The following is a 169,467-nucleotide window of genomic DNA, read 5'->3' as shown; positions in this document are numbered from 1 at the left end:
CGCAGCCCTTCCTGGATACGCTCCCGGCTCTTTCCCGGGTGCGTCTGCCACACGTGGCCCGTATGTGCGTCCTGAAGAGCGACACTGTAGCTGTGGCCACGTTTATGAGCGAACTCATCCATGCACAGCGCTGTCGGTGCTTCGTAATCAGCTGGATGCGCCAAGGTCTCTTCCGCATAAGTGTAGAACCAGGAAGCCACGGTCGACGGAGGCACAGCCAGGTCCCGGGATACCGCCTCGAAGGACTGGCCGATGCATCTCCTGGCAATCATCTGTTTGAAATGGACCGTCACGTTCCCACGCACCGGAATCTCCGGCCATTTGACCGTCCAGGTGATGCCGCAGTCCTCACAACGCTGGCGATGTACCGGAACACGGATGTAGATGGTTTCCTGGGTGGAAACCCAGGCATGACGCAGGATACGATGTTTGTTTCTAGCATGGTTGGTACTTTCCTGGAAGCATAACGGGCAGAGATGACTCTGGGGCTTCGGTTCGACGCCGAGAATCCAGCCATCTTCCACACGTTCTCCCTCATCATTCAATGTAAAGGTTGGTAGGTGCAGGACATCTGTAGTAAACTGTTTATACAAGCAGATCTTCCTCTCTATCGATGTTTTGGGTTGGTACTTTAAACATTAGAGGAAGATTCTGCTTTTTTCAATGTCAAGCACACTTGATTAGGGAGAGCCAAACCCTTTAATATAAGGGAGTTTATGGGAATTTATAGAGATTCTAGGGTAACTAGACGATGTATTATACAACTAACAAATACATTATATGTTTTTTCAGACAATGTTTTGATTGAAACTTTAGCTCAAATAAAGAAAAGAATTTACAATAGAGATTTTTATAATAGGGACCTAGAGGTTAGAGCAACTAAAATACTACATAAAATTGAAATTGATTTTGAGAAAGCAGTTGAATCAAGACTCTTAAAGGTTGAGGGAATTGCAACAAAACATTCATTAGAAAAAATCATCTACACTGATATAGTCTCTCCAAACGAAATTGATTTACTTGTGTTAAAAGCTAACAAGTTGTTTGTAGTTGAATGTAAAAACTTTCTTTTTAAAAGTGATTATAAAATAATTCGAAGCGAAGTGAATAGATTCAAAGGTGAATTCTCTAAAAAATTAAATAATAAAATCCAATTTGTTGAAAGAAACTTAGCTGTCATTTTGTCGAATGAATTCGGTATTAAAGAACCTAACTGTGAAAATTATGAAGTGGAAGGCTTATTTGTAACAAATAATTTTTCTATATCTAGTAGCTATGAGGGGGTACCATATCGTTCTCTTAATTACACAAATGTTCAGGGTTTCTTCCAACAGATATAGAGTATCTATGAGAAAGTGAATAAATTAGTTCCTCAAAATTATATAAACAACATACGTTACCACAAGAAGCAAACCTTCTCTTTTCCCGACGGTATGATTCATCCTTGAGAAGACGAATAACAACAAACTCAACACAATCATGCTCAGTACATCAGTGAAAATTTTATCGTTCATAGATAATGTCGTGATTCCAGCTGAAGCAACAAGTACTAACAATATATTGAAGATGTTACTACCCACAATGTTTCCGAGTGAGATGCCGCTTTCTTTTTTCAATGCAGCGGAGATGGAGGTCACGAGTTTAGGAGAGAAAGCGCTTGGTTCACGAGCGGTTTCTTTCCGGCTTTTCAAACCGATTTCAATCACGTAGTACATAAAACATAGAAAAAAACAATTAGAAGATGATCCTGTCACTCCGTGTGAGTAGATTTTCATTCAACCCCTGCAATGCCATGCCACTGACCAGTACGAGCAGGGCCACGCTTGCCAGCAGGGTGAAGGGGATTTCTTTTTTGATGGTTTCGCTCTTTACCACCAAAGGATAGAGGAAGGCTGATCCCCCTATCACTAACGTAACGTTGAAAATATTACTTACTACCACTTTACTAAGGGATACTGCCACATTGTTCTGAAAAATTGAGAATTCCATCGAGAAAGATAGTCAGCTTCTTTTATTAATGGCCGGACTCAACAAGTAATAATACATATGACATAAGTAAAACTCAAATTCTGAATAGATCCTTCGCTTGGTTCACCTATCTATAAATACGTAAATGGGTATGATATAATTTTTGTTACTATGGTGAATGGATTTCTACTATATATTACTGAATAATTCAGAAAGAGGCTGGCCCATCTTATGACACTCTTGATTTTATATTTGTTTTTAGCTTTAGGTGTTTCTTTTTTATGTTCTGTATTGGAAGCTGTTTTTCTTTCCGTAACTCCTTCCTACATGAACGTGAAAGCGGAGGAAGGGTATAAACGAGCTCATCTGTTGAGAGCGCTCAAGAAAAATGTGGACCGCCCCCTTTCCGCAATTTTGACTCTTAATACCATTGCCCATACGGTAGGTGCTGCCGGTGTCGGTGCGCAAGCGACCAAAGTATTCGGCGAAGCTTACTTCGGTGTGATTTCAGCTGTTCTTACTATACTTATCCTTGTGTTCTCTGAGATTATCCCGAAGACTCTGGGCGCAAAGTACTGGAAGCAATTAGCTCTTGCGGCTGCTCAAATCATACAGTATATGATAATAATTTCTTATCCATTAGTACTGGCTTCCGAGGTTATCACGAAGATGATTACGAGAAATTCCGGAGACGAAGCGACTACCACGAGCAGGGAAGAGTTATCCGTGTTGGTTGATGTGGGTACAGAAGAGGGTGTGTTCGAGGAGAAAGAGAATAAGATCATACAGGGCACGATCAATCTGAAGACTGCCAAAGTCAGTGAGGCGATGACTCACCGCACAGATATAGTAGCTCTGGATGTCGATAGCACCCTTGAAGAAGTGATGGATGTAGTCACCGAAGAAAAATATACCAGGCTCCCTGTCTACAAAGATACTATCGATAACATCGTCGGAATCCTGCATGCCAAGGATCTCTTCCAGTATGTAAATAAATCGGACGATACAGAGGCTTTCAATCTGAGGGATTTCTGTAAACCTCCTTATATCACTCCTTCTTTCAAAACAATGGCAGAAGTATTCAAGGACTTCCAGCGAAATAACATTCATATTGGAATAGTCATCGATGAGTCAGGTGGAACGGATGGAATGATTACTCTCGAAGACCTCCTGGAAGAGCTGGTAGGGGAAATCTTTGATGAGTACGATGAGGTGATTAACGACATCACAAAAATCGACAACAACACTTTCTACGTGAATGGAAGCATCAGTCTGGACGAAGTCGTGGACTATTTTGATATCGATCTTCCAGTAGAGGAATATGAAACGTTGAGCGGGTTCATCATCGGTCAAATCGGACGTATACCAAGCGAAGGGGATCATGACGCTGTGGAATACGCCGGATTGACGTTCAAGATTGAAGAAATCGATGGTAGAATGATTTCCGGAGTGAGAGTTAAGAGGAACCATGAGAAGACGTTGTCACCTTCAGATCCGAGAAACAATCCGGAATAATGAACTCAACTTACAAAATATACGGTAAGAAAAGATAAAAAAGCAGGGGCTCCCTGCTTTTTTTGTTCGATCACAATAATCACAAAGAGGTATGATAAAATTGAATTGAAAAACGCATTCTTCCACTAACATGGTTTAAAGTTAATACTGGCAGGAGATGAATTTCTAATGAATGTTAGCTTTGAAAAATTGACTGAACCTTCTCAGGCTACCGTGGATTTAATTAACCGGTGGGAAAGCGATCCTGCTATAATCCCGTTGATCCGTCCTAACAAAAATCAAGAAGAGTTGGATTCTCGCATTACAGTCACACAGACGGGCTTGAAAAAACAGTTGGAATACAAACAGATTTATTTAATATTCTTAGACAATCAACTGGTCGGGATCATGGATTATATGGTTAACCCCGACCATTTATTCCATCAAATAGATAATACAGCATGGTTGGGGATTTTGATCGGTGAACGTGAGGCAAGAGGAAAAGGAATTGGGTATCAGGCGATAAATTATATAGAAGAGGAAGTCAGAAGAAAAGGATTGAAACGGATAGAGATAGGTGTATTTGAATTCAACGAGCAGGCACTGAAACTCTATCGGAGTATGGGATACAAGGAAATTGCCCGTATTGATAATTTCACATTCTGGAAGCAGAGAATGTGGGCAGATATACGGTTAGAAAAATATTTGTGACTAGAGGGGAATGGAACAAGAGCAGAATACAAAGTGAAACTATCAAATTTTCGATTGGATTACCCAAGAAAATGAAATGTGGAAGAGTGAGCACAAATTTCAACGTTGGAGTGATCGATATGGCACATCGCACCGTCCTGAAAATAGAAGGTGTAAGCAAAGTCGAAGGGGATAAAGTATGGTTTCGTTCTTTCAACTTTTACCTTCATCAAAACGAAGTAACAGCGATCCAATGCGAGCATGTGGTGGGGAAGGTATTATTTCACATCTTGACCGGGCAAGAATCGGGCACAGGGAGAATTGTTTTTTTTGATGAAGATGAGTTTTTTCCTGCGGCTTGGAATCGATATAGTTATCGTGTTGGAGTGGTATTCCATGAGGAAGGTATATATGAGCGTCTCACACCTTATGAGTATTTGAAGTTTCACCAGCGCCTTTACGATAAGAAAGCGGATATTGATGAGCTATTACATAAAGTGAATTTATTTGGGAAGAAATCTTATAGAATCAAAAACCTCAGTTTCTCGGAACGAAAGCGTTTATCCTTCGCTAAAGCTTTCGTACACAAGCCGGATCTGGTCATTTTGGAAGAGCCTGATCAGAACATTGATTTGGAGAGTAAGGTAATCCTGCGTAGAATGATTAATGAACTTAAAGATGAGGGTGGAGCGACTTTAATTTTAACGAGCAATATGGAAAGCGCTGTCATTATGACCAATGAAGTGTATCGCTTGAATGAAAATGGGTTAAAGAAAATGGATGTGCAGGAGCAGGAAGAGATGGAGACTGAGAATGATCGTGAGGAGTCTGAAATCAGTTCCCAGGTTCAGGTGGAGAGAATTCCTGCAAAGGTCAAAGAAAAAATAATTCTTTTCGACCCTACAGAGATAGATTACGTGGAAAGCGTCGATGGTACGGTTCAACTGCATGTGAAAGGGGAAGCGTTTCCGTGTACTATTACTTTACAACAGTTATCGGAGCGACTGGAGCCGTTTGGATTCTTCCGTTGCCATCGTTCCTATATTGTCAACTTACAAAAGGTTCGAGAAGTGATGACATGGACAAAAAATAGTTATAGCTTGATCCTCGATGATCTCCACAAAAGTAATATTCCATTATCAAAAGGGAAACTACAGGATTTGAAGAGTGTATTGCGTATGTAAGTGGATATTTCCCGGGAAATATTAGGGAAAAGTCGTTTTAAGGAGATTTTAAGCTTCTCCGCTGATTCTTTTTGTTGCTCCATTCAAAGTAGCATAGTTCCACTCAGCCTAGTAATCACTCCTTTCATGCTTGATTTAATGCTGTGAGGATAAATTCCTTTTACACTTAAATTAATCACTTGCGAAAGGAGAAATGGAAATGAGCAATATTATTGATGTCTCGAACGTTGATAAAGAATTTAGTGGGGAGCGGGCATTGGATGATTTGTCATTCTCCATCCAGTCTGGCGAAACTTTTGGCTTCTTAGGACCGAGCGGGTCTGGTAAGACAACGACACTTATGCTACTGACGGCTCAGGAAGGGTATCAGGCTGGAGATATCCAAGTGTTTGGGGCTTCTGTTGAAAAGTTGAAAGATCCAAAGCAGATGAAGCGGGTTGGGGTATTAACGGATAACACCGGATTATATGAACGGTTGACTGTAGAAGCGAATTTAAGATTGTATTGTAAGTTGTATGATGTAAATTATCAGCGTATTGCAGAGGTGCTGAATGAAGTGGGGCTGTCCGGGGAAGAATCTAAGTTGGTCAGCAAGCTCTCCAAAGGAATGAAGCAGCGGGTGAAGTTGGCACGGACGATTTTGCATAAGCCGGAACTGTTGTTTCTGGACGAGCCTACGTCAGCCTTAGATCCTGTAAGCACCGAGAGGATTCACAGTATTTTACGAAGGCTAAACGAAGAAGGTACGACGATTTTCTTAACTACCCATGATATGTATGAAGCGGAAAGAATTTGTGATCGTGTCGCTTTTTTAAATAAAGGGCACATTCAGCTGCAGGGACCCCCGAGGGATCTGCGAGTGAGTCACTCCAATTCTTCGATTACGATTTTGTTGAAAGATGGAAGAGAACATCTTGTCGGGAACGATAGTGAAGGAGCGGAGCACATTAAGAAAGCTATCGCCAATCAAGAACTCGCCTCAGTCCATTCCAACGAGCCGACTTTAGGTGATATATTCGCTCTTGTAACAGGGAAGGAGTTGGTCTGATGATATCCGCTAAACGAATCCAAGCTGTGGTTATAAAAGATTACCGGGATCTTCTGAAGAATGCGTATATGCTTTCCACTGCTGTAATCCCGCTGTTCTTAGCTTTTGCTATAAACCAGAGGGAAGAGGTTCAAAGTCCGGCTATGTTTATGCCGATTACCATTTCAATGGTCATTGTAGGCGCATTTATCCAGGCGTCTGTCATTGCCGAAGAAAAAGAAAAGAACACTTTAAGAGGGCTGCTCATGTCCCCACTCAATACGGCGGAGATTTTCATAGGGAAAAGTCTACTTTCCGCTATCTTAACTATCATAATGATTGTCGCGGTTATCCTGATCGGAAACATTAATATGCCTGATCAGACATTGCTCTTTACGGCAGCGATTCTTATCAGTCTTACTATTTTCATTAGTATCGGGACTATACTTGGTCTAGTTTCTCGTACAGTCATGGAAACGTCGGTCATCGGCATTCCAGTATTGTTTGTTTTTGGTATGAGCGATATTTTTCAAACGATGATTGAATCCGAGTGGGTTATTGATGTGACGGGCTATTTGCCGGATCAACAATTCGTACAGTTACTTTTGCAGTTACAGAACGGTCAGGCGGTCGGTGAGCATTTCTTGGTATTATCCACCTGGGCGATAGCTCTTGTGATACTCACTATCTTTATATTCAAGAAAAGGCGCTTTAATTAAAAGATAGGGAAGGAAATGCTAACTGTATCATGGATTTCAAGGCAGTTAGCCCAAGTTTCAGAAGCTTGAAAAAGAGCAAGGGGCCCCTTGCTCTTTTATATATCAGTTCCTCAAAATAATATAAACAAGATAAACGACATACATAACCATAAGGAAGAGACCTTCTTTTTTCCCGACCGTATAATCCGTTCTTGAAAACACGAACAACAGCAAACTCAACACAATCATGATCAGCACATCAGTGAAAATTTTGTCGGCCACAGGTAAAGGTGTGATCACGGCGGAAGCACCGAGCACAAACCAGATATTGAATATATTACTCCCTACAATGTTTCCAAGCGCGATGCCGCTTTCTTTTTTCAATGCGGCGGAGATAGACGTCACCAGCTCGGGCAGAGAAGTCCCGATTGCGATGATAGTCAAGCCGACCAGCGTTTCACTCATACCGAGGGCATAGGCGATCTCTGTGCCGTTATTCACGACCAGATCTCCTCCGAAAATGATGGCTGCCAGACCGGCTAACGTCAAAGCGATGTTCTTGCCGCGTTTGATACTTTTGGTTGATGGTTCATGTTCCGTATCTCTACGGCTCTTCAATCCGATTTCGATAACGTAGTACATAAAAATGGATAAGAACAATAAAAAGATGAGACCGTCGCTGCGGGTGAGCAGGTTGTCACTGAACCCTTGCAACAGCATGTCGCTGATCAGTACGAGCAGGACGACGCTTGCGAGCATGGTGAACGGGATTTCTTTTTTGATTGTGGCACTCTCTACTACCAATGGGTAAAGAAAAGCTGCACTACCTACTACCAGCGTGATATTGAAGATATTACTCCCGACAACGTTCCCGAGGGAAACTTCTGCACTTCCCTCTAAAGCGGCGATGATGCTGACAGTCGCTTCGGGTGAGCTCGTACCGAATGCTACTATCGTCAGTCCTATCAGAATAGGGGGGACACGGAGAATCCTGGCGATATTGGATGCTCCATCGACGAATAGATCAGCTCCTTTTATTAATAAACCGAACCCTACAATCAGTAAAATGTATGCCATAGTCGCTCCTCAAGCTCCTTTATATTTTTCAGCTCGTTTAATCATACCCTTATTTGTTGCAGGAGAAAAGTCTTAGGTACAATAATGTTGTATTTTCATTTTAAGAGTGAGTATCAAAAAACAGGAGGTGGAAATGTGCCTGAGTTTTTATTTATCAAACTAAGAGAGGGGATATATGGGATATTCTGAAGACAAGATACGATCTTCGGGTGGGTAGGCCTATTCCTGATACTTGTTTTTTCATTTAATGACATGCCTGATTATTACGGCGGCATAGTGCTGATAACTATTTTGTTCCGTGGCCAGAGATTCCGATGCCAGGAATCATTACAATGATACTCGGTGTTCTATCAAAAATAAAAATAATAAATCATTGTTCATAACTAAAAAATATTGGAAGGTGTACCAATGAATTTTACTTTAATCTTTTCTTTTTTTCCTCTGTTACTATGCATTCATCTTTTGTTGCAAGAGCATAGAAAATATAAAAATGCAGAACAGATTAATTATCTTACTATAATATTATCGTTTTCAGTTATTCTTACTTCATCCGCGGCTATTTTATTAATACTATTGGGAGTGGAACAATGACTTTGTACTTTCATCTTAGAGAATTTGGGTATGATGAAAAAGTGACAATTAATACTGGGGCTTTGGTGGGGGAGGAGAAAATCCCGAATTGAAAAAGCAGGGGGTTGCGCTTCAGAAGTTCCGGGAGTGCATCGTTCCAAGAGTTATAAAACACGCAAAAAGCTCTGGAATAATGGTGAACCATTATCTTTTCAAAGTGGCGAGCGCTACCAGATACATCTTGAAAACTATTCTGAAGTGAAAAGAGAAAATACTGAATCACTTCAAGTACAAGTGACGAACGCTAGACTTGAAGGTATTAATAACCTGATCAAAACACGGAAAAGGCACAGTTATAGTTGCCCAAATATGTATCACTTTAACCTCTGGATTCGTATATAGCGTGGCTCTCCGGCTTAGAAATAAACAAGAATTATACGTTAGAAGAAGAAATCAACACATTTCACTGTGGAGAACCCTTCATCTTCCTGTTGAGTCCTTCTCTCTGGTAGAAAAAAGGGTTTCAACAGGTTTTGTCGAATAGTAGTTATTAATGCACCTCCATGAAAATCCCCCGATTATAACTTCCCTACGAGAGGAATGAAGAAATGGAAACGAGAAAAGCGACCGAAATTATTTCTCTTTTGAGTGATGGTGTTAATCCTTATACAGGAGAGGTATTTCCTGAGGACAGTCCTTATCAGCATCCGGATACGGTAAGAGCTCTTTTGTTAGCGATGAAAGGGTTAGAAAGAATAGAAAAGTACGAAAAACGTCAAGGTGCTTTACCTGCAAATGCAGGGAAAGCCTGGAACGAAGAAGAAGAAGGCTTGCTGGCTGAAGCTTATGATAAAGGCCAATCCATTATTGAACTGACCGAAGCACATGGAAGGACGAAAGCATCGATTAAAGCCAGGCTGGTGAAGCTCGGGAAAATCGAGGCGTAGATATTTCAGGCATTAAAATAACCCTCCTTCTGATTCAGCAGGAGGGTTTTGTAGATTCTGAAGGTAAATAACGTAGAATAGTACGGTTGCCGGGTTGAATAGCCTTGTTTATTCCCTGCACTATTAATATCCTCACGAAAGAAAAATCGAAAGTACAAAGGCTGAAGCCGAAGAATATTCTTCAGCTTCAGTCTCGGGGCTACTTCATTTCTAAACGCGAGAGTTCCAGGCTTTTTGTTCTTCATCTTTCATCTGGTCTTCGATCTCCTGTGGATAGGCTGTACGGAAGGCATGATGATCCGCTTCGATCACTTCGACCATTTTCGCAATCATATCGTCAGGGTCGTACTGGTTGTCGAGCAATTCTTTCAGGTCGCTCATCGACTCTTCCGGAGTGAAGTTTTCTTTTGGATCATACCATTTCAATCTTTCTTCAAACATCCTGTCGTTGAAGCCTGTTTCGAATGGTCCTGGATTGATCGTCGCTACCTGCACGTTGAATTCCTCAAGCTCCGCTTTCATAGCTTTCGCGAAAGCTTCGATGGCGTGTTTCGTGGAGGCATAGGCTGCGAGGTACGGCATACCTACTACGCCGACGATGGAGCTGAGAAAGATGATTTTGCCCTGCTTTTTATTCACGAATTTATTGGCAGCGATCTGGGCGGTTTCAAGCGTGCTGAATACGTTCGTTTCGAAAATGTCACGTACCCGGTCGACCGGTATTTCGGCGATAGGTCCGCCTTCACCGATAGCCGCATTCGCGACGAAAATGTCATAGTCGTAGTCATCGATCAACTGCTGATCCCGTTTATTGGTGATATCGAGTTTGATCACTTCAAGACTCACACCTGCCGCTTCCGCTTCTTCGCGGAGACTGGTGATCTGCGCCATGATTTCGACGGCGGCGATTACGTGATGACCTTTTTTGGCCAGACCGATAGCTGTTCCTTTTCCGAGGCCGGTGCCGGCTCCGGTAATGAAAATCGTTTTACTCATAGTATGCTATTCCTCCTTAAGGAATGATTATTACATGTGATCGGTTGTCAGCTTCCGAGACATGAAATCTTTTAATCAGGGAAAATAGTAGACAACTACATTTTTCTTTCCCATGTTCTGGGGAATTTAAACGGGGAGCCCGGTTTGTTGTAATTCAATTCATTTTCAGAAAGGGGAAATAAGAAATGAGCATGCCTCCTTTAACGGAAAAGGAAATCAGATATATCCTTCATGCAGCCGATCCACTCATCGCTCAAGGTGGGAAAACGCTCCTGACTAAGATGCTGAAGGGGTCGAAAGAGAAGAAAATATTTGAATTCGGGCTGGATCAGTACAAAGGATATGGCTTTTACAAAGGGATGAAATGGGAAGAAGTGCAAAAGAAAATCAATTGGATGATCCGCCATGATTTTCTGGAAACAGAAAAGTTCGGGAGGCTGCCTCTCCTTGTCTTTACGGATAGAGGGTGGCTTGTCCAGTCTGATCAGTATGCCGATGAGCTGATCGAGGAGTGGGAAGTGTGGCTTTTGGAAGGGAAGATAAACCCCGATATGACGTATTTGAAAGACAGGAATCGGAGGATGATTCTTCTGATGCTTGAGAAAATAAAAGAAAGGGGCAAGAGGGACTACATCCCTTATTTGCAGTTGTGGGAAGAAATCGACTACAAGAAAGTACGTGCGGAGATCCAAAAAACGATACGGGTTCTTGAAGGAGAGGAATCCTTCAACGATACGATTCTCAGAGAAAGAAAGGAGCAGGTTTCCAAGGCTCTCGCAGGTGCTCCCTGGTATGATGTGATGTCTAACGAAAAATAACCCTCCCGCTGTAGCAGCAGGAGGGTTTAGTGTTAGCTATTATTTTTGTAGGTCGAAACGGTCGGCGTTCATAACCTTCACCCATGCATCGACGAAGTCGCGCACGAATTTCTCCTGGTTATCTGCCTGAGCATAAAGCTCTCCGTAGGAACGAAGTACAGAGTTGGAACCGAACACAAGGTCGACGCGTGTCGCGATATGTTTCAGTTCACCGCTCTGACGGTCGCGTCCTTCATATTCGTTGAAGTTGACCGGTTCCCACGTAGTATTCATATCGAGAAGGTTGACGAAGAAATCGTTCGTCAGTGTCCCAACGCGGTCTGTGAATACGCCGTGGTTCGTGTTCTGGTAGTTCGCGCCAAGTGTACGCATACCACCGACAAGTACAGTCATTTCAGGCGCAGTAAGGCCGAGAAGCTGAGACTTGTCTACGAGAAGTTCTTCCGGGCTCAGGGTATAAGCTTTCTTCTCATAGTTGCGGAAGCCGTCCGCCATCGGTTCGAGAACTTCGAAGCTCTCTGCGTCTGTCTGTTCCTGAGTAGCATCGCCGCGTCCTGGTGCGAATGGTACTTTCACATCGACACCCGCGTCTTTCGCTGCTTTTTCAACAGCTGCGCTACCACCGAGGACGATCATGTCCGCAAGGCTGATGTCTTTTGTGAATTTAGCGCGCAAGTCTTCGTAGACCGCCAGCACTTTCTGAAGGTTCTCCGGCTCGTTTACTTCCCAGTCTTTCTGAGGAGCAAGGCGGATGCGGGCACCGTTCGCGCCACCACGCATGTCAGAACCACGGTATGTGCTTGCTGCAGCCCATGCAGTTTTCACGAGTTCACTCGTTGTAAGGTCTGTATTAAGGATTTTCGTTTTCAGGTCATTGATTTCCGACTCGGTCCATTCATAGTTCCCTTCTGGAACCGGGTCCTGCCAAATCAGATCTTCATCCGGTACTTCAGGTCCGAGGTATCTTGCTTTAGGACCCATGTCACGGTGAAGAAGCTTGAACCAGGCACGGGAGAAAGCGTCATGGAATTCCTGAAGGTTCTCATGATAGTAACGGGAGATTCTTGCATAAGTCGGATCTTCCCGTAGCGCCATATCAGCTGTCGTCATCATCGTTTCCACTTTGATGTTCGAATCTTCAGCATCAGGAGCCAGATCCTCTTCTTTCGGATTCACGGGTCTCCACTGATAAGCGCCGGCGCGGCTTTCCGTAAGCTCCCATTCATAGCCGAGAAGAAGGTCGTAGTACCCGTTGTCCCACTGGGTAGGGGTCGCTGTCCATGCGCCGTCTACACCACTGGAAATCGTGTCACGGCCTTTCCCGCTTCCGTGGGTGCTCTGCCATCCGAGTCCCTGATCTTCGATGTCCGCAGCTTCCGGAGCTTCTCCTACGTGTGCTTCCGGGTCACCGGCGCCGTGTCCTTTACCGAAGGTGTGGCCACCTGCGATAAGTGCGACGGTTTCTTCGTCGTTCATTCCCATACGTCCGAATGTTTCACGGATATCATGAGCGCTCGCAAGCGGGTCGGGTTTTCCGTTCGGTCCTTCAGGGTTTACGTAGATAAGACCCATCTGAACAGCCGCAAGCGGATTCTCTAGTTCACGGTCTCCGGAATAACGGTTGTCTTCGAGCCATTCTCTCTCGCTGCCCCAATAGACGTCTTCTTCCGGATGCCAGATGTCTTCACGACCACCGGCGAAACCGAATGTCTTCACGCCCATGGATTCAAGCGCTACGTTTCCTGTAAGAACGAGAAGGTCCGCCCAGGAAATTTTGTTGCCGTACTTCTGTTTGATCGGCCACAGCAGGCGACGAGCTTTGTCGAGGTTGACGTTATCCGGCCAGCTGTTCAGTGGAGCGAAACGCTGGTTCCCGGAAGCGCCGCCGCCGCGACCATCGCCTGTACGGTATGTACCGGCTGCGTGCCAGGACATACGGATGAAGAGGGGACCATAATGACCGTAATCGGCAGGCCAGAATTCCTGGCTGTCTGTCATCAGGGTATGAAGGTCCTGTTTCAGAGCGTTGTAATCGAGTTTCCGGAACTCTTCCCGGTAATCGAAATCTTCGCCCATCGGATTCGGTTTCTTGTCATGTTGATGAAGAATTTCAAGGTTGAGCTGGTTGGGCCACCAGTCTTTGTTTTTCGTACCTGTTTTTCCTGTTGTAATCGCAGTTTCTTCAGAAGATTTATCTCCTGTTACCGGACATTGTCCGGCGCCTGCTTTGCTTTCGTGCACTTCGTTCTTATCCATGCATCTTCCCCCTTAGTTATGGTGAATAATTATAATGAATCTCAGATTATAATTATAATAAATTATTCACGGAATTGAAAGCGATAAGCGTTAATTTGAATAATTGGTAATATGGAGTTTTGAATGCGTGGTGAACACTGGAAAAGTCCAGCGTGTTTCAATTATAACAAATATGACTTATATAAGATAATTTTGAACAGGAGCCTTTGTGGATATTCTCAATGAGGAAGAAGCGCAGGTTTAAGTGTATATCTCCGCTTCCCGTACGTGATATGATGGAGGATAGTGAGTATAACAGAAAGATGAACGTTTCAAATGTAGAGAGTAAAGGAGAAGCCGTATGTCTGATACATTTTTCGACAGAATGAAAGAGCAAACAGGTATAGAGTTGAATGAATCCCAGCAACAGGCTGTCCTTCATACAGAGGGTCCTCTGCTTCTGCTCGCTTCTCCCGGGTCCGGGAAGACGACGACGCTGAATATGAAGATCGCTTATCTGCTGTTCGAGAAGCGGGTGAGCCCGGATAGAATCATGGCCGTCACGTTCAGTAAAGCTTCAGCCCGTGATATGTCCAGGCGCTTCGATGATTACTTTTCCGGATGGTCCGACGAGCGGGTATCGTTCTCGACGATTCACAGTTTCGCTTACAAAGTGGTCCGGGAGTTCATGTCCCGTGAAAAGATTCCTTATCAACTGATCGAAGGAGGAGGGAATAAAGGAAGACTGGCGAATGGCCTTCCTCTCCACAAGACCTTCATTCTGAAAAAGGTGTACGAAGACGTGAACGGTGCGCAACCGACAGAGGAAGAGATGGACGATCTGATGAGCTTCATCAGCCTGGTGAAAAACCGGATGCTCGAAGGGAAAGAATTGGAGAAGGTATCCTGTCAGGCGAAGAACGCGCCTGAAGTGTTCAAGGCCTATGAATCTTTCAAACAGACAGAAGCCGAGGTCACGCTTCTCGATTTCGATGATATGCTGACGTTCGGGCATGAAATCCTCCGCGAGAACGAAGAAATGCTGAAGAAGTACCAGGAGCGGTTCGATTACGTGCTGACAGATGAAAGTCAGGACAACTCTGTCGTCCAGCACGAAATCGTCGAGATGCTGGCCGCTCCGGACAATAACATCTGTCTCGTCGCGGATGATGACCAGTCGATTTTCGGGTGGCGCGGAGCTGAGGTGGACAAACTTCTTCAGTTTGAAAAGACCTATCCCGATGCAACGGTGCTGACGATGACGGAAAATTACCGTTCCTCCCAGGAAATCGTTCACGTCGCCAATCGGTTCATCAAACGTAATGTGGACCGCTATGAGAAAGAGATGACGACCCCGAACGAATCACAGGAGGCCGTTGATATCCACACGTTCCAGAATGATGAGAAACAGCTCGATTACGTCGTCGGGCAGATCAGAGAGAAGCGTGGCGAAGAAGAGGTCGCCGTTTTGTATCGGAATCATTCTTCGGTCATTCCACTCGTCGATCAGCTCGACCGGGCCGGTATCGATTTTTATATGAAAGATTCGGAGGCGAAGTTCTTCAAACACTGGATCGTCGAAGACATCCTGAATTTTCTCCGGTTTTCCTACAACGATAGCAGAATCGATATCTTAGAAAAGATCCATACGAAATTCAACGCCTACATCTCGAAGAAGCAGATGACTCTGTTGAAGAACAGGCAGACGGACGGATCGCTGTTCGATCAGCTGCTGAACCTGGATATCCAGGAATATCAGAAGAAGGCGATCCCGAAAGCGAAGCAGACGTTCCGTGATATCAATGGCATGGCTCCCGACCAGGCGATTATTACCATACGGGAAAAGCTCGGGTATGACCGGGTTTTGCGGAAAATGGTCGATAACTTCGGATTCCGTGCGGATCAGCTGTTCGGTACGCTTGATGTGCTCATCCGTATCGCCGGGAGCTGTGACTCTCTGAAAGACTTTGCGTTCCGTTTGAGGGAGCTGGAGGAACTTGTGAAGAGCGCCCACTCCAGAGAAAGTTCGCTGACGCTGACGACATTCCACAGCGCGAAGGGGCTGGAGTTCGATTCGGTGTATATGATCGATCTCGTGGACGGCATCATTCCGTCGAACGATGACATCGAAGATTATCGCGACGGGGAGCGGGAAACGATGGAAGAAGCGGCCCGTCTGTTCTACGTCGGGATGACCCGGGCCCGCTCCCGCCTCGAGTTGCTTACTTATCATTATCTCGGGAATGAACGGGTGAAAGAATCAACGTTTGTGCACAATGTGCGCGCCATTACGGGGACGAAAAAAACGAATCATAAAGAGAAAGAGAACAAAGTGGATACTTCTTCTTTTGAAGGGATGGACCCCGGTACTCCCATCATCCACAAGACTTTTGGTCGCGGAACACTTATGGAGTACAGCGGTGATTTGATCGTGATTCATTTTGAGGACGTCGGGTACAAAGAGCTTCTTCTGGAAACGTGTGTCGAGAGGGGACTTCTTTCCAAAGAAAAACAGGAAGCGTGATGTTGTCATCTCGCTTCCTGTACATATGCTTCTTCGCTTTTTGTTCTCTTTTGGAACACCGGTAGGCGGTGGCCGAGCTTGAATACGAGAATGCCGACGACCAGGATGGATAGGCCGAGAGCTTTCGTCCAGGTAAAAGGCACCGGTTCGAAGTGGAACAGTCCGAACGTGTCGACGACCGAGGCGACCGCGAGTTGCGAGACCATGGTGATCGATACGGTATAGGCCGGTCCTAAAATCGCCATGCCGCGCATCAGACAGTAGACGAGCGTCACTCCGAAAACGCCGCTGAATAGAAAGATGGGGTTGATACCTCCCAAGGCGAAAAGCGGAGTATCATCGACGATGAAGAATACGATGAGAGAAGCGACGAGTCCGAGGCCGAGAACGACCGTCGTCGTTCCCCACGAGCCTATTTTACCGCTCATGCGTGTGTTGAAAATGTTTTGGGTACTGATCAGTACTCCGGCGAGAATGGAAAATAATACTCCGATCATGGGTAAGCCTCCTTATTCGTAAATATTTCCTTCCGCTTTCGTGCGGAGCAAATCGATATTTTTGATTTTGATGATGCCTCGATGCTTCTCGAGTATGCCTTCGTTCTGAAAATCCCGCAGGACGCGGTTCAGATGACGGTAACTGGTGCCGATGACTTCAGCGGTTTCCTTGAGCGTTTCGGTACGCATCTCTTCGTGGAACATCGACCCTTTCCCGTCATCAGTCAGGCTGAGAAGGTAGCTGGCGAGCCGCACATCGACGTCATGAAGCATATTGAGCGTCGATGCGTGCGCTTCTGTATAGAATTTATGTGTGATGACATCGAGAAGGAAGTGTAAGAAGGCCGTATTTTCCTGTTCTTCCTGTTTCAGCTGTCGGAAAGGGATGACGAGAAAATAACCGTCCGTCACCGCTTCCACGGTATGGAAGACTTCTGTACCCTTTACATACTCCACGTCTCCGATCACCGCGAGCGGGTCTTTGAAGCGGAGGATGAGCCCTTTTCCTTCCGGGGAGGTCGTATGGATTTTGATTTTCCCTTCGACGAGAAAATACAGGTGCTCCAGGGTGTCTTCTTTTTCCCAAAGAACTTCTCCCTGGGTCATGTCGTATAACTCCATGGACGCTACGGACGATGGGGAGAATGTTTTGTCAAAACCGAACTTCGATAGGTATTCTTTGAAACGGGGAGCATCTGAGACTTTTTTCATTTTGGATTCCACCTTACAAGTTTGACTCTGTTAACTTTTCATCGTCTTTTCAGGTGGAAGCTTGCCGCGGGCATGGCCTCAACTTCCCGAACCTCCCATAGGTCGTTTCGGGTGATTTTCGGTTCATGCTATTCCCGCAGGCGTCTCCACCTTCCGTTCCGATGAAAAACTTGGCTATAGCTTAAATAGGACAACTCCTGTAATCATCAGGGCCACTCCGGCAAGCTGATAGCCTTTGACCTGGAGCTTCTTCTCTTCGAACCAGCCTTTCAGCTCCACGATGAATGCTGCAAGCAGCTGGGCGACGAGTAAAATGGCGATCGCGGAAGCGGGCCCGAGCTCATTGAAAGCGACCAGTTCCGAAAAGATGACGATGACTCCGAACGTACCGCCGGTAATGTACAACGGGCGGATGGAAGTGATGTTTCTTATGTCTCCGTCCCGCGTGAGTGTATAGACGATGAGCGCGATCGCGAAGCCGACGAGGTGGACGATCACCGTCGTGTGCCAGCCGCTGATCACCTGGCTCATGCTGGAATTGAAAATGCCCTGCATCGTGATGCTGAGGCCTGCGATGATCGCAAATAGTATTCCTTTCATATAACCGTTCCTCCTTCTTATCTTATACCATTTAATAACAGAATCCTATAATAGAAAAGGACATATGTCCTAAAAGTGAAAAGAGCCTGAAATTTCTTCTTGTCAAATAGAGGAGGGACGATTATAATGATTAGTGTCGAAATTTTAATTACGGGGCATTAGCTCAGTTGGGAGAGCGCATGGCTGGCAGCCATGAGGTCGCCGGTTCGAGCCCGGCATGCTCCACTCGTAAACCCCTTGCGCCGCAAGGGGTTTTGTTATGTGTAGACTTAATGTGACGAGAGAAAATCAGTGAGTTGTTGGCGAATTTTTTCGCCGGGTTAAATTTGTCGAACTGCTCTGCTGTTTGTTTCTCTCGTTTTTTTGATATATGACCATAGATATCAGAAGTGATTCTCGTGCTCGAATGTCTTGCTCTTAGTTGGATAGTTGGAAGGAGTGTAAATATTATATGGTAAATATTCTTTTTATTGTAAACCTCATCGCTAACTTTTTTCTTTTTAGTGCTTTAGTAAAACCTCTATTTAACATGTTGTTTTCAGTTTCTAATTTACTTCCACAAATTTTTTGGATTATACTTGTAGTAGGGTTATCTTTGGCCACTTCTATTTACACTTTTAGATATCTACGGAAAATTGAATCCTAAAAGTACATAAGCTTATCGGAATAACTGAGAGCACTGACTATTAGTTGTGAACATGCAACTGTAGTTTGTGTTCTTTGTTTATTTCTTATTGCTGAAATTAAATCACAGTCATCGTGAGTGTGCTGTATATATAAAGAAAGTGTGCACAACTACAAAAGATTCAAGAGTCTCAATGTAACAACATTACATTCATAAGAAGAGACGTCAGAGGTGGAATATATATAAGAGGAGTGGCTGTTATGAACAAAAAGCAGATTGAGAATTCGTTGCGTGATTAATAACTGGGTGACTAATAAGATTAAGAGACAGAGAGCTGCTTGATGATGCTGGTCCAGGCATGGTATAACCAGAACAAATGTTCGTATATATATAAGCGGGAGGGATAAGCATGAATGGAGTCTTGGAGCGCGCACTCACAGGCAAACAGAAGGTCGAAATGGTATACATGGATAGTGGAGGGGGAATGACGCAAAGGACTTTAAGGGTAGTCTCAGTTCAAGAAGAAACCCTCCTGGCATATTGTTACTGGAGAAAACAAGTAAGATTGTTTAAACGTGATAATATCCTGGCGGCTTATCCGTGCAAGGATAGAAAAGCAAATAAGCAAAGCAGGTAGAGCAATTACTGTAATTGCTCTTTTTTTGTTCACAACTTGTTGGCGAATTGTTGGCAGACTTGGATAACAACCATAATATTCAAACCGACTCCACCAAAAGAGGCATGCAAAAAAACTTGTCATATCAGCATTTATCTAATTTAATCCGACGCGTTTCTAAGTGGGTCTCGTGTGTGGAAGCCATGAGGTCGCCGGTTCGAGCCCGGCATGGGAAGGGAATCTGTGGTTCAAGCCCCGGATGGCGAAGGTCGTTGAAGCGCCAACCATTTGAGAGTTCACAGTGGTGATTGTCATGATCGTCGTGATGATTATTTCCTGCAGTAAGTGGACAGCCTTTCTTTTCCTGAGAATTATAGGATTCTTGCTCCTGTCGCCTACACGGATTTCATTTCTTCAACAGTTTTTTCACAATAAGTGTGTGCAAGTATCTGAAGAAGGGAAAAGCGGAAAGGTCTTAGTATATATCAGTTAGGGGACAGGTAATGAATAAAAAAAGCACAATAGAGGCAAGTTCAATTTTGGGCAATCCACAAAACATTATTTCAATGTTATGTGTGCTGGCCACTGTGACGCTTTCCTTCATTTCTTATCAGGTATCAGGTTGGCAGTATGTCATTCTGCTCTGGATCGGTTTTTTTCTAGGGTTTTCCCTTTTCCACGCCCGCTTCGGCTTCTCGGCCGTCTATCGGCAGATTATTGAAAAAGGCAACACAGAAATGCTACGGGCTCACATGTTGATGCTTATTCTCGTATCGACCTTTTCATCTGCTATTTTTATTATCAGCCCGGCTTTGTTTGGAACAGGTCCGATACCGGCGCTTTCCGCTGTGAGCGTAGGGTTGATAGCAGGAGCGTTCATTTTCGGCTTTGGCATGGAAATAGGCAGCGGCCTTGCTCCTTCTTCCTTTTACGAAGCAGAAGGGGGGAGGACCGCTTTGGTCTGTACGGTGACCGGCTTTTTGACGGGGGCAGTGGCAGGAGCCGCCCATTTTGGCTTTTGGAACACGTTCCTCCCTTCATTCGGGCCGGTATCGCTGGCCGTGGATACGGGAATCGGTTATACACGGGCGTGGGTGATGCAGATTTTTTTTCTCGCATTAATTGCTTTCGGCTCGTATGTGCATAAAAAGCGAACGCGACCTCCAGCGCTCCCGCCGCTGCCTTCAGCTGCAAGCTGGGGCCGGATCATTTTCGGCTCCTGGCCCCTGTGGGTAGGTGCTGTTATTCTGGCCGTATTAAACGCACTCATCTTTCTCGTGCAGGGAGAGCCCTGGAAGCTGACAGCCGCTTTTGCTTTATGGGGGTCGAAGATAGCCATGAATCTTGGAATGGATGTGAGCGACTGGACATACTGGGTTGAACAGGGTCAACTTTCGGCTCTACGTGACCCCGTCATGATGGACTCCATGAGCATCATCAATTTCGGTGTAATTCTTGGGACTGTGGTAACCTTGGCGATGAACCGCCAAATCCGCTTTTCGAGGATTCCTTTGCGGGTCGCTTTAATCGCTCTGGTGGGTGGTGGCCTGATGGGATACGGAGCGAGTATTTCCTTCGGTGCCAACATCGGGGCATATTTCAGCGGTATCGCCTCGTTCAGTCTGCATGCGTGGATATGGCTAGTCATGGCTATTCTTGGAGTGTACACAGCCTACTATATCAGCCACCGACTGCCGCTGTATCATTACGAGGAAGGTAAACGCATTGAGGAATAAAAAGGGGCTGTTTCATAAGGAACTGATCTCCATCCCGTAGGCAATAAACGTAAATGAGATAAGTGAAAAACCTTGGCATGACAGTGTTTAACTACCTGAACCTTCCTTTGATACAAGGGAAGGTTTTTTTGTAACTGTTGAAGAATATATCGAATCACAAATCTAACAAGGAGCTGAAGAAAACCGAGTAGTTCCTTGAGAAGAAGAATATAAGCAGGTATCAAGGTTTGGTGGGAGGGGAAAAGAGGAATATATTTGAAATAGTCATCTTATATTGGAGACGGTCGTTGTGGATTCCATGAACGTGGAGGGGTGGGAATGAAAAAGGCGGTAAGAATACTGTTGATTCTGATCATTCTCTCAGGCATAGCCACCTGTTTTAATTCTTATACCGGAGTCATCGGTAAAGGCATGCTGCAAGTGATTCTGCCGCTCGGGTTCGTAGTGTGGGTGAACCGCCGGGAATATTGGTTCCATTACCTGCTCAGGAAAATGAATCGTTTTAATCGTTACGCTTTCGTCGTTCTTTTTCTCTTTTTCGGAGCTGGTGTTCTTTTCGATGCTTTGTGGATCCGGGGAGCCCCCGTATTCGTCCTGGTTCCTTTTGCGTTCGTCCTTTTCGGTGTAGCTGTTTGTCTGTTCCGGGTCCTGTTTGAAAAAGGGTTTCGTCGTTTTCACGGGCTTACTTTCGCAAAGTCCGCTGTCTATCTTATCATTCATATGGTACTTTGGGGGCTGTATGTGATGTTTTTGAATGAGTATCAGTTGTCTTCTGAAATAACGATGTATGCGAGAGCAATGCAAGTGCTTGGAGGTCTCATGCTGGTGATCGTTTTCTTCCGTTGGGGGAGGAAAGACCATAAAGTGGACCCGCCTACAGCCGAGGGTATGGTTAGGAAATTATACTGAAAAAGCACCTGAAGGATCTCAGGTGCTTTTCGTCTTGACAATGGTATGGGAGAACCGGTCCTGGGGCAGGCTTCTACCTTCGTCCTGGGTAAAGTTCTCTTTATCTTTCATATAGGAAATGGAGCTGGCGAAATCCCTGTAAGCCATACGGCGGATGATCTGACTGGATGTGAGGGGAGAGCCGTCTTCACTTTCTAGTTTCAGCCCCATCAGTTTGTATCCGACGGTTTGAGAACAGCATTTCAATTGAGCATATTCCAGCCCCCACGTGATCAGTGTAGGATTGAGGAGGTTATGCACAGCTTCGTTTTTTACCTTTACCTTTTTTCTGATAGCCGCTTCCACTCCGGCAACGACGAGGTTGGATAGGGCCATATCAATAAGCACAGCATACGTTCGTTTTTTCGTAATGGGTTCCATCAATGTTTCCTCCCTTAGAATTGATCGTATCTTCATAGGTACGCAATTACCGGTGTATTGGTTTCATTTTATGAAAAAAATCGATTCAAAGCATAATGGGGGAAACTTACGGGTAACTATGAGGAAGGAAGGAGTGAAGGACGATGCAACCAATGAATAGAGGGATCATTACAGCTCTCAGTTCCATAGGGCTCGCACAGGCTGCGAAAATATGGACGTATTATAGACAGACCGGAGAGTGGGATATCAAACAAATCGCCACGACGGGAGGAATGCCGAGTTCCCATTCGGCAGGAGTAGCTTCTCTTGCTTCTTACATAGCGGCAAACAAAGGGTCCCGTCATACAGAAACGGCTCTGGCGGTAGTTTTCGGAGTCATCGTCATGTATGATGCTCAAGGAATCCGTCGACATACCGGCGAAATTGCGAAGCTTGTGAACGAGCTCGAAGATAGTTTCTCCAAAATCTCCGCGGATTTTCCGAGTCTTGAGTTTGTAGAAAGAGAAAAAGAGCTGAAGGAACTTCTCGGCCATCAGCCTCTCGAAGTACTCGGAGGCGCGATACTGGGAGGAATTCTCGGTGTGTGTTCCACAAAAATAGAACAATGAAGCGAACCCGGCTATGTGAGTGACATGGCCGGGTTTCTTTTTGTAATTTCATCCCCAGATCATCCGTGACAGGTAGATGACGAGTGTGACCGTGACCGCTGAAAATATAGTGGATAAAAGTACGATCTGAGCCGCGAACTCAGGATAATTGTCGTATTCCTGAGCAATCACCGCACTATTTACAGCTGTCGGCATGGCAGATGCGATGAATAGGGCCTGGGCTATCACTCCTTCGAGTCCGAAAAGGAAGATCATTCCAAGGGCGATGGCCGGACCGAGGATCAGGCGAAGGAACAAACTTATGTAGACAGAGGAGAAATTGACGGACCATTTAATTTTCGCGACCTGAGCCCCGAGCATGACTAAGGCGATTGCAATCATTGCATCAGCTATGTAAGTGGAGGGGACCCAAAGAAAGGTCGGGACCGATATATTACCTATGTTCAACAGTATGCCTGTAAGAAGAGCGTAGAGGACAGGCATTTTAAAATAGCCGGCCATCGCTCGCCATTTTCCTATATGTATCGACTGCAGAGCGAAGATGCCGTAGGAAAAAGTCAGGATGTTCTGCATCGTCAGAACGACCACCTGAATCGACATGGCAAAAGGGTCCCCTTTGAAAACAAGGTCATTCACCGGGACACCATAATTTCCGGAGTTGAAGAAGATGACACTGTTGGACACGGTCGTCCCTTTGGCCCCGTCCATTCCCTGCAGGCTGGTGAATACTTTCGTTATCGTGAACAGTACGAGGACGTAAAGGCCTATGAATCCGATGACTGTAAGAAACTTCCCTGGGGAAAACTCCGTTTCGTACAGTTTCACGAATATGAAACCCGGCACCAGGAAGTAGATGTTCAGCTTGGCCAAAGTATTCAGGTCGAGCTCGAATTTCTTCTCTAGTGTAAACCCGATACCGAGGATAATGAAGACAGGGACTAGAATATCTATGAGTATCGTTAACAGTTCGGCCATAAGCTATCCTCCTCACAAATACTTCCGCAGAAGCTCCATTTCTTCTTTCACTTTGGACCAGGCTCTTGTCGACGGGTCCGTGAACATGAAATGCTCCACATCCGTAAGTCTCACATACTTCACAGGGTCCCCCATGTTTTCTGCCCAATCATGATAGTCGTCGCTCATTCCTACAGGAACGTTCACATCAAGAGAACCGTGGAATAGGACCTGGGAAGTGGAGAGAGGGAGCATTTCTTTCGGAGATCCTTCACGGTAGCGTTGCGGCTTCTCGATCGGTGACCCTCCCATCAGTTCAGCGGTCGGGTTGTCCGCCGGTTTAGCCAGTTCCTGATCTCTGAAGGCATGGATGTCATGCATCGTGGCAAGATCGCTGATGCCTGCAAGACTCACTACTGCTGCGGGTAGAAGGGGGTTCTTTTTATAGAGCTCGCTCGTCGAAGGGAGGTTTTTCCTTCCTGCCAGCCATAAAGCGAAATGGCCTCCTGCTGAATGCCCGATGGGAACGACGCGGGCGATATCCAGGTCGAATTCTTCTTCTATCTTTAACAGGTGGTCCATGGCAGCAGCTGCGTCGTAAAATGTACCTGACCAGCCCCCGTTGTCCTCGCCGAGGCGTCTGTACTCGATGTTCCACGTAGCCCATCCGTCGGCGGTCAGATCCATAGCTATTTCTCTGGTAAGGTCGAGATCGAACTCAGATTTCCAGAAGCCGCCATGAATAACGACAGCGACCGGGTGAGGACCTTTCGTTTCAGGTAGTAACAGTTCGCCGAATTGATTTTCGTTTTTTCCGTAATAGATTCTTTGCATGTTTTTCACCTCTTCTGAAATCTTATACCTTTTTAGGCGATTAGCAAACCATACTTTTTCACGGATTCAATTTTTCATATCAAGGGTGTGCCGGCAGATGCATACAATTGACTTTTGGATACTACCGTTTATAATATACCCATGAGGGTATTTTGTTCACGTTTTTACCGGGAGACGAAAGGAGAAAGCGGCAACTTTATTCAAGGGAGAAAGATTTAGAAAAGCAATAGTATTACTGGCGTAGGAATCACTGGCATTCTTAACTAAGCACAGAGGAAGGTGAAGATAATGTTCAACAAAAACATGTTCCAAAATCATTGGCTTATGAATTATCAGAAAGGAGATTTAAAGAACGATTTTTCAGCGGGACTCATTGTAGCGATCATGCTTATCCCGCAGGGTATGGCTTATTCGATGCTCGCCGGCCTGCCTCCTGTCATCGGTCTCTATGCTTCCACGCTTCCCCTCATCGTTTACGCATTGCTCGGTTCTTCCAGACAGTTGGCTGTAGGGCCTGTAGCTATGGTGTCCCTTCTTGTACTATCCGGGGTATCCACACTTGCGGAGCCGGGATCCGGGGAATACGTTTCTCTCGTCCTGTTGCTTTCGCTGATGGTGGGTGTGATCCAGCTCTCGATGGGACTTCTCCGATTAGGGTTCGTCGTGAACTTTCTTTCCCATGCGGTCATCAGCGGTTTCACGTCGGCGGCCGCTCTGATTATCGGCTTGAGTCAGCTGAAGAATCTTATCGGCGTCGACCTCGCCGGTCAAAAGAACATATTCATCATCATTACGGATGCCGTTACGAGAATATCAGAGATCAACTGGACAACTTTTCTGATAGGGATAGGCAGTATTCTGCTGCTCGTCTTTTTCAAAAGGAAAGCTCCCCGTTTTCCGGCTCCACTTGTCGTCGTGGTTGCCAGTACGCTTCTCGTCTATTTCTTCAATCTGGAGGAGCGGGGAGTAAGCATTATAAAGGAAGTACCGGACGGTTTGCCGGCCCTGAGCATCCCTGCGTTCAATGTGGATTCTTTTATGGCTCTGTTGCCTATCGCTCTGACTATCTCATTTGTAGGTTTTATGGAATCCATCGCAGTCGCAAAAGCGATCGCTTCGAAAGAAAAATACAAAGTGGAGTCGAACAGGGAACTTACCGGACTCGGGGCGGCTAATATCGTCGGTTCATTCTTTTCCGCTTCGCCGGTGACCGGAGGATTCTCGCGTACAGCTGTGAACTATCAGGCAGGGGCGAAGTCCGGACTTGCGTCTATAATCACGGCTTTGCTCATCATGATTACTCTTCTATTTTTCACAGACTGGTTCTACTACTTACCGAATGCTGTGCTTGCAGCGATTATCATGGTAGCGGTCTTCGGGCTTATTGATGTGAAGGAAGCGAAGCACCTGTTCCGCATCAAAAAAGCGGATGGATGGATCCTCGTGCTCACCTTTGCAGCAACGCTTGTCACAGGCATTGAATCAGGGATTCTTATCGGTGCGGGAGCGGCACTTCTATTATTCATTTGGAACAGTGCCTACCCTCATACAGCGGTGCTCGGCTACTTGCAGGAAGAGGGGGTATACCGGAACATCGAGCGGTACCCTGATGCGCTTGAGCATACGGATACGCTTATTTTCCGGATGGATGCGTCGCTCTACTTTGCCAACTTCGCTTTCTTGGAAGAGAAGATCAGAAATATTCTGGCTGAGCGTCCCGAAGTGGGGAAAGTCGTGCTCGATTTCTCCGGGGTGAACCGCATGGACGGTGTCGCCGTGGATGAACTGGAGAAGCTGATCGACGAATATGATGAAGCCGGGGTATACATTCATCTGGCACAAGTGAAGGGACCTGTCCGAGATCTGCTGAAAAATGCAGGGTGGGAAGAGAAGTACGGGACACGAATCAAACATCTACACGTCCAGGAAGCTGCCAGTTATTGACCGAAAAGCCCGCCTTTTATGAAAAGGTAGGGCTTTTTGGTTTAAGGAAAGTTAATTAGGTGAAAAATTATGGAGAAGGAGTGATGAATATGTGGTGGAGACACCCTTACTTTAAATACATAACGGCTTTTATTTTGCTGTTGATTACTATTTTCTTTATGCAATTACTGAATATATTCGGTCCGTTTCTGACCGCGTTCCAGACCCTGTTTTATCCGATACTGATCGCCGGGTTTCTTTTTTATCTGACGAGGCCGATTGTGGAATGGCTTTCCCGGAAGTTCTCCATCCCCATCATCGGATCTATCATTATCCTTTTCGCTTTTGTCGGAGGAGTATTGGCGACTGCCGGAAGGGTTCTCGCTTCGACGATCCAACAGCAGGTGGAAGATATTTCACACCTCCCGAGTAAACTCGGGGAGATGGCGGAAGAAGCGAGACAGGGTCTTGAAGGGAAAGACATGGGGATGCTTTCGACGAACTCCCTGAAACAGCAGGTCACTCAATATGCGAGTAACCTGGGGCAGGATATCGGGAATCACTTCGCTCAGACATTTACGACTGTAGCCGGGGCCGCCACAGTGATTTTCATCGTACCTTTCCTGCTTTTCTTCTTTTTGAAGGATGGGAGGAAGCTCGTCCCTTTCCTGACCAGTCCGTTCTCCGGAACAAAAAGGGAAGAAGCGACGGCGTTGTTCCGGAAACTCGATGAGACCTTGTCCGCTTATATCATTGGACAAATGACGGTAGCTCTCGTAGACGGAATTCTTATGTATATCGGTTATCTGATCATCGGTCTTGATTTCGCTTTGATTCTCGGACTGTTCGTGGCTGTGACGGCAATCATTCCATTTTTCGGGCCGCTTATCGGTGTCGTACCTGCGGTGGTCGTAGCACTGATGCAGGATCCGGTGATGGCGATTTACGTGATTGCTATTCTCATCATCGTCCAGCAGTTAGAGGGGAATATCGTAGCTCCCGTCGTACTTGGACAAAGGTTGCATATCCACCCGCTGACGATTATTCTATTGCTCGTTGTCGCAGCGCCGCTCGGAGGCTTTATCGCCATGGTGATCGCTATACCACTTTATTCCATCATCAAAGTCCTGCTTTATAACTTTTACAGATACTTTCAGATGTATAGAGAATCGAAACAGAGCTCAACCTGACGAAGGAGATGGGAAACGTGACGCATTATTTGAAAGAACCGCTGTTACTTGAAAAAAGAGGAGTCACTATCAGCAACCGGATCATGAAATCGGCGATGAGTGAAGGTATGGCTTCCCGGGATCATGCGCCGACCGACGAACTCATCCGTCTTTACGAACGTTGGTCAGAGGGAGGGGCGGGACTTATCGTGACGGGAAATGTCATGGTTACAAAAGACGCCCTCGGGGAGCCCGGGAATGTTGTATTAGAAGACGCCAGGCATCTCGATCAATTCCGGCGCTGGGCTAGTGCTGGTAAAAGGTGCGGGAACGAGTTCTGGATGCAGATCAATCACCCCGGGAAACAGGTCGTGCGGGGGCTGGTCAAAGAAGGTCATGCACCGTCCGCGATTCCTTTTCCTCCCAAATTCCAGAGATTCTTCGCCCCTTCCCGTGCTCTTACAACAGCCGGGATCCATGATCTCATCCATCGTTTCAAAATGACCGCTTCCCTTGCGAAAGAGGCAGGGTTTACGGGAGTCCAGCTTCATGCGGCTCATGGCTATCTTATCAGTCAGTTCCTTTCTCCGCGTCATAACCGGAGGACGGACGAGTGGGGAGGATCGATCGAAAATCGCTCCCGTTTCTTGAAAGAGATATGCCGGGCCGTTCGTGCGGAAGTCGGAGAAAGTTTCCCGATCGGGGTGAAAATCAATAGTGCTGACTTCATGAAGGCCGGCTTCACGGAAGAAGAATCGAAGTATGTCATCAAATCTTTGGAAGAACTTGGAGTCGATCACGTTGAAATATCCGGAGGTACGTATGAAAAAGCGGTGATGACCGGCAAGAAAGGACCCGCCTCGGAGCGGGAAGCGTATTTTCTCGAATATGCCGAAGGGCTGAAAAAACGTACGACTATCCCTATTGCCGTCACCGGAGGCTTTCGCACCAGCGAAGGTATGAGGGAAGCATTGGCTTCAGGAGCGACCGATATGATCGGTCTGGCCAGGCCCCTCGCCGTCGATCCTTATATTCCTCACAAACTCCTGGAGGGAGAGTTGAAGGATATCACCACCCGTTCCGTCAGAACAGGGATTCCGGCTGTCGACAAGGGCGGAATGATGGAAATTATGTGGTACAGCCAGCAGTTGGACAGGCTGGGGAGAGGGAAGCAGACAAAACCTCGCTTTTCTCCGAAATTGTCTCTCCTTCTCAGTCTGTGGAAGCAGGGCATGGGTGTTTTTCAAAAACGTAGAGTATAATTGAAAGAGGAGGAGTGGTTGTAATGGAACATACGATTGCGCCGCTTGGAGATCGGTCCTTTTTCGTAACTTTAGGGGAGGAAATCAGCCCGGAGACGCATCATTTGGTCCGTACGCTTACGGAACATCTCAAAAGGAAAGACCTCCACTGGATAGAGGAAGTGGTTCCTTCTTATACAGGTGTGGCCGTTTATTATGACGCCCGCGCCCTTCACGCCGAGTTTTCTTCCGCTTCCCCTTATGAAACCGCCGCAGCCCTGTTCTCTGAATTCGTCTCAGGGATGGGCAGGGAAGTGAAGGAGAAAGAGAAAGTCGTGGAAATCCCGGTCTGTTATGGTGGAGATTTTGGACCGGACCTTTCCGGGGTCGCGAAGAAGAATGGGCTGAAAGAAAAAGAAGTCATGGAAATACATTCCTCTCGGGAGTACCTTGTATATATGCTCGGATTTGCGCCGGGCTTCCCTTTTCTTGGAGGAATGGATGAAACGATCGCAACCCCGAGGAAAGCATCTCCGCGGTTAAGTGTTCCGGAAGGGTCCGTCGGGATTGCCGGATCGCAGACCGGCGTTTATCCGGTCGAGACACCTGGAGGCTGGATGTTGATCGGGAGGACGCCTCTATCTCTGTTCAGACCTGAGGAGGACCCGCCTGCTTATCTTCAACCCGGGGACAGAGTCAAATTTTATCCCGTGTCTTTCGAAGAATACAAACGGCTGGAGGAAGAATGATGATAGAAGTGACTAAACCGGGGCTGTTGACGACAATTCAGGATCTCGGACGTCGGGGCTATCAGAAATATGGCGTAAGTCCCGGGGGAGCTGCGGATATGCTTGCACATCGCCTGGCGAACATCGCTATCGGAAACGTAGCGGATGCCGCTACGCTTGAAATGACGCTTCAAGGAGATGAACTTTCTCTTCAGGAAGCGGCACTCATCTCTATCACAGGTGCCGATATGAACCCGGAAATAGATGGAAAACCGCTTCCGATGTGGCGACCTGTGTATGTGGAAAAAGGGAAGAAGTTGCTTTTTCGTAACGCGGGGCAGGGGCTTCGTACGTACGTGGCGATAGAGGGCGGCATACAGGGAGATCTATTCCTCGGCAGTACGTCCACCTACTTGAGTATGGAAGCTGGCGGGTACAGCGGCAGAGCTTTGAAAGAAGGCGATATGCTGCAGAAGAACGGTCGCTATTCGCTGAACGAGGAAATAAGTGACCGGCTGAAACATCAAACGAATGACCAGGGGTTTGCTTACACCCCCTGGCGACTACCTGACCCTTCTTTTTTTCAGGAAGAGATCGTTCCGGAGATCCGTGTATTCCCCGGTCCTCACTATCAGCTATTCGATGCAGAAAGCAGACAGGCATTCGAACGGGGTGCCTATCAGACAGGAAGTAAATCAGACCGGATGGGAATACGTTTCGATGGAGAAAAGCTTACCCTCCGTAATCAGGAAGAAATCATTTCGGAACCTGTCACGTTCGGAACGATCCAGGTTCCGGCGAATGGTCAGCCGATTCTGTTGCTTGCCGATCGGCAGACGACGGGAGGGTATCCGAAACTTGCACAAGTGGCTAGCGTGGATTTTTCAAAGGTCGCCCAACTACGCCCGGGAGAGGAAACGAAGTTCCGCATGATCACCCATCGGGAAGCTGAACAGCTGTTTCTATGTTTCGAAGATCGAATCCAGCAGTGTGCTCTGGCGGTGAGAAGAAAAGTGAGGGAGGAGATGAAAGATGGGAAATATTGATTTGAACTGTGACCTGGGAGAAGGCTTTGAAGCACATGAAAAAAAGAGAGACGAAGACGTGCTTCAGTACGTCACATCAGCCAATATCGCCTGTGGTTTTCATGCGGGGGATGCGGGTACGATGCAGACGACGGTACGTTTGGCCAAGGAAAGAAATGTTGCCATCGGGGCTCATCCGGGATTGCCGGATTTCGAAGGATTCGGAAGACGGGAAATGCACATCACCCCGGAGAGAGCCTATGCCCTGACCATCTATCAGACCGGGGCTTTACAGGCGTTCGCCGAAGCGGCAGGCACCCGGATCCGTCACGTCAAACCGCATGGGGCTCTGTACACGATGGCCGCTAAGGACCCGGAACTGGCCCGGGCGATAGCGGAAGCTGTGTGGGATGTGAAAGGTGATATGCTCTTATATGGACTCGCCGGGAGTGAGTTGATAAAAGCGGGCGAGAAAGTCGGTCTGAATGTTGTAAGCGAAGTGTTCGCCGACAGAGTGTATCAGGCAGATGGAACCCTGAAGTCACGACAGGAACACGGAGCTGTAATTACAGACAGGGCTCAGGCCATGGAGCAGGTGCGTGATATGGTCCTTCATAAAAAAGTGAAAACGATAGCTGGAACTTACATCGATATCGAAGCGGATTCCATATGTGTCCACGGAGATAACGAGGAAGCCGTGCATTTCGCCCGTTCGATCAGGGAATTTCTGATGCGGGAGAATATCGCGTTGAAATCTCCCTGAGTGAAAGCTCAGTAAAACAGAGGAATGAATAGAAGTTGCATAAACACATGCGTGAGCATATGAGCGACTATGGCGTAAATGAGGCCATACCTCCAAAATAAATACCCGAAAAACACCCCGCCTGTCCCATTCAAGAGAAAACTGCGCACGATAGACATGGTGGTAAGGCCATCAAATAACGTGGCGGTGGCCGGTAGATGACCTGCGGCGAACAGAAGTGCCGCAATGAGAATCGCACTCCAGTATAGGCCGCGAGGTTTCTTTTTGAACAGAAAAGAACCTGCAAACACAAGGGCTGACATGAAAAAGAGACGGAGAAGCGCTTCTTCTACAATACCTCCGTAAAGGACGCCCGCCGTTAAAGCAAGAATAGAGAACTCAGGGGGATGATCCTGCAAGTAAGGGATATGATTCTGGAAATAAAAGCGATCGGAGGCTACGATCAGAAAAGCGACGAACATCCCTATAACAACACTTCTGAGTGCTCCTCTCCTGTTCGGGTGGAAGGATTCTTCACTTACGAGAGATCGGAAAAATGGCAGGGAAAGATCTGTGCGTCTGGCGAACTTGCAGCCGGCGAAAGATAGCAGGAAAACCATGACGAATAATTGTCCGGAAGATACGAGAGAAAGTACAGGGACGGAGACAGGGAGGGACTCTCTGATTTCAGGCATGGTCTGTAATTGATAGGGAACAATCACGAATCCTGCGATAAAGCTGAGTACGGCTAATATCAAAGAAATTTTCAAATCTGTTCTTGGCATGCAACCGCTTCCTTTCTTTGATAAAATTATATCATTAATCAAGGGGGCGGAATGTGATGGAATTTGTGAACATTTTTACGGAAACGTATGAATATATAGGTGTGATGGAGAGGGAAGAAGCTCATACAAGAGGAGAATGGCACGAAGTCTTTCATTGCTGGTGTCTTAGCTGTGACGAGGGGGAGTGGCACGTTTACCTGCAACTGAGAAGTCCGGATAAAAAGGATTACCCGGGGCTCTATGATATTACGGCTGCCGGTCATCTGGAGGCGGATGAATCGGTCGAAGACGGTGTAAGGGAAGTGAAAGAAGAAATAGGTATCGATGTAGCCTATGAAGAGCTGGAGAAAGTGGCGCTGCTTGATACGTGGATCGGAAAAGACCGGGAGTTCGCGCATGAACATATGTATGTTTGTCGTCATTCTTTTTCACAATTCACGCTGCAGGAGGAAGAAGTGGAGGATGTCGACCGGGTGAGCTGGGAAGATTTCAAAAGGTTGTGGTTGGGTACTGCGGTGCGGATAAATTCAGCCAAAGGCCATACACTCCAACGTGAAAGTTTCGTCCCTCATGAAAATGAATACTATCCGAAGCTTATCGAGGCGATCGACCGGGCGCTGATAGGTAGAACATAAATACATAAAAAAGCATGCAGTCCGTATTCATAAGGGCTGCATGCTTTTCTTTAACGCGGAATAGTCAAAGTCTGTCCCGGAAAAATGAGGTACGGAGAAGAAATGGAATTGGCTGAAGCCAATGCAGAAACACTCACCTTGTTATTTACGGCGATCCGGTACAGCGTATCTCCGGATTTCACCGTGTATTTTGAGGTCGTCGGTGATCCTGTACCTGGAATCTTCAGTACCTGCCCCGTACGGATGAGGGACGGGTTAGCGATATTATTACTTGATGCTAAGAGTGATACCGTTACATTATACCTTCGTGCGATGCTGTACATCGTGTCTCCGCTTTTCACAGTATAGGTACCCTCGGAAGGCGAAGGTGTTGGGCTCGGAGTACCTGAACCTGGAAGCACGAGCACTTGTCCGATTTGTAGTGCGTTTACGTTTGAAATATTATTCTCAGTTACAAGAGCGTTAACCGTAGTGCCGTATCTGATAGCAAGGGAGTAAAGGGTGTCTCCGGCTTGGACGCGGTGAGTGGATCCCTGTTGTGTTTTACCGAGAATCTGAGAGACGGTCGCAAAGCTGTAGCCCTGACGTTTCAATTCAGGAATGGCACGTGAAATAGCATCTGTAGTACCTGAAGCTCCGACTCCCGTGTGCATGAGAACGATGGACCCCGGTACCATATTAGACATAATGCGGTTGTAGACTTGTGAAGAGGAGAGACCTTGCCAGTCCAGTGTGTCGATGTTCCAGTGGAGGGTGTGAGTATACCCTGCATCTCCGACTACCTGAAGAACCTGACTGTTCACGGCTCCGAACGGGGCCCGGAACAGTGGTGCAAGGGATTGCCCGGTAATGGTCCGGATCGTGCTTTCCGTGCGGGATAGTTCACTTCTCATTTGAGAAGGGGAAATAGTGGTGAAATCAGGATGGGAATAAGAGTGGTTCGCAATCTCATGGCCGGCACGTACGATATTACGGATGGATTCCGGATGAGCATTCGCTCCTGACCCGGTCAGGAAGAAGGTGGCGGTGACGTTTTCACGGTCGAGTACATTCAGAATTTTGGAGATATTGGTGCCGTCCGAACCATCATCAAAGGTCAAGGAGACCACTTTGGATGATGTGTTTCCTTTAGTCGTGAAGGTGGAGCTGGCAGCAGCAGCCGTAGAAATGGAACCGAAGATCAGCACTAGCATCACGAGGAAGGCAGTCCATTTTCGGCTCATTAACACAATCACCTCACTTTATGGATTTGTACTTTCATTATACCTCGATTCGTTTCGGAATTCCTGTTTTATGAACCGGTAATTACTTACTGAGCATCAAGGATTATACAAATAGGAAGCGTTTTCTGATACAATTACAAAAAATATAGTTCATTAGTGTAGGAGGGGAAAAATGGCGACACAAGCATGGAACTGGTTGTGGGAAAAACATGACCAGGCTAAAGAACTGCTCAGCTTTTTCGTGAAACCGAACAACAGCGGGACATCGACCGGGAAGGGGACGGATTCGGAGAGAAGTCCGAAGCCGGATGATGACAATGAGGGCCCGAGTTATAAAACGGCTCAATTGGTGGGTCTGCTGCTTGGACCGATCCTCTTCATCCTTACTCTTCTCTTTTTTCAGCCTGAGGGGATGTCCGATGAAGCACAGGCTGTACTCGCAAGTACGATTTGGGTGGCAACCTGGTGGATGACAGAAGCCGCACCGATTCCACTCACCTCTTTGCTTCCGATAATTCTCTTTCCTCTGACAGGAGGACTGGAGATGGATGCGACAGCTTCCTCTTACGGAGATGATACGATTTTCCTTTTCATGGGAGGGTTCATGATCGCACTGGCGATGGAGAAGTGGAACTTACATAAACGGATTGCGCTCACCATCATTCTTTTGATTGGCACGAACACTGAACGGATTATCTTGGGTTTCATGGTAGCGACAGGGTTTCTTTCCATGTGGATTTCGAACACAGCTACCGCGATGATGATGGTACCGATCGGGCTTGCCATCATCTATCAGGTATCGGAACAGCTGAAAGACGATGAGTCGATCGATACTTCACCTGAAAACTTCAGGTTCGGAAAAGCTCTCATGTTGGGAATCGCTTATTCCGCGTCGATCGGTGGTATCAGTACGCTGATCGGAACGCCTCCGAACACAGCATTCGCTGCTGTGGTGGGGGATCTGTACGGAGTGGAAATATCCTTTGCGCGCTGGATGCTGTTCGGCGTGCCGGTCGCATGGTCCTTCCTGTTTCTTGCCTGGTTTTATCTGATCAAAATAGCGTTCCCGCTTCAACTCGACACATTACCGGGTGGGCGTGATGTCATCAAGAAGGAAAAAGACGACATCGGCCGCGCCGGGTTCGAGGAAAAAGTTATTCTGGTGGTGTTCACCCTTGCCGCTTTATCCTGGATGACCCGTTCTTTTCTGCTGCAGGAGTACGTGAGTGAAAATATCAACGATGCGGTCATCGCTCTTACCGCTTCTGTAATCCTGTTCATCATTCCGGCGAAAAATGAAAAAGGGGGACGTATCCTGGACTGGGATACGGCTGTGAAATTGCCGTGGGGCATCCTGCTTCTATTCGGAGGTGGACTCGCCATCGCCGGCGGGTTCAGTGAGTCCGGACTGTCGGAATGGCTCGGGAACCAGCTAGCGATTTTAGAAGGTGTCCATCTGTTCATCGTACTGCTTGCAGTGTCCGCTATGGTGATCTTCCTTACTGAAATCACTTCGAATACGGCTACTGCTAATATGATGTATCCGATTATGGCATCGCTTGCGGTGGCTCTAGGTGTCCATCCTTATGCTGTGATGATTGCAGCCGCAGTGGCTTCTTCTTCAGCATTCATGCTACCGGTAGCGACACCTCCGAACGCGGTCGTGTTCGGTTCCGGTTACTTACGGATACCGGATATGGCGAAAGCGGGGGCCGCTCTGAACTTTGTCGGTATCATTATCGTGACACTTGCGGTTTATTTCTGGCTACCGATCGCTTGGGGCATCGATTTGACTGAAGTACCTGAAATGTTCAGGCAGACGGAGTAGACATCCAAGATATCGGGTTTATCAGCAGTTCAATCAAGCTTTACTACCTTGGTTGAACTGCTTTGTTATTGAGATAACTTCCCTCCAAGTGGAAGCTTACCACGGCCATGGCTCGGAATTGAGGAATCTCCATTTGGTCGATTCTGGGTGTTTTCAACTATTGCTTTACCAATAGCCCTCTCCCCCTTTAGTCCCTCTCATCAACACTAGACTTTAATAGACAGCTTATATTATGGAGTTGGAAGATGAATCGGTGTTTGGAAATTTAATGTGACAATAAATTTTTAGAGGAAATGAGAATATTGATTGTAAAGGTTGTGCTTTAAGGAAAAATGAGGAGTGTCTGATAATTGAAAGGAGTCTCCCATGAGTAAAAGAGTTACTAATCTTGCACTGAAAATTTCATTGAGTGTAGTTATTGCTTTGGTAGTTATGTTTTTGGTTATTAAAGCAATGGCAATAGTGAAATTAAATAATGTGAAACAAGAAGTTTTAGAAAAAAACCATGAAATCAACTCTGTTGAGGAAGTTAATTCATTGGGACAATGGGGCGAACAACACTCAGGTTATGTACTTGAAGTGAAGAAAGATAGTTCGACCCTGTTTAGAGTGTGGGCTAATGAAGAAGGAGAAATCAAAGACGAAGAGATTATCAGCAGTAATTAAAACTTGTTAGGTCTTCACAGTGAAAAATTTTCCTTGTTATTCCAGACATAAGAGTATTTCGGTAAGGGAGGGAACTCAAATGAGAAAGACAGATGAAATGGAACAAAGGCAGGTTAATAAGGCTGGAGTCATAGCATTTCAATTTTATTCCGTTGCTTTATTGATTTATTCCATTTATCTTTTTATGGAAAATGGTGGGGGTGGTATTCCATTTATTATTCTTATGGGAGGGAATATCATATTTTTCGGAAGCCTTCATATATTCAAACAAAAAATGAAATAATGTAATTGTTATGCTAACGTATACTCGATTTTAATTAAGACGATACTTCTAATTAGCAACATTAATCAGCAGAGAAGGGAGAAAGTGAAAATTTGAATAGGTCGTTCCCTTTTCTCCCTCAGTCTGACGGGGTAGATTTCGATTGTTTCACTAGTCCTATATATGCCAAAGGTAAAAGAGACAAGACGACGATCAGGCCCGTCCATCCCCACGCATCATAAAGAGGACCGAGCATCGAACTTCCGGTCACCACACCGATATAGTAGGAAACGAGATAAAGACTGGAAGCACTACCTTTATGGTGAGAAACAAGTTCTCCAATGGATGAAGCTGTGAGGGAGTGGGCCGTGAAAAAGCCTAGGCAGAGCAGTCCGAGTCCCAGGGCCAGCACCCATATAGAATGTGAGAGCATCGTGAAAATCCCTGCAGACAGAACGAAAATACCTGAGATGCGGACGCTTGATAAGGAAAAATGACCCGCAAGCCACCCGGCTAAAGGAGACCCTATGACTCCGACCCCGTAGGCGAAATAGAAGAGAGAGATACTTGCGAGAGACAGGGAGAACGGATCTCCCTGAAGGTAAAAAGGCAAGTAGGTCCACACCCCTGTGAAACTTGTCTGGAAGACGATGCCGAGCCCGAAAATGAGGAGTAACACAGGGTTCTTCAAATGATAGGAGAAAGCTTGAAGGTCATGACGGAACGAAAGCTCGCTCGGTTCAAAGAAGCGCGAAGCCGGAAGCAGCCATATCATCAGCAGGAACATGAGCGTACCGATTCCTCCGAGCAGGTAGAAATATGTATGCCAGGAAAAGAAGTCGGTGATCGCGCCGGCGAGAACCCGGCCGGCCATCCCTCCGAGAGCGTTGCTCGATATGTATAAAGCAGTTGCGACATGGACACTCTTGCTGTCTATTTCCTCATGAAGATAAGCGAGTGCTGCGGCCGGCAGTCCGGAGAGAGCCACGCCCTGGACGAAGCGCAGGCAGAGAAGCACGAAAAAAGAATCGGTCCACGGAATGAGGAGAAAAGGAATAGTGGCCCCGGCGACAGCCGCTTTCATGAAAACGGTTCTTCCATGACGGTCCGAGAAGAAGCCGATTACGACAAGTCCGGCAATTAGTCCAGCTATTGTCAAAGAAAGAGACAGGCTCGCGGCTGAGATCCCTATACCGAATTCTTCGACATAGACTGGAAAGAGAGGCTGGACGGCGTACATGGTCGCGAATATGAAAAAAGAGGCCAAGGCCAGACTCAGAGTGACCCGCCAAAAATTTTTATCTTTTGGTGTGTAAGGATGATGATGAGCCATGCCTGCTCCTCCTTTTTCTAAGATTCTTCTACATAACGATTTCTGCCTGCTTCCATACCGAAAAATATAACGCCGAGGGTAACGAGCAGAAGAGTGCCGATAGGGAAATTCCAGCTCCCCCTTATATCATAAAGGAGGCCGATCAGCATCGGTCCGAGCGCCGCCAAGGCGTAGCCGAAAGCCTGGGCCATCCCGGATAGAGCGGCGGCCTGTCGCGCCGACTTCGTCCTCATACCTAGAAAAGCCAGTGCCAGAGCGAAGCTGCCGCTCAGCGTAATTCCGATGCATATGATGCTGAAAAGCAATACGGCGAAAGTTTGCCCGATCCAGAGACTCGAGTATCCGACAAGGGCGATGCAGCCAAGCAGAAGGACAACCTTTCGCTGGTCTTTGAACTTTTCCGCGATGACCGGCACGAGGAAACTTGCCGGGAGTCCGATGAACAGAGCGGCCGAAGTCATCCATCCGGCGGTAGCGATACTTACCCCGCTTGCGTTCAGCATTTCCGGGAGCCAGGCGACGGTGACGTAAAATAGAAATGACTGGAGTCCCATGAATGCGGCGATTTTCCAGGCGAGCGGAGAGGTCCATACATTGGACTGTTCAAATTCTACATATTCCGTTTTTCGGGGGGGATTGCGTTCTTTTCGGATCAGATAAACCCACAATACCATGGCGAGGAGGGCGGGGATGGCCCAGATGGCCAGAGCGTTCGTCCACCCCCAGCCGATACCTGTCGCGATAGGGATGCTGACTCCTGAAGCGATGGAGGCGAATACTCCCATCGATGTTACATAAACCCCGGTCATGAACGCCACTTTTTGAGGGAATTTTTCTTTGACGATGCCCGGGAGAAGTACGTTACATACGGCTATCCCGACACCTGCGAGCAGTGTCCCTGCAAAAAGGATTCCCGTATTAGGTATCAGTCGCACGGCCACCCCGATGAAAATAAGGAATGTGCCACTGAGCAGCACGCGTTCACTGGAAAAACGGGCACTTATTTTAGGTGTAATCGGAGAAGTGAAGGCGAACGCTATAAGAGGCAGTGTAGTCAGCAGCCCCGCACCCCAGTTGGCTAGGTTCAAGTCCTCTCTCACCAGACTGATGACGGGACCGACAGAGGTGATCGCCGGTCTGAGATTGAATGAAACGAGTATAATTCCGAGAATAAGTAATGTTGTATAAAGATTTCTATTTGCCATGCTTGTCCTTCTTTCCATAGATTTACTTTTACCACTATAGCATGAGGGCCGCCCCGTTGCCTATCGGGACAGCCCTCTGTTTTATTGTTCAGTATTTTGTTTTTTCAGGGAGGGGATATGCCACCCATAAAGAATAGCCAGCAGAACAAGAATGATAATAAACCCGATGTGGAAAGACCAGAGATCGATGACCCATCCGAAGAGAGGGAACGCGAGCATCGTCACGAAACTCTCAACAACGCTGATCATCGAGAAAAAGGTAGCCCGGACGGAACTTTCCAATCTGTTTTGCAAAGCGTTCGAAAAAAATCGGTTCGTATAACGTGAGCAACTGACAAAGGATGAGGAAGGAAAGGACAACACCCCAGACAGGACTCCAAATGAACAGGATGAAAAATAGCAGGAAGAGCAGATAGCCGTAAGTCGTGACGGAGAAAAAGGACCATTTCTCTTCCAGCTTATAAGCGATCTTCGCCATCCATGCACCGATCAGTCCTTCCCCGGTGAAAATGACTCCGATCCAAAATGTGCTGAGACCAAGACGCACAAAATACTCCTGCCCGTAAAACACAAGGATAACGAGAACAGATTCAAGGCTGATGAAGAAAAGGATAGGAATATGGATGCCCGGGTGCTCCTTCCATACCCGTGCCCCGGTCTTTATCTGTGACGTCCACTGTTTTCTTACAGATTGTTTTTCAAGTTTCTCTCTCGGTGGTTCGTGTAAAAAATAAATAGGAACAAGCGCCAGCACGTGAGAAAGAATCACACCTGCATAGACATAGGAAAAATCGATTTCCGCCAGCCAGCCTCCTAAGAGCTTGGCCAGGCTGAGAGAAATGAGCGCCAGTGCGATCATGTTCCCGAAGATGCTTGTGTATTTCTTTTCCTGACCATATTCTTTGAGCGTGTCATAGGCAAGTGCTTCTTCCGCTCCCGATTGAAATGTGACGGAGACGCCGAGAGTTACGAGCGCCAGCCCGAACAGAGAGAAAGAATCACCGATAAGCATGAACGTACCATACCCGATACTCATCAGATTCCCGATCAGCAGGCTCACTTTCCTCCCGTAAAGATCCGCAATGATTCCAGTAGGGACCTCCAGAAGTACGACAGACAGATGCATCAGTGCTTCGACGATACCGATCTCTGTCATGCTGAGTCCCTGTTCGTTCAGATAGATGACCCATAGCGCCCGGTCGAAAAACAGTTGGGCGAGAAAGATATATAAAAAGATGAATCTTACGTTCCGTTTCACTTTGTATTCCTCCTGAAGACCAGTCCCATATCCAGAGCAGCGAGCCCTGTGTTTTGAACAAAAAGATCCCCGCAGGTAAAAAACCTCACCTACGGGGATCGTATGGGACGCGGTAAGAAATTTTTACGTTCGGTATTCATATACAGCTGAAGGTGTTTTTCTGAAAAAAGATATACGTGTCCCTAATGCAGAAAAAATGCCAAAAACTGTAGTCATGAATGCGTTGAAATGAGCGATCGGGCTCATGTTTCCGAACGTAGACAATTTCTTTCCCTCCTTTTGAAGAATACTTTTTTCATTATAGCTAAGACGGATTCATCGGGCAAGTCCCCTTATATTATGAATGTTTAGAAAAATCAGTAACATCGATTGAAGTGGTATAGGAAAAGTAGTATAATTACGTTTGCATTGTAAACGCATACATAAATCGAGTTATAAAAGGAGGAAGAGCAATGAGTGGTATTTGGCTTGCGGTCTTCGGTATTATCGTGCTTGCTCTCGGGTACCGGTACTATTCCAAATTTCTTGCAGAAAAAATTTATAAGTTGGACCCGAAGTACTCCACGCCGGCGCACAAATATAAAGATGGCGTCGATTTCGTACCGACGAACAAGTGGGTGCTATGGGGGCACCATTTCACTTCCGTCGCAGGAGCAGCGCCGATCCTCGGTCCTGCTATCGCGGTTTATTGGGGGTGGCTCCCTGCAGTATTATGGGTGCTTCTCGGTACAGTCTTTGCCGCAGGTGTCCATGACTTCGGTACGCTCGTTCTGTCGGTGCGTCATAAAGGTCAATCGGTGGGCACATTAGCGAATACGTTGATCGGTCAGCGCGCCAAGATATTGTTTTTATTCATCATCCTTTTACTGGTGCTGATGGTCAACGCCGTGTTCGCATGGGTCATCGCCAATCTGTTCATTTCCAATCCATCGGCAGTGCTGTCTGTGTTCATTCAGATTCCTCTTGCTGTCTGGATCGGTTACAACGTGTATAAAAAACAGGGAAGCATGCTTCTTCCGTCTATTGCCGCGCTTGCCGTGATGTACTTTACTGCTATTCTCGCCAGTTATTTCCCTGTCCTGCAGATTGATCTGGTCAGTTACTTCGGAGGAGAAGGCACGACGACGGCTTTAGGAATGACAGCTACATCGATGGCGTTTTTCGTATGGATCATCATCCTGATGGCTTACGTCTACATCGCTTCTACATTGCCGGTATGGAAACTCCTTCAGCCGAGGGATTTCATCAACTCGCACCAGCTGATTGTCGGGCTGGCAATTCTTTACCTGGGACTGTTATTCTCCAACCCTGAAGTTACGGCTCCTGTCAGTAATAGTACGACGGATACGTCCTGGTTCCCGCTTCTGTTCATTACGATTGCCTGTGGAGCGATTTCAGGGTTCCACGGTCTCGTATCCTCAGGTACGTCTTCAAAGCAGTTGGATAAAGAAACGGACGCCCGTTTCGTCGGGTATCTTGGTGCTGTCGGAGAAGGTGCGCTCGCGCTCATTTCCATCATCGCCGTAGTGACTTTCTTCCCGACCGCCGGAGAGTTCTCCAACACGTACAGCGGTTTCGCCGAAGCGAGCGGGGCAGGCCTAGGTGTGTTCGTCCAAGGGGCTGCGCAACTGGCTACCGGACTCGGTATCCCGGCTCAGGCCGCTGCTACGATTGTGGCAGTCATTGTCGTGAGTTTCGCAGCTACGACACTCGATTCATCGGTTCGTCTGATGAGATACATCATCTCTGAACTCGGGACGGAATATAACGTTCCTTCTCTGACGAAAACTCATGTCGCTACTTCTGTAGCGGTCGTTTCGAGTGCCGCTCTGACTCTAATTCCGGAAGGACCGAACGGCTTCGGTTCCGGCGGATACCTTCTATGGCCTCTATTCGGTACATCCAACCAGCTTCTGGCCGGTATCAGTCTGCTTCTCATTTCCGTTTGGCTGAAACGGCTCGGCAGAAATTACTGGCCGGCCATGGTCCCTATGATCTTCCTGATGTTCATGACGCTTTGGGCGATGGTATCTCAGGTATTCACAGACTGGGCGCCGTGGGCGGAAGGTTCCGACTGGTTACTGTTCACATTCGGGGCTATCGTTATGATTTTCGCCATCTGGATTATGATTACAGCTGTGTCTGTACTCATGAATGACAATAAAGACAATGCTGAAAAAAGTGCATAACTGATATTGCTTGGAGAAAAGTCGCACGGGTCACTCGTGTGACTTTCTCTCATTTAGAAAGGGAGGAGGGATGATATGCCTGATCGTAAGTCGATGATCAAACGCCTCGTGGATTATTATGAAGAAGTGTTAAGTTTGCCACACCGTACGGAGATAGCCCGGGAACTTAGGGATGAGGATGATCTGTTTCTGCTACTTTTATATTCAGATATGCTCGGAATTCCGAACCCGGCGTTCTATTATACACTGGAACTCTACCCTTACATGATCGACAAGTTCCATGACTGGCATTTACGCATGGGAATGGATAAATCACCACTTGAGGGAATACGCTGCTGTTAAAGGAGAATGATGTATGGAAGAGAAAATTGTGTTCATCGGAGGAAAAGGGGGAGTCGGAAAGTCGACCACCAGCGCGGCTCTTGCGTTGGTGAGAGCGGATGCCGGCAAGAAGACGCTGATCGTCTCCACCGATCCCGCCCATAACCTGGGCGATATTTTCCACAAAAAATTGGGGCACGAAAAAAAACAGCTCACGGAGAATCTCTGGGGGATGGAGGTCGACTCGCGTGAAGAGTCGGCCCGATACATCGAAGGGGTGAAGAAGAACCTGGAAGGGCTTGTGAAATCGAAAATGGTCGAAGAAGTACACCGTCAAATTGATATGGCCAGCGCGTCCCCGGGGGCGGAGGAAGCGGCTCTGTTCGACCGGCTGACGGCGATTATCCTGGAGGAGAAAGACGAATTCGACCACATCATTTTTGATACTGCTCCTACAGGTCATACCCTTCGCCTGCTCACGTTGCCTGAGCTGATGACCGTCTGGATCGACGGCATGTTAGAAAAACGCAGGAAGACGAATGAAAATTATACGCAGCTGTTGAACGATGGAGAGCCGGTGGAAGACCCGATCTATGACGTACTCCAGAGACGGAGAGAAAAATTCGAAGCAGTCCGGGAAATCGTTCTGGATGAAAAGCAGACGAACTTCGTATTCGTCATGATTCCGGAGAGACTCTCCATCCTGGAAACGCAACAGGCTATTGAGCAATTGCACCAGCACCATTTCCATATCCGGGACATCTTTGTGAACAAAGTACTCCCGGAGCACGCTGACGGAACGTTCCTTGAAAAGCGCCGGGAAGTGGAGAAGGAGCATCTGAAACAGCTCAGGGAAACATTCCGCAAGCAACGTCTGGTTGAGATTCCTCTGTTTGAAGAGGACGTAGCTACGCTGGATCAGCTAAAGACGTTCAGTGAACATCTCCGTCTTTCGATGACGAATAAGTAAAATCAGAAATAAGGAAACTCTTCCATCATCTCGGTCCATGTAGCAGGGCGGAAGTCCTCTCTTCCGGTGACTGGTGTCGCTTTTTGGAGCGAGCGGATGACTGATTCTTCCGTAGCCTCTCCGATGGCGCGGAACGCATCGTCCAGACATGATTCCTGAAGAGAGGGGTCTCCCTCAGCTGTTGAGAATCCGATGACGATATCTCCACTTCCGTTACTTATGACTGAACCTGTGCGGGCGAGACCTGTTACTGCCCGTTTCAGAACACGCTGTAACTGCCGATGGGAGACTGGGAGATCAGTTGCAGTAATGATCATGACGGATCCTTTGTCTTCATGGAGTGCCGGCCTGATTTGTTCACTCCAGTATGCACCGATCGGGTTGCCACCGACTCTGAGGTCTTTCATAAGCCCGAAATTGGTGAGGACGAGGACTCCGAGGCTATATGTATGGTCATTCACCTTCACGAGACGGGACGAGGAACCGATGCCGCCCTTCAGAGAGTAGCACATCATCCCGCGGCCGGCCCCGACAGACCCTTCTTCGAAAGTTTTCCCGGCTGAGAGGATGGCGCTCCGTGCATGTTCCGTGCGGACGCTCCTTTTCCTGATGTCGTTTATAAACATGTCATTGCATTCCCCGATGACAGGGTTGACAGTTCCGGTGTCTCTTCCGATTTCTTCGTTCTGTTCAAGCGCATGATCTACAAGGGCATTGAAACAGGTGCCAACGGCCAGGGTGTTGGAAAGCAGAATCGGTGTCTCCAACACACCCAGCTCATCCAGTTGCACCAGTCCGCTCGTTTTGCCGAATCCGTTTATGACGTGAGAAGCAGCGGTCACTTTTTGTCGGAACATATTCCCGCCATGAGGCAGGATGGCTGTCACTCCTGTCTGGGTCGAACCCTGACTTATGGTTTCGTGACCTACGAGAACTCCTTCTACATCCGTGATACTATTGGTTGCTCCTTTTTCCATCGAGGTGGAAAAGAACTGCTGATTATTTGTTTCGGTCATTGTTCATTCCTCCTTTTGACCAGCTTATCCTGAGTAGTATCCCGGGGCAAGTCCCCCGGGGTTTTCCGGGGTTCCGTATATGCATGATTCAACGGAAGGTGTGAACGTGGTATGAACCGGGTACACTCCTCTTATGGTGTTTATCCTACAAAATAATCGCTCGATTTTCATATCCTGTTGTGGTTAAACTATAAAACCTCCCATGAATGTTTGTGTTTCGCACACGTTGAGGAAGCCGCTTACAATAGTTATAATTTTCTTAACAGTTCAAACAGATCTGCTACTAACTCATCATGAGTTCAGGGAGGTAAGGGAAGAAAGGGTGTGTTGAATTTGCAAGCCATCACGAAGAATTTTTTCTTGTTTTTATCAAATAATAAGACACTCGACCGTCTAGCAAAGCGTTACGGAAGCCGGTTCGGTGTCGATAAGCTGGTCGGTGGAGAAACCTTTTCGCAGGCGGTTCCGGTTATCAAACAGCTGAATGATGAGGGGTTAGTAGTGACAGTGGATCATTTGGGCGAGTTTGTCGATTCGGAATCTGAAGCCAGAGAACGGGCGGATGAAGCAGTAGAAACGATCCAGACCATTGCGGATCATAACCTTCGCTGTGAGATGTCCGTGAAACTGACCTCTCTCGGACTTGATATCAACCGTGATCTAGTCATTGAAAATATGGAGAGGATTCTGGAGAAAGCTCTCGAGTTAGGAATCACTCTGCAACTGGACATGGAGGACTCGAGTCGCTGTCAGGATACTATCGATATATTCAAGGAACTGAAAGCGAAGTACCCGAATGTCGGACTCGTTATCCAGTCTTACTTGTATCGATCTGATAAGGATCTGGATGAACTCGATAAATATAATCCCTATCTGCGACTAGTGAAGGGTGCTTATAAAGAACCCGGTGTCGTAGCATTTCAGGATAAAGATATGGTTGATAAGAATTTGAAGCAGCTGGTCAAGAAACACATGCTTAATGGAAACTATACCGCTCTCGGCAGCCACGATCATGAGATCATCGATTTTACGAAAGAGTTGGCAAAAGAGCATGGTATTTCCAAAGACCGATTTGAATTTCAAATGCTTTATGGCATGAGAAATAAATTACAGCATGATTTAGCGAAAGAAGGGTATACTGTCCGCGTCTACATGCCGTACGGAATGGAATGGTACGGCTATTACATGAGACGCCTTGCAGAACGCCCTGCCAATATAGCTTTTGCGATTAAAGGAATTTTCTCAAGATAAATTTTATTTGAAAGGGGAATGTATCATGGTCACACCATACAAGCACGAACCGTTTACGGATTTTTCAATCAAGGAAAACAAAGAGGAGTTTGAAGAGGCGCTGAAGTATGTCAAAGGCGAACTCGGCAAACAGCACGATCTTCTCATCGACGGAGAGCGTATCCGTACCGATGCAAAAATCGAATCCACAAACCCTGCGAACACGAAAGAAGTAGTAGGAACCATCTCCAAAGCGAATAAAGAGCTTGCTGAAAAAGCGGTGGAATCCGCATCGGAAGCTTTTAAAGACTGGAGAACATGGGACCCGGAAGCACGTGCTGAGATTCTTTTCCGCGCGGCTGCGATCATTCGTCGTCGTAAGCATGAATTTTCTGCTTATCTCGCTTATGAAGTAGGGAAGCCTTGGAAAGAAGCGGATGCGGACACAGCAGAAGCGATCGATTTCCTTGAATATTATGGTCGTCAGGCTGTAGAGCTGAAAAACGGTAAGCACGTAGAAAGCCGTGAAGGTGAGCATAACCAGTATGTGTATCAGCCGATTGGTGTAACTGCTGTTATCCCACCATGGAACCTGGCTCTCGCTATCATGGCGGGTACGACAGTAGCTCCGATTGTGGCAGGTAACACAGTAGTTATGAAGCCGGCTTCGAACAGCCCGGTCATCGCTGCTAAATTCGTGGAAGTTCTTGAAGAAGCAGGTATGCCGAAAGGTGTTATCAACTTCATTCCTGGTAGCGGAGGAGAAGTAGGGGATACAATCGTCGATCATCCAAAAGTCGGTCTTATCTCCTTCACCGGTTCCCGTGAAGTAGGAACACGTATCATTGAACGTGCTTCTAAAATCCAGGAAGGTCAAAATCACCTGAAACAGGTCATCGCTGAAATGGGTGGTAAAGACACAGTTGTCGTCGATAAAGAAGCGGACCTTGAAACAGCTGCTGAAGCGATTGTCGTTTCCGCATATGGCTTCTCCGGTCAGAAATGTTCTTCCGGTTCCCGTGCTGTCGTTCATGAGGACGTCTATGACGAAGTCCTTGAAATGGTGAAAGAGCGCACTGAGAAACTCACAGTCGGTAATGCGACAGAAGATAATGTTTATATGGGACCTGTCGTTGACCAGGGTGCCTTCGATAAAGTGATGAGTTATATCGAAATCGGTAAGGAAGAAGGTCGTCTCGTCACTGGTGGTAAAGGTGATGACTCCAAAGGGTACTTCATCGAGCCGACGATTTTCGCCGATCTCGCTCCTGACTCCCGTATGCAGCAGGAAGAGATCTTCGGTCCAGTCGTCTGCTTCACGAAAGTACGTGACTTCGATGAAGCCATCGATGTAGCGAACAATACAGAATACGGTCTGACAGGAGCGGTCATTTCCAATAACCGCGCTCACCTCGAGAAAGCGAAGTACGACTTCCATGTCGGAAACCTTTACTTCAACCGTAACTGCACAGGTGCCATCGTCGGATATCAGCCGTTTGGCGGCTTCAAGATGTCCGGTACGGACTCCAAAGCAGGTGGCCCGGATTACGTCATGCTTCATATGCAAGCTAAAACAATTTCAGAAATGTTCTAAGCATAGTATGGCTCAGACACTTCCCTTATCCAGGGGAGTGTCTTTTTTTGGTTCTATTAAAGCTGGTGATTTTCCGATCATGACCGCGGCAAGCTTCCACCCGAAGGGAAGTAAATCAACAATAAATGATAACAGAGACGTTTATGCAAAGATAATTGAACCATGATACATGAACATTTTCGGGCTCTGTTAGTATTCGAGTTTGATAGGGTGGATATAGATAAAGGCGGCGACTCCGACGGGGACTCGGGTAGCTGAAGACCCCGCAGGGAAACGAGGAGGCTGAAGCATTGCCCGCGGAAAGCGTCCGCCTGAGTATTTATTGTTAGGGTAGCCTTTTTTTTAGGTACAGAATCTTGTCTGTATTGATTTTGCGCGACATTCGGTCCCCGGTTCAGGAATCGAATGTCGCATTTTTTAATGGTGCAACACGGTCATTCATGCAGGTTCGTTCTGAATGTCGCATTCATAGCAGTTATAATCTGTTCAGGCCTCTTCCTATCTACCGAACGTCCAATAATTTTTGGCTGTTGTCCATGAGTATAGCGAGAGCGGATTTAACGAGTAGAAGGTCGCTTATTTAAGTTGACCAGGGTGGTCGAATGGAGGTATAATTAAATCGACCATACTGGTCTAAAAAATACGGGAGCGGTGGATATGAAAAAATTCGAAACCCTGGAAGAAGAGAAAAAACGCCGGATCCTTGAAGCGTCGCTATTCGAATTTGCTGAAGAAGGATATGAGAAAGCCTCCACGAACAATATCGTCAAAGAGGCCGGTATCGGGAAAGGGATGCTCTTCTATTATTTCAAAAACAAAAAGCAGTTGTATCACTATCTGGTGGAATATAGTCTCCGAACGATTCAGGAGCAGTACTTTTCACGGATCGATACAGATGAACCGGATTTTATAGAACGGATGAAAAAAGTGACTCGCCTTAAGTGGGAGGTTTACCTGGAGAACCTTGCTGTCTTCCAGTTCTCAAGCACGTTGTTCCTTTCTGATATGTCCGGTCTTCCGGAGCGGTTGCTATCGCAGTACAAAAAGCTTCAGGAAGATGGATTTGCCCTTCTTTATAAAGATATCGATCTTACTTTATTCCGGAAGGATGTATCGAGGGATAAGTTGTTTCACATTATTCAGTATTTTCTGGGTGGGTATGAAGAAAGGCTGAAAAATGAATTGAAAGGTCAGTCTGTGCAGGCTATTGATTTTGAGAAATACGTTAAGGAATTTTTCGAATATCTGGATGTTCTGAAAGTGACATTTTATGAGGAGGAGAGGACATGACTATACTTCAGACCGAAAATCTGTCGAAACACTTCGGAAAGGTGAAAGCTTTGAAAAGTGTCAGCATGGATGTGAGAGAAGGGGAAGTGTTCGGATTCATCGGACCGAACGGGTCAGGTAAATCTACGACTATCCGTATTCTGCTTGGCATGCTCTCCCCGACCGGAGGTGAAGCGACCGTATTCGGCATGGATGCGAAGAATCAGGCGGTCGATATTCATAAACGTATCGCATATGTACCGGGGGAAGTGAACTTATGGCCGAATCTCACCGGAGGGGAAGTCATCGATCTTCTGATGAGTTTTCATGGAGTGAAGAATGAAGGAAGAAAGAAAGAGTTGATCCGGGACTTCCAATTCGATCCCTCGAAAAAATGCCGGGCTTATTCGAAAGGAAACAGGCAGAAGGTGGCACTTATAGCTGCATTGGCTATCGAGCCTGATCTATATATTTTCGACGAGCCGACCTCGGGGCTGGACCCGCTTATGGAAAGAACCTTTCAGAAATATGTGAAGGATGCCAGAGCCGAAGGGAAAAGTGTGTTGCTTTCGAGTCATATCCTTTCCGAAGTGGAACAGCTTTGTGACAGGGTTGGAATCATCCGGGACGGAGAGATCATCGAAACGGGAAGTCTGACCGACCTGCGTCATCTTACCCGGACAAATTTATATGTGGAAACGTCCCATACTCTGGAAAATCTGGAGCAATGGGAGGGTGTGCATGCCGTCGAGCAGGAGGAGGCAGGATGGTCTTTTCAAGTGGATACGGAGAAAATGGATACGGTCATGGCTGAGTTGAGTACGTTCGGTATAAGAAAGATAGAAAGCGCCCCACCGACATTGGAAGATCTGTTTATGCGGCATTACGAAGGCTCGGGCGGAGGTGAAGAGTGATGTTCCATAACAGTGGCAAGCTGCTTTTCTTCTTAGGGAAAGCGGATCGTCTGAGGATAACTGTCTGGCTGTTTTCTCTGACGGTGATTACGATTGCCGTACCACTGGCTTTCGGAAACCTTTACCCGACGCAGGCTGAACGTGATGTAATGGCTCAGACGTTGAGCAATCCGGCGCTAACGGCTATGGTCGGCCCTGTGAATTTCGAGACCTATACGATAGGAACGATGACAGCACATGAGATGGTTTTGCTTACGGCTCTCGTTGTCGGGCTGATGAATATTCTTTTCGTCAACAGGCATACGAGAGTGGAGGAAGAAGAAGGGTTACTTGAACTCGTCCGTTCCTTACCGACTGGCAAAGGCGCGAACATGATGGCTGTATTTTTGCACATTCTTTTCATCAATCTGTTGCTTGTGCTTCTCATTTCTGTCGGCCTTGGTGTGCTCGGTATAGAAAGTATGGGATGGAACGGGTCGATGTTGTACGGGATGGTTCTCGGAGGGAGCGGGATATTCTTTGCCGGAATAACAGCCATTTCTGCGCAGCTTGCCGATAATGCCAGGACATCATTCGGGATCGCTTTCGCTGTTTTGATGATTGCGTATCTTGTCCGTGCCGTCGGCGATGTGAGTGCTGAAACTTTATCCTGGTTCTCTCCACTACATCTGTCATCCCAGGCGGAAGTTTATGGGGCGAACCATTGGTGGACGATTTTGCCGCTTTTCGGTGTAGGCATACTTTTGTTTGCAGTCGCCGGTTATATGGCGAGTCTCCGTGACCTGGATGCCGGGTTGCTTCGCTCACGGGCAGGAAAAACGACGGCTTCTTCCTTCCTCGGTACACCGACAGGACTGGCGCTTCGCCTGCAACGTACAGGTATCATCAGCTGGGGGATAGCGATGCTGCTTCTAGGGGCTTCCTATGGCTCTATTCTCGGCGATCTGGAAACATTTTTCGAAGGGAACGAAATTCTCCAGCAAATGCTGGCGGGAGAATCTTCGGCTTCGTTCACGGAACAGTTTCTGTCCTTGCTGATAGTTGTCATCGCATTGATTGCGACGATACCTGCGCTGATGTCGATGTTGAAATTGTATAAAGAAGAGAAAAGTCACCGGGTGGATCTTCTCTATGCTCATCCTTTATCACGCTTTCAATTCTTCGCAAGCCATTTATCAATTGCTGCAGTGCAGGGGCTGGTTATGTTTCTGCTGGCATTTGCAGGATTATGGATGGCGGGTGTTGCAGTGATGACCGAACCTTTCTCCTTCTTAACGATAGTCGGGGCGGGCATGGCTTATTACCCGGCGCTTCTCGTGATGGTTGGAGTGACCGTTCTTTTGATAGGGTTTTTCCCTGAAAAGTCCGGCTGGGTGTGGGCGTATTTGTTATATGCGTTCATCGTACTCTATTTCGGAGGATTATTCGAATTTCCGGAATGGATGGAATATCTTTCTCCGTTCGGGTATGTCCCCGAATTGCCGAATGAGGACATGACCTGGCTCCCGCTTATCCTCCTCAGCATGGTAGCTCTTGTAATGGTGACTATCGGATTCCGTGGGTATAAAAGGAGGGACCTGCAAGGGTAATGGTGAATTTCTTGTTTATTGTCCGGAAGAATAGGTATAATGGTACCGAGCGAAACCTTGTTCGGGAAAGGGTAGAATCAAATGGAATGGAAAGAACTTCTGGTGCAGGTGGAGGATATTCACAAGGCGACCGAAATCATCAGTACGAAGCTGAAAAAGCCTGTCATTATCGAGAATAAAAGTTTTGAGCTTGTATCCTACAGTTCCTCCTTTGAAGATTTCGATCAGACCCAGCAAAAGACGATACTTTCAAAAAAATGCCCTGTCTTCATCATCGATCGATTGAAGAAAGAAGGGATCGTCCAGCGTCTTGAACGGGCCAGTTATCCGATACGTGTGCACCCGATCGAAGATATAGGCTTCCGTCAACGGGTCGTTATCGCTGCGAAGCACATGGGGCAGACCCTCGGCTATATCTGGGTGCAGGAGTCGGAAGAATGGGTGGAAGAAGAGGACATGGATTTCCTGAGAGAAATCACCCCTTATGTCGGGAAAATGATCTACGATTTGCATAAGAAAACGAAGGAAAAAGATAATCAGAAAGATGAAGTATTATGGAATTTGCTCAATCATGAGTTCGCTACGGAGAGTCAGTTGCAGCAGGAAGCGGCCCTTGTGAAATTGACATTGCCGGAACGCTCTTCTGTAGTGACGTTTTCTGTAACGGATAGTAAGTACCTTTATATGCTCGACTACCTTGAACGGATGGTAAGGAAGCATAAACAGGAATATCGGATGTATTTCGTGAAATCCGAATACCAGCTCATCCTCCTTGTAGAAGCGGAAGCGGAAGGAGAAGCGTTGCATAAAGCTCATAAGTTCATTGAACGTGTAAAAGAAGAAGTGGGGAGAGATGACTTCTATTATTTCCTCATCGGTATCGGCAATGAGTATAAGACGATATCAAAAGTGAGGAAAAGTTTTCTCGAGGCCCTCGAAGTCATTGAAATAGCTAGTTTCCTCGGGCCGCGGCCGGAGACGATGCCGCGGGAATTTTCCAAGATGGGGACGTATCGGTACCTGGCGACCCTCTATGAAAAAAATAGTTCCGATGAGTTTTACAGTGAGGATTTGTTGAAACTGATGAAAAACGATCAGGAGAAACAGACGGATTTGTTGCGTACCCTGGAAACGTACCTGGCCAACAATACGAAAGGGAAGCAGACGGCGAGTGAGCTGTACATCCACCCGAATACGCTCAATTACCGGATCAAACAGATTCAGGAGATTACGTCCATCGATTTTCAGGATTTCAATTTGAAAGCGTATCTTTATATGGAACTGCTGCTTCTCAATAACGTTGATTCCTATTACCAAAGATATCAGAATACCAATGTATAAGCGTAGGCGTATAGTCGCTATACGCTTTTTTTGTTTAATCACTTCCATAAGGTGGAACATCCTTTATACAACCATAGGAGGATGATATCGTGATTGAACACAAAATGTATATTAACGGCGAATATATAGAGTCTGACAGTAATGAATGGATCGAAATAGAAAACCCGGCTACAGGGGAGATCATTTCCAAAACGCCGAAAGGCACGGAAGAAGATGTGAACAGAGCGGTAAGAGCCGCACGAGCAGCACAAAAAGGATGGGAACTCACCCCTAATATCGAAAGAGGTCAAATCGTCCGCCGTCTCGGTGATGAAATAGAGAGGAATCGTGATACATTCATCGACCTGCTTCAGGAAGAACAGGGGAAAGATTACGGTCTGGCCAGTGGTGAAGTAGACCTCGCCATTGATTACTTCCGTTACATGTCGGAGTGGGCTCGAAGAATCGAAGGAGAAATCGTACCGAGTGACCGGGAGAATGAAAATATCTACATTTATAAAAAGCCGATCGGGGTCATCGGTGGAATCGTACCATGGAACTTCCCGGTGTTCATTCTGGCACGCAAAGTGGCTACGGCGCTTGTAACAGGATGCACGGTCGTACTTAAACCGAGTCAGCAGACTCCGAATACAGCTGCTGAGTTTACGAAGATCATCGATAACATGGAAGATATTCCAAAAGGGGTATACAATCTGATAACAGGTACCGGTTCAGAGCTCGGGAACGCCATCGCTTCTCATAGAGATGTGGATATGGTGACCATGACCGGAAGTGTGACAGCCGGAACGAAAGTGATGGAAGCAGCTGCTCAGAATATTACGAAGGTCAATCTGGAACTCGGAGGGAAAGCTCCTGCGATTGTTACGGATCAGGCCGACATTGATATTGCAGTTGAAAGCATCGTGACATCCCGCCTTGCGAACAACGGTCAGGCGTGTACGAACGCCGAGCGTGTCTACGTACACGAGAGCAGGAAGGATGAACTTGTGCAGAAATTGAAGAAGGCTTTTGAATCGAAAAAAGTCGGCGACCCGCGCAAGGATAAAGATGCGGACGTCGGACCACTCGTCAGCAAAGACCGCCTCGAAGAAGTGGAGGGCATGGTCCAGACTGCAGTGAAAAATGGTGCAACGGTCGTGACAGGTGGTGAACGTGCGGACCTGGATACAGGTTATTTTTTCAAACCGACAATTTTGACAGATGTAACGCACGAGACGGAGATTATGACCGAAGAGATATTCGGACCTGTCATTCCGATCGCGACATATAAAACATTGGATGAAGCGATTGAAAAAGGAAATGATACAGAGTATGGCTTATCTTCATCTGTCTATACAGATGATATGAATCAGGCGATGCGTGTCGTGAATGAACTCCGTTTTGGAGAAACGTTCGTCAATCGTGAAAATTTCGAAGCTGTGCAGGGGTATCATGCCGGTATGCGTAAATCCGGACTTGGTGGTACGGACGGAAAGCATGGCATGGAAGATTTCCTTGTGACACAGGTTGTGTATATGCAATACAAAAATGACAAACAGTAAAGAAATACTCCTGCCCCCGGAAACCCGGGTGCAGGAAATTTTCTGAGGGAGGAATGACTACAATGATCATGGATAACGTGCGTATCTATCAGCCTCAAGGGGAAGAGGCGCCGGAAGAACTGTATGCTGTCGCATTTGAAGGAGATTACATACAGGCGATCTATCCGAGTCCTTATCAGGGAGAAGAACCGGTCGTCGACGGGGAAAGCAGGGTGCTCACCCCGGGTTTCAATGATTCTCATATGCATCTGCTGCGCTATGGTCTGCTGGTCAAAGAGCTGGACCTGAGAGAAGCACGGAGTTTCAAGGAAATGAAGGAAATGATCGAATCTCATTATGAAGTTCTCGAAGAAGGACAATGGATCTTCGGTAAAGGGTTCAATGATGATTTATTTGAAGATAGAGATGAGCCTTTGACTGCAAAGGATTTAGAGGAAATTCAGGTGGACGCCTTCATTTACCTCATTCATGAAGATGGTCATGAATGTGTGATCAGTGAGCGGGCCCTGGAACTTCTGGAGAAAGAAAGGGAATTCGACCGGATTCCGGAAGCGTTCAAGGAACGTGACGAATCGGGGAATTTGAATGGCCGTTTCAAAGATACAGCCGTACACTTCATCAACCACAGATTCTGGGGAAGAGAGGTTGGAGATGCTAAAGAGGCGCTGTCCGCAGCTTTTCCACATCTGCTTGCTCATGGTATTACCAGTGTCCACACAGACGACCGTAGCTTCATCGGTAGTTTTAAAAGACTTTATGAGGCGTATACGGAACTTGAACAGGAAGAGAAGCTGCCGATAGATGTCCAACTACATCATTATTCTTTCCACAAAGAAGACATCGAGGATTTCGTCGAAAACGAAGAGATGCGTACAGGAGATGGGACCGGAAAAGTTACCGTCGGAGCGATCAAAATTTTCCTCGACGGTACGCAGCGTCTCCATACTGCCTCCATGCGAAACCCTTATCCTGATGACCCGTCTAAAACTGGGCCACTCATCTATGCACAGGAAGAACTCAATGATATGGTTCGTTATGCCGCCCGTAATCAGATGCAGGTGGCAATGCACGCGATAGGGGATCGTGCCGTGGAACAGGCAGTGGAGGCGCTCGAACAGGAAGAAGCTTGCACGCCTGACCTTCGTCACCGCATCATTCATGCGCAAACATTGGCTCCTGATCTGATCAATCGGATTTCGACGAGTGGAGCTTATGTAGAAACCCAACCTTCGTTCTTGCTCGGAGAATGGGATAAAAAAGATAAATGGACGCCGAAAGAGTTAATCCCCTATTCAGACGCTTTTCAAAGTATGAAGAAGGCCGGGATCCCAATCACGCTCAGTTCTGATTTACCGATCGGTTCGATCAATCCGATGGTGACGATCGGTACGGCAGTGACCCGAAAGGATCTTGACAATCGTCCTGAAGAAGGGTGGATGCCACAGGAAAAGCTATCGGTGAACGAAGGTTTTTACGGCATGACAATCGCACCGGCTTATCTCGAATTCAAAGAACGCCGGAAAGGAAAGATAGCTCCTGGCTATCAGGCGGATTTTGTGCTGTTGGATCAACACCCTCTCGAGACGGAGCCGGAAGAGTTGAAAAATATAAAAGTGATGGAAACCTGGCATAAAGGCCAGCGGACGTATAAAGGGTAATAAAGAAGCTGCCGAACGAAATCGGCAGCTTTTTTCAATGAATTATAGTTTTACAATCGTTCTGCCTCGGACATTCCCCTGAAGGATTTCTTCGAGGACGCCGGGAACCTCTTCAAGAGTGACTTCGTTCAGAATGTCTTCCTTCAGTAGAGAAGGTTTCCATTCATCAGCAAGCTTTTCCCATACTTTCTTTCTCTCCGGCATCGGGCATGTCACGGAGTCGATTCCTAGCCAGTTTACGCCGCGTCCGATGAAAGGAAGGACAGTGGTGGAAACCTGGACACCTCCGACAAGACCGCTTGTAGAGACGGAGCCGCTGTTTTGAAGAGTACTGAGTATATACTGCAGCGTATTCCCTCCGACAGGGTCCACAGCTCCGGCCCAGCGTTTCTTGCGGGTAGGAGTTCCATCTGTATCCATGATTTCATCCCTATGGATGACAGAGGAAGCTCCCAGTTTTTTCAGATAATCGTGCTCGGAGTCTTTTCCTGTCGCAGCAGTCACACTGTACCCTTTGCCTGAGAGAATGTTTACAGCAACACTTCCGACGCCGCCGGTCGCTCCGGCCACGAGCACTTCCCCCTGCTCCGGGGGGAGACCGTTGTCTTCGAGTCTCTGTATGGACAGGGCAGCAGTGAGTCCCGCTGTGCCGAGGATCATCGCTTCTTTCAGGGTCATATTTTCCGGTAACGGTACGACCCATTCTTTCGGTACACGGGCGATCTGACTGTAGCCGCCATCGTGTCCGGTGCCGAGGTCATAGCTCGTTACGATGACTTTCTGACCCTTTTCAAAAGAAGGGTCGTCCGACTCTATGACCGTACCGGACAAATCGATTCCCGGGACGAGCGGATACTTCTGTACAATCTGATTCTGATTTCCGACAATCGCATCTTTGTAATTGATACTTGAATATGCTACTTCAATGGTGACGTCGCCTTCCGGCAGATCTTCTTCAGTCCGGGAGCGGACGTGCAATTGTTTATCGTCTTCGAGTACAAGTGCCTGGAATTCTTCCATGGGTAAGTCCTCCTTCATTGATTCTTCTGCTCATGTATCCGAAAACAATTTTTGTGAAACCTCCTCCTCAGCCTTAATCTGTTTAGGGTCTCACCGACAGAGTATAAGTTATTAGGTAAGCAAATAGCAGAAAGAGGAGCTTATGTGAAGAAAATTACAGAAGTGTTTTGGATTACATTGGCCATCACCATCGCCGCTGTTCTTCTATATACCGGAGGGCTGCAGGCGTTACAGAACGCTCTGATTATAGCCGCTCTACCGTTTTCGATAATAATGCTCCTGATGGTATACTCCTTCTACAAAGCGATACGCATAGACAGGGAAAAGATAAAACAGGAACTTCAGGATTGAAGAGTGACACAGGGGAGAACTCCCCTTGTGTTTTTTTCTTTACACGGATACATAATACTGATATCGTATTGCATTGTGTTAAAAAAATCTTAAAGGGGTTCATTATGTTAAAAGATAAACAAGGTCGCATCGATTGGCCTGTATTCGCAATCAGTGGAGGCGCGCTTCTTCTATTCGTGTTATTCGCAATTATTGATATAAGTAGTATCACGGAATTTGTGAACACAGGATTTGCATGGTCCGCGAAGTATTTTGGGGCATTTTGGCAGTTCCTGATGCTCGCTACATTTATAGTCGGGTTGTACTTGGCTTTTTCCAAATATGGAAACGTAAGAATGGGAAATCTGGATAAGCCTGAATTAGGTCTGTACAAATGGCTTTCCATCATCATGGCAACTCTCCTGGCCGGAGGAGGAGTGTTCTGGGCAGCGGCTGAACCGATCACCCACTTCCTTACAGTACCGCCATCTCAGGGTGGTATCGAAGCTGGGACAGAAGCAGCGATTGCTCCGGCACTGGCCCAGAGCTATATGCACTGGGGTTTCCTTGCCTGGGCGATTCTCGGTACCGTAAGTGCGGTAGTGATGATGTATGGTCACTATCAGAAGGGTATGCCGCTCAAACCGAGAACCCTTCTATATCCGATCTTCGGTGAAAAAATCCGTACAGGCTGGTTCGCGACAATCGTTGATGCGTTTTCTGTCATCGCTGTTGCAGCTGGTACGATTGGTCCAATCGGATTTCTTGGTACTCAGGCAAGCTATGGCCTGCAGACGATTTTTGGTATACCGGATACTTATGTATCTCAGCTTAGTGTTATTGCAGCAGTAATCTTCATTTCTACGATTTCTGCTGTCACCGGATTGTATAAAGGAATTCAAAGACTGAGTAATTTCAACGTTAGACTCGCAATGGGACTGATCGTGTTTGTTCTCATATTCGGACCGGGACTCTTCATCATTAACCAGTATCTGGCAGGGTTCGGTCATTATGTGCAGGAGTTCGTATCCATGGCGACTTATCGCGGTGACACCGAGTGGCTTAGCTGGTGGACGGTCTTCTTCTGGGGATGGTTCATCGGGTATGGACCGATGATGGCGATTCTGGTCAGTCGTATTTCGAGAGGTCGCACCATCCGCCAGATCATTCTGGCTATTTCGATTCTGGCTCCAGTCGTTTCTGCTTTCTGGTTCACCGTCCTCGGTGGTTCCGGGATTTACTTTGAACTGCAGAATCCAGGTGTGATTTCGGAGCCGTTGAACAATTCAGGAAACGCGGCTGCAATGTTTGCCATTACGGAACAATTTCCATTGGCAAGCATTATATCTCCGCTGTTTCTCGTGCTGACGATTCTATTCGTTGTCACTACAAGCGATTCGATGTCTTATACGATTGCTATGGCAGTGACGGGAGAAGGGAACCCTAAAGCATGGGTCCGTGTATTCTGGTCCGTCCTTATGGGAACCGTCGCGTCCATTCTCCTCCTTATCGGTAACGGAGGAGTAGGAGCTCTACAGAACTTCATTGTGGTCACTGCCGTACCGGTTTCGATTTTGCTTCTTCCGGTCCTTTGGCTGGGACCGCGTGTCGCGAAAGAGATGGCCATAAAACAGGGGATTATCAATAAATAACAGAAAAAAGCGTCGACCTTATTCACAAGGTCGACGCTTTTTTTGGAGATTGCTATATTATCGTTTGTTGTTGATATTCGTCTCTTCATGTGGAAGCTTGCCGCGGGTATGGAGGAAACTTCCCGAAGCTCCCTCTGGTCGTTCAAGGGGATTTTCCTTCCATGCCAGTCCCCCAGGTGTCCCCGCCTTCCGTTCCTATGATCAACAATAGGCTTTAACAGAGCTTTGGAGATTCAGCGTGTCACGTTACGAAAGTGATTTTCCGTTTCTGTTATAGGATTTCTTCAATAATTCCTGTTGGCTGTTCACGGTTCGTCCGGTCAACGCAGAGTAATTACCGAACCTGTCCTGGATTCTGGCTTTCATATCATCCTCAAGCTGCAGATCGAGAACTTCTCGTATAGACTGTTGGATTGCTGCACTGTAAACAGGGAACATCAGCTCGATTCTTCGATCCATGTTTCTCGTCATCAGATCGGCCGAAGAGAGAAAGTATTTTTCGTTTCCATTATTGAAAAAGTAATAGATCCGGCTATGTTCCAGGAATCTTCCGATGATGCTGCGGACACGGATGTTTTCACTCACTTCTGGGATCCCGGGCCTGAGGCAGCAGATGCCGCGAACGATCAGATCTATCTGCACTCCTGCCTGAGAAGCTTTGTAGAACTCTTTGATGATATTCTTTTCCGTCAGAGAGTTCATCTTGGCGATGATCCTTCCCTGACCATGCTTTTGATGAGCCTCGGTTTCTTCCTGGATATGCCTGATAAGGTCTTCCTTCAGATGCTCCGGGGCGATGGATAAATGATGGAATTGGGGATGCGTGGTCGCTCCGCTTAAATAATTGAAGAAATTGGTCGCATCTTCCCCGAAGGTGGAGTCGTTCGTAATAATCCCCATATCCGTATAAAGTTTCGCAGTCTGATCGTTGTAATTACCGGTTCCGAGATGGACGAATCTTTCGATGGAGTTCTCCTGTTTGCGTACGACAAGCGTGATTTTACTATGGGTTTTCAACGAAGGGATGCCGTAAATGACATGACATCCTGCTTCTTCAAGGACACGTGCCCATTGCACGTTATTCTCTTCATCGAAGCGTGCTTTCAACTCGACAAGAACCGTGACCTGTTTCCCGTTCTCCGCCGCCTGTTTCAGTGCCCGGATGATAGGGGAGTTACCACTGACCCGGTACAAGGTCTGTTTGATGGCCAGTACTTCCTCATCTTCCGCCGCTTCCGTTATGAAAGACACGATAGGGTCGAAAGAATCGAAAGGATGGTGAAAGAACAAGTCCCTTTTCCTGAGTGCTTCAAAAATATTCTCGCCTGCGCCCAGGTAAGCTGTTTGCTGCGGTTGGAACGGGGGATAGGCCAATTCCGGTTTTTCACTGGCCTTCTCTCTTGCGAATGCGAAAAGAAATGAGAGGTCCAGCGGTCCTTCATGATAATATACGTCCTGTTCCTGGATGGACAACTCTCTTTTCAATAGCGACAGAAGGGAAGGGGAGGGGTGCTTTTCTGTTTCCAGACGTACCGCAGCCCCATTTTCCCGGTTTTTCAGTTCTTTTTCGATTTCTTCCAGAAGATCTCTGGCGCCTTCTTCGTGAATAGTCAGGTCCGCATTCCTCGTGATTCGAAACACACTCATTGATTGAATGCTCACCCCCTCGAACAGCTTATGGGCGAAGTGTGAGATGATATCCTCGATGAAAACATAAGCTCGCTGAACGGTCGAAAAAATAAGCCGGGGAAGGAGGTCAGGTACTTTCAGAAAAGCTGTCTTCGTCTCGCCTTCGTCATTCGCTAATTCGATACCGATGTGAATCGATTTGTTGGTAAGCATGGGAAATGGACGGTGCGCATCTATAACCATAGGTGTCAGGATCGGGAAAATGAAATCATTGAAATAGGTCTCGAATTCATAGAACGAATCAGGGTTCTCGATGATAGCCCATCCATTCTCTCCGAGGTTGTCGATCAGCTGATGGTACAAACGGTACTGCTCCTGGAACAGCACGGTCATCTCTTTGGATATGAGTTCCACCTGTTCTGTGGGAGTAAGTCCCGCTTTATTGTCGGGTTTTGTGTGATTCGCCTTGATCTGATCGAGAAGTCCGGCTACACGCACCATGAAGAATTCATCCGTATTAGAGGCGAAGATAGCCGTGAACTTCAATTGTTCCAATAACGGGTTCAATGGTTCAGCCGCTTCCATCAGCACTCTCTCGTTGAAGGATATCAGGCTGAGTTCACGGTTGTTATAAAGGGATGGGTGGTCCAGATTAATTGTACTGTCATTTTTCATTTCGCATCACCTGCATTATCAAAGGTAGTGGAAGGAGATATGAATAGGGACCTTTAACGCCTTCTCCAAATGTTTTTTCTGTTTTTCGGTCTGATAGGCTTCCGGCTTGAAATCATCGGTGCAGTAACAGCGGATAGTAATGCTTTTTTCTTTTACAGTGACATTCAGGTCGGAAATGATCCGACGTTTCGTTGAATCCATGGAATACGTCAGCTTTATAATGGCGCCGAGAAGTTTCAGTTTCTTTTTCTCTGATTTCAGGAACCAATTATTATACGGACGCAGAAATTGTTTGTAGACACTTTTGCTTTTGAAAGAAGCAAGTAGCGCGAGTTTTAACCTATCTATATGCATGAGGCCGTCGATGGTCCGATTCGCCAGCAGATAGAAGGTATGTTGGGAACTCGATTCGGAATCGATATAGCTCCCGAGGTTATATACTGTGCAAGCGCGCTCGGTGATAGCCCAGTCTTTTCCGGTCAAATAAGTGGAAGCCCCCTGGTCCACAAGCGGGGTGAACAGTTTTTTCGTAAGTTCTCTCGCATAGGTCGTCTGGGAAGAAGAGAGCTCGTATTCGTTCACAAGATCTGCAATGCTGTTTTCCAATACGTTTTCATACAAATGGTTTTCTTTCGGACCGGCAAGCTGTTCGTATAGGAGGCCGTCTCTGAGTCCTTTTCTACTAAGGATGAAAGAGGAGGCATCTGTGAGACTATACAGGCAGTGAAACACCTGCATGGCAGGAAGAATGGAATCAGCCCGGTCTTTGGATAATCCTTCGATCTTCTCCCGTTCTTTTTTATCCAGGGTCGTCAGGTGTTCGGAGATATGCGCAATATCCGTATCGAACATTTCATACTGGTGAAGTCCGGCCAGTGGGTAATCTTTGAAGGTCTGGTCGATCTCCGCCATATTCCTCGCACTCCCGCCGATCCCTACGATAGGAGCATTTTTTTCTTTGATCCAGTCGAGCTGACTGAAATGTTCTTCGATGAATTCTCTTACCTTTTTCACCTGTTTCTTTGAAGGTTTATCTTCATCGAAGAATTCCATCAACGTGAGAGAACCGAACGGGAAACTGTGGGAGTGGATGAGTCTCCGGTCTTCGAAGTAAGTGATTTCTGTACTTCCGCCGCCGATATCAACGGTGAAGCCTTTTTCGACAGCGGTGGAATTCGCCACTGCGAGATATCCGTAGTATGCTTCCTGTTCTTCGGATAGGATGATCATTTCAAGACCTGTCTCCGCTTTCACTTTTTCTTTGATGTCTTCCCGGTTTTCGGCCTGACGGATTGCGGCTGTGGCGGCACAGAAGGAATGGTCGACATCATATGTATCGATGACCTTCCGGAAGCTGTTGAGAGTGTCGATAAGGATGAATTGACCTTCTCCGGTAAGGTTCAAATCTTCGTCCAGATACTTGCGGAGACGTGCGACGATTTTAACGTTTTCCACTTCCTGGATTCGTGACTCGTTCTCGTGCGCATAAATGACCAGTCTCATCGTGTTGGAACCGATATCAATGACGGCGCTGTATCGTTTCATGGGAACACCTACTCCTTTTTAACTACAGTATATCACGGAGCGGGTCTTTCTTGTCTAAAGATTCAGTAAAGAAAAAACCTCCCGGAGTTATAACCGGGAGGTGGGGACAAGCGGTAGAATCAGTTTTGACTCAGCTAGATGCACGGTCTGCGTCGTTTTTACGGAGGCATCTGAGGTGATCATCGTTTCTTCAGTATTCAGGTTTACATCATATTGAGGGAAGCTGCTTGAAGAAATACGTATTCTTAAGCTACTGCCTTCTTTGATATAGATACTCGTTGATGAAAGAGAAATCGTATACGTTTTGAAACGTTCAGAGGCGTCCCCGGTCTTAGTGCTTGTTCTGGTTATCCCATCTGTAATATAGATAGAAGTGCCATCCGGAAGAACTTCTGTGAGGACAGCGGTGAAGTCGGTATCTTTCGCTTCAGAGATTGCGGTGAGCTTCAAATTGACCGGGCCCGTCACTTCTACATCTTCCCTAAGTGGAGCAGAGGTATATAATAAATGATCCTCTCTTTTCTCTACCTTGTTCTGAGCAAGTGGACCTGTGTTCACCCCTTCAAAAAATAGGGTGCGTCCTCCCATCGTAGGCATGGGATGCGCCGGGTCATACTTGAAAGAGTCTTTTATTCTCTCTGAAGGTTTCGACCATGAGAGACTGCTATTTTTGTCCAGATAAAGAGGGGTATACTCCGTTTCCGGAAGCGGCCACCGGGAAGTCTTTTTCCATTCATTCGTTCCCATAGTGAAATAAGTGACTTCTGGCATATCAGACTCTTTTTCTTTCAACCAGTGATCGAACCACTCCAAATGAAGATCGGTAATATCTTTACTCGTCATAGAAGCATCAAGACCGAAAAAACGATCACCGAAATAGCTGGAAAAAGTCCCATGTCCCCATGGGCCGATAATGAGCTTTTGAGTGTAATTCGAGTTGGAAAGCTCTGTATAGTTGGTAATCGTTTCATCGAGGAAGCAGTCGAACCAACCCGCCATGTGAAACCCCGGTACCTTTATGAAGGGAAGCGGATTCGGCATGAATTCGGTCAGAGACCCCGTTATGTAGGATTTGAATACTTCATGTAACTCCGGATATTTTGCAGTCGGAGGCCATTCCTGCACAGGGGCATAGGTATGCCATTCGAAAATTCGTTCCAAATCCTGTTTTAATGATTTCCAGGCATCTTTATAACCGATACGATATAAAAAATCGGGGGCAACAGAATCAAGAAACCACGTTTGTGCTTTTCCAAGGTCCAGCTTCCCGGGTTTGGACGACATACCTCTTGATACGTCGTTGCCCGTAAAGGCAGGAAAAGTCGCCTTCAAAGAAGGAGGCTGCTCCTTAGCTGCATAAACTTGAGTAAATCCATAATAAGAGAGGCCGAACATCCCGACTTTTCCGTTACTGTAGGGGAGGTCAGCTGCCCATTCCACTGAATCGTAACCATCTTCCGCTTCATGGATGAATGGTTTGAATACACCTTCTGAAGCAAATCTTCCCCGGACATCCTGGATGATGACGACATAGCCGTTTTCCGCCATTTGGATCGGATCCGTGTAGCGGTGGGAATAATTCGTCAAATCTTTATTATAAGGGAGTCTGGTCAACAGAACAGGGAATCTTCCGGACTCTTTTGGACGATAGACGTTTGCGTAGAGAATCGTACCATCCCGTAAGGTGCAGGGGAGACCCCGTTCCGTGATAATTGTTTCCGTCATTGTTTCTTCCTCCTTTTAAAATCATCTTGCACGTATAGGATACGTGCAAGATGATAAGGCTACTGTCTCATATTATCGATTTTGTCCTTATTGTTTTCAATCCATTCTTTGGCGACATCCTTTTTGTCAGCACCTTCCTCGATTTTCAGAATCATCTCTTCGACGTCATCGATGGAAATGCTCCAGTTGGAGAGGAAGTTATATACATCCGGTGCTTTCTCTTCAAGGTTTTTGTTCGTCACGACATGGACAGAGGCTGATTCGAAGAACCCGTCTTCATCTTCGAGGAGCTTGATGTCGAATTTGTTGAACATCGTGTGTGGTCTCCACCCGTAAAAGACGACCGGCTTCTCTTTACTCATGTCTTTTTGTGCCTGTGCCATCATCCCGCCTTCTGAAGAAGGAACGAGTTCCATATCAAGGTCATATTCTTCGATAAGATCTCTGAGTTCCTCTGTAGCACTGGCGCCTTCTTCAATACCGTAGATTGTGTTGCCGAACTTATCTTCATTTCCTTTCAGGTCGGAAATGGTATTGACTCCTTCCACATATTCCGGTATGACTAGCCCACTTGCAGCATCATCATAACTGGTAGCCGTATCTTCTATGGAATCACTGTATTTTTCGAAATAAACCTCATGTACCGGCATCCAGGAGTCCATGTATGCATCGATGTCCCCTCCGGAAAGTCCCATGAACGTGCTGGCTACGTCTGCCTGCGTTTGTTCCACATTGTACCCCATGTCTTCGATTACGAGTTGCGCAACTTCTGTCGGAGGTACGGTACTTGTCCAAGGGGTGACACCGAGTGTGATCGTTTCTTTTTCTCCGGAAGCTTCATTTTCGGCGCTTCCTTCTTCAGTAGACCCGCATGCAGCGAGTATACTGACCATAGTAATTGTCATGAGAGTGATAAAAAGTTTTTTCATTATGTTCGTTCTCCTTTTAGAAAGTATTTATTAGGCTCTGTTATCGTTCCTAGTTGATTTTCGTTCTACGGGTGGAGTCTTGCCGCTGGCATGACGTAAACTTCCAGAAGCTTTCTACTTTCGATTCCGGTGATTTTCCGTTCATGCCATTCTAGGCAGGCGTCCCACCCTTTGTTCCTAAAATCAACAACAGGCTTTAACAGAGTCATTTATTAAGCAAAGCTATGTTGTAATACGGACGACTATGCTTTGGCTTGACCGAGCCCCTGGGTGAGGCGGTCCAGAACAATTGCCAAAACGACGATCCCAAGACCTCCGACGAGACCGAGACCTACGTTGACTCGGGAAATTGCTGAGAGGACTGTAGCTCCAAGACCGGGTGCACCGATCATGGATGCGATGACAGCCATCGACAGGGCGAGCATAATCGTCTGGTTGATACCGGCCATGATAGTCGGCACTGCCATAGGGAGCTGAACTTTGAATAACAGTTGCTTGGCGGTAGAACCGAAAGCTCTGGATGCTTCCATGACGTCTTTAGGCACCTGGTGGATACCGAGGATTGTCATACGTACGGCCGGTGGTGCAGCAAAAATGAATGTGGCGATGACCGCCGGAACTCCTCCAAGACCAAAAAGAAGGACTGCCGGAATAAGATAAACGAAACTCGGAAGGGTCTGCATAAAGTCGAGAATCGGTTTAATGACAGCTTCGGCTTTAGAATTGAGAGCTCCGAGTATGCCGACCGGAACACCTATAATCAGCGAGAACAGGGTGGAAACGATAACGACGGAGAGAGTCTGCATCGCTTCCGGCCATATGTTGACTGCTCCTATATAAAAGAACCCGAGCAGAGCGAAAAGGGCAAGCCCTCGTCCTGCAACTTTCCAGGCGACTATGGCTATCAGAATGGCGAATAATTCAGGGGGTATGAACAGAAGTATTCCTGTAACCCCGTCTACTACTCCCTGCATAAGATTGCTGAAAGAATCGAAGGTGCTGCCGAGTGTAGGTAGCAACCAACCATCAACGAATAGATTTGTCCATTGTTCTAACGGGAAATTCAAGTAATTCATGAAGCGACCACCTCATCTTTTCCAAGTACTAGTGCAGACAAAATAGAAACGCGGGAAATGATCCCTTTTAATTTTTCATCTTCGAGTACGACGATTGGATATTTAGCCTCAGCGGCGACACCTAACAAGTCATTCAACGGCGTGTCCGGGGAAGTCGTCGGTACTGCATCGATTAAAACGTCTACCATTGGTATATCTTCATTGTAAGCACGGATGGCGTCATCGATGGTCAAAAGACCCCGGAACGTTTTGTCTTTATCTGTAACGAAAATGCTTGACGCACCCACTTCCTCCATTTTTCGGATAGCCATACGTGGTCCATCTTTATAAGCAGAGAGGACTTCCGGCTTTTTCATCACCTGAGAAGCCTCTAAAATTTTGGAACGATCCACATCCTGAACGAAATTCGATACGTATTCGTTCGCCGGGTTTTCTAGAATCTCTTCAGAAGTACCGATTTGAACGATATGACCATCTTTCATAATAGCTACGCGATCCCCGAGTTTAAGAGCCTCATCGAGATCATGAGTGATAAACAGCACGGTTTTACCGAGCTTCTTCTGGAGGTGAAGGAGTTCATCTTGCATTTCTTTACGAATTAGAGGGTCTAGCGCGCTGAATGCCTCATCCATCAACAGGATGTCCGTATCGTTGGCGAGCGCCCGTGCGAGCCCGACACGCTGTTGCATACCTCCACTGAGTTCTCTCGGATAACTTTTCTCGTAGCCTTTCAAACCTACGTCTTCGATAGCTTTTTGGGCCTGTGTTTGTCTTTGTGTTTTCTCCATGTTCTGAATCTCCAGACCGTATGCCACATTGTGTAGCACTGTACGATGGGGGAAGAGGCCGAAATTTTGAAAGACCATCCCGAGTTTCTTTCTTCTCGTATCAATGAGACGTTCTTTTTTCATTTTGGTTATATCTTCTCCATCAATCAGCACTTCCCCGGCCGTAGGTTCAATCAGACGGTTCACGAGACGGATTAAAGTGGATTTTCCACTGCCGGAAAGCCCCATAATGACAAAGAACTCTCCGGGTTCTACATGAAAGGAGCTTTGATTGACCCCGACGGTCAGGCCGGTGTCTTTCAGTATTTCATCTTTGGACTGTCCCTGCTTCAGTCGCTCGATTCCTTCGAGGGGCCGGGAACCAAAGACTTTCGTCAGATTATTCACTTCTATTTTATTCGTCATAAACATTCTCCTTTGCTTCCTATTTTCGGCGGATACCTATGGTACGGCCGGACCGGGAAGGTGTTTCCAATTGTTTATGTTCCTTATATATATTCTCCAGTGTCTCTATTACGAAAGAAGGGAAAGCGTCCGGGCGGTTTGTCTCTGTATTTATGCCCATCAGCATCTGTTCACTTGTTGCAATCGTTTCGTCATCTTTATTGTTCATCGAAAAGAACACGTGCATGCGCTTTTTGTCCAAGTCGAGCAATTGAATGGTGACGTGAAGCGGGTCTCCCTGTTTTGCCTCCTGTAAATAACAGAGGTGCGTTTCCAGGGTGAAAATCGTATAGGAGTGATCGTCACGCTGTTGCTCATCAAGTCCTATATAGTCCATCCAAGCATCAACCGATTCACTGAAAATAGCAGCATAAGCTGCATCGTTCATATGACCGTTGTAGTCGACCCATTCTGCACGGACGGTTGTTTTGTGATGAAAAGCCTTCATGCGCGGACCTCCTTTTTTTCCGGCCAGTAATCTTCGACAAGATCGAGAAGCTTGACGAGGAACTCATTTCTTTTTCTCTCGAGTTCCGCTATCGATTCATCCCCCGCATGCTGCTCGCATCCAGCGATGACTTTTTCTTTCAGCTCGTCCGTCAGCTCCGGTGCTTCGAGTTTTGTCCACGGAAGTTTGAGAGCGGGTCCGAACTGTTCAAGCATATGACGCATGCCCTGATCTCCACCGGCTAAGTGGAAGGTGAGGAAGGGCCCCATTTGAGCCCAGCGAAGGCCGGCACCGTACGTAATAGCCTTGTCGACCTCTTCGGTCGTTGCAATGCCGTCATTCACGATGTGGAGAGCTTCTCTCCACAAGGCTTCCATCAGTCTGTCCGCGACATGACCTTCGATTTCTTTCTCAATGATCATCGATTTCATGCCGATATCTTCGTACAGGGTACGGGCACGATGGATAACTGGCGAATCCGTATGTTCTCCGCCGACGAGTTCTACAAGTGGAAGGAGATAAACCGGATTGAAAGGGTGGGCTACGATGATCCTTCCTGGATTCACTGCTCCCTTTTGCAGAACGCTCGGTTTAATGCCGGAGGTGCTGGATCCGATGATGGTATCTGGGTCTGCATACCGGGAAATATCTTTCAGTACTTTCTGCTTCAGTTCCGTACGTTCCGGAACGTTTTCCTGGATAAGCACACTCCCGGAAACAGTTTCTTCTATCGTCGGATAAAAAGTGACTGCTGCTGGAGAAGCGTTATCAGCGAGCCCCATTTCCTGTACCGAAGGCCAGGCTTTCGAAATGGCTTCTTTCGTTTTGGCTTCAGCTCCTTCGGCAGGATCGAATGCCTTCACTTCATATCCGTGTGCGAGAAGACGGACGATCCATCCATTTCCGATAACACCTGTGCCGATGACTGCTGCGGTTTTTTTGTTCATCAATGCTTGCCCCCCGGGATTTTCAAATTATAAGTTTCACGTGCTTCTGCCGGCGTCATGATTTCAATGTCCTGTGTCTGGGTTATATGCACCGCTTTTTCAACGAGTTGCTCATTGGTGGCTGGCACCCCTTTTTTCAGGTAAATGTTGTCTTCAAGACCGACGCGTATATTGCCGCCGAGAAGAGCTGTCTGACTCGCGACCGGCATCTGCATACGCCCGATGCCGAAGGCGGACCAGTGGGCGTTTTCAGGAAGACGGCGCTTCATGTAATTGATGGTTTCCACATCTGCATCCGCGCCCCACGGAATACCGAGACAGAACTGGAACATCGGGTCGTCATCAATCAGTCCTTCTTTGATCAGCTGGTTGGCAAAACGGACGTGCCCGGTATCAAAGCATTCCAGCTCAGGTTTGACACCACTTTCCTGTACGAGTTTCGCCTGGTCTCTGAGCCAGTCTGTAGGACTCATGTAGATCATGTTTCCGAAATTGACGGTGCCGCAGTCCAACGTACACATCTCAGGAAGCAGTTCGCCTACCGGCTGGTGACGCTCGGAAGGCGTCTGTATATCCGTGCCGTTTCCACCGGCTGCCGGGGTGGACAGGCTCGGGATGAAATCACCGCCACCTCCTGAAGTGATGTTAATGATGACGTCCGTTTCGGATTCGCGGATGCGGTCCACGATTTCTCTGTAATGGTCCACATTATGACTGACGCCTCCGGTTTTCGGGTCACGGGCATGAACGTGAGCGACAGTAGCACCTGCTTTTGCAGAGGCGATGGCCGAATCGGCGATCTCTTTCGGTGTGACCGGAACATTCTTATTTTTTTCCAATGTATCTCCAGCCCCGGTGACGGCTGCTGTGAGCATGATTTTCTTTTTCAATGTGACTCCTCCTCGTTTTCGTTGAATATTTATATACCATCCAGACGGTTTTTATCACAGAAATTAATGTACCATCCAGACGGTTTTGTTTCAACAGTGATACGAAAAAAAGAAGCTGACTATGAAAGTCAACTTCCTTAATTGGTTATAAGAACACATATAAGCTCGTATAAAGGTGTGAATATCGTGAAAAAGAAAATAACGATGGATATCTTCGTATATCTATCTGTTGATAGGTTGTGTGTCCGATTGCTCTCCGTTTTCTTTTTGAAGATTGTTCAACCAATCCATCAATCGCTCATATACTTGCTTTTTTTTATAGTCTTCAATCTGATACACATCAAAAAGCTCTGAAAGCCATATGCCATCTGTACTGAGACGAATCAGCGTGGCATCGACAGAGTCGAGTCCGTCATTTTCGATATTGTGTTGCCACTCTCTATACGCATCATGAAGCGGTTTGAGAAGTTCAGGATTTACTGCTTTGGCAGCGAGAAGGCCGGCATTCCAGTCTTTATTCGGATAACCGTGATTAAAGGTCACATTCAGGAAAGCACGTGTCCATTTTCCGGTTTCCTCCGTGTCTTCATTTACGTGGGATTGGATCTTTTCCCGGTAGTTATTTGCTAAGTGTTCGACCATGCCACTTACAAGGGCTTCTTTCGTTTTGAAATGATAGAGAAGCCCTCCTTTGCTGATACCCGCTTCTTTCGCAACGGCTTCGAGTGTCAGGTTGAATATCCCCTGATGACTCACGATCCGGGAAGCGGCATTAAGGATATCTATTTTTCTCGAATGACGAGCCATGAACGACCCTCCGTTCTGTAAAATGTCGATATTACTATACTACCCGGTTAAGAAATAAGCAAATCGTTTTTTAGTTCAACGATAAATGAAAGTCGCTTCTCGTTTGTTGTTTCCAGAGGGAGAAAGACGAGGGTCCGTTGCTGCTGATCCTCCGTTCGTGCTGTTCTCTCAGGATATCCGAGGTATCTGCACCAATAAAAACCCGCGAACCCAGAGGTCGAATCTGAGGAACACGGGTATTTGATATTCAAGAAGGCTATGAGTTATTTTTTCGTCACTTTTTTCATGAGGAAGCCGCTTTTCGGTACTGCTGGCATTTTCGTCAAGCTGTAACCAAGATCCTGCTTCGGCAACTGATAGCTCAGATGGCGGGACATATATTGGAAACTCGCTTTCAGGATTTCGAGTGTCGCCCACTCTCCGGGACAGCGGTGGTTCTTCTCATAATCTCCGCCTCCTTGCGGAATAAGGTCGAACAAGCCGCCGTTCCAGTCACGGAAACGGTCCGGATTGAATGTATCCGGGTCCTCCCAAAGACGCGGGTCATGGTTGGTTCCGTAAACATCGACGAGGACGAGCTGACCTTCCGTGAAATTGTACCCCTGCCACGTGAAATCCTTTTTCGTACGTGCAGGCAGGTAAGGGACGAAAGGATAGAAACGCCTGACTTCCTGGGCGAAATAGTACAGGTAGTCTTCGCTGTTTGCGACTTTCCCTTTTTCTTCCGGGAACTCTTCCATTGCTACGGCGCCGAATGCGATGAACTTACTGACCGCTACCGCAGGACGGATGGTATTCAACAATTCTATCGCCGCCATACGCGAGTCAAGGTGGTTCCCTTCAAGGTCCCGGTGCATAGCCATTTCAAAAATGGCCGTGCCTTTTTCCGCTTCAAGTTTACCGTTTCTTACATCAAGAATCAGGTCTTCGATCCACTTTTCGGAACGTTGTCTTGCTTTCCTGCTCTGGAGATGTTTGGGTCCGAGCGAACCGAAACCATCGATCATAAGAGCGAAATCATCAGCCCTTTTTTCGATTTCTTTTTCCTGAAGAGGAACACCAGCCCATTCACAGGCTGCCCTCATCAACAAATAGAGAGCCTCATCATAAAGCACGACTTTCCTCTTCTTCTTCCAGCGTTCTAAGGCGAGGTCCCAGTGTTTCGTTGTAATATCAAAAAGGTTATCCAATGCTTCAGGCGTCATGAGGGATAAAAACAGACGTTTTCTGTGCTCGAAAGGACTGCCGTCCATCGTCTGGATTCCATTTTCCCCGAATAATGTTTTCAGGATGAAGGCGGGCATCGCTCCGCCCCGTTTCATTTTATCGTTATCATAAAAAAGTTCCGCGCCCTTTTCTCCTCCGAGAAGCGCAGCTTTTTCTCCAAGTAATTTAGTTTCATATACGTCGAGATGCTGACTTTGGAGACGTTTTTGAGCGAAGGTGTAACCGTCTTTCAGAATACCGATGGATCGGTCGAACCCTTTATCTCTTGCGGGTTGATAAGACATGAGTCATTGCTCCTTCCTGTGTAACAGTATACACTTTATTTTATCGGTAACTTTTGATTGTTACAATTGATATTACTTGAAAGGACGGGTTTCTATGAACGTGAAAGGAATAGAGATGGATGATAAAACCAGATGCCGTCATTACCACTCAGCGGAAGATGTAGTCGCTATACGTTTTTATTGTTGCGGAGAATACTACGCATGTATAAAATGTCATGAGGAATTGGCGGGGCATGAAGTTGAAGTGTGGCCGATAGAAGAACAGGAGACCCGTGGGATTTTCTGCGGAAACTGTCAGGAAGAATTGCTTATAACATTATATAAAGCCCGTTCGCAGTGCCCGAATTGTAATCATAATTTCAACCCGGGATGCAAAGCGCATTTTCCTTACTATTTTGAATAATAGGGGAGAAAATTAATTTCTTGACGTTGAGGTTTTCCCCAACGATAATAGGGTAGATTTCTACGCAATTCTTTTAAAAAGGGGGTAGCTTTTCATGGAAGAGCACATTTCTGTTACCTCACTAATCATCGTATTAGTGGCTGCCTTTTTGACACCGATTGTACTGAAGAAGTTCAACCTTAATATTCTGCCGGTCGTAGTGGCGGAAATTATCGTCGGGTTGATTATCGGGCAAAGCGGCTTTAATCTTATAGAACCGAACGAATGGCTGGATATTCTTTCGACCCTCGGGTTCATTTTCCTCATGTTCCTAAGTGGTCTGGAAATAGATTTCTCCATTTTCAAATCAGGCAAGCGGAAGAAACTGCCGAACGGACAGCTGGAGCCGAACCGTTTCGGTATTTCTACCGTCATATTCCTGCTTATCCTAGGGTTGTCCTACTTGATTTCTCTTGCCTTGTCGCTGGCAGGTCTGGTGGATAACGCTTTCTTTATGACGCTTGTCATTTCAACGATATCGCTTGGTGTCGTCGTACCGACCCTGAAAGAGGCGGACATTATGAAGTCCGGCATCGGTCAGATCATTTTACTGGTAGCTGTAATTGCTGACCTGGTTACGATGATTCTTCTTGCGATCTTCGTCTCCTTCCAGGAAGAAGGAGGAAACATGTGGCTGTTGCTGCTGTTATTCATCGCAGGCATCGGGCTTTATTTCCTCGGGAAGTTTTTCAAGAATCAGAGCTTTTTCGAAACTCTTTCCACCGGAACTGTTCAGATCGGCACACGTGCTGTATTCACCCTGATCATGATCCTCGTAGGGCTATCTGAATCGCTCGGAGCTGAGAACATATTGGGGGCGTTCCTCGCAGGTGTGCTTGTGTCCCTTCTGTCTCCGAACAAAGAGATGGTTCAACAACTCGACTCGTTCGGGTATGGCTTTTTGATTCCTATTTTCTTTGTGATGGTAGGGGTCGAGCTCGACGTATGGGGATTGTTCAGTGATCCTACTGTATTCCTGCTCATACCTTTACTTTTCCTTGGACTTCTATTGTCGAAACTTCTTCCGGTTGTTGTGCTCAAGAAATGGTACGACTGGAGAACGATTCTCGGTTCAGGTTTCCTGCTTACTTCGACACTTTCGCTGGTGGTCGCAGCCGCGAAAATCGGGGAAAGGATAGGCGTGATCGATGGACAGATGGCTTCTTCGCTCATTCTGCTTGCGATCATAGCGTGTATTATAACTCCGATTCTTTTCAAACAGATCTTCCCGTTCGTTGAAACGACGGAAGAGAAGAAACGGTTACGGATTATCGGGGCCAATCAGATAACGATGCCTTTGACGAAGGAATTCAGTGAAGAGGGGTACGATGTATATCTCTATCATGCCCGTCCAAATCATAGCGGTGAACTTCCGGGCAACCCTGATTTCACCGTGGAGAAACTCGAAGGGTATACCATGGAAGAGTTCCAGAAATACAATGTCTTTGATACTGAAGTACTTGTGATTTCTACGAATGATGATGAACTGAATACGAATATTGCACTCGAAGCCGCAGATTGTGATATAGAGAACATCATCACTAAAGTTGAATCTCCGAATAAACAGGCGATGCTGAAGGAGAAAGGCATCAATGTATTCTCGACGATTTTCTCTTCGAGAGCAATGATGAAAGCGATGATCGCTTCGCCGCACATCGCAGAAATGTTCGCTACAAGAGAAGAAGGTCTGATGGAAGTCCCGCTTACGAACAAAGAATTCCACGGCGTACGACTGCGGGATTTCCCTTTCTTCGGAGATGCGATTATTGTTCGTATTTATAGGGGGAATGAATCGATTCTTCCTCATGGGGATACGGAACTGCAACTTGAAGACCGGCTGATTGTTACGGGGGATCACGAAAATATTTATGAACTGGAACATCTATTAGAATAGCGCTGTTAAGGACGGTCGTCGATTTCAGCACGAAGAATGGAGCCGTCCATGGTCAGCTTTCGCTCACGGGATGAAAATCAACGATGACAGAGTTTAAGAGTTAGAGCAGCTTTCGGGCTGCTCTTTTTATTTGAAAGGCTTTTTTAAAGCTGGTTGTTGATTTTAGAACGAAGGGTGGAGGACGCCTGCAGGAAGAGCATGAACGGAAAATCACCGGAATCGACCGCAGCGAAAGGCGGGAAGTTTCCGCCATGCCCGCGGCAAACTTCCACCTGAATATTTATTTTCAGGGTAGCCATTTGAAAAAACCACTGAAGTTCTGTTGGATTTCTGAACAACTAGCTGACATAATGGAAGAAGTGAATTTTGTTAGGGGAGAAACGATAAATGAAGAAAGTAATAGCAGCATTGAGCGTATTCCTAATAACTTTTGTTACTTTGACACTACTTGTCGTGATGCTCGAACCATTTCCGGATGGGATCGAAGCTTGGGATCTGGAGAATAATGATATTGAGTCCTTCTTTGCAGGTTCTTCGGAGGACGGGGAGAAGAATGGTAAAGAAAAGCCGGAGGAGGAGCCGGTGACTCTGACCTTTACAGGGGATGTGCTTTTCGAACAATCAACGGTGAACACGGTAGAAAAATTCGGTTACTCTTTCCCTTTTCAACATGTGAAGGAAACCTTCCGGAAAGATGATCTTACATTCGTCAATCTTGAAACACCGATCACCGAAAGAGGGGAAAAGGAAGAGAAACTTTATAATTTCCGCGCTGAAGCAGAAGCTTTGGATGGAATGCAGGAAGCCGGTATCGACGCTTTTTCCCTGGCGAACAACCACACGCTTGATTACAGTAGAACAGGCCTTGAAGATACTCTTCAGGCAATGGAAGGAAGAAATCTTCCTTATATAGGAGCTGGAGAGGACAAGCAAGAAGCCTATAAAGGATGGAAAACGGAGATTAAAGGGGAAACGATTCATTTCCTCGCTTTTTCCAGAGTCTTACCGGAAGTGAGCTGGTACGCCCGTGAGGATAGATCGGGTATTGCGAGCGGTTATCAGGTCGAAAGAATGGAAAGACTGATAGAGGAGGCGGAGCAGACGAGTGACCATGTAATTGTGCAGATTCATTGGGGCGATGAACGTCAGACTGAGTTCCAGCCTGAAGAAGAACAGATAGCCCATCGGATGGTAGACGCTGGAGCAGACGTGATCGTAGGTCACCACCCTCATGTAATGCAGGGTTTTGAATATTATGAAGACGGCTTTATCGCTTACTCACTCGGGAATTTTCTTTTTCCTGATTATGTGGAGAAGGAGACGGCTTATACCGGCTACTTGCAGATACGCATAAAGAATGATGACATTCAGCCGTCGTTTGTACCGATGTACATAAAAGATGATCAGGTTATCCCTGCACCAAACGAAGAGAGAGCCTTAGAGCGTTTGAGGAAAAGATCTTCGAATATTCATTTTGATCAGTATAAAATCGAAGAGGGAAGCGCAAACTGAGTCATATATGGTATAATGACAAAAAGAGATACACATCGAATATTCAATTGGGGGTGACTTCCATGTACCGTACAATTGAAGAGACAGCTCAGTATTTGGAGCTTCCGAAGGACTATGTGTATTCATGTATCGTCTCAGGTAAAATCAGAGCCGTGCATGACGGTGAACAATTTTTGGTGAACTCGGATCAGTTCACACTCTATTGGGAGCAGATGGAACAGTTCCAGGCGGAGATTCAACAGTTTCTTAGCGAACCGATTCCTGCAGACCCTGTTATCAATGATGAGGATTAGAAGCATAAGCCATCACGGCTTGTGCTTTTTTTTGTATGAATGTATTCTTGAAGTGACAAGAATATTGAAGGAGGTACATAGTATGGTAAAAGTGATTCAGACAGATAAGGCTCCTCAGGCAGTAGGACCTTATTCGCAAGCAGTGGATGCCGGAGATCTTATCTTCATTTCCGGACAAATAGGTCTTGATCCGGAAACGCAGCAGTTCGTTTCCGATAACGTAGAGGAACAGACGGATCAGGTGATGAAGAACATCGGAGCGATTTTGGAAGAAGCGGGTAAGAAATATACGGACATTGTGAAGATGGGAATATTTCTTGATTCTATGGATGACTTCCAGACGGTGAATGATATATATGCCAGTTTCCTCAGCGAGCCTTACCCTGCAAGAGCTGCTATTGAGGCAGGGAAATTGCCTAAGGGCGCGAAAATAGAAATGGAAGCTATTGTGAAAAAGTAAAAAGAGGCTGGAACAGAATTTAATTTCATGTATAAAAGCCCCGAACAAAAATTGTTCGGGGCTTTGTGCGGAGTTGATTCATGGAATGATAATTAACGAAAAACCGTCGCTTTCCACGGGAGTGGTCCTGCTTACGCCAGAACTTCTAAACGGGTGACTCCGCTTTTCTTTGTCCAGTTCCGTCCTCCAGAAGCTCATGTCCTAAGCAGCCCAATCAAAGAAAGGAAAGAACACCTTTCTTATGATCGTTCTGCTTAGGCCAGAGGCTTCTAAGCGGGAGGACTCCACTTTTCGTTGTCTAGCTGCACCATTCAGAAGCCCATAATATAAGCGGGCCGCCCCTGTTTCGAGGAAGAGTATTCGAAGCCAGTTGCGTCCGCTTATATTAAAGCTTCTAAACAAATGGTTACGCTTTTCTTTGTCCTTAATGTCGTTTATGGAGCCATAGGACGCCTGATTTTGCGAGGCGTGGGATTTTTCCGGTGAGCGGCTGATTCATCATGTTACCGAACCCGTCACTCTTACCGAGAGAACCGAGCGTGCCTTTCAATTTGATGGATCCGGGTTTTTTCGGTTCTTCCCCTCTCCATACATACTTCAGAACTTCTGCTATACGTTCTCCCTGCTCCCCTGCAAGTTGACCGCTCGGAGAAAGTTCAGAAGAAACGCAGTCGCCCAAAACGAAAATATTCGTTTTTTCCGGGATCTGATAAAATTCATTTGCAATGAGTTTTTCCTGCTCATCTTTTTTGAATGGTAATTTCCTAGCAAGATAATGAGGTCGAACCCCAGCTGTCCAAACAGTGACATCGTTCATGTAGCAAATGCCATTGTTGCAGACGCCATCTTTTTCAACATATTCAACTTTGGCGCCGTGGATGACGTTCACTTCATTCTCTTTGAACCAATCTTCCACGTGGTTTTGGATTTTTTCATCGAAGGCCTTCAGCACAGTATCCCCGCGGTCGAGCAAACGGATGTTCAAGTCGGGGCGACTTTCGCGGGTTTCAGCCGCAACCTCTATTCCGCTCAGCCCTGCTCCCACAATCGTTAAATTGCCATATGCTTTTAAGTTATTGATTTCATAACCGGCATGGCGGGCAGCTGACATTGTCTGGACACTTTCTGTGAACTGTTTGGCTCCATCTATACCATGATAATTATCTTCACAACCGAGGGCGATCACAAGCTGGTCGAAAGTCAGGGGCTCATCCCGTCCGGCAAGAAGTACGTGATCTTGCTCTACATCTATTTTCGTAACCTCATCGAATACATAAGAAATTTTTTCGTGGACCGGGAAATCGACTCGAACACTTCGGTCAGCCGTCGTCCCTGCGGCAATAGCATAATACTCCGTTTTCATGGCATGGTAGGGATTACGGTTCACCATCGTAATGTGAACATCATCCGGGATACCGTTTTCCAGGGCATCATAAAGGACTTTGAACCCACCATATCCGCCACCTAATATCAATAATTCAGTCATTTTTGTCTCACCTCAGTTGCAAATTTGCGTAAACGTTTTCTATACTCTCATTAAAGACTATCAAAAAAAAACACGAAAGACTAGATGAAATTTCAGTAAGGTGGTTTCTTTGATGAAAAGTAGGGAAACAATTATTAAAGAAGGGGGAGATAAGATGGATAAGCAAAGTAGCATCATAGAGAATTCTCTTAAAGCAATCATGGATGATGAGAACTTTTTGCCTGATTTGAAATCTCAGACGAGAGACCAGGCTTATAAATCACTGGTTTCTATTTTAACGACACCTAATCACATACATAAGTCGTTCCTTCGGGTAACGTTGGAAAACGGGACAGTAACCCGCGTTCCTGCTTTCCGCATCCAACATAATGATATCCTGGGGCCTTATAAAGGAGGGATACGGTTCCACCCGAGTGTCTCCGAGGAGGAAGTATCGAACTTCTCCAAGCTGATGACGTTGAAAAACGCTTTGCACGAGGTTCCTTTTGGAGGTGCGAAAGGCGGAGTCGTCGTAAATCCGAAGGAATATTCAGTGAAGGAATTGAATTTGATCTGCAAAAAATACGTGCAGTACTTCAATGATGTGTTAGGTCCTGATAAAGACATCCCTGCTCCGGACATGGGTTCAGGGGAAAGGGAAATGGACTGGATGATGGCTGAATTCAAGACGGTTCATCCCGGAGAACCTTACAGGAACAGTTTCACAGGAAAAAGTATCGTCAACGGCGGCTCAGAAGGGCGCAGAGAGGCTACCGGAAAAGGTGTCTATTTTTCTTTCCGGTACCTGATGCATGATTACGCGAATAAGAATGAAAAGTGGTTGACTGAAAACGACAATGTGTTTGCGGATACCGCTGTTAAGTATGCGAAGACAAAGATGAGAATGGCTATACAAGGTTTCGGTAATCTTGGTTCTGTCGCGGCTCTTGAGGCATACAAATGTAAATATTTACAGAATAAAATTGTTGCAGTCAGTGATCACAACGTAATGCTTTACAATGAAAAAGGGTTAGACATCCCTTCCATTGTGAATTACACAGAAGAAAACGGTGGAGAACTTCCGACGCAAGAAGTGGCACTGAATGATTATGATATAAACGCCAGCATTCATGAAAACGATGAACTCCTGGAACTGGACGTAGATGTTTTATTGCTTGCTGCCCTTGAAGATCAGATCCATGAAGATAATATGGAGAACATCAAAGCTGAGATCATCATCGAAGGTGCGAATAAGCCGGTCACTGAAAAAGCGGACAAATTCCTGAGTGATAAAGGTGTATTGATAATCCCTGACATCCTGGCTAACGCCGGTGGTGTAATCGTATCCTACTTTGAATGGATGCAGGGCAGAGATACACAGTTTATGGGAGAAGACCGAATCTATGAGAAATTGTTTAATAAAATGAAGTATACGATGGACACGATCCTACCACAGTTCTTCGGGGATCCTTTCCCATTACGTCAAAATTGTTATATACATGCTGTGACGAAACTATCGACTATTATGTTCAGACAAGGAAAACTATACTGAATTTCAAGGTCCGGAGCTTTTAAAGCTCCGGATTTTTGCTTTTTTCAATGATTCTTTCTAAAATGGAAGGAAACGTTTGGAAGGTGTAAGGATGAAGCGAATACATAGTGACATTGTGCAATTCAGAGGAACCCATTACGATTTCGGTTATGAGCAGGGGAGAGAGTTAAAGGATTCCCTTACAGTGGAAAATCGAAGCAAGCAGTGGGAAGTGCGTATTCCGAGGTTTAAGGTGGAAACAGAAGAAGCGAAAGAAGTGATCGAACGCTTCGCTCCTGGTATATGGGCGGAGCTTGAAGGGTTGAAAGATGCGCTTGGATGGACGATGACCCAAGTTTTAATGGAATTCGGAGGATACCGCGTGCCCTACCGGAAATCCGGGTGTTCTATTATTACTGGAGAAGGGTACATGATCAGAAATTACGATTATATGCCGAAGACGTATGAAGGAAGATTTGCGTTTTTTCAGCCTTCCGATACGGGATATGCAACTGCGGGCCCTACTCAGAGGATTACGGGAAGAATGGATGGAATGAACGAAAAGGGTCTGGTGATAGGGTATAATTTTATGAATCGCAAACGGCCGGGACCGGGATTCATTTGCTGCATGATAGGCAGGATAATTCTCGAAACGTGTCAGAACGTGGAAGAAGCGGTGGAGATGTTGAAACAAATTCCGCACCGTCATTCCTTCAGCTACACTGTTTTTGACGTCTCCGATACCTCCTATGTAGTGGAAGCATCCCCACGAGGGGTGGAATCTCGCGAGGCCCGGATGTGTACGAATCACTTCGAAAAATTGACGAAGGAAAACAGGAATCATATGGTGGATTCCAAGCGTCGCATGGAGGTCATGGAAACCACCAATATTTCCGGCGCGAAAGAAGCTTTCGAATTACTGAACAATTCAGGGGGAGGGGTCTTTTCGGACCTTTATGATCAATGGGCTGGTACCATCCATACTTCCGGGTACCTGCCTAAGGAGAAAAAAATATGGTTTTCGCTTGGAGGGGACCGGACGCCGGAAGAGTTCGGATTTAACTCGTGGCTTATAGGGGAAGGTCTTTCAAAACAGAGGATTACAGGAGTTGTGAACACTCAGGTCCCTTTTGTTCATATGGAAACAGGAGCACACTGGAGTAGGTGACAGGTATATAAAAAAGCCCGATTCTTTTCAGAAAAAGAATCGGGCTTTTTGGTGTGAATATATGCCTTGACTGACCTCAACCTGTATTTCTGAGGCCTGCGGCTACACCGCTGATTGTAAGAAGGACTTCGGTGAGCAGTTCATCATCCGGGTCCTCTGTACTGCGGAGTTCCTTGATGAGTTCAACTTGAAGGAAGTTCATAGGATCTACATAAGGATTGCGGAGACGCACGGAATCCTGAATCGTCGGTTGATGATCGAGGAGCTCCTCATCTCCGGTGATTTGCAGCAACACTTCTTTCGTGCGTTCATATTCTTCCAGAATAGTATCGAAAATCCTTTGCCCTATGGCTTCGTCCTTCACAAGTGATTTATATTCCCTTGCTGTTTGAATATCCGCTTTTGTAAGAGCCATCTGTAGATTGTCGATGGTAGAGCGGAAGAACGGCCAGTTTTCATACATTTGTTGAAGCTGTTCCAGATGTTTGTCGTCCTCGTCCCGGTAATGGACAAGTCCGGTTCCGGCGGCGAACCATGCGGGAAGCAGCTGACGACTTTGTGTCCATGCGAACACCCATGGAATAGCACGGAGGTTTTCAAACTTGGAGCTATCTTTACGTTTCATAGGGCGTGAGCCTATATTCAGCTCTCCCAGTTCATTCAATGGAGTGGCTTCATTGAAGTACGTAAGGAAATCTTTGTCCCCGAATACAAGAGACTGGTATTTTTTCAAGGATACATTTGCGATTTCTTCCATCGCCTTCTCCCATGCTTCTTCTCTGTGATATGCCTGTTCCGATTCCCTTGAGACGTTCGCCGCACCTTCAAGAAGGGTCGAGGCTCCCTGTTCAAGACTCCGATAAGCGATATCACGAAGCATGTAACGAGAAGATAATACTTCTCCCTGTTCCGTGATCTTGACACCATCTCCAAGCGTCTCCGCAGGTTGGGATAGGAGACTGCGGTGGAGAGGTCCTCCGCCACGTCCAAGTGATCCGCCACGTCCGTGGAAGAATTTCAGTCCGATATTGTAATTGTGGGCCATGTCATGTATTTCCTGTTGAGCTTTGTAAAGTCTCCAATTGGCCGTCAATGTACCTCCATCTTTACTTCCGTCGGAATACCCCAGCATGATTTCCTGGTGGTTGCCCCGTTTTTCGAGGTGTCTTTTGAATACATCCATTTCGAACAATGTTTTCAGAAGCTCGGGCCCAGCGACCAGATCATCCACTGTTTCCAGGAGTGGTGCTACATCAAGACCGCTTTCTACGCTTCCGTCTACGTGTAGACGGTAAATACCTGCTTCTTTTGCAAGAACAAGGACTTCAAGAATATCACTGGCAGCCTCGGTCATACTGATGAGATACACTTCAATGGAGCGTTCTCCGAATTCTTTGTGAGCATCACGGATCATGTGGAATACGTTCAGGATCTGCTGGGTCGTCTCTGAGTAATCTTCATTCAATAAAGAAATCGGTCTTGGGTCTTTCAGTACATTTTCGAGAGTTTTCAACTTTTCGTTCTCAGACATCGAAGCGTAATCATCCGTGATACCTACTTTTTTCAGAAGTTCAGAGACTGCTGTTTCATGCTCGCCGCTATGATTACGAACATCAAGAGTGGCCAGATGAAAACCGAAAAGCTCTACTTGACGAATAAGCTTGCGAAGACTCTTCAGTTCACGATTGGCGGGTTGATGCTGAAGGGCATTCTCCTGAATCATGGAGAGGTCTTCAAGGAACTCTTCGGAATTATTATACCCAAGCTCCGATTTCCCGACCTCGCGGAGACGTTCCTGAATGATGGCGAATTTCCGGCGATAAATTTCTTTCTCCACCCGCCAGACTTTCTTCTGAGGAATCCATGCCTCTTCTTCTTCAATTGAATTCTTCAATCGATCGGAAACGTGGATATACGAAACGGACTGACTGAAGCGTTTCATAAGGTCGGTAAGGGAGTCCTCATATTTTTTCAGAATCAAATCACGATGCTTGTTCAGCGTTTTCCAGGTCACTTCCGGTGTAACGTTCGGGTTTCCATCACGATCGCCTCCGATCCAGGAACCGAAGTGCAGGAAATTCGGAACAGACCAGTCTTCCTCCGGGTATTTCTCCTGAAGTTGATGTTCTAGTTCCTGATGAATGTCTGGTAAGACGTCGAACAGCGTATGATCGAAGTAGTACAGTCCATTTCTCACTTCATCCATTACGGTAGGTTTCCGCTCTCGAAGCTCCTGCGTTTGCCAGAGGACCGTGACTTCGTTTTGCATACTATCCATCAGTTCTTCTTTTTCTCTTTTGGTCAAACTGCCCTCATCGAGTTCTTTAAGTATGGTAGCGATACGTTTCTGGATCTCGAGCACGGTCCGTTTTGTCGCTTCCGTAGGATGTGCAGTAATGATTAATTCCAGCGATAACTTTTCAAGGGTTTCCTGAATTACATCTTTGGAATAATTGTTTTCTTTAAGGTTTTGCACCGCGCTTTCGAGAGAGAAAGGTTGGACGGAATGATCTTCCCGGAGCTGATATTCTCTGCGACGACGTATTCTATGGTTTTGTTCCGCAATATTGACTAAATGGAAATACATTGAAAAAGCCCGGATAACCTGCGAGCGCATAGGGGGTTTCAAATCGCTGATTTCCTTTTTCAATGTATCGTAAGCGGAGGATTCGGGATCGCTTCTCAGGTCCTTAGTAAGCTTTCTTATCTTTTCAACTTTGTCGAGCAACTCCTGGCCGCCCTGATGGACGAGGACATTCCCGAGCATTTCACCGAGAACCCGGATGTCTTGACGTAAAGGAGTCATATGATCATTTGATGTTTGTTGTGTACTCACAATTTCACCTTCCTGTACTTTTCTGTAGTTTCGATATGTTTTAGTGGATATTGGTTGAGAGGGAGGCTAGTAGGAAAAGCCTCGTATTTCCATAATATTATCAGAATATTTTTGACAGTCAAACGGTAAGAACCTTGAAAATATAAGAAAAATACGAAAATCCCCCGAAACCAAAAATGTATACGGGGGATTCATAAATTTATTGCGTTTTATCTTTCACTTCTTTCATCTGACCGAGGTGTCGGAGTTCATGCCACCCTATGAATTCCGCCCATTGTGCCAGGTCCATATCCCCGAAGGAAGGATGGCGGAATGAATATTGCTGCAACATTTCTTCAGATTTGTTGTGCAAAAGGAACATGGTAGCTTCTCTCGTTTTATTCAAACCATCCTTGGCTTCTTCAATGGAAGAGAACCTTCCTTTAGGCTGTAAAGCTTCAGGCGCCTCCACTTTGTGAGAACGGTTCGTTGCACGTTCGATAGGCTTTTGTTCGGAGGGTTGCTTTTCTTCGTTTTTGATGACATCATCGATTTTCTGAACTATGAATCCCTCCATTAAATAGAGGTGTTCCATTACTTCCAGGATGGACCAGGTATCCTCGGACGGTTTTTTATCAGCTTCTTCTTCAGTGACTTGATTGATGAAATCCCATACGTGTTTTCGTTTATCTTCTAATCCGTACATAAATCGACATCCTTCCTGATTTATACCTTTTAGCGAGAGTAAATGGTATAATCTCATAGTCCTAATACACGAAACTGCCTGAGCTGAAACATAAGTGGGGCAGGATTTTTTAAATTTACCCCTTTACTTTGATAATGTTTCATTGTAAGATGGGAAACAACTTAAAAAATAAATAACGAAACTTCTTATCCAGAGAGGCGGAGGGACTGGCCCTTTGAAGCCCGGCAACCATCCTGCTGATTTATATCAGTGTGAACGGTGCCAATTCCTGTAGAATGGGAAACTATTCTAGTAGATGAGAGGATCGTACGGATATTATAACGTCGACCCCCTCTTTTTTGATAAGAAGAGGGGGCTTTTGATTGTTAGGCCGTCTAAGCTCTCGAAAGAAGTGGAGTTAGAAGAAAGGATAGATGGAGGATGGCAATAGCTATTTTTGGTGCAGGATGTTTCTGGGGAGTAGAAGCATTCTTCGAAAGACTAAACGGAGTAACAGATACAACGGTCGGCTATACAGGTGGGTTTATTGAAAACCCTACGTACGAACAGGTGAGATCAGGAAGAACAGGGCATGCGGAATCGATCCGTATAACTTTCGATCCTAAAGTACTTACTTATGAAGAGCTTGTGGAGTATTTCCTGGAAGCTCATGATCCTACTTCGAGAAATCGTCAGGGAGAAGACGTCGGACATCAGTATCGTTCCGTAATCTTTCACACAAATGAAGCACAAAAGCAGCTCGCCGCTTCGAAAATCAACGAATGGGAAAGCAGAGAAATTTTCAAGCGACCTATCGTAACAGAAGTAGTTCCCGCTTCCACTTTCTATGAAGCGGAAGAATATCATCAGCAATATGTTAAAAAATATGGTGCTGCGTGTAGCGCAGTATAAAACTTCGGCCCCGGCGCCGGAGTTTTTTGTTTGTCGGTTCTTTTTTCAGAGAGGTGGTTTCTTCTTTGGTTAGTTCCAACTTCCAGAAGCTCATGTCATAAGTATCAACCTTATTTTCGGTTAAGATCGTCCGGTAAGTAAGCTTTCTACTTATGCCAGTGCTTCTAAACGGAAGTTTCCGCTTTTCTTGTGTAGCATAGGTTATTTGTTTGATATACTGTTGAAAGAAGGAGGTGGGGGTGTGTCGCTGAATGATTGGGTGCTTGGGATCATGTGTCTATTCATGGTCCTTGGTGCCGTGGATTACTACATACTGAATAAACGATTGAATCTCGGAGACCGTTTTTATGAAGCTTTTCAGATGATGGGTACCCTCGCTCTTGCAATGATCGGCGTCATTTCTTTCGCTCCGGTCATGGCTGAGGGGCTAGCCCCGGTCATTGTGCCTCTGTATGAGTGGCTGGGTGCGGATCCGGGGATGTTTCCTTCCATGCTGCTGGCTATTGATACGGGAGCATATCCGTTGGCTGAATCCTTGGCACAAAGCGAAGAAGCGGCTGTTTTTTCCTGGTCGCTTCTCGGTACGATGATGGGACCAACCGTTGTATTTACGATTCCGGTAGCACTGGCCGTTTTACATAAGCAGGATTATCCTTATTTCGCTAAAGGGATCCTGATCGGCTTTACTACTATCCCTGCCGGTTGTTTTATCGGAGGCTTTCTTGCAGGATACACGTTCGAATGGATGGTTGTTAACCTTCTTCCATCTATTGCTCTTACGATCCTCATCGCGGTTGGTCTCGGGTTGTTTGCGACGATGACTATACGTTTGTTTGCCGTGTTTGGTAAGATAGTGGAAGTTATTATTGCTATCGGACTGGTATCGATAACTATAGAGACACTACTTGGTGTTACGGTAATTGAGGGGTTGGCTCCGTTGTCTGAGGGGGCTGTGATTGTTGCTAAAATTACGGTTACGCTGGCCGGAGCATTTCCGTTGGTCGCCTTTCTCGAAAAGGTACTGCATAGACCATTCGAATCCCTGAGGCCCATTTTAAAAGTTGATAAAGTTGCGATGACCGGTATACTGGCGTCGCTTGCCCATAATATTCCTATGCTTGTCACAGTCAAGGATATGAAGCCGAGAGGCAAAGTGATCACTTCCGCGTTCGCTGTCAGTGGAGGGTTTGCACTGGGAGCACATATCGCGTTTGTCGCCGGTATAGAAAAAGATATGGTCATCCCGGTTCTTGTCGGGAAATTGAGTGCAGGATTTATCGCTGTACTTATCGCATGGCTGGTTACAAAAGGAGAGGAGGAGGAAGAAAATGAAACGCTGGTCGGATACGATTGATGTAAATGTACCGATTGAATATGTATGGAAATATTTTGATCAATCTTTGGAGCAAACGAGAAAAATCATGCCGAATATTGAAGAACATCGCCTTATCCACTCCTCCGGAGAAAGAGTGGGGAATGTGTACCGACAGGCTTATCAGGTAGGGGAGAGAAAAGAAGAGTACGAAGTCACTATTATGGAACACGAAGATGAAGATTCCCGAAAAAAACTGACGTATTCCTACACTCTGGCAGGCGTCTACGATATTCAGGCGACTTATCTGCTCGAAAAAATAGATGAATATAAAACGAGGTTCACTTATTCATCTTCCAATCGTCCGCGGAGATGGTATTTGCGGGTACTTATCCTCTTCTCCAATGATCAGGCGGTCACGAATTTTGTACGTCGGGTTAAACGGGTGGCAGAAGAAGATTACCAAAAAAGTGAAGGGTAATGATTGTACTGATACATCTATCGTTGATATGCCTTACTCCAGACGGAAAGTGTCGCAGGAACGATGGAAACTTTTCGAACCTCCCTTTCTGCGGAAAGCGATGTATTGTTCTTTTCCATCCATTTATGAATAGCCCAACACAAAAACCGAACGATCGCGTTCGGTTTTTGTGTTGGGCTATTCAGTATTATCCTATATTCATTCCTTTACTATCAGAATACGAAAATCCAAAGAAGCGCAACGGTAATGACAAGGGTGATGGCGTAGATGATGCCCAGTCTCCGGAAACTTGAATTTTTGGTGGAGTCTGTTTTGAGGCTGTCGAGTTCCTCGCTGCTGTTAGCGACTTTTTCCTGTTTTATGAGATTTCTTCCGATGGAGATCGTACCTACGAGCGCGATAATACAGATGATGATAGCAATCGTATAATAAAGTGGATACATAAACACGCCCCCTTTTTAAATGGAATCGGGTATATGCCAAACATACTATGACTGCAAGAGAAACGCAATATTTTCACATTTTTTCCACGGTTTCCATTCCTAACAGATGCAGTCCTTCTTCTAGAACTTTTGTAACTGAAAAGACGAGGGTGAGACGCTTATCAAGCTGGTCGGCTTGAAGAATTTTCGTGTGTGCATAATACTGGTTGAAATACTTCGCAAGTCTCAGTACATAACGAGCGATGATGGAAGGGTCCGACTGGAGGAAGGCTCTTTCTATTTCTTCCGGAAACGCATGAAGCTGCTTAACGACTTCCCATGCGCTGCTGTCGTCCAATTCCGTATTCAAGGAAAATTCAGCTTTATCAAGCAGGGAAATGGCTCTGGCATACGTGTATTGGATGTAAGGGCCTGTAGTCCCTTCAAAAGTGAGCATATCATCAAGGGAAAACTCGACATCATTCAGTCTGTGATGTTTCAAGTCATGGAATATCACAGCCCCCGTGCCGATTCTGTTATTTCCACCTGCGCGCTCCCCAGCTTCCTGCAGTACATCTTCGAGGAGGATCGTTCTTCCTTTTCTCGTAGACATTTTCTTTCCGTTTTGAAGCATCATACCGAATGAGATATGCTGCATAGATGAAGCCCATGGGAATCCTGCTTTTTCCAGAACTTTTTTGATCTGTTCAAAATGGAGGGTCTGTTCATTTCCGACCACATACAGACTCTTTGAAAAGCCATAGGTGCGGTATCGATCGATGGCTGCGGTGAGATCTCTTGTCGCATACGTCGTTGTTCCGTTGCTTTTCACAATAAGGCAGGGAGGCAAGTCATACTCATCCAGTCGAACAACGAGAGCTCCATCCGATTTTTCCACCATCCCTTTTTCTTCGAGTAGAGAAATGGTTTCTTCCATTTTATCGCTGTAATAAGCTTCCCCACGAGTCATGTCAAAAGAGATGCCCAACTGTTCATAAATCTCATCGAACTTCAGGAGAGACAATTCTCTGAACCATTTCCATAATGTTACGGCTTCCGTACCTCCTTTCTCGAGGCGTTTGAACCATTCACGTCCTTCTTCTATCAGGGAAGGATCGTGTTTTGATTCTTCGTGGAAACGTACGTAAATATTGGAGAGCTCCTTCAATGGAGCTTTCTGTATGGTTTCTTCATCCCCCCATTTTTTATAAGCTGCAAGAAGGTGCCCGAATTGTGTTCCGTAGTCCCCGATATAATTGATTTTTACGGAAGTGTACCCGCATTTTTCAGCAAGCAGGGCGAGGGAGTTTCCGATGATAGTGGAGCGGAGGTGCCCCATGGAGAACGGCTTGGCTATGTTCGGGGCAGATAAGTCGAGTACGACACGCTCGCCTTCCCCGAAGGAATGAGAACCATAACCTTCCTGAAGTACACGGTTCAAGACATGATTGGTCATGAAGGGCTGATCTAGAAAAATATTGACGTAGCCGTGTACAGCTTCTGTTTTTGTGAAGATGGGATGAGTGAGCTGACTACTCAGTTCTTCCGCAATTTCTTTTGGATTCCTGCGAAAATGACCAGCTAGGAAGAAGCAGGGGAAGGAAATATCTCCGTGCTGGCTATGTTTCGGGTATTCAAGTTTTTGCTGAAGGTCCTCAGGAGGGAATTCTTCTCCAAGAATATGTGCAAGCTGCAGTGCTATGATTTCTTTTTCCATTATAAAAAACTCCTTTGTTTCGTGGATGAATGAGAGAATGCCTTCTTTTTAAAGCATGTCTCTGTCATCGTTCATTTTTGATTTCACCTCTACGTGGGAAGCGTTCGCCTGAATATTTATTTCAGGGGAGCTTAAAGCATAGAAAAACCCCCACGTCTAAAGAGACGTGGGGGTTCCGCGCGGTACCACTCTTTTAGCCCTAAGGCCACTTAATCAGGATAACGGGTTCGTCCCGGCGATAGCTACTGAATATTCACTGCCGCACCTCCGAAGTCCGGTTCCTCATCTTTTCTTTACCGGGCTTTCACCATCCTCCGGCTCGCTTGGAAAGAAAAAAGGAGTACTCTCTTCATCACAGGTACTATTCTATTAAAATGAAATATAGCACAGTGCACGAAGTTAATCAACAGCTGGATTAGAAAAAAGATTTTCGGGAAAAAGAAATGAAGAGGTGATAAGCAATGGAAAAACTGACAAAACTTGAACAAGCGAGACAAATAATTGATAAGGAGAAACTGTCACTCGTTTATATTTCACAGCCCTCGTGTTCCGTTTGCCACGGACTGAAACCGCAGATCGAGGGGTTGATGGAAACATATCCCGAAGTTAAAGCGATTCATCTGGATGCTACTGAGATTCCGGAAGTTTCCGGTGAATTCCAAGTATTTACGGTACCAGTCGTTTTAGTTTACTCCGAAGGCAGAGAATTGATAAGAGAAGCTCGTTTTGTGCCTGTAGGAGAACTGGACTATCAGCTGAATAAACTGCAGAACGCGATGAATGCATAAAGAAGAGCCGCTCCATAGAGAACGGCTCTTCATTCGCATAAGTCAACTTTTTTGAGGGATCCATCCCGGTACACTCATGATTCTTGTCCACATCGGCTCAGGTATGACTACTTGTTCCTGAGCTTCCATGTCCATTTCAGTGGCTATCAGCTCTTCTTTTCCATCCTGAATTTTCACAGCCCAATCGGGATCTATGAGAAATTCGCGGCCAAGGGCCAGTAGAGGGGCGGTTTCCAATGCATGTACTGCATCCTTTTTCGTCATTATTTCACCGACACCGATGACAGGCAGACGCCCTCCGATGTTATTCTGAATCTGCTGGATCACTGGTATTTCATCATCATCCCGGATCGATGTCTGATAAAAAGCCCGCAGAGAAACGTGAAGATAATCCAGATCTTTTTCCGCTAATTCCCCGACTAACTTCAACGTATCATCAAGGGTGATGCCTGGGGTATGAGGCTCTTCCGGCGATAGACGATAGCCTACGATGAATGGTGTCTTGGCATATTCATCGACACTCTGCTTTACTGCATCAGTTAATTCCAGAGGGAAAGTCATCCGCTGCCATACGTCTCCACCCCATCTGTCTGTCCGACGGTTGGAGTGTGGAGAGAAAAATTGCTGAAGAAGATATGTGTTAGCGCCGTGGATTTCCACTCCATCAAAGCCTGCTTCAATCGCACGTCTCGTCGCTTGTTTGAAATCTTCGATCGTTCGGGTGATTTCTTCAGAGGTCATCTCCCGTGGAGTTGCTGCTCCCTCGCGTTCAGGTGGAACAGCACTTGCTGAAACCGGAGTTTCGTCCGGAAGAAGGTGAGGAGGGCACATCCGTCCTCCATGATAAATCTGAAGAATCGCTTTTGCCCCTTCGTCATGTATGACGTCGGCCAATTGTTTCAATCCCGGAATAAGCTCGTCACGGTCCACACCGATTTCACCATCGAACCCTTTCCCCTGGGCATTCACGTTAGCACATGCTGTGATGACGGCTCCTAGTCCCCGGGATCTTCTTCTATAGTATTGAAGTTCTTTTTCTGATACCTGTCCATCGTCCTCTGACAGAAAATTTGTCATCGGTGCAAGTAACAGGCGATTTTTCATCGTTACGCCCGAAGGCAATGTATATGAATCAAACATGAAATGGTTCCTCCTTTGCCAATTTATAGTCTACCACTGTAGAATGTCGGGGTCTTCTCATGTGCTTATAAAGTAATTGTTCTGCGAATCATTTGTCTTTTTTAAAGTAGTCCATGTTATGATTTCGGTAAATATCATCAGTGCTAAATTACACGGGAGGAGAGAAAGCGATGGAACCATTTATTCGGAGTGACCAGTACCATTACATCAAGCAGCAGGTTCGGCACATTGTTCAGACAAGTGCCCTTATAAACGATCAGGAGATGGTGCAGACCATACAGGATCTCGGAAAGGATAAAATGATGGAGGTTTTCCATGAACTCACTGATCTGGAGCGAAGGATACTGGAAGGGATCACGAAGCTTGAAGATCGTACCGATGCAGAAATGTATGAGGCTCGCATACTGCCACTTGTCCATCCTTTTGAAATGCCTGCAGAAGAGGAAGTCAGAGAACTTTTCCCTTATTTGACGAAAGTGAAGCCTCCATTGCTGGGAGCGAATGTCGATGAACGCGATTTGACTTATCTCAGCTGGTTTGACGCCGGATTGGACAGGAAATTCATCGTAACTTACAGAAATGGTGAACTAGTGGGGATGGAAGGGTCTTTTACGTACAGTGGTCAGAAAAACCTCTGTTCCATATGTCGGGAGCATGAACATGTCGGCTTATTCGTTACCGACGTCACAGAATATAAAAGAAGAGGGAATTATGTGTGTAAAGATAGTGTGACCTGTAACAGGAACATTACCGATCAAAGACATCTGTATAAATTTATGGATAATATGAAAAGATAGGAGTCTCCCTACCTTTTTGAAATACCTCTACGTTCACTGGCCTTTCAGAGATACGAGTTGCTTGAAAACCACATCTTTTCGCGTTTGCTGAATATCTTCAAAGCTACCAGAAACAGTCTTCATTCCATGTACTTGCCAGCCATCCTTTCCTAAAGGAATAAAATCACCGATATTTTAATAAAATAATTATAGAGAGTGGGTTACAAAGGCATGTCACAAAAATTATTCTTCAGTGTACTAGGATTGTTATTGTTAGGGGCCTGTGAATCGGCGGAGAGCAAACAGAACGATTGGTTGTATCAGTTGCAATACGCTGAACCGGATGCAATCTCTAACAGTGAATACGAGACAGTAGTAATGGACCCAACGAGGGATGGTAGTAATGCAACCCGGTACACGAACCAGGAAATCAGTTCTATACAGGAAAATGGAACTAAAGTGCTCGCTTATATTAGTATCGGTGAAGCAAGTGCTTTCAAATCATACTGGAGCGAAGAGTGGGGAGAAGAAGTGGACGGCACTCTTGAAGTATCAGAGAGCGCTCCTGACTGGTTGGGACGTGACCCCAACCCTGCCTGGCCGGAAAGTGTCAAAGTCCGATATTGGGAAGAGGAATGGTGGAGGATTATTGAAGAAGAGCTTAATCGGATTCAGGAAGCAGGGTTTGATGGCGTTTATCTCGATCTTGTAGATGCTTTCGAGTATTGGGGAGACGAGCAAACCTATCAACAGGAACTTCGACTCGCAGGAGACCCCAGCAATCGGGAAGACGCCGCGATACGAATGATGGAGCTGGTCAATCGTATGGCAGCTTATCTACGGGACACTCAAGCGGATTTTGAAGTGTTTCCACAAAATGCCGAAAGCATCCTGTTTTTTGATGATGGAGAGTATTTGGAAGCGATAAACGGGATTGGAATCGAGGATACTTGGTTCAGGGAAGATCAGGCCATTGACTCTGAAGAAATAGAAACGCGCCTCTCTTATATAAAACAGGTCCAGGATGCAGATAAACAAGTGTTGTCTGTGGACTATGTTCGAGTGGACTCTCCTAGTCAACAAGATAAAGAAAGAGTGGAGGAATACTACTTGAAATGTAGAGAACAGGGTTTTGCCTGTTTCGCTGCTTATATGGACCGGGAGCTTGATGATTTCATTCCGCGTTGAACAGTTGCGCCTTCCAGAAGCTCCTGTCCTAAGCAGTAAACTTCTTTCCGAGGGAAAGTCACCTGGAAAAGAAGTCTCCTGCTTAAGCCAAAGCTTCTAAACGGAAGGTTCCGCTTTTCTTTGTCCAGCTGCAGCGTCCAGAAATCCGTGTCATAAGTAGCTCGGCTCAGAAAAAAGCAAGGACACCTTTTGTCTGTCCGGTCTACTTATGCCAGTATTTCTTAGCGGACGCTTCCGCTTTTCTATGTTGAATTTTCCGACTTTTTTATTTATACTTAACATACCAACTGGTTAGTATGTGAGGAGGGGAAGGATTGGACTTTTCATATAATGAAAAGACGAAAGAGTATCAGGCAGCTATTCGTTCTTTTATGGAGGAGAACATTTATCCGAATGAAGATACATTCGTGAAACAATTGAACAATCAGGAAAGTCGCTGGGAGGAAGTCCCGCAGATTATTGAAGAATTGAAGAAGAAAGCTAGGTCTCAAGGGTTATGGAATCTTTTTTTACCTGACGAAGAGTCGGGAGCCGGTTTGACGAATGTCGAATATGCTCCACTATGTGAAGAGATGGGGAGATCGATGCTGGCCCCGGAGGTTTTCAACTGCAATGCTCCGGACACCGGAAACATGGAACTATTATCTATGTACGGTACGGCGGAGCAAAAAAAGAAATGGCTCGACCCTCTTCTTGCGGGAGAGACTCGTTCGTGTTTCGCGATGACGGAGCCGGAAGTCGCCTCCTCGGATGCTACGAACATCACGGCGAAGATTGAGAAGAAAGGTGAAAACTACATTATAAACGGAACGAAGTGGTGGTCGACAGGAGCCATGGATCCCAGATGTTCCTTTGCGATTTTTATGGGGAAAACGGATGAAGAAGCACCGAGACATAAACAACAATCGATGATCATTGTGCCTCTGGATGGGAAGGGAGTTACCATCAAACGTCCTTTATCTGTGTTCGGTTATGATCATGCCCCCCATGGTCATGCGGAAATCGAATTCGTAGACGTACAGGTCCCGGAGGAGAATCTGATTCTGGGCGAAGGACGGGGGTTTGAAATAGCTCAGGGAAGATTGGGGCCGGGAAGGATTCATCACTGCATGCGCCTGATCGGCGCAGCTGAACGCGCTCTTGAAGATTTATGTAAGCGCGTTCAGAATAGGGAGGCATTTCATCGTCCTTTGGCCGAGCAGGGTGTAATCAGAGAATGGATCGCCGATTCACGCGTGGAACTTGAGCAGGCCAGGCTCTTGACGCTTCAGGCAGCTTATCAGATGGATACGGAGGGTAACAAGCAGGCGAAAGCGGCTATCGCTATGATAAAAGTGACAGCCCCTTCGATGGCTCTTAAAGTGATTGACAGGGCGATACAGGCGCATGGAGCAGCTGGTGTAAGTGAGGATTTCACATTAGCGATGAATTATGCGAATGCACGAACATTGCGTCTGGCGGATGGCCCTGATGAAGTCCATAAAAGACAGATTGCGAAAATGGAACTTTCCAAATACGAGGAGGATATACATGCACGTACTTGACTTGTTTCAAATGAATGGAAAGACCGCAGTCATTACCGGTGGGGGACGAGGACTCGGGGCTCAGATGGCCGAAGGGCTTGCTGAAGCCGGAGCGAACGTGGTGTTATGCTCCCGAAAGCTCGAAACCTGTGAAGAAAAAGCATCAGAGCTTAAGGAAAGGTACGAGGTGAAGACGCTGGCGATTGCATGTGATGTCACGGATGAAGAAAGTGTGAAGGAAGTGATCGGACAAGTGGAAGAAGAGTTCGGTTCTCTCGATGTGCTGATCAATAACAGCGGTGCTACATGGGGAGCTCCTGCATTGGAAATGCCTATGGAAGCTTTCCAAAAGGTTATGAACGTCAACGTGACGGGAACGTTTTTAATGAGCAGGGAAGCGGCTAAAGTGATGCAGAGACAGCAGGCAGGAAAAATCATCAATCTTGCATCAGTAGCAGGATTTGGGGGCGCAGACCCGCAGCTTATGGATACGATCGGATACAATACGAGTAAAGGGGCTATCATCACGTTTACGAAAGATTTGGCAGTGAAGCTCGCTAAAGATAACATCCAGGTGAATGCGCTTGCTCCCGGATTTTTCCCGACAAAGATGTCGGAAGGACTTCTGTCCATGAATGGGGATTATATATTGGAGCGGACACCGATGAATCGCTTCGGGGAGGAAGGAGAATTGAAAGGAGCTGCTCTATTCCTCGCCTCAAGAGCTTCCGATTACGTGACAGGGGACATCCTCACCGTAGACGGGGGTATGCACGCTACTTGTTGAAGAAGGAGTGACCTCTAGTGAAGAGTAAGATAATAGAGACCAGTATTTCATTATTCGGTCAGCGGGGGTTCAAAGAAACATCGATCCAGGACATCGTAGATCAACTCGGACTTACGAAAGGAACATTCTATTATTATTTTAAAAATAAAGAAGAGGTTCTTGTTCAGATTCATGAACGCTTCATCGATGATTTACTGGAACAACAGAATCATATTATGGAAAGCACGTTGACCGAGAAGGAGAAAATGCATGAACTGGTGACGATGATGATCAGAAATATCCGTACGAGTGTAAATAGTGCCATGATTTTCTTTCGGGAAATGAGACATTTGAATGAAGAAAAACTATCCTATGTCAGAAAGAAACGGGACCTGTTTCAGAAGAATATCGAAAAACTCGTACAAAATGGAATAGATAGGGAAGAGTTCCGTAAAGATTTACGGGCGGATATGATTTCCTATTTCATCCTCGGAATGGCGAACTGGAGTTATTTCTGGTACGAACCTGGAGGTGAAGTCTCCGAAGGTCAGTTGGCGGATATATACACTGCCCTTTTATTACAGGGGCTGGAGAAGAAGGGATGAGAAAAGTGCATGAACACTCGATTAAAGTGAGGTTTTCGGAAACGGATCAGTTGGGGCATGTGAATAACAATAATTATTTTGTGTATATGGAAGAAGCGAGGATCCATTTCTTCGAAGCTCTGGACTTGGTCGGAGACGGAGAATGGAAATTCGTTGTGGCATCGGTGAAATGTGATTTCATTCAACAACTTTACTTCGGGCAGTCGATCACTATTAAGAGTTTTGTGACGAAAATAGGCAACTCGAGTTTTCATTTACAGCAGAATATTCATGAGGAAGGTAGTGGGAAGCTGGTGGCTGAAGGGAATTCTGTTGTCGTACAGTTTGATTTCGCTACTCAAAAGAGTGAGCCGATGTCCGAATGGATGAAGCAGCAGCTTGCTTCGTGTCAGTTTGAAACGACAGAAGGGAGATGAAGGAATGGATACACAGGAAGTGAGAACCGGAGAGGAAGTGGACAGGGGAGCAGTCGAAAATTATATAAGGGAAACGTTCAAAGATTTTCCCGGGCCTCCATTACAGATCCGCCAATTCGGGGCGGGCCACTCCAACCTCACGTATGAACTAAGCTCCGGGTCATGGGAAGCAGTACTGAGACGTCCTCCGAAAGGGCCTTTGCCTCCAAAAGCTCATGATATGGAAAGAGAATACAATGTCCTCAAGGCTATCCACCCTTTTTTTCCATTAGCTCCCGAGCCTTTGGCATTCGAGGAAGGTAAGGTGTTGGATAAACCCTTCTTCCTCATGGAGAGAAAGTACGGAATTGTCTATGACACACAGTGGCCGGAAAATATCACCCCGTCTGTCGAATTGGCGCAAGATATTTCCCGGGAAATGGTCGATCGTTTAGTGGAACTTCATTCGATTGATTACAAGGAGACGGACTTCAAACATATAGCCAGACCTGAAGGATTTATGAAAAGACAGGTGGAAGGCTGGATAAAAAGGTTCGACAAAGCACATACTTCGGATGTGGAAGAAGGAGTGGAATTGAAAGAGTGGTTGCTTGATAATATTCCAGAGGACGGGGAGAGCACAATCATTCATTATGATTATAAATTGAACAATGCCATATTTTCGAAAGAAGACCCTTCACAAATGATAGGACTGTTCGACTGGGAGATGACTACGGTCGGTGACCCTCTCGCAGATGTAGGTGCCGCTATGAGTTACTGGATGGAAGCGGGAGACCCGAAGGAGCTGAAGGAGGGACTTGGTCAACCTCCGCTTACGACTGAGAAAGGTTTTTATACCAGAGAAGAATTCATGGAGCGGTATGCCGAAAAAAGTGGGCGTGATTTGAAGGATATGAATTTTTATCTGGCGTTCGCTTACTTCAAATTGGCGGGGATCGTTCAGCAGATTTATTATAGATATAAACAGGGCCAAACGGATGACCCCCGTTTTCAGCATATGAATCATTTTGTGAACAAGCTGGTGAGTCAGGCTGCAAGGCAGGCTGGAATAAATGAAAGGCTCTATTAAATTTCGGTGTTGATATTTATAAAAAAATAGGACTTCCAATTATATTGGAGGTCCTATAATGAATAATTGTCTTATAAAACTAACGCACCCGTTAGCACAATAATTTACTTAATTTTTTCTTCTAAACCTTTGACTCTTTTTTCTAATTGTTTTGCCTTCTTTTCCGCTTCGTATGCGTTATAAAATGCTCCTAATGCAAGAGCCAATGCAACCAAAACCCAATACCAATCCATTTTATTTCCTCCTATGTTAAACATCGTAAATTTCATAATATCACATCTAAGAAATCTTCAACTAACCTGTTCAATTAGTTGAAAAGATACTATGTCGTGAACTTGGATAATCTCCACCTATTATAGGTTTCTAGATTTGGAATCAGATTTCCTTTTATCAACATTGACGTTTAACAGAGCCAAATGAAAAAGAGAAAGGGGAATAATAATGAAAGCTATACAATTCAAAGAATACGGGGAAGCGGATGTATTGAATGAAGTCGATCTTCAGACCCCGGAACCGGAAACTAATGAAGTGCTGATCGAAGTCAAAGCGATTGGCGTGAACTTCGCTGATACGGCCAGGAGAAGGGGCGAGTATGTCGTACCGACTCCACTTCCCTTCGTGCCTGGTGCGGAAGTAGCCGGTGTGGTTACGAAGAAAGGGGAAGGAGTTACTGACGTTCAGGAAGGTGAGCGTGTGGTGACGCTTGTAGAATCCGGAGGCTATAGCGAATACGTCACAGCAAGCGCGTCTTCTCTCATTCCGATTCCTGAAGGAGTTACAGATGAAGAAGCGGTGGCTCTCCTTCTGCAGGGCTTGACGGCTTACCATCTGATCAGCACGATGGGGCGTTTGGAAAAAGGGGAAACGATTCTTATTCATGCAGCTGCTGGTGGCGTAGGTGCCCTCGCAGTCCAGCTTGCCAAACATTTTCAGGCCGGAAACATAATTGCCACGGCGAGCTCCGAAGAAAAGCTTCAGTTCGCAAAAGACCTTGGAGCGGACGCTGGTGTAGATTATACAAAACCGGATTGGAAACAGGATGTCCTTGATAATAGTAACGGGAAAGGCGTGGATGTTGCTCTCGAGATGGCAGGGGGAGAAGTCTTCGAGGAGACGTTGAAGACGATGCGCGCTTTTGGACGCGTGCTCACGTACGGAGTAGCAAGTGGTGTTCCGCCTCAGCTGAATGCTGCCAGTCTGATGAATCGCAATTTGTCTGTCATCGGGTTCTTCCTCCCTCAGATTATGAAATACCCTGAACTTGTTCAGAAAAGTATGAAAGAACTGCTGACGTTAGTTCAACAGAAACAGTTGCGGCTTCATATCGGTGGAGTATATTCCCTCTCCGAAGCCCGTGATGCTCATAAGGATCTTGAAAATAGAAAAACGATGGGCAAACTGGTCCTCAAACCCTGAAAAGAGCTGCTCGCTAGCTCTTTTTTTCTGGAAACAGTCGCTGATTTTTGGAGAATGACATTTTTCGGAAAAGAATTGTTTAATCACCGATGATTCGCGGTACATAATTAATAACCGAAAAATACAAATAAGGAGGCGCATTACTATGCCGTGGAATACGCAGGATTATCCAGACTCTTTGAAGAATCTTGATACAGCCGTCAGAAAAAAAGCGATTACAATCGCCAACGCTATGCTTGACCAAGGATATAAGGAAGATAGAGCGATACCGATTGCTACGGAGCAGGCGAAAGAATGGTATGAAACTGCTTCCGATCAGGATATTAACCAGGTGAAGCAGATGACGGACCGGCAATTGGAGACTAGAGATGACAACAACCCCGAGGACAGTCGCCCGGAGCTTTTGGAAAAAGGGGAGCATGTTCTTTCTCATGAAGACGGTTGGGCGGTCAAAGCCCAGGATGCGAAACAGCCTTCAGATGTGTTTGAAAAGAAAGAAGATGCTGTACGCAGGGCGAAAGAAATAGCGGAGAACAAAGGCACGAACGTGGTTATTCATAAAGAAGACGGAACGATCCAGGAGAATACTTCTTATTAGTGACTATGGAAGACAATTAGAAAAGCGGAAGCTCTCCATGAGCTTCCGCTTTTCTAATAGATGACTGGGGAGTGTTACTCCGTGTGGAGGTTTTTGTAATCTTCATACGGAACTTCCACCGTAAAAAAGGTACCGTCGTTATCTTCTGTTGCATCAATTACCACATGCGAGGAACCGAAAATTGCTCGAAACACTTCATCACCGTTGTCGAACGGGGCATCCAGATTGAGGCCGGTAGATAAAATGGTGTGACGGTTTTCTTCGGTGAGTCCACTGATTTCCTCAAGCTCTATCATCGGCCGGACCATCCCGCCATCCGTTTCGTCCTCCGTATAATCGTAGGATAGATATATGCTCACGAGAGAGTCGGCTTCGCCGAGCATATGTGTAACGATTTCTCTCAATTCCTTGGTATCGATCAAATAGCGGACCTCCACCGGTTCCAACTGTTTTAAGTAGTCGTTCATTCAGTCCCTCTCCTTTATGAAAAAATCTTGTAAGCTTCGTGCCGGATTTTATAGTGTTGATTTTATATGTAAATTTATAAAAGAAAAGCCCTTCCCTCTATCTCTCGATAAAGGAAAAGGGAAGAAGTCTTGAAGGCTTTGGCGAAAATGTTGTAGGGGGAAGTCATTTTCCAAATTATCGCCTTCCGTACTACCTTACCCGTTACATATATTTAAAAACATGAATTATGTTCATTTATCGATAAAATTTCTGAATTTCTTTTTCCCTTTTTGGAACAAGGACGTCGAGGCCAAAAAATCAAAAGATACAGAAATGATCAAACCATGCAAAATGACTCCGAGGATGGTAAAGATGACAACGATGGCCTGTCCCCCACTAGTAACGGGATCGAAATTGGTTCTTCCGAAGAAAGTGATGGAGAGAATGGCTGCTATGAAAGCATCTGAATAGGATTCGAGCTCTTCCTCCATCCAGGTGAGAGGGATGATCAGCAGGAATATCGATATACTGATGGCTCCTGCGACAAACCCGAGGTGTTGCCTTTTCAAAAACCGTAGGAAGGGTTTTGTATAGTACTTGGTGATCGATTTCAGACGGAGCAGATGCAGAATACGTGCGACCCGGGCAAGCTGGAATACTGCGTCCAAGGGAATGGCGGCGATGACGATAAAGGGATGTTTTTTTATGAAATCCCATTTACTTTCACTTTTATAGAGACGATAGAGGAAGTCGAGAAAGAAGATCGCCCACGTTCCCCAGATAATAAAGCTGTCATATTGCATCTCCTGCCAGATCGTTGCTACGGAAAGTCCGGCTAGAAGGACCATGAATATTTCGTATGTAGTTTGTCCGGGTCTTCTTTTCCAACGATTCATATCCGGCCCTCCTTTGCGGAACAATTATAGCACGTTTCTTTACCAATCAAGAAATCATGGAAAAAGGTTTCCGGTGGAGATGATTCTTCCATCCCTTCGAACACCTATTTCTTTGAAGTATATACTATGTGGAGCGTGTCTTTAAAAGAGTAGCTTCTTTCAAAATTACAAGGACTTTCAGTACATAAAAAACTACCCTTGGGATAAGGGTAGTTTTATGCATCCATGCCGTCATGCGGTTTGATGATTCCATAAATCGTTTCGATGTATGGGAGCGTAAGTTTTTTCTCACTTGCAAGTCGCATAGCTCCGCCGTGGAGATGTTCGACTTCGAGAGGCAACCCTTTTCGACGATCCTGGTGCATAGAAGAAGTCATATGGTCTTCGAGCTTCTTCAATTGTTTGAAAGCATGGTCCACTTCTTTTTGACCGATTTTCACTCCATGCGCCACACTCAATCGTTGCATATCCTCAAGCATACGCTCAGCTATTCGAAATGTCGGAGGGGAATCACGGATTTCTCCGATAGCTGTATTCATAGCTGTCGTTATTCCGGAAAACGCTGTGATGAACATGTATTTCTTCCAGATTTCCTCAAGGATATCCGAACTCATCCGAATGTTCATTACAGCCTGGTTGCTTGCTACGGATAACTCTTCGCAAATAGCTTCTTGAGAAGGGTGAAGAGGACCGAAAACGATATCGTGGAATTCGCTGGTATGCTCCACATGGCCTTTGTCGTCAAGAGTAGCGATGATAAAGGCAAGGCCCCCGAGTACTGCTTCTTCTCCCAGTTCTTTTTCCAAAGTGGCGTAGTGTTCGACGCCGTTCAGAAGCGGGAGGACTTTTGCACCTTTCTTGACCAGGTCTTTCAGCCAGGGGAGTGCTCCTTCGATATGATAGCCTTTGACTGCAAGAACAACGAGATCCGGTTCCTCTATTTCAGAAGGGTCTGTTGCCACATTAGGGTCATTCCATTCAGTATTTTCAACAGGACTGTTGATTTTCATTCCGTGGGTCCTGAGTTGCTCAGCTCTTCCTTCACGCACGAGATTGATGACCGTGTGCCCTGCGTCATGCCATCTCGTTCCAAAATAAGCACCGATCGCGCCGGCGCCCATCATGACTATTTTCATCAGACTTCCTCCTTTCCTGTTCGTAACTGACGCTTATTTTTTGGCTGTGGACATCCCTGCATCCACAATCAAAATAATTGCGGTGATTGTGTGCATGATCCAACCGATGATAGGAATGATTCCGACAGCATTTGCAATCATACCGACTACACTACCGGAACTGAATTCGCTTTGTTTCACGGAAATGATCAGCACGATCAAGTGAAATACGAACATGAAAAGAAGCGGTTGCCAGCCTCCACTCAGGATGAATGCTCCTCCGGCAATCGGAATAGCCAAAAGAGCTTCGCATATTCCTGTAATCCATTTCAATAGAGTTGTTGCACTCATTCCGGGTACCTCCTTATTGTTTGTTGAGCGCTTCCTGAAGTTCTTTCAGAAGTTGATCGGCCCCTTGTTGACTTAACACAATACCGCCAGCATACTCTTTGTTTTCATCATCTATTTCTCCTGTGACCAAACATTCTTTGGCAGGACGGTATTTCTGTAAAATGACCTTTTCTCCATCGACGAAGACTTCCATCGGGTCATTTTCATTGATATTCAACGATCTTCTCAGTTCTTTTGGGACTACGATTCTTCCCAGGTGATCGACTTTTCTTACGATGCCTGTACTCTTCATAATCGACGCTCCTTTAATTTTACTTTAACTGATTCGTTCTTTACCTCTATTTCCTGTTACAAACCAATCTTAAACAACTTTATGCATAGAGATGAAAAAACAATACAGCAGATTATAGAGAGCGATACCCACGCCTTTTGCTAAGGGTAAATGAAAAGCACTCCAGGGCTTTAGGGCCGGGAGTGCTTCGTTTGAAAATCATCTATTCGCTTTTTGAAGTTTTTTGATCATTTTAAGGGAGCGACCGGTCCCGATAGCCACCGATTCCAGAGGGTTCGGAGCCATGTGAACGGGCACAACTATTTCATTCGATAGCCATTCCTGGAGGCCATTAAGAAGGGAGCCTCCTCCAGTAAGTACTATTCCGCGGTCGACGATATCCCCGCTCAGTTCGGGAGGGCAGCTCTCGAGCGTGGTTCGTATAGTTTCGAGTAATTGAGAGAGGATTTCTCTTAGAGCTTCTTGTACTTCCGTCGAGGATAGTTGAATCGTCTTCGGAAGCCCGGTCACCATATCCCGTCCCCTTACATCCATCGTTTTTTCTTCGTGCTCGACGGGGGCGTAGCCGATTTCCATTTTGATCATTTCCGCTGTCCGTACGCCGATTAGAATATTATAATGCTTGCGTACATAGGTTGCGATTTCTTCATCGATCATGTCTCCACCCGATCGCACGGAATTGCTGGAGACAACGCCACCGAAGGAGATGATGGCGACTTCGCTCGTTCCTCCCCCAATATCCACGATTACGTTGGCAACCGGTTCATCGACGGGGAGGTCGGCACCTATAGCTGCAGCTATAGGTTCTTCGATTAAGTGGACCTGCTTAGCTCCGTAACTTTTCACGGCATTTTCAATCGCTCTCCGTTCGACGGATGTAGAGCCTGAAGGAGTACAGACGACGACCGTAGGTTTTCTGATAGAAAGGCCGGATGATTTCCCGGCTTTTTTCAGTAAGATTTTAAGCATTTGAGTAGTCATGTCGAAGTCGGCGATGACCCCGTCTTTCAATGGTCGCACCGGAATGACATTTCGCGGTGTTTTTCCTACCATTTGTTTCGCTTCTTCCCCGACAGCAATCACGGACTTCGTGTCTGTGTTATAAGCTACGACGGAAGGTTCATTCAAAAGCATTCCCTTTGACTTGGAATAAATAAGTATATTGGCGGTACCGAGATCAATCCCGATTTCTTCGTTTGCAAACATTTGTCGTCACTCCATTGTTCGTAGTTTCTCCTAAAGCTATACTATCATTATAGTGTATTTCCGGGGGTAGTCATAGAATTTAATTGATTTTTCTTTTATAATTGAATAAAAGGTGAGGACGGGGGGATTTTCAGTGGCCGGATATTTGACGTATGACGATATACTGAAAAAAAGTGAACGATTGAATGAAGAATATGAATTGGACGTCTCGGTATTTGAAGAGGTCGTAGAGGATCTTCTTGACAGTGAAAAAGATACGGAACGTGTTGTACTTGAAGGGTTCGAAAAACTTCTGCAATCCGTAGATCAGACAATGGGAGATATGGATGCTTTCATGGAAATGAAACCGAATTGTTTTATGGGCTGTGCTTTTTGCTGCTATTTCCCTATAAGACTAAGCAAAATGGAAGCGAAGCTCTTTTTTAAATCCATCGAACACATGGACGAGGAGAGGAAAGAGGGAATATACAGTCACTGGGAAGGCTATTATCAGAAGTTCGCCGATAAAGTGGATACGGCGCTCGCGATAAATGAAGATGACCCGGAGATGAAACTGAAATACAAACAGTTGAACCTGCCATGCCCTATGCTTGATGAGGAGAACCAGCTTTGCAAAGCTTATGAAATCCGACCGGTCCCGTGTCGTACGTATGTGAACTATTCTGATCCAACAGTCTGTGCCACTCAGCATATGCCGAAAGAGACGTTCAGTTATGACTTTCTGTACACGTTTTATTTTCAGGCGATGAATGAACTTCTTCAGGCACTTTATGAAAACGGGGAAGAGCTTCCTGTCGAGTACCCCATGGATGCCTGGAGCTATGATTATCTGCCCGGTTGGATTATGCAGTACCGGCAGGGAGAGCTTGAAGTATGAAGGGGGAGACAGATGGATCTCAGTCATATCATCGAAGAGAAAATCAAGAGAGCTGTAGATCAAGGGGATTTTGATAACTTACCGGGGAAGGGAGAGCCGCTTCCAAAAGATGAATTCGCTCATCTTCCTGATGATCTCAGAAATAGTTATCGCGTACTGAAAAATGCAGGGATGCTGCCTGAAGAGATGCAGGTGAAAAAAGAGGTTGTGGAGCTCGAAGAATTGCTGGAGACGATCGTGGATACGGATGAAAAAAAGAATGTAGAGAAGAAACTTACCGAAAAACGCCTCCGCTTCCAAATGCTCATGGAAAAAAGAAAGATGTCACAGTCCCCGGCATATAGCCAATACAACAATGCCATAGCAAATAGATTTTAGCGCGAACAAGCAGGGATTCACTACTGCTTGTTTTTTTAGGTTATATTTCTGTACAGACGGGTAAATAACAACATACACAATTGTAATCTTTTTGTAATATTTATGTATAATAGATATAGATGAAGGGGAGAGACATCATGAAACGAATCATAGGGACAGCATTTGTATTATTTACAATACTACTGATAACTCCCGCATATGCCGAGAGCGATCTGCAGATTATGGAAAAGGAAAACACCGACCTCCAATGGGAGTACTTCCGGGAGGGAGGCACTCCTCAAGGGCTGATAACCAATAATAACCCGTATATCACTTATTACATTTCGGTGGATGCCGGAAGTGACGGTTCGTACTTACTTAAAATGTTCTTGAACGGGAAAGAGGTTCCCGCTTCCTATAACCCAGCTACTAATAAACTGACGTACCAGGCTGGTACATTAGAGGGCGATAATCGCGTCAAAGTCGAATTGCACAGTAACGGGAAAGTACAGGAATGGTCCTGGTCCTTCTCAGTAGACGCTACGCCAGTACGTCCGATGGCAGGCGCGGATATGGAACTCCTGCAACATATTCAACAAGAGGCGGTTACTACCATCAATGATTACAGAGAAGAACTGGATATCCCTCTTTTCACCTCTAATGATAAGTTACAGGAAATCGCTCAGGCCCATTCCAATTACCTGGTCGATCATTCGAGGGATGGCCACTTGGAGAGGAATCCGGAAAGTGAATGGTTTACGGGCTACCAGATGGGAGACCGCGCTAAGTATTTCAACTACTCCGGCTTCATCGGAGAAGGGATCGCTTTTCAGGAAGCTGATGCTGAAGGCGCTGTTAGTCGCCTGTTCGATGCTCCCTATCACCGCATGAGTCTTATCGACCCGAGGTTTCAACAGGTGGGAACAGGCTATAATAGTTCCGGAGATTTCGTAGCGAACTACGGTGGTTCAGGAGTGATTCAAAGTCCTGAGACGATCGTATATCCTTATAATGATCAAAAAAACGTGAAGTTGTCCTGGTATGCATTTGAAGTGCCGAATCCGTTGAGATTCTATGATAAAGACGCAACGTGGACAGGTTATCCGATAAGCTTCGGGTATTTCGGTTCCCCTCAAGATGAATTGGAAGTGAGGGAAGCCGGCTTGAAGGATGAGAACGGAGAAACGGTCGAAGTGTATGAAGTTCTTCCGTCCATGGAGGAAGCGGGGAACAAAACTCATGCTTTCCTGATTCCGAAAGAACCACTTACTCCCGGCATGACATATGAAGCAACGGTAGATGCTTCGGTACGATATAGTGCTTCAGAAACGACCGATGTTTCCAGAACTTGGAGTTTTACTACCGCTTCTTCTCTAGAGATCGATTCGGTTTACTTTGAAGAGCAAAACGGAAATACGTTCCTCAAAGAAGAATGGGCTTCCGGTGTAGACCCTGAAGCGGAAATCGTGCTTGAAAAAGATGGTGAAGAATACATTCGAAAAGAAGGCAGCAGCCAGACGACGTCCGCTTCACTGGAACCAGGCGATTATCAGATGACCGTGAGCAGCCCGTTGTTCGATGAGGAGAAAGTTTATAACCTTGCGATTCAAAATGACCAGAAACGGACGTATCAATATGCCAGTTCCTGGAATGTTACTGAATTCAGTCCACAGCAAGCAGAGATGACAAGGGAATCGGTGTGGAACAGCTACGGGGATTGGGAGCCGGCAGAAAAGGTCGCTTCCGCCAACAAAGAATGGACGGTAGCATTCAATCAGTCTATGAAAGATGTGGAATCTCTCAATCGTTTGATTTATGTCATCGACTCTGAAGGGAAAGAAGTTCCTGTAACTGCCGAATGGAAAGGAGAGGAGCGGAAAGAAGCGCTTATCTCTCCGAAGGAAAGCTACGAAGCGGGTGGCTATCTACTCGTTATTGAACCGATGGAAGGTGCGGAGAATAATCGTATGAAAGATGGCGTGCGAATGGCTTTCACAGTAGAATAAATCAAAAAACATCTCCTGCTTTTACCGGCAGGAGATGTTTTTATGGAATGAACCACTTTTTGGTCGGCTTCTTTGTTCATAATCCGGTGAACTCCGTAGTCCGCATCAGAGGAAAAAATGAGCGAAATCCTATGAAAGAACAGTCCATTCCGGAACTTATTAAGCGGAACGGCGCTCTTCTTTGACCACTTTCAGGAATCGTTTCGTTTCTGAAACGACTACACCTGATAGTAGAAGCAGTCCGATAAGGTTAGGGAAAGCCATGAGACCGTTCATGATGTCCGCGAATGTCCATACGGTACCGAGTTCAATGACAGCACCGATGAATACGAAAGCAACGAAGACCGCTTTATAAATACCGAGCCCTCTGTCATTCGTAAGATAACCGAAGCACTTCTCCCCGTAGTAGGACCAGCCTACAATGGTGGAAAAAGCGAAAAATATCAATCCGATGGTTACGATATAGCTTCCGAAATCCCCGAGAAAAACACTGAAAGATTCGGTAGTCAAAGCTGCACCGTCTTCACCATCCGGCCCATATTGACCTGCCATAACAATGGTGAGTCCAGTCATCGTACATACAATGATCGTGTCAATCAACACCTGGGTCATAGAAACAAGTGCCTGACGTCCCGGATAGTCTGTTCGTGCCGCGGCTGCAGCAATCGGGGCTGAACCGAGTCCGGCTTCGTTAGAGAAGACCCCACGTGCGACCCCGTATCGGATAGCTGTTCCGAGTAGTCCTCCTCCTACTGCCTGGCCAGTGAAAGCATCTGTGAAAATCGTACCAAAGGCCGGACCGACAAGTTCAAAGTTAGTAATTATAATGATTAATGCGCCAATGATGTAAAGGGTCGCCATAATAGGTACGAAAAATGCTGTAACACGACCGATACTTCTGATTCCTCCCAGTAACACGAGAGCTGCGAAAACGAGTAGAATAATACCTGTCACCCAAGTAGGGACACTGAATGTCTGGTTCATAGCGTCCGATACGGAGTTAGCCTGAACCATGTTGCCGATTCCGAAAGCGGCTATAGCGCCAAAGATGGCAAACAACACCCCGAGCCATTTCTGACCGAGTCCGCGTTCCAGATAATACATCGGCCCGCCGGACATCTCCCCGTTTTTATTTTCGACGCGGTATTTTACGGCCAGTATAGCTTCCGCATATTTAGTGGCCATACCGAATACGGCTGTGATCCACATCCAGAAGACGGCTCCCGGTCCACCGAGAACGACAGCGGTAGCAACACCCGCAATATTACCGGTCCCGATTGTGGCAGCTAATGCAGTAGTAAGCGCCTGGTAATGGGAAATATCCCCTTTCTCTCCTTTTTGTTGAGCTGCCGGAGTGAAAGCCAGCTTCAGAGCGTAGGGCAACATCCGGAACTGTAAAAAACTGAGCCGTAACGTCAAATAGACACCTGTACCAACTAGTAGTACGAGCAGTGGCCATCCCCATACGAAGCCACTGATGTTTCCGAGTACTTCATTTAATCCATCCATATGTATCCCCCTTTTGAAAAAAATGCTTACATACTAAATATTCCGAAAATTTGGTTAAAAGTCAAGGTTTTTGTGAGAAAAGATGAAGGAAGGGCGAAAATCCGTTATAATGTATGAAAAGAAGGAGCGTGGTATGATGATTCGGGTATTATTCGTATGCCTCGGGAATATTTGCAGGTCTCCGATGGCTGAAGCTATATTCCGCAGCAAGGTCGAACAAGAAGGACTTGAAGATAAAATAGAAACGGATTCTGCAGGAGTGGGTCATTGGCATATAGGATCGAGACCTCACCGGGGGACAAGGGAGATTTTGACGAAGAATAACATCGATACTGAAGGAATGATTGCAAGACAGATCAAAGAAGATGACTGGAACGAGTTCCAGTATTTGATTGCCATGGATGATAACAACATTAACGACTTGCGGGCGATCAACGAAGTGGAAGGTGTGATAGTACAGAAATTGATGGACTATGTGCAGGATGCTCCGAAGAGGGAAGTCCCTGATCCATTCTTCACTGGGGATTTTGACGAAACCTATGCACTGGTGCTTCGTGGTTGTGAACGGTTGCTTGAAGAGATCAAAAATGAACATAATCTTTGGTGAAGGCAGTTCGACTGCCTTCATTTTTTTGAAAAATTAATGCTGTTGGATTGATTGTTGGTACAGACGATTGCTATAGTGGTGAAAGTAAAAAAAAAGAAAGGTGTGTATACAGATGAAAAGAAGTCTTATGACTCTTTTTGCTATAGCCTTTGTCTTGCTTCTGGCGGCTTGTGGTACTAGCGGAGAAGAGAGCTCAGGAAGTGAAGAGCAGAGTGGAGAAAATAGCGGAGAAGAACAATCCCTGTTTGACGAATTACAGGAAGAAGGGGCCACTGTCGCGACCTCGGGTACTCTTATTGCAGCGACATATTATCCTGAAGGATCTGATGAACTGACAGGATATGATGTGGAAGTGATGAGGGAGATCGGTGAGCGTCTTGATATCGATATCACTTTTGAAGAGATCGGTGTAGACGGAATGCTCCCTGCGCTGAAGAATGGACGAGTAGACATGGTCGCGAACGATTTTGAGATTACGGAAGAGAGGAAGAGGGATTTCGCATTCAGTGAGCCCTACAAATACTCTTTCACTTCCATCATTGTTCGTGAAGATGATTTATCCGGGATAGAAACGTTTGAAGATATTCCCGGGAAAATCCACGGGGGAGGAGCTACGACTACGCACTCCCAGCTTGCTGAAGAACTTGGAGCAGAACTGAAAACATATAATAACGTTACGAATGATGTATACCTGCGTGATGTGGAGAACGGACGTACAGATTTCATCATCAACGACTATTATCTGCAGAAGCTTGCTGTAGAAGCACTGCCGGACATTGATGTCCAGATTCATCCGGACATCAAATTCAATGAAGCCAAAGTAGCAGCAGTGTTGCCAAAAGGTGCCGATGAATTGAAGCAGAAAGTCGATGAAACGATCACTGAAATGAGAGAGGATGGAACTTTGAAGGAGTTGTCCGAAAAGTTCTATAATGCTGATGTTTCCCAGCCTCCAGAAGAAAATATCCCTTCGATGGATGAGTTGGATCTGTAAGGAGAGACTCTTATGATCGGGATAGAGATAGATGAATTTGAACCGGGAAAAATGTTCAACCTGGAACGCTCGATTGAAAACCTCCCTCTCATATTAGAGGGGGTACCTTATACTTTGCTTGTGGCGCTGGCTGGGATGCTGCTAGGCCTGACGTTAGGTTTTTTCCTGGCACTGGCGAGGTCTTCGTCACAATTATGGTTGCAACTGCCTGCAAGATTTTATATATCTTTCATGCGAGGCACACCTATTCTCGTGTACCTGTTTGTCATTTATTTCGGTTTTCCGGCGGTCGGTATAGAAATCAATGCCGTTTCAGCTGCTATACTAGGGTTTGGAACGAATAGTGCAGCTTATGTAGCTGAAATAATCCGGTCCTCTCTCTCAAGCGTTGATGAAGGGCAATGGGAATCTTCCCAGGCTCTCGGTTTTTCCTATTGGAAAACGCTGCAAAGGATCATTGTGCCTCAAGCGACCAGGATCGCTATTCCGCCACTTGCCAATGTGTTCCTGGATTTATTGAAGGCTACTTCTCTTGCTGCTATGATCACGGTGCCGGAAATTTTGAATAAAGCCCAGATGGCCGCGGGAAGAACGGTCGATTTCATGACGATGTATATTACAGCAGCTCTGGTATATTGGGGACTGACACTGGTTTTCTCTGTGTTCCAAAATTACCTGGAAAAAAGATACAACAGATACATTTGAACGCCTCCGGATTTCCGGGGCGTTTTTTCTTTACATTCAAGTAAAGCTGCTATATAATCTAAATCGTAATCATTCTTATTTAGTGAAAAAAGGAGGGAAACGTATGGATCAAGAACCACTTATTGAACTCGACGGAGTTTCTTTCAAATATGATAGAGAATGGGTTGTTGAAGATGTGGATCTGACTATCCATAAAGGACAGTTCCTGGGTCTGGTCGGACCGAATGGCTCAGGGAAGTCCACTCTGATTAAACTGATGCTCGGTCTGGAGAAGCCGAATCGTGGACAAATCCGCCTCTTCGGCAAACAGGTGAAAAAGTTTAATAGGTGGCAGGAGGTCGGATTCGTTTCCCAGAAAGCGAACAGCTTCAACTCAGGATTCCCGGCAACTGTCTACGAGGTAGTACGTTCCGGGCTCGTTTCCCGTATGAATATGTTCCAGCTTTTCAAGCCTACCCATAAAGACAAAGTTTATGAAGCACTTGCTGAAGTGGAAATGAAAGAATACGCGCACTACTCTATCGGTGAACTCTCAGGTGGTCAGCAGCAGCGTGTCTTTATTGCCCGAGCCCTTGTCAGTGACCCGTCCCTGATTATTTTGGACGAGCCTACTGTCGGAGTCGACAGTGAACACGTAACCGCTTTTTATGACCTTCTTGGAAAGCTGAATAGAGAACGGAACCTCACTCTTTTGATGGTAAGTCACGATATCGGTACCATCACCAGTCATGCGACACATGTAGCCTGTATGAATAAATCCGTTCACTTCCATGGTTCCACCGAAGATTATCATCATATGGATGATGAAGATTTGAGCGGGATATACGGACATTCTGTTCAGCAGTTGACCCACAATCATGAGGTGACACATCCATGATTGAAGCCATTTTTGAATACGAGTTTTTACAGAATGCAGTGATCACCGGTCTTCTGATCGGTCTTGTTGCCCCGCTACTCGGGGTTTTTATTGTGGTAAGGCGTCTTTCTCTTATCGCAGATGCCTTGTCCCACATCACTCTTACCGGTATCGCCGCCAGTCTCCTCATTGAGAAGAGAGTTACTGCTGTGAATGACTGGAATCCCATGTATATGGGGATGGCTTTTTCAGTGGTAGGAGCGGTTTTCATCGAAAAATTGAGGAAGGTGTATAAGCACTACGAAGAACTGGCCATCCCGATCATGCTTTCAGGAGGTATCGGCCTCGGTGTCATACTTATTTCTCTTGCGGACGGTTTCAATACGGACTTATTAGGCTATCTGTTCGGCAGCGTCACTGCCGTGAGCCGGGACAATATGTGGACGGTAGTGATCATCACCACGATCGTAGTATTGATTGTGCTGGCGTTTTACAAGGAACTTTTCGTTCTTTCTTTTGATGAAGAACATGCATCTATTGCAGGCGTTAATGCCAAATCCATTCATTTCCTATTCATTGTAATGGTTGCGCTTGTTATTGCTTCCGCTATGCAGGTCGTAGGTATCCTGCTGGTGTCTGCACTTATGACCCTCCCTGTGGCTGCAGCTCTTCGAATGTCGGTAAGTTTCAAACAGACGATCGGTTTGTCCGTATTGTTCGGGGAAATTTCCGTCGTGACCGGATTGATCAGTGCCTATCAGCTTGACGTTCCTCCTGGTGGAACGATTGTCATGGCTGCCGTTGTACTGTTGTTGCTCAGTATCGTTTATAGGAAAGTCCGTCGTTCAGGGAATTGGTGGAAAGGAGAAACAATATGAATACATTCGACCTGGCCTTACAGCAACTGAAGGAAAAAGGATATAAAAAAACGAAGCAACGGGAGCGGATCATTGAGATTTTCGCTTCACATGATCAGTATGTCCCTGCAAAAAAGATCCTACAAGATATGCAGGAAGAGTTCCCTAGCGTAAGTTTTGATACCATTTACAGAAATCTTTATCTTCTATCAAGGGAGAATATGTTAGAAGCTACCGAACTGGAAGGAGAGAAACATTTCCGACTTAGTTGTGGTACAGGTCACCATCACCATCATTTCATTTGTACAGATTGCGGGAAGACGAAACTGATTGAATTCTGTCCGATGGAGAGTATGGAAGAAGATTTGAAGGGGTATGAAGTCGAAAACCATAAATTCGAGATATACGGAAAATGCCCGCAATGCGGATGATGCCTGCATTGCGGGCATCGATTTTTGAGTTGAATAGTAATCATTACGGATAAGGAGGCGCCAACATGAAAAAACCAGCAATCATTCTTTCTATATTATTGATCATCCTGCTAACAGCTTGTAGTAGCGAAGACTCTGAAGAAAGCGGGGAGGAGGAAGCTAATGGGGAGCAGACAATCTATACGACTGTTTATCCTCTTCAGTTCATGACGGAAGAAATAGCAGGTGATTCGTTACTAGTGGAATCGATATTACCTGCTGGAGCGGATGCCCACACCTATGAACCGACGACCAGAGAGATGGTGGAAATGGCCGAGGGCGAAGCTTTCATATATACGAAAGATGAATTCGAGGCTTATGCTGAGCCCATTGCAGAAACACTTAAGGAAGAGGGCGTGCCTACAATCCCTGTAGCACAAGGTCTAGAAGGTGGCTCTTTTGAAGAAGGCCATTCAGAAGGAGGAGAGGAACACGCGGAGCATGATCATTCTGTCAGTGGAGAGGATCCCCATGTCTGGCTCGATCCCATGCTTATGGTGTCCATGGCCGAAACTATCAAAGAGGAGTTAAGTGCCATGTACCCGGAAGAGGAAGGAAAGTTTGAAGAGAACACGGAAGCTTTGAAGCAAAGTCTCCAGGAACTCGATAGCCGGATGTCTGAAACGATAAAAGGGGCGGATACGAAAGAAGCTATAGTTTCCCACGCTGCTTATGGATACTGGGAAAAAGCTTATGGTCTGAAACAGATTCCTGTATCCGGTCTATCTTCAACGAATGAACCGTCCCAGAAGGAACTTGAACATGTTATTGAAACAGCTGAAGAGCACGGCCTTTCTTACGTCCTGTTTGAAAGGAATGTTTCCGAGAAATCTGCCGAGGTCGTCCAGAAGGAAATAGGAGCAGAAGCTCTATATGTGCATAACCTTGCGACTCGTTCAGAAGAAGAGATAAACCAGGGAGAGGACTATTTTGATCTCATGGAACAGAACAGGAAGGTCCTTGAAGAAGCCCTTAATAAATAGGCTACCCTGAAAATAATTATTTAGGCGGACGCTTTCCGCGGGCAATGCTTCAGCCTCCTCGTTTCCCTGCGGGGTCTTCAGCTACCCGAGTCCCCGTCGGAGTCGCCGCCTTTCTCTATATCCACCCTATCAAATTCGAATCATAACAGAGCCTGAAAATTTCATGTCTCATGGTGCAAATATCTTTGCAGGAACGTCTCTGTTAAAGCCTGTTGTCGATTTTAGGAACGGAGGGTGGGGACGCCTGCGGGAGGAGCATGAACGGAAAATCACCGAAATCGAACGTAGAGAGATTTCGGAAGTTTACGTCATGCCCGCGGCAAGCTTCCACCCGTAGAGATGGAAATCAACAAGGAACGATAACAGAGCCAATAAAAAAGGGAAGACTCGGCTCAAGCCGGGTCTTCTGCTATATTCACGTCCTTTTTAAAAAGGAAAATTAAGAAAATTACTGTGAGTAAGCCTACGATCAACAGAAAAAGAGAAACGCCAGGGAAGACGTCAAGCACGACCCCTGACAGAAACGGCCCCATGATACTTCCGATACTGAAGGCCATTCCGCACAATATATTTCCTGCAGGCAACAGTTCCTGAGGCAACAGATCAGTCATGTAAGAGATTCCAAGGGAAAACAATGAACCCACACAAAGACCGGCAAAGGCGAAGCATATGAACAGGATGACAGCGGAAGATTCGTACAGAGAAGCGATGAGGAATGCTGCAGCTCCTCCGATGAGTACTGAACGTATGACCCTTGGGCGTCCGATTTTATCACTCAATCGGCCCAGAGGAATTTGAGAAAATAGACTGGCTGCCGCGAAAGCGGGAATGATGAAGGAGACCGTCTGCACTTCGTGGCCGATACGTAGCCCATATACCGGAAAGATACCGTGCAGAGCGGCTTCCAGAAATCCGTAACAAAGCGGTCCTAGAAAGGCGATCCATCCCAATCTGCCAGCTTTGATGAACCGATTGAGGGAACTGGTACCATGAGCAGAAGCATAACCTTCTTCAGGAAATTCATTTCTCACTTTCAGCATGAACATCCAGATACATAGGCTAAGAAAGGATGACAGAAGGAAGGGGAGAAATACACTGAAGGAAAGCAGATTGGTCATGAGTGGACCCAATGTGAAACCCAAACTGAAAAATAAACCGTAATAAGCGATGCTCAAGCCACGATTATTCTTATGGGCTGTCGTCGTAATCCATGTCTGAGTCCCGAAATGCAGAATCTGATCCCCGATACCGATGGTGACCCGTAAAATGAACCAGAACCAGAGAGATTGCCAGAATGGAAAGAGGAATAAAGAAGTAATGACCAGCAGTCCCCCGAATAGAATAATCGGCTTGAAACCGAAGGAGCGAAGAGGTTTTTCGATGAAGGGGGAAGCCAGCAGAATACCTATGTATAGACCTGTGGCGTGCATACCATTCAATGAGGAGGACACACCGTTCTGTTCAAGGATGACTGCTAGTAACGGGAGGAGCATCCCTTGAGAGAAGCCTGAAATTGTGACAAGCCCGATCAATATCCAAAAGCGTTGTTTTACTGTAACCATTTCTCATTTTCCCTCCTGTAACATTCCTTTTAAAGAATAATCGAAGAAAAGGAAAGTTTGCAAGAAACCCGATTTCAAGTTAGAAATAGAGGCGAATCGGTTATACTAATAAATAAGACCCAGTTTTAACGCGAAGGAGTGATGAGAATGGAATTTTATCTTAAGGATGAAGGGATCCGTACTTCATTTGAATTCGGTCAACTTAATATTGCGAGCGATGAACACAGCGGTTTTCGCCCCTTTCAATTGATGGTGGCGTCCATCGCCGGCTGCAGTCTGAGTGTGTATCGGAAGATTCTTGATAAACAGAGATTGAAATACGAAGATATTAAATTGACAGCGGATGTGAAACGAAACAGTGATGAGGCGAATCGTATCGAAAAAATCACTCTTCATTACGTAGTGAAAGGCTATCGCCTCAACCAGGATAAGCTGGCAAAGAACCTGGAAGTGGCCAGAAAAAACTGTTCCATGGTTCAGTCCGTCCAAGATAGTATAGAGATTCAGGAAACGATCGAATGTATCGAATTGAGCTGAAGCCCTCCTGATGGGGGGCTTCAGTATGTATGTAAAGCAACACTTCGACAGAAAAGCGAGATTGTACTATCATAGACGAAGATTAAACAGGAAAAGGGGGTATATCATGACCCAACAGGAGAGACTTGACGACTTGAAATTGAAATTGGCTCAATTCGCCGATCGCGTAGATCAGCTTGATCCCGCTGAAACAGATGTGAAAGAAATCGATCAGCTAATCCAAATGCTCGATGACCTTGAAGAAAAAATGAATTGAGTATTTTCAACCTTTTCAGACATTCATTGAAAGGGTTGATTTTTTTATGGGAATTCTTTATCATGGTAAATCGTTAATGAGTTGAAAGGGGTGGAAGAAATGGCCTCAGCTGTCATTGTATCCGTACTTGTTCTGACTGTACTGAGTCTTCTCAGAGTCAATGTTATTGTAGCTATTATAGCCGCCGGTCTTACTGCCGGAGTGATGAACGGAGAATCCCTTACAGGGGCACTGGATCTGTTTATCGCAGGGATGGGGGATCAGGCGCAAGTTGCGTTAAGTTATATCCTGCTCGGGGCATTTGCAGCCGCGATCAGCTTTTCCGGGATTACCACACTTCTCGTTCAGACCTTGCTTAGGGTGTTGAAAGATAAAAAAATATGGCTCGTGTTCATCATAGCGGCCGTAGCGAGTCTTTCGCAAAACGTGGTACCTGTCCATATCGCATTTATACCTATTCTGATACCACCACTTTTGCATATGTTCGATCAGATGAAGCTGGACCGAAGAGCGGTTGCTGCGGCCCTAACATTCGGATTGAAAGCTCCTTATGTGACGATTCCGCTCGGATTCGGGCTGATTTTTCATCAGACCATCCAGGATGCTATGGCATCCAATGGGGTAGAGGCATCTATCGGGACCATCGCCCAGTCTCTATTGATTCCCGGACTCGGTATGGTTGTCGGGCTACTCATCGCTGTTCTTATTACTTACAAAAAGCCGAAAGAACCGCGTGCTTCTGATGGCACAGGGCTTTCTTCCATCCCTGTGGGAGAGAAAATGGCTTTCCGGAAGCAGCATGGATTTACGATAATCGCCATTTTAGTGACGTTGATCATTCAGGCGATCTGGGGGAATCTCATCTTCGCGGCCCTGGCCGGGTTGATCATCATGTTCATCTTCCGCGTTGTACCTTTCCTTCACGGGGACAGGACGATGGGAGAAGGAATAAGCATGATGGGTTTCATCGCTTTCGTTATGCTCACAGCTGCCGGTTTCGCGAATGTGCTGACAGAAACTGCTTCGGTCGAAGCCTTGGTGGAGGCCAGTTCTGGTATGATCGGGGATAATAAAGCCGTCATTTCCCTTGTTCTGCTTCTGGTCGGTCTCGTCGTCACAATCGGCATCGGTTCTTCCTTCGCAACCGTTCCGATCCTCGCGGCGTTGTTCGTGCCTATATGTCTCGCAGCCGGCTATTCTCCGATGGCTATTGCTACGTTGATCGGTACAGCCGGAGCCCTGGGAGATGCGGGTTCTCCAGCCTCCGACAGTACACTTGGTCCGACGTCTGGACTCAATGCGGATGGACGGCACAACCACATCTGGGATACTTGTGTGCCCACATTCTTACACTACAATATACCATTGATCATTTTCGGATGGGCGGCAAGCCTACTGTTCTGATCGATAGGATTTAAAATCAAGCCTCACTTTTTATGCAAAAGTGGGGCTTTTCATTATTACCTGTGCTCAAATACTGTTTTGTTGCGGCCTATTCGTTTAAAGTGGAGAGACACAGGAGGGATGAAACATGTGGACGGAGAAAGTTGAGTTGCCATTTCGTTATGATTTTTCATTTGTACTGAAACGATTGGAAGAGGACCCGTTGATCCATCTGCATATGGAGGAAGAGTGGGTGGACGTACCACTCGTGATGGAGGACGAAAGCCGGGAAGTGGCCCGGGTGGAGTCTATTGGGACGATTGAAACTCCAGCATTCCTTATTACAGGGGAAACAGAGAAAGAAACGGTTCTCAGCAAGATCCATGACATATTTATATGGAATTTTAATATGGACAGAATTGAGGAACATTTTAAAGGTTCTTCGCTGGAGAATCTTCAAAACGAATTCCCGGCGACTCCTGTAGTGAAAAGCTTCCATCTTTATGATGCGCTCATGCGTGTCATTATCCACCAGCAGTTGAATATGGCTTTCGCTTACCGGTTGAGTACCCGGTTCGTGGAGAATTTCGGTGAACAGTGGAAGGGAGTATGGTTTTATCCTTCTCCTAAAACGGTCGCTTCATTATCTTATGAAGATTTGACTGCTCTTCAATTCAGCCGGAGAAAAGCGGAATATGTGATTGATACTTCCCGGAAGATAGCGAATGGAGAGTTGGATTTGTATGAATTCACTTCTTTATCTGAAGAGGAAACGATCGACCGTTTGACTGAAATCAGAGGAATAGGAAAGTGGACAGCTCAGAACTGGCAGGTGACAGGCCTTGGACGAGCTGATCTTTTTCCGGAAGCGGATGTAGGAATACAAAATGCGTGGAAGCATTATTTCGGTTTGGAAGCAAAGCCCGCTCGTTCCGAAATGATCGAGGAAAGTCGGGAATGGGCCCCATACCGGAGCTACGCTACGCTTTTACTATGGAGAAGCCTTATGCAAGAATGAATACCATTCGGCTATTCTGAACCTGTTGAATTTTCAGAAGGTTTCCACTGTATCCGTTTACTTTCGGGAGTTGATTTGAAGCTGTTTACAAAGGTATGAAACCCCGTTATAATCCGTCTTTGTGATGTAAAAATAAAACGGATGAAACGAGGGGGTTATTCCATGTGGAAACAAATCAAAAGCTTTTTGTTGATAAATTTAGGTGTTTTGTTTGTGGCTGCCAACGTGACTTACTTCTTGTCGCCGAATGACTTGGCTACCGGTGGTGTAAGTGGTCTGTCCATTGTCATGAATACTGTCTTCCCTGGATTATCTCTCGGACTGATCATGATTATATTCAATATTCTCCTATTTATCGTCGGCTTCATCTTTCTGGGTTTTCAATTCGGAGCAAAAACGATTTATGCAAGTTTCGCTTTATCTTTCATGGTATGGGGACTTGAGACATATTTCCCTATCCAGGAAGCGATGAGTGAGGATATTCTGATTCAACTGATTATCGGGCAGATCATTGCCGCTTCAGGTATGGCTGTCGTCTTCCATCAAGGAGCGTCCACAGGCGGAACCGATATCATAGCCATGATTCTCAATAAATACTTCTCTGTGGAGGTAGGCAAAGGTGTATTGATCTCTGATATCGCTATTGCGACCTCCTCTGTATTTGTATTCGGTCCTGCCGTAGGTATGTATGCTTTCTTCGGTGTAATTTTGAACGGGCTTGTCATCGATTATGCTCTTGAACAGTTCGAAGATAATAAAGAAGTTGTCATCATCAGTGAAGAAAGTGATGAAGTGCGCAGTTACATCGTGGAGAAGCTCGGTCGTGGAGCCACTATCCATCATGCCAAAGGGGCTTTTAACAGAGAAGATAAAGAAGTGATCACCACGGTGTTAAGCAGGAAGGAATATACGAGATTGAAAAAGTATATAACGGCTATCGACGAACATGCTTTTATCACTGTCCATAAAATGAATGAAATTCTTGGAGAGAACTTTAAACGATTAACCTCCTGAGAAAAAGCCCCGAGCTCTGATGCCCGGGGTTTTGTAATTATTGTGGAAATTTTTTAAGAGGAAATATATTGAACCCTCTTCAATCATATTTCAAAAAATCTGAATTTTAGTTATAATGGAGATGACTCAAGAAACAGTTGGAGGGATTCGATGGATAAGAACGAGCTTATAGCACCGGAACAGTACAATATCATTTCCGAAATGGAGAAGTACGCAAAAGGCGAAGAGCGAAAAGCGCTGATTTGGCTGGATAGCGAAGGACGTAAAAAAGAAGCTACATATCAGCAATTGATGAAACGAGTGAATAAAATTGGAAACGCTTTCCTTAGTGAAGGCCTGAAGCCCGGAGATAAAATGCTTGTCATGATACCTCGAACGATAGAAGCGTATGAAGTGTATCTGGCTGCATTGAAGACAGGGATAGTCGTCATCCCGAGTTCTGAAATGCTCCGCGCCAAAGATTTGCAGTACCGTATTGAGCACGGGGAGGCCAAAGCGATAGCATGTTACCATCCTCTCACGGGTCAGTTTGATGATGTGAATGGAGTCATCAATCTGCACTTGTTCTCCGTCGGGGGTGATTCAAAAGATTGGCTGTCGCTCGAACAAAAAGCGGACGAAGCTTCTGAGGAGCTCGAAGCGGCCCCGACGCACCGGGATGACACGGCCTTTCTTCCTTATACCTCTGGAACGACCGGGAATCCGAAAGGGGTTGTTCACACGCACGGATGGGGATATGCTCACTTAAAGACAGCTGCCTATAAATGGCTTGCGATAGAAGACAAAGATGTTGTGTGGGCGACGGCCGGACCAGGCTGGCAGAAGTGGATCTGGACACCATTCCTCTCTGTTCTCGGTACAGGGGCATGTGGTCTTATTTATCAGGGGAAATTCGATCCGAAAACGTATCTGCAAATCATGGATGATTACGAAGTGAATGTCCTTTGCTGTACGCCGACGGAATATCGGTTAATGGCAAAGGTGAACAACCTGCATGAATATTCTCTTGAACATCTTCACAGTGCAGTCTCTGCAGGGGAGCCTCTGAACAGGGAAGTGATCGACACGTTCCAGAATCATTTCGATATTACAGTGCGTGATGGTTATGGACAGACGGAAAATACACTTCTCGTCGGTATTATGAAAGACATGGAGGTCCGTCCGGGATCGATGGGCAGGCCGACCCCCGGCAATGATGTGGATATTATTAATGAAGAAGGAGAACCTGTCGCCCCTGACGAAGTAGGGGATATAGCTGTTCATCTCGACACTCCGGCCCTGTTCAAGGAATACTATAAAGACCCGGAGCGTACGAAAATGTCACAAAGAGGAAACTATTATATAACGGGGGATCAGGCGAAGAAGGACGAAAGCGGCTATTTCTGGTTTGAAGGCCGAAGTGACGATATTATCATCAGTTCAGGTTATACGATTGGTCCGTTTGAAGTGGAAGATGCTCTTGTCAAGCACCCTTCTGTACAGGAATGCGCTGTCGTCGCGAGTCCTGATGAGGTTCGGGGGAATGTAGTGAAAGCTTATATTGTTTTACAGGAAGAGGTTGAAGGAAGCGACGCTCTGATCAAAGAACTCCAGGATCATGTGAAAGCGCAGACCGCGCCTTACAAATACCCTAGGAAGATCGAGTTCATACCGGAGTTGCCGAAGACGACCTCCGGTAAAATACGGAGAATTGAACTGAGGAAAAAAGAGAAATAACAAAAGCAAGAGAATACGAAAAACGCGCAGAACATGGATGTGGTCCCTGTCGCTGCGCGCTTTTTTATTTTTCTATAAAACCGGTGTTGTGGACTCAGGAAAAAGGTGAGGGTTCTTTATTTATCGGGACGACGACATTGAGGTATGATGAGTGGGAAAGGGGGGCTTTGAGTATGAGCAAAACATTTCATCATATTTTTAATATAATAGTAGGGTTACTTATCATTACAGAAGGGACCGTCTTTATCTTCACAAATAATAAAGACGGGAATCTGCATTTACAAAGCATTATAATGACCGTGCTATTACTTTTGATGTGGGGGATATCTTATTATAAACAGATTCGTGGAGAAAAAAAGACAGAGTGGTTGATTGTAACCATCATAATATTGATTCCAGTCATCCTCCCGTTTCTCTTTTTTATATGATCCACATCCACAACCCGGCTGCAGCAAAAAATACCGCTCCGATGAGATAAATATAACCGAAGATGATTTCTTTTGCAGAATCTCCATTTGTTTCGGTGAATCCTGAAAATGATAAAAAGATAATGCACAAAATATAAAGAGTCAGTGTAGTAGCATGCCATTCCGTATCACCGAAAAGTAGCCATAACCCCGCCGGGTAGACGATGATCAGGGGTATATAAAGCGCATCGAGTTTCCATTTTTCAAAAAAATTCTTCACAAAGCTCCAGTCCTTTCCTGAGGAATTTCCAGTTAATTTATTCAATTATTACCCACTACCTGTAAACAGAGGCGGGAATTACCTTTGCTTTATTCTAAGGCTCTGTTACAATACTAAACCGTGTGCAGATACGAGACAATACAATCTTCAGCAAAGGATGACGAAAGGTGAATAAACGAATAATGGACTGGCCCACATTTAGTGGGGCGCTTGCTCTATTGTTACTTGTGACCATTCCGCTGGTTCTTTTTCGGGAGGCCGGAAAGCAAGTCGTCAGTGAAGCGAACACCTTCATGACGGGGAACTTCGGATTTCTTTATATGGCCATGGGTCTTGGGGTCTTCGCTTTTCTTATATTTGTGGCTTTCAGTAAGAACGGACATGTGAAACTTGGAGAAGAAGGAGAGGAAAAGGAATTCAATACGTTTTCCTGGGCTGCAATGCTATTTGCAGCCGGGATCGGCTCGAGTATTCTGTATTGGGCTGTCATCGAATGGGTCTATTACTATCAGGGCCCTCCTTTCGGGCTGACGGCTGAATCGAAGGAAGCGATACAGTGGGCTACAGCATACGGAATCTTCCACTGGGGGCCGATTGCCTGGGCCATTTACACTCTCCCGGCGCTCCCGATCGCTTATTTCTTTTACGTGAGGAAGAAACCCGTATTGAAGGTGAGTGAAGCGGTACGTCCGGTGCTCGGAAAATGGGTGGATGGACCCGTCGGGACTGTAGTGGATGTTCTGTTTATGTTCGGACTTATGGGAGGTGCCGGAACGACACTTGCTCTTGGTACTCCTATGATAGCTCAGGGTGTGAATTACTTAACCGGTATTCCTGTCACTCTTGGAATGCAGGCGGTTATTATGCTCGTTTGTACGGGGATATTCGCCATCAGTTCCTATTCAGGCTTGAAGAAGGGAATAAAAGTACTTAGTGATATCAACCTGTGGCTTGTCCTTTTCATCCTGGGTTTTATACTTATTTTTGGTCCGACACGATTCATTCTTGAAACGACATTCAACTCTGTAGGGATTCTGTTGGATAACTTCTTTAAAATGGCTACATGGATGGAGCCTTTTGGCAACCTCGGCCAATTTGAAGAGACAGGGTTCCCGGAAGGATGGACGATCTTCTATTGGGCGTGGTGGCTTGTTTACGCACCGTTTGTCGGTCTGTTCGTCGCCAGGATTTCGAGAGGTCGTACGATTCGTGAGATGATTTTCGGCACGATGGTGTATGGTACCCTCGGCTGTATTCTTTTCTTCGGAATCATGGGTAACTTTGGTCTGTACATGCAGCTTACCGGTCAATTTGATGCGATTGCATTCATGGATGCGAATGGAGCACCTGCTACGATTGTAGAAATCATAGCTCAGCTGCCGTTCTCTAATCTACTTGTGCTGGTATTTACTGTATTGGCGATCATTTTTCTTGCTACGACGTTCGATTCCTCGTCGTACATTCTTGCTTCTGTCGTGCAGAAGGAAATTGACGGGGAGCCGAAACGATGGAACCGCCTGTTCTGGGCGTTCGCTCTTTGTTTAATGCCGCTTGTCCTGCTGTTTCTCGGAGGATTGGACACTTTACAGACAGCCAGTATTGTCGGCGGGTTTCCGCTAATCTTCATCATGGTTCTGCTTGCCTGGTCGTTCATGAGAGCATCGACGGCCGATATCAAAGAAGAGGATGGGTATGAATCACCGACGATTCATATCAAAAGATGGAGAAAAGAAGGGAAACGCCGAGGCGGTTCAGACGTACTCAGAAATTCGGATAAAGATAAAAATGATTAAATGACAAACAAGCCGACCTTCTTTTTGCAAAGATAGTCGGCTTGTTTTTTCTTTAACCATTCAGTTCAACTATTCATTCTCAAAGGGAGACTTTTAAATAGGAGAGAGGGTCTTCAATAGTTACACGGCCACTATTTCGGATCATGTTTTTAAGTAACGGCAAAGTTTCTTCACTCACAAATACAAGCACACGTTCTTCGTGAACGCAGAGTCTTTCGATATTTGCAGCTATCGCGAGATTTTTTTCGAAAGATTGTTTCAACCAGGAAGTACCAACCTGATGATGACGGTCTCCGACTATATTCAATGTGGCATGAAGATTCTGGACGAGAGAGAGGTAGTCCTCCCTGTTAATCTGCGTGAGGTAATGGACGAGATTTTCTTCTTCACGGAAACGATCGGCTTTTTGTTTGATTGTGATAATATCCTTCAAAAGTTCCGGCTGGTATTCTTCCGCCCAGGTAAATACCTGTTCGAGGGAAGGAGATGACATATCAACCAGCTCATCTATCATGTGAAGGGAAGGGAGGTCGGACTGTTTTGCAGTACGAAAAGCGAATTGTTCCATCGAGTCATGGGTGAGAACAAAATCGTCTTCGATATAAGCATGAAGATTTTTGTTTATTTCTTCCTCAAGGTAATAATTTTTCTCGATAGCCAGGGCTGTCGGTTCAAAGGAAGCGAACTTCTCTGACAGTGCGGTAAGCACTTCCTCCTGTACCAGACTGGGATGGACTGAAAAATTAGGGGTAGCGACTAGAAGTACATGGGTCATGTCGATGTATCCTCCTCTAAAGATGGAATGATATAGTCCTGGAATTCATGAATCACTGCTTCCACGGGGCGTTCGCTTTTGGAAAGATTGAACATGATATGATTTACGCCAATGCTTTGGTATTCCTTCAAAATCTCGGTGATAGCCTTTCGACCTCCACGGTAACCTGCGGGGATTTTGGAAAGGGGCTCGTCTTTATCAGCCGATAACTGAATCGGCAGTGGCATGATGAACGGCCGGAATGTTTCAGGACCCGCTTTATTTCTGTAGGAACGTATCATGTCCACCTGTTTGTCCGGTGGTTGCGGGTAAAACATCCACCCGTCTCCATGTTCTGCGATCCAGTCAAACGTCTGCTGGCAATAGCCTGTCATGAGAACAGGGATGCGGGAAGAGGGTTTCGGTACAAGATTGGATTTGTCGATTTTCCCCATAGGAGATTCAATCGCAGGGAACTCTTCACTGATAACTTGCGTAAAATAATCGTAAGCCTCACGGAATAAGCGTCCGCGCTCCATGATCGGGACGTTCAATCCTTCAAAATCTTTCCGACGGTCACCTGAAGATATACCGAGCATCAGTCTTTCCGGAAAAAGCCTTTCGATACTTGCCACTTCTTTGGCCAGGCGCAAAGGGTGACGGAGAGGGGTGACGATAGCCGCAGTGCCCAAGTTGATTTTTGAGGTGTGTGCGCCGATGTAGGTGAGGTAAATCAGACTATCAAAAATCTGTCCCGTCGCAGGATCTTCGAACGTCGGATCCTCTAACAAGACGTCCTGAAACCATAAACAGGTAAATCCCGCTTCTTCTGCAAGTCGGGCTCTTTCAATTTGATGTTCTAAAGTAGGAACGTTGTTACCATGCGCTTCTATAGGAAGGTTGAGACCGAGCGTAAGTCTACCTTTTTGGAACATGGAGGTGAATCCTTTATGTTTATTCAATCCAAATCTCTCCTTTGACGAAGTTCAAAAGTGAAAAGGTGATTCTCTTCCTGAAACTCTTAACCTCCATTATAAGGAAAGTGGGAAAGAGTGCCCACTAATTCAATTCACAGCCGCTCCAGGTCATTTTCATCGAAGAAAGGAGAGGTTTCAGAAGAAGCGGAGCAGGTGATCCTCTCTTCTGTAAAAGGGTGAGGGAACGACAAAGAAGCGGCGTGCAGGGCCTGACGTCCGAGATGGTCCCCGCTCCCTCCATATAAGGAATCGCCGAGCAACGGATGGCCGATAGCATGCAAATGGACTCGTATCTGATGGGTGCGTCCTGTTTCGAGATGGAGACGAAGCAAGGTATGATCCGCCTCTCTGTTCAATACATAGTAGTTGGTGACAGAAGAAGGACCCTCTCCATCAATTTTCCGTTTGATCGGGTGAGTGGGGTCCTTTATAATGGGGTATTCTATGCGCCCCTGCTCATGCTCGATGCGTCCGTGTACTTTCGCTATATATGTCCGGGTGATTTGCCTCTTCTTCATCATTTCTCCAAGTGTCGCTATAGCCAGTTCATGTTTTCCAAAAAGTACAGCGCCGGATGTATGACGGTCGAGACGGTGGATGTATTTCGGTAAAACAGGGAGGTGTCGCTCCCTGCAATAATGGGCCACCGCATTCCAAAGCGTATGCTGGTCGTCTTCTGCTCCATTCGGATGGGTGAATATCCCGGCGGGCTTGTTTACGACCAACAGATGGTCATCCTCAAAAAGGACGTCGAGTTCCATATTGAAGGTCGGTAATTGAAAATCCGACTTCTGAAAAAGTTTGAGTCTCAATACGTCTCCTGCATGGACCTTTGTCGTCTTCCAGTGCGGGTGTTCGTCGTTAAGCAAAACCTTCCCGTTTGAGCGGAAATCATGGCGAAGTTTCCGTGGGAATTGCCATTTCTGTTTCATTACTTTTTCGACTGTTAGCCCTTCCCACTTTTCGGGTATAGTTATGTATAGCCACTCCCCGCCTCGCTTCATTTACATGTCCTCCTCAGTTTTTATGAATCCATTGTAGCTAGTTTGTTGTATTATGTCTAATTTATGTTACAATTGATAGGTTGAAATTGAAACGAGTAGAAAGAGGTGTTTTCACCATGCAATTAAGAGAAGATATTCGAAATATAGCTATTATTGCACACGTCGACCACGGAAAAACGACGTTAGTAGACCAGTTGTTGCGTTATTCTGGAACATTTCGCGCCAATGAAAACGTAGACGAAAGAGCTATGGACTCCAATGATTTGGAGAAAGAACGTGGAATTACGATTCTATCAAAAAATACAGCTGTCCAGTACGGGGATTCAAGAATCAACATCTTGGATACACCTGGTCACGCCGATTTCGGTGGTGAAGTGGAACGTATTCTGAAAATGGTAGATGGTGTATTGCTTGTAGTTGACGCTTATGAAGGATGTATGCCACAGACTCGCTTTGTTCTGAAAAAAGCTCTGGAACAAAAGCTGACACCTGTCGTCGTTCTGAATAAAATCGATCGTCCGAATGCCCGTCCACAGGAAGTGGTAGATGAAGTTCTGGATCTTTTCATCGAACTCGGAGCGGACGATGAGCAGCTTGAATTCCCGGTTGTATCTGCTTCTGCCTTGAACGGTACTTCAGGAGAAGGCCAGGATGATCAGGAAGAAACGATGGAGCCTATCTTCAATCTGATCATGAACAACATTCCGGCACCGAAAGATACGCGTGAAGAGCCACTGCAATTCCAGGTGACTCTCCTTGACTATAATGATTATCTTGGACGTATCGGTGTAGGTAGGGTGTTCCAGGGATCATTGAAGGTCGGAGATAATGTGTCTCTGATGAAAAAGGATGGCTCGATCAAAAACTTCCGAGTCTCTAAACTATTCGGTTTCATCGGTTTGAAACGTGTGGAAATCGAAGAAGCGAAAGCCGGGGATATCATCGCTCTCGCTGGACTTGAAGATATCAACGTCGGAGAGACGGTTACTTCTAAGGAAAATCAGGTAGCGATGGAAATCCCTCGTATCGATGAACCGACGCTTCAGATGACTTTTCTCGTAAACAACAGTCCGTTTGCAGGAAAAGAAGGGAAGTATGTAACTTCCCGTCAGATTGAAGAACGTCTTCGCACGCAATTAGAGACAGATGTAAGTCTTCGGGTAGACCCTACGGAATCTCCTGATGCTTTCACTGTATCTGGACGTGGAGAACTCCACCTTTCCATTCTGGTTGAAAACATGCGTCGTGAAGGATTCGAGCTTCAGCTTTCGAAACCGAAAGTCATCATCAAAGAAATCGATGGTGTGAAGTGTGAGCCTATGGAAAGTGTTCAGGTCGATACGCCTGAAGAATACCAGGGCGCTGTTATGGAATCGCTGGGTGCACGTAAAGGTGAGATGAAGGATATGATGAACGATGGGAACGGTCAAGTTCGTCTTGAATTCCTCGTACCTTCCCGTGGCCTGATCGGGTATTCCACTGAATTCATGTCCCAGACTCGCGGTTATGGTATTTTGAACCATACGTTCGACGGTTATGCGCCTCTTCAAAAAGGTAACGTCGGAGGACGTCGAAACGGAGTGCTTGTCGCTCAGGAAAAAGGGAAAGCTACCACTTACGGTATCATGAACCTTGAAGACAGAGGGACAATCTTCGTAAACCCTGGTACAGATGTTTATGAAGGAATGATAGTCGGAGAGCACGTTCGTGAAAACGACCTGACTGTAAACGTGGCGAGAGAGAAGCACTTGACCAACGTTCGTTCCGCTACGAAAGATACGACGAACACGATCAAGAAAACACGTGATCTCACGCTCGAAGAAGCTATCGAATACCTGGATGACGATGAGTATTGTGAAGTTACTCCAGTATCCGTTCGTTTGCGTAAGAAGGTCCTCAATAAAGGGGAGCGCGACCGCGCTGCCAAGAAGAACAAGCTGCAAAACGCAGAAGAATAGTAAGTATCAAAAAAGCCGGAGACACTTTAGTCTCCGGCTTTTTTTAAGTTATTGGCTCTGTTATCGTTCATCGTTGATTTTCGTTCTACGGGTGGAAGCTTGCCGCACGCATGACGTAAACTTCCGGAATCGAACGTAGAGAGATTCCGTTCATGCTTCTCACGCAAGCGTCCCCGCCCTTCGTTCCTAAAATCAACAACAGGCTTTAACAGAGTCTAGTTATTAGGGGATTGTTATTTCTTTTTCCTGATGCTGGTGTATCTCTTCTGATGGTTTTTCAAAGTGAACCTGGACGGTATAAGTTCCTTCCGAAGGGAAAGAGTGAGCAGCTTCATACACCCCCGGCTCCGATTCTTCTGCATCGATATATTGGTGTTTCTCTGTTTGGGAACTGGAGATCTCGAAGGTGATTTCTCCGTTTTCAAAAGCTGAACCATCTTTCGTTATAGTAGCTGATAAAGAGGTCTTCTCTTCTTGTTGCGATTTTTCCAGTGTGACATCGAAAGGAGAAGTCGCATGTGAATGCTCTTCTTCCTGTGCTTCACCTTCTACTGTAATTTCTTTTTGTGGCATCGTATGCAGTCCACGCGCCTGTGTATGAGCGATCACCTGATAAGAGCCGCTCTGAGGGAAGTTGTATTGGATAGTGTACTCACCTTCACCGGCCTGCACGGCCTGTATCTTTTCGGAGGTTTCCTGTCCTTTTTCTGTAGACCAAATTTCAAATTCCACGTACTCCGCATCGCTGACAGGTTCGTCGTTCTGGGTAACTTCAGCAGTTATATCTACATTTTCCTGCGTAGGTAAGGGTTGGTCCGTGGTGATAATTTCAACATTTACAGGCGAAGCTGCCATTTCTTCTTTCTCTCCGTTTCCTTCCTCTTTATTGGAAGAAGAACTACCTTCTGGAGAATCAGACCCGCATGCTGCTAGAATAACTATTAATAATAAGGAAAAGATCGTTTTTTTCATAAAAAAATACTCCTTTTATACATTTGCTTATTCAAGGATATCATTCTTTTTGTCCTTCGTCTGTGAACATTAAGTAAAAATAGTGGCAAGGGGGGATATATAGAATAAATGAGTGTGGCTTATCCGTAATGATGTTTCAATCGCCGGAAAGTCAAAAGACTGACCCAAGGGAGAAGGGTCAGTCAACGTTATCGGATTCCCATTTGTACGTATAGAACTGTTCGCGTGTAACCCACTTCAGGGCTTCAGGATCACCGCTCCTGACCCCGTCTTCCAGGTCCTGAAGAAGCTGGGAGGTCTGGGAGTCGTGAGCTTTCAATGCTTCGAGTTTCTGTTCTTGAACATCCGATATGTCGTGGACGATATCAGGTTGGCCAAGATTCTCTTCTGTATCGTTGGCAAAAGCGAGACCGTAAAGCTTAGGCTGGTCTTCTTTTTTCATGTCCCTCACAGCACGGACGACAGCTCGCGCCGTTGCTTCGTGGTCAGGGTGTACAGCGTATCCAGGGTAAAAGCTGATTACAAGAGAAGGGGACACTTCAATCAGGAGATTTTTAACGACTTCCTGTAATGTATCATCGTCCTCGAATTCGAGCGTTTTATCCCGGTACCCCATCATACGGAGATCGATAAGTCCCATTTTTTCGGCCGCTTTTTGAAGTTCTTCCTTTCGAATTTCCGGAAGAGATTCTCTCGTAGCGAACGGAGGATTTCCAAGGTTCCGCCCCATTTCACCGAGTGTCAGACATGCATATGTGACAGGCACTCCCTGATTGATATAAGAGGACATAGTGCCACTCACTCCAAAAGCTTCGTCGTCCGGGTGGGGGAAAATGACCAGTACGTGATTTTCGTTTTCAAGCATAATGATGAACCTCCTTCGACTGTACTTATTATGGAAGATTCCAGCACAAAGATAAATTGATTTGCTTACATTTAGGCTCTGTTATCGTTTGTTGTTGATATTCGTCTCTTCAGGTGGAAGCTTGCCGCGGGCATGACGGAAACTTCCCGTTTCTCCCTCTGGTCGATACGGGCGATTTTCCTTCCATGCTCGTTCCGCAGGCGTCCCCACCTTCCGTTCCTATCATCAACAATAGGCTTTAACAGAGCTTACTTTTTAAAAAAGCCCTGTCTTTCAAAAGACAGGACTCATTCATAGGATTCAGTTTGTTCGTCGTTTACTGACGGTGCTTCATCGATGTTTGTGTAACCGATCATTCCAAAAGCTAAGATAATCATCATGAAAATGGCAAGTAAGACTTTCTTCATTTTTGTTCCCCCAACAAAAAATTGATCATCTACTATAATACTAGAGTTAGGAAACCATTTTCAATCCTATAATACCGGAAATTATGAAGCTTATGAAAAGGAGTCTTTTCTGCGTCACGGGTTCCTTGAAGAACAGCATGCCGAGTAAAACAGTGCCTGCAGATCCTATTCCTGTCCAGATTCCGTACGCCGTTCCAATAGATAAGTCACGTAACGAAAGGGAAAGGAAATAAAAACTTGCCCCTCCTGCGAGTACAGCAAACAAAGAAGGAGTGATTTTTTTGAAACCGTTCGACATTTTCAGGAAAAACATAGCTGAAACTTCACCGAAGCCAGCGATCAGCAAAAATACCCATGCCATCACGTCGCCTCCCCTCTGTAAGGTTCTGAAGATAATTTCAATCCGATCACTCCTGTTATAAGAAGAAGCACGAAAAATATTTTTTTGATATCAAAGCTGTCACCAAGAAGAATCATCCCTGCAACTGCGGTTCCGGCTGCTCCTATACCTGTGAAAATAGCGTAGCCGGTGCTTATATCTACGACGGTAAGAGCCTTGGTGAAAAACCCAAAGCTGATGATAATACCGATAATGGTCAGAGTGGAAAAGAAGGGATCGGTGAAACCATCGGAATACTTCAGGCCGATAGCCCATAAAATTTCAAACATTGCTCCTGTAATCATCCAAACCAATTTATTATTCCTCCTTTTCCTTCATGACTATTCCTGCCCAGAATACCTCCCATGAAGCTTTTTTTCGTTTTGACAGGACGTTTTTCCCGTAAAAATGTTCTTCAAGAAAAAGCCCATCCATCGTTGTATAAAATGCGGATAGTAGAGTGGAAATGTTCCATTTACATAACTGGTTTGTTGCCATCCCTTCTTCGAGCACGGGGGTGATGATTGCTGTGATTTCTTCTTCGATTCTTAAAAACACCTGTTTGATTTCTTCCGAGAACTCATCCGGAGGGAAGAATGTCACCCGTTTAAATAACTGGCCTTCCGTGGAATCCGTCATCAGCTCGGTATAGGTATCAAAAATCTGTTTCAGTTTTTTTTCCGTGGTCGCCTTGTCGGAATAGGTGATTTCTTTACGTATAGCATCTACTTCCCTTGTCTTCACTTCTTCGAGTACTGTAAGGAAAATATCTTCTTTACTTTCGAAATGATTATAAAGGGAAGGTTTCTTTATCCCTACGCCCGTGGCAATGTCTTTAAGGCTCGTATTTTGAAAACCTGTATTTGCGAAAAGTTCAATACTCACTTGAATTATTTTATCTCTAGTCATGGTTGGCCTCCATTTCACTAACTAACGGTTGTTAGTATAGTGTAGCACTGGCGAAAATGGAGGTCAAGTCGTTTAGGATGGGACGAAGGGGGGTAACGGTAATTAAAAGAAAGGGGTAGCTTATGAACCGTTACAAACTCGATCGATTTCAACAAGAATTTGCGGTGCTCGTACAGGAAATGGAAGAGACGGATGAATTATTGGTTTTGCGTGATCGACTGGAAGGGTTCGTTAATCCAGGCGACGTTTTGTACATCGATTTTGATGAAGTAGGTAATATCAAAAGTGTCGAGGTGGACCGGGATGAAGAAATGCTTACCTGAGTCTGAAAAGTAAGTGGAATAATATATGAATATGTATCATTAGTTTGAGGAGAGCGGCAAAGCCGTTCTTTTTTCTTCTTTACCTTTTCAGGAGGTGAGATCCGGAGTCCTTGACTTTTAGTTCTGAATTTTATAAACTATTCGAAAGTTATATTTTGAGGTCGAGAATGAGAGTAGATGAGCCGAGAATTCAGGTGAGCCGAGAGAACGTGGATAACGACGGACGTAAGGAGCTGTCTAAAGGCCACGTCAAGCCTCCCTTATACACCACTCTCTTACATTCCTCATTATCTCATTCTCCATCCCACAACTATGGAGAGGTGAGCCACTTGACTACTTACGAAAATTTTCTGCAAGATTCTGAACACTATTCTACTATTCCAGTAACGGATACATTCACAACAGATACTATCACTCCTATACACATGTTCGCCGCGCTCGAAGACGAAGCTGTCTATATGCTTGAGAGCGGTGATCGTCAGTCGGAGTGGTCCAATTATTCATTTATAGGCCTCGATCCTATCTATTCGATTTATCAGGACAACAGTGGATTTGTCGTCGAAACAATAGAATCAGGCGGGACCAAAACCTATAGTTCTCTCGAAAAAGCGTATGAAGGACTGCTTGCCGATCTTCAGGTAAAAATACCTGATGTTCCGCTTCCTTTTAAAGGGGGCTTCGTCGGTTACGTCGCTTATGACGCGATTTCCGACTTTGAACCGGTCCCTCCTGTAGCTAACGAAGAGAGCAATTACCGTTTCGTTTTTTGCCGAACAATTATAGCACATGACCATCGGACAGAAGATACTACCATCCTTTCGTTCGCACGTGGAGAGAATCCACAGGTGTCCTACAACGAGTCGAAACGCAGAATCTCCGATGTGAAGCAGGCGATCATCAAAGGAAGTGCTTTTCCGGATTTTCTGATCGATGGTTCGATTCAGCCGGGCCATGTAGAACTTGAAAGTAATTATAGCAAAGAGAAATACCTGAACGATGTCCGCGCCATTCAGGAATATATTAAAGCGGGGGACATCTTTCAAGCAGTATTATCACAGCGCTTTGAAGCGAAAACGACGAGAACAGGGTTTGAACTTTATCGAGTCCTTCGAAAAGTGAATCCTTCCCCTTATATGTTTTACCTGAATTTCAGGAATATCGAAGTTATAGGGAGTTCGCCGGAGAGGCTTCTTCGTGTGGAGAAAGGGCAACTGGAGATGCACCCGATTGCAGGAACGCGAAAAAGGGGTGAAACGAAAGAAGAGGACGACGCCCTCGCAGACGAACTTCTTGCGGATGAAAAAGAGCAGGCCGAACATCGCATGCTCGTCGACCTTGCCCGTAATGACGTAGGAAGAGTAGCCGGATATGGAACAGTGAAAGTTCATGATTATATGACAATCGGGCGTTTCGCAAAAGTGATGCATATCATCAGTAAGGTGACAGGAGAAATAAAGGAAGACGTTTCCTCCATTGATGCGTTGATGGCCGCCTTTCCTGCAGGAACGCTCTCAGGAGCTCCGAAAGTAAGAGCAATGCAAATTTTACGAGAGTTAGAGCCGACTTCCCGTCATATTTATGGAGGAGGAATCGTATATTTAGGGCTTGATGGGGATCTTGATTCCTGTATTGCGATTCGTACGATGACGAAAGTGAAAGACCAGGTGTATATCCAGGCAGGCGCCGGTGTAGTCGCCGACTCGGATCCTGAAGGTGAATTCGAAGAGACGGTAAATAAAGCCAGTGCTTTGAAATATGCGCTGGCCGTAGCCGAGCAGGCTTTTGAGACGAGAAGAGAAGGAGTGGAGACAGAATGAACGAATATGTAACGAAAGCTGTAGAAGGTAATGTTTTTTCCGAGCAGGAAGCATATGAACTTATGAATGTGGTGATGAACGGAGAGATGAGCACAGCTCAACTTGCGAGTCTTCTCAGTATTATGCGTTACAGAGGAGAAACGGCGGGGGAGATCACCGGCTTTGCCAAAGCGATGCGTGAACATATGAAGGAATTTCCGCTCCCGGAGACTGAACTTGTGGATACATGCGGTACAGGAGGGGACGGAGCTTCTACGTATAATATCTCGACTGCTGTTTCGATTATGCTTGCAGGAATGGGAGCGAAAGTGGCGAAGCATGGGAATCGGAAAGTATCTTCCACCAGCGGAAGTGCGGACGTCGTAGAAACGCTCGGCCTTCAGATCGAATCCACACCTGAAGAAGGAGCAAAAGCGGTTCAGGAGCAGGGACTCACCTTTTTATATGCCCCTGTCTATCATCCGGCCATGAAACATGCCGCTACGGCAAGGAAAGAACTTGGCTTCCGTACAGTGTTCAATCTTCTCGGTCCGATGTGTAACCCCGCTAATGCGAAAAGGCAGTTGATGGGAGTGTATGACACGAACTATGCTGAAAAAATGGCAGAAGCCCTGAAACAGCTGGGGTCGGAGCATGTGCTTTTTGTAACCGGCCAGGATGGTCTCGATGAAATCACGATCACCGGCAAGACAGATATCGTTGAACTGAAAGATGGCGAGATCCGAAGGTTCACGGTTCACCCTCAGGAATTCGGATACCATACCTTCCCTGTCGAAGAAGTGCAAATAGAATCTTCAGAGGAAAGCGCCGCACTTATTCGTAATGTCCTGAAGGGCTCAGCTCCTGAAGCGGCTCAGGCTATTGCTGTAATGAATGCGGGAGCGGGTCTTTATGTAGCCGGGGGTGCTGAAAGTATCGCCGATGGGGTAGATCAGGTGAAGCAGGCTATTGAAAACGGCAAGACCGATGACTACTATCACAAACTTGCGAAGGAGAAGGGAACCTATGCTAAGTAGAATATTGGAAGTGAAGAAAGAAGAGATAAGTCGCCTCACACTTCCGGAGGAGAGGGGAAGGGAAACGGTCCCTTTCGCTGAATCTTTGCGTAAGGGTGTACCTTCCGGATTGATTGCGGAAGTGAAGAAGGCTTCTCCTTCAAAAGGACTCATCCGTGAAGATTTCGACCCGGTCGCTATTGCGAAAGCGTATGAAGCGGGTGGGGCAAGAGCTATCTCGGTTTTGACCGACCGTTCGTTCTTTCAGGGAGCACATGAATACCTTACGGCGGTTAAGCAACAGGTCTCCCTTCCGGTGCTGAGAAAAGACTTCATCATCGACTCCCTGCAGGTTCAGGAAAGCAAGCGGATCGGGGCGGATGCTATCCTTCTCATCGGGGAAGCGATGGAAGCGGAGCAACTTAAAGTGCTTTATGATGAGGCATACAGCCTGGGCATGGAAGTGCTGGTTGAAGTTCATGCACTTGAGACCCTGAAGAGGATCCTTGATATATTTACTCCGCAAGTGATCGGAGTGAACAATCGTGACTTGAACACGTTCGAAACGAGCCTGGAGCAGACTTCTGTAATTGCTTCACATGTCCCGGAAGAAGCACTTCTTGTTTCGGAGAGCGGTATTTATAAGAACGAAGATCTGTTAGAAGTGAAAAGAGCAGGGGCTGAAGCCGTACTGGTCGGAGAGTCTCTGATGAGAGAAACGGATGTGGAAGCTGCGGTACGTCGACTTTTGAAGGGGGAAACATCATGATAGAACCATTGATCAAACTATGTGGGAATCAGAGTGAAACCGATATTGAAAAAGGAGCGTTTTCCCAAGCGACGCATCTCGGCTTCATATTTGTAAAGTCAGCAGGAAGATATGTCCTTCCTGAAAAAGTCGGGAAGTGGATTAAACGGATTCGTCCTGAACAAAAATTGGTAGGGGTATTTGTTAATCCTACAGTGGATGAGATCGATGAAGTGCTGCGTTTCGTACCGCTTGATGTCATTCAACTGCACGGGAATGAAACGGTCTCGGAGCTGTTGAAAATCAAAGAAACGTTCCCGATGCCGGTGTGGAAAGCGATCCATCATCAGCAGGACGGGCTGTCGATGATGCGCCTTTTCAGTGGTGTAGCTGAAGGGTTCATTATTGATTCGAAAGTGAAAGGTGCTCACGGCGGCACAGGTGTAACTTTCGATTGGCAGGCGATTCCACAATATAAAGAAGAAGCGAATAAACAGAATGTCTCCTGTCTCATGGCCGGTGGAGTATCCCCGGAAAATATCAGGGAATTGATGGCGCATCAGCCGGAAGGTGTAGATATTTCCAGTGGCATAGAGACAGACGGTCGGAAAGATTTTCATAAAATACAGCTGATAACGAAAGAGGTGACGGGCCATGCTTACAAGTATGCCAAATCATAAAGGAAGGTATGGTGATTTCGGGGGGAAATACGTCCCGGAGACATTGATGGCCCCTTTGGAAGAACTGGAAGCTGCTCTGGATGAAGCGATGCAGGATGAGGAATTCCTGAAGCAGTATGAACATGATTTGAAAGAATACGCCGGGAGACCAACACCTATGACGTTCGCGGATAAACTGACCGCTGAACTTGGGGGAGCGCAGATTTATCTGAAACGGGAAGACCTTCTCCACACCGGAGCTCATAAATTGAACAATGCCATCGGTCAGGCACTTCTGGCTAAACGTATGGGCAAAGATAAAATCATCGCTGAAACCGGAGCAGGCCAGCACGGAGTAGCCTCCGCCACGGTCGCTGCAAAACTCGGCCTTTCTTGCAAAGTATTCATGGGGGAAGAGGATATACGACGCCAGGAATTGAACGTGTTCCGCATGAAACTCCTCGGAGCTGAAGTCATCTCCGTATCCAGCGGGAACGGAACTTTGAAAGATGCGACGAACGAAGCGATCCGCTATTGGGTAGCCAACTGTGAGGATCACTTCTATTTGATCGGGTCTGTCGTCGGTCCGCACCCTTATCCGAGAATGGTCCGCAATTTCCAGCGTATTATCGGGGATGAGACGAAGGAACAGATGACCCGCAACATCGATCGTATTTATGCATGTGTAGGTGGTGGCAGCAATGCCATCGGTATGTTTTATCCATTTCTGGAGGATGAAGTGGAACTTATCGGTATCGAGGCAGCCGGAAAAGGGGTCGATACCCCGGATCACGCTGCTACGTTGACGAAAGGTACACCGGGAGTTATCCATGGCTCGCTGACCTATCTGATGCAGGATGAGAACGGTCAGATCATCGAACCTTATTCGATATCAGCAGGACTCGATTATCCTGGAATCGGTCCGGAGCATGCGAACCTATTCAAGACGAAGCGTGTCCGCTACGAGTCGATCACCGACGATGAAGCGTTAGAAGCAGTGAAACGACTGTCCCGTGCTGAAGGTATCATACCAGCTATCGAATCTGCACATGCGATCGCCCAGGCGATTAAAGAAGCGAAAGAAATGTCCAGTGATCAGACGATCGTAATTAATGTTTCCGGGCGCGGGGATAAAGATATGGCTACCCTCATGGAGCATTTTACAGAGGAGGGATTGAAATGATGAAGCAGCAGACACTTTTCCAGGGGAAGCTGACAAGGGAAAAGGACCTGTTCATCCCTTTTATCGTAGCTGGAGATCCTGATGCAGATAAGACCGTGCAATACGCTCTTCGTCTTCAGGAAGCGGGCGCGGATATTCTTGAACTGGGGGTCCCTTATTCGGATCCCTTAGCAGACGGCCCCGTCATTCAGAAAGCGGCAAAACGTGCTCTTGATGCCGGAATGTCACTCCGAAAATCGGTGCGGATGGTACCGGAGCTTAGAAAAGCAGGAGTGACGATTCCGATCGTTATATTCACTTATTATAACCCGGTATTGCAGTACGGACATGAAGCATTCATTGCAGATCTTGTAGAAAACGGGGTGGAAGGACTGCTCATTCCGGACCTTCCACTGGAGGAAAGTGAAGAATTGAATGTGCGTACGAAAGAAAAAGATATAGAACTCATTTCACTCGTAGCTCCTACCTCTGATGAGCGGATCAAAAGAATCGCAGAACAGGCACGTGGCTTTCTTTATTGTGTATCAAGTCTCGGTGTGACCGGGGAAAGGAAGGAAATGGCTCCGGAAACGTTGTCCTTCATAGAGAAAGTGAAAGAGCATAGCAGTGTACCTGTCGCCGTCGGTTTTGGAATATCCTCCAACGACCAGGTCCGTTTGATGAGAGAGCATGCAGATGGTTTCATTATCGGAAGTAAAATTGTGAAATTGATCGAAGCGAGTTTAGAATTGGAGAAAAATGAAAATGAACAGGCAGGTTTGACTTTTTTTTCAGATGAATTGAGGAAACTTGTCCAGGAATGATCACCGTGAGAAGAGAGGAGCGGAGCAGAGATGATTTACATGATCGATCACTATGACTCTTTCACATATAATCTTGTTCAATATATAGGGGAGATGGGTGAAGATATAACTGTGCGTCGGCATGATGACGTGACCGTGGATGAAGTGAAAAGGTTGAGTCCAGACCTCATTGTCCTGTCCCCGGGGCCGCAATCCCCGGAGAAAATGGAACGCACCGAGGAAATCATAAACACCTTTTACAAAGAAATTCCGATTTTCGGAGTGTGTCTCGGACACCAGGCTTTAGCCTATCATTTCGGAGGAGACATCATCCGCGCTGATGAACTGATGCATGGGAAATCTTCGGAGATTGACCATGATGGCTCCACTGTTTTTAAAAATTTACCGAAGCCGCTTACTGCAATGAGATATCATTCCCTTATTGTCGACGTAAATACGCTTCCTGGCTGTTTCGATATTACGGCAACGACTTCCGAAGGGGTGATCATGGGAATCAGGCATAAAGAGTACCCGTTAGAAGGTGTCCAGTTCCATCCGGAATCGATTGGAACAGGGGAAGGGAAACAGCTGATCAAAAACATGCTTACCGCCTATATAGCGATAGAAGCCTGAGAAGTGTCAGGTCCTTATATTAATCTTGGTAATTTAAGAGCCTGGGACAAAAACTGCTTTTACGTTTAAAAATCCGAACAATGTTGTTCGGATTTTTGTATACCTTCGTTTATGGAATGATTCATAAGAAAAACACGTCGCTTTCCATGGGTACGACTTCAGCTGAATGGATCAAGCGAATAGCTTGATCCATTGGATCTTCAGCTCGTGCTGTTCCCCTAGGAGTCTCCGTGTTTTTTTGAATATTCGTTTTTAGCATTTCTACCATACATTCTGTCCCAGGTTCTTTTTACATTCAAGCCATCGAATGATAATCAAACTATTCATTTTTCCCAAGGTTCTTCTTGTCTTTAGAATAGGTTAAATCGGCTACGAGAGAGGCAAGCTCTTCATTCCCGAAAGCGGATAAAGCATCAAGCAATAATTCAGGTTGTATCTCCTCTGATTCTTTTGCAGGGACGGTCTCTTCCAGAACTTCTTTCAAAAGAGGGCTGATTTCCTGGTTCGGGTAAGCCTGATGATAAACTTGTGTGGGATCCAGTCCATTATCCACACACCACTGTGCAAATAAAAGAATCATCATCTTTTCTTCTTCCTGGTATTTATGGATGATCCATTCGTCTTTTTCGTTCATAAAAAAACCTCCTAAAGTTATTATAGGAGATGACTTGCATTTAGTATAGGGAGAGTGGGGAATGTGCAGCTGGGTGGCTGTTAATTCAGGGGACTAGCTGTTATTTCTGTAATTGAACCCCCCAAGTGTTTGCGGTTCAGGAACTTCCTGATCTCTTCGGGAGAAAGTCCCATCTTCCTGGCTTCTGCCATTAACTCTACCCATTCAGGATCCAATGTCTTATGCAAAGATATCACACCCCACTCTATAGGATACTGTCATTATAACGCGTTTACTATAAAATAGAAACACAATTTTTTGCATTTATCAGAAAATTTCACTGGTATTTTTGAATTTTTGACGTAAACAGATCATTTCTTTATAATTATCTTGAAGTCAAGATTGTAGTTTGAAAAAATGCTTCAGGTGGAAATCGAAAAACGAGGAGGATAACGATGAAACATATTTTTGAACAGGGAAACACTACAGATAAGCCTGTATTTCTGTTATTGCACGGTACAGGAGGAACAGAACAGGATCTTCTTCCGCTCGCAGGAATGATAGACGAGCAGGCTCCCTTATTGTCAGTACGTGGGAACGTAAGTGAGAATGGGATGCCCCGTTACTTCCGTCGTTTGGGAGAAGGGGTGTTTGATGAAGAGGACCTGATTTTCCGAACGAAAGAATTGCACGATTTTCTGGATGAGGCGAGTGAAGAGCATTCATTTGAGCGTGATAATATGCTGGCTGTCGGGTATTCCAATGGTGCTAATATTGCAGGGAGCCTCCTGTTCCATTACGGGAAGACTTTGAAAGGGGCGATCCTTCTTCATCCGATGGTTCCAAGGAGAAATATCAGCCTGCCGGATCTCTCGGGAATGCCGGTGTTCATTGGTGCTGGTACAAACGATCCTATCTGCCCTGCTTCAGAAACCGAAGACTTGGCCGAACTGCTTAAAGGAGCAGGGGCTGAAGTGGAAATTTTCTGGGCAGACCAGGGACATCAACTATCCAGAGATGAAATTACACATGCTCGGCAATGGTACGAAAACCGATTCTCTTAATCAAAAGCTCTGGTAAGAGGTAAGGTTGCTAATGATTGAAGTTTGAGAAGGGAAAGGCTGCAACACCGGTACCCAAGCCCCCAAGTGAAACTTAGAGGATAAAGTCTCGGCTGTCTGAAGCGTTCAGGAAACGGACGGCAGGTTTTAACAGGAAAGTCCGTGCTGATTTATTCGCATTATCACAGATGAAATTTATTTTTTCATGGTAGTGACACAAATGAAGGAAGGGACTAATATACATGGAAATAAAACAGGATGATAAACGTTTTTTCATAGGAAAAGGAGAAAATCCGGAAGCTTATATTCATTTTGAGAATTTCGGACAAGATAAACTCATCATCGATCATACGTATGTAGGTGAATCTTTGAGGGGCCAAGGCATAGGTGAGCAGCTCGTGGATGCAGTAGTGGAGCATGCAAGGGAAGAGAACAGAAAAATCGTTGCCCATTGTCCTTATGCACGTGATGTTTTAACGGACAACGAAGATTACGAAGATGTATTCATTGGTCTGCGCTCTTCGGAATGACCAACGGAAAATGGAATGAGAAAGAGATCGAGTCTTTTAAAAAAACTGATTTTCCGCGCTTAAACACAAAAAATCTTTAAGTGCTCCGAATTGAATGAGAACAGGAAAACACCTCCGAGCGTCGTGTGTATAATCATCGACATTCGGGGGTGTTTTTTATTTTTCGCCAGCTGGAGCTGAAGTTTCCCGACTGACTTTATCACCGGAGAGAGAAGGAAGGAACGGCAAGGTTTTGAAATTTCTTTTGGAAAGCTGTTGACATGTATGAACCAGAATGTATAATTATGAATAAATAATAATAAAAATACATTCTGAGAAGAAGGATAGTATTTCAGTGGATGACTACAGCGAGCCGGAGGATGGTGGAAGCCCGGCGTACAAAACTGAAAGAAGCGCCCTTTGGAGAAACTCCGGTGAATCAAGTAATCGGAGGCGGGGAGACACCCGTTATCCTGGTTAATGAGCAGGTCTTTTCTGGTTGATGAATATATTCATCGATTTGTATAAGGCAACGAGAGTGGTACCGCGGACTGATATCCGTCTCTTTTTAAGAAAGAGGCGGATTTTCTGTGGTGAAAATGGAACACGAATTATTATGAAAAATTCTGAGGAGGACGAAAATCATGACAAAACCTAAAGTAGTACTTGCATATTCAGGCGGATTAGATACATCGATTTCAATAAAATGGATCCAGGAGAAATACGGATACGACGTTATCGCACTCGGAATAGATGTCGGAGAAGGAAAGGATCTGGAAACGATCAGACAGAAAGCTCTTGATGTAGGTGCAGTCAAAGCGATTATGATTGAAGGGAAAGAACTTCTCGCCGATGAGTATCTTCTTCCGGCTCTTAAAGCTAATACGTTATATGAAGGGAAATATCCTCTTTCCTCAGCTTTATCCCGGCCTTTGATTTCCAAGTTGCTCGTAGAAGTAGCGGAGCAGGAAGGTGCAGTGGCCGTCGCTCATGGATGTACCGGAAAAGGGAATGACCAGGTAAGGTTCGAACTTTCCATACAGGCTCTCGATCCTGAACTTGAAGTCATTGCTCCGGTAAGAGAATGGGGAATGACAAGAGATGAACAGATCGCTTATGCAGATGAAAAAGGTATTCCGATTCCTGTCAATCTAGAAAACCCATTCTCCATCGATGCGAATATATGGGGAAGAGCATGTGAAGCAGGGGTGCTCGAAGACCCTTGGCAGGAGGCACCCGAAGCTGCCTATGACTGGACGAATCCGGTAGAAGAAACACCGGATACACCTGAAACGATTGAAATCGGATTTGATGAAGGGAAGCCTGTGAGCCTGAACGGACAGGAAATCGGTCTTGTCGATCTCATTGAAAAATTGAATGATCTCGGCGGTGAACACGGAGTCGGAAGAATCGACCATACAGAAAACAGACTCGTAGGTATCAAATCGAGAGAAGTTTATGAGAACCCTGCAGCTATGATCCTGATCAATGCTCACAAAGAACTCGAGTTTCTTACATTGACGAGAGAAGTCGCTCATTATAAGCCACAGGTAGAACAACAGCTTTCACAAGTCGTTTATGACGGTCTTTGGTATTCTCCGCTCAGAACAGCTCTCCAGGCATTTATCGAGGATACGCAGAAGTTCGTTACAGGTACAGTGAAAATCAAACTGTTCAAAGGACACCATCAGGTGATCGGGAAACATTCTCCGGTAAGTCTTTATAACGAAGAGCTTTCCACTTATTCAAAAGACGACGCGTTCGATCACAACGCTGCGGTCGGATTTATCAAGCTATGGGGGCTTCCGACGAAAGTTCACGCGGATGTGCATAATAAGAAAAAGCATCTGGTGACTACGAATGAGTAAGCTGTGGGGAGGAAGATTCACAAAACAGACAGATGAACTGGTCGAGGCGTATACAGCCTCGATCAGTTTTGATCAGAAGCTGGCTGTTTTTGATATAGAAGGCAGCAAGGCTCACGTGAAAATGCTCGGTAACCAGGGAATCATCGCTGAAGAAGAAGCGGAAGAGATCAGACAGGGTCTTGATAAGATTCTGGAGAAAATCGAAAAAAACGAGGTCGAGTTTTCGGTTGGTGATGAAGATATCCACATGAATATCGAGCATTTGCTGATTGATGAAATAGGACCTGTCGGTGGAAAACTGCATACTGGACGTAGTCGTAACGATCAGGTAGCCACGGATATGCACTTGTACCTCAGAGAAAAGACGAAGGGACTGATCGATCTTTTAGAAGCTGTGCAGCACTCCATCGTGACTCAGGCTGAAACTAACATCGAAACGATGATTCCGGGTTATACGCATCTCCAGCGGGCGCAGCCGGTCTCTTTCGCCCATCATATGCTTGCGTATTTCTGGATGTTCGAACGGGACAAAGAACGGCTCCAGGACAGTTTGAAACGAGTGAACTGGTCCCCGCTTGGAGCAGCCGCTTTGGCTGGCACACCTTATCCTATCGACCGTCAAGAAACAGCGGAGGCTCTCGGTTTTGACAAAGTTTATCCGAATTCACTTGATGCGGTTAGTGATCGTGATTTTATCCTGGAGTTTTTATCGGATGCTTCTATTCTGATCATGCATATTTCCCGCCTCTCAGAGGAACTGGTGATGTGGAGCAGTGAAGAGTTCCGTTTCATCGAACTCGATGACGCTTTCTGCACAGGATCCAGCATTATGCCTCAAAAGAAAAATCCCGACGTCCCTGAGTTGTTGCGGGGGAAAACAGGCAGAATCTACGGAGATCTGATGGGACTGCTGACGTTACTGAAAGGTTTGCCGCTCGCTTACAATAAGGATATGCAGGAAGACAAAGAAGGTATGTTCGATACAGTCGAAACACTCGAAGGTGCTCTTTCCCTTCTTTCCCCTATGCTGAAGACGATGGATGTGAAACTCGAACGGACGAACAGTTCTGTGAACAGTGATTATTCCAATGCTACAGACATGGCCGATTATCTTGCGGTAAAGGGTATGCCTTTCCGGGAGGCTCATGAAGTCATCGGTAAAGTCGTGTTATACGCTATTCAGGAAGAGAAGTATCTGCTTGATTTAAGTCTGGAAGAATTCAAAGGTTTTTCTGAATTGATTGAAGAAGACATTTTTGAAAAGCTTTCTCCGGAACAAGTGGTAGCCGCCAGAAAAAGTGAAGGTGGCACCGGCTTCGCTCAGGTGAGAGATCAGCTTCATCTTGCAAAGAAACACTTGTCCTAGTAGGGGCAGGTGTTTTTAACGTAAGGAGATGGGGAAGTAAACCTACATGAAGTATAAATGAGAGGATGATAATGATGGAACAGTTGATTGCCTATTTTAATAGCGAAAATGATGCTCATAGTGCCATGACTTCCCTCCAGAAACTCAAAGTGGAAAACGAAAGGGTAGAAGAGATTCCTCAGGACTCCAAATTAGCCCGGGTCATCCCGTTCTCCTCAGGAGGATTTCAGGCCAGTATGGCTGAGTACGGGGAGACATTCAATGAAGCATTGGGAGCTAAAGGAAAAGAAGTGACTCATCTATTGCAATTCGACGTGGACGAAGCGGAATATGATGAAGCTATTAAAGTGCTTGAAGAACATGGTGCCATGAAAAAAGAAGGGTAAGCTTTTTGATTCCCCCGAAGAAGAGGTTAGGCAAATTCCTCATCTTCGGGGGTTTTGTCATTTAGGCTCGATCCGGATGTTTTTCTACACCTAGAGACGAAAAAACGATGACAGATGCCTCATTCAAATAACAAAGTAGACTTATCGGAATATTATTGACATTAGCTTTCAGGATGCATATAATGTAAAACATACTAAATTGATATGTTTTATGCAGGAAGGAGGGGTCAGTGTGTTTTTGAGTTTTGAACAGGTGGAAAAACGTTTTGGTACTGCTCCGGAAAATGAATTCGAAGTCTTTTCCGATATTGATTTGGAAATTGGAGAAAATCAGTTCGTTTCCATTCTCGGACCTTCCGGCTGTGGGAAGTCGACGCTGCTTTCAATGGTCGCAGGCCTTGAAGACATTTCAGCCGGATCGATCAAACTCGAAGGTGAGGAAACAGATGAGCCTGGCACAGACCGTGGTATGGTTTTTCAACAGCCGTCCTTATTCCCATGGCTCACTGTCAGAGAGAATGTAATGTTCCCTCTCAAAAAGAAATTGTCCAAACGAGAAGCACAGGAGCGTGCAGATCACTTCCTGAAAATGGTTCATCTCAGTAAGTCGAAATCGAGCTATACATATGAACTTTCCGGAGGTATGCAGCAACGTGTCGCTATAGCGAGAGCGCTCGCGATGGATCCGAAAGTTCTTCTGATGGACGAGCCGTTCGGTGCACTTGATGAACAGACGAGGCATATCCTCCATCGAGAGCTATTGTCGATATGGGAAGATACGAAAAAGACGATTCTTTTCGTTACACACAGCATACAGGAGTCGATTAAACTGTCAGACCGTGTAATTGTTATGGGAACACGCCCGGGGAGAATCATTGCGGATTTCCCCGTAGATATACCGAGACCGAGAGAGCGCGACGATGAAAGAGTGATCAAGTTGGAGAAGCAGGTAATGGAGTTGCTGGAGAAAGAAATAAATAAAGTGCTGAAGGAAGAACTGGATAATGAGTCTGTCCCTACTAGCTAAGCGGGTCGGGTTCCTCGTTGTCGTCGTCGGTATCTGGTATGTCATCTTCGCATTGAACGTGTTCGAAGACATTATCTTTCCCTCTCCCTGGACAGTCGCAGCCTCTCTCTATGAAGGATTCGCAAGCGGTGATTTGATCACAGCGCTCGGAGCCAGTTTCCGGCATCTATTCTCAGGTCTTATTTTAGCTATTTTATTCGGGACGCTGCTCGGAGTCCTTCTCGGAAAATCAAGAGAAGCGGATGAAACAGCCGGGATGTATCTCGTCGCCCTGCAAAGTATCCCGAGTATCGTTTGGGTGCCGCTTGCGATTATGATCTTCGGTTTCTCAGAAGCGGCTGTAGTATTTGTGGTAGTTCTCGGAGGAACATTCGTAATGGCTCTGAACGTACGATCGGCTATACGGAGCGTCTCTCCACAATTGATCAAAGCAGCCAGAACGATGGGAGTCAGCGGCGTTTCTCAATTTTTCAGAGTTGAAATTCCGGCTAGTGTTCCCTACTTCATGTCAGGTCTTCGTCTGGCATGGGCATTCAGTTGGAGAGCCTTGATGGCCGGGGAATTATTGAGTAATGGCCCGGGACTCGGGTATTCCCTTCGCTATGCACAGGATTATGCAAGAATGGATCAGGTTATCGGTATCATTATCATTATCGGAGTCATCGGCGCTGTAGTGGATCAGGTGGTTTTCTCCAAATTAGAGAAAAACGTGATGAAACGTTGGGGCGTACTATAAAATAACTTAAGTGAAATTACAAAAGGAGTGTACAATTTGAAGAAATTTGTTTATTTGGCGGTTCTCGGTTCTCTACTTATGGTGCTGAGTGCTTGCGGAAGCAGTGAATCAGGAGCAAGTGGCAACGGGGAAGGTTCTTCCGAAGGTTCCTCTGACGAAATTACAATCGGGTATTTCCCGAACATCAACCACGTAGCTGGTATGGTGGCAGAAGAGCAGGAAATGTATTCAAAACAATTGCCGGATGGTACGACGGTCAACTATCAGTACTTCCCGGATGGCTCAGCTTTTATGACAGCGGTAGAGACCGGTGAGATTGAAGGGGGAATTGTAGGACCGGGGCCTGCGATGAACCACTATGTGAGTGGAGCTAAAATCAATATTGTAGCTGCCGGATCGAAAGGCGGAACTGTCATTATGGCAGGAAACGACTCGGGAATATCTTCTCCTAAGGACTTGAAAGGGAAAACGTTCATCTCCCCGCGTGTAGGTTGCACGCACGATGTTCAATTTGAAGCGATGATGAAAGATGAGTTCGGTATCACTTCCGATCGTGTACAGGGTGAGATGAAACACGTAACCGGCAAACCGGCCACTTACGCAAGTATGTTCAAGGCAGGCAAAGTCGATGCAGCAACTGTTCCTGAACCGTGGGCTTCCAAAATCGAAGCTGAAGGAAACGGAAAGGTGCTTGTCGATACACCGGAAGTAGCGTATGGAGAAACGCTTCCGGCGGCTGTGTTTGTGACCTCCAAAGATTTGAAGGAAGAGAATCCTGAAATGATCCAGAACCTTGTCGATGCCCATCAGCAAGCGACGGATTTCATCAACGAAAACCCTGAAGAAGCGAAAACGATCGCTCAGGATAAAATCAAGGAAATTACTGATCAGGAACTTTCAGCAGAAGTGATTGATAGTGCGTGGGAGAGAATCGACTTTTCTACTGATGTAGACGAAAGTGTACTGCAAGACTTCGCTAACTCCTCCTATGACCTTGAATTTCTGAAAGAAAAACCTGATTTGACGGGTCTTGTTGATAAAAGCTTTCTCGAAAAATGATAAATACTCAAGAAAAAAAGCGTGAAATCCTGCTGGTAATCAGCGGATTTCACGCTTTTTTGATATCCGGATTATTGTTTCAATAGGGAGTAGAGGGCTCCGTTCAAATCAGGATATCGAAACTTATACGTCTCTTCGGACATTTTTTTGGGATAAACGGCCTGACCCTCCAGGACGAGCGTACTCATTTCTCCGAGAAGAGTACGGATGACAGCGGAGGGAACATGGTACCAGTGCGGACGGTTCAGCACCGAGGCAAGCGTACGGCTGAATTCTTCGTTCCTTTTCGGAGTCGGAGCCGTTACGTTAACTGCATTCTCGATGGACTTATTGTGAATAGCTTCATCAATGATTCCTACAACGTCTTCGATATGCACCCAGGACATCCACTGTTCTCCGTCTCCAAGCCTGCCTCCGACGTAATATTTGTATGGAAGTTTCATCAGAGGGAGCACACCTTCTTCGCCCAGAATCAACCCGAAGCGTGTGAAAACGGTACGTACCCCTTTCAGCTTGGCCTGACTCGCTGTATCTTCCCATTCTTTTACGACGCTTGCCAGAAAATCATTTCCGGCTTCAGTCGTTTCTTCAGTGAAAGATTTATGATCGGAGGTACCGTAGAATCCTACAGCTGAACCGTTTACGAGCACTTCTGGAGGCTGCTCCATCTTTTCGATGATGGATAAAAGGCCATTCGTTGCATCAATACGACTTTGGCGTATGAGCTGTTTTCTTTCCGGTGTCCACCTGCCGCCTGCGAGAGAAGCGCCGGCCAGATTAATCATAGCATCAATTTCGGGGAGCTGTTTTTCCGGAGAGTATTCATCTTTGAGCCATCCTATATAAGTAATGTTCTGTTCATTCTGGTGATTTTCAGGGTGTCTCGTTAAAATGAATACGTGGTCTCCTTTTACTGTGAAATGCTGGGTCAAGTGTTTGCCTACAAAGCCGGTGCCCCCGGCAATTACTATGTTCATAAGTGAATCCTCCTTAGAGTGTTTATGATATTATAGTCTTTAGAGAGGAGGCGGAGAAAATGCCTGCCATCAGTAAAATTTCAGTGCAACAGAAGAATAAAGGACGTTTCAACATTTTTCTGAAGCGTGGTGATACAGAAGAATTCGGTTTCGGTGTAGGTGAAGATATCCTCATTCAATACAACCTGCACAAAGGGATGGAACTGAGCGAAGAAGACATCAAGCAAATGAAAAATAAAGATGAGTTACATAAGTCTTATACCCGAGCTATACACTATTTAAGCTACCGTATGCGTGCTGAAAAAGAAATGTATGATTATCTTTTGGACAATGACGTTACAGAAGAAGATGCGAAAGATATCATAAATCGCCTCTATAAAGAAAATCTCCTCGATGATGAAGCTTTCGCGAGAAGCTATGTACAAAGTAAGATTGCCACTTCGAGTAAAGGGCCTCTCCTTTTGAAACAGGAACTGATCCAGAAAGGGGTGCCTGAGGACTATATTCTGAGCGCTCTCGAGTCTTATACGTTCGACGAGCAGTACAGAAAAGCTCTGAAATTCGGGTTAAAAAAAGTGAACGATTCATCAAAGAAATCATTCCAGCAGAAGTTGCAGACTGCAAAACAGACCATGATGCAAAAGGGGTATACGCAGGATGTCATCAAGGAAGTCTCCTTGCAGCTTGCTGAAGAAAAGGAGGATTCCGCAGAATGGGATTCCCTCGTGCTGCAGGGAGAGAAGGCTCTCCGAAAATACGAAAAAAAAGCGGAAGGGTATGAGCGGAAACAGAAAGTGATGGCTGCTTTGTATCGCAAGGGTTTCTCGAGCGATCTGATTCAACGTTTTCTTGAAGAAAAAGGGTATTGAATTTCGCGAGGCACATTTAAAGAACTATAGCAAAATGAAAGCCAGGGAGGAATGAAATATGAAGAAATGGGTGGTGGTCTTCAGTGTGTGGATTATCTTGAGCGGCTTTGAACCGTCATTTATGGAAGAATGGGATTATTCCTGTGAGTCCGGTACGAGTGGAGAGGTTTTCACAACGGAAGATAATCACATAGTGGTATGTGGCACTTATGGGGTTCCTGAAGAGGTTGTGGCCCTTACGAAGAAAGGAGAGGTCGAATGGACGCATGACGTGAAAGGGGTGGTGCAGCCGGTCTTTGAAGAGGAAGCAGAACGTTTGTGGATGGTTTCCGAAGCAAGAGAAGACGGGTTTGATTACATACTTGATGTAGGTACGGGAGAAAGATCCGCTCCTCTTACTTTTGATTTTCCAGATGACATAGCTATCAGTGAAAGGACTTTTATGAAGGCTGCAAACGGGCATCTCCATGTCTTCGGAGGAGCAGAGTGGCACGCAGTTGAACAAAATGGAGAAAAGGCGTTCACTTTCACCGGAAACGATCAGTTGATCCCGGAGCTTTCCTGGAACGATGGTTCGTATTTCGTAGCGGACGATGTGTCTTTCAGCGATGATCCATATGTGTATAAAGTGGATGAAAACGGAGAACCGATCTGGAGAAAGTCTGCAGCTCTTGAAGAACTCCCTCTCTTCTCGGAGGATTTTGTCTGGTTCACTGAACCGTACAAAGGTATCTTCCACGCTCTGAAGCAGGAAAATGGCAGAACGGTTTCCGAGCAGGAAGGTGATTTTTATCATCGTCTCCTTATGACAGACCCGCTTCTTATGGAAGAATACCTGTTTTCAAAAAGTAATCTGTATCAGCTCTCCTCCCGGGGAGACGTTGAATGGAAAACGGAACTGGAACCTTACCGCCTTGAAGAATACATTACGGAGAACGAGATGACCGGAGATCAATGGCTTCTGCAGGGAAGAAATGCCAGCTCCTCGGACTCCTACAGACTGTTCAGTCAGAATGTGTATTTTTTCAATGAGCAGAACAAAGAAATAGCTTCCCTTACAAAACTGTATGAGGACGGTTCTTTTGCATGGTCGAATCGTGAGCTTCCGACGATTCATCATACAGCCATTGTAGAAGGAAGTATTATCGCTGCAGGAGAAGGATACGTGGCTGTGCTCAATCAGGGAGGAAAAATCACGGACAGGTATGAAGTTGATGAAGAGGTGACTCAACTGGTGGAGGAAGATGATGGCGTGCTTACAGTTACTTCCGAAGGAGTAGCAAGACTCACTATTCCAGAGAATGGTGCCGCAAAGATTGATGATTTCTTGCCGACATCTGCAACGCAGGAAAAGGAAAGTGCGTCGGTCACCGGTTCTAAGGTGTGGCACGTAGAGTTCAATACAGAGATATCTGAAGATGGGGCATCGAAAAATATTGCTGTTGTGAACGAATCCGGTGCAGTAGTCGAGGTGTACAAGAAATTGTCCGAAGATGGGGAGAAAATCAGAATAGATCCTCCGGCTGGTGGTTATGAAGAAGGGGTCTATGCTATTACAGTGCATGATCGAATTTCATCTCCCTACGGAAAATTGCTGAAAGAAGAAACGTATCAGAAGTTTAAAGTGAGATGATTAGCGTGTAGTTTCTGTTACGCCAGAACTTCTAAGCGGGGTGATTCCGCTTTTCTTGTCTAGCTCCATCACCCAGAAACCGGAGCCATAAGTAGCCATGTCTTTTTGGGGAATACACCCAAAAGAGAACACGTCTACTTATGACTTAGGTTTCTAAGCGGGGTGATTCCGCTTTTCTTGTCTAGCTACAACTACCAGAAGCTCATGTCATAAGCAGCCAGGATCAAAAAAAAGAAAGAACACTTTTTTGACCGGTCTGCTTATGACAGGGCTTCTAAACGGAAGTTTTCGCTTTTCTTTTTCCCTTGTAATGTTGGTGGTTACCCGTTAGGATTATAAATACATGTGCTTATGGAAACGGTTTTTTTAGAAAAATGGGGGGTTTATATGGAACGTCCGGTTACTGTGCAGAAAACGTTGAATAATAATGTGATCATCGCTGAACATCCATCCTTCAAGGAAGTTGTCCTGATCGGGAAGGGTATCGGTTTCAACCGGAAACCTGGAGATGAAATAGAAACCGAACTAGCCGAAAAGACGTTTCTTCTCAGTGATCCTGAGCAAAAGCAGCAATATGTCAACCTTCTCCCTCATGTAAGCGAGGAACTCATCCCGTTGATGAGCGATGTGCTAAGACACGTGGAGAAAAGGATGGAAGAGCCTCTTCATGAGCATATTCATGTTGCCCTCACGGATCACCTGGCGTTCGCTTTCCACAGAACCAGAAATAATCTGGAATTCAGTAACCCTTTTCTTTCAGAGATAGAAACGCTTTACCCTAAAGAATATAATATAGCTCTTGAAGTGGTGACAATCATCTATGACCAGACCGGCGTCCATTTTCCGATGGGAGAAGTCGGGTTCATCGCTCTTCACATTCACAGCGCTGTCACGGATAAATCATTGAGGGAAATCAATAGACATAATCAGTTGATCACTCAGCTGGTGGAACTTATAGAAGATCAGCTGGAGCTTACGGTAAATAGAAATAGCATTGATTACCACAGGCTGGTCCAACATCTTCACCGTGCGATTCATCGTATTTACACGGGAGAATCAGTGGGAGACCAAACGAATTTGGATAGCATGTTGAAAACAGAATATCCTGTGTGTTATAATTTGTCTTGGAAATTGATAAAAGTGATGCAACGACAGTTGAATAGAACCGTCGATGAATCAGAAGCTGTTTATTTAACGATTCATCTTCAACGATTAACTCAAAAATAAATGTACGTGTTACTGACGCGATTAGGCATGAGTACGAAATATGAGTGGTTAATGGGATATGTATATCCTTTTTGACTACTGATGTTCGTACTCATGCCTTTTTTTATTTGGTTTTATGAAAACGGTTCATTTTTCTGAAAATTCATCTGGGTTGCAAATAAAAAGGAGGACTATTTATGTTTAAGAATGCATTCGGTACACTGCAAAAAGTCGGTAAGTCCCTCATGCTACCGGTAGCATTGCTTCCGGCAGCGGGTATTCTGCTTGCCTTTGGTACCAGTTTTGCTCAGGAATCATTCACAGATCTTGTTCCATTTTTTGAACATCCGTGGATGGTACTGCTTCTTTCGTTGATGGAAGCAGCAGGTGGCGTCGTATTTGATAACTTGCCACTATTATTCGCAGTCGGGGTAGCCATTGGGCTTGCCGGAGGCGATGGTGTTGCAGGACTTGCCGGAATCATAGGTTATTTGATTATGAACGTGACGATGGGAGTTCTTGGTGATGTGACGCCGGAGATGGCAGCTGACAGTCCGGAATTCGCGAACGTCCTTGGTATTCCGACTCTTCAGACTGGTGTTTTCGGTGGTATCATTGTCGGTATATGGGCATCGTTCCTGTATAAAAAGTATTACAACATAGAACTTCCGCAGTTCCTCGGATTCTTTGCCGGTAAGCGCTTTGTACCGATCATCACAGCGTTTACATCTCTCGGACTGGGAATTATCATGTTCTTCATCTGGCCGTATGCGCAGTCCGGGTTGAACGCATTTTCTCAGTTCATGCTCGAATCGAACCAGACGCTTGCCGCTTTCATATTCGGTGTCGTGGAACGTTCCCTCATTCCATTCGGTCTGCACCATATTTTCTATTCTCCGTTCTGGTTCGAATTCGGTTCCTACACGAACGCTGCCGGAGAAATTGTACGCGGGGACCAGACGATTTTCTTCGCACAGCTACGTGACGGTGTAGAATTTACAGCAGGTACGTTCATGGTCGGTAAGTTCCCGTTCATGATGTTCGGTCTTCCGGCTGCGGCGCTTGCGATTTATCACACAGCAAGTCCGGAACGTAAGAAAGTGGTAGGAGGGATCATGTTCTCAGCAGCTCTTACTTCCTTCCTTACAGGTATTACAGAACCGATCGAATTCTCATTTCTATTCGTCGCCCCGCTGTTGTTCGCGATCCACGCGGTGTTTGCCGGTTTCTCCTTTATGATCATGGAGATTCTCGGAGTGAAAATAGGACAGACGTTTTCCGGAGGTCTGATCGATTTCATTCTCTTCGGTGTCATTCCGAACCGTACTGACTGGTGGTGGGTGATCATCGTAGGTCTCGTCTTCGCTGTCATTTACTACTTCGGGTTCCGTTGGGCGATTCTCAAGTTCAACCTTGCTACTCCTGGACGTGAAAAAGAAGGAGAAGATGAAGGGGAAGAAGTAGGAGAAATCGATGACAAACCGTATGAAATTCTCAAGGCGATGGGCGGTCAGGAAAACATCGACAACCTGGATGCCTGCATTACGAGACTTCGTGTCTCCGTGCATGATAAGGGGAATGTCAATAAGGACCGTCTTAAGAAACTCGGCGCTTCCGGTGTAATGGAAGTAGGGAATAATATCCAGGCGATTTATGGACCTGTTTCCGATTCGCTGCGTGGCCAGATGCAGGACATTATAGATGGAAAAGCCCCGCGTAAGCAGGAAGCACCTAAAGCCGATGCAGCAACGGATACGGAGCTTCATATTGCTGAAGACATTGACTTTGTCAGTCCGCTTAACGGGAAGTTGTTGCCACTTACGGATGTACCTGACCAGGTGTTCTCCGGCAAGATGATGGGAGACGGATTCGCTATCGATCCTGTAGATGGAGCGATTGTTTCTCCGATCAATGGTAAAGTGGTGAACGTGTTCCCGACGAAACATGCTATCGGCCTTGTCACTGATGACGGGGTAGAGGTACTGATCCATATCGGAATCGATACAGTGAAACTTAACGGAGAAGGCTTCACGGCTCATGTCGGTGAAGGAGATAAAGTGAAACAGGGGCAGAAACTGATGGATGTAGACCTTGAATACGTGAAGGAACATGCACCATCGGTCATCACTCCGATTATCTTTACAAACCTTAATGAAAACCAGTATGTAGACTTGCAGGAAACTGGTGAAATAACCACTGAGCAGAAGAACATCATTAAAATAAAAGAATAGGGAGAGATCCATTATGGAACAGAAAAATATGAAAATCACAGCTTCCGAGGGCGTACACGCACGTCCTGCTACTTCTCTTGTACAGGTAGCGGGTCAGTATAAGTCCGATGTGACTTTGGAGTATAACGGGAAATCCGTCAACTTGAAATCCATTATGGGAGTCATGTCTCTCGGTATTCCGAGCGGAGCAGAAATTGCTTTTTCTGCTGAAGGCGAGGATGAGAAAGAAGCGGTGAAAGCGATCGCTGAAAAAGCAAAAGAAGAAGGTCTTGGCGAATAAATCGAATATACAAAAAGAGATAGAGGGCCTCCCTCTATCTCTTTTTTTGCTAGGCTCTGTTTAAGCCGGTTGTTGATTTTAGAACGAAGGGGGGAGACGCCTGCGGGACAAGCATGAACGGAAAATCACCGGAATCGAACGTAGGGAGATTCCGGAAGCCCGCGTCATGCCCGCGGCAAGCTTCCACCCGTAGGGATGAAAATCAACAATAAACGATAACAGAGCCTTTTGCTATATAGTCAACAAACGTTTCTTATATTTCTAAATGTGGGCGGCGGTCATCCTGCGAAAAGATGATTTCAGCCACCTCATCAGGAGTGCGCAGTTTATCCGGGTTGCTTACATGTTCGGAATTCTCCCAGAATGGCGTGTTCATTCCGCCCATATAGACAGCGGTGGCATCAATTCTTTTATCTTCCCATTCTTTATGGAGACTCTCGGTAAACCCACGGACAGCGAATTTACTGGCACAGTACACGCTTTCGTTCACTTTTCCTTTTAAACCAGCAGTAGAGATAATGTTGAGCACACGCCCGCCGGAAGCTTCCAGTTTCGGCTGAGCCGCTTGTGTAAGGAGAATCGTCCCTTTCACATTCGTATTCAGCATAGCATCGATGTCTTCTTCTTCATAAGTGGAGAGTTCTCCGAAGATACCGACCCCTGCGTTATTGATGATGAGGTCTACAGTGTCTACCTGCTTGAGCATTTCCTGGATCGAAGCGGCTTCTGTCACATCACAAACGACTGTATCCGTGACGCCTCCCTCGCTTTCGATTTCGTGCCGGGCACTTCTCAGTTTGTCTTCGTCGCGTCCGCTCAGATAAATGGTGTGACCGGCTCTTACATATCGTTTAGCGAGGGCTTTGCCGAGACCGCTTCCTGCTCCTGTAATGATGACATTTCCCATAATGACTTCCTTTCCCTGTGTATTCTAATTTCTATTGTGTCCCTTAAGTGTTAAAATGTAAATGGAAAATAAGTCGGGAGGAGAGATTCAAGGTGGAGCGTCGATACAGTGACTACACATACGAAGAGCTGCGTCAGGAAGTCGGCGAGCTTACGGATAAAGCCAGGAAAGCGGAACAGTTCGGGATGGTGAACGAATACGCCGTCTATGAACGTAAAATAACTATGGCCAAAGCGTATATGCTGAACCCGAAGGAATTCAAAAAAGGGGATACACATGAAATCGAGGGGGACCCTTCCCATACGTTTTATATCGTCTATATCAACGGTGTATTCGCGTGGGGCTATCGGAAAGACCAGCATGGAAGATTCGTCGAAAAAGAGGAAGGGGATCATATTACCGGGGAACCGGAAGAAGCGCTTCCTATTTCGATGCTCGGGCGCAGGGTGACGAGCGATGAGTGACCACAACCTCAAGCAGGACCAGCTGACGAGAGAACTCATGGAGAAAAACGGAGATTTATCAGAGCCGGAAGCGAGGAAGTGGATTGAGCTACTGTGGGAAGATTTCGAAGCCACCCGCGCGAAGGCCGGGAGAGAATATAAAGGAACAGAAGTGACCGAGCAGATTATCAGACAGTGGGTTACTCATTACGGTCCGCATCTGGATGACTTCGTTGCTACCAACCCTAAATTCAAAAAATACTTTGAAGAATAAGTGAACCACGCTCCCTGGGGGCGTGGTTCACTTTTCGGCCGTATTCAGTTTATCCTGCAGCTTTTCTTCAGTGAACACCCACCCTGTGTAGGAGTCGATAATCTTTAAGTTTTCCCCGTGTTCATCGTCGATCTTCACAAGTGCTACGAACGGGTACCGACCGTTATAACGGTAGCGGAGGTCGATGAAACGAAGTTCGGTGTATTCATCGTGGTAATTGATCTCATAACGATAGACCGGTGAAAAAGAAAGAAACGCTTTAATGTTATGGTCCTCGAGAGCTTTTTTCACTACAGGGTCACGAGTATTGATCGGTTTGTTTATGAATTCGTCGAGTATGGTGATGTGTCCGTTTTCGGCACGGCCGATATAATATCTCGAAGGAGTCGTTATAGTGATCCGCCATATATTCTGATTGATCGTCGGAAAAGTGATGATTTGCTCGATGTCTGTGAAATTCTCTTCGATGAGTTTTATCATCTCTCTTTTATCGAAGTACCGCTTCACATAGTAGAGAGCGATGATGAAATAGATGAGCAGCCACAAATAAGCGGGGTTTGCTCCTAAAAACCAGGCGATGATCCCTGCTATGTGGAAATAAAAGATATAGGGGTCGAACGTATTGATGAACCCGTAGGCTACCCACCGTTTGGTGAATGGGCGGTAGGCCTGGGTGCCGTATGCGTTGAACACGTCGACGAATACATGGAGGATGACGGCGAGAAACGTCCACATCCATAAGTGGAGGGTGTTCACCTCCGGATAGAAAAGGGAGAGGCCTCCCGTGAGGAGCAGTCCCCATAAGACGACAGCAGGCATGGAATGAGTGATGCCCCTGTGATTCCTTATATATGTCGCGTTGTTTTTCAATTTAAGTACGGTATCGAAGTCGGGAGCCTGGGAACCTATAATCGTACCGATCAGAACAGCTTGCCCGAGTGCGGGGTCTTCTGCGACAACCGGATCGATGGTGGCCAGTCCACCGAGAGCTACTCCCATGACGACGTGTGTAGCTGTATCCATATGTTTCCCCCCTTTTACCTCGTGCACCAAATGTATCATGAAGGGTGTGTTAATTTGAAGCGCAATGAGTTAGCTGATGAAATAATCAAGGATTTTCCCGTGGAATCATTCCGCGGAGATTTGATTGAATGGTTCAAAAAAGAACAACGTACCCTCCCGTGGCGGGAGAATCAGGATCCATATCGCGTCTGGATTTCAGAAATCATGCTTCAGCAGACGAAGGTGGAGACTGTCATCCCCTATTTCGAACAGTTCATCCGGAAATTCCCGACCCTCGAAGACCTGGCTGCGGCGGATGAACAGGAAGTGCTGAAAGCGTGGGAGGGGTTAGGGTACTATTCCCGTGCTCGGAATTTGCAAACTGCTGTCAGGGAAGTCGTTTCCGAGTACCATTCGGAAGTTCCGAAAACCGTGGAAGAGATCGGTTCTCTTAAAGGTGTCGGTCCATACACGCAAGGAGCTATTTTAAGCATCGCTTACGATCTTCCTGTACCTGCAGTGGACGGGAATGTGATGAGAGTATTATCGAGAGTACTTCTCGTGGATGAGGACATCGCCAAACAGTCGACAAGAAAGCTGTTTGAATTGCTGGTTTCTTCTCTGATTTCTTCGAAGGATCCTTCTTCGTTTAATCAGGGATTGATGGAACTCGGAGCCATTGTTTGTACACCTAAGTCTCCTTCATGTCTATTGTGCCCGGTGCAGGAACATTGCCGGGCTTTTCACAAAGGGGTCGAACAGGAATTACCTGTGAAATCTTCGAAAAAAACACAGAAAGTATTACGATACCGCACGTATGTCGTGGAGAATGAAAGAGGAGAAGTGCTGATTGAAAAGCGCCCGGAGAACGGGTTGTTGGCAAACTTATGGCAGTATCCGATGGTGAAAGAAGAAGAGGTGGAAGAAGGGGATCTGGACGGGTTGAAAATCGAGGAAAACGGTATGATAGACCGAGTGAGACATACATTCTCTCATTTGATCTGGGAGATGGAAGTCCACCGTGCTGAAGCAGTATCCGGAACCGTCCAAAGAGAGGATGCCAGATTCGTGCCGAAAGAAACAATCAAGAATTATCCTTTCCCTGTTTCCCATCAAAAAATACACCCTCATCTTCGGTGAGGTATGCATATGATATAAGGCCGAAAGCGAAGCAAAATGAATTGTTTTCAATTGGAATGAATTGTCGTTATAATAGGAAGAAGTGATTTCAGACAAGAAAGGGGTGGAATTCGTATGTCCAGCCCGGCGCCTGGCAAGCGGATCAAAATACAAAGTTATAAGCACAATGGACAATTGCACCGCGTATGGGACAATACCACTATTCTAAAAGGTTCGAATACGATCATTATCGGTGCGAATGATCGGGCAAGAGTCACAGAAAGTGATGGAAGAACGTGGATCACGAGAGAGCCGGCTATCTGTTATTTTCACACAAGATACTGGTTCAATGTCATAGGAATGCTCCGGTCGGATGGAGTGCATTATTACTGCAATATCAGTTCTCCATTCATTTATGAAGATGAGATGATCAAATATATCGATTATGATCTGGATGTGAAAGTGTTTCCGGATATGACTTACAAATTGCTGGACGAGGACGAATACGACCTCCACCGAAAACAGATGAATTACCCGCATGTACTGGATAGGATTTTGTATAATAATGTGGATATCCTAGTCCGTTGGATACATCAGCGGAAAGGTCCTTTCGCTCCGGAATTCATCGATCAGTGGTATGAACGGTACTTAACGTACAGGTAAGGGAGAGCGCACTTTGAGGGTGCGCTTCCTTATTTTTTCCAATTAGAAAGAAGGGACAGTTTATGGATTCAATAAAAAGGTATATGGTATTTGTAGCTCCGTATAAGTGGAAAATCCTTTTGACCATCCTGATTGGGGTCATCAAATTCGGTATTCCTTTATTGCTTCCACTTATTTCGAAATATGTCATTGATGACATTATCGGGAGCGAATCGATGGCCCAATCGGAAAAAGTGGATCAGTTATTATGGATTATGGGAGGAGCATTATTCCTATTTCTTGTGGTACGGCCGCCGGTGGAATATTTGAGACAGTATTTTGCCCAGTGGATCGGCAGTAATGTCTTATATGATATTCGTGATAAATTATTCGATCATATTCAGCGCCTCAGCCTGAAGTTCTACTCCAAGACGAAGTCCGGCGAAATCATTTCCCGGGTAATTTATGATGTGGAACAGACAAAAAACTTCGTAATTACGGGGCTTATGAATATATGGCTCGATATGGTCACCATTCTCATCGCAGTCATCATTATGCTTACGATGAACGTGTGGCTTACGCTCGTAGCGGTAGCTCTTTTCCCTTTATACGGGTTTGCAGTGAAGTACTTTTATTCGCGTTTGCGGACACTTACCTCCGACCGATCCCAGGCGTTGGCCGAAGTGCAGGGACATCTACATGAAAGGGTTCAGGGAGTTCCGGTGACGAGAAGTTTTGCTCTTGAGGGTTATGAACATCAACAATTTGATGAGCGGAACTCGAATTTCCTTGATAAAGCGATTCGTCATACGAACTGGAACGCATACACGTATTCCGTGACGTATACCATTACGGACCTTGCACCGCTTCTTTTGATAGCTTCCGCTGGGTATCTTGTCATTACCGGCTCGGTTACAGTTGGAACGATGGTGGCTTTCGTTGGTTATATGGATCTTGTATATGGGCCGCTCCGTCGTCTCGTCAACTCAGCCACAGTGCTGACGCAGTCCATCGCTTCCATGGATCGTGTATTCGAATTTCTTGATGAGCCTTATGACATCAAGGACAAAAAGAATGCTCAGGAAGTGACGTCTGTAGACGGAAAAGTGACGTTCGATCATGTTTCTTTCCGGTATGAAGAAGAGGAAGCGCCCGTCCTCGAAGATGTGACGCTTCACGTCGACCGGGGGGAGACGATTGCTTTTGTCGGCATGAGTGGTGGTGGTAAATCCACGCTTATCAGCCTTATTCCCCGTTTTTACGACGTGACAGGAGGACGGATCCTGGTGGACGATACGGATATCAGAGATGTTCAGGTACGTTCACTGAGAGATCAGATCGGGATGGTTCTTCAGGATAATACGTTGTTCAGTGAATCTGTAGCGATGAACATCAAAATGGGGAACCCTGACGCTACCGATGAAGAAATGATGGAAGCGGCACGAGCCGCGAATGCTCATGATTTCATCAGCGGTTTGCCGTATGGATACGATACTCTCGTCGGTGAACGGGGAGTGAAACTGTCAGGGGGGCAGAAGCAACGTATAGCGATAGCTCGGGTTTTTCTGAAAAACCCGTCTATCCTTGTGCTTGATGAAGCGACTTCTGCACTTGATCTTGAAAGTGAGAGCCTCATCCAGTCAGCGCTTGAACGTCTCGCGTCGGAACGCACCACCTTTATTGTCGCCCACAGGTTATCTACGATCACCCATGCTGACCGCATTGTTCTGGTTGAAAATGGTCAGATTGCAGAAAGCGGGAGTCATGAGGAGCTTATGGCTAAACGGGGACACTACTACGGTCTTTATCAGGTTCAGGAACTTGATGATGTGCCACTTTCATAATAAAAAGCTATGTTAAAGCCTGTTGTTGATTTTAGGAACGAAGGGTGGAGACGCCTGCCTTGAATGGCATGAACTTAAAAATCACCGGAATCGAACGTAGAGAGATTCCGGAAGTTTACGTCATGCCTGCGAAAAGCTTCCACCTGCAGAACGAAAATCAACAATGAATGATAACAGAGCTTAATAAAAAGAGGAAACCCGCGGGTTTCCTCTTTTTATTTGATTCCTGTTTGGATATATTCATTCTGGTTATTTTTCTGATAACTTTTTAAGAGGCGTTTCAGTTTTTCCAACTGGTAATGATATTCCATCAACTGGGAAGCCAAAGGCAAAAAGATAAGCCGGTCCTTATCGTAGCCATGTTCGTATTCGTTCATCAAGCGATCTACAAGCAAAGGAATATCCGGGGTCTCAACACTGCGCAAAGCCTGTTTGTGTGTCTGTTTGATTCGTCCCTTCAGGCTCAATAATAATTTTTCATGAGCATTTACCAGTTTATCGAGTTCGTACACGAGAGCGTCCTGGAATTCTTCAGGGATCTGTTCAATTTTGTGATCGAGCCGGTGAAAAGCTTTCAATACGTCGAATGATTTCTTGGTGGTCGTAATCAGCTGGCGAAAAACGACGAGTTTCCGTCCTTTTGCAAACCCTTTTCCTCTCAGATACGTTCTTTCTTCTGAATAAAGAAGGTAAGTGTGGTCCAGCCAGCGGATGGCGTCCTGTATACGTATAATTTCATATTTTAGTGCAGGCTCATCTGAAAGGTTCCGTGTTGTTACGCGGATCCACTGTAAAATGTCACTGGTAGAATCCTCGATTTTGCCGAATAGTCTCGTCTCATATTTTGGTGGCATAAAAACCAGATTGACAACGAATGCGGCAAGGATACCGACAAACATAGAAGAGATACGGGAAGCGGCGAAATAGGCGAATGTCTGATCCGTCGAATCCATCAGAGCTACGACAGCTACGACAGCAAGAGAAACGGTGGTTTCGTTCATCTTCATGTTCGATGTTATACCAATGGCAATGATGATTGCAAAAGCGACTATGAATGGGTCGTTGCCAAGCGTGAAAACGGCCGCAACGGCTATCATTGCCCCGATGATATTCCCCTGAATTTGTTCAATGATAGATTGATAAGAACGATAAATAGACGGCTGTATAGAAAATACGACCGCAATGGCTGCAAGTAACGGGGAAAGGAATTCGAACATCCCACCTATATAAAGAGCTATAGCTACAGCCAATCCTGTTTTGACCATTCGTGCTCCCAGTTTCAAAGGGCATCATCCTTTTGTAAAAAAGTAAGAAAGTATCATTATTGGAGAATCCGGCTATTTTTTCTTGAATCAGCCATCTCCAACAGTATCTTCCGATTTTTTCTAGCTTCTTTCATTATAAACGGTTCTTTTCATTTTTACGATAATAAGAGTTATGATTTTTTCCGGTCATTTCCGCGAATGTCTGATCGACAGCCTCGAGCGTTTTATGGATATCCTCTTCCCTATGAGCTGTGGTCAGGAACCAGGCTTCGTATTTCGAAGGGGCGAGATTCACTCCTTTGGAGAGCATGCTTTTGAAGAAGCTTGCGAATTTCTCTCCATCTGTGTTCTCAGCATCTTTATAGTTCTCTACTTCTTTGTCTGTGAAAAACAAAGTGAGAGCACCTCCGAGACGATTCACTTGCACATCTATACCATACGAGGAAGCACTGTTTTTTATCCCGTCCTCGAGTAGAGCTCCTAGACGGTCGAGATGTTCATAAGTCCCGGGTTGTTCTAGTACTTCAAGGCAGGCGATTCCTGCCGCCATAGAAGCAGGGTTACCGGACATCGTCCCGGCCTGGTAAGCCGGACCTAAAGGTGCTACCTGTTCCATGATATCCGCTCGTCCCCCGTAAGCTCCGATCGGAAGGCCTCCTCCGATGATTTTCCCCATAGCTGTCATGTCTGGTTCGACTCCGAGTAATTGCTGGGCACTGCCGTAAGTGAAACGAAAAGCGGTGATCACTTCATCATAGATGACGAGCGCCCCTGCTTCGTGAGCGAAATCATTCACTTGTTGAAGGAACCCTTCTTTCGGTTCGACAATGCCGAAATTGCCGACAATCGGTTCCACAAGCACACCTGCTATCTCGTCCCCGTACTGCTCCAAAGCCTTCTGGAAAGAACTGATGTCGTTGAATGGCACAGTGATCACATCTTCTGCGATTGCAGCGGGGATACCTGCAGAGTCAGGAGTACCAAGCGTCGCCGGTCCGGACCCAGCAGCAACTAAAACAAGATCAGAGTGTCCGTGGTAGCACCCGGCGAATTTTATTATTTTATTTCTCCCTGTATAGGCACGGGCGACACGGATTGTCGTCATGACCGCTTCTGTACCTGAATTCACGAAACGGACTTTATCAAGGGAGGGGATAGCGTTCTTGAGTTTTTTAGCAAAAACATTCTCGAGGGAAGTGGGCGTTCCGTATAGCACTCCACTTTCTGCAGCTTTCTTTATAGCATCTGTGATATGGGGATGGGCGTGTCCGGTTATGATAGGACCATACGCTCCCAGATAATCGATGTACTTATTATCGTCTACATCGATAAAACGGGATCCTTCCCCTTTCTTCATATATATCGGCGTACCTCCGCCCACTCCTTTATAAGCCCGGGAAGGTGAGTTCACTCCGCCTACTATATGCTGCTCTGCTTCTTGAAAAAGAGATTTTGATGTTTCGATATTCATTATTTTCCCTCCATCGTCGTCAAAACTTTCACTTAGTAGTTTACCATACGAAAACCCGAGTCCAATGGATGATTGTAAAATCAAAGCTCTGTTAAAGCCTATTGTTGCTCATAGGAACGGAAAGCGTCTGCCTGAATATTTACTTTCAGGGTAGCCAAAATCAATGATAATTCTGAAGTGAATGAAGAGGAGGAGGAGTTTTTGAAATATTGGAACTTTCTTTTTCTTTCCTTTAAAGTAGAAAGTATCAATAATGTTGAAGGAGGAATGAAAGATGACTTTGAAAAAAGGACAGCAGGCTCCGGATTTCACATTGCCTGCAAATAATGGAGAGAATGTATCGCTTGAAGATTATAAAGGCAAGAATGTGGTGCTTTATTTTTATCCGAAAGATATGACGCCAGGTTGTACGAATGAGGCGTGCGACTTCCGCGATAATCACCAGAGTTTCGAGGAATTGGATGCTGTCATTTTGGGTGTGAGCACAGACCCGGTGGAATCACACAAAAAATTCATTGAGAAAAATGACTTGCCTTTTCTCCTGTTGGCCGATGAGAACCATGAGGTAGCGGAGAAATATGGTGCCTGGAAGTTGAAAAAAAGAGGCGGCGAAGAGACCTACGGTATGGAAAGGTCGACGTTCATCATTGATAAGGACGGGAACCTGCAAGAAGAATTCCGCCAGGTCAAGGTAGACGGCCACGTGGAAGAAGCTCTGAATTACATTAAAGAAAACCTGTGAACCGCGGCAACCCCGCGGTTTTTCCTGAAAGGAGGAGAGTTTTATGCAAGTGCTGTCTGTTTTGAAACGCGTACCGGAAGATGTGAAGGAACGAATGGTGAATCAGTATCCTTCTGTCGACTTCCGTTACTGTTATGGGATGGAAGAAGGAGAGGATTATCTGCCTGAAGCGGAAATTCTGATTACATACGGGGAAGATCTTAATGAAGAAAAAATAGAAAAAGCGAAAAACCTGAAATGGATAATGATTATGTCTGCAGGTATGGACCGTATGCCTTTTTCTATCATTGAAGAAAAGGATATTCTTGTGACCAACGTACGGGGGATTCATGCCAAACCGATGGCTGAATACGCGATCGGAATGTTTTTGCAGGTGGCGAAACGGGCGAAGAAACTCCAGCAGCAGGAAAATGCATCTTATTGGAATCGGAAACTTGATTTCCAGGAATTGGGCGGACATACGATGGTTCTTCTGGGTACGGGAGCTATAGCCTCAGAAACAGCCCGTCTGGCAAAAGCATTTGATATGAAAACAATCGGAGTTTCGAGGTCCGGGAAAGGGAAGGACAATTTCGACGAAGTGTATCGAATCGAAAAGTTAAACGCTGCGCTAAGTGAAGGTGATTACGTAGCAGCAGTATTACCAAGTACCGAGGAGACCAGAGGATTGCTTCAGAAGGAACATTTCCAGGCTATGCCCGAGCACGCTGTATTTCTTAACATGGGCAGAGGGGATCTGGTTCCGGAAAAGACAGTATCGTCCGCTATTGAAAAGGGTGATATCGCACATGCCGTACTGGACGTTATGGAAGAAGAACCTCTCCCGGAAGACCATCCTTTCTGGAGAGAAGAAAATATCACAGTGACTCCTCATATTTCAGGTATCACGTCTGGATATTTACCGAGAGCATTCGATATTTTCGACAGAAATATGAAAGCATACATGAACTCCGATTCTATGGAAAACGTTATCGATCCGGAAAGGGGATATTAATATGAGAATATATACGAGGTCAGGGGATAAAGGGAAAACATCCTTGGTGCATGGAGATAGGGTTCCTAAAAGTGACCTTCGGGTAGAAGCTTACGGTACGTGCGATGAAGCCAATTCCGTTATCGGGGTTGCTGTGAGTCATCTCAGGAAGGAGGAGTTCCCCGGCAAGGAAGAAATGCTGGAGAAACTCAACCGGGTACAGACGATTCTGTTTCATGTGGGAGCTGAACTTGCTACTCCAAAGGGAAAGGAAGTGTTCTGGGAATTGAAGAAAGAACACATTGAAGAACTGGAAAATCTCATCGATCATTGGGATGCGGATTTGCCGGAACTGAAAAACTTCATCCTTCCGACTGGAGTGGAAGCGGCTGCTCATCTTCATATGGCCCGAACGGTGGTACGCCGTGCAGAGAGATGTTCCTCTGCGCTTGAAGAGGAATTGAACAACCCTCTGGCTGTCGGCTATCTGAATCGTCTCTCTGATTTGCTATTTGTGGCTGCACGTTATGTGGACAAGGAGCTGGGAGGTTCAGAAACGACTCTGAATCCTGATGTATAAAGGAAACGCAATGATTGACAGGTGTACTTGAACAGGGTTAAACTAATTATAAAGATTATAATCTAATAATTTTATCGATAGTTTTATTCGTTTAGAAAGCGAGGTGCATGACGGTGTCCGATCATAGACTTCAAGATGCAATCGATACATTAAAAGAATCGGGAGTTCGCATTACGCCTCAGCGTCATGCGGTGCTTGAGTACCTGATCCAGTCGATGAGTCACCCTACGGCTGATGATATCTATAAAGCTCTAGAGAGTAAGTTTCCTAATATGAGTGTTGCGACCGTCTACAATAACTTACGTGTACTGAGAGAAATAGGGCTGGTCCGTGAATTGACGTATGGAGATTCGTCGAGTCGTTTTGATTGTAATACATCTGATCATTACCATGCCATTTGTGAAACGTGTGGAAAGATCGTAGATTTCCATTATCCTCGGCTGGATGAAGTGGAATCTCTGGCAGAACAGGTTACAGGATTCAATGTAAGCCATCATCGCATGGAAGTATATGGTACCTGTTCCGAGTGTCGAGCAAAAAGCGCTCACTAAAAGCCTTCTGTAATGATTTGCAGAAGGCTTCTATTTTCAAGGTAGCCTGGATATTAGGGGGGTTCCCCTTAAAAAAACAGCTTCTCTTTATCTTGTAATCTGATAAAGAGAAGCTGTTTTTTTGTTATTCCTCAGTCTTTCTTTTTTTCGAGTTGTAACTTTCATCAAATTCTTCGCCTTCAAGTTCCGGGTCCATGGTCAAAGGTTGATCACAGTGCATACATGCATCAACCCGACCGAGCATCTTTGTCTGTTTTCCGCATGAGGGGCACTCTATAGGTACGGCCTTAGTAGAAAGCATCCCGATCCAAAAGTAAACGACTGTACTGAAAAGGATGGATAACATACCTAGGATCATAGCTATTATCATGAGCCATACGATGTCCTTGAACAGGAGTCCGATATACATGATAGCAAAGCCGACAAATATCAAAGACAAAGCGAATGTACGGATTTTATTTATTTTATTACTGTATTTCAGCGCCATTGAAAAGCCTCCTTACTTTCTATAAGAATATTGTATCACAGGTGGTAAACTTCTTAGAAAGAGAAAAGGAATTCCGTTGAAAACGTCGAATAATTAAAAAAAGTGGATTTTTATTAGTCGGGAGGATTTCTATGGAAGATGTGTTGCGTCCCATTTATCAGGAGAGAGCGAGTCGAAGAGAGACCTTAGGCATCCTTTACCTGGAGAAGAAAAAGCCGGTGAGTCCGGTTACGGATAATTTTGATGTTATTTTACTCGTTATAGTTACGGAAGCTCAGGACCCCTGGTATGTAAAACATTATGAATTCGAGGATCAGTCTGCAGCTCTTCACGTAGTAGAGGAGTCCCTGCTGCAACATTGGATTACGACAAGTACGTTCAGACGTGCGGTGGAGTGGGTCACCGATGGGGCTACTATTTTTGAAAAGAACGATTATCTTACTGCGCTGAAGAAAGAACTGAAAGATTTTCCCGAGAAACAAAGAAGTAAGAAAAAAGTGATTGAATTCGCTAAATTGATCCGGAGCTATAGCGAGTCGAGGGACCTGTTCGAATCAAAACAATACTTGGACGCTTTCAGCAGAATGGTCAGATGCCTTCATTACCTGGCACGTCTTTCGATTATTGAAAAAGGGTTTCATCCGGAAGTGACTGTGTGGAACCAGGTGAAAAGGATGGATCCTGAAATCTATAAACTGTACCAGGAATTGATAGAAAGTGGAGAAAGCGTGGCGAAACGGGTAGAGCTTATGGTTTTGGCATTAGATCACTCTATCAATGAACGTGCCGAAAATAATATGGAGCATTTCTTTTCTGTTATGAAAGAAAAAGAAGAAAGCTGGACATTCGGAGAACTGAAAATTCATCCAGAGGTCAAGGACTATGCACTCGATCTTTCTGCAATGATGGAATATGCGGTGAATAAAGGCTTTGTAAGCATAGATTTGCAGGAAACGAAGGGTGCCGGTATATATCATCGAAAGTACTGTATTGCTCCCGGTCTTTAAAAGATCGGGGATTTTTATTGGAAAAGTATTGACGACTACGAGGAGGGCGTGGTAAATTGTTATTTGTCGCGTTAAGGAAAGCCGTTCACGGCAACCGGCGCACACAAAAAAATATACATTGTTGTTGACGGAATACGCACAACATGGTATATTGATTAAGTCGCTGTTTTGAGAGCGACACCGTAGATCTTTGAAAACTGAACAATGTTTTATGCCATGCGTCAATTTTTAAAGCAAGACAACATGAGCTAATCAATCGCTCTTTTATGGAGAGTTT

General features: G+C 45.9%; 166 protein-coding genes, 1 tRNA gene, 2 pseudogenes, 1 riboswitch and 2 other annotated features. Of the genes and pseudogenes, 107 read left to right on the top strand and 62 right to left on the bottom strand.

The genetic code is table 11. The features are described from left to right. Positions 1-593 (bottom strand): annotated as a pseudogene (locus BW944_RS10095) (ISL3 family transposase); the annotation flags it as partial. Positions 594-716: 123 nt separating this feature from the next. Between BW944_RS10095 and BW944_RS10090 the strand changes: the two are divergent. Further along, complete coding sequence (locus tag BW944_RS10090; protein ID WP_076559303.1) at positions 717-1,340, top strand: NERD domain-containing protein; 624 nt, start codon at positions 717-719, stop codon at positions 1,338-1,340. Positions 1,341-1,364: 24 nt separating this feature from the next. On the opposite strand, the pseudogene BW944_RS15455 reads toward BW944_RS10090, so the two are convergent. After that, positions 1,365-1,971: pseudogene (locus BW944_RS15455) on the bottom strand (sodium:calcium antiporter); the annotation flags it as partial. Positions 1,972-2,199: 228 nt separating this feature from the next. Between BW944_RS15455 and BW944_RS10075 the strand changes: the two are divergent. The 5 genes from BW944_RS10075 to BW944_RS10055 all read left to right on the top strand — a co-directional run bounded on the left by BW944_RS10075 (position 2,200) and on the right by BW944_RS10055 (position 7,082). Next, a complete protein-coding gene (locus BW944_RS10075) occupies positions 2,200-3,483 on the top strand; it encodes a hemolysin family protein (protein ID WP_076559297.1) in 1,284 nt (427 codons plus the stop codon). 168 nt (positions 3,484-3,651) lie between these two features. After that, on the top strand, positions 3,652-4,173 hold the full coding sequence (locus tag BW944_RS10070) for a GNAT family N-acetyltransferase (protein WP_076559295.1): 522 nt from the start codon (positions 3,652-3,654) through the stop codon (positions 4,171-4,173). Positions 4,174-4,292: 119 nt separating this feature from the next. After that, positions 4,293-5,336, top strand: coding sequence for a LytTR family transcriptional regulator DNA-binding domain-containing protein (locus BW944_RS10065; RefSeq protein ID WP_076559293.1), 1,044 nt, complete (start codon positions 4,293-4,295; stop codon positions 5,334-5,336). A 199-nt stretch (positions 5,337-5,535) separates the two neighbouring features. Beyond that, entirely contained in the window at positions 5,536-6,384 is an 849-nt protein-coding gene (locus tag BW944_RS10060; protein ID WP_076559291.1) for an ABC transporter ATP-binding protein, read from the top strand. Next, positions 6,384-7,082: an ABC transporter permease gene (locus BW944_RS10055; protein ID WP_076559289.1), complete on the top strand. Its 699-nt coding sequence runs from the start codon at positions 6,384-6,386 to the stop codon at positions 7,080-7,082. The genes BW944_RS10060 and BW944_RS10055 overlap by 1 nt, the downstream gene beginning before the upstream one ends. A gap of 102 nt (positions 7,083-7,184) precedes the next feature. Here BW944_RS10055 and BW944_RS10050 read toward each other — a convergent pair whose 3' ends face one another. Beyond that, complete coding sequence (locus BW944_RS10050; RefSeq protein WP_076559287.1) at positions 7,185-8,138, bottom strand: calcium/sodium antiporter; 954 nt, start codon at positions 8,136-8,138, stop codon at positions 7,185-7,187. A 1,178-nt stretch (positions 8,139-9,316) separates the two neighbouring features. On the opposite strand from BW944_RS10050, the gene BW944_RS10045 reads away from it, so the two are divergent. Then, positions 9,317-9,655 carry a hypothetical protein gene (locus tag BW944_RS10045; RefSeq protein ID WP_076559285.1) on the top strand — a complete coding sequence of 113 codons (339 nt, stop codon included), beginning with the start codon at positions 9,317-9,319 and terminating at the stop codon, positions 9,653-9,655. Positions 9,656-9,865: 210 nt separating this feature from the next. On the opposite strand, the gene BW944_RS10035 is transcribed toward BW944_RS10045, so the two are convergent. Continuing rightward, positions 9,866-10,651 carry an SDR family oxidoreductase gene (locus tag BW944_RS10035; protein ID WP_076559282.1) on the bottom strand — a complete coding sequence of 262 codons (786 nt, stop codon included), beginning with the start codon at positions 10,649-10,651 and terminating at the stop codon, positions 9,866-9,868. A 185-nt stretch (positions 10,652-10,836) separates the two neighbouring features. Between BW944_RS10035 and BW944_RS10030 the strand changes: the two genes are divergently transcribed. Beyond that, positions 10,837-11,469: an RQC-minor-1 family DNA-binding protein gene (locus BW944_RS10030; protein ID WP_076559280.1), complete on the top strand. Its 633-nt coding sequence runs from the start codon at positions 10,837-10,839 to the stop codon at positions 11,467-11,469. A 39-nt stretch (positions 11,470-11,508) separates the two neighbouring features. Here BW944_RS10030 and katG read toward each other — a convergent pair whose 3' ends face one another. Then, entirely contained in the window at positions 11,509-13,725 is a 2,217-nt protein-coding gene (gene katG / locus BW944_RS10025; protein ID WP_076559278.1) for a catalase/peroxidase HPI, read from the bottom strand. A gap of 340 nt (positions 13,726-14,065) precedes the next feature. Here katG and BW944_RS10020 point away from each other — a divergent pair, with 340 nt between their 5' ends. Continuing rightward, the gene (locus BW944_RS10020) at positions 14,066-16,228 is read left to right on the top strand and encodes an ATP-dependent helicase (protein WP_076559276.1); all 2,163 of its coding nucleotides are present in this window, start codon (positions 14,066-14,068) and stop codon (positions 16,226-16,228) included. A gap of 5 nt (positions 16,229-16,233) precedes the next feature. On the opposite strand, the gene BW944_RS10015 is transcribed toward BW944_RS10020, so the two are convergent. The 3 genes from BW944_RS10015 to BW944_RS10005 all read right to left on the bottom strand — a co-directional run bounded on the left by BW944_RS10015 (position 16,234) and on the right by BW944_RS10005 (position 18,036). Then, positions 16,234-16,725: a DMT family transporter gene (locus tag BW944_RS10015; protein WP_076559274.1), complete on the bottom strand. Its 492-nt coding sequence runs from the start codon at positions 16,723-16,725 to the stop codon at positions 16,234-16,236. A 12-nt stretch (positions 16,726-16,737) separates the two neighbouring features. Beyond that, entirely contained in the window at positions 16,738-17,436 is a 699-nt protein-coding gene (locus BW944_RS10010) for a Crp/Fnr family transcriptional regulator (protein ID WP_076559272.1), read from the bottom strand. Between the two features lie 174 nt (positions 17,437-17,610). Next, complete coding sequence (locus BW944_RS10005; RefSeq protein WP_076559270.1) at positions 17,611-18,036, bottom strand: DMT family transporter; 426 nt, start codon at positions 18,034-18,036, stop codon at positions 17,611-17,613. Positions 18,037-18,188: 152 nt separating this feature from the next. Here BW944_RS10005 and BW944_RS10000 point away from each other — a divergent pair. The 4 genes from BW944_RS10000 to BW944_RS09980 all read left to right on the top strand — a co-directional run bounded on the left by BW944_RS10000 (position 18,189) and on the right by BW944_RS09980 (position 21,922). Further along, positions 18,189-18,261 (top strand) — tRNA-Ala (locus tag BW944_RS10000). Between the two features lie 809 nt (positions 18,262-19,070). Beyond that, the gene (locus BW944_RS15490; RefSeq protein WP_076559266.1) at positions 19,071-19,298 is read left to right on the top strand and encodes a WYL domain-containing protein; all 228 of its coding nucleotides are present in this window, start codon (positions 19,071-19,073) and stop codon (positions 19,296-19,298) included. Positions 19,299-19,780: 482 nt separating this feature from the next. Then, positions 19,781-21,013: a YeeE/YedE family protein gene (locus BW944_RS09985; RefSeq protein ID WP_076559264.1), complete on the top strand. Its 1,233-nt coding sequence runs from the start codon at positions 19,781-19,783 to the stop codon at positions 21,011-21,013. A 318-nt stretch (positions 21,014-21,331) separates the two neighbouring features. Beyond that, a complete protein-coding gene (locus tag BW944_RS09980; protein WP_076559260.1) occupies positions 21,332-21,922 on the top strand; it encodes a hypothetical protein in 591 nt (196 codons plus the stop codon). An 18-nt stretch (positions 21,923-21,940) separates the two neighbouring features. Here BW944_RS09980 and BW944_RS09975 read toward each other — a convergent pair whose 3' ends face one another. After that, positions 21,941-22,342 carry an RDD family protein gene (locus tag BW944_RS09975; RefSeq protein WP_076559258.1) on the bottom strand — a complete coding sequence of 134 codons (402 nt, stop codon included), beginning with the start codon at positions 22,340-22,342 and terminating at the stop codon, positions 21,941-21,943. Positions 22,343-22,485: 143 nt separating this feature from the next. Between BW944_RS09975 and BW944_RS09970 the strand changes: the two genes are divergently transcribed. Beyond that, entirely contained in the window at positions 22,486-22,950 is a 465-nt protein-coding gene (locus tag BW944_RS09970) for a divergent PAP2 family protein (RefSeq protein ID WP_076559256.1), read from the top strand. Positions 22,951-22,998: 48 nt separating this feature from the next. Here BW944_RS09970 and BW944_RS09965 read toward each other — a convergent pair whose 3' ends face one another. Then, on the bottom strand, positions 22,999-23,925 hold the full coding sequence (locus tag BW944_RS09965; RefSeq protein ID WP_076559254.1) for an AEC family transporter: 927 nt from the start codon (positions 23,923-23,925) through the stop codon (positions 22,999-23,001). Positions 23,926-23,937: 12 nt separating this feature from the next. Then, positions 23,938-24,738 carry an alpha/beta hydrolase family protein gene (locus tag BW944_RS09960; RefSeq protein ID WP_076559252.1) on the bottom strand — a complete coding sequence of 267 codons (801 nt, stop codon included), beginning with the start codon at positions 24,736-24,738 and terminating at the stop codon, positions 23,938-23,940. A gap of 288 nt (positions 24,739-25,026) precedes the next feature. Between BW944_RS09960 and BW944_RS09955 the strand changes: the two genes are divergently transcribed. The 6 genes from BW944_RS09955 (at position 25,027) to BW944_RS09930 (ending at position 31,587) form a co-directional block, all read left to right on the top strand. Continuing rightward, on the top strand, positions 25,027-26,682 hold the full coding sequence (locus tag BW944_RS09955; protein WP_076559250.1) for a SulP family inorganic anion transporter: 1,656 nt from the start codon (positions 25,027-25,029) through the stop codon (positions 26,680-26,682). Between the two features lie 89 nt (positions 26,683-26,771). Further along, positions 26,772-27,851 (top strand): AI-2E family transporter, encoded by a 1,080-nt coding sequence (locus tag BW944_RS09950; protein ID WP_076559321.1) that lies wholly within the window; start codon positions 26,772-26,774, stop codon positions 27,849-27,851. 8 nt (positions 27,852-27,859) lie between these two features. Next, positions 27,860-29,092, top strand: coding sequence for an NADH:flavin oxidoreductase/NADH oxidase family protein (locus BW944_RS09945; RefSeq protein WP_076559248.1), 1,233 nt, complete (start codon positions 27,860-27,862; stop codon positions 29,090-29,092). 23 nt (positions 29,093-29,115) lie between these two features. Further along, positions 29,116-29,820: a 5-oxoprolinase subunit PxpB gene (gene pxpB, locus BW944_RS09940; protein WP_076559246.1), complete on the top strand. Its 705-nt coding sequence runs from the start codon at positions 29,116-29,118 to the stop codon at positions 29,818-29,820. Then, positions 29,820-30,845, top strand: coding sequence for a 5-oxoprolinase subunit C family protein (locus tag BW944_RS09935; RefSeq protein ID WP_076559244.1), 1,026 nt, complete (start codon positions 29,820-29,822; stop codon positions 30,843-30,845). Before pxpB ends, BW944_RS09935 begins: the two co-directional genes overlap by 1 nt. Next, positions 30,832-31,587 (top strand): 5-oxoprolinase subunit PxpA, encoded by a 756-nt coding sequence (locus BW944_RS09930; protein ID WP_076559242.1) that lies wholly within the window; start codon positions 30,832-30,834, stop codon positions 31,585-31,587. The genes BW944_RS09935 and BW944_RS09930 overlap by 14 nt, the downstream gene beginning before the upstream one ends. A gap of 8 nt (positions 31,588-31,595) precedes the next feature. Here BW944_RS09930 and BW944_RS09925 read toward each other — a convergent pair whose 3' ends face one another. Continuing rightward, the gene (locus BW944_RS09925) at positions 31,596-32,351 is read right to left on the bottom strand and encodes a CPBP family intramembrane glutamic endopeptidase (RefSeq protein WP_076559240.1); all 756 of its coding nucleotides are present in this window, start codon (positions 32,349-32,351) and stop codon (positions 31,596-31,598) included. Between the two features lie 56 nt (positions 32,352-32,407). Between BW944_RS09925 and BW944_RS09920 the strand changes: the two genes are divergently transcribed. Beyond that, a complete protein-coding gene (locus BW944_RS09920) occupies positions 32,408-32,986 on the top strand; it encodes an NUDIX hydrolase (RefSeq protein WP_076559238.1) in 579 nt (192 codons plus the stop codon). A 50-nt stretch (positions 32,987-33,036) separates the two neighbouring features. Here BW944_RS09920 and BW944_RS09915 read toward each other — a convergent pair whose 3' ends face one another. Continuing rightward, on the bottom strand, positions 33,037-34,209 hold the full coding sequence (locus tag BW944_RS09915; protein ID WP_076559236.1) for a LysM peptidoglycan-binding domain-containing protein: 1,173 nt from the start codon (positions 34,207-34,209) through the stop codon (positions 33,037-33,039). A 172-nt stretch (positions 34,210-34,381) separates the two neighbouring features. Here BW944_RS09915 and BW944_RS09910 point away from each other — a divergent pair, with 172 nt between their 5' ends. From BW944_RS09910 to BW944_RS09900, 3 genes are all read left to right on the top strand, one after another. Beyond that, entirely contained in the window at positions 34,382-36,037 is a 1,656-nt protein-coding gene (locus BW944_RS09910; RefSeq protein WP_076559234.1) for an SLC13 family permease, read from the top strand. Between the two features lie 366 nt (positions 36,038-36,403). After that, on the top strand, positions 36,404-36,703 hold the full coding sequence (locus tag BW944_RS09905) for a hypothetical protein (protein WP_076559232.1): 300 nt from the start codon (positions 36,404-36,406) through the stop codon (positions 36,701-36,703). 79 nt (positions 36,704-36,782) lie between these two features. Further along, positions 36,783-36,986, top strand: a complete 204-nt coding sequence (locus tag BW944_RS09900; RefSeq protein ID WP_076559230.1) for a hypothetical protein — start codon at positions 36,783-36,785, stop codon at positions 36,984-36,986. 118 nt (positions 36,987-37,104) lie between these two features. Here the strand turns inward: BW944_RS09900 and BW944_RS09895 are convergent, their stop codons facing one another. From BW944_RS09895 to BW944_RS09885, 3 genes are all read right to left on the bottom strand, one after another. Beyond that, positions 37,105-38,298 (bottom strand): MFS transporter, encoded by a 1,194-nt coding sequence (locus tag BW944_RS09895; RefSeq protein WP_076559228.1) that lies wholly within the window; start codon positions 38,296-38,298, stop codon positions 37,105-37,107. 17 nt (positions 38,299-38,315) lie between these two features. Continuing rightward, complete coding sequence (locus BW944_RS09890) at positions 38,316-39,503, bottom strand: CynX/NimT family MFS transporter (RefSeq protein WP_076559227.1); 1,188 nt, start codon at positions 39,501-39,503, stop codon at positions 38,316-38,318. Between the two features lie 232 nt (positions 39,504-39,735). After that, on the bottom strand, positions 39,736-40,761 hold the full coding sequence (locus BW944_RS09885) for an MFS transporter (protein ID WP_234983164.1): 1,026 nt from the start codon (positions 40,759-40,761) through the stop codon (positions 39,736-39,738). Positions 40,762-41,213: 452 nt separating this feature from the next. Between BW944_RS09885 and BW944_RS09880 the strand changes: the two genes are divergently transcribed. The 3 genes from BW944_RS09880 to BW944_RS09870 all read left to right on the top strand — a co-directional run bounded on the left by BW944_RS09880 (position 41,214) and on the right by BW944_RS09870 (position 44,241). After that, positions 41,214-42,950, top strand: a complete 1,737-nt coding sequence (locus BW944_RS09880) for a carbon starvation CstA family protein (RefSeq protein ID WP_076559225.1) — start codon at positions 41,214-41,216, stop codon at positions 42,948-42,950. A gap of 75 nt (positions 42,951-43,025) precedes the next feature. Continuing rightward, positions 43,026-43,292, top strand: coding sequence for a cory-CC-star protein (locus BW944_RS09875; protein WP_200806512.1), 267 nt, complete (start codon positions 43,026-43,028; stop codon positions 43,290-43,292). Positions 43,293-43,305: 13 nt separating this feature from the next. Continuing rightward, positions 43,306-44,241: an ArsA family ATPase gene (locus BW944_RS09870; RefSeq protein ID WP_076559223.1), complete on the top strand. Its 936-nt coding sequence runs from the start codon at positions 43,306-43,308 to the stop codon at positions 44,239-44,241. 2 nt (positions 44,242-44,243) lie between these two features. Here BW944_RS09870 and BW944_RS09865 read toward each other — a convergent pair whose 3' ends face one another. Beyond that, the gene (locus BW944_RS09865; protein ID WP_076559222.1) at positions 44,244-45,257 is read right to left on the bottom strand and encodes a P1 family peptidase; all 1,014 of its coding nucleotides are present in this window, start codon (positions 45,255-45,257) and stop codon (positions 44,244-44,246) included. Between the two features lie 333 nt (positions 45,258-45,590). On the opposite strand from BW944_RS09865, the gene BW944_RS09860 reads away from it, so the two are divergent. From BW944_RS09860 to BW944_RS09825, 8 genes are all read left to right on the top strand, one after another. Then, positions 45,591-46,508, top strand: coding sequence for a proline dehydrogenase family protein (locus BW944_RS09860; RefSeq protein ID WP_076559317.1), 918 nt, complete (start codon positions 45,591-45,593; stop codon positions 46,506-46,508). Positions 46,509-46,533: 25 nt separating this feature from the next. Beyond that, positions 46,534-48,081, top strand: a complete 1,548-nt coding sequence (gene pruA, locus BW944_RS09855) for an L-glutamate gamma-semialdehyde dehydrogenase (protein WP_076559220.1) — start codon at positions 46,534-46,536, stop codon at positions 48,079-48,081. A gap of 657 nt (positions 48,082-48,738) precedes the next feature. Then, complete coding sequence (locus tag BW944_RS09850) at positions 48,739-49,371, top strand: TetR/AcrR family transcriptional regulator (protein WP_076559218.1); 633 nt, start codon at positions 48,739-48,741, stop codon at positions 49,369-49,371. Next, the gene (locus BW944_RS09845; protein WP_076559216.1) at positions 49,368-50,264 is read left to right on the top strand and encodes an ABC transporter ATP-binding protein; all 897 of its coding nucleotides are present in this window, start codon (positions 49,368-49,370) and stop codon (positions 50,262-50,264) included. Before BW944_RS09850 ends, BW944_RS09845 begins: the two co-directional genes overlap by 4 nt. Next, a complete protein-coding gene (locus BW944_RS09840; RefSeq protein ID WP_076559214.1) occupies positions 50,264-51,853 on the top strand; it encodes an ABC transporter permease in 1,590 nt (529 codons plus the stop codon). Before BW944_RS09845 ends, BW944_RS09840 begins: the two co-directional genes overlap by 1 nt. A gap of 81 nt (positions 51,854-51,934) precedes the next feature. Then, positions 51,935-53,194, top strand: coding sequence for a PucR family transcriptional regulator (locus BW944_RS09835; protein WP_076559212.1), 1,260 nt, complete (start codon positions 51,935-51,937; stop codon positions 53,192-53,194). Between the two features lie 89 nt (positions 53,195-53,283). Then, a complete protein-coding gene (aldA, locus tag BW944_RS09830) occupies positions 53,284-54,735 on the top strand; it encodes an aldehyde dehydrogenase (RefSeq protein ID WP_076559210.1) in 1,452 nt (483 codons plus the stop codon). A gap of 53 nt (positions 54,736-54,788) precedes the next feature. Then, positions 54,789-56,393 (top strand): amidohydrolase, encoded by a 1,605-nt coding sequence (locus tag BW944_RS09825; protein ID WP_234983163.1) that lies wholly within the window; start codon positions 54,789-54,791, stop codon positions 56,391-56,393. Positions 56,394-56,435: 42 nt separating this feature from the next. Here BW944_RS09825 and BW944_RS09820 read toward each other — a convergent pair whose 3' ends face one another. Further along, positions 56,436-57,413 (bottom strand): acrylyl-CoA reductase family protein, encoded by a 978-nt coding sequence (locus tag BW944_RS09820; RefSeq protein WP_076559206.1) that lies wholly within the window; start codon positions 57,411-57,413, stop codon positions 56,436-56,438. 144 nt (positions 57,414-57,557) lie between these two features. Between BW944_RS09820 and BW944_RS09815 the strand changes: the two genes are divergently transcribed. After that, positions 57,558-57,764: a BCCT family transporter gene (locus tag BW944_RS09815; protein ID WP_407690085.1), complete on the top strand. Its 207-nt coding sequence runs from the start codon at positions 57,558-57,560 to the stop codon at positions 57,762-57,764. Positions 57,765-57,868: 104 nt separating this feature from the next. Further along, a complete protein-coding gene (locus tag BW944_RS09810) occupies positions 57,869-59,395 on the top strand; it encodes a BCCT family transporter (protein ID WP_076559204.1) in 1,527 nt (508 codons plus the stop codon). A 246-nt stretch (positions 59,396-59,641) separates the two neighbouring features. Here the strand turns inward: BW944_RS09810 and BW944_RS09805 are convergent, their stop codons facing one another. From BW944_RS09805 to BW944_RS09755, 11 genes are all read right to left on the bottom strand, one after another. Next, positions 59,642-61,699: an RNA degradosome polyphosphate kinase gene (locus tag BW944_RS09805; protein WP_084193706.1), complete on the bottom strand. Its 2,058-nt coding sequence runs from the start codon at positions 61,697-61,699 to the stop codon at positions 59,642-59,644. An 18-nt stretch (positions 61,700-61,717) separates the two neighbouring features. After that, positions 61,718-63,244 (bottom strand): Ppx/GppA family phosphatase, encoded by a 1,527-nt coding sequence (locus BW944_RS09800; RefSeq protein WP_076559203.1) that lies wholly within the window; start codon positions 63,242-63,244, stop codon positions 61,718-61,720. 87 nt (positions 63,245-63,331) lie between these two features. Beyond that, positions 63,332-64,969 (bottom strand): CocE/NonD family hydrolase, encoded by a 1,638-nt coding sequence (locus BW944_RS09795; RefSeq protein WP_076559201.1) that lies wholly within the window; start codon positions 64,967-64,969, stop codon positions 63,332-63,334. 59 nt (positions 64,970-65,028) lie between these two features. Then, the gene (locus tag BW944_RS09790) at positions 65,029-65,898 is read right to left on the bottom strand and encodes a glycine betaine ABC transporter substrate-binding protein (protein ID WP_076559200.1); all 870 of its coding nucleotides are present in this window, start codon (positions 65,896-65,898) and stop codon (positions 65,029-65,031) included. 242 nt (positions 65,899-66,140) lie between these two features. After that, entirely contained in the window at positions 66,141-66,974 is an 834-nt protein-coding gene (locus tag BW944_RS09785) for an ABC transporter permease (RefSeq protein ID WP_076559198.1), read from the bottom strand. After that, the gene (locus BW944_RS09780; protein ID WP_076559197.1) at positions 66,971-68,167 is read right to left on the bottom strand and encodes a quaternary amine ABC transporter ATP-binding protein; all 1,197 of its coding nucleotides are present in this window, start codon (positions 68,165-68,167) and stop codon (positions 66,971-66,973) included. The genes BW944_RS09785 and BW944_RS09780 overlap by 4 nt, the downstream gene beginning before the upstream one ends. A gap of 19 nt (positions 68,168-68,186) precedes the next feature. Continuing rightward, positions 68,187-68,654: a thioesterase family protein gene (locus BW944_RS09775; RefSeq protein ID WP_076559195.1), complete on the bottom strand. Its 468-nt coding sequence runs from the start codon at positions 68,652-68,654 to the stop codon at positions 68,187-68,189. After that, the gene (locus BW944_RS09770; protein ID WP_076559194.1) at positions 68,651-69,601 is read right to left on the bottom strand and encodes a 3-hydroxyacyl-CoA dehydrogenase NAD-binding domain-containing protein; all 951 of its coding nucleotides are present in this window, start codon (positions 69,599-69,601) and stop codon (positions 68,651-68,653) included. The genes BW944_RS09775 and BW944_RS09770 overlap by 4 nt, the downstream gene beginning before the upstream one ends. Further along, positions 69,601-70,491, bottom strand: a complete 891-nt coding sequence (locus tag BW944_RS09765) for a beta-keto acid cleavage family enzyme (protein WP_076559192.1) — start codon at positions 70,489-70,491, stop codon at positions 69,601-69,603. Before BW944_RS09765 ends, BW944_RS09770 begins: the two co-directional genes overlap by 1 nt. Positions 70,492-70,713: 222 nt before the next feature. Next, the gene (locus BW944_RS09760) at positions 70,714-71,298 is read right to left on the bottom strand and encodes a TetR/AcrR family transcriptional regulator (RefSeq protein ID WP_076559191.1); all 585 of its coding nucleotides are present in this window, start codon (positions 71,296-71,298) and stop codon (positions 70,714-70,716) included. Between the two features lie 263 nt (positions 71,299-71,561). After that, positions 71,562-72,809, bottom strand: a complete 1,248-nt coding sequence (locus BW944_RS09755; RefSeq protein ID WP_076559189.1) for a CYP152 family fatty-acid peroxygenase CypC — start codon at positions 72,807-72,809, stop codon at positions 71,562-71,564. A 94-nt stretch (positions 72,810-72,903) separates the two neighbouring features. On the opposite strand from BW944_RS09755, the gene BW944_RS09750 reads away from it, so the two are divergent. Continuing rightward, positions 72,904-73,212: a CHY zinc finger protein gene (locus BW944_RS09750; protein ID WP_076559187.1), complete on the top strand. Its 309-nt coding sequence runs from the start codon at positions 72,904-72,906 to the stop codon at positions 73,210-73,212. 94 nt (positions 73,213-73,306) lie between these two features. Further along, positions 73,307-75,145, top strand: a complete 1,839-nt coding sequence (locus BW944_RS09745; RefSeq protein WP_076559186.1) for a monovalent cation:proton antiporter family protein — start codon at positions 73,307-73,309, stop codon at positions 75,143-75,145. A gap of 143 nt (positions 75,146-75,288) precedes the next feature. Here BW944_RS09745 and BW944_RS15050 read toward each other — a convergent pair whose 3' ends face one another. Next, positions 75,289-75,444 (bottom strand): hypothetical protein, encoded by a 156-nt coding sequence (locus BW944_RS15050; RefSeq protein ID WP_159438224.1) that lies wholly within the window; start codon positions 75,442-75,444, stop codon positions 75,289-75,291. 88 nt (positions 75,445-75,532) lie between these two features. On the opposite strand from BW944_RS15050, the gene BW944_RS09740 reads away from it, so the two are divergent. The 3 genes from BW944_RS09740 (at position 75,533) to BW944_RS09730 (ending at position 77,410) form a co-directional block, all read left to right on the top strand. Beyond that, positions 75,533-76,657: a CapA family protein gene (locus tag BW944_RS09740; protein ID WP_076559184.1), complete on the top strand. Its 1,125-nt coding sequence runs from the start codon at positions 75,533-75,535 to the stop codon at positions 76,655-76,657. 62 nt (positions 76,658-76,719) lie between these two features. Further along, complete coding sequence (locus BW944_RS09735; RefSeq protein ID WP_076559182.1) at positions 76,720-76,950, top strand: excisionase family DNA-binding protein; 231 nt, start codon at positions 76,720-76,722, stop codon at positions 76,948-76,950. Positions 76,951-77,032: 82 nt separating this feature from the next. Next, entirely contained in the window at positions 77,033-77,410 is a 378-nt protein-coding gene (locus BW944_RS09730; protein ID WP_076559180.1) for a RidA family protein, read from the top strand. A gap of 424 nt (positions 77,411-77,834) precedes the next feature. On the opposite strand, the gene BW944_RS09725 is transcribed toward BW944_RS09730, so the two are convergent. Then, positions 77,835-78,896 carry an NAD(P)/FAD-dependent oxidoreductase gene (locus BW944_RS09725; protein ID WP_076559178.1) on the bottom strand — a complete coding sequence of 354 codons (1,062 nt, stop codon included), beginning with the start codon at positions 78,894-78,896 and terminating at the stop codon, positions 77,835-77,837. A 154-nt stretch (positions 78,897-79,050) separates the two neighbouring features. Between BW944_RS09725 and BW944_RS09720 the strand changes: the two genes are divergently transcribed. After that, positions 79,051-80,427 (top strand): Glu/Leu/Phe/Val family dehydrogenase, encoded by a 1,377-nt coding sequence (locus BW944_RS09720; protein ID WP_076559313.1) that lies wholly within the window; start codon positions 79,051-79,053, stop codon positions 80,425-80,427. A gap of 91 nt (positions 80,428-80,518) precedes the next feature. Continuing rightward, complete coding sequence (locus BW944_RS09715) at positions 80,519-81,574, top strand: C45 family autoproteolytic acyltransferase/hydrolase (RefSeq protein WP_076559177.1); 1,056 nt, start codon at positions 80,519-80,521, stop codon at positions 81,572-81,574. A gap of 76 nt (positions 81,575-81,650) precedes the next feature. Here the strand turns inward: BW944_RS09715 and ppc are convergent, their stop codons facing one another. After that, positions 81,651-84,380: a phosphoenolpyruvate carboxylase gene (ppc, locus tag BW944_RS09710; RefSeq protein WP_143525703.1), complete on the bottom strand. Its 2,730-nt coding sequence runs from the start codon at positions 84,378-84,380 to the stop codon at positions 81,651-81,653. Positions 84,381-84,609: 229 nt separating this feature from the next. Beyond that, positions 84,610-85,095, bottom strand: a complete 486-nt coding sequence (locus BW944_RS09705) for a DinB family protein (protein ID WP_076559174.1) — start codon at positions 85,093-85,095, stop codon at positions 84,610-84,612. A gap of 182 nt (positions 85,096-85,277) precedes the next feature. Further along, positions 85,278-85,397: riboswitch (SAM riboswitch) on the top strand. 118 nt (positions 85,398-85,515) lie between these two features. On the opposite strand from BW944_RS09705, the gene msrA reads away from it, so the two are divergent. The 3 genes from msrA (at position 85,516) to BW944_RS09690 (ending at position 87,779) form a co-directional block, all read left to right on the top strand. Beyond that, positions 85,516-85,986 (top strand): peptide-methionine (S)-S-oxide reductase MsrA, encoded by a 471-nt coding sequence (gene msrA / locus BW944_RS09700; RefSeq protein WP_076559172.1) that lies wholly within the window; start codon positions 85,516-85,518, stop codon positions 85,984-85,986. A gap of 241 nt (positions 85,987-86,227) precedes the next feature. After that, the gene (locus BW944_RS09695) at positions 86,228-87,340 is read left to right on the top strand and encodes an ethanolamine utilization protein EutH (RefSeq protein ID WP_076559171.1); all 1,113 of its coding nucleotides are present in this window, start codon (positions 86,228-86,230) and stop codon (positions 87,338-87,340) included. Further along, on the top strand, positions 87,315-87,779 hold the full coding sequence (locus tag BW944_RS09690) for an SRPBCC family protein (protein ID WP_076559169.1): 465 nt from the start codon (positions 87,315-87,317) through the stop codon (positions 87,777-87,779). Before BW944_RS09695 ends, BW944_RS09690 begins: the two co-directional genes overlap by 26 nt. A 212-nt stretch (positions 87,780-87,991) precedes the next feature. Here BW944_RS09690 and BW944_RS09685 read toward each other — a convergent pair whose 3' ends face one another. Both BW944_RS09685 and argS read right to left on the bottom strand, forming a co-directional pair. Then, positions 87,992-88,222, bottom strand: coding sequence for a hypothetical protein (locus BW944_RS09685; RefSeq protein ID WP_076559167.1), 231 nt, complete (start codon positions 88,220-88,222; stop codon positions 87,992-87,994). A gap of 73 nt (positions 88,223-88,295) precedes the next feature. Then, positions 88,296-89,918 carry an arginine--tRNA ligase gene (gene argS, locus BW944_RS09680; RefSeq protein ID WP_076559165.1) on the bottom strand — a complete coding sequence of 541 codons (1,623 nt, stop codon included), beginning with the start codon at positions 89,916-89,918 and terminating at the stop codon, positions 88,296-88,298. A 157-nt stretch (positions 89,919-90,075) separates the two neighbouring features. Then, positions 90,076-90,283 (bottom strand) — a binding site (T-box leader). Between the two features lie 96 nt (positions 90,284-90,379). Here argS and BW944_RS09675 point away from each other — a divergent pair. After that, positions 90,380-90,706, top strand: a complete 327-nt coding sequence (locus BW944_RS09675) for a thioredoxin family protein (RefSeq protein ID WP_076559164.1) — start codon at positions 90,380-90,382, stop codon at positions 90,704-90,706. Between the two features lie 42 nt (positions 90,707-90,748). Here BW944_RS09675 and BW944_RS09670 read toward each other — a convergent pair whose 3' ends face one another. Then, entirely contained in the window at positions 90,749-91,846 is a 1,098-nt protein-coding gene (locus BW944_RS09670) for an NADH-dependent flavin oxidoreductase (RefSeq protein WP_076559162.1), read from the bottom strand. 170 nt (positions 91,847-92,016) lie between these two features. Between BW944_RS09670 and BW944_RS09665 the strand changes: the two genes are divergently transcribed. From BW944_RS09665 to BW944_RS09635, 7 genes are all read left to right on the top strand, one after another. Continuing rightward, positions 92,017-92,643: a FusB/FusC family EF-G-binding protein gene (locus tag BW944_RS09665; protein ID WP_076559160.1), complete on the top strand. Its 627-nt coding sequence runs from the start codon at positions 92,017-92,019 to the stop codon at positions 92,641-92,643. A 210-nt stretch (positions 92,644-92,853) separates the two neighbouring features. Beyond that, complete coding sequence (locus BW944_RS09660) at positions 92,854-93,810, top strand: MJ1477/TM1410 family putative glycoside hydrolase (protein WP_084193705.1); 957 nt, start codon at positions 92,854-92,856, stop codon at positions 93,808-93,810. Positions 93,811-94,124: 314 nt separating this feature from the next. Further along, a complete protein-coding gene (locus BW944_RS09655) occupies positions 94,125-95,354 on the top strand; it encodes an acyl-CoA dehydrogenase family protein (RefSeq protein ID WP_076559153.1) in 1,230 nt (409 codons plus the stop codon). Continuing rightward, complete coding sequence (locus tag BW944_RS09650) at positions 95,341-96,120, top strand: SDR family oxidoreductase (RefSeq protein WP_076559151.1); 780 nt, start codon at positions 95,341-95,343, stop codon at positions 96,118-96,120. The genes BW944_RS09655 and BW944_RS09650 overlap by 14 nt, the downstream gene beginning before the upstream one ends. 17 nt (positions 96,121-96,137) lie before the next feature. Beyond that, on the top strand, positions 96,138-96,704 hold the full coding sequence (locus BW944_RS09645; protein ID WP_076559148.1) for a TetR/AcrR family transcriptional regulator: 567 nt from the start codon (positions 96,138-96,140) through the stop codon (positions 96,702-96,704). After that, the gene (locus tag BW944_RS09640) at positions 96,701-97,120 is read left to right on the top strand and encodes an acyl-CoA thioesterase (RefSeq protein ID WP_076559146.1); all 420 of its coding nucleotides are present in this window, start codon (positions 96,701-96,703) and stop codon (positions 97,118-97,120) included. The genes BW944_RS09645 and BW944_RS09640 overlap by 4 nt, the downstream gene beginning before the upstream one ends. Before the next feature lie 4 nt (positions 97,121-97,124). Further along, complete coding sequence (locus BW944_RS09635) at positions 97,125-98,189, top strand: phosphotransferase family protein (RefSeq protein ID WP_076559144.1); 1,065 nt, start codon at positions 97,125-97,127, stop codon at positions 98,187-98,189. Positions 98,190-98,293: 104 nt separating this feature from the next. Here BW944_RS09635 and BW944_RS15360 read toward each other — a convergent pair whose 3' ends face one another. After that, positions 98,294-98,422 carry a hypothetical protein gene (locus tag BW944_RS15360; protein ID WP_268794106.1) on the bottom strand — a complete coding sequence of 43 codons (129 nt, stop codon included), beginning with the start codon at positions 98,420-98,422 and terminating at the stop codon, positions 98,294-98,296. A gap of 208 nt (positions 98,423-98,630) precedes the next feature. On the opposite strand from BW944_RS15360, the gene BW944_RS09630 reads away from it, so the two are divergent. Together BW944_RS09630 and BW944_RS09625 are read left to right on the top strand one after the other, a co-directional pair. Continuing rightward, entirely contained in the window at positions 98,631-99,605 is a 975-nt protein-coding gene (locus BW944_RS09630) for a quinone oxidoreductase family protein (RefSeq protein WP_076559142.1), read from the top strand. 145 nt (positions 99,606-99,750) lie between these two features. Further along, the gene (locus BW944_RS09625; protein WP_076559140.1) at positions 99,751-100,203 is read left to right on the top strand and encodes a DUF2188 domain-containing protein; all 453 of its coding nucleotides are present in this window, start codon (positions 99,751-99,753) and stop codon (positions 100,201-100,203) included. A 74-nt stretch (positions 100,204-100,277) separates the two neighbouring features. Here the strand turns inward: BW944_RS09625 and BW944_RS09620 are convergent, their stop codons facing one another. The 6 genes from BW944_RS09620 to mreBH form a co-directional block, all read right to left on the bottom strand. Next, positions 100,278-100,670, bottom strand: a complete 393-nt coding sequence (locus BW944_RS09620) for a hypothetical protein (RefSeq protein ID WP_076559138.1) — start codon at positions 100,668-100,670, stop codon at positions 100,278-100,280. 231 nt (positions 100,671-100,901) lie between these two features. Further along, a complete protein-coding gene (locus tag BW944_RS09615; RefSeq protein WP_076559136.1) occupies positions 100,902-101,546 on the bottom strand; it encodes a hypothetical protein in 645 nt (214 codons plus the stop codon). A 215-nt stretch (positions 101,547-101,761) separates the two neighbouring features. Continuing rightward, complete coding sequence (locus BW944_RS09610) at positions 101,762-102,682, bottom strand: ketopantoate reductase family protein (RefSeq protein WP_076559134.1); 921 nt, start codon at positions 102,680-102,682, stop codon at positions 101,762-101,764. Positions 102,683-102,715: 33 nt separating this feature from the next. After that, positions 102,716-103,012, bottom strand: coding sequence for a hypothetical protein (locus BW944_RS09605; RefSeq protein ID WP_076559132.1), 297 nt, complete (start codon positions 103,010-103,012; stop codon positions 102,716-102,718). 13 nt (positions 103,013-103,025) lie between these two features. Continuing rightward, entirely contained in the window at positions 103,026-103,304 is a 279-nt protein-coding gene (locus BW944_RS09600; protein ID WP_076559130.1) for an AbrB/MazE/SpoVT family DNA-binding domain-containing protein, read from the bottom strand. 198 nt (positions 103,305-103,502) lie between these two features. Next, complete coding sequence (gene mreBH / locus BW944_RS09595) at positions 103,503-104,510, bottom strand: rod-share determining protein MreBH (protein ID WP_076559127.1); 1,008 nt, start codon at positions 104,508-104,510, stop codon at positions 103,503-103,505. 133 nt (positions 104,511-104,643) lie between these two features. Between mreBH and BW944_RS09590 the strand changes: the two genes are divergently transcribed. The 3 genes from BW944_RS09590 to BW944_RS09580 all read left to right on the top strand — a co-directional run bounded on the left by BW944_RS09590 (position 104,644) and on the right by BW944_RS09580 (position 107,750). Then, positions 104,644-105,387, top strand: coding sequence for a YkgJ family cysteine cluster protein (locus BW944_RS09590; RefSeq protein ID WP_076559125.1), 744 nt, complete (start codon positions 104,644-104,646; stop codon positions 105,385-105,387). Positions 105,388-105,399: 12 nt separating this feature from the next. After that, positions 105,400-105,765 (top strand): DnaJ family domain-containing protein, encoded by a 366-nt coding sequence (locus tag BW944_RS09585; protein WP_076559123.1) that lies wholly within the window; start codon positions 105,400-105,402, stop codon positions 105,763-105,765. Between the two features lie 137 nt (positions 105,766-105,902). After that, positions 105,903-107,750: a CAP domain-containing protein gene (locus tag BW944_RS09580; RefSeq protein ID WP_076559120.1), complete on the top strand. Its 1,848-nt coding sequence runs from the start codon at positions 105,903-105,905 to the stop codon at positions 107,748-107,750. A gap of 159 nt (positions 107,751-107,909) precedes the next feature. Here the strand turns inward: BW944_RS09580 and BW944_RS09575 are convergent, their stop codons facing one another. Beyond that, complete coding sequence (locus BW944_RS09575) at positions 107,910-109,259, bottom strand: alanine/glycine:cation symporter family protein (protein WP_076559118.1); 1,350 nt, start codon at positions 109,257-109,259, stop codon at positions 107,910-107,912. Positions 109,260-109,395: 136 nt separating this feature from the next. On the opposite strand from BW944_RS09575, the gene BW944_RS09570 reads away from it, so the two are divergent. The 7 genes from BW944_RS09570 to BW944_RS09540 all read left to right on the top strand — a co-directional run bounded on the left by BW944_RS09570 (position 109,396) and on the right by BW944_RS09540 (position 114,731). Then, the gene (locus tag BW944_RS09570; protein ID WP_084193711.1) at positions 109,396-109,866 is read left to right on the top strand and encodes a low molecular weight protein-tyrosine-phosphatase; all 471 of its coding nucleotides are present in this window, start codon (positions 109,396-109,398) and stop codon (positions 109,864-109,866) included. A 112-nt stretch (positions 109,867-109,978) separates the two neighbouring features. Further along, positions 109,979-110,860 (top strand): transporter substrate-binding domain-containing protein, encoded by an 882-nt coding sequence (locus tag BW944_RS09565; protein WP_076559116.1) that lies wholly within the window; start codon positions 109,979-109,981, stop codon positions 110,858-110,860. Positions 110,861-110,872: 12 nt separating this feature from the next. After that, positions 110,873-111,565 carry an amino acid ABC transporter permease gene (locus BW944_RS09560; protein ID WP_076559114.1) on the top strand — a complete coding sequence of 231 codons (693 nt, stop codon included), beginning with the start codon at positions 110,873-110,875 and terminating at the stop codon, positions 111,563-111,565. Between the two features lie 103 nt (positions 111,566-111,668). After that, positions 111,669-112,442 carry a metal ABC transporter ATP-binding protein gene (locus tag BW944_RS09555; protein WP_076559112.1) on the top strand — a complete coding sequence of 258 codons (774 nt, stop codon included), beginning with the start codon at positions 111,669-111,671 and terminating at the stop codon, positions 112,440-112,442. Next, on the top strand, positions 112,439-113,299 hold the full coding sequence (locus BW944_RS09550; protein ID WP_076559110.1) for a metal ABC transporter permease: 861 nt from the start codon (positions 112,439-112,441) through the stop codon (positions 113,297-113,299). The genes BW944_RS09555 and BW944_RS09550 overlap by 4 nt, the downstream gene beginning before the upstream one ends. Further along, on the top strand, positions 113,296-113,709 hold the full coding sequence (locus BW944_RS09545; protein ID WP_076559108.1) for a Fur family transcriptional regulator: 414 nt from the start codon (positions 113,296-113,298) through the stop codon (positions 113,707-113,709). The genes BW944_RS09550 and BW944_RS09545 overlap by 4 nt, the downstream gene beginning before the upstream one ends. Before the next feature lie 65 nt (positions 113,710-113,774). Continuing rightward, on the top strand, positions 113,775-114,731 hold the full coding sequence (locus BW944_RS09540; RefSeq protein ID WP_076559106.1) for a metal ABC transporter solute-binding protein, Zn/Mn family: 957 nt from the start codon (positions 113,775-113,777) through the stop codon (positions 114,729-114,731). Positions 114,732-115,123: 392 nt separating this feature from the next. On the opposite strand, the gene BW944_RS09535 is transcribed toward BW944_RS09540, so the two are convergent. Further along, entirely contained in the window at positions 115,124-116,293 is a 1,170-nt protein-coding gene (locus tag BW944_RS09535; protein WP_076559104.1) for an MFS transporter, read from the bottom strand. Between the two features lie 147 nt (positions 116,294-116,440). On the opposite strand from BW944_RS09535, the gene BW944_RS09530 reads away from it, so the two are divergent. The 7 genes from BW944_RS09530 (at position 116,441) to BW944_RS09505 (ending at position 122,645) form a co-directional block, all read left to right on the top strand. Next, a complete protein-coding gene (locus BW944_RS09530) occupies positions 116,441-116,830 on the top strand; it encodes an OsmC family protein (RefSeq protein ID WP_076559102.1) in 390 nt (129 codons plus the stop codon). Between the two features lie 106 nt (positions 116,831-116,936). Next, positions 116,937-117,086, top strand: coding sequence for an SE1561 family protein (locus tag BW944_RS15150; protein WP_200806511.1), 150 nt, complete (start codon positions 116,937-116,939; stop codon positions 117,084-117,086). Positions 117,087-117,185: 99 nt separating this feature from the next. Then, on the top strand, positions 117,186-118,490 hold the full coding sequence (locus BW944_RS09525) for a Na+/H+ antiporter family protein (protein ID WP_076559100.1): 1,305 nt from the start codon (positions 117,186-117,188) through the stop codon (positions 118,488-118,490). Positions 118,491-118,617: 127 nt separating this feature from the next. Continuing rightward, positions 118,618-119,487 carry a DNA-3-methyladenine glycosylase family protein gene (locus BW944_RS09520; RefSeq protein ID WP_076559098.1) on the top strand — a complete coding sequence of 290 codons (870 nt, stop codon included), beginning with the start codon at positions 118,618-118,620 and terminating at the stop codon, positions 119,485-119,487. A gap of 162 nt (positions 119,488-119,649) precedes the next feature. After that, positions 119,650-120,501 carry a YitT family protein gene (locus BW944_RS09515; RefSeq protein WP_076559096.1) on the top strand — a complete coding sequence of 284 codons (852 nt, stop codon included), beginning with the start codon at positions 119,650-119,652 and terminating at the stop codon, positions 120,499-120,501. Positions 120,502-120,651: 150 nt separating this feature from the next. After that, positions 120,652-122,217, top strand: coding sequence for an acyl-CoA synthetase MbcS (gene mbcS, locus BW944_RS09510; protein WP_076559093.1), 1,566 nt, complete (start codon positions 120,652-120,654; stop codon positions 122,215-122,217). A gap of 173 nt (positions 122,218-122,390) precedes the next feature. Further along, on the top strand, positions 122,391-122,645 hold the full coding sequence (locus BW944_RS09505) for a hypothetical protein (RefSeq protein WP_076559090.1): 255 nt from the start codon (positions 122,391-122,393) through the stop codon (positions 122,643-122,645). On the opposite strand, the gene BW944_RS09500 is transcribed toward BW944_RS09505, so the two are convergent. Next, a complete protein-coding gene (locus BW944_RS09500) occupies positions 122,638-122,904 on the bottom strand; it encodes a hypothetical protein (protein ID WP_076559310.1) in 267 nt (88 codons plus the stop codon). The two genes, BW944_RS09505 and BW944_RS09500, sit on opposite strands and share 8 nt — an antisense overlap. A gap of 167 nt (positions 122,905-123,071) precedes the next feature. Here BW944_RS09500 and BW944_RS09495 point away from each other — a divergent pair, with 167 nt between their 5' ends. After that, positions 123,072-124,697 carry a BCCT family transporter gene (locus BW944_RS09495; RefSeq protein ID WP_076559087.1) on the top strand — a complete coding sequence of 542 codons (1,626 nt, stop codon included), beginning with the start codon at positions 123,072-123,074 and terminating at the stop codon, positions 124,695-124,697. A 79-nt stretch (positions 124,698-124,776) separates the two neighbouring features. On the opposite strand, the gene BW944_RS09490 is transcribed toward BW944_RS09495, so the two are convergent. From BW944_RS09490 to BW944_RS09480, 3 genes are all read right to left on the bottom strand, one after another. Next, positions 124,777-125,472, bottom strand: coding sequence for a DUF5694 domain-containing protein (locus tag BW944_RS09490; RefSeq protein ID WP_076559084.1), 696 nt, complete (start codon positions 125,470-125,472; stop codon positions 124,777-124,779). Continuing rightward, a complete protein-coding gene (locus BW944_RS09485) occupies positions 125,469-126,413 on the bottom strand; it encodes a TIGR03571 family LLM class oxidoreductase (protein WP_076559082.1) in 945 nt (314 codons plus the stop codon). The genes BW944_RS09490 and BW944_RS09485 overlap by 4 nt, the downstream gene beginning before the upstream one ends. Before the next feature lie 107 nt (positions 126,414-126,520). Next, positions 126,521-127,432: an RluA family pseudouridine synthase gene (locus BW944_RS09480; RefSeq protein WP_076559080.1), complete on the bottom strand. Its 912-nt coding sequence runs from the start codon at positions 127,430-127,432 to the stop codon at positions 126,521-126,523. 116 nt (positions 127,433-127,548) lie between these two features. Here BW944_RS09480 and typA point away from each other — a divergent pair, with 116 nt between their 5' ends. Further along, positions 127,549-129,390: a translational GTPase TypA gene (gene typA / locus BW944_RS09475; RefSeq protein WP_076559078.1), complete on the top strand. Its 1,842-nt coding sequence runs from the start codon at positions 127,549-127,551 to the stop codon at positions 129,388-129,390. Between the two features lie 222 nt (positions 129,391-129,612). Here typA and BW944_RS09470 read toward each other — a convergent pair whose 3' ends face one another. The 5 genes from BW944_RS09470 to BW944_RS09450 form a co-directional block, all read right to left on the bottom strand. After that, a complete protein-coding gene (locus tag BW944_RS09470; protein WP_076559076.1) occupies positions 129,613-130,362 on the bottom strand; it encodes a FixH family protein in 750 nt (249 codons plus the stop codon). 178 nt (positions 130,363-130,540) lie between these two features. Beyond that, entirely contained in the window at positions 130,541-131,227 is a 687-nt protein-coding gene (bshB2, locus tag BW944_RS09465) for a bacillithiol biosynthesis deacetylase BshB2 (protein ID WP_200806510.1), read from the bottom strand. A 453-nt stretch (positions 131,228-131,680) separates the two neighbouring features. After that, positions 131,681-131,995 carry a DMT family transporter gene (locus tag BW944_RS09460; RefSeq protein ID WP_076559072.1) on the bottom strand — a complete coding sequence of 105 codons (315 nt, stop codon included), beginning with the start codon at positions 131,993-131,995 and terminating at the stop codon, positions 131,681-131,683. Further along, positions 131,995-132,318, bottom strand: coding sequence for a DMT family transporter (locus tag BW944_RS09455; protein ID WP_143525702.1), 324 nt, complete (start codon positions 132,316-132,318; stop codon positions 131,995-131,997). Before BW944_RS09455 ends, BW944_RS09460 begins: the two co-directional genes overlap by 1 nt. A gap of 13 nt (positions 132,319-132,331) precedes the next feature. Beyond that, on the bottom strand, positions 132,332-132,922 hold the full coding sequence (locus BW944_RS09450) for a TetR/AcrR family transcriptional regulator (RefSeq protein WP_076559067.1): 591 nt from the start codon (positions 132,920-132,922) through the stop codon (positions 132,332-132,334). A 122-nt stretch (positions 132,923-133,044) separates the two neighbouring features. On the opposite strand from BW944_RS09450, the gene BW944_RS09445 reads away from it, so the two are divergent. The 8 genes from BW944_RS09445 (at position 133,045) to BW944_RS09410 (ending at position 140,062) form a co-directional block, all read left to right on the top strand. Further along, on the top strand, positions 133,045-133,245 hold the full coding sequence (locus tag BW944_RS09445) for a DUF3006 family protein (protein WP_076559065.1): 201 nt from the start codon (positions 133,045-133,047) through the stop codon (positions 133,243-133,245). A gap of 329 nt (positions 133,246-133,574) precedes the next feature. Continuing rightward, complete coding sequence (trpE, locus tag BW944_RS09440; RefSeq protein WP_076559063.1) at positions 133,575-135,062, top strand: anthranilate synthase component I; 1,488 nt, start codon at positions 133,575-133,577, stop codon at positions 135,060-135,062. Then, positions 135,059-136,078 (top strand): anthranilate phosphoribosyltransferase, encoded by a 1,020-nt coding sequence (trpD, locus tag BW944_RS09435; protein ID WP_076559061.1) that lies wholly within the window; start codon positions 135,059-135,061, stop codon positions 136,076-136,078. The genes trpE and trpD overlap by 4 nt, the downstream gene beginning before the upstream one ends. Beyond that, positions 136,068-136,826 (top strand): indole-3-glycerol phosphate synthase TrpC, encoded by a 759-nt coding sequence (trpC, locus tag BW944_RS09430; RefSeq protein ID WP_076559059.1) that lies wholly within the window; start codon positions 136,068-136,070, stop codon positions 136,824-136,826. The genes trpD and trpC overlap by 11 nt, the downstream gene beginning before the upstream one ends. After that, complete coding sequence (locus BW944_RS09425) at positions 136,823-137,485, top strand: phosphoribosylanthranilate isomerase (RefSeq protein WP_076559056.1); 663 nt, start codon at positions 136,823-136,825, stop codon at positions 137,483-137,485. The genes trpC and BW944_RS09425 overlap by 4 nt, the downstream gene beginning before the upstream one ends. Next, positions 137,460-138,647, top strand: a complete 1,188-nt coding sequence (gene trpB / locus BW944_RS09420; protein WP_076559054.1) for a tryptophan synthase subunit beta — start codon at positions 137,460-137,462, stop codon at positions 138,645-138,647. The genes BW944_RS09425 and trpB overlap by 26 nt, the downstream gene beginning before the upstream one ends. Beyond that, positions 138,644-139,450 carry a tryptophan synthase subunit alpha gene (gene trpA, locus BW944_RS09415; protein WP_084193702.1) on the top strand — a complete coding sequence of 269 codons (807 nt, stop codon included), beginning with the start codon at positions 138,644-138,646 and terminating at the stop codon, positions 139,448-139,450. The genes trpB and trpA overlap by 4 nt, the downstream gene beginning before the upstream one ends. 30 nt (positions 139,451-139,480) lie before the next feature. Next, on the top strand, positions 139,481-140,062 hold the full coding sequence (locus tag BW944_RS09410; protein ID WP_076559052.1) for an anthranilate synthase component II: 582 nt from the start codon (positions 139,481-139,483) through the stop codon (positions 140,060-140,062). A 319-nt stretch (positions 140,063-140,381) separates the two neighbouring features. Here BW944_RS09410 and BW944_RS09405 read toward each other — a convergent pair whose 3' ends face one another. Then, positions 140,382-140,696, bottom strand: coding sequence for a hypothetical protein (locus tag BW944_RS09405; protein ID WP_076559049.1), 315 nt, complete (start codon positions 140,694-140,696; stop codon positions 140,382-140,384). An 80-nt stretch (positions 140,697-140,776) separates the two neighbouring features. Further along, positions 140,777-140,932, bottom strand: coding sequence for an anti-repressor SinI family protein (locus tag BW944_RS14785; RefSeq protein ID WP_407690084.1), 156 nt, complete (start codon positions 140,930-140,932; stop codon positions 140,777-140,779). A gap of 198 nt (positions 140,933-141,130) precedes the next feature. On the opposite strand from BW944_RS14785, the gene BW944_RS09395 reads away from it, so the two are divergent. From BW944_RS09395 to BW944_RS09360, 8 genes are all read left to right on the top strand, one after another. Continuing rightward, the gene (locus BW944_RS09395; RefSeq protein WP_076559047.1) at positions 141,131-141,739 is read left to right on the top strand and encodes an alpha/beta hydrolase; all 609 of its coding nucleotides are present in this window, start codon (positions 141,131-141,133) and stop codon (positions 141,737-141,739) included. A 239-nt stretch (positions 141,740-141,978) separates the two neighbouring features. Next, positions 141,979-142,266, top strand: coding sequence for a GNAT family N-acetyltransferase (locus tag BW944_RS09390; protein WP_076559044.1), 288 nt, complete (start codon positions 141,979-141,981; stop codon positions 142,264-142,266). Positions 142,267-142,570: 304 nt separating this feature from the next. Continuing rightward, positions 142,571-142,814, top strand: a binding site (T-box leader). A 75-nt stretch (positions 142,815-142,889) separates the two neighbouring features. Next, on the top strand, positions 142,890-144,113 hold the full coding sequence (locus BW944_RS09385) for an argininosuccinate synthase (protein WP_076559042.1): 1,224 nt from the start codon (positions 142,890-142,892) through the stop codon (positions 144,111-144,113). Continuing rightward, positions 144,106-145,479: an argininosuccinate lyase gene (gene argH, locus BW944_RS09380; RefSeq protein ID WP_076559041.1), complete on the top strand. Its 1,374-nt coding sequence runs from the start codon at positions 144,106-144,108 to the stop codon at positions 145,477-145,479. Before BW944_RS09385 ends, argH begins: the two co-directional genes overlap by 8 nt. A gap of 74 nt (positions 145,480-145,553) precedes the next feature. Further along, positions 145,554-145,865, top strand: a complete 312-nt coding sequence (locus BW944_RS09375) for a hypothetical protein (RefSeq protein WP_076559040.1) — start codon at positions 145,554-145,556, stop codon at positions 145,863-145,865. 232 nt (positions 145,866-146,097) lie between these two features. Then, on the top strand, positions 146,098-146,892 hold the full coding sequence (locus BW944_RS09370; protein ID WP_076559039.1) for an ABC transporter ATP-binding protein: 795 nt from the start codon (positions 146,098-146,100) through the stop codon (positions 146,890-146,892). Continuing rightward, positions 146,870-147,628 (top strand): ABC transporter permease, encoded by a 759-nt coding sequence (locus BW944_RS09365; protein ID WP_076559038.1) that lies wholly within the window; start codon positions 146,870-146,872, stop codon positions 147,626-147,628. The genes BW944_RS09370 and BW944_RS09365 overlap by 23 nt, the downstream gene beginning before the upstream one ends. 36 nt (positions 147,629-147,664) lie before the next feature. Continuing rightward, positions 147,665-148,687: an aliphatic sulfonate ABC transporter substrate-binding protein gene (locus BW944_RS09360; protein ID WP_076559037.1), complete on the top strand. Its 1,023-nt coding sequence runs from the start codon at positions 147,665-147,667 to the stop codon at positions 148,685-148,687. A 71-nt stretch (positions 148,688-148,758) separates the two neighbouring features. Here the strand turns inward: BW944_RS09360 and BW944_RS09355 are convergent, their stop codons facing one another. After that, positions 148,759-149,664, bottom strand: coding sequence for a TIGR01777 family oxidoreductase (locus BW944_RS09355; protein WP_076559036.1), 906 nt, complete (start codon positions 149,662-149,664; stop codon positions 148,759-148,761). 59 nt (positions 149,665-149,723) lie between these two features. On the opposite strand from BW944_RS09355, the gene recX reads away from it, so the two are divergent. From recX to BW944_RS09330, 5 genes are all read left to right on the top strand, one after another. After that, on the top strand, positions 149,724-150,533 hold the full coding sequence (gene recX / locus BW944_RS09350) for a recombination regulator RecX (RefSeq protein WP_076559035.1): 810 nt from the start codon (positions 149,724-149,726) through the stop codon (positions 150,531-150,533). Positions 150,534-150,591: 58 nt separating this feature from the next. After that, a complete protein-coding gene (locus BW944_RS09345) occupies positions 150,592-152,166 on the top strand; it encodes a hypothetical protein (RefSeq protein WP_076559034.1) in 1,575 nt (524 codons plus the stop codon). Positions 152,167-152,553: 387 nt separating this feature from the next. Next, positions 152,554-153,393: a glucose PTS transporter transcription antiterminator GlcT gene (gene glcT, locus BW944_RS09340; RefSeq protein ID WP_076559307.1), complete on the top strand. Its 840-nt coding sequence runs from the start codon at positions 152,554-152,556 to the stop codon at positions 153,391-153,393. Positions 153,394-153,569: 176 nt separating this feature from the next. Further along, positions 153,570-155,603, top strand: a complete 2,034-nt coding sequence (gene ptsG / locus BW944_RS09335; protein WP_076559032.1) for a glucose-specific PTS transporter subunit IIBC — start codon at positions 153,570-153,572, stop codon at positions 155,601-155,603. Between the two features lie 13 nt (positions 155,604-155,616). After that, positions 155,617-155,883, top strand: a complete 267-nt coding sequence (locus BW944_RS09330) for a phosphocarrier protein HPr (RefSeq protein WP_076559030.1) — start codon at positions 155,617-155,619, stop codon at positions 155,881-155,883. Positions 155,884-156,136: 253 nt separating this feature from the next. Here BW944_RS09330 and BW944_RS09325 read toward each other — a convergent pair whose 3' ends face one another. Next, the gene (locus BW944_RS09325) at positions 156,137-156,790 is read right to left on the bottom strand and encodes an SDR family NAD(P)-dependent oxidoreductase (protein ID WP_076559028.1); all 654 of its coding nucleotides are present in this window, start codon (positions 156,788-156,790) and stop codon (positions 156,137-156,139) included. A gap of 92 nt (positions 156,791-156,882) precedes the next feature. Between BW944_RS09325 and BW944_RS09320 the strand changes: the two genes are divergently transcribed. Both BW944_RS09320 and BW944_RS09315 read left to right on the top strand, forming a co-directional pair. After that, positions 156,883-157,254 carry a YfhH family protein gene (locus BW944_RS09320; protein ID WP_076559026.1) on the top strand — a complete coding sequence of 124 codons (372 nt, stop codon included), beginning with the start codon at positions 156,883-156,885 and terminating at the stop codon, positions 157,252-157,254. Then, entirely contained in the window at positions 157,247-157,507 is a 261-nt protein-coding gene (locus BW944_RS09315) for a YfhJ family protein (protein ID WP_076559024.1), read from the top strand. The genes BW944_RS09320 and BW944_RS09315 overlap by 8 nt, the downstream gene beginning before the upstream one ends. A 27-nt stretch (positions 157,508-157,534) precedes the next feature. On the opposite strand, the gene BW944_RS09310 is transcribed toward BW944_RS09315, so the two are convergent. Then, positions 157,535-158,530, bottom strand: coding sequence for a metal-dependent hydrolase (locus tag BW944_RS09310; RefSeq protein ID WP_076559022.1), 996 nt, complete (start codon positions 158,528-158,530; stop codon positions 157,535-157,537). 54 nt (positions 158,531-158,584) lie between these two features. Between BW944_RS09310 and mutY the strand changes: the two genes are divergently transcribed. The 3 genes from mutY (at position 158,585) to BW944_RS09295 (ending at position 162,114) form a co-directional block, all read left to right on the top strand. After that, complete coding sequence (gene mutY / locus BW944_RS09305; RefSeq protein WP_084193700.1) at positions 158,585-159,649, top strand: A/G-specific adenine glycosylase; 1,065 nt, start codon at positions 158,585-158,587, stop codon at positions 159,647-159,649. Between the two features lie 114 nt (positions 159,650-159,763). Further along, a complete protein-coding gene (gene ntdP, locus BW944_RS09300) occupies positions 159,764-160,291 on the top strand; it encodes a nucleoside tri-diphosphate phosphatase (protein ID WP_076559020.1) in 528 nt (175 codons plus the stop codon). A gap of 62 nt (positions 160,292-160,353) precedes the next feature. Continuing rightward, complete coding sequence (locus BW944_RS09295) at positions 160,354-162,114, top strand: ABC transporter ATP-binding protein (protein WP_076559018.1); 1,761 nt, start codon at positions 160,354-160,356, stop codon at positions 162,112-162,114. A 215-nt stretch (positions 162,115-162,329) separates the two neighbouring features. On the opposite strand, the gene BW944_RS09290 is transcribed toward BW944_RS09295, so the two are convergent. Together BW944_RS09290 and BW944_RS09285 are read right to left on the bottom strand one after the other, a co-directional pair. Next, a complete protein-coding gene (locus tag BW944_RS09290; RefSeq protein WP_076559016.1) occupies positions 162,330-163,397 on the bottom strand; it encodes an FUSC family protein in 1,068 nt (355 codons plus the stop codon). A 115-nt stretch (positions 163,398-163,512) separates the two neighbouring features. Further along, positions 163,513-164,850 carry a glutamate-1-semialdehyde 2,1-aminomutase gene (locus BW944_RS09285; RefSeq protein WP_076559014.1) on the bottom strand — a complete coding sequence of 446 codons (1,338 nt, stop codon included), beginning with the start codon at positions 164,848-164,850 and terminating at the stop codon, positions 163,513-163,515. 274 nt (positions 164,851-165,124) lie between these two features. On the opposite strand from BW944_RS09285, the gene bcp reads away from it, so the two are divergent. The 4 genes from bcp (at position 165,125) to perR (ending at position 167,696) form a co-directional block, all read left to right on the top strand. Continuing rightward, a complete protein-coding gene (gene bcp / locus BW944_RS09280) occupies positions 165,125-165,592 on the top strand; it encodes a thioredoxin-dependent thiol peroxidase (RefSeq protein WP_076559012.1) in 468 nt (155 codons plus the stop codon). Between the two features lie 43 nt (positions 165,593-165,635). Continuing rightward, complete coding sequence (locus BW944_RS09275) at positions 165,636-166,586, top strand: D-2-hydroxyacid dehydrogenase (RefSeq protein WP_076559010.1); 951 nt, start codon at positions 165,636-165,638, stop codon at positions 166,584-166,586. Between the two features lies 1 nt (position 166,587). Further along, on the top strand, positions 166,588-167,145 hold the full coding sequence (locus BW944_RS09270) for a cob(I)yrinic acid a,c-diamide adenosyltransferase (protein WP_076559008.1): 558 nt from the start codon (positions 166,588-166,590) through the stop codon (positions 167,143-167,145). Between the two features lie 107 nt (positions 167,146-167,252). Then, positions 167,253-167,696, top strand: coding sequence for a peroxide-responsive transcriptional repressor PerR (perR, locus tag BW944_RS09265; RefSeq protein WP_076559005.1), 444 nt, complete (start codon positions 167,253-167,255; stop codon positions 167,694-167,696). A gap of 124 nt (positions 167,697-167,820) precedes the next feature. Here the strand turns inward: perR and BW944_RS09260 are convergent, their stop codons facing one another. Continuing rightward, entirely contained in the window at positions 167,821-168,183 is a 363-nt protein-coding gene (locus BW944_RS09260) for a YgzB family protein (RefSeq protein ID WP_076559003.1), read from the bottom strand. A gap of 131 nt (positions 168,184-168,314) precedes the next feature. Here BW944_RS09260 and BW944_RS09255 point away from each other — a divergent pair, with 131 nt between their 5' ends. Further along, entirely contained in the window at positions 168,315-169,190 is an 876-nt protein-coding gene (locus tag BW944_RS09255) for a nucleotidyltransferase-like protein (RefSeq protein ID WP_076559001.1), read from the top strand. Positions 169,191-169,467: the final 277 nt, after the last annotated feature.

Source organism: Salimicrobium flavidum, assembly GCF_900156645.1.
In the GTDB taxonomy this organism is placed as follows: Bacteria; Bacillota; Bacilli; order Bacillales; family Halobacillaceae; genus Salimicrobium; species Salimicrobium flavidum.
Note: the sequence above shows the minus strand (reverse complement) of the source record. Positions and strands in the feature narration are given on the sequence as shown.

Bases quoted from the DNA above. Each gene is read 5' to 3' on its own strand.
- BW944_RS10090 (WP_076559303.1), top strand. From the start codon at position 717: ATGGGAATTTATAGAGATTCTAGGGTAACTAGACGATGTATTATACAA.
- BW944_RS10075 (WP_076559297.1), top strand. From the start codon at position 2,200: ATGACACTCTTGATTTTATATTTGTTTTTAGCTTTAGGTGTTTCTTTT.
- BW944_RS10070 (WP_076559295.1), top strand. From the start codon at position 3,652: ATGAATGTTAGCTTTGAAAAATTGACTGAACCTTCTCAGGCTACCGTG.
- BW944_RS10065 (WP_076559293.1), top strand. From the start codon at position 4,293: ATGGCACATCGCACCGTCCTGAAAATAGAAGGTGTAAGCAAAGTCGAA.
- BW944_RS10060 (WP_076559291.1), top strand. From the start codon at position 5,536: ATGAGCAATATTATTGATGTCTCGAACGTTGATAAAGAATTTAGTGGG.
- BW944_RS10055 (WP_076559289.1), top strand. From the start codon at position 6,384: ATGATATCCGCTAAACGAATCCAAGCTGTGGTTATAAAAGATTACCGG.
- BW944_RS10050 (WP_076559287.1), bottom strand. From the start codon at position 8,138: ATGGCATACATTTTACTGATTGTAGGGTTCGGTTTATTAATAAAAGGA.
- BW944_RS10045 (WP_076559285.1), top strand. From the start codon at position 9,317: ATGGAAACGAGAAAAGCGACCGAAATTATTTCTCTTTTGAGTGATGGT.
- BW944_RS10035 (WP_076559282.1), bottom strand. From the start codon at position 10,651: ATGAGTAAAACGATTTTCATTACCGGAGCCGGCACCGGCCTCGGAAAA.
- BW944_RS10030 (WP_076559280.1), top strand. From the start codon at position 10,837: ATGAGCATGCCTCCTTTAACGGAAAAGGAAATCAGATATATCCTTCAT.
- katG (WP_076559278.1), bottom strand. From the start codon at position 13,725: ATGGATAAGAACGAAGTGCACGAAAGCAAAGCAGGCGCCGGACAATGT.
- BW944_RS10020 (WP_076559276.1), top strand. From the start codon at position 14,066: ATGTCTGATACATTTTTCGACAGAATGAAAGAGCAAACAGGTATAGAG.
- BW944_RS10015 (WP_076559274.1), bottom strand. From the start codon at position 16,725: ATGATCGGAGTATTATTTTCCATTCTCGCCGGAGTACTGATCAGTACC.
- BW944_RS10010 (WP_076559272.1), bottom strand. From the start codon at position 17,436: ATGAAAAAAGTCTCAGATGCTCCCCGTTTCAAAGAATACCTATCGAAG.
- BW944_RS10005 (WP_076559270.1), bottom strand. From the start codon at position 18,036: ATGAAAGGAATACTATTTGCGATCATCGCAGGCCTCAGCATCACGATG.
- BW944_RS15490 (WP_076559266.1), top strand. From the start codon at position 19,071: ATGAATGGAGTCTTGGAGCGCGCACTCACAGGCAAACAGAAGGTCGAA.
- BW944_RS09985 (WP_076559264.1), top strand. From the start codon at position 19,781: ATGAATAAAAAAAGCACAATAGAGGCAAGTTCAATTTTGGGCAATCCA.
- BW944_RS09980 (WP_076559260.1), top strand. From the start codon at position 21,332: ATGAAAAAGGCGGTAAGAATACTGTTGATTCTGATCATTCTCTCAGGC.
- BW944_RS09975 (WP_076559258.1), bottom strand. From the start codon at position 22,342: ATGGAACCCATTACGAAAAAACGAACGTATGCTGTGCTTATTGATATG.
- BW944_RS09970 (WP_076559256.1), top strand. From the start codon at position 22,486: ATGCAACCAATGAATAGAGGGATCATTACAGCTCTCAGTTCCATAGGG.
- BW944_RS09965 (WP_076559254.1), bottom strand. From the start codon at position 23,925: ATGGCCGAACTGTTAACGATACTCATAGATATTCTAGTCCCTGTCTTC.
- BW944_RS09960 (WP_076559252.1), bottom strand. From the start codon at position 24,738: ATGCAAAGAATCTATTACGGAAAAAACGAAAATCAATTCGGCGAACTG.
- BW944_RS09955 (WP_076559250.1), top strand. From the start codon at position 25,027: ATGTTCAACAAAAACATGTTCCAAAATCATTGGCTTATGAATTATCAG.
- BW944_RS09950 (WP_076559321.1), top strand. From the start codon at position 26,772: ATGTGGTGGAGACACCCTTACTTTAAATACATAACGGCTTTTATTTTG.
- BW944_RS09945 (WP_076559248.1), top strand. From the start codon at position 27,860: ATGGGAAACGTGACGCATTATTTGAAAGAACCGCTGTTACTTGAAAAA.
- pxpB (WP_076559246.1), top strand. From the start codon at position 29,116: ATGGAACATACGATTGCGCCGCTTGGAGATCGGTCCTTTTTCGTAACT.
- BW944_RS09935 (WP_076559244.1), top strand. From the start codon at position 29,820: ATGATAGAAGTGACTAAACCGGGGCTGTTGACGACAATTCAGGATCTC.
- BW944_RS09930 (WP_076559242.1), top strand. From the start codon at position 30,832: ATGGGAAATATTGATTTGAACTGTGACCTGGGAGAAGGCTTTGAAGCA.
- BW944_RS09925 (WP_076559240.1), bottom strand. From the start codon at position 32,351: ATGCCAAGAACAGATTTGAAAATTTCTTTGATATTAGCCGTACTCAGC.
- BW944_RS09920 (WP_076559238.1), top strand. From the start codon at position 32,408: ATGGAATTTGTGAACATTTTTACGGAAACGTATGAATATATAGGTGTG.
- BW944_RS09915 (WP_076559236.1), bottom strand. From the start codon at position 34,209: ATGAGCCGAAAATGGACTGCCTTCCTCGTGATGCTAGTGCTGATCTTC.
- BW944_RS09910 (WP_076559234.1), top strand. From the start codon at position 34,382: ATGGCGACACAAGCATGGAACTGGTTGTGGGAAAAACATGACCAGGCT.
- BW944_RS09905 (WP_076559232.1), top strand. From the start codon at position 36,404: ATGAGTAAAAGAGTTACTAATCTTGCACTGAAAATTTCATTGAGTGTA.
- BW944_RS09900 (WP_076559230.1), top strand. From the start codon at position 36,783: ATGAGAAAGACAGATGAAATGGAACAAAGGCAGGTTAATAAGGCTGGA.
- BW944_RS09895 (WP_076559228.1), bottom strand. From the start codon at position 38,298: ATGGCTCATCATCATCCTTACACACCAAAAGATAAAAATTTTTGGCGG.
- BW944_RS09890 (WP_076559227.1), bottom strand. From the start codon at position 39,503: ATGGCAAATAGAAATCTTTATACAACATTACTTATTCTCGGAATTATA.
- BW944_RS09880 (WP_076559225.1), top strand. From the start codon at position 41,214: ATGAGTGGTATTTGGCTTGCGGTCTTCGGTATTATCGTGCTTGCTCTC.
- BW944_RS09875 (WP_200806512.1), top strand. From the start codon at position 43,026: ATGCCTGATCGTAAGTCGATGATCAAACGCCTCGTGGATTATTATGAA.
- BW944_RS09870 (WP_076559223.1), top strand. From the start codon at position 43,306: ATGGAAGAGAAAATTGTGTTCATCGGAGGAAAAGGGGGAGTCGGAAAG.
- BW944_RS09865 (WP_076559222.1), bottom strand. From the start codon at position 45,257: ATGACCGAAACAAATAATCAGCAGTTCTTTTCCACCTCGATGGAAAAA.
- pruA (WP_076559220.1), top strand. From the start codon at position 46,534: ATGGTCACACCATACAAGCACGAACCGTTTACGGATTTTTCAATCAAG.
- BW944_RS09850 (WP_076559218.1), top strand. From the start codon at position 48,739: ATGAAAAAATTCGAAACCCTGGAAGAAGAGAAAAAACGCCGGATCCTT.
- BW944_RS09845 (WP_076559216.1), top strand. From the start codon at position 49,368: ATGACTATACTTCAGACCGAAAATCTGTCGAAACACTTCGGAAAGGTG.
- BW944_RS09840 (WP_076559214.1), top strand. From the start codon at position 50,264: ATGTTCCATAACAGTGGCAAGCTGCTTTTCTTCTTAGGGAAAGCGGAT.
- BW944_RS09835 (WP_076559212.1), top strand. From the start codon at position 51,935: ATGGAATGGAAAGAACTTCTGGTGCAGGTGGAGGATATTCACAAGGCG.
- BW944_RS09825 (WP_234983163.1), top strand. From the start codon at position 54,789: ATGACTACAATGATCATGGATAACGTGCGTATCTATCAGCCTCAAGGG.
- BW944_RS09820 (WP_076559206.1), bottom strand. From the start codon at position 57,413: ATGGAAGAATTCCAGGCACTTGTACTCGAAGACGATAAACAATTGCAC.
- BW944_RS09810 (WP_076559204.1), top strand. From the start codon at position 57,869: ATGTTAAAAGATAAACAAGGTCGCATCGATTGGCCTGTATTCGCAATC.
- BW944_RS09805 (WP_084193706.1), bottom strand. From the start codon at position 61,699: ATGAAAAATGACAGTACAATTAATCTGGACCACCCATCCCTTTATAAC.
- BW944_RS09800 (WP_076559203.1), bottom strand. From the start codon at position 63,244: ATGAAACGATACAGCGCCGTCATTGATATCGGTTCCAACACGATGAGA.
- BW944_RS09795 (WP_076559201.1), bottom strand. From the start codon at position 64,969: ATGACGGAAACAATTATCACGGAACGGGGTCTCCCCTGCACCTTACGG.
- BW944_RS09790 (WP_076559200.1), bottom strand. From the start codon at position 65,898: ATGAAAAAACTTTTTATCACTCTCATGACAATTACTATGGTCAGTATA.
- BW944_RS09785 (WP_076559198.1), bottom strand. From the start codon at position 66,974: ATGAATTACTTGAATTTCCCGTTAGAACAATGGACAAATCTATTCGTT.
- BW944_RS09780 (WP_076559197.1), bottom strand. From the start codon at position 68,167: ATGACGAATAAAATAGAAGTGAATAATCTGACGAAAGTCTTTGGTTCC.
- BW944_RS09775 (WP_076559195.1), bottom strand. From the start codon at position 68,654: ATGAAGGCTTTTCATCACAAAACAACCGTCCGTGCAGAATGGGTCGAC.
- BW944_RS09770 (WP_076559194.1), bottom strand. From the start codon at position 69,601: ATGAACAAAAAAACCGCAGCAGTCATCGGCACAGGTGTTATCGGAAAT.
- BW944_RS09760 (WP_076559191.1), bottom strand. From the start codon at position 71,298: ATGGCTCGTCATTCGAGAAAAATAGATATCCTTAATGCCGCTTCCCGG.
- BW944_RS09755 (WP_076559189.1), bottom strand. From the start codon at position 72,809: ATGTCTTATCAACCCGCAAGAGATAAAGGGTTCGACCGATCCATCGGT.
- BW944_RS09750 (WP_076559187.1), top strand. From the start codon at position 72,904: ATGAACGTGAAAGGAATAGAGATGGATGATAAAACCAGATGCCGTCAT.
- BW944_RS09745 (WP_076559186.1), top strand. From the start codon at position 73,307: ATGGAAGAGCACATTTCTGTTACCTCACTAATCATCGTATTAGTGGCT.
- BW944_RS15050 (WP_159438224.1), bottom strand. From the start codon at position 75,444: ATGGCTACCCTGAAAATAAATATTCAGGTGGAAGTTTGCCGCGGGCAT.
- BW944_RS09740 (WP_076559184.1), top strand. From the start codon at position 75,533: ATGAAGAAAGTAATAGCAGCATTGAGCGTATTCCTAATAACTTTTGTT.
- BW944_RS09735 (WP_076559182.1), top strand. From the start codon at position 76,720: ATGTACCGTACAATTGAAGAGACAGCTCAGTATTTGGAGCTTCCGAAG.
- BW944_RS09730 (WP_076559180.1), top strand. From the start codon at position 77,033: ATGGTAAAAGTGATTCAGACAGATAAGGCTCCTCAGGCAGTAGGACCT.
- BW944_RS09725 (WP_076559178.1), bottom strand. From the start codon at position 78,896: ATGACTGAATTATTGATATTAGGTGGCGGATATGGTGGGTTCAAAGTC.
- BW944_RS09720 (WP_076559313.1), top strand. From the start codon at position 79,051: ATGGATAAGCAAAGTAGCATCATAGAGAATTCTCTTAAAGCAATCATG.
- BW944_RS09715 (WP_076559177.1), top strand. From the start codon at position 80,519: ATGAAGCGAATACATAGTGACATTGTGCAATTCAGAGGAACCCATTAC.
- ppc (WP_143525703.1), bottom strand. From the start codon at position 84,380: ATGACTCCTTTACGTCAAGACATCCGGGTTCTCGGTGAAATGCTCGGG.
- BW944_RS09705 (WP_076559174.1), bottom strand. From the start codon at position 85,095: ATGTACGGATTAGAAGATAAACGAAAACACGTATGGGATTTCATCAAT.
- msrA (WP_076559172.1), top strand. From the start codon at position 85,516: ATGGCAATAGCTATTTTTGGTGCAGGATGTTTCTGGGGAGTAGAAGCA.
- BW944_RS09690 (WP_076559169.1), top strand. From the start codon at position 87,315: ATGAAACGCTGGTCGGATACGATTGATGTAAATGTACCGATTGAATAT.
- BW944_RS09685 (WP_076559167.1), bottom strand. From the start codon at position 88,222: ATGTATCCACTTTATTATACGATTGCTATCATCATCTGTATTATCGCG.
- argS (WP_076559165.1), bottom strand. From the start codon at position 89,918: ATGGAAAAAGAAATCATAGCACTGCAGCTTGCACATATTCTTGGAGAA.
- BW944_RS09675 (WP_076559164.1), top strand. From the start codon at position 90,380: ATGGAAAAACTGACAAAACTTGAACAAGCGAGACAAATAATTGATAAG.
- BW944_RS09670 (WP_076559162.1), bottom strand. From the start codon at position 91,846: ATGTTTGATTCATATACATTGCCTTCGGGCGTAACGATGAAAAATCGC.
- BW944_RS09665 (WP_076559160.1), top strand. From the start codon at position 92,017: ATGGAACCATTTATTCGGAGTGACCAGTACCATTACATCAAGCAGCAG.
- BW944_RS09660 (WP_084193705.1), top strand. From the start codon at position 92,854: ATGTCACAAAAATTATTCTTCAGTGTACTAGGATTGTTATTGTTAGGG.
- BW944_RS09650 (WP_076559151.1), top strand. From the start codon at position 95,341: ATGCACGTACTTGACTTGTTTCAAATGAATGGAAAGACCGCAGTCATT.
- BW944_RS09640 (WP_076559146.1), top strand. From the start codon at position 96,701: ATGAGAAAAGTGCATGAACACTCGATTAAAGTGAGGTTTTCGGAAACG.
- BW944_RS09635 (WP_076559144.1), top strand. From the start codon at position 97,125: ATGGATACACAGGAAGTGAGAACCGGAGAGGAAGTGGACAGGGGAGCA.
- BW944_RS15360 (WP_268794106.1), bottom strand. From the start codon at position 98,422: ATGGATTGGTATTGGGTTTTGGTTGCATTGGCTCTTGCATTAGGAGCA.
- BW944_RS09630 (WP_076559142.1), top strand. From the start codon at position 98,631: ATGAAAGCTATACAATTCAAAGAATACGGGGAAGCGGATGTATTGAAT.
- BW944_RS09625 (WP_076559140.1), top strand. From the start codon at position 99,751: ATGCCGTGGAATACGCAGGATTATCCAGACTCTTTGAAGAATCTTGAT.
- BW944_RS09620 (WP_076559138.1), bottom strand. From the start codon at position 100,670: ATGAACGACTACTTAAAACAGTTGGAACCGGTGGAGGTCCGCTATTTG.
- BW944_RS09615 (WP_076559136.1), bottom strand. From the start codon at position 101,546: ATGAATCGTTGGAAAAGAAGACCCGGACAAACTACATACGAAATATTC.
- BW944_RS09610 (WP_076559134.1), bottom strand. From the start codon at position 102,682: ATGAAAATAGTCATGATGGGCGCCGGCGCGATCGGTGCTTATTTTGGA.
- BW944_RS09605 (WP_076559132.1), bottom strand. From the start codon at position 103,012: ATGAGTGCAACAACTCTATTGAAATGGATTACAGGAATATGCGAAGCT.
- BW944_RS09600 (WP_076559130.1), bottom strand. From the start codon at position 103,304: ATGAAGAGTACAGGCATCGTAAGAAAAGTCGATCACCTGGGAAGAATC.
- mreBH (WP_076559127.1), bottom strand. From the start codon at position 104,510: ATGTTTGCAAACGAAGAAATCGGGATTGATCTCGGTACCGCCAATATA.
- BW944_RS09585 (WP_076559123.1), top strand. From the start codon at position 105,400: ATGGATCTCAGTCATATCATCGAAGAGAAAATCAAGAGAGCTGTAGAT.
- BW944_RS09580 (WP_076559120.1), top strand. From the start codon at position 105,903: ATGAAACGAATCATAGGGACAGCATTTGTATTATTTACAATACTACTG.
- BW944_RS09575 (WP_076559118.1), bottom strand. From the start codon at position 109,259: ATGGATGGATTAAATGAAGTACTCGGAAACATCAGTGGCTTCGTATGG.
- BW944_RS09570 (WP_084193711.1), top strand. From the start codon at position 109,396: ATGATTCGGGTATTATTCGTATGCCTCGGGAATATTTGCAGGTCTCCG.
- BW944_RS09565 (WP_076559116.1), top strand. From the start codon at position 109,979: ATGAAAAGAAGTCTTATGACTCTTTTTGCTATAGCCTTTGTCTTGCTT.
- BW944_RS09560 (WP_076559114.1), top strand. From the start codon at position 110,873: ATGATCGGGATAGAGATAGATGAATTTGAACCGGGAAAAATGTTCAAC.
- BW944_RS09555 (WP_076559112.1), top strand. From the start codon at position 111,669: ATGGATCAAGAACCACTTATTGAACTCGACGGAGTTTCTTTCAAATAT.
- BW944_RS09550 (WP_076559110.1), top strand. From the start codon at position 112,439: ATGATTGAAGCCATTTTTGAATACGAGTTTTTACAGAATGCAGTGATC.
- BW944_RS09545 (WP_076559108.1), top strand. From the start codon at position 113,296: ATGAATACATTCGACCTGGCCTTACAGCAACTGAAGGAAAAAGGATAT.
- BW944_RS09540 (WP_076559106.1), top strand. From the start codon at position 113,775: ATGAAAAAACCAGCAATCATTCTTTCTATATTATTGATCATCCTGCTA.
- BW944_RS09535 (WP_076559104.1), bottom strand. From the start codon at position 116,293: ATGGTTACAGTAAAACAACGCTTTTGGATATTGATCGGGCTTGTCACA.
- BW944_RS09530 (WP_076559102.1), top strand. From the start codon at position 116,441: ATGGAATTTTATCTTAAGGATGAAGGGATCCGTACTTCATTTGAATTC.
- BW944_RS15150 (WP_200806511.1), top strand. From the start codon at position 116,937: ATGACCCAACAGGAGAGACTTGACGACTTGAAATTGAAATTGGCTCAA.
- BW944_RS09525 (WP_076559100.1), top strand. From the start codon at position 117,186: ATGGCCTCAGCTGTCATTGTATCCGTACTTGTTCTGACTGTACTGAGT.
- BW944_RS09520 (WP_076559098.1), top strand. From the start codon at position 118,618: ATGTGGACGGAGAAAGTTGAGTTGCCATTTCGTTATGATTTTTCATTT.
- BW944_RS09515 (WP_076559096.1), top strand. From the start codon at position 119,650: ATGTGGAAACAAATCAAAAGCTTTTTGTTGATAAATTTAGGTGTTTTG.
- mbcS (WP_076559093.1), top strand. From the start codon at position 120,652: ATGGATAAGAACGAGCTTATAGCACCGGAACAGTACAATATCATTTCC.
- BW944_RS09505 (WP_076559090.1), top strand. From the start codon at position 122,391: ATGAGCAAAACATTTCATCATATTTTTAATATAATAGTAGGGTTACTT.
- BW944_RS09490 (WP_076559084.1), bottom strand. From the start codon at position 125,472: ATGACCCATGTACTTCTAGTCGCTACCCCTAATTTTTCAGTCCATCCC.
- BW944_RS09480 (WP_076559080.1), bottom strand. From the start codon at position 127,432: ATGAAGCGAGGCGGGGAGTGGCTATACATAACTATACCCGAAAAGTGG.
- typA (WP_076559078.1), top strand. From the start codon at position 127,549: ATGCAATTAAGAGAAGATATTCGAAATATAGCTATTATTGCACACGTC.
- BW944_RS09470 (WP_076559076.1), bottom strand. From the start codon at position 130,362: ATGAAAAAAACGATCTTTTCCTTATTATTAATAGTTATTCTAGCAGCA.
- bshB2 (WP_200806510.1), bottom strand. From the start codon at position 131,227: ATGCTTGAAAACGAAAATCACGTACTGGTCATTTTCCCCCACCCGGAC.
- BW944_RS09460 (WP_076559072.1), bottom strand. From the start codon at position 131,995: ATGGCATGGGTATTTTTGCTGATCGCTGGCTTCGGTGAAGTTTCAGCT.
- BW944_RS09455 (WP_143525702.1), bottom strand. From the start codon at position 132,318: ATGATTACAGGAGCAATGTTTGAAATTTTATGGGCTATCGGCCTGAAG.
- BW944_RS09450 (WP_076559067.1), bottom strand. From the start codon at position 132,922: ATGACTAGAGATAAAATAATTCAAGTGAGTATTGAACTTTTCGCAAAT.
- BW944_RS09445 (WP_076559065.1), top strand. From the start codon at position 133,045: ATGAACCGTTACAAACTCGATCGATTTCAACAAGAATTTGCGGTGCTC.
- trpD (WP_076559061.1), top strand. From the start codon at position 135,059: ATGAACGAATATGTAACGAAAGCTGTAGAAGGTAATGTTTTTTCCGAG.
- trpC (WP_076559059.1), top strand. From the start codon at position 136,068: ATGCTAAGTAGAATATTGGAAGTGAAGAAAGAAGAGATAAGTCGCCTC.
- BW944_RS09425 (WP_076559056.1), top strand. From the start codon at position 136,823: ATGATAGAACCATTGATCAAACTATGTGGGAATCAGAGTGAAACCGAT.
- trpB (WP_076559054.1), top strand. From the start codon at position 137,460: ATGCTTACAAGTATGCCAAATCATAAAGGAAGGTATGGTGATTTCGGG.
- trpA (WP_084193702.1), top strand. From the start codon at position 138,644: ATGATGAAGCAGCAGACACTTTTCCAGGGGAAGCTGACAAGGGAAAAG.
- BW944_RS09410 (WP_076559052.1), top strand. From the start codon at position 139,481: ATGATTTACATGATCGATCACTATGACTCTTTCACATATAATCTTGTT.
- BW944_RS09405 (WP_076559049.1), bottom strand. From the start codon at position 140,696: ATGAACGAAAAAGACGAATGGATCATCCATAAATACCAGGAAGAAGAA.
- BW944_RS09395 (WP_076559047.1), top strand. From the start codon at position 141,131: ATGAAACATATTTTTGAACAGGGAAACACTACAGATAAGCCTGTATTT.
- BW944_RS09390 (WP_076559044.1), top strand. From the start codon at position 141,979: ATGGAAATAAAACAGGATGATAAACGTTTTTTCATAGGAAAAGGAGAA.
- BW944_RS09385 (WP_076559042.1), top strand. From the start codon at position 142,890: ATGACAAAACCTAAAGTAGTACTTGCATATTCAGGCGGATTAGATACA.
- argH (WP_076559041.1), top strand. From the start codon at position 144,106: ATGAGTAAGCTGTGGGGAGGAAGATTCACAAAACAGACAGATGAACTG.
- BW944_RS09375 (WP_076559040.1), top strand. From the start codon at position 145,554: ATGGAACAGTTGATTGCCTATTTTAATAGCGAAAATGATGCTCATAGT.
- BW944_RS09365 (WP_076559038.1), top strand. From the start codon at position 146,870: ATGAGTCTGTCCCTACTAGCTAAGCGGGTCGGGTTCCTCGTTGTCGTC.
- BW944_RS09355 (WP_076559036.1), bottom strand. From the start codon at position 149,664: ATGAACATAGTAATTGCCGGGGGCACCGGCTTTGTAGGCAAACACTTG.
- recX (WP_076559035.1), top strand. From the start codon at position 149,724: ATGCCTGCCATCAGTAAAATTTCAGTGCAACAGAAGAATAAAGGACGT.
- BW944_RS09345 (WP_076559034.1), top strand. From the start codon at position 150,592: ATGAAGAAATGGGTGGTGGTCTTCAGTGTGTGGATTATCTTGAGCGGC.
- glcT (WP_076559307.1), top strand. From the start codon at position 152,554: ATGGAACGTCCGGTTACTGTGCAGAAAACGTTGAATAATAATGTGATC.
- ptsG (WP_076559032.1), top strand. From the start codon at position 153,570: ATGTTTAAGAATGCATTCGGTACACTGCAAAAAGTCGGTAAGTCCCTC.
- BW944_RS09330 (WP_076559030.1), top strand. From the start codon at position 155,617: ATGGAACAGAAAAATATGAAAATCACAGCTTCCGAGGGCGTACACGCA.
- BW944_RS09325 (WP_076559028.1), bottom strand. From the start codon at position 156,790: ATGGGAAATGTCATCATTACAGGAGCAGGAAGCGGTCTCGGCAAAGCC.
- BW944_RS09315 (WP_076559024.1), top strand. From the start codon at position 157,247: ATGAGTGACCACAACCTCAAGCAGGACCAGCTGACGAGAGAACTCATG.
- BW944_RS09310 (WP_076559022.1), bottom strand. From the start codon at position 158,530: ATGGATACAGCTACACACGTCGTCATGGGAGTAGCTCTCGGTGGACTG.
- ntdP (WP_076559020.1), top strand. From the start codon at position 159,764: ATGTCCAGCCCGGCGCCTGGCAAGCGGATCAAAATACAAAGTTATAAG.
- BW944_RS09295 (WP_076559018.1), top strand. From the start codon at position 160,354: ATGGATTCAATAAAAAGGTATATGGTATTTGTAGCTCCGTATAAGTGG.
- BW944_RS09285 (WP_076559014.1), bottom strand. From the start codon at position 164,850: ATGAATATCGAAACATCAAAATCTCTTTTTCAAGAAGCAGAGCAGCAT.
- bcp (WP_076559012.1), top strand. From the start codon at position 165,125: ATGACTTTGAAAAAAGGACAGCAGGCTCCGGATTTCACATTGCCTGCA.
- BW944_RS09275 (WP_076559010.1), top strand. From the start codon at position 165,636: ATGCAAGTGCTGTCTGTTTTGAAACGCGTACCGGAAGATGTGAAGGAA.
- BW944_RS09270 (WP_076559008.1), top strand. From the start codon at position 166,588: ATGAGAATATATACGAGGTCAGGGGATAAAGGGAAAACATCCTTGGTG.
- perR (WP_076559005.1), top strand. From the start codon at position 167,253: ATGACGGTGTCCGATCATAGACTTCAAGATGCAATCGATACATTAAAA.
- BW944_RS09260 (WP_076559003.1), bottom strand. From the start codon at position 168,183: ATGGCGCTGAAATACAGTAATAAAATAAATAAAATCCGTACATTCGCT.
- BW944_RS09255 (WP_076559001.1), top strand. From the start codon at position 168,315: ATGGAAGATGTGTTGCGTCCCATTTATCAGGAGAGAGCGAGTCGAAGA.